Here is a 230,686-nt window from a genome sequence, read left to right as displayed (position 1 = left end):
GGTCCCACTTGAGCGTTACCTCGACCTTCCTGAGCCCCTTGTTGAGACCACTCACGGACTTGCCTTCCTCGTACGGGACTGACGGGAGATGTGTCCGGACTCAATGGTATCGCCCAGGCCACGAGTTGAGGTTCCCCGCGCGGGGACGCGTCGGCGGCCCGGGGCCGGCCGTGTCGTTTCCTGGGGCTGACGCGTCGGGTGGGCCCGGGCCGTCCGGGCGATCCGCGAGGCGACCGGCTCATCAGGCGAGGAGCCAGGTGATCAGCGACAGGGTGATCAGCGACAGGAGCGTGGACCACACCACGACGTCCCTCGGTACATCGGTGCGCAGCCGGTATTCGGCGGCGTAGACGAAGGCGTTCTGGGCGGTGGGCAGGCCGGAGCACAGCACCACGGCCAGCAGCGCGTGCCCGTGCAGACCGAACAGCCAGCGGCCGAGCACGTAGGCGAGCAGCGGCTGCGCGGCTGTCTTGAGGCCGACGAGGACGAGCCGCTCGGCGATGCCCTTGGCATCCGGCACCACCCTGGTGTTCAAGGACATCCCGAGGGCGAACAGGGCCGCCGGCACCCCCGCGCCGCCGACCATCCGGATCGGCTCGGTCATCACGGTGGGCAGCGACAGACCGAGGGCGGAGACCGCGACCCCCGCCGCCGACGCGCCGATGACGGGGTTGCGCAGGGGCAGTAACGCGAACCGCCGCCACTGACCGCGCACCCCCTGATGAACGTCCAGATCGATGAGCACCATGATCAATGGCGTCACGAACAGCATCTGGAACACCGCGGCCGCGGCGATGAACGTGGTGTCGCCCAGCACCCCGATCGCGACCGGGATACCGAGATTGGCCGAATTCACGTAGGACGCGGTCATCGCGTTGACGGCGCGGTCGGCGGGCCGCGCCCGGAACACGTTCCGGGAGAGCAGCAGGGCCGCCCCGAACACCAGGAGCAGACTGATCGCGAACACCGCCACTTCCGGCTCGGCGATCTCCCCCACCGGAGCCTTGGACAGCGTGAGGAACAGCAGCGCCGGCATGGCGAAGGTGAACGCGAACCGGGCGAGCACGGGTTGGGCTTGCCGGCCGAGCAGGTCGAAGCGGCCTGCCGCCCAACCCATCGCCGTGACCCCCCAGATCGGCACGAAGCCGGATATCACCGCTTGCACAAACCCCACCCATTCAGCCGCTGCCGCGCGCACGGCCCGCCCGGAGAGGGCCGTACGTCTTCCGGGGTTCATGATCCCTCGCAGCTCACGGACCGGGTGACCGGGTGTCAGCCGTCGGCGTCGGCGCTCTGCGTGTGTTCCTGCTCGGCCAGGCGCTTCTTGGCGTCGGCCCCGTCGAGGGGAAGCTCCTCGACCGGGAGCTCCCAGTACGTGAACGTCGACCTGCGGACCGTCGAACGCAGTGCCGTCATGAGGCCGCGATGGGTTCGGCCTTGGCGTATCCGTAGAGGGTGGCCCGGTCCTCCCAGGCCGACAGCGTCCAGAAGACGCCCTTGAGCGGCTGGGCGATGAGCGAGGCCCCGAGGGCCCGGCCCTGCGGACGAGGGTGCTTGGGGGGCGTCCAACGAAGAGTCGGCACGGCGTGTGGTCTACCTTCCGGGAGGCGGAGGCGACGCGTTCGGCGTCACGTCCCCCAGCCTCGCCGCGCCCGGACCACCTGACGCCGGATCTGCCCACCCATGACGGTTTCCGACACCGGGCGGGCCTTCCTGATGGATCCACTCACACCGGACGGCCACCGTGCCTTTCCCCTGCCGGACATGGGGAGGGCGGGCCCGCCGGGCGGATCCCGGCAGGCCCGCCCCGGGCTCAGGACAGCGGGACGACGTTCTCCGCCTGCGGGCCCTTCGGGCCCTGGGTGACCTCGTACTCCACCTGGGTGCCTTCGAGCAGCTCCTTGTACCCGGTGGTCTGGATGGCTGAGAAGTGGACGAAAACGTCGGGACCGCCGTCGTCTTGAGTGATGAACCCGAATCCCTTGTCGGCGTTGAACCACTTCACCGTGCCTGTTGCCATGCCTCTTGCCTCTCATCCGAATCCGCGCGTGAACGACGCGCGCCGGGGCGGCCTGTCGCTGCCGACCCCGGTCGTTCCCGACTTTTCCCCGCACAACGGCGAAATACGCTCCGGTGGGCGACAGGGCCACGGATGGCCCTGCCGTGGTGCCGGGTCGGTTAGCTCCTCGTACCGTGGGAGTGGAATGTCCGGCCCGGCAGTCCCCGACGGCAGAGGAGCACGGGTGATGAGCGCCCCCGAGAGTGCGGATCACGTCAGTGTTCATCTGACCGACTGTGGTCACGAGGACGCGAACGTGGTGTTCGGCGCCCTGGAGACCGCGTTCCCCGAGGGCACCGGTCCAGCTCGCAGCGAGACCCGCGCGTCGCTGTCCACGGCGGACAATCCCGTGATCTGGTGCACGATCGTCGACGCCCGGACCCGCAGCGACGCGGTGTCGGCCCCCGCGCCCCTGACCGGCGCGGTCACCGTGGATCTCTTCGGCCCCGCCCACCCCGTGCGTCAGGTCCAGCAGAAGCTGGCCGGGGTCTTCGACGTCGAGGAGCACGGCACGGTGTCGGGCGAGCACGAGGTGGAGATCCGTCTCAAGCTGACGTCGCTGTCCGAGTCGTAGGAACCGGCGACGAAGGCCCCCGCCCGTGGTGACGGCGGGGGCCTTCGTCGTCGGGGCGCTACTTCTTGTCCTTGCCCGGCTCTCCCGGGGTGTTCTTCGCGGTCACGGTGACGCCCGCCGCGGCGTTGGCCGCGGTCAGCCGGTACGGGCCCGAGACGGGGTTGCCGGGCAGTCGGTAGCCCTCGGGCACAGCGGTCTCGCGCAGGTAGTACGAGCCCAGAGGTTGGTCGGGAAAGTCGCAGCGGCCCCGCCGGTTCGTGGCACAGCCGCTGTCCGCCCTGCGGTCCGCGTCGCGCCCGGTGGTCTGCAGCCCGGCCCGCCCGTTGGTCTCGCGCCACAGTTCGAAGACCGCGCCCTGCAGCGGGCGGCCGGTCTTGGCGTCGTGCTTCACCAGGTGGATCGTGCCGTGGGGTTCCTTGGGCCGGGTGTTGGTGGCGGTGACCTGAACGCCCCGGGCGGCGTTGGCCGGCGTGAGGGTGAGCGGGCCGAAGACGGTCCGGGCGGGGACGGGATAGCCGGCCGGCGGCTGGGTCTCCTGCCAGTAGTAGGTGCCGGGCTCCACGGTGGTGCGGCATGCGCCGCCCGGGCCGGTGGTGCAGATTCCGCCGGACTTGGTGTCGGGGCCGGTCCCGGTGGTCTGCAGGCCGGGGGTGTCGTTGGTCTCCTTCCACAGCTGGAAGCGGGCGCCGGGCAGGGCCTTGCCGGTCTCGGCGTCCTTCTTGACGACGCTCACGTCCCCCTCGGGCGGGGTGCTGCCGCAGTCGGGGAGGTCCCCGTCGAAGGGATAGGCGTGGAACTCCTGACCGCCGCCCCCGGTCGCGGCCGATGTGTGGGTGAGGGAGCCGGTGGTGAAGAACCGTCCGTTGATCCCGGGCAGGGTGACCGTCGACTCACTGCCCTGGTCGCCGACCAGGATGCTGCCCTGGAACTGACCCGTGCCCTTGAACTCGACGCTCTTGGCGTCGGGGATGTTCCACAACAGGCGTTGGCGCAGCCTGTTCAGCGGGTCGTCGTCGGTGATGCCACCGCTGTAGGTGTTGATGACGCGGGCGCCGCCGGTCAGGTTGACGAGGATCGTGGCGTCCGCCGGGATGCCCGTGAAGCGGACGCCTTCCTGTCCGCCGTTGCGGCCGACCAGGTCGAAGTCGACGTTGAAGACCTGGAGCTTCGAGGTGCCGTCACCGGTGAACACCGTCTCCGACCCGTTGTTGACCGCCGTGCCGGTGGCCGGGCGTCCCCGGCCGTCGGTGCCGTGGGCGTAGCAGCGGCTCGCGGCGCTCAGCTCGGCGCGCAGTGGCTCGAAGGGCCGGGCGGCGGCGGGGTCCGCGACGCTGCGCCTGATGATGGTCCCGGTGGCGGTGCCGGCGTGCCGGACCACCCCGCCGTCGGCGTCGAGCCGCTGGCCCGGGGCGATCGTGACGTTGCCGCCGGTGGTCAGCCAGTCCGTGCCCACGGCGGGCGGCACCCGGGAGCCGACCCCTGCCACGCCGAGGTTGTACAGGCCGCCGCCGGAGGACTTGTTCATGTCGAAGGAGCCGAGGGTGACCACGCGGCCTTCGGCCTCCGCCGCGGCGCCCCGTACGCGGAAGTCACCGCCGACGAAGATGTTGATGTTGTTGTCGCGCCCGGCGATCGGCCCGTTGTTGACGGCGGGGTAGCCCGTCGCGGGACAGCCACTGCCGAGGCAGGGCCCCAGCCCGCCGGGCAGGGGCGCGGCCACGGCGGGCAGGGTCAGGGCCGCCGCGGTCACGGTCGCGGTGGACACGGTGCCCGCCACCGCACGCCATGACCGTCGTCGGCGGCGCGAGCGGGCTGCCTCAGGGGACTGGACCGGGCCTTCGTTCACTTCTGCCCTCGCAGGGTCGATGCTGCCGCCACTGCGATCCTGGGCACACACCGCTTGCCGGGGGTCCCGGCGCGCCGGGACCGTGCCTCGAACAGCCGACGCGTCCCCGGGCGGGCCGGTCAGGTGCCGGGTTTGCGCCCCCACGCGTACACCCCGTCGCCCACGGCGAGCACACTCCACAGACGTCGCGCGTCGGCGACGGTGAGGTTGACGCAACCGGCCGAACCACCGCCGTCGAACAGGTTCCCCGGGTGGCCGTGGAACGCCTGGCCCCCCGAGAAGAACTGCGCGTACGGCATCGGGGCGTTGTCGTACAGCGTCGAGACGTGGTCCTTGTGCTTCCAGTACACCTTGTGCCATCCGGTGCGGGTCACCTGACCGGCCCGGCCCGTCCGTACCGCCGTGGGGCCGAAGAGGACCCGGGCACCGTGCTGCACCCACATCAGTTGCCGGCCGAGGTCCACGCAGGCGACCTTCCGGGCGGGCGCGGGGCAGGTGCCCGCCGCGTTGGGGTTCTCCCGTGCCTGCGCGACGAGCATCGACCGGTAGGTGGCCAGCCCCGCGTACCCGTCGGCCGGTTCGACAGCTTCCTTGCGCTGGAACGCGGCGATGGCCTCGCAGTCGGCCGGGGACTGCCGGCCGTCCTGCGGCCGGTGCAGATACGCCTCCAGCTGCCACTGGTACGGGCCGGTGCCGGCGCGGCACGCGGGGGCCGCGTGCGCGACGTCGCCGGACCAGGGGGTGAGGGCACCGGCCCACGCCGCCAGGGCGAGGGCCGCCGCCCGCGCGCGTCGTCGGAGGTCCGCGCGTGCCGCGTGATCGACGCTCATGCCCGACACCTACCGGCCCCGGGCGGGACCGGCACCCCAGGTGATCCGAACAGCCGGGCCGTTCACCCGGTCGGAAAGCCGTACCGGGTGCGAGAATGGCCGGCCGACCACCATCCACGACGACCGGCCGGGTGAACGGTGATCATCCCTCGACGGCTCGAACCCCCGGGCGTGCCCGCCCGGCCCACCGATCGCGTCTGGTACGCCGCCTACGGTTCCAACATGGATGCGCGGCGTCTGACGTACTACCTCGCCGGGGGCCGGCACCCCGGCGGGACGCGTACGTACCCGGGCTGTGCGGACCCTCGGCCTCCCGAGCGCTCCTGCGCCGTACTGCTGCCGGGAATCGTGTACTTCGCCACCGAGTCGCCCGTCTGGGGCGGGGGCCGGGCCTTCTACGACCCCGACGCCGAGGGCGAGACGCCGGCGCGGGCCTACCTCGTCCCGGTGGCGCAGTTCTCCGGCATCGCGGCCCAGGAGATGTACGAGGACCCGGGACGGGAGGTGGATCTGCGGGAGGTCCTCACGCACGGGCGGGCGCGGCTCGGGCCGGGGCGGTACGAGACCCTGGTGTGCCCGGGGTTCCTGGACGGCCTTCCCGTCGTCACCTTCACCGCCCCCTGGGCCGTCGGCGAGGTGGCCGGCACTCCCCCGTCCCCCGCCTACCTCCGGCATCTCGCCTCGGGCCTCATGGAGGCGCACGGTTGGACCGCGGGGCAGGCGGCCGGTTATCTGGCCGGGCGCCCCGGGGCGAAGGGGCATTGGACACCCGAGGACGTCGCGGACGTTCTCCGACGGCCGGCTTCTCCCGGCGCGGTCACGCCACCGTCCGCTCCCCTGCCGGAGGCTGGTGGAGGCCGAAGGGAGAACCCTGGTCGTCGCGGCACAGTGTGAAGCGGCCGAACCGGGCGACCGTTTCGGGGTCTTCCTCGCTCTCGGGTGTCTCGGCCGTACCGCCGAGCTCGCGGACGCGTGCGAGCGCGGTGTCCAGGTCGTCGACCTTGAAGAACAGGTACGGGCTCGCGCCGGGGTCCGCGCCGTGCAGTCCGCCGGGGGCGTCGGGGGTGGAGATCGCGTAGCCGCCGCCGGGTGACACCGCTTCGAAGGTCCAGCCGAAGAGGTGGCCGTAGAAGGCGCGCGCCCGCTCGGCGTCGTCCACGCCCAGTTCGAAGAAGGAGATCTCACCGGCCATCGCGGGCTCCTGTCGGAGATGCGGACACGATACGGACGAACCACGGACACTGTCGGCGTCCACAGTGCCACCGCGGATCCGGACCCGCTCGGACCGGTGGCCCGTTCGGGCACGGCGTGCCGCCGCGCCCGGCGAGCGAAAACCGGTCTCGTGTGCGGTCCGGACCAAGCCAGGTCAGGGGTGTACGCCGGTCGCCCGGGACGGGTCCTCGCACATGGTCACGGCCATGCAGTCTGAAAATCGTTCGATTCTGGGTGAATCAGTGTGCTCGGCGCATTCGATTATTTCAGGACCATGCCCCGCAAACGGCGTCTTGTGGGACGCCGGAACCGATCGGACGATCGGTCCCGTTCCCGCACGTGATCTCCTCGAGGAGGACGCCATGAACGATCGACTCAGTCTCGCCCCCGATGCCGCACGGCAGCTGGCGACCACCACCAAGACCACCCCGCAGATGCGCGGCATCACGCCCCGCTATCTGCTGCGCGCGCTGCCGTGGGTCGACGTCGACTCCGGCGTCTACCGCGTGAACCGTCGCCGGACCTTCATCCTGGGCGACGACCGCATCAGCAGCTACAACGAGAGCGGCGCCCACCACATCGTCCCGGAGGACCTGCGGGAGGTGCCGTATCTGCGGGAGGCCGACGAGGCGCTGCTCGCCGAACTGGCGGGCTCCTTCACGGAGGTCACCTTCGAGCCCGGGCAGGTGCTGGCCCAGGAGGGTGACGCGGCCGACCGGCTGTGGGTGCTCGTGGTCGGGCGGGCGGAGAAGCGGGTGACCGGGCGGTACGGCGAGGACGCGTTACTCGAGGTGATCGGTGACGGGCAGTTCTTCTGTCTCGACTCCTGGACCCGCCAGGCACCGCTGCCGTTCAGGGTCAAGGCCCTCACCGCCGGTGTGGCGCTCACCGTCGAACGCTCCGCCCTCGCCGCCCTCGCCGACCGGGACGCGAACCTGCGGACCGCGCTCGAGGGCCACATCGCCGGGGACGGGCCGGTACCGGGCGCCGAAGTACCGGTGGACCTCGCGGCCGGGCACGTCGGCGAACCCGATCTGCCGGGTACCTACGTGGAGTACGAGGACACGCCGCGCGAGTACCACATGAGCCTCGCCCAGACCGTGCTGCGCGTGCACACCCGCGTCTCCGACCTGTACAACGAGCCCATGGACCAGACCCGGGTCCAGGCCGGCCTCACCATCCAGGCGCTGCGCGAGCGGCAGGAGTCGGCGATCCTCAACCACCCCGAGTTCGGGCTGTTCCACAACGTCGCCCCGGGCCAGCGCGTACAGACCCGCACGGGCGCGCCGACCCCCGACGACATGGACGAGCTGCTGTCCCGGGTCTGGAAGCAGCCGGGCTACTTCCTCGCCCACCCCAAGGCCATCGCCGCGTTCGGCCGGGAATGTACCCGCCGGGGTGTGCCCCCGGTCATCGACACCCGGTTCGGCAGCCCGCTGCTGACCTGGCGGGGCGTGCCTCTGCTGCCGTCCGACAAGGTGCGCTTCACCGGTGCCGGTGGCACCGGGGTCACCGAGATCCTGCTGATGCGCACGGGTGAGGCCGAGCAGGGTGTGATCGGCCTCCGGCCGTCGGGCGTGCCGGACGAGGTGGAGCCGGGCCTGTCCATGCGGAACATGGGCACCGACCGGAAGGCGATCACCTCGTATCTGCTGACGGCCTACTTCACCACCGCGGTGCTGGTGGAGGACGCCGTCGCCGTCCTCCGGAACGTCGAGGTGGGCACGTTCCATGACTACTCCTGAAGCCGCGCCGCGCCCGGGCACCCGGGGCGCCGGCTTCGACCCCGAGCAGGCGCGGCGGGACGTGCCGATCCTGCACCGCACGGTCAACGGCCACCCCCTGGTGTGGTTCGACAACGGCGCCACCACGCAGAAGCCCCGTCAGGTCATCGAGGCCCTCGCCTCCTACTACGGGAGCGCCAACTCCAACATCCACCGCGGTGCGCACACCCTGGCCCGCGAGGCCACCGAGGCGTACGAGGAGGGGCGCGCGACGGTCGCGCGGTTCCTGGGCGCCGCCTCGCCCGACAGCGTCGTCTTCACCCGGGGCACGACCGAGGCCGTCAACCTCGTCGCGCAGACGTGGGGACGGGCCAACCTCGGCCCCGGGGACGAGATCCTGGTGCCGGTGCTGGAACACCACTCCAACATCGTCCCCTGGCAGATGATCGCCAAGGAGCGGCGGGCCCGGGTGGTGCCCGTACCCCTTCGGGCGGACGGGAGCATCGACCAGGACGCCTTCGCCGATCTGCTCTCCTTCCGGACCCGGCTCGTCGCGGTCAGCCACGCGTCGAACGTCCTCGGCACCGTCCCGCCGGTGCGTCGGATGACGGCGCTGGCCCACCGGTACGGGGCGAAGGTGCTGGTCGACGGGGCCCAGGCGGTCGCCCACTTCCCCGTGGACGTCACGGAGTCGGACGCCGACTTCTATGTCTTCTCGGGCCACAAGCTGTACGCGCCCACGGGGATCGGCGCGCTGTACGCGAAGCCGGACCTGCTGGCGGGCATGGCACCGTGGCAGGGCGGCGGCAACATGATCGACACGGTCGACTTCGGCCGGGTCACCTTTGCGCCGGTCCCGCATTGCTTCGAGGCGGGCACCGGGCACATCTCCGGCGTGGTGGGCCTCAAAGCCGCCATCGACTGGCTGACCTCGTTCGGCCGCGAGGCGGTCGCCGCGTACGAGACGGGGCTGCTGGAGTACGCCCAACAGGCATTGGCCGCGGTCCCGGGCCTGGCCGTGCTGGGTTCGGCGCCGGGCAGGATCGCCGTGCTGACCTTCACGCTCGCGGGCGTGGATCCGGCGGACATCGCCCGGCGACTGGACCAGGAGGGCATCGCCGTCCGCGCCGGCCACCACTGCGCCCAGCCCGCGTTGCGGGCGTACGGCCTGGAGGCCGCGGCACGTGCCTCGCTCGCGCTGTACAACACGGCGGAGGAGGTGGACCGACTGGTGGCGGCGTTGCTGCGGTTGCGGCGGGACATCTGAGCCGCTGAAGGGTTCCGGTACGTCGTCGGCGACGTACCGGAACCGTTCCCCTCAGGTCCCCTCAGGTCCCCTCAGGTCCCCTCAGGTCCCCTCGACGTCACTGGGGAATCTCGCGCAGGGCGTTCGTGGCGCAGTGCACCTCGCCACCGTTCAGATGGGCCCAGGAGATGTTCTCGACCCAGTGCACCCGCACTCCGTTCGCGGTCAGCCGCCGTTCGGCCTCGTCCCGGAAGAGGTCCCGGCCGGCGACGCGCGGCCCGTGCGGCACGGGCGCGGCGAAGTCCCGCGAGGTCAGGGACAGCCCGTTGGCGAGGGCGGGTGTGAAGGCCACGGAGCGGCGCGGCAGGCCGCCGCCGGGGTCGGCGCCGACGTACAGCACCGGCAGCCGCACGAGTTCCTCCGCCTTCAGGCCGGTGGCCCGCAGCAGGACGTCGAGTTGCCCGTCGATGTGCCGCGCGGCCTCCTCGTTGCCGCCGCTCCTCTGCTCGTGGCGCAGGAACTGGTCGACGGTCGGCCTGTCCTGGGCGACGGTGTCGGCGAGCAGCCGCTGCCCTCCCTCCCCCGCGCGCTGTGCCTGCTGCAACAGGCTCATCGCCTTGCGCGGGTCGGAGACGGCGAGGGTCCAGCCGCGCGCGTTGTCGGCCCGTACGACGTGCACGGTCTCGTCCACGTGCCCGACGAGCAGCCATGAGGTGTCGAGTACGACGGGCGGCTGCTGTCCCTGGGCGCGCAGCATCCGGACGAACGAGGGGTCGGGGCGGCGGTGCTCGGAGCTGCCGTAGAGGATCCGGCCCCGTGGATAGCCCGGGTAGGGCGGGAGCGATTCGAGATTGCCGGTGAAGTTCAGCAGTTCGTCGACGTTCTTGTCGCGGTGCGGGGTGTACTGCTGGACGACGCCCACGTCCGGGCCGCGCAGATCGCGGTAGAGCAGCCGACCGGCGCGGCGCAGACTGGCCGAGCGGCCGTCGTCGGACGTCCAGTAGTTGGGGGACCGCAGCAGGACACGCATGGTGTGCGGGCCGTCGGGGGTGGGCTTGGTGACGTATCCGGGTTCGGCGATGTCCTGGCGCCAGATGTCCCGCCACCACTGCGCGGTGCCCCGCTGGAAGCGGAGTTCGCTCGACGGCAGGCCTGCCTTCCGGGCCGCGGCGCGGAGCGAGTCCGCGAACGCCCGCCACTGGCCGGGGCGGCGGGTGGCGGCCGGGATCTCGGCGGGCTGTCCCGTGCCGGGGCCGGGCGCGGCGGCGAAGACGTGCCGGGCACGCTGGAGGTCGTTGTGCAGGAGGACCGGTGCCACGCGCAGGGAAACCTGGGCACGGCGGGTGGCGTCGTGCTCGGTGACGGTGAGGGTCACGGTGATCCGGCCGTCCCACCGCTTCGGGTCGCGCACGATGTCACGCCCCTCGACGGCCAGCCGCGCGCCGCGCCGCAGTTCCTCGGCCCCGATCCGGCCGTCGGTGCCCAGTGATACGTACCGCCCGTCGCGCTCGACGAAGATCCGTGCGTACGGGCGCTGGGCGGCCGGCACCGCGACGCGCCCGGTCGCCCGTTTCCCCACGCTCATCGGCCGTACGCGCAAAGGGGTGAGGTCCTTGGCGTCCTCGGGGCCGTTGACGCGGTCGTCGGCGGCGTCGTTGCAGGCGGCGAGGCGCTCGTCCACGGCCACGTCCAGCCGGTCCAGGTCGCCGGGCCGCAGGGCGCAGCGCCGGGCGTCGTCGTCGAGGTTGGGCAGCAGCACGGTGCCCTGCGGCGCCCGCAGCTCGGGGGCGGCGGGTGTGCTCGCCCGCGCGGCGGTGGGGGACAGCGACGTGGCCACCACGGCCGCGCAGGCGAGGGTGCGGACGCGGGTCCGCCGTGTGCTCGGTGGTTTGTCCATGACTTCACTGTGTCGGCGGGGGCGGCCGTGCGCCTCGTCCACCGGGCGGAGCGCCGGGTGGACCCTTCGGTGCAGTCACGGGGGCGGACGCCTCCGCTCCAGGTGTGAGAACCCGTGTGTGAGAACCCGTGTCCGGACCGCGCCGAACGCGGAGCCACCCGGGTGGCGCGGCGTCAGACGGTGTCTGTGGTGCGGCTGAGAGGGAACAGGCACAGAGTGCCCGAGCTCCCCGATCCCCTGACGAGCCTCGTCCGGCGCGGCAGAGAACCCGCGGTCGCCCAGACCCTGCGTTCCACCACTGCCGCGGTGATCGCCTACGTGGTGGCACTGTGGCTGAGCAGCGAGCCCGTGCCGCTGACGGCGCCCCTGACCGCCCTGCTCGTCGTCCAGGTCACCCTCTACTCCACCCTGACCACCAGCATCCGCAGAGTGAACTCCGTGGTGGTGGGGGTGTTCATCGCCATCGGCTTCTCCACCATGGTGGGCCTCACCTGGTGGAGCCTGGGGCTGATCATCCTCGCCTCCCTGGTCATCGGGCGCTTTGTGCGGGCGGGGGAATTCGTTCCCGAGGTGGCGATCAGCGCGATGCTCGTCCTCGGGGTCACCCGGGTGGCGGAGAGCGCGTGGGACCGGGTGCTGGAGACGCTGATCGGCGCGATCGTGGGTCTGTTGTTCAACGTCTTCTTCGCCCCTCCGGTGTGGGTGCAGCCGGCCAGCGAGGCCATCGAGCACCTGTCGCGCCGGATGGGCCGTCTGCTGCGGCGCATCGGCGAGGAGGTCGACGGCCGTACGACGGTCGAGGAGGCCGCGGCCAGGCTCTACGAGGCCCGTCGGCTGGACCACGACATCGTCGAGGTGGACGCCGAGCTCAGGCAGGCCGAGGACAGTCTGCGGCTCAACCCCCGGGTCAAGGAGGGGCAGCTCTTCCGGGTGGTGCTGCGGACCGGCCTCGACGCCCTGGAGATCGCCGCCGTCGTCCTGCGGGTGACGTGCCGGACCCTGACCGACCTCGCCAAGGAGCGGACGGACGAGCCCTTGTTCGAGGAGGAGGTGGCGAGTGCGCTGCAGGAGGTGTTCACCCACCTCGCCCTCGCCGTCGAGAGCTTCGCCGTGCTGATCACCACGCAGGTGAGCACCAATGCCGAGGACGCGGAGGACAGGCTGGTCAGCGAGCTCGCGGCGGGCCGCGCCAGCCGCGACCGGGCCGCCGACCTCCTTCTGGTGCGTGTCCTGGAACACCCCCGTCAGTGGCAGCTGCACGGCGCGATCCTGACCGAGATCGACCGGATCCTGGACGAGCTGGACGTGGAGGAGCGGTCCCGGCGGCTGGTGGAGGAGCTCGACCGCCGTTCCCGCGAGCAGCAGGACAGGTATCCGTTGCTCGCCGGGATCCGACGCCGGGTGCGCACCAGCCGGTACGGCTGGCGGAGCAGCGCGTGACCACCCGCTGCCGGTCTGCCGCGCCGCGCCGCTCCGGTGGAAGAGCACGGCCCCCGGAGCGACAATGACGTGACAACCGTTTCCTCTTCGCTTCGATCGTCCGACCGGGAGGCCGCGCATGAAGGCGCCCTCGGCCCGTGGCCCGGCTCTCCTCGTGGCCGCGTGCACGGCGCTGGTCGGCTGCGAGAGCGGTTCGTCCGGCGACGGATCGTCCGCTCCCCGCCGGTCGGGCACCGTCCCCGTGGTCGCCTCGACGAATGTGTACGGGGACATCGTGCGGCAGATCGGCGACGACCGGGTCGAGGTCGTCCCGATCATCGACGACCCGGCACAGGACCCGCACTCCTACGAGGCCGGTACCCAGAACCAGCTGGCGCTCTCCCGTGCGCGGGTCGTGGTCGAGAACGGCGGCGGTTACGACGACTTCGTCGGCAGGATGCTGCGCGGCACGAAGAACTCCTCGGCGGAGGTCGTGAACGCCGTACGGGTCTCGGGAAAGACACCGGCGGCGGGCCAGGAGCTCAACGAGCACCTCTGGTACGACTTCCCCGCCATGGGAAAGCTGGCCGACCGGATCGCGGGGGCACTGGCCAAGGCAGCCCCCGCCGACGCGTCGGCCTTCCGTCGCAACGCCGAGGAGTTCCAGGGGAAGCTGACGTCCCTCCAGGCCGAGGAGGCGCGGATCAAGGCGGATCACGGGGGTGCCGCGGTCGCGGTCACCGAGGCGGTGCCGCTGTACCTGACGGAGGCGGGCGGTCTGCGGAACATGACGCCCGCGGACTTCGCCGAAGCCGTCGAGGAAGGCACCGAGGTCTCCCCCGGCAGCCTGCGGGAGACCCTCGACCTGCTCACCGGAAAGCGGGTGAGGGCGCTGGTGTACAACGAGCAGACCGCCGGTCCGCAGACGGAGAAGGTGAAGCGGGCCGCCGAGGACAACGGGATCCCGGTGGTCGCCGTGACCGAGACGCTCCCGCCGGGCAAGGACTACGTCGGCTGGATGAAGGCCAACGTCGACGCGCTCCGGCGGGCACTGGAGAAGTGATGGACCGCGCGGAGACGACCGCACCGCTCTCTTCCCGGGGAACATCCCCGGCAGAGGGTGCGGGGACGGCCGCGCCGGTGATCAGTCTGCGGGGCGCGGCGCTGTCCTACGGCGACCGGGTGCTGTGGCGCGATCTGGACCTCGATGTGCGGCCCGGGGAGTTCCTGGCGGTGCTGGGCCCGAACGGCTCCGGCAAGACCAGTCTGCTGCGGGTGCTCCTGGGCCGACAGCGGCTCACCGCGGGGACGCTGTCGGTGCTCGGCCACGCCCCCGACCGCGGCAGCAGCGACATCGGTTACGTGCCCCAGCAGAAGTCCCTGCCCGGGTACACCGTCCTGCGGGCACGCGACCTGGTGCGGCTCGGCCTGGACGGCCACCGCTGGGGGCCGGGGCGGGCGGGCGCCGCGGGCCGCCGCCGGGTGGACGAGGCATTGGCGATGGTCGGGGCCACGGCGTACGCGGACGTTCCGGTCGGCAGGCTCTCGGGCGGCGAGCAACAAAGGGTCCGTATCGCGCAGGCGCTCGTCACCGACCCGCGGATCCTGCTCTGCGACGAGCCGTTGCTCTCCCTCGACCCGCACCACCAGCGCTCGGTCACCGAGCTGGTGGACCGGCGGCGCCGTTCCGCGGACACCGCCGTGGTCTTCGTGACGCACGAGATCAACCCGGTGCTGGGGATGGTGGACCGGGTGCTGTACCTGGCGCGGGGCGGGTTCCGGATCGGGCCGCCGGAGAAGGTGATGACCTCGGCGTCCCTGTCGCGGCTGTACGGCACGCAGGTCGACGTCGTCCGGGTCCGGGGCCGCGTCGTCGTGGTCGGGGCACCTGACGAAGGCGCCGACGGCACCGCGCACAGCCACTCCGACGGGCAGCCCGACGGACCCGCGGCGGAGCACCGGGGCGGCCCGCACGGCGACGGGCCGCCGTGAGCGGGCACGGTGACCCGGCCGTCGGCGGGGCGAGCGGCGGGGTCCCGCGGCAGGTCTTCGACTTCGACGACTACGGCGAGTTGCTCGGGCTGGTCCACGACACGCTGCTCGCCGGGGCCGTCATCGGCCTGGTCGGCGGTCTGGTCGGGGTGTTCGTGATCATGCGCGATCTGCCGTTCGCCGTGCACGGGATCAGCGAGCTGTCCTTCGCCGGGGCTTCGGTGGCGCTGTTCCTGGAACTGAACATCGTGGCCGGGGCGATCGCCGGTTCCCTGCTGGCGGCGGGCGCGATCGGGGTGCTGGGCGTCCGCGCCCGCGACCGCAACTCGGTCATCGGCATCATCATGCCGTTCGGCCTCGGGCTGGGTGTGCTCTTCCTGTCCCTCTACAAGGGCCGGGCGGCGAACAAGTTCGGCATCCTGACCGGCCAGATCGTCGCCGTCGACACCCCTCGGATGTCCTGGCTCCTCGGCACCTCGGCCGTGACGCTCGTCGCTCTCGCGATCATGTGGAAGCCGCTGACGTTCGCGAGCGTCGACCCGGAGGTCGCGGCGGCCCGGGGCGTCCCCGCACGGGCCCTGTCCCTCGCCTTCATGCTGGTCCTCGGGCTCGCCGTCGCTTTGTGCGTCCAGATCATCGGGGCGCTGCTGGTTCTGGCACTGCTCGTCACACCGGCGGCCGCCGCCGCGCGGGTCACGGCCTCCCCCGTGCTGTTGCCCGTGCTGAGCGTCGTCTTCGCGCTGGTGTCGATGGAGGGAGGGATCCTGCTCGCCCTCGGCAGCACGGTCCCCATCAGCCCGTACGTCACGACGCTCTCCTTCGTGATCTATCTCGGCTGCCGCCTCGTGGGCACGCGGCAGGGCGCCCGGGCGGCGGAGCCGGCCTGAGGCGCCGCGGCCGCCCCCCCGGCCGAGGCCGGTGCGCAGGCCGGTCCGTCGGCCCGCGGGGAGGTCGCCCTATCCGTCCGAGCCGAACGCGGCGGCCGCCAGCCGGCCCGAGATCCTGGGTGCCGCACCGTCACCGAAGGAGTCGGTGCCCACGGCGTAGACGGCACGGCGGCTCAGGTCGGGAGAGGCGAAGACACCGCTCGCGTATCCGTAGTCGTGCCCGGTCTTGCCCCACAGGAGCGTGCCGTCGGGCAGCGGGAAGGACATCAGGGCGACGCTGAAGCAGGCGGATCCCTTGTCGCGTCCGATGTTGCAGTTGGAACCGTTGGCGTACGGCAGGAGCTTGCCGTCCGCGTCGCGGGGAAGGGCGCGCAGCTCGGCGCTCTGGGCGGGGCGCAGCAGTCGGCCCGTGAAGAGGGCGGTCATGAAGCGGTCGAGGTCGGCGGTCGTGGAGATCATCTGAGAGGGGTTGCCGCCCTGCTCGTTGACGTCGACGAGTTCGCCCTTGCTGGTGGGCAGGTAGCCGGGCAGATAGGGGCGGGGTACCGCTGTGTTGCCCGCCGGAACAGAGGTGTGCCGCATCCGCAGCGGCGTCAGGACGCGGTCGGTGATCTCGTGCTTCAAGGAGTGGCCGGTGAGCTGTTCGATGAGCTTTCCGGCGACGCGGTAGCCGAAGGAGTTGTACTCCTGCCGGGTGCCGGGCGCGAAGTGCGGGCCGGGCCAGGCCCTTCCCTCGGGGCGCAGGGTGCCCTGGATGACCCGGTCGAAGGTGTAGTAGTCGAAGCGGGTGGCGATCTGCTCGTCGCCGGTCCGTGCCGGTGCGCCCTCGAAGTCGCTCGGCAGGCCGCTGGTGTGATTGAGCAGTTGGCGGACGGTGATCGGCTGGAAGGTCTCCGGCAGCAGCCCCGGGAGGTAGTGCTGGACCGTCCCGTCGAGGTCCACCCGGCCCTCGGCCGAGAGCTGCAGCAACACCACCGCTTCGAAGGTCTTGGAGATGCTGCCGATTCTGAAGTGGGCCGTGTCGGATATCCGCTTGCCGGTGTGGACGTCCCCCGACGCGCCGCTCCACTCGTGCCCGGACTTGTGGACCCATGCCACGGCGCCGGCCGCCTGGTCGCCGGGCCGGATGGTGATCGCCTCCCGCAGGGCCTTGGCGTCCAAGGGGGCTCGCACCGCGTGCGCGGAAGCCGGCGTGTCCGCCGGTGACGCGGCGTGGGCGGGCCCGGTGACGACGCCGCCCACGGTGGCGGCGACCGCGAGGGCGGACAGGGCGAGGGCGGACAGCCGTGTCCTACGGGGCGTGGAACTGCTCATGCTGCTCTCCAGGGAGGCTCGATCGGGGGTGAGCGGCGTCCATGACGCCGACTCACCTGACCGAGTCTCCCCAAGCATGATCGTTCCGGCATCGGGGGAAGGCCCTGACCCGACCCCGAGAGACCCCTGACGGATCCCCGGGCGGCGAAATCCACCCGGGGTGTGCCCGTGCAGCAGGCGTACGCGTCTCGCCCTAACGTGTCGGACCGTTTTTGCGCCGGGCGTTGAGGAAGGCGAACAGCGCGGTCACGGCGGCGGTGACGGCGCCCGCGGCGACGTACCACCAGCGGCCGGACGATCGGCGGGGTGCCTTCGTGACGGTCCCTCCGCCTGCGGGTGCGGTGGCGGGACCATCGGTCGCGTCGGCGGCGGCGAACGCGCCGGCCGGTTCCGGGGCCGCCACCGCGGCGGCGCCGGGCTTGCCCTGGAGGTTCTCCAGGTCGGACGGGCGCACCTGGATGGCCAGCAGCGCGATCACCGTGGCGACCACCGTGAACGCCGCCGCGGCGACGAAGGCGGCCGAGACTCCCGAGGTGAGCACCTGGTCGGCCCAGGGCGGTGGGAGCTGGCCGGTCTGCTCGAAACGCACGCGCTCCGCCGGAGTGGCCTGGGCGAGGAACTGCGGCACCTGGTCCTTCGCCTCGTTGCGGCTGGCCGTGCCGAAGACCGTGACGAGGATGGACAGCCCCAGCGAGCCGCCCACCTGCTGGGTGGCGTTGAGCAGGCCCGATGCCGCACCCGTCTCATGGGTCGGCACTCCGGAGACGGCCATCAGCGTCAGCGAGACGAACTCCATGCCCATGCCGAGGCTGAAGACGAGCATGGGTCCGAGGACGCTGCCCAGATACGTGGAGTGGATGTCCGTCAGCGTCAGCCAGGACAGCCCGGCCGCGGCCAGGATCGCGCCGATCACCATGAAGGGCTTCGGACCGTACTTCGGCAGCAGTTGGGAGGCCACTCCCGCACCCACCGCGATGACGGCGCTGACGGGCAGGAAGGCCAGTCCGGCCAGGAGCGGGCTGAAGCCCAGCACGTTCTGCACGAAGAGCGTGAGGAAGAAGAACATGCCGAAGATCGCGGCGGCGAGGCTCAGCATGATCCCGTAGGTGCCCGCGCGGTTGCGGTCGGCGAACATCTTCAGCGGGGTGATCGGTTGCTTCGAGCGCCGTTCGGTCAGGATGAACACCACGAGCAGCACCACCGCCGCGCCGAACGACGCCAGCGTGATCGCATCACGCCAGCCGTCCTGCGCCGCCCGGATGAAGCCGTAGACGAGCAGGGCCATACCGAGGGTGGAGGTCAGCGCCCCCATCAAGTCGAACCGGCCCGGATGGCGCTCGGATTCCTTGATGTGCCGGGGCGTGGCGAGGGCGATGGCGAGCCCGATCGGCACATTGACGTACAGGACCCAGCGCCAGTCCAGCCATTCGACGAGCATCCCGCCCGCCAGCAGGCCGATCGCACCGCCTCCGGCGGAGACCGCCGCGAAGACGCCGAACGCCCGGTTGCGGGCCGGGCCTTCGGTGAACGTGGTGGTGATCAGCGCGAGCGCGGTCGGCGAGGCGATGGCACCGCCCACCCCCTGGAGGGCACGGGCGGCGAGGAGCTGACCGGAGTTCTGCGCCAGACCGCCGAGCAGGGACGCGAGCACGAACAGCAGAACGCCGGAGATGAACACCCGACGGCGGCCGAGGATGTCACCGGCCCGGCCGCCGAGGAGCAACAGACCGCCGAAGGTGAGCGTATAGGCGTTGATCACCCAGGACAGGCTCGTGGTGGAGAAGTGCAGCGAGCTCTGGATGTGCGGCAGCGCGATGTTCACGATGGTGATGTCCAGGACCACCATCAGCTGACAGGAGGCGATGACGAGAAGCGCGATCCCGTTTCCGCCGCCCTGCTTCGAGGCCCCGGCCCGCAACCGGCCCGGGTCGTTCGCCGCCATCGGCTGAGAGGACGTCATGGCGCATCGTGCCTCACGACAGGGTCGGTGGACCTTTCGGCCCACTCAACCGAATGTAAGCCCGGTCCGGACGCGCTACCAGTCGATCTACCGCGCCTGCCCGTCGCGGTAGCCCGGTCCCACGGGCCGGGGCGACAGGCAGGCGCGGTAGCCGGCCAGCCCGGGCAGTCGCGGCAGGGGCTGGACCCGCCAGTCACGGGCGTACGCGGGCACCGCCCGGCCGCCGCCCACCAGCAGCACCACCGGCCGCCGCTCGGCCGCGGCCAGGAGTTCCGGCAGGGTGATGCTGCCGTCGTGGCCCCCGATCTGGCGGGACGCGCATCCCATCCGGAAGGCGACCCGTACCGCCTCGGCACCGGTGACGAGGCACGGCGCGCGTACGCCCTGGCGACGCAACTGCGCCGCGACGCCGTCCACGCCCTCGCGGATGGCGTGGCCGCGGGAGACGGCCCGGTGCAGGACGACGTACTGGACCGCGAAGTGCGCGGACAGGGCGAGGGCGAGCGCCGCGGCGGCGAGTGCGCGCGGTCGCGCGGCGGTCGCCATGCCGAGCAGGCAGAGGGCGACGGGCAGGGACAGCAGCGCATAGGCCGGGAGCAGGAACCTGGGTGCGGCGTAGTCGATGAACTGGTACGGGACGGCGAGGGCCAGGCCGACGAGGGCCGGCAGGAGGAGCACGGCCAGGCGGCGGGTGCGGGCGGCGACCAGCAGCCCGCCCGCGGTGAGCGGCAGGACGGCGAGCCACCAGAACCCGGTCACCGGGTGGCGCCACGGCACGTCGCACGGGCGGCACAGCGTGCGCCCCTCCAGGGCGCGCAGTTGGTCGCCGACGGCGAGATGGGCGGTGATGCCGCCCTGGATCTCCCCGGCGCGGTGCACACGTGCGGCGAGGTCGCCGTAGCGGAGGTACGCCTCGACGATCCATTCCGCGCTGCCGAGGCCGGCGCCGGCGACGAGGGCGAGCAGGACCGCCGGCCGTCGCCAGGGCCGTACGCACAGGGCCGCCGCGGCGAGCGTCACCATGAGTGCCATCGCGTCACCGGGCCGCATGAGGGCGGTGAAGGCGACCCCGGCGGCCAGACCGAAGAGCGCGCGCCGGTCGGCCCGTCCGTCGGATGCGCGTACGGCGCGCAGGAAGCAGCCCGTGGCGAGGAGCGCACCATAGGCGACCCAGAGGTTGGGCATGACCTGCGGCCCGTAGAGGAGGGTGATCCACAGCCCGCTGAACACCACCCCCGCCGACACGAGGACCGGCAGCGGGAGCAGCCGCCGCCAGACCCACAGCGACAACAACAGCCCGCCACCGGAGGCGAGGGCCAGATAGCCGCGGAGGACGGCGGTGGAGGTCGTCAGCGCGGCCACGGGCGCGACGAGGAAGGTGATGCCCCGGGCGCGGGGCGCGCTGAAGAAGGCGGCGGGAGCCTGCGGGCTGACCTGGCTGAGGTACACCGTCTCGTCCCACCCGAGGCCGAGGCCGGGTATGACGAGGACCAGCTGGGCGAGGGTGTGGACGGCGGCGAGACCCGCGAGCCATGGCAGGGGTTTCGCGCCGGGTGCGTGGTGCTCCGGCGCTGCCGTGGCCCGCGGGCCGGGTGTGAGGCGCGCTGACCGCATGGGCGCCACGCTCCGGCAGTGGTGGCGACGGCGCGCGGCGGGAGGGGCAGTCGGCGGAACCCCGCTACCCGAACGGCCCGTTCGACCGCTGAGGTGCCACCCCGACACCCTCGACCCGAACAACCGCTCGTCGAAAAATTGTCAGTCGCTGTGGGTACGGGTTGGTACGGTCGCGCCATGTCGGAAACGCATGGTCACTCACGAGAGCCCGTCACCGCGGACGATGTCCGCCTGGCCGTCCGGTTGGCGGTGACCGCGTTGAGCGGCGCGCCCGGCGCCGACTGGAAGGCCAAGGCCGGCTCCCTGGACTGGGACTGCTGGGAGACGGTCGAGCACCTCAGCGACGATCTGTTCGCCTATGCCGCCCAGTTGGGGCCCGAGGCACCGCCGTTGGACGGCGAGGTGCCGTTCCTGTGGACCCGGCAGCGGCCGGGCGCCCCGGCCAATGTGATCGTCGCCGATCCCGCCGCCGGCCCCGCCGGGCTGCTGCGGGTGCTGGAGGCCACCGGCGCCCTGCTGGTGGCCATGGTGCGGACGACGCCCCCCGAGGTCCGCGCGTACCACTCCTACGGCATCGCGGACCCGGAGGGCTTCGCCGCCATGGGCGTCGTGGAGACCTTGCTGCACACGCACGACATCGCCGAGGGCCTGGGCGTCACCTGGAACCCGCCGGCCGATCTGTGCGGCCGGGTGCTGGCCCGGCTGTTCCCCGACGCTCCGGTGGACACCGATCGCTGGCGCACCCTGCTGTGGGCGACCGGCCGGGCCGAGCTGCCCGGTCTGCCGCGCGTCACCCCTCCCTGGCAGTGGCACGGCGCTCCCCTGCCCGCCGAAGGGGCGTAGGCGCCGGGGCGGGCCCCTATGGCGGCACCGCCCCGGCAGGTCCTGCCGGACGGCCGGGCTCTTCGCCGTCAGTGCTGGTTGGCGTCCTTGCCCTCGGTGCTCAGCAGGACGACCGTGCTGTCGCGGTCGGCGGCCAGGGCCGCCCGGCGCGCGCCCGCGCCGTCGCCGGTGAGGGCGGCGCGCAGCCCGGCCAGGGAGGCCGCCCCGCAGGGGCCGGCCGGGACGCCCAGGTCACCGAGGTCCCGGACGGCGCGGGCGGTGGCGGCGTCGTCGACGGCGATCGCCGCGTCCACACCGCGGAGCAGATACGGCCAGGCGAGGGACGACGGCGTCCCGCAGTTGAGCCCCGCCATGATCGTGGTGCCGGTCGGCACCGTGCGGAGGGCTCCCGCGGTGAGACTTTCCAGCAGTCCGGCGGCGGTGTCGGGTTCGACCGTCAGCAGGGCCGGTGCCCGGCCGCCGGCCGCGGGCCCGGACCGGTGGTGGACGACGGCGGCCTGGGCGAGCGAGCCCACCCCGACGGGGACGGCGAGCACGCCGAGCGGCCCGGCGGAGGCCGCGCGCAGTTGCTCGTCCACTTCGGCGAACAAGGTGGAGTACCCCTCGACCACCCAGCCGGGGATCCGTTCGTAGCCCGGCCACGCGGTGTCCTGGACGACGATGTCCGCCGGGCCCGCCGCGCTCTCGCGGGCCCGCAGCACGGCGGCGTCGTAGCCGCCGGACACCCGGACCACCTCGGCGCCCTCGGCGGCGATGGCGGCCACGGCGGTGGTGTGCACCCCGTCGGGAACGAAGATCCGGGCCGACAGCCCGAGCAGCCGCGCGAGGTGTGCCACGGCTCGGCCGTGGTTCCCGTCGGTCGCGGTCAGCAGCCGTACCGGGGATCCACCCGCGAGGTGTGCCCGCAGCGCGTCGAGCGTGGCGGGAGCCGGTCGGCCGAGGTATTCGCACACCGCCCGGTGGACCGCCCACGAGGCGCCCAGCACCTTGAAGGCGGGCAGCCCCAGACGGGCCGACTCGTCCTTGACGAAGAGGCGTCCCACGCCGAGTTCCGCCGCGAGCGCGGGGACTTCGGTCAAGGGGGTCGGGGCGTACCCCGGAAGGGAGGCGTGGAAGCCGTGGACGGCGGGGCCCGCGTGACCTGCGGGCCGGCACGTCCAGGAGCGGGCGGCGGGGCGCGCGTACCACGCGGCGTCGGGGTGGGGTCCGGGGCGGGTGCCCCGGCGGCCGGCCGGGTGGAGGGCAGGGCGGGGAGAGGTGTCGCTGTGCATGAACGCTACGGTGCCCTGACCGCCGTCCATCGGTCGAGCGAAGCTTTCCGATCGATAATCATCGGAAAAACCGAACGTCAGCGAGAGGGTCCCGATCAGCCATGTTCGACCTCCACCGGCTCCGGCTGCTGCGTGAGCTCAAGCACCGGGGCACCCTCGCCGCCGTCGCCACGGCGCTCTCCTACAGCCCCTCGTCGGTCTCCCAGCAGCTGTCGGTCCTGGAGAAGGAGGTCGGCGTGCCGCTCCTGGAGCCCGTCGGCCGGCGGGTACGGCTCACCGAGCAGGCCGAGATCCTGGTCGCCCACACCGAGGCCGTGCTGGAACGGCTCGACCAGGCCCAGGCCGAGGTGGCCGGCTCGCTGACCGGCATCACCGGCATCACCGGCACACTGCGCCTGGCGGCGTTCCAGACCGCGGCGCTGACCCTGATCCCGCCGGCGCTGACCCTGCTGCGCGCCGCGCACCCCGCCCTGCGGGTGCACGTCACCGAGGCCGAGCCGGAGTCGGCGCTGCCGGCGCTGCGCGCACGGGACTTCGATCTGGTGGTCGCGGAGGAGTACCCGGGCCACCCGCACCCGCGCCACCCCGAACTCGAGGAGGTCGACCTGGTCCAGGACACCCTGCGCCTGGCTCTCCCCGTCGGGGCCGGGGAGGGTGCCCCGGGCGACCGGCCCTGGGTCATGGAGCCGGAGGGCACACCGGCCCGCCGGTGGGCGACGGCCCTGTGCCGCGACGCCGGTTGGGAGCCCGACGTGCGGTACGAATCCACGGACATGCTGCTGCATCTGCGGCTCGTCGAGCAGGGGCACGCGGCCGCCCTCCTCCCCGACCTGCTGTGGTGCGGGCGGAAGCCGACCGTGCCCCTGCTGGAGCTCCCCGGCGGCCACCGGTCGCGCAGGCTGTTCACGGTGGTGCGCGGCGGCAGCAGCCGGCATCCGGCTGTGCGGGCCTGCCGCGAGGCCCTCGCGCGGGCGGCCGAGGACCTCGATCGGGTGGCGGGCGGGCGCTGACGGCCGGGGTCAGACCAGGCTGTGCCGTACCCAGACGTTGGGTTCGACGCTGACGGCGTAGTCGTGGTCGGGTTCGCAGTGCACGGGCGTGAGGGCGCCGGGGACGTCGACGGGACCCTGGGTGTCGAAGGGCAGCCCGGTCCAGGTGCGCCACTGGGCGAGGGTGCCGGGGACGGTCATCGAGGTGGGGGCGATGGAGTCGATGACACCACCGGCGCGGACATGGGTGCGCAGCCACGGGTCGACGGGCAGCCCGTCGGGGCGGGTGAGCGCCACGTACTCGGCCATCGGCAGCCGCGGATGACTGCTCTTGCCGGTGGGCCGTACGGGGGCGACGAGTTCGGCGAAGCCCGCGGCGCCGGCGTTGTCGCGGAGCGCGGCGAGCATGGTCGCCGACAGGCCTCGGCCGTGGTGGTCGGGCCGGATCGTGATGTCGACGGCGCTGACGGTGTCGGGACGTACGGATTTGCGGTGGTCGGAGAACGCCCACAGCAGTGTCTGGTCCCACCCGGCGGCCGGCAGGCCGTGGCGGCCGGCCACGTTCAGAGCGAAGGGAACGCTGAAGGCACGGGCGACCACCTCGCCGTCGTCGCCGGTGGCGATGAGGACGAAGTCGGGGAAGACGGCGGGGATGCGCGCGAAGTGGGCCCAGCCGATGGGGTCGTTCTGCACGTACTCGGGCCAGGTGTCGGGCATCGCCCAGAGCGGCTCCAGGAGTTCGGGGCGTTGCGCGGCCGTCGTGATCTTCAGGGTCATGGTCGGTGTCATTCCCGTGTTCCTCGGCGGCGGCCTGACGGCCCGTCGGCCTGCCACCGCGCCATGACGCCGAAGCCAACCACGGGGGGCTCATGGTGATCAACATCTTTTTCCGGGTGCGTGTGCCCGGGATTCCCGGCCCGCGGCGCGGCGTTTCTGCCGGCCGTGCCCGAGTGGGTGTCGCGCGCGGTGCCGCCGACGGCGGGGGGCGAGGGAGATGGTCACTGACGAGTGACGAAGGCAAGGAGGATTACCCACTCCTTGCCACTTTTAACTTATAGCGCACTGGGGGGCTTGCGGCAAGGCCCCGGTCGTGGGGCAGAATCCCGGGCCTAGGCCAGAAATCGCAGAAATGGGAGATTCACCAAGTGCGTGTGTTGTTGTCGGTTTACAGGTCGTGCGGTGACGTCGAGTCGGTGGGACGCGCACGGCGGGTGCGGGCACTCGGCACCGGGATACGGGTGTGCGCGCCGTCGGCCGTCGCGGCAGCGACCTCGGATCGGAGCTGACGACATGAACTCTCTGACCACCAGCGCGTTCGACCTTCCCGACCGCCTCTCCCCCAAGGCCGACCCGGCACTGATCGACGGCGACGAGCAGCATTTCGCGGCCATCTCGGAGAGCCTCGAGCAGGCCATCGCCGAACTGTCCGACCGCCTCGAGGCCACGCGCAAGGCGCCCGGCGGCATCGGCCGGGAGGCGATGGACCGGGACGCGGAGATCCACCGCCTGACCGGTCGCCTGCGCACCTTGCGTCGCTTCGGTCTGGACCTGTGCCTGGGACACTTCGTCGGTACGGACCGTCCCGAGCCCGTGTACATCGGACGCCTCGGCCTCACCGACAGCACGGGGCGCCGGCTGCTGCTCGACTGGCGCTCCCCCGCGGCCGAGCCGTTCTTCGCGGCGACGCACGCCAACCCGATGGGGCTGGAGAGCCGCCGCAGGTACCGCTGGACCCGCGGCCGGATCAGCGACTACTGGGACGAGGTGTTCACCGCCGACGGGCTCGAGGGGCACGCCGCGCTCGACGACCAGTCCGCCTTCATCGCCAGCCTGGGCAGCAACCGGTCGGCCCGGATGCGCGACGTGCTCTCCACCATCCAGTCCGACCAGGACGCCGTCATCCGGGCGGGATCCCGCGGCACCCTGGTCGTCGACGGTGGTCCGGGTACGGGCAAGACCGTCGTCGCCCTGCACCGCGCCGCCCACCTCCTCTACTCCGACCCTCGTCTCGGTCACCGTCGGGGCGGTGTGCTGTTCGTCGGCCCGAGCCGGCCCTACCTGACCTACGTCGCCGACGTCCTGCCCAGCCTCGGCGAGGAGGGCGTGCAGACCTGCGTCCTGCGGGACCTCGTCGCCGAGGGGGCCGGGGCAGCGGTCGAGGCCGACCCGGACGTGGCCCGTCTGAAGTCGTCCGCGGACATGGTGAAGGCGATCGAGCCGGCCGTCGGCATCTACGAGGAGCCGCCCACCAAGGGAATGACGGTCTCGACCCACTGGTCCGAAGTCTGGCTGAGCGCCGACGACTGGGCCGCGGCGTTCGCAGCCGTGGAACCCGGCACCCCGCACAACGAGGCACGCGACCAGATCCGCGAGGAACTGCTCACGATCCTCATGGACAAGCACACGGACGAGTACGAGGACGACGAGGTCTCGCCCCAACTGCTCCGCAGGTCGCTGCTCCAGAACAGGGAGCTGATCGGGACCCTCAACCGCGCGTGGCCGATCCTGGAGGCGACCGACCTCGTCGGAGACCTGTGGACGGTGCCCGCCTACCTGCGCAAGTGCGCTCCCTGGCTCAGCCCCGATGACGTCCGTAAACTGCGGCGCGAGGAAGCCCAGGCCTGGACGGTGTCCGACCTGCCGCTCCTGGACGCGGCACGGCAGCGGCTCGGCGACCCGGAGGCGTCGGTGCGCAGGCGTCGGCACGAAGCCACCGTCGCCGCCGAACGTGCGCGCAGGGCCGAGGCCATGGACAGCCTGCTGCAGAACGTCGTGATCGACGAGAGCGAAGGCGCGTTGGGGATGCTGCACGGACGGGACATGCAGGACACCCTGATCGACGACAGCGCACTGCCCGGCGCCGAACCGGACCTGCTCGCCGGCCCGTTCGCCCACATCATCGTGGACGAGGCCCAGGAGCTGACCGACGCCGAGTGGCAGATGCTGCTGCTGCGCTGCCCGTCCCGGAGCTTCACCATCGTCGGTGACCGCGCCCAGGCCCGGCACGGGTTCACGGAGTCGTGGCGGGAACGGCTGGAGCGGGTCGGGCTCGACCGGATCGAGGTGGCCTCCCTGAGCGTCAACTACCGGACGCCGGAAGAGGTCATGACGGAGGCCGCGCCGGTCATCCGGGCCGCGCTCCCGGACGCCAATGTGCCGACCTCGATCCGCAGCAGCGGCATCCCCGTCGTCCACGGATCGGTCACGGAGCTGGACTCGATCCTCGACAGCTGGCTCGCGGCACATCACGAGGGGATCGCCTGCGTCATCGGCGATCCGACGTTCCGGGCGACGTCCCGCGTGCAGTCGCTGACGCCGGAGTTGTCGAAGGGGCTCGAGTTCGACCTGGTCGTCCTCGTCGACCCGGAGGAGTTCGGCAAGGGCGTCGAAGGAGCGGTCGACCGCTATGTCGCGATGACCCGGGCGACCCAGCGACTCGTCGTCCTCACGAGCGCCTGACGGACCTGTCGGAACGGCTGCTGCCGGTTGCCGGGGAGAGCGGCTCCCCGGCAGGCGGCAGGCGGCAGGCGGCAACTGATCGATGGGATCCGGTGGCGGGTGCAGGCCCTAGCCGCGCGGCAGCGGCGGCATGATCTCCTGCGGGCTGCCGGTCGGGGCGTAGGTGCCGGACGCCTTGAGCGTGGCCGGGTTGAGGTTCTTGTGGATCGCCTTGGCGACGGCCTGGATCGTGGCGACGCCGTCGTCCATGGTGCGGTTGTCGTGCGTGAGCACCGTCATGGTGTAGTTGCGACCGCCGCCGGTGAAGGCCCCGAGGCTGTGGACGCGCCAGCCGTGCGTCGCGCGGGACAGCCAGCCGTTCTTCACCTGGATCTTCACCGTACTCGGCGCTCCGGCCGAGGTGCCCCAGCGCTGGGACGGTATGACCATCCCCATCAGCTTGAGGATGTACGCGCGCGCGGCCTCGCTCAGCACCGACTTCTGGCCGGGGCGCGGCACCAGATGGCCCATCAGCTTCTGCTCGTCACCCGCGGTGATCTGGGTGAGTCCCCAGTAGCCGCCATCGCCGGGCACGGTCCGGCTCATGCCCGCGGCCTTGAGGAACGCCTTGACCTTGCTCGCCCCGAGCTGCTTCCACAGCGCGCTCGTGGCGTCGTTGTCGGACTTGGTGATCATCGCCGTGGCGAGGCCGGACTCGCGCTCGGTCAGCCGTCGTTCCGTCTTCTTCGCGTCCCACAGCAGGGCGGCGAGGACGGTCACCTTCACCGTGCTCGCGGAGTCGAACCGGTCGGCGTCGCGCAGGGTGCAGACGGTGTTCGTCCCCTGGTCGCGCAGGGAGACCGCGGTGGTGGCGGACCGGCCGCTCAGTGCCGCGGTGATGTCCTTGGAGAGCTTGGCGGCGAGCCCGTCCTTGTCCGAGGTGCAGCTCACCCGAGGTGTCGCGGCGGCGGCCGGCGCCGCGCCGACGACCGGCGGCACGAGCACTCCCACGGCCAGGGCGGCGGACAGGGCTCCGCGGGCAGGCGTGGGTATTCGGTGTCGTGACATGAACGTACGCAGTCCCCTCTATCGGTCGGAGCGCACCCCCCTGGTGGGCTCCGACCCACATGATCCCCCCGCCTGGGCGAACATCTGCGCGAGCGGGAACGCGGTGTTGGTCACAGCGCCCCGCCGACGGCCCGCCCGCCGGGTGGCACGCTCCGCCCGTGCAGCTGACTGCGCGAGGTCAGACCGAGCTTGGGGAACACCTTGTACAGGTGGTACCCCACGGTGCGCGGGCTGAGGAACAGTTGCGCCGCGATGTCGCTGTTGCTCATGCCCTGGGCGACGAGGCGGACGATCTGCCGCTCGCGGGGCGTCAGCGCGCTCCACGCCTCGCCCGTGTCGGTGCCGGGTTCCTCCAACAGCTCGCCGGCCGCGCGCAGTTCGTGCCGTGCCGTGTCCGCCCACGGCTCGGCCCCGACCAGGGAGAAGGAGGACACCGCCTGGTGCAGGTGCTCCCGGGCGTCCTTGATGCGGCGCACGCGGCGCAGCCACTCCCCGTACAGCAGATGGGTGCGGCCGGTGTCGAAGGCCGACGCGGCGGGGGCGTCCAGGGCCGCGCCGAACAGGGCGTCCGCCTCGTCGTCCGGCGCGAGGAGGGCACGGCACCGCAGCCACGTCGCCCGGAGTTCCGGCAGCCGCGCGGGGATCGCCTGGCACTCGAACTCCTTGAGCGCCCGGCGTGCCTCCTCCACCTGTCCGGCGCGCAGGGACGCCTCGACGAGGTCCGGCAGGACGAGCCAGCCCATCATGAAGTGCTCGGCGGGGGCGCCGGGGGTGACGACCTCGCGCAGCAGCCGGGCCGCGGTGGGGGCCTTGCGCTCGGCGAGGGCGTTGAGCCCGAGTGCCCAGTGCGAGACGGCGATCGAGGAGGCGATGCGCCGCGGCACGGAGATCGCCAGGGATTCCGCGGCGAGCTCCCGGCAGCGCTCGCTGTCGCCGCGGGCGGCGGCGATCCAGGCAAGCATGGCGCGCAGATGGGAAGCCGCCCCGAGCTGGCCGGTCTCGTCGGCGAGGAACAGCGCCTCCGCCCCGTTCGCCATGGCCACGGTCCACTGGCCGGTGATGAGCTGCAGCGCGACGAGCGGGGCGACGGACATCGGCAGGGCGCCCACCGCGCCGTTCCTGCGCAGGGTGTCGACGGCGCGTTGGTAGGCGTCGAGCGTGGTGGCGGTGTCGCCCATCATGTGCGGCAGGAAGACCGGGGGCCACACCCAGGGTTTGGGGTCCGTGGAGGACAGCCACGCCGGGACCCGGGCGGCGGACGCCTGGGGGGTGTGGCTCCACGGGACGGCGATCGGCGTCTGCTCCGGTGCGAGACTGCGCAGCCAGCGCAGCTGTGCCATGAAGTGGTCGCTCACTCCGCTGGTGGCGCGGTCGCTGCGGTCGAGGAGCGCGGCTATCTCGCCCAGTTGGCGCGGGGTGTTCGCCACCCACGCGGAGCGGGCGGCCATCACCAGCATCTCCCCGGCGAGCAGCGCGTCGCTCTCCAGGACGAGGCGGGCCCCGTCCATCAGCGTGCGGCAGGCGATGGCCGGGTCGCTGCTGGCATGGGTGATGGCTCCGCGCACCTGGGCGGAGCGGGCCCGTAGCTCCGGGGTCGAGGTCAGGGATTCCGCTTCGTCGAGCAGGGCCGTGGCCTGTGAGGGTTCCGCGGCGGTCCAGGCGCACTCGGCGGCGTCGATCAGCCACCGGGCCCGGACCCGGGGCGAGGAGGCGAGAGCGGCGGCGCGGCGCAGCGCGCGGCTGGCGGTGGTCGCCCCGCCGGCCCGGCGGGAGCGGTCGGCGAGCGTGGCCATCAGGCCGGCGACCGTGTCGTCCGTACCGATGGTGGCCGCCGCCAGGTGCCAGACCCGCCGTTCGTCCTCCTCGTCCATGGCGTGGGCCAGCGCGAGGTGCGCGGCGCGGCGTTCGGTGAGGGAGGCCGCCTGGTAGGTGGCGGAGCGGATCAGCGGGTGGGTGAAGAGCACCCGCTGCTCGCCGAGGTCGATCAGCCCGGCCGCGGCCGCGGCGGACAGCCCGGCGATCGCGGCGTCCGGGTCGCCTCCGGCGCGGAGGATCGCGGCGAGATCCCCGTCGTTCTCGACCGCCGCGAGCAGGAGCACATCGCTGTACCGGGCCGGGAGTTCCGCCCGGCGGCTGTGGTAGATCTGCTGCAGCCGGTCGTTGAGCGGGAGGCACTCGGGGAGCGCGGCGCTGCCGCTGAGCTGGTCGGGGTCCAGGGCGGCGGGCAGTTCGCGCAGGGCGAGGGGGTTGCCGCCCGCCTCGCTCAGCAACCGCAGCCGCACCGAGCGGACCGCCTCCGGTGCCGAGCGCTCCAGCAGCTGTTCGGCCACTTCGCCGGGCAGCGGCCCGAGGTGCAGGTCGGGGACGCCGGGCGCGTCGAAGCGCCCGGCGCCGGTGCGTATGGCGAAGACCATGGCCAGGCCCTCCGCCTCGAGCCGCCGGGCCACGAAGACGAGGGCCTCGGCGGACGCCGGGTCCAGCCAGTGCGCGTCGTCGACGAGCACCAGAGCCGGGGCCTCCTCGCAGGCGTCCGACAGCAGCGTCAGCACGGCCAGGGCCACCAGGAACCGGTCGGCCGAGGTGGTCTCCAGGCCGAACACCGCGCGCAGCGCCCCGGCCTGCGGCGCCGGGAGCCGGTCCAGACCGGGCAGCAGCGGCCGCAGCACCTGGTGCAGCCCGGCGAAGGGCAGCTCGACCTCGCTCTCGACGCCGACCGCGCGCAGCACCCGTACATCCGGCTGCGCGGCGTCCACCAGGTCGTCGAGGAGCGTGCTCTTGCCGATGCCCGCCGGTCCGCGCACGACCAGGGCACGGCTGAGCCCCTCGCGCGCGTCGTCGAGCAGGGCAGCCAGCTCGTTCCGTTCCCGCTCCCGCCCCAGGACCATGAGATCGGGGCTCCCTTCGTCAGTTCACCAGTCGTGCGACTGATGCCCGAGCGTCCGCGCTCGTGCACAATGCCCGCGTCACTGGTCATGACGATCATCGAGGGGTCCGCGTTCCCTGTCCGGCGCAGGTCGTGTGTCAGATGCGGCCCGTCGGCGCGCCCGCCGATACTGCGAGCACGGCTCCTGCCGGGTTACCGCCGGTCCGACATCGCTTGTCGGGCCGGAGTTCCGGAGAACCCCCCATCACACCCCCCGTCCGGACCCGGCGGGAGCCGTCCGGCCCGTCTTCGTCCGCACCCCGGCGGGGCGCGGGACCACGGCGCACCACAGGACCCACGACAGGGGAGGCCGCGTGAGCGAGCTGCGCTTCGGCATCATCGGATGCGGCGTCATAGGACGTCTGCAGGCCCGGGTCCTGACCTCCTATCCACCGCTGGCCGGGCGCGCGCGACTGGTGGCGATGGCCTCCTCGTCCCGCGACAGTGAGAGCGCCCGGCAGGCCGCGGCCGAGACCGGCTGCGAGTCGACCGACGTGGCGTCGCTGCTGGCGCGCGACGACATCGACGCGGTGTCGGTGTGCACCCCCAGCGGGCTGCACGCCGAGCTGGGCAGGGCGGCCCTCGCCGCGGGCAAGCACGTGATGGTGGAGAAGCCCATCGACGTGTCGGTGCGGGCCGCGGACCAGCTGATCGAGGCCGCCCGGCAGGCGGACCGGGTGCTCGCCGTCATGAGCCAGCGCCGCTTCGACCTCGCCTCGCGCGTCGTGCGGGACGCCCTCGAAGCCGGTGAGCTCGGCACCCCGACCTCGGCCTCGGTGGAGGTCCCGCTGTGGCACGGCCGGTCCTATTACGCGTCGGACGGTTGGCGGGGCACTCTGGCACTGGACGGTGGCGGGGCCCTGATCAACCAGGGGGTGCACTCGCTCGACCTCGTCCAGTGGCTGCTCGGCCCGGTCGTGGAGGTCAAGGCGCACACCGCGCTGCTCGGCCACACCGGCATCGGCGTCGAGGACGTCGTCACCGCCAGCCTGCGCCACGCGAGCGGCGCGCTGACCTCCCTGCTCACCACCACGGCCGCCTTCCCCGGCCGTACGACGCGGCTGGCGGTGCACGGCGACCGGGGCTCGGCCGTCATCGACAACGACGAACTCGTCTACTTCCACGCCGCCGACGCGGAGACGGACACCCTCGCGGAGGGGGCGTACCAGGCGGGCAACCAGGCCGACCTCCGCCACCCGGCCACGGCCGCGCAGGAGCGTGACAGCTGCGGTCTGCTGCGCGGCCCGCACGGGGAGCAGCTGCTGGACTTCTGCGACGCGGTCGCCGACGGCCGGCCCCCGGCCGTCGACGGCCCGGCCGGTCGCGAGGCGCTGCGCACCGCGCTCGCCGTGTACGAGGCGGCGCGTACGGGCGCGACCGTGCGCGTCGCCCACGCGGCCGGCGAGAACGTGCGGCTGATGCGTACCGTTCCGTCCCCCGTCCCGTCCCCTGTGTCGTCCCCGGTCGGGCGGTGGCGCGGGGAACTCTTCGCCGCGCCGGGACGTCGGTGAGAGATGTCTGTGCCGCAAGGCATCGGGCGGCGCCGCTCCTGACGCGGGTGATCCTGACGCGGTCATGGGTAGGGATGGGCTGGGCATCGGGTGGGGATGGGGTGCCATCTGATGGCGTCCCCATGCTTTTGACGGCATGATCCGGGTATACGGAGTGTTTTCGAAGATTCAGTGGCGATCGCCACGTGGAATTTTCGGAACCTCGGCGCGGGCTTGATCATCCACATGGACGGAACACCCGCCCATGTCCTTCGGGGCAGCACCATCATCCGGAGTGATGTGATGACCCACTCGCCCGACGGCCCACAGCCGCCCCAGGGCCGCCGCCCGCGCTTCCGCGCCAGACGCTGGATCATCACGGTGGCGTCCGTCACCACCCTCGGGCTGGTCGCCTGGCCCGTGCTCGACCACTTCGACATCCCTCCGTTCACCGACAAGGGCGACCCGATCAGCTTCGGCCAGGGGCAGTCCCGTGGCGTTCCGGGGAAGGTGAACCCCGACACGCTGATGCCGACCGGGCCCGAGAGGACCTTCACGATCGACGACACCGTCGACGACGGCACGAAGATCGCCAGGACGACCCTGCACGGCGAGAAGTCCGGATTCACCGGCGACGTCTGGGTGTGGGCGCCCGATCAGTACCTGCACGACAAGAAGTACGCCCGGAGCGGCTTCCCCGTCATGGTCGCCCTGCCCGGCGGCCCGGGCTGGCCGAGCAACTACTGGAAGGAGACGAAACGCAAGCTCGAGTCGTCCATCGCCAAGTGGTCGAAGGAAGGCAAGAGCCTGCCCTTCATCCTCGTCATGCCGGTCCTGAACCCGGACAAGAAGCACTACTACGACGGCAGTGACATCCCCGGCCAGGCGAAGATGGGCACCTGGCTGACCGAGGACGTCCCCAACCTGGTCAAGCAGAACTTCCGGACCCTGAAGTCACGCGACGGCTGGGCGTTCATGGGCTCCTCCTCCGGTGGCTTCGCGAGCCTGAAGGCCGTCCTCAAGTACCCGGACCGCTTCAAGGCCGTGATCGCGTCCGGCCCGGACATCGTGCCGGACTCCCCGCTGTGGGCCGGTCACGAGAAGGAGAAGCAGGAGAACAACCCGCAGAAGCTGGCTCAGAAGCTGATCAACAGGAAGGGCCCGGACGTCTACCTGGCCTTCCAGGTCGGCACCAAGGAGCCGGTCAAGCGACTGAAGGACGTACGGAAGTTCCAGGCCCGGTACGGCAAGGGCCCGGTCCACACCAGCCTCCGGGTGATCGAGGGCGGCAAGCACAGCGCCCGCAGCTACGTCCCGAGCCTGGGCGAGGGGCCGCTCCAGTGGATCAGTGAGCACATGCAGGGCCCGACCCCTTCGCCCTAGCCGACGGGCGCCGGGTCAGCCGCCGAGCTTGGTCGGTGCGGGGAGTTCCGCCGCCGCGCCCGTCCTGGTGAAGGTGTCCTTCTTGCCGGACTCCCAGGAGACGACGACGGTCTTGCCGCTCGACCGTTCGACTTTGCCCCGGGTCCGGTCGGTGTTGCCGTCGTCGCAGGTGAGGGTGAGGGTCACCGGCCCCGTGCCCTCGCCGACGGTGCCCGTGCAGACGCGCTTGCCGCCGCCCGCGTAGAGGGCGGCCCGGCCGTGGGAGATGGACAGGCCGACCGCGCCGTCGGCGGACGGGGCCGCCGCGTAGACGCCGTCGATGGATCCGCTCGCCCCCTCCTTCGCCGGGGTGCCGTTCCCCGAGGTCCCTGCCGAGGCGCTCGCGGACGGCTTGTCGCCGGTCTGTGCGTCACCGCCGCCACCGCCGCCACCGCAGCCGGTCAACAACACGGCGACGATGAACGCCGCCCCCGTGAACTGCGCTGCCTTGCGCATGTGCGTCTCCTCCCTCGGTGGGCCCGGGCGGGCCGGATCACAAGGTATCCGGCCCGCCGCACGGCTCCACGTCCCCGTACGGCCGTCTATTTCTCGCCCTGGACCGTTGTGATCGAGTCAAATAGCCCCTGGGGCGGGGGTGGTCCGCGAACCGATGGCCGCTCCCCCACGTTGATCGGCTGCCGACCCGGCGCGCGGATCCGTGCGCCGGGTCGGCACACGGTCCGGACGCGGGACAGGAAGGGAAGTCTCCATGGAGACGCTGGTCAAGGGACGTCGGGGTGCGGTGGCTGCCGCACTGGCCGCGGCGCTGAGTGTCGGGATGGCGCCGACGGCCGCGTGGGCCGCGCCCGGCCCGGCGGGCGGAGCGGACAGGACGAGCAGGAGCACCGCCCGCGACGACGGCTGGCACGGGGACGGGCTGGAGCTCAACGCCGCCGACAACCACGCCGTGGACGCCTTCCTGAAGCAGGCCGAGAAGGCCGAGAAGGAGATCAGCCCGCGCGTGCGGGCGGCGGCCGTCCTGAGCGAGGCCGAGCTGATCGGCTTCGACCAGCGCCTGAAGTCCCCGGACTCGCTGAAGCGCAAGGTCGCCACATCGATGAAGGAAACCCCGGGGCAGACCGTCAACCAGGCTCTGGCCACCATGAAGGACTCGGTGCGCTACACCTTGCAGTGGCCCGACGGGAAGTACTCCTCCGGCGTCACCCTCGCCGCGAACCTGCTGTCCGCGTGGGGCGACGACGCCGTGAAGTGGTCCAACACCTGGGACCGCCCCAAGGGGTACAAGGGCATCAACTCCGCTTGGCGCGAGCCGCGGTGGGGGCACTCGTACGAGGTGCAGTTCCACACCCCGGCCAGCAAGAAGGCCCAGCTGGACACCCACAAGATCTACGAGGAGCAGCGCCTGCCCGGCACCCCGCCGGAGCGGGCCAAGGAGCTCCAGGCGCAGCAGGACGCGATCTTCGCGGCCGTCCCCGTGCCCGCACGCGCCGCGGGGCTCACCGCCCCGGGCTCGAGGGTGCCCGCCGAGCTCTCCCAGCCGGTGCCCGTGGCGCCCCCCGCGACGCCCATCGCGACGCCCGCCGCGACGCCCGCCGCGACGCCCGCCGCGACGCCCGCCGCGACGCGGCTGCCCGTCGGCTGACGGCCGTCGTGCACGGCGGTGGGCGGCCGGCCCCGGTCAGTTGTCGCCCACCGCCGTGACGAGCACCGACCCGATGATGATCGTGCGGTGGGTCAGCTCGTCGAGCTGCTTCCGCTCGGCGGCGGGCAGGTGCCACTCCTCCCACCACGCGACCGTCTCCTGCGTGAGCGGCTCGGGACGCTCGGCCTCCCACGACTCGTACAACCGGGCCGCGAGCGGGAGGGCAGGACGGATCTGGTCGGCGTAGGCGGCGAGCAGCGCGGTCATGTAGCTGCCGGGCAGGTAGGCGTACCACTGGGCGACGAGTTGGTCGGCGAGGGCGGCCGCGTCCTGGAGCCACAGCACGTGCTGCGTCACCCACCCCTGCGGGTCCTGGCTCGCGGGCATGCCGGGCAGCAGGCGCTGCTCCAGCGCCGCACGGTGGGAGAAGAACGCCTGGCCCAGGGCGCGCTCGTCGCCACTGGGGATCCAGGAGCCCTGCTGCAGGGCGATCGCGGCGGCTTCGACAACATCAACGGCGTGGGTCATTCGATCACCGTACGGTGCCCGCCGGACCGCTGTGCACACACCCCCTGGTAACTCCCGGCGCACCCGGGGAACGGACCGCGCGGGGCGCCTGACGCCTCGTTCAGCCGTGCGCGGTCGGCGTGCGGCCGACCGTGCGCCCCTGTCCGGCGGCCGCCCGCGCGAAGGCGGCGGCGTCGTGGACGGCGGCGCCGCCGTGGTCGTTGTTGAAGTAGCAGTACACGTCGGCCCGGTCGGGCCAGTTCTCGGTGACGCGCCGCACCCAGCTCGTCAGGGCCTGGCGCCCGTAGCGTGGCCACGGCTCGGCCCGGCCGCAGTGGAATCGCACATATCCCCAGTCCGCCGTGCGCCACAGCGGGGTCACCGGCCGGGAGTCGTGGTCCGCCCAGCAGAGCGCGGCCGCGCGGTGTTCCAGGACGGCCCGCACCTCGTCGGTCCACCACGAGGCGTGCCGGGGTTCGACGGCCACCCGTGTCCCGGCGGGGAAGCAGGCGAGGGCGGTGTCCAGGGCGCCCGGGTCGGCGCGGAGCGTGGGCGGCAGTTGCAGGAGTACGGGCCCGAGCCGGTCCCCCAGCCCGGCGGCGTGGCGCATCAGCCGCGCCACCGGTTCCTCGGGGTCGCGCAGCCGCTTGATGTGGGTCAGATAGCGGCTCGCCTTGACGGCCATGACGAACCCCTCCGGGGTACGGTCACGCCAGGTGGCGAAGGTCTCCGGGGTGGGGAGCCGGTAGAAGGCGTTGTTGTTCTCCACGGTCGCGAACCGCCGGGCGTACTCCTCGAGCCACAGCCGTTGCGGCAGCTCGGCCGGGTAGAGGCCGTCGCGCCAGTCCTTGTACTGCCATCCCGAGGTGCCGACGAGAAGGGGCATGGGTGATCCCTGCCCCGAGGGGCCGCCGCCGTCACGGATAATTTCGCCACGGATCGACCGACGGGGAGTTGATGGGTGTCGTGAACTGCGTCTTCTGCGCGATCATGGCGGGCGAGCAGCCCGGTCACCGGGTTTTCGAGGACGAGACGGTGGTGGCGTTCCTGGACGCGCGGCCGCTCTTCCCCGGCCACGTCCTGGTCGTGCCGAGGCGGCACGTGGAGACCCTCACCGATCTGCCGGCGGAGGACGTGGGGCCGTTCTTCACCCGGGTGCGACTGATCGCCGGGGCGGTGGAGCGCGGCATGGACGCCGCCGGGTCGTTCGTGGCCGCGAACAACCGGGTCAGCCAGTCCGTGCCGCACTTTCATGTACACGTCGTGCCGCGTAACCGTAAGGACGGTCTGCGCGGCTTCTTCTGGCCTCGGACGCGGTATGCCTCGGACGAGGAGGCGGCGGCCGCGGCGGCGCGGGTGCGGGCGGCGCTGGACGTCGGCTGAACCGGCCGGGACCAGGCCTGGGGCGATCGGGGCGGGGTCGAGCGCGCCCGCGGCGGGCCCGGCCTCCACCGCATGGACTATCGGGCTGATTGTGAGGATATTGGACGTATAGCGACTCTCGTCCCGTTTCCCCTCGTCTTCCGGGGCCGGACCCGGGCCGGAGGTGGACCATGCGATTCGACGACCGAGAGGATGCCGGGCGGCATCTGGCGGAGCGGCTGGGGTATCTGCGCGGGGACCATCCGGTCGTGCTCGGCCTGCCGCGCGGCGGCGTCCCCGTGGCCTTCGAGGTCGCCCGGGCGCTGGACGCCCCGCTCGATGTGATCCTCGTCCGCAAGCTCGGTGTGCCGTACCACCGGGAGCTCGGCTTCGGCGCCATCGGCGAGGGAGGCGTGCGCGTCGTGCGGGACGACATCGTCCGGATGAGCCGGGTCGACGAGGAGGACCTCGCCGAGGTCCAGCGGACCGAGGAGACGGAGCTCGTCCGGCGCGCGGAACGCTTCCGTGGCGGACGGCCGCGCATCCCGCTGGAGGGCCGTACGGCGGTCGTGGTCGACGACGGCATCGCCACCGGCTCGACGGCGTCGGCCGCCTGCCAGGTGGCACGGGCCCAGGGCGCCGCCCGGGTGGTGCTGGCCGTGCCCGTCGCGCCCCCGGACGCGGCGGCGGCACTCAGCGAGGAAGTGGACGAGCTGGTCTGTCTCTCGACACCGGCGGGCTTCTCCGCGGTCGGCGAGTGGTACCGGGACTTCGCCCAGACCTCGGACGACGAAGTCGTCGAACTGCTGCGGCGCAGCACGGCGGAGCGGCCCGGGAATCCCGGGCCGGGCAGCGGCCGGGCCGTGACCGGTCCGCTGGAACTCCCGGTGGACGGCGGCCGCGTCCGGCTCTCCGGTGATCTGGCCCTGCCGGCCGGCGCCCCCGGTCTCGTCGTCTTCGCGCACGGCAGCGGCAGCAGCCGGCTGAGCCCCCGCAACCGCGCGGTGGCGGACGTCCTCACCGCGGCGGGGCTGGGCACGCTCCTCTTCGACCTCCTCACCCCCGCCGAGGAGCAGGACCGGGCGAACGTGTTCGCCGTGGAACCCCTGGCCCGGAGGCTGACGGAGGTGACACGGTGGCTGCGCCGCGAGTCGCCCGGCCCCGCGCCCCCGCCCGTCTGCTACTTCGGTGCGAGTACGGGCGCGGCGGCGGCCCTGTGGGCGGCGGCCGACGCGGCGGCCTCCGGGACGGACATCGCCGCGGTGGTCTCCCGGGGCGGCCGCCCCGACCTCGCCGGGCCACGGCTGGCCGAAGTCACGGCGCCGACCCTGCTCGTGGTCGGCGGCCGGGACGAGACCGTGCTCGACCTCAACCGGCAGGCCGCGGACCAGTTGACCTGCGAGAAGCGACTGGCGGTGGTGCCGGGTGCCACTCACCTCTTCGAGGAGCCGGGAACGCTCGACGCCGTCGCGGAACTCGCCCGCGACTGGTTCGCCGAACACCTCGGCGGCTACCGGGCCCCGCCCGCACCCACCGCGTCGGGCCCCTGACGGGACCCACGGGAAGCGAACAACTCAACGCACACACGGGAAGTGATCGCCATGGAGACGATCGTCGACTGCGCCATCGACATGGAGTTCCGTGAGGTCGATGCCATGACCCAGGCGGCCGTACGGCTTCGCCTGCACGACGGGACGGAGCTGATGGCACAGGGAATCGCCCACCGGCACCCCGACGACCCCGGCCAGCAGCGGGTCGGCGAGGAGGTCGCGGCCGCCCGCGCGCTGAACAATCTCGCCCACCAGTTGCTCGACAAGGCGGGTGTCGACATCGAGGAGGTCACGCATCTGGAAGCGCATCTGACGCACTGACGCGCTGACGAGAGGGCGACCGCACGGCTGTCCGGGTGCGGATCGACCACATGCCTGCCGGGCCTGCCCCGGAGTCACGACGCGAGCCCTGTCACCGCACGGTGTACGTCAGCGCCGCGGTCGCGACGAGGCGACGGGTGTCGTCCAGCACGTCGCCCCGCACCTCGGCCGTGCGCTTGCCGAGTTTCAGCAGCGTCGCCCGTGCCGTCAGGGCGCGTGGCGCCGGGGCTTCGAGAAAGCTCAGGCTCACGTTGCGCAGCAGGACCGACAGGGTGTGACCGGCGGTGTGTTTGACGAGGGCGTAGCCCGCGTAGTCGGCGATGCGCATCTGGTCGGGGCCACTGACGGTGCCGCCGGGGCGGATCTGGAATCCGGTGGGGTCGGCCCGCATGGTCAGGCCCCGGTCGGTGAGTTCGGTGACGCGGTGGTCCGCGAGGTAGGGGAACTCCCGCGCGAGCAGGTCGTTGAGGGCGTCCAGCGCGTTCACCCGCCTCCCCCTCCCCAGTTCCAGCCCACCACGCCGGCGCCCCAGGTGACGCCCGCCCCGAAGGCCGCCGTGCCCAGCAGGCCGGTCGGGCCCGTCCGGCCTTCCGCTCTGGCCTGGGCGAGGGCGACCGGTATCGAGGCCGAGGAGGTGTTGGCCACACGGTCGACGTTGAGGTAGAGCCGGTCGTCGGGGATCCCCAGTTCGCGCGCGACGCCTCTCACGATGCGCGCGTTGGCCTGGTGGGCGATGAAGAGGTCGATGTCGTCGATCTTCGCGGACCGCAGGGCCAGCACCTCGCGGGTGTACGCGCTCATCTTCGCGATGGCGTGCTCGTAGATCTCGCGGCCCCGCATCCGCAGGACGCGCTCACGGCGGTCCGCGTACAGCAGGGGGATCTGCTCGCCGTCCGAGGCGAGGGCGAAGGTGGGGGCGGGGCCGTCGGGCACGGCGGCGAGGACCACGGCGCCCGCGGCGTCGCCGAGGAGGACCGCCGTGGAGCGGTCGGTGCGGTCGGTGATGCGGGTGAGCGCCTCGGCTCCGCACACCAGCACGGTCTCGGCCCGGCCGGACTCGATCAGCGCCGCCGCGTGGTCGAGGGCGTAGAGGAAGCCGGCGCACGCGGCGTGCAGGTCGAACGCGGCCGCGTGCGGGGTGCCCAGCCGGGCGGCGACCTCCACGGCGAGGCCGGGGGTGACGCGGTCGGGTGTGGTGGTGGCGACGACCACGTGACGGAGCCCGGCGGGGTCCCGGCCCGCGACGTCGAGCGCGTCGTGGGCGGCCGCCAGGGCCAGGTCGGCGAGGTGGGCGTCCTCGTCGAGCCAGCGGCGTTCGCGGATGCCGGTGCGCTTGACGATCCACTGGTCGGAGGTGTCCAGGTGGTCCGCGAAGTAGGCGTTGGGCACGACCCGTTCGGGTAGCGCCGCCCCCACCCCTGTGATCACCGCGCTCACCGTGGCTGCTCCCCGGGTGTGCCGGGCACGACCGTGCCGCTCCCCATCGCGACGGCGTGCATACCGCCGTCCGCGTGCAGGATCTCGCCCGTCACGGTGGCGGCCAGTTCGGAGAGCAGGAAGAGCACCGGCCCCGTCACCCGCTGTGCCGCGTTGCGGTCCCAGCCGAGCGGCGCGTCCTGCTCCCACCGGTCGGCGATCGCGTCGAAGGTCGCGATGCCGCGCCCGGCGACGGTCTCCAAGGGGCCGGCCGCCACCAGGTTGACCCGGATGCCCGACGGGCCCAGATACATGGCGAGGTAGCGGCAGACCGCTCCCAGGGCCGCCTTGCTCACGCCCATCCAGTCGTACCCCGGCCAGGCCGCCGACGAGTCGAAGTCGATGCCGACGACGCTGCCCCGCCCCGGCGAGCGGCGCAGTTGCGGGGCGAGGGCGACGGTCAGGGAGTGGAGGGAGTACGCGGCGGTGCGGAAGGCCGCGGCCGCGCTGTCCGGCCCGGTGGTGAGGAAGTTCCCGCTGATCGCGTCGCGCGGGGCCGCCGCCACGGCGTGCACGGCGCCGTCGAGGCCGTCCCAGCGGCGGCTCAGCTCTTCGGCGAGCGCGGTGAAGTCCTCCGCGCGGGTCACGTCGAGTTCGAGGACGTCGGGCGGGGACGGGAGGGCCGCGGCGGACTTCTCGGTGATGCGGCGGGCCCGCCCGAATCCCGTCAACACGATGTCCGCGCCCGCCAGTTGGAGGGCTCGCGCCGTCCACCAGGCGATGGAGTCCTCGTTGAGGACGCCGGTGATCAGATAACGCCGTCCGTCGAAGGAGAACATCAGTCGCCGCCTTCCGTCGCTCCCGCGGCCAGGACGAGGACCGCGTTGTGACCGCCGAAGCCGAAGGACGTCGACAATGCTGTCGGTCGGCCGTCGGCGGGCAGCGACCGCGCGGTGTGCACGTGGTCGAGCTTCCCGAGCCGCTCGTCGGGGTCGCGCAGTCCTACGGTCGGCGGGGCGGTGGCGTGACGCAGTGCCTGGAGGGTCGCGATCGCCTCGACGGCGCCCGCGGCGCCGAGCAGATGGCCGAGGTAGGACTTGCTCGACGAGATCGGGACGGCGGCCAGGTGCTCGCCCAGGGCCAGGCGCAGCGCGGTCGCCTCGGCGCGGTCGTTGAGTACGGTCCCGGTGCCGTGCGCGTTGACGTAGGCGATCTGGTGCGGTGCCCGGCCGGCCGCTTCCAGTGCGGTGGTGACGGCCCGCGCGGCCGCGCGGGCGCTCGGCTCGGGGGCGGTGAGGTGGTGGGCGTCGGAGGTGGCGCCGTACCCCAGGATCTCGCCGAGCACGGTGGCGCCGCGTGCGGCGGCCGCCTCGGGGCGTTCGAGGACGAGGATCCCGGCGCCCTCGCCGGGCAGGAAGCCGTCCCGGTCCCGGGCGAAGGGGACGGATCTGCCGGTGGGTGACAGGGCCCCGGCGTTGCGGAATCCGGCGTGCAGGACGGGGCTGACGGCCGCCTCCGCGCCGCCGACCACGACGGCGTCGGCTTCCCCGGCGGCCAGGATCCGCAGGCCGGAGCCGATGGCCTGCGCGCCTGCCGCACAGGCGGAGGCCACGCAGTACGACTCGCCGCGCAGCCCGTAGCGCATCGCGAGGTGCGCGGCGGCCGCGTTGGGCATCATCATGGGCGCGAGCAGGGCGGAGACGAAGGCATCGCCGTGCTGGGCGAGGCGTGCCAGCTGTGCTTCGTGGCTGCGCACGCCCCCGACGCCGGTGCCGATGACGCAGGCCACCCGCTCCGGCGGGTAGGGCGGGCTGCCGCGGGTGCTCCAGCCGGCCCGGCCCAGCGCCTCGTCGGCGGCGGCGACGGCGAGATGGGTGAAGCGGTCGGCGCGCCGCACTTCCTTGCGGCCGAGGAACTCCTCGGGGGTGAAGTCGGCGCACAGCCCTCGCCCCGCGACCAGTCCGCTGGCTCCCTCGACGGCCCTGCGGTGCAGGACGTCCGCGCCGACTCCCAGGGGCGTCACCGCCCCGAAGCCGGTGACGGCGGCACGGCCGCTCAACGGAGCCCGGCGGCTCGGTAGACGTACTCCAGTACCTGGCCGACCGTCTGGTTCTCGTCGAAGTCCTTGGGCCGGACGGGGACGCCCAGTTCCTTCTGGAGGGCCTGGCTGAGTTCCACGACGTCGAGGGAGTCGACGCCGAGCTCGTCGAACGAGGACTCCACGGTGATCCGGCCGCGTTCGATGCCGAACGCCACCAGGGTGTCGGTGACGAACGCGTCGATCACATCACGGCTGAGCGTGTCGGACATGGGACTCCTAACCCTGGAGGGTGGGGTGGTGCCGGGCGGGCCACGGGGCCCGCCCGGCACCGGTACTCAGCCGACCGGGGTCAGCCAGTGCTGGTAGCGCGGTTCCTCGCCGACGGTGATCGCTCTGAAGAGGTCGCCCAGTTGTTTGGCGACCGGCCCGGGTGCGCCGATCTCACGGTGGTCGAGCGACTGGACCGGCACGACCCCGGCCGCCGTGCCGCAGACGAAGACCTCGTCGGCGCCGTAGATGTCGGAGCGCAGCAGGTTGCGGACCTCCAGGCGCATGCCGAGGTCCCGGGCCAGTACGCACACGGAGCCCGCGGTGATGCCTTCGAGCGCTCCCGCGCTGGAGGGCGGGGTGTGCAGGACGCCGTCCCGGACGACGAAGATGTTCTCCGCGCTGCACTCCGCGACGTAGCCGTCCCGTGAGAGCAGCAGCGCCTCGTCGAATCCGGCGTCGACCGCTTCCCGTTTGGCCAGGACCGAGTTGAGGTACGGGCCGGAGGCCTTGGCCGCGGTGGGGACGACGTTGGGGTCGTTGCGCCGCCAGGAGCTGGTCATCAGCCGGATGCCGTGGGTCGGCGCCTCGTCCCCGAGGTAGCTGCCCCACTCCCAGGTCGCGATGGTGGTGCGGACGGGGGCCCGGCGGGTGTCGAGGCCCATCACGCCGTAGCCGAGGTAGACCAGATGGCGCACGTAACACGCCTGGTGTCCGTTCTCGCGGACGAGATCGAGGGAGGCCCGCGAGAGGGTGTCACGGTCGTGGGTGAGGTGGATGCGCACCATCCGGGCGCTGCGTTCCAGCCGGCGCAGGTGTTCGTCCAGCCGGAACGCCGCCGGCCCGGCCGCGGTCGGGTAGACCCGGGTGCCTTCGAGGACCCCCGTGCCGTAGTGCAGTCCGTGGGTGAGCACATGCACCTGGGCTTCGCGCCATGGCACCAACTCGCCGTCCATCCAGATCGCTTGCGCTTCGGGCAGAGTCACGGCAGCTCCTAGTCGTCACGTACCTGACGGGTTGGGTGCGCCTCATGCTGCTTGCTCGCGTGGTACGGGGACCAGTGCCATTGACGCCAGTAGCTCTCGGCGATGTCGAGCCACTCCTCGAACCGCCGCGTACTCTCCAGGAAGCGGGGTGAGTTGACGACCAGCCAGCTGTAGACGGCCTGGCTGTCGCGGCAGCCGTGGCAGTCCCCGGACGTGCAGCAGAACTGGAGGGTGCGGTAGTCGGCGCCCCAGACGGCGAAGCCGGGGATGACCGGGTTTCCGTTGCCGACCCGTTCCTCGTGTTCCGGCAGGTCGACGCTGATGCTGGGGCAGACGTCGTAGCCGAAGGTGCCGCCCCAGTGCGACGTCCCGGTGATCAGCGTCCGGATGAAGTACGGGTGGCTGACGACGGTCTGTGGGTAGCGCTCCTGGACCCGCAGGGCCTCGTCGAGGACGCGGGACTCGTCGATGATCTTCAGTGGGGTCTCGGTCCCGTGCTCGCTGTAGAAGTTGAACGTGACGATGTTGCCGTTGTCGGCGATCTTCCGGACCGTCGGTTCGATGTGCGCGAGGCCGGCTTCGGAGAGCGCGAAGATGAACATCACGCGCGGGTCGTCCTTGTAGTGCCGCAGGGCGGTGTCGAACAGCCCGGTGAACGTGCTGCCGTTGACCCTGATCGCCCGGAGGTCGTCGTCGAGCGGGCCGCCGCCGAAGAGGCTCACCGCGATGGCGATGTGCTCGAAGCCTTCGCTGGGCATCTTCCGCAGGCCGTTGGTGGAGATGGTGACGTAGGGCAGGGCCTCCACGAACGGCTCGACGCGTCGCAGGACGAGGGTCGGCTCGCCGCCGATGAGCGTGGCCTGGGTGACGCCGTCGTCCTTCAGCCCCTGGGCGAAGGCGCGGATCCGGCCGATGTCGGACAGCTCGTGCAGGGCGGTGTCGAAGCCGCCCTCGAAGTACCAGCAGCCCTTGCAGCGGATGTTGCAGGCGTTGGTCAGGTGGACTTCGCAACTGCGGACCGCGCGCCCGGTGTGGCGCAGCCGGCGCAGCCGTGCCGCGAGGTCCGGCCGGTCGGTGAGGACGGCGGCGGTACGCGCTTTGGCTTCCGCGCGGGTGAGCGGTCGTGGGGTGAGGGGTAACGGTATGACCATGGGGGGTCTCCTGGACCGGTGCGCGACGCGCGTGGCTACTCCGGAACGGCGAGTCCGAGATGCTTCACGCGCGGGATCACGCGCTGACGCCAGAGGTCGCATGCCTCGCCGTTGGTGGTCCTGCGCAGACCGAAGCGGACCGCGAGCTTCGCCCGCTCCGAGCGCGGGCTGCCGAAGATCTTGACGAAGGTCGGCCAGAGCCGGTCGAGGGCGGTCTGCAATTGTTCGCGCCCCTCCTCGCTCGCCGCGAGACCGCGGCATACGCGCGCACCATGGGCAATATGGATCTTCTCGTCCAGAATGATGGTGCGGACGGCCTCGGCCCAGGGCTTGAAGCTGCTCTCCGAGAATTCCTTGATCATGATCATGGCCGTCTCCTCCCCGATGTAGGAGAAGATCCCGCGCTCGGCCCAGGTGGTGCAGGTGTGCAGCGTCTGATCGGCGAACAGATTTCGCTCCGCGAGCGTCTGCCGCTCCATATAGGTGGTGTCGACGCCGACCGAGGCGAGCACACGCTTGCCTATCTTGTAGTGGTCGTATTCCTCCACCGCGCGCTCGGCGCAGACCTGGCGCTCCTCAGCCGTCGGCGCCAGGGGGAGGAAGACCTGAACGTAGTCGTCCCCGCCGGACAGCTCGCCCTCGGTGTTGACCGTCATCTGCTTGAGCGCGATCTCGCGGTACTCGTCGGGCATCGCCAGGAACTCCTCCGGCGTGCGTACCACTACGTCTTCGTCGTCCGGCAGGGACAACCCCATGTGGCATCACCTTGTGATGAACAGCGAAAATGTGCGTGCGTACTTCATTGATCGTCGGCGCCCGATCGGCCATTCGTCGAAAATGCTAACGATAGGTGTGGCGCGCGTCCACTGCCCGTGATGTCTCGATCACCGATTCTATGTTTCCGGCGGGATCGTCTCGAATTCCGCCACGGCGTCACGCCAGGCGTCGGGCACGGGGATGGAATGACCTTCCACCGCATTGTAGGCGATCATCGCGGTCTCACCGGCGGCCGCCACCGCGCCATCGCCGTCGCGCCACATCAGATACGCGAAATCGAAGGACTTCGCGCCGATCCGGGCCACGCGGATGCCCACGCTGACCGGGTCGCGGAAGCGCAGCGGCTGGAAGTAGGAGAGAGCGACGCGCCCGACCACGAAGCCACGCGGGCCGTCCACGTCCTCCTTCAGCACGTCGATCTGGTACGCCGCGCGGGCGCTCTCCGCCCAGCGCACATACGCCACGCTGTTGACGTGCCCGAGCATGTCGACGTCGTGGAACGGTGCGGTGAACCGCAGGACGCAGCGGAAGTGGGACGCGTCGGTGTCCAAGGGCTTGCGAGGTGTCACGCGGATCGGTCCTCCCGTCGGTCCCGCACCGGCACCCCGAGCGGGATCAGTTCGTCGTGCTCTCCCCGCCCGTGTCCGGGGACCCCATCGCGATGGTCTCCGCGACCTGGGCGTGGCGCGCGGCCAGCTCGCGCTGCTGCCGTTCGGCGGCCCGGGCGACATCCTCGTCCCGGCGCATCAGGCTGTCCAGGTCCTCCTTCGCCCACTCCAGTACGCCCAGCTTCTCGTACTCCCGCGCCACCCGGTCGCTCCACAGGCCGATGTCGCGCAGAGCGGGCACGATCCGGCTGAACAACAGCTTGCGGTACGCCCTCATCGAGGGCGAGCGGTCCGCGCTCGCCACGCAGTCGGCGGTGTCGAGGCCCAGCGCGTCCCACATCTCGTCGCCCCGGAACCGCCGGAACAGCAGATGCGACCCCTCGATCACGAACTCCTGGCGGCTCTTCAGCTCCGCGTCCGAGAGATCCGCGTACAGCTCCTTGAGCGCCATCCGCCCGAACGCCACGTGCCGGGCCTCGTCCTGCATCACATAGGCGAGCAGGGCGTGCGGCAGTGGCGCGGTGTGCGCGGTGGCGTCCCGCAGCAGCCCGAAGGCCGCCAGCGCCAGCCCCTCGATCAGTACCTGCATCCCCAGGTACGGGATGTCCCACCGCGAGTCGGCGAGCGTCTGGCCCAGCAGGGTGCGCAGTGCGGGATTGACCGGATACATCAACCCGAGTTTCTCGCCCACGAAGCGGGAGTACGCCTCCATGTGCCGTGCCTCGTCGACCACTTGGGTACTGGCGTAGAACTTCGCCTCCATCCCCGGAACCGTCTCCACGATCCGCGAGGCGCACACCAGAGCGCCTTGTTCGCCGTGCAGGAACTGGCTGAACTGCCATGCCGTGGTGTGCAGGAACACGTCCGCCACGAACCGGCGGTCGTGGTGGAACCGCTGCCAGTCGCGTGAGCCGTGGATGGGCAGCAACTCCTCGCTCTGGCCGAGCGGGTTGGCCCGGTCCACCTCCAGGTGCCAGGGGATCCGCGAGGTCGCGTCCCACTGGCGGTCCTTGCCCCGTTGGTAGAGCGCCATCAGCCGCTCGTCCGTGACGTCGTAGTCCCAGGTCATCCGGCTCACGCCGGAAGCCGGGACCTCGAAGGACGTCGTCGTCTCCCCCGTATCCGCCCTGCTCGTGCTGTTCATGCCCGTCACACCTCATCGCCTCGGGATGTCTTGACGCCCTTGAGCCGTGTCGCCTGCCGGTCGTCCCGCCGCCGGTGACGGATCGGGCTCCCGTTCGATGCCGCGCAGCGCCTCCCGGATCGTCGCGACGTACGCCGAGGCGTGCTCGCGGAAGCAGAAGTGGCCGCCGGGCACTTCCCGTGCCGTGAAGCCGGCACGGGTCCATCGTTCCCAGCCCCGCACGGTCCCGCCGGGGAACAGGGGGTCGTCGGCGCCGTACAACGCCAGCACGGGGACGTCCACCAGTCGGGGTGGCCCGTCCGACGGGTCCGCGCCGTCGGCCAGTTCACGGCCCAGTGTCAGGTCCGACCGGCCCGCCGCCCAGGTGCGGTCCGCCCCGGCGCGCCGCGAGGTGGCCCGCAGTTCGCGGGCGGCGGCGCCGAGAAGCTCCTCCGCCCCCGCGCCCAGGCGGTCCGCCAGGTGCGGCGGCGGACAGCAGGAGACCACGAGCAGACTCGGTGGCGCCTGTGGCCCTCGGGACAGGGCCACCGTCAGCCTGTGCGCCAGCAAGGCGCCCAGGCTGTGCCCGAGCACCGCGTACGGCAGACCCGCCCGTGCCGTCGGGGCGGCCTGAGCGGACAGCGCGGCCACCGCCTCCGTCACATCACGGGGCGGCGGGCGGTCCGCGAGCCCGCCACGCCCCGGCAGGTCGAGCCCGGTGAAGTGCAGCTCCGGGCCGCCCCGGCGGGACAACCGGGCGTACGCCAGGCCGGTCGCACCCGCGTAGGGAACGCACAGCACGGGCACCGGCGTCACGTGGGCCGCTGTTTTCGCAGGTCGGCGACGATCAGCGCGGCCAGCCCGCCGAGGGTGGGACGCCGGGCGACGTCCTCCACGGTCAGTACCGCACCGGTCGCGTCGAAGACGTGGTCGCCGATCTCCAGGGCGAGCAGCGAGTCCACTCCGAGCTGATCGACGGGGACGTCGGCGGGGACGTCCTCCGTGGCATCCAGCTCCAGTCCCTGGCGCACCAGAGCGGTGAGATGGACGAGCGCGGCCCCCCGCATCAGCTCGGCGTCCGTGCCGGCCTCCCGGTCGGTGAGGATCGCGAGCGCCGCGTCGGGGGCCATGACGGGAAGGGGAGAGGTCAGGTCATCGGTCACTTCGGCCTCCGCCGATCCAGTAGGGGCGTCGTTCGAAGGGGTACGAAGGCAGGCGCACCCGTCGGAACGGCCCGGCGTTGAGGGCGCGTACGTCGGCGAGGGTGCCGTCGGCGACGTACCGGGCGCAGGCCGCGTCGTACGGGTCCTGCGCGCCCGACCGGTCCGGCACGTCGCCGCGGCCGCCCGGGAGGGGGGTGTCGGTGAGCCACTTGTCCATGGCGTCGAGCAGTTCCGCCGTTCCGCGGGCGTGGAAGGCCACGCGCTCGGCGAGGACCGGCCGGTGCCACGACAAGGTGCCCGCGACGTCGCCCAGTTCGTGGGGTGTGCCGCGGAGCGCCGCGGCGAGCCGCTCGACGCTCGCGCGCAGCGCGGCGTCGGTACGGGCGGAGACCGGTACGGCGAAGCGCCGATCCGGCTGGGCCGATCGGGGCAGCCGTCCGGTGTGCGGCTCGGGCGACGGCGCCTGTTCGAGGACCACGTGGACGTTGGTGCCGCTGAAGCCGAACGAGCTGACTCCGGCGGCGCGGGGCGCACCGCCGTGGGCCGGCCACGGGATCGGCTCGGCGGTCACCGCAAGCCGCCCGGCCGCCCAGTCCGCCGCGCCGTTCGGGCCGAGTTCGCCGCGGGTCGGGGGGATCTCGCCGTATTCCAGGGCGAGGACCGTCTTGATCAGGCCGGCGATGCCCGCCGCCGCCTCCAGATGGCCGAGGACGCCCTTCACCGAGCCCAGATACAGCGGCCGGTCGCGGCCGTCCGCCAGGACCGCCGCGGAACCCAGCTCGACGGCGTCCCCCAGCACGGTGCCCGAGCCGTGGGCCTCCAGATAGCCGACGCGGGACGCGGGCAGGCCGGCGTCCCGCAACGCCGCGGTGATGACGTCCCGTTGGGCGAGACCGGACGGGGCGGTGATCCCGTTGCCCGTGCCGTTGTGGTCCAGGGCGCTGCCGCGGATCACCGCCCGCACCGGCAGTCCCTGCTCCCGGGCGGCGGACAGCGGCATGAGGACGATCACGCCGCATCCCTCGCCGCGGACGTAGCCGTCGGCCGCCGCGTCGAACGGCAGGCAGCGGCCGGAAGGGGACAGCACACCGAGCCGGTCCAGGGCTGCGGTCGGCTCCGGGGCGAGGACGAGGTTCACCCCGCCGACGACGGCTCGTTCGCACTCGCCGAGGCGCAGCGCAGAGACCGCCAGGTGCACGGCCGTCAGCGAGGACGAGCAGGCGGTGTCGACGGACAGGGACGGCCCGCGCAGTCCGAAGTGGTACGACAGGCGCCCGGCCGCGACCGACGGGCTGGCGCCGACGGCGGAGAAGCGGGACAGCGGTGACCGCTCGGCGATCCGGGCGTAGTCCGTGGCGGAGATGCCCACGTACACGCCGGTGCGCGAGCCGCGCTGCGCGAGGGGGTCGGTGCCCGCGTCCTCCAGGGCCGCCCAGGTGGTCTCCAGCAGCAGCCGGTGCTGTGGGTCCATCGCCCGTGCCTCGGGTGCGCTCACCTTGAACAGTGGTGCGTCGAAGCACTCGACGCCCTCCAGGGCGCCGAGCCGCAGTCGGCCGGTGTCCGTGTCCGTGTCCGCACCGAGCAACCGGGCGCGCTCGTCGGAGAGTTTCCCGGTGGCGTCGAAGCCGCGCCGCAGAAGCCTCCAGTACGCGTGCGGATCGTCGGCGCCGCCGGGAAAACGGCAGGCCATGCCGACGACAGCGATGGGCTCACGGCCGGTGGAAGGGGCCGAAGGGGCGGTCTGCCGGGCGGTCGCGGTGGATGCGTCCCATGCGGTGGCGGCCGGGCGGCTCCTCTGTTCCAGTGCGTCGGAGAGGGCGGCGACACAGGGGTGGTCGAAGAGCATGCCCACCGGGACCTCGGTGCCGGTCCGTTCCTCCAGGCACGCCGCCACCTCGGTGAGGCCGAGGGAGTCCAGGCCCAGTTCGCTCCAGGGACGGTGGTGGTCCACCGTGTCGGCGGGCACGCGGAGCACGGCCGCCACCGCCTGCCGCGTCACGGCCGCCGCGAGGCTCAGGCCGGTGTCCGGAGCCGGGGCGGCGGCGGGGCGCGGTGTCGTGTCGCTGCCGGAGTCGGCCCGGTGCAGTTCGGGCAGGGCGCCCCGGAGCAGCTGATCGCGGCAGAGGGAACGGCGCACCTTGCCGCTGGTGGTCTTCGGGACGGTGCCCGGTGGCACGAGGACGACGAGCCGTACGGCCACACCGCAGGCCCGGCCCACGGCCGCTCTGACGTCCCGCACCGCCGCGTCGAACAGGACAGCGTCATCGGCGTCGCCGCCGTCCGGGTCGCGCCGGCGCACCTCGGCGACGACGGCGACCTCCTCGCCGTGCACTCCGTCGAGGGCGAACGCGGCCACGCACCCCGGGCGCAGGGCCGGGGCGCCGCGCCAGGCGGCGTCCTCCACGGCGGCCGGGGCGATGTTCCGGCCGCGCACGATGACGATTTCCTTCAGCCGTCCGACGACCACGAGTTGCCCGCCGTGCAGGTACCCGAGGTCGCCGGTGCGCAGATACGGGCCGCTGCCGTCGGCGAGGCGGGCGCCGAAGGCCGCGGCGCTGTCCTTCGGGCGGCCCCAGTACCCCGCGCACACGCTCGGCCCGCGCAGCCAGATCTCGCCTTCCCGTCCGTCGTCGGTGATCCGCTGCCCGTCCGGGGTGGCGATCACCAGCTCGCCGTCGCCGGGCTCGCCGCTGGCCACCGCCGCGTCGCCGGGGAGCACCAGGGGCTGGCGGCGCTTGGGCGTGCCGGTGACCATCAGGGTGCTCTCGGCGAGTCCGTAGCAGGCCAGGAAGGCGGAGCGGCGGAAGCCCGCGGGAGCGAAGACCGAGGTGAAGTCGTCCAGCGTGCGAGGGCGCAGCATCTCGGCGCCGTTGAACGCCACGTCCCAGGAGTCCAGTCGCAGCTCGGCCACGTCCTGCGGCCGTGCCTTGCGGGCGCACAGCGCGTAGGCGAAGTCCGGTCCGCCACTGGTGGTGGCGCCCACTTCGGAGATCAGGCGCGGCCAGGACAGGGGGTCCCGCAGGAAGGCCAGCGGTGAGCTGAGGTGTACGGGGAAGCCCTGGTGCAGGGGGGTGAGGATGCCGCCGATCAGTCCCATGTCGTGGTACGGCGGCAGCCAGATCACCCCGGTGGACGCGGGGCCGTGGCCGAACGCCGACTCGATCACTTCGAGGTTCGCCAGGACGTTGCGCTGGAGCGCGACCACTCCCCTGGGCCGGCCGGTGCTGCCGGAGGTGTACTGGAGGAATGCCACGGAATCGGGGTCGGGGCGGTGGATCGCGGCCTCGTCGAGTGGCGGGGCGGGCCGGTCGGTGGCCAGGGTGCGTACCGTGGCGACGCCCGCCGACGCGAGGGAGGACGCGACGTACTCCTGGAGGTCGGCCGTGGTGCACACCACCTCCGCGTCGCAGTCGGCGATCACGGCGGCGAGCGCGCCCCACTGGTCGGGGGTCATCGGCGGGTAGGCGGGCACCGGGAGGAATCCGGCGTACATGCAGCCGAAGAAGGCGGCGATGTAGTCGGCCGACGGCGGTGGGTAGAGCAGGACGGCGCGGGGGCCCGGGTGTGTGCCGGACGCGGTGCGACGGCCGTCGCGCAGCCAGGCGGCGGCGCGCCGGGCGCGCTCGTCGAGTTCGCCGTAGCCGAGCGGCTGGACGTCGTCGGGGCCGCCGTCGCGCGGATGGTGCAGGACGTAGCCGATGTGGTCGGGGGTGGTGGCCGCCCGGAACCGTACGGCCTCGGCCAGGCTCGCGACGGGGGTCCGGCGGCCCGTGAGGTGGTGGGGGATGCTCCAGTCCCGCTGTGTCACACACCCTCCTGCGGTGCTGTCGTCGCCGGTGCCGAGGCTGTTGCCGGACCTGGGGCCGGGGGGCCGGGGGGCCGGTGGGCGGGGTGGAAGGGGGACCAGTAGAACTGGCTCCAGTAGCTCTCCGCGATGTGCACCCACGTCCACAGCTGCTCGGCGCTCTCCAGGAAGTGCCGGGGACTGACCATGAGCCAGCTGAAGACGGCCTGGCTGTCCCGGCACGACTCGCAGTGCCCGCTGGTGCAGCAGAAGTGCACGGTCTCCAGGTCCGCGGCCCAGGTGTTGAACTGCGGCAGCACGGGGTTTCCGTTGCGCGTGCGGGAGTGGTGGGCGGGGTGCCGCGCGCTGATGCTGGGGCAGACGTCGTAGCCGAAGGAGTCCCAGTGCGCGTCGCCGGTGATCATCACCTCGATGGTGTAGGGGTGGCTGGCGACGGTGTCGGGGTAGAGCTCACGCACGCGGAGCGCTTCCGCGAGGAGTTCGCGGCCGCGCACCCCGCGCAGCGGATCGTCGGTGTCGTAGCTGCTGTAGAAGTTGAAGTGCACCCGGTTGCCGTTGTCGTGGATGCGGCGGACGGTGTCCTCGATGCGGTCGATGCCGTCCTCGGACAGGGCGTAGACGAAGCCGGCCCGGGGGTCGTCGGCGTAGTGGCCGAGCGCGGTACCGAAGAGGTCCGTGAACCTTTTTCCGCTCGGTCGGACGGCACGCAGTTCGTCGTCCAGCGGCCCTCCGCCGAACAGTGAGACGGCGACGGTGACGTCCTCGAAACCGGCGCGGGGAAGCGGCCGGAGGCCGTTGGTGGAGATGGTCACCCGCTCCATGGCCTCGCGGTAGACCGCGATCCGGTCGAGGAAGAGCGTCGGCTCTCCGCCGATGAGCAGTGCGGTGTTGATGCCGCGGGCCGCCTCGTCGGCCACGAACGCCTTGAGGTCGGCCAGGTCGGTGTTCTCCCGGGAGGCCTTCTGGAATTCGTAGGTGAAGAACCAACAGCCCTTGCAGCGGATGTTGCAGGCGTTGGTGAGGTGGTATTCCGAGGCGCGGATGCCGGCCGCGTAGTGGCGGATGGCGTCGAAGCGTCGCCGGAGTGCGGGGTCCGCGGCCAGGATCTGTCGCAGCCGCTGTCCCCAGCCGCCCCGCTCCGGTGCCGCTGGGCGGGAGCGGCCGGGCACCTGCGGCACGGGGACGAACTGCTTCATGCGCCGGGTCCGGGTACGGTCAGTCCGATGCGCCGGAGTTCGGGCACGACGCGCGCCACGAAGTCGTGGCGGGCCTGCGCGTTGGTCTTCTGTCGCAGCCCCCAGCGGAGGTACTGCGGTGACCGGGTGGACTTGTCGCTGCCGAACAGACTGAGGATGAACGGCCACATGCGGTCCAGCGTGGCCTGGACCTCCGCGCTCCCCTCGGGCGTGCGTATGAGCTCGCGCACGATGCGCCGGCCGTGCCCGACGTGGACGAGCTCGTCCTTGATGACTTTGTCGAAGGAGGCGGCCCAGGGCCGGTAGCTGCTCTGCGCCATCTCCTTGATGTGGTCCAGGACCGCGTCCTCGCCGAGGTAGGAGAAGAGCGCGCGCTGCGGCCAGGTCTTGATCTTGTGGATGGCGGGGGACGCGTACAGTCCGCGCTCCATCAGCTTCTGGTGGAGCATGTAGTCGGTGTCGATGCCCAGGTCGTTCAGGACGGCGGCACCGATCATGTAGTGATCGACTTCCTCGGCCGCGCGCTCGCAGCACACCTTGCGCTCGTAGGCACTGGGTGCGATGGGGAAGAAGATCTGCAAATAGTCGTCGGCCCCCGAGAGTTCACCCTCGGTGTGCACCATCATTTGGTGCGTGGCCAGTTCCTGGTATTCCTCGGGCATCGTGCGGAACTCTTCGGGTGTCTCGACCCGGAGAACCTCCGGCGCGGTGTCAGTGGTCACGCGTGAGCGCCTCCTCGATGCTCTGGTGGAACCAGGAGATGGCCTTTTCGTAGCGGCCGAAGGTCAGCGCCGCGTTGGCACCGGACTCCAGCCCGCGCTGGATGGAGAGGAAACGCTCCGCGTCCTCGCGCTTGACCTTCTGCACCACCTTCAGGCTCTTCTTCCACGTCTCCTGTTCGGCCTCGGACTCGTGCAGGCGCCGGGCCAGCAGGGCGTAGAAGTGCAGGGTGCAGTGCCCGACTCCGTCCGGGTACACGTGCCAGACGGCGGCGTGCTCGGGCAACACCGCGATCATGGTGTTGGGCCAGACGACGTACAGGATGGTGGACTGTTCCACCAGGTCCCATTTGCTCCGGTCGATGTGCCGGAGTTCGGTGATCTCCCGGCGCGGCAGCACGCACCGGATGTGCGGGCCGAAGTGGTCGAACTTCGCCACGTTGGAGAGGAAGACCGGATAGATCGTCTTCCGGTGGGTGAACTTGGTGTGGTAGTTCTCCAGGAAGATATCGAACGGCAGCTTCCAGTTGACCGGGTGCGGGGCCCGGGAGGCGTCCAGGCACACGAAGTCGTCGAGGCCGAGGTCGCGCAGGTCGGTTCCCACCTCGGCGAGCCAGTCCCCGAGCGGGCGCCGCGGGGCGTTCCCGTCGGCCTGGACGTACACGAAGCCGGCGTGCTCCCGGCACCACAGCTCGCGCAGGCCGTAGTCGTCCTTGGCGGACGCGACGGCGGGGAAGCCGAAGTCGTCGGGGACGTGGCGGAGCGCACCGTCCTGCCCGTAGGTCCAGGCGTGGTACGGGCACGCGAACGCGTTCGCCCGGCCTTCGGGCTCCTCGGCGAGGAGCGTGCCGCGGTGCCGGCAGACGTTGACGAACGCCCTGATGCGGTCGTCCTTCCCGCGCACGACCAGCAGCGGGACCTTGCCGACGGAAAGGGTCTTGAACGAGCCCGCCCGGGGGAACTCCCCCACGTGGCCGACGGCGAGCGGGGTGCGGTACCAGATCCGGTCCACCTCCGCCTCGAAGCGGGAGGGATCGGTGTAGACGGACACGGGGTTGTGGTACTCGTGGTCCTGACCGGCCATGTCCGTGGTGCGCTGTTCCTCGAACGCGAGCAATTCCTCGATGATGCGGACCTGGGAGGCGTGATCCACCGGAGATTCCTCTCGGACGAACGTGGATCGCAGGGGTCGGTGAGTCGTGGGGTGGGGGATGAAGACTCTTCCTGGACCGAGGCACTCGGGCAGCACCCGTGCCTGTACGCGTGTCGCGCCGCACTGAGGGCGCACGCTTCATGTGTGCGGCGATGCAGGCGCGTTTCCGCCATGACATCCCGACTTCCGTTCGAGTCTTCGCGCCGTGCCGGGATACGTCAAGCGTCGTGCGGCGCCGGACGGGCGGACTTCGGCCATTTGGCGCCGACACCGCGAATCCGGTAACGGACGGCGCCCGGCTCCCGGGTGAGCAGCGACGACCCGGGCGACCGGAATGCGGCACCGGGGCGCCCGGCCTCCTCCCGGCCTCCGTCGTGGGGGCATGCGACGTGGCCGTAATTCGCTGTCGGCCCGTCAGCGGCGGCTCATCGCGCGCCGCCGGCGACCTGACCCGGAGGTAACCTCCCACGTCATGGAGCGCAGAGCGCGGATGCTGTGGTTGCGGACCGAACCCCTGCACGCGGTTGTCTACTTCCACCCGCAGTGCCGTGGAATGGGCCGCGCGTTGGGTCTCAAGGGCTTCTGGATGGGCTACTTCGCCACCCGCGCGGCTCCGCTGGGGCCGGTCGGGCCGGCTCTGACCGCCGCCGTGTTCTCCGTCTTCGCGCCGTCGATGATCGCCCGGGCCCTGCCCGCCGCCTGGGACACGGTCACCCCGGCCGAGGCCGTCACCCACCGGACGCGCACCGCGGCGGCCGCGCTGCGCGCGCTCGCTCCCGAGACCGAGGAGCTGTCCGCACGGGTGGAGCGCCCGCTGCGCGCCATGGTCGACGCCGCGCCCGCGGGAGCCCGCCCGCTGTTCGCCGCCAACCGGGAGCTGTGCGAGGGCGTCGGACCCGATCCGGTGGAGCGGCTGTGGCAGTTGGTCACCACCGTCCGCGAGTACCGGGGCGACGCCCACGCGTGCGTGCTCGCCGACCATGAACTCGACGGTTGTGAGGCCTTGTTGCTCGCGGCGTCCACCGGCCGGGTGCCCACGGAGGGGATGCGGCAGGACAGAGGATGGAGCGAGGAGGAGTGGGGCGCCGCGCGGGAACGGCTGCGGGAGCGGGGGCTCCTGGCGCCGACGGGCGAAACGTGCACGCGGCGGGGCCGTGAGCAGCGGCAGCGGATCGAGGACGAGACCGACCGGCTGTCGGCCCGGCTGCTGCGCCCGCTGGAGAAGGCGGAGGACGTGGATGCGCTGATCACGGCGCTGGAACCGGCCGTGTCCCGGGTCCTGGCCGCGAACGTCCTGCCGTTCCCCAACCCCATCGGCCTGCCCCGCCCGGAGGCCTGAGACACCCCGGAGACAGCTCGGTAGACAGCTCATCGAATGGAGACGCTCCATGCGCAGCCCGAAGCCGGAACTGATTTGGCAAGGACGGATCCACCTCGGTGACGAACCGGGGTTGTACGACGACGCCCATTACTCCGGGCTGTCCGCCGAAGTCCCCTTGACCCTGGAGAGGGCCGACCCCCAGGGGGACGCCACGGCACTCGTGGTGGTCACCGAGGGGGTGGAGACCTTCACCGGCTACCCGGGCCATCTGATCACGGTGACGGCCTATCTGCCGGATCCCGCCCGGCCCTACCACAGCGTCGAGACGGTGCTGGCGACCGCCCGGATCACCAGCGCGGACCAGAACCGCAAGGAGATCCCCCTCGCCCTCGCGAACCGCCCCTCGCCGCTGTTCGTCAGTGTGCGCGTACGGATCGACACCGAGGTGCCACCGGGGCTGTACGACGACTTCGTCCTGACCCGGATCCTTCACGCGTCGCAGAACTTCGCCTTCGTCGCCTCGCTCGGTTTCCACATCTGACGCGGTGCGGAACGGCTCGCACCACCGTACGGCCGCGCTGTCCTCGATCGGTGCGCAGCCGCGGCACGACGGCGGGGTCAGTCCTCCACGTCCCGCCATGTCGTCGACAGCCGGACGGCACGGAAGCCGACACAGCCGGTCACCACCGACAGCAGACCGGACAGCACCAGCAACAGCGCCATGCCCGAGCCCGCACCGGTGCCCACCAGCCACCCGGCCGAGGAGCCGAGCGAGCCGTGCATGGCCGGTTCGAAGACATGGTCGGCCAGGGGGCCGGCCAGCAGCAGGGCGATCGGTCCGGCGGATTCGGTGAGCACCCGCCGGGCGGCGAAGACCCGCCCTTGGATCTCCACGGGAACCCTGGTCTGCCAGATCGTCTGATGGGCCGCCAGGATGAAAGGGAAGACGAACGCCCCGACGAACGAGGTGGCCCACCACACGGACGTGCTGGTGCTGACGCCGTAGGGCAGTTGGCCCAGCAGCCCGGTGACGATGAAGCCCGTGAAGATCACATACAGCGGGCGGGCCCGCAGGATGCCGAACGCCGTGGTCGCCAGACCGCCGAGCACACCGCCCACGCCCGCGGCGCTGAGCACGCCCGCCAGCGCCGCGTTGTTCCCGCCCGTCCTGGCCAGCACCATGGGCGCGAGCAGGACGCCGAACATGCCGGCGAAGAAGAAAGCGAAGAAACACACCTGGAGGGCCAGCAGGCCCCGTTGCCCTGCGATGTAGCGGAATCCGAGCGTGAGATCGGCCCTCAGCCGGGCACCGGCCTTGGCCGTATCTCCTGGTGGACCACCGGCGTCCGAGGGGACGGAGGAGCGCGGGACGCGCACAAGAAGCGTGGCCAGGGCGACCGCGTAGCTGGCGACGTCGACCATGAACACCACACCGAGGCTCGTGGCGGACATCAGGAACGCGCCCAAGGCGGGGGCGACGACTCCGGACACGGAGACCGACAGCGAGAGCAGACCGTTGGCGCGCGCGTACTGTCCTGGTGGCACCAGGGCGGTGATCGTGGAGGTCATCGCCGGGTACTGCAACGTGATGCTCGCGCCCAGCGCCAGCATCGACAGATAGACGTACGCCTCGCTCAGCGCGCCCAGCCCGTACAGCAGCCACAGGCATCCGATGACCAGCGCCCCGAGGAGGCTGCTCAGCACCAGGGTGCGCCGCCGTCCCCAGCGGTCGGCGAGCACTCCTCCGACCGGGCTCAGCGCGACCACCGCGAGGTAGGAACACAGCTCCAGGACGATGATCGGCAGCGCCGCGTGGCTACGCTCCCACAGCCAGACCGTCATGGCGAAATTCGTGCTCGCACTGGCCAGTTGGGACAGGGTGGAGCCGAACCAGATGACGACGAAGGAGACGACGCCCCGTGTTTCCGGGGATCCGGCGGAAGCCTTGTCCCCCGGGTGCCCGGCCCGGGGACGGCTCATGCCGCCCCGTCCGCCACGGCCGCGTAGGCGTGCACGCCCTCCATCAGCCGGTCGAGCGCCACATGGGCGCTCACATGGGCCGTCCACGCCGCGATCTCCGCGTCCAACTCGGGCGAGTGCGCACGCTCCAGCACCTGCTCGGGACCGGTCGGCACCGAGGTGAGCAGCGGCGCCCGGTCGAAGTGCGGGATGACTCCGAGACAGGGCAGGCTCGATCTCTGCTCGAGGATCGGCACGGCCGAGTCGAAATCGCGCGGGTCACCGGCGAAGCGGTTGACGACGAACCCCACCACGCGCCGCCGCTCGGCGGGAGCCATGAGCTCCAGCGTGCCCACCAGCGAGGCGAAAACACCGGTGTGGACGGTGCTGCACACCAGCACGCACGGGGCGTCGACCGCGTCCGCCAGCCACAGGTTGGTCACGTCCCGGTCCTTGAGGTTCAGCTCCACCGGGCTGCCGCACCCCTCGGACACGACGAAGTCGTACCGCTCGGCCAGGCCCCGGTACGCCTTCATGATCTCAGCCCGCCCGCGGTCCGTGCAGACATGCCGGGGCTGGCTGAGCCAGTAGTCGGAACGTCTCCCGCGTATGGACGTCGCGACTCCCTCCGGCGTCACCCACAGCGCGATCGGATTGAGGTCACCGTGGGGCCGCACACCGGCGGCGACGGCCTGGTAGGCCTGGTGGTAGTGGATGGCCCCGTCGGGAGGCGTCGGATAGAGGGCCTCGCCGGGCTGCATCGAGAGGGACTTGAACGGAGTGGTCTTCACACCCTGGTCACGTAACCACCGGCAGATCGCGATCGTCACCAGAGTCTTGCCGACTTCTGACGATGTGCCCAGCACCACCAGGCCGCCATGGTCGTCGCGCATGGTATTCCCCCGCTTGCTTCGACGTCCCCGACAGCTAAGTCGTCCCTCGGCCGGTTCGCAAGTGCTTGCCAGGACAAAGGTGTTCGACACGGTCAGCGGCCGCGTCGGCCTCCGGAGCGCGGGCGCAGCAGCGCGGCCGCCATGACCGCGGGGACGGTGAGCACCAAGGTGAGCGTGACCAGCGAGGTGGTGCGGGTGGGCTGCTCGCCCTGGGACTTGAGGGAGTTGCGGTAGGCGGGCCGCGGGTGGGGGCGGGAGCGCACGGGCGGGACGGGCCGCGGATTCGAGGGCGGTGGGGTGGTGGCGGGTGACGGACGGGACGGCTTGACGCCGATGGGCGTGAGCTCCGGCGGCGCCGGGGCGGGAGCACCCGGCCTTCCGGGCCCGGGAGGCGCCGGTGGGACGGCCGCGGGAGGCGCGGGCGCCGTCGGCCCCGGCCCCGGGGGTGCGGGCGGTGCCGGACGTGCGGGTGGAGCGGGTGCGGGAGGTACCGGGGCGGGCGGACCGGGCGGGACGGGCGCCGGAGGCGCGGGCGCGGGGGGCGCGGGCGCGGGGGGCAACGGCGCCGGGGCCGGTGGCGCGGGCGGAGCCGGGGGGATCGGCACGGGGGCCGGAGGAGCGGGCGCGGGAGGGGGCGGTACCGGGGGCGCGGGGACCGGTGGTGCGGGGGCAGGTGGCGCGGGGGCCGGTGGCGCCGGGGGTTCAGGAGCGGGTGGCGCCGGGGGTCCGGGGGCGGGCGGAGCGGGCGCGGGAGGTGCGGGCGCCGGTGGTGCGGGCGCGGGGGGACTCGGTTTGCGGCAGTTCAGCCATGCTTCCGCGTCGACGGCGAGAACGTGCGCGGTGACGTTCACACACCCCGTACCGCTGTCGACGACCTCCGCCCGCGCCGCGCCGCCCAGGGCGTCCACACCGACGTGCGACGGCGGATGGTCAGGCAGCAGGCGTGGCAGGTCGGTGACAACGGCGTCCACCACCTGCGCACCGCCGACCGAGGCCCGCGCGCCCGCCTCGTCGGCCGCCGCCTCGCCCGTCAGGGCGAGGACGGCAGCCGTCGCCAACGCCAGCACACACCCTGTTCCCCGCCGCCCCGTCACGCCGCACAACCTTCCGAGAGTTGATTCACCACGCCCTCCGGTCAGTGCCGAGAGGCGGCCGAACGATCCGGGCGTACGCACTCGATGAGATAGTCGCCGTTGTCCGGGTCCACGGTCACTCCGTGGGTCTCACTGCGGAATCCGGGGAACTCGCGGTCGAAGGCCTCCAGCGCGCCGAGGTAACGCAGCAGGGGACCGTCGGAGCCGCCGGTGGACTCGCCCGGCATCAGGACGGGGATTCCGGGCGGTGTCACGGTGACCATGGCCGCCGCCACGCGGTCCGCGGCGTCGGCGAGCCTGACCCGCTCGGTGCCCGCCCGGATCAGCTGCTGGTAGCACCACTGGGGTGGCGCGACCGGTTCCGGCAGTTCCTGGAAGGCCGTGTCCAGCAAGGTGACCAGATCGGCCTGGCGCAGGTGGTCGTGCATGGACTGGCACAGTTCCCGCAAGGTCGTCCCGTCATAGCGCCGGGGGTGCTGCGCGAGAAGGCCGGGCAGCACCTGATCGAGCGGCGTGTCGGCGTCGTAGAGCGCCTTGAAGTCCATCAGGGCGTCCAGCAGCGTGCCCCACTTCCCCTTCGTGATGCCCATGGAGAAGAGGATGAGGGTGGTGTAGGTGTCGGTCTTCTCCACCACGATGTTCCGGGTCGCCAGGTAGGCCGTCAGGATCCGGGCGGGGATTCCCCGCTCGGCCGTCTGCCCGGTGGCGTCGATGCCGGGGCAGGTGAGGGTCACCTTGACCGGGTCCAGCAGGGCGTAGCCCTCACCGAGTCCCGGGAAGCCGTGCCAGTCGGCATCCGGTTCCAGCTGCCAGCAGGACGGTTGGTTGCGCAGCAGTTCGGCCGGCGCGTCGGCGAAGGCGTGCGGTTCACCGGTGGCCGGGTCGGTGACGGTCTCGGGCTGCCAGACGCCGAAGAACCAGGCGGGCCGGTCCCCGGCGGCCGCGATGCGCCTGCCGGTGCGGACCACGGCCTGACGGAACCGGACGGCCTCGGTGACGGCCTCGTCGATCAGCCAGTGCCCCTGCGGGCCGTCCATCATTCCGGCGGCCACGTCGAGGGAGGCGATGGCGGGGTAGAGCGGCGAGGTGGTGCCGTGCATCATGAACGCCTCGTTGAAGCGCTCGTGCTCCACCGGGGCCCTGGGCGCGGGCTTGACGTGCACCATGGCGCTCTGGGACAGCGCCGCCAGCAGCTTGTGCGTGGACTGGGTCGCGAAGACCGTGGGACGTTCGGGTCCGCTGAACGTGTCGGGGCCCACGGACATCCCGTAGCGCCCGGCGTAGAGGGGATGGAAGCGCGCGTAGGCGAACCACGCCTCGTCGAAGTGGAGCCGCGGGGTGCTGGGGGCGAGCTCGCGCGCGACGTGCACCGCGTCGTAACAGAGCCCGTCGTAGGTGGAGTTGGTGAGCACGGCGTACTCGGCGTGGGGCGAGCTCGCGCCCGCTGCCAGCGGGTTGCGGGCGATCCGGTCCGCCACCGCCGCCGCCCGGATCTCGGCGGGCGGCAGCGGGCCGGCCAGCCCGTAGCCGTTGCGGGTGGGGACGAGATAGACCGGGCGGGCGCCGGACAGGACCAGGCCGTGCAGCACGGACTTGTGACAGTTGCGGTCCACCAGCGCGATCTCGTCGTGTGCGACGCAGAAGTGACCGACCATGCGGTCCGCGGTGGAGTCACCGTGGAGCACGAAGTAGGTGCGCTCGGCGCCGAAGATCCGGGCGGCGTTGCGCTCAGCGTCCCCGATCGGGCCGGTGTGTTCGAACAGGGACCCCAGTTCCTCGACGGAGATGGACAGGTCGCTGCGGAACAGCCGCTCCCCGTAGTAGTCGAAGAAGGCCCGTCCGACGGGTGACTTCAGGAAGGCGACCCCGCCCGCGTGTGCCGGGGTGTGCCAGGAGTACTCATGGGCGTCGTCGAAGTGCCGCAGCGCCTTGAAGAACGGCGGGAGCACGGCCTCGCTGTAGGCACGCGCCGCGCTGACGATCCGTCCGGCGATGAACGCAGGGGTGTCCTCCAGCGGCCAGATGTAGCCGACCACCGTTTCCGACACCCACAGCGGCAGGCGGTCGAGGTCGTCGTCGGCCTCGTCCGTCATGACGAGCAGGACGGGCAGGTTCTTGAAGCGCCGTCCGATCTGGCGCAACACCGCGGCACCGCCCGGCTCGTCCTTGGCGCTCCCGTCCGGGGCGAGGTCCCATGCCACGACGGCGGCCGCGAGGCCCGCCTCCGTGCGCAGCACCGCCCGCGCGTCGCCCGCGGTCCGCGTCCAGCGCACTTCCAGGCCCTGGGCTTCCACCGCCTTGCGGATCCTGCGCAGCTGGTCGCCTTCGGAGCCCTCGTCCCGTGGGTCCTCGCGCAGCGCGAACAGAACCGTACCGGCGGCCATTTCGTTCCCCCACTCTTGGGATCATCGTGTTGCCCATCGGCCAGTGTCGCCAAGGCCATCCGGGCCGCCCGTCCAGGAGCGGGCAAACCACCCGTCGGAGGGGAGTTGAGGCCCGGAAAGCCGACTGTTTTCTCGAACAACGCGCCTCCGTCGAACACTTGCCGATGGCGGCGTCCTCCCGCCTTTCGGGCGGCCGGGCCCCCGCGCGGGCCTCGCACGGCGCTGGCGTAGGCTGCTCACCAGGCACGGGCCAGGGGAGCAGTCATGTCCAAAACCGCAGATCAGGCACAGTCGGCGCGACGGTCGCAGCCCCTCGGACCGGACCGGGTCCGCAGCCTCCTCGACGCCGTCATGAGTCTGGGACACGGGCTCGAACTGCCCCAGGTGCTACGGGGCATCGTCCAGGCCGCGGTCACGCTCACGGACGCGGAGTACGGGGCGCTCGGCGTGGTCGGCGACGGGCAACGGCTCTCGGAGTTCCTGCCGGTCGGCATGTCCGACGAACTCACGGCGCGGATCGGCCGCACACCCTGTGGGCGGGGCATTCTCGGCGAACTCATCAGCAATCCCGTACCGCTCAGGCTCACCGATCTGTCCCGCCACCCCCACAGTTACGGCTTTCCCGAGCACCACCCTCCGATGCGCACGTTCCTGGGGGTGCCGGTCCGGGTCCGGGACGAGGTCTTCGGCAATCTCTACCTCACCGAGAAGCGGGGCGGGGCGTCCTTCGACGAGGACGACGAGGCGGTGCTGAACACCCTGTCCATCGCGGCCGGTGTGGCCATCGACAACGCCCGTCTGTACCACGAGAGCCGCCGCCGGGAACGCTGGCTGGAGGCCCTCGGCGAGATCACCCGCAGTCTGCTGTCCGGCACCGACTCCCCTTCGGTGCTGCGCCTGATCGCCGAGCGCGCGATGGAGGTCGCGAGCGCCGACCGCGCCGCCGTGCTGCTTCCCGTGCCGATGCCGTCCCCGGCGGAGGGGACGCCGGACAGGCTGATGGTCGAGGTGGCCCACGGTCACGGCGCCGACCGTCTCGGCGGGCTGGTCGTTCCGGCCGAGGGGTCGCTGGCCGGCCTGGCCGCGCGCACCGGGTCCCCGGTGGCCAGCTCCGATGTCCGTACCGATCCTCGGGCGTACCCCCTCGACGAGGACGCGGAGGAGGGGTGCGGCCCCACCGTCGCGGTCCCGTTACGGGCGGACGCGAGGACCTCCGGCGCGCTGCGGCTGAGCCGGCTGGCCGGGCGGCCCGCGTTCGACGACCTCGAGGTGAGGCTGATCTCGGGCTTCGCCGATCAGGCCGCCATCGCCCTCGAACTCGCCCAGCACCGCGCCGAGTCGGAGGAGCTGGCCGTGCTGCACGACCGCGACCGGATCGCCCGGGACCTGCACGACCTGGCGATCCAGCGGCTCTTCGCCACCGGCATGACGCTGCAGAGCGCCACCCGCCTCATCGAGCGGCCGGAGGCGGCCGAGCGGGTCGGCCGCGCGGTGAACGACCTGGACACCACCATCCAGATCATCCGGTCGACCATCTTCGCGCTCCGGACGACCGGGGACGGCGGACCGAGCCTGCGCCGTCGCATGGCCGAGACCGCGCAGGCCGCCGCCCGCACCCTGGGCTTCCCCCCTTCCCTGCGGATCGAGGGCCCGGCGGACACCAACGTCCCGGACGAACTGGCCGAGCACATACTGGCGGTGACGGCCGAGGCCCTCAGCAACGCCACCCGGCACGCGCGGGCCCGCCGGGTGGACGTCGCCCTGGTCGTGGACGACCGCGTGACGCTGACCGTCGCGGACGACGGGGTGGGAGTGGCCGGTGGCGGCCACACCGGGGGCCTGGCCAATATGCGCTCCCGCGCCGAACTCCACGGCGGTTCCCTGACGGTCGAGTCGCGGGCGTCGGGCGGCACCCGCATCGTGTGGCGCGTGCCGCTGCCCGAGTGAAAGGCGGCGGCCGGCCGCCCGTGTGACAGGCGCCTAACGGGCGCCGCGCCCCTCCCGCTGCCCACGGAGGCGGCCCGCGATCTCCGCCGCCTGGACACGTCGGCCCACGCCCAGCTTGGCCAGGAGGGAGGAGACGCGATTCTTGACCGTCTTCTCCGCCAGGAACAGCCGGTCAGCGATCTGACGGTTGGTCAGCCCCTCCCCTATCAGCTCCAGGATCTGCCGTTCCCGGGGCGAGAGCAGGTCCGGCTCGGGCTCCGGCGCCTCCGGGCGCTGCGGCGCGCGCAGCCGTTCCATTACCCGTGAGGCCGTACGCGGATCCAGCATCGACCTGCCCGTGGCCACGGTACGTACCGCGGTCACCAGGTCCGAGCCGTTGATCTGCTTGAGGACGTAACCGGCCGCTCCCGCCATGATGGCGTCGAAGAGGGCCTCGTCGTCGTCGAAGGACGTCAGCATCAGGCAGGCCAGCTCCGGCATCCTCGCCCGCAGTTCCCGGCACACCTCGATGCCTTCGTGATCGCCTCCCTCCGCACCGGGCTCCCCGAGCCGTACGTCGAGGATCGCCACGTGCGGACGGGTGACGGGCACCCTCGAGAGCGCTTCCCGACCGTTGGCCGCCTCCCCCACCACCTCGATGTCCTGCTCCGCTTCGAGGAGATCGCACACCCCGCGGCGCACCACCTCGTGATCATCGAGGATGAAGACGCGCAGGGGCGCGGCTGCGTACTGGTCCATGTGCTGCTCACTCTGTCTGACGGGGCGTCGCGGAATGCCGCTCCACTCGTGGAACTCCCAGTATCTCCGGGCCCGCCGGGGCGGCACGACGGGCCCCGCCGAGCCCGGACGCACCGGTCGGCGTGGCCAGCCCACACCTCCTCGCCACCCGGCGGACAGGGCCGAACGGCCCTGGGGAATAGGGCCGAACGGTCCCTCGGGGGCGTTGCCATACTGACGCCTTCCGCCCGCCGCCCGGGCCGGATCGTCGTACGGGCCCGCTCGCCGGACCCGTCAGTGCGGGGTGCCCACCCGCGTGAGGAGATGCCGACCCGTGACCACCGTCAACGCCGACTACCACGCCCTGCTCGCCCGGCACGACGCGATGCGGCTGCGCCGACAGCTCCTGGCCCCGGGGCAACACCCGGACGGCACCCGCAGCGCGCACGAAGCGGCGCGATCCTACGACGGGGCGGCCGATCAGCGGGTGATCACGGACCATCTCGCACTGGTGACGCCCTTCGACGGCTTGATCTCCCATCTCTATGACGCGATGTTCGCGCAGCGGCCGTTTCTACGGTCGCTGTTTCCCGCGTCCATGGAGTTCCAGCGCATGCACCTCGCGGACATCCTCCGGTACCTGATCGAGAATCTGCACCGCCCGGAGGAGATCGTGGCGGTCTTCACCCGGCTCGGGCGTGATCACCGCAAACTCGGGGTGCGCCCCGCGCACTTCGCGACGTTCGAGGCGGCGCTGCGCGAAGCGCTGCGCCGGGCGGCGGGTCCGCGGTGGAGCGAGGTGATGGAGGGGGCGTGGCTGCGCATGCTGCGCTTCGCCGTGGCGGCCATGGTCGAGGGCGCGGAGGCCGCGCTCGCCGAACCCCCGGCCTGGCAGGCCACGGTGACGGCGCACCAGGTCCGGCGCCCGGGCCTTGCCGTGCTGCGGGTACGCCCGCACGAGCCCTATCCCTACCGGGCCGGGCAGTACGCCTCGGTGGCTTCGCCGCTGCTGCCGCAGGCCTGGAGGCAGTACTCCCTCGCCCGCGCGCCGCGGCCGGACGGCGAGTTGGAGTTCCACGTACGGCAGACCGGAACGGGCGGAGTGAGCGAGGCCTTGGTGGCGCACACCCGGGCCGGGGACACACTGCGCCTGGGCCCGGCGGGCGGCACGATGACGCTCGAGGAGAACCTGACACGCGACGTGCTGCTGGTGGCGGGCGATACCGGCTGGGCCCCCGCCAAGGCGCTGCTGGAGGAGCTGGCAGCACGCCGCACCACCCACCGTGGGGTGCACCTGTTCCTCGACGCCCGCTCCGGGCTGTACGACATCGACTCGCCGACGGACCTGGAGCGCCGCCACTCGTGGTTGCGCGTGGTCCCGGTGCTCGGCGAGGGCCCGGCGACGGACCCGTACCGCCGGCTGGCGGAGGTCGTGGGGCGGCACGGCGACTGGTCCGAGCACGTCGCGTTCGTCAGCGGCCCGCCCGCGCTGGTCGGCGCCACCGTGGACCGGCTCGCCGGTGCGCACCTGCCGGCCGCACGCATCCGGCACGACCCGCTGCCCGCCGCCGCACCGTCGGCCCGTCACCGGACGGCCGTCGGCGGTGCGGCGGCGGGCGACGGTTGATCGGCGGGGCGGGGCAGGCGGCCCGCGCCGACGAAGCCGCCCCGGCCGGAGGGAACTCCGGCCGGGGCGGCTTGGTGTGCGGGCGGCGGGCCCGCCTGTGTCGGGAAGGTCAGCCCAGGGTCGCGATGGCCTGGTTGAACGTCGCCGACGGACGCATGACGGCAGCGGCCTTGGCCGCGTCGGGCTGGTAGTAGCCGCCGATGTCGACCGACGAACCCTGCACCGCGATCAGCTCGTCGACGATGGTCTGCTCCTGCTCGGCCAGCGTCGTGGCGAGGGCGGTGAACGCCTCCGCCAGCTGCTTGTCCTCGGTCTGCCGCGCCAGCTCCTGCGCCCAGAAGAGCGACAGGTAGAAGTGGCTGCCACGGTTGTCGATGCCACCGAGGCGGCGGCTGGGCGACTTGTCCTCGTTGAGGAACGTGGCGGTCGCGCGGTCGAGGGTGTCCGCGAGCACCTGGGCGCGCGCGTTGCCCGTGGTCTGCGCGAGGTGCTCGAAGCTGACCGCGAGCGCGAGGAACTCGCCCAGGCTGTCCCAGCGCAGGTAGTTCTCCTTGACCAGCTGCTGGACGTGCTTGGGCGCGGAACCGCCGGCGCCGGTCTCGAACAGACCGCCACCGTTCATGAGCGGGACGACGGAGAGCATCTTCGCGCTCGTGCCGAGCTCGAGGATCGGGAACAGGTCCGTCAGGTAGTCACGCAGCACGTTGCCGGTGACCGAGATCGTGTCCTCGCCGCGGCGGATCCGCTCGAGGGAGAACGCGGTCGCCTCGACCGGCGACATGATCTCGATCTGCAGGCCGTCGGTGTCGTGCTCGGCCAGGTAGGTCTTGACCTTCGCGATGAGCGTCGCGTCGTGGGCGCGGCCCTCGTCGAGCCAGAACACGGCGGGGACGCCGGTCGCGCGGGCGCGGGTGACGGCGAGCTTGACCCAGTCCTGGATCGGCAGGTCCTTGGTCTGGCACATGCGGAAGATGTCGCCCGCGCCGACCGTCTGCTCGAGCACGACGTTGCCGGCGCCGTCGACCACGCGCACGGTACCCGTGGCGGGGATCTCGAAGGTCTTGTCGTGGCTGCCGTACTCCTCGGCCTTCTGCGCCATCAGACCGACGTTGGGCACCGAGCCCATCGTCGACGGGTCGAAGGCGCCGTTGGCGCGGCAGTCGTCGATGACGACCTGGTACACGCCGGAGTAGCTGCTGTCCGGGAGGACGGCGAGGGTGTCCGCCTCCTGGCCGTCCGGACCCCACATGTGGCCGGAGGTGCGGATCATGGCCGGCATGGAGGCGTCGACGATGACGTCGCTCGGCACGTGCAGGTTGGTGATGCCCTTGTCGGAGTCGACCATCGCGAGCGCGGGGCCCTCGGCGAGCTCGGCGTCGAAGGACGCCTTGATCTCCTCGCCCAGGTCGGGCATCGTCTCCAGGCCCTTGAGGATGCCGCCGAGGCCGTCGTTGGGCGACAGGCCGGCAGCGGCCAGGGCCTTGCCGTACTGCGCGAACGTCTTCGGGAAGAAGGCGCGCACGACGTGACCGAAGATGATCGGGTCGGAGACCTTCATCATCGTGGCCTTCAGGTGCACGGAGAACAGCACGTCCTCGGCCTTGGCACGGGCGATCTGCTCGCCGAGGAACTCGCGCAGCGCCGCGACGCGCATGACGGAGGCGTCCACGACCTCGCCCGCGATCACCGGTACCGACTCGCGCAGGACGGTGGTGGAGCCGTCGTCACCCGCGAGCTCGATGCGCAGCGCGCCGTTCTCGGCGACGACCGCGGACTTCTCGGTGGAGCGGAAGTCATCGACACCCATAGTGGCGACGTTGGTCTTGGAGTCGGCCGTCCAGGCGCCCATGCGGTGCGGGTGCGTCTTGGCGTAGTTCTTGACCGACGCGGGCGCCCGGCGGTCGGAGTTGCCCTCGCGCAGCACGGGGTTGACGGCGCTGCCCTTGACCTTGTCGTAACGCGCGCGGACGTCCTTGTCCTCGTCGGTCTTCGGGTCGTCCGGGTAGTCCGGCAGTGCGTAGCCCTGCTGCTGGAGCTCGGCGATGGCCGCCTTCAGCTGCGGGATGGAAGCCGAGATGTTCGGCAGCTTGATGATGTTCGCGCCGGGAGTCTTGGCCAGCTCGCCGAGCTCGGCGAGAGCGTCGTCGATGCGCTGGCTCTCCTCGAGACGCTCCGGGAAGCTGGCGATGATGCGTCCGGCCAGGGAGATGTCACGGCTCTCCACAGTGACCCCGGCCGTCGAGGCGTACGCCTCGACCACAGGCAAGAACGAATACGTCGCCAGGGCCGGGGCCTCGTCGGTGTGCGTATAGATGATGGTCGAGTCAGTCACCGGTGCTCCGCTCCACGTCTCAACATTGCTCGACATCAAGATATCTCGTGATCGACCCGCACTCGACACGACCCTGCCCTCATCGACGGCGGAAACAAGTCACTCCCTCCGGACCGGCCGCCTCGCAACCGTTCCATCACACAGAGCGACGATCCGGAACTCAACCGTCCCCCGGATCCCTCCCCGCGCCGCGCGGGTCCGGTCGCCCGTCGGTGATGTCACCGTGCACGGATCCGGCCTGGATGACACCCCCCGCGTGCGCCTGCCCCGAGATCTCGTTGTGGATGGTGACGTGCGGACTCCGTGGCGTGGCGAAGTCCACCGGCGGCCGCCAGCGGGCGCCGGCGAAGCGTCGCAGCGCTGCCGCGAGGTCCGGCGGGGCGACCTCGCTCGTGGACAGCGGGAGGACCATGAACCACCCGTCGCCGCTGCGGAAGGATCGCGCGGGCTGCGGCGCACCGGGGTGCGGGCGTACATGAAGGGCGTAGAGCTTGGTGTCCCACTTCCGGCGGATGAACTTGCGCACGGCGACATCCTGCACATCGGCCCAGGCCAGCCGGGCACGGCCGCGGCCCACCCTGAACTCGAGGTACGCCGTGGTCATGCACAGCTCCTGCCGTTGCGGCGGCAGGAGGTAGGCGACGACCATGATCAGGGTCCCGAAGCAGCACCAGAAGAGGAGTCCCATCAGGGCCGGCAACCAGTTGCCGTTCACGCCCGAGCGGATGACCGTCATGACGGCGAAGAACATGACCACCGGCCAGTGGCCGAGGGCGACCCGGCGCCCTCGGCCCTCGGCCCGGAAGATGTGCTCGTCCGTGTGGACGGTCCAGTTCTTGAGCGAGGACAGCGGGGCTCGTTCGGCTTCGGCGAGCACCTCACGGAATCCGGGCGCGGCGGCACCCGCGAACGCGGGCGAGGGCGGGGTGCGCGGCGCGGGGTGGGTGCGTGGCGGGGGTGGCTGCCACGGGGCTTGCTGCTGCGGGGCTCGGGGGGCGATGTTCCCGGTCCTTGCGGCCAGGTGTTCCTGGAGCCGTAAATGACGGAACCGGTACACGCCGCCGCTGCGCTGCAGCAAGCCGCCGTGGTACGCGTCGCGCAGGAACTCCATCAGCGACCAGGGCACCCGCCCCGCGAGCGCCAGGCAGCCCTTGGCCAGCAGCCAGCGGCTCCACAGACTCATCAACAGCAGCATCGCCGAGGCTCCGAACCAGCCGGCGACGGCCCGGGCCGTCCCCGCCTCGAACGTCCCCTCGCCCTCGCGGTACCACCCGTGTGCCCCCTGTCCGATGCCGATCAGCACGGCGACCGTGCACACCGAGAGCCAAGCGGCGGTGCGCTCGCTGGCCAGCACCTCGTCCGGTGTGCTCGCGTCCTCGGTGTCGGACGGGGCGGCGAGCGTCACCATGAGCAGGGGGGCCAGCACGGTGCTGCAGACGATCATCACCACGTACGGGCGGGGGTCGTACGCGCCCGACACCACGAACGTGAACAGCGTGGCCGGAACGACGATCACCGCCGATGCCTTCAGTGCCCGCCCCACGGAGGCGGCCCGGCCGGCCGAGCGCAGGGCCGCACCGATCCGGAAGGGATTGGTGCGTCGGCGTGGCTGCCCTCGTTTGAATCCGAACCACGCTTCCACGGCGATCCATACCGCCATGCCGTGGAGCAGACCGCCCGACAGGGCGAGCTCCAGGCCCCACGCGTGGAATCCCTTCCCTCCGAACACGGACCTGTCCGCCTGCCCGGCGGCGAACCAGCCGACGCCGGTGGACGCGACCTCGGACAGCACCAGGCACACCAGCAGGAGGGCCGGCAGCATCGCCGCTCGCACCAGGGCGGTGCGATGCAGGTCCCACCAGGCCAGCTCGGTGGTGCGGCGAGCGGAGAGGCGGCCGGCGAGGTAGGCGAGCCAGTGCCCGGAGCGGCGTGCGTTCCACTGTCTCGGGGCGTGCAGCCGGTCCGGGGCGTGCGGCTGCTGGGGGAAGACCGCGGGGATGATCAGGTCGAGCAGATGGCTCTCGACGGCCTCCCGCGACAGGAACGGCCGGCGCAGCAGGTCCAGCGGGTCGGCGGGCCGTGCCCCGAATCCCCGGCGGGCCAGCCAGATCATCAGCGGACTCGTCAGTGCTTGCGCGATCGGCCCGTCCGGCTGCTGGTCCACGGCGTCGAGCAGCAGTTTCCAGTTCCTGCGGACCTGGGGTGCGGCGGATCGCAGCAGATAGCCGGTGGCTTCCGCCAGGCCGACCGGCTGGGCCTCCATCACCGCGGCGCGCCCGATGGCCGCCCCCGCCTCCTCCCCCGTGCGGTACTCCCGGGTGCGGGAGGTGAGGACGACCGCGTCCTGCTCGCCGAGGGCCCGGTCGATCTCGCGCACCACCAGGGAACGCCGGTGTTCGGGGAGTTCGTCGAGCCCGTCGAGCACGGGAAGGATCCGCCGGTCCTGGACCAGCCGTGCCGCGGGATGCCGGCCGTCGACCGGCGGCAGACCGGGGTGCTCCTCGGTGATGCGTCTCGCCAGCCAGACGTGGAAGTGTTCCCGGTACGGATCCCATGACTCCAGCGTGAGGACGACGGGGACCGGGACGGGACGCGCGTCACCGCCTTCGCCGTCGTGACGCGCACGCCGGGCCGAAAGGCAACGGTCCGTCAGTTCCAGGGTCAGCAGCACGGCCAGCGTCGACTTGCCCGCGCCGGGGCCGCCCAGGACCACCAGACGGCGGTGGTGCAGCCCCAGGAAGTCGTCCACGACCGTCGTGATCCGGTCGCCGTGGGCGGTAGAGCGCAGAGCCGTCGGCCAGTTCGCCGTCCAGCGCACCGACAAGGGCTCCGCCGACGTCAGGTCCCAGGCGTTCAGCTCCGCGGCCCACTGCACCCGGATGCTACGGGCCAACGCCGACGCGGCACGCTCCACCGGATCGGCGGCGGGCGGCAGGTGCACGGTGACGTCTCCGTGCACGTGCCCGATCTGCAGCACGTACTCCGCCGTGCCCCGCATGACGTTGTGGACGCCCGACTGCTCTGCCATAGCGGCATTGTGGGCTACGACAGCCCTGCCATCGACGGTCTTTCCAGGGGCTGTTGGAACCAGAGACCACTCCAACCCCAGCAGTCACACGCGTAACTGTGATTCCTCCTACACGGAAGGGCACTTGAGGGTGGGAACGGGGGCGGGACGGTACAACGGTGGGCATGCGTATGCGATCAGTGGCATGGGTGGGAAGTCTATTGGCCGCCTTGATGGCCGGCGGGCCGGGGACGTCGACGGCGGCATCCCGGCCGTCGACTGCGACGGCCCTGGATCCCTGTCAGGAGCGGGCCACCGTGAAGGTGTTCCAGGAAGGCGGCGTTCCGCTGCTGGACTGGCGGGAGAACCTGGAGTTCGACGGGCGCGGCACGCTCTGGGTCGCGCATCTGACCAAGAACCGCGTCGAGGGGTACGCCCCTGACGGGACGCTGAGGACCAGCTTCCCCGTGCCCGGCCCGGGCGGCATCCGGCGTGGTGCGGACGGGATGATGTACGTCGACTTCGGTGTGAATCCGCTGGCGCGGGACGGCGGCATCATGCGGTTCGACCCGGCCGCCGCCCGGCCGCGGGCCGAGCGGTTCGTGAACGGGATATCCGGCGTCAACGGCCTCGCCGTGGACGCCGACGGCAACTTCTACCTCAGCCGCGAGCTGGCCACCGGCATCGTCAAGATCCGGCCGGACGGCACCAAGGACGAGGAGTGGACGAGGAAGGCGGACGTCTTCGGCACCAACGGCCTGGAGGTCGTCGGCGACCAGCTGTACGCGAGCGTCATCACCAGCACGGCGTCCCCGGTCGTACGGATCCCCCTGAAGGACCCGGCGCACCACACCACGGTCACCGAGCTCAGCCCGAACCCTCTGAAGATCAAGCTCCTCGACGACCTCACCTCCTTCGACGGCGATCTGGTGGTCGCGAGCTTCCGCGACGGCGAACTGATCCGGGTGGACCCGGCGACCGGCCGGTCCTGCGTCCTGGCGAACGGTCTGCGGATGCCCAGCAGCGTCCGGGTCGCCCGTGCCTTCGGCGACCACGACCCGCGGCGCGACCTGTTCGTCGTCGAAGCCTCCGGCCGCATCGTCAAGGTGACGGTCGGCTGATCGAGTCGGTGGTCGACGCGTTTATCGATCATTTACGGTTCATGCACCGGCAACGTGGAAATTGTCCGTCATGACGAAGAGACGTTCGATCACTCACCGGTTGTCCGCCACCGCCGCCACCGCGCTGCTCGCCACCACGGCCCTGCTGACGACCGGCGGTACCGCTCATGCCGAGCGCAATGACAGTGCCGCCACCCTCTGGAACAACGAGACCCTCACCCCCGGCGACCACATCACCAACGGCCGGGCACGGCTCGTGATGCAGCACGACGGCAACCTCGTCGCCTACGAGGGCGACGAGGCGCGTTGGAGCACCCGCACGGTCGGCTGTGGCAGCAGGACCGTGATGCAGGCGGACGGAAACCTGGTGGTGTACGCACCGGACGGCCATGCGTGCTGGGAAAGTCACACCGCCAAGGAGCAGCTCACCGTGCCGGCCTGGGACGTCATGAAGCTCAAGCTGGAAGGCGACGCCTCCTTGCAGATCATCACGATGCCCTACAGCGAGGCGCCCTACTTCGCTCAGGTCTGGGCGTCGAAGTAACGACATGACGAAGCTCCGGTTCGCTCTCCTCGGCCCCGTGCGGGCCTGGTACGACGACGTCGAGGCCGATCTGGGCAGACCCCAGCAGCGCGAGCTGCTCGCGGCCCTGCTGGCCGCCGCCGGACGGACGGTGGCGGTGCCCCTGCTGGTCGACGGTCTGTGGGACGAAGGCGAGCGGCCGGACCGCCCGGAGCACGCCGTCCGTACCCACGTCTACCGGCTGCGCGGTGTCCTGGCCGAGCACACCGCCGAGCCCCTTCTCGTCACGGTCGGCAACGGCTACGCCCTGCGGGTTCCCGCCCAGGCCGTCGACGTATGGGAGTTCGAGCGGGCGGAGGCCCGGTCCGAGCGCGTCCGGGCCTCCGGCGGCACGGCGACCGAGGCCCGCGCGGTCCTGGACCGGGCGCTGGAGCTGTGGTCGGCCGAGCCGCTGGCCGGGCTCCGCGGCCCGCAGGCCCGGACGGTGCGCGCCCGGCTCGCCGGCGTACGGCAGTCGCTGCTCGAGCGCCGGCTGGAGCTCGACGCGGAGATCGGCGACCGCCCGAACCTGGCCGCCGAGACGGGTGCGCTGGCGGTCGAGTTCCCCACCAGCCAGCGGCTGCGCGCCGTACAGATGCTCGCGCTGTACCGGTCGGGCCGCCAAGCCGAGGCGCTCGGCGTCTACGAGGACACCCGGCGGGACCTGGACGCCGAAACGGGCCGGCGCGCGCCCGCCGAACGTTTGCCCAGCGCGGCCCTGCGGGAGCTGCACCAGAGGATCCTGCGCTCCGATCCCACGCTCCACCTCCCCGAGCAGACGCCCCGCTCCCCCGTGGCAACGGGGCCTCGGCGTCCGGCCCCGCTCCCCTGCGTGGTCGATGACTTCACCGGGCGCCGGGAGGAGGTCGAGACGCTCACCGGCATGCTCACGCTCCCGGACACGTCAGCTGTGGTCGTCTCCGCGGTCAACGGCATGGCCGGCGTCGGCAAGACCACGCTCGCGGTCCACACGGTCCGCGGGCTGCCACCGGACCGGTTCCCCGACGGCCATCTGTACGCGGACCTGCGCGGCGCCGACCACGAACCCCTCGATCCGCAGGCCGTCGTCGTCGCGTTCCTGAGGGAGCTGGGCACGGCAGAAAAGGACATTCCGGAGGACGGCGCCGAGCGGATCGCGCTGTACCGCTCCTCGCTGGCGGAACGTCGACTGCTCCTGCTGCTGGACAACGCCGCGTCGGACGGACAGGTGCGGCCGCTGATCCCCGGGTCCGCCGACTGCTCGGTGCTGATCACCAGCCGCGCCCGGCTGACCGGGCTGGCCGGTGCGCGCCACCTGCGGCTCGATGTACTGACCTCCGCCGAGGCCGTCGAGCTGCTGCGTCGGATCGTCGGCGCCCGCCGGGTGGACGCCGAACCGGAGGCGGCCGCCACGCTGGCCGCCGCGTGCGGTTTCCTCCCGCTGGCCCTGCGGATCATCGCCTCGCGCCTCGCCGCGGAACCGGGGTGGACCCTGGCCGGGATGGCTCGCCGGCTGGCCGACGAACGCCGGAGACTGGACGAGCTGCGCACCGAGGACGTGGCGGTGGAGGCCACGTTCGCCCTGTCGTACTCCAAGCTCACCTCGGAACAGGCCCGCGCCTTCCGGCTGCTGTCCGCCCTGGACGTGCCGGACCTCGGCCTGCCGTGCGCGGCCGCGCTGCTGGGGACCGCCCCCGGGGCTCCGGAGGACACGGAGGACCGCGTCGGCAGTGCCGAGGAGCTGCTGGAGTCGCTCGTGGACCTCAATCTGCTGGAGTCCCGCGAGCTCGGCCGCTACCACTTCCACGACCTCGTCCGTGCCTTCGCCCGGACCGCCGGCTCCCGGGAGGACGCGCCCGCGACGGTGACCGCGGCCTTCGCCGGGCTCCTGGACTTCACCCTGAGCACCGCGCGCAACGCCGACGCCGTCGCGCACTCGGTCGAACCCGCCGAGCGCACCCTCATCGGCGTGCCCGTGGACTCGCCCGGGCTCGCCTTCGCCACCGCCCAGGACGCCACCGACTGGATGCGCGCGGAGATCCCCGTGCAGCGTGCCCTGGTCGCCCGCGCCTGCGCCGACGACGGTCTGCCCCTGGCCCAGGCAGCCGACCTCGTCGACAAGCTCAACACCGTGCTCTCCGGCATATCCCACCTCACCGCTGTCGGCGAACTCGCCGGGGACGTCGCCGATGTCGCCGCGCGGCGCGGCAACCATGACGCCGAAGCCCTCGCCCGATACGTCCGGGGCAACGCCCTGTGGCACGCCAACTCCTACGGGCCGGCGGAGGGCGAGCTCACCCGCGCCCTCGCCCTGTGCACCGACGACGCCCACTTACGGCTGCGCGCGTCGGCCCACCTCACTCTGTGCGCGGGCGCCCGCACCCACGGACGCTTCGACGACGCCATCGCGCACGGAGAGGCGTCGGTGCGCCTCTTCCACACCTTGGGCGCCGCCACGGCCGAAGGCACCGCGCTGGGCGAGTTGGCCTTCAACTACGCCAGGCGGAACAGGCTCACCGAAGCGCGTGCGGCAGCCGAGCGGGGCGCCTCGTTGGTCTGCGGGCAGAACGGCGAGGCATCGGTGTCCAGCGCCATCTCCCTGTACTACCTCGCTCGCGTGCTGCGCCTGTGCGACGCCGCCGACGAGGCCCTCCGGCACGCCCGGGACGCGCTGTCCCTCTTCCGTACCCTGGGTGTGTCCGCCTTCGAGGCGGCCACCGGCAATCTCATCGCCGAGCTGCACGCCGAGGCCGGACACCACGCCCTCACCGCCGAGACCGCCGAGACCTTCCTCCCCCTGGCCCGCCGGACGAGCGGCATCCTCGAAGCCGGGCTGCTCCGATCGCTGGGGCGCGCCCTGAGCCGTCTCGGCCAGGCCGCGAGGGCCCGGGCCTGTCTGCGGACCGCCCTCGAGCTCTTCGAGCAGCGCGAGGCACGGGCGGACGTCGAGCAGACCCGGGCCCTCCTGGAGAACCTCACCTGACCTGGCGTTTTCCGGCTCCGCGCTCACCCTGACCGCCGGTTCGGTCTCGGCCGCCTCCGGCGGCGGCTGCAACGGCGAGACGTGGAAGCAGGCCTGCGTCAGCGCGGACGGCGGCAACGTCAGATTCGACGTGCACGCCCGATTCGCCAACGCCGACGCCAACTGCCGGGTGGAACTGGTCCGGATCGACGCGACCTGCGTCCAGAGCCCCCTGCTCAACCGGTAGCCGCGTCCGCCCCGGCCGCCCGCTTCCCCACCCGGGGAAGCAGTGCGGCCCGGGAGGGCCCGGTGACCGGCAGGGCCCGCGCCCAGGTGCGGTCACCGGTCAGGTAGGAGTCCACGGCGAGCCCCGCCTCGGCCAGGGCGAGTTCGAAGGCCCCCGTGGTCAGGGGGCGTGAGAGAAACGTCTGGGTCCATCGCACGTCCGGAAAGAGGTATTCGACGTGGACGGACCGCACACCGGGGCGGACCGGCTCGGAGGACACCACCCGGATGACGCCCCCGGTGATCTCCCTCTCCCGGGGCAGGTTCTCGTGCCGGTCCTCGCTCTCCCGCTGGATCAGCACGCATCCGTCGTCCGCGACGTGCTGTCGGCAGGCCCGCAGCAGTCGTCGGCGGACCTCCAGATCACCGGTGTGAATCAGGAACGACCCCAGTAACACCACGTCGAAGCGCTCGTCGAGCTCCAGTTCCTCGATCGGACCGCAGACGGTCCGGGCGCCGCGGACCCGCTCCAGCATCTGGCGGGATTCGTCGACGGCGGTCACGGTGAAGCCCCGTTCGACCAGCGGATGCGTCACACGGCCCACGCCGGACCCCAGCTCGAGGATGCGGGCCCGGGCGGGGACCGCACCTTCGATGACGTCGGGCTCGTCGCCCACGGGGAGCCGTTCGTACAGCTCGACCGCGCACCCGTCGGGCGTCATGGCTCCCGGCCCGGTCCCTCGATGCCCCTCGCGCACCCATCCGCTCATCTCACCATCGGAGCACAGCGGGGGCGGTCGTGAAAGACCGCCTCTCCCACCCCGGCGGGCCGCCCCATATGATCATCAACCATCCGTCGGGGTAGGGGGAGACGTTCGCAGGTGCACACGCCGCACGAATTGACTCGCATCCGGTTGCTCGGTCCCGTCCAGTTCGTTCCGGCCCAGGGGGCGGCCTCCCGCCCCGGGGCGCCGGGGCCACAGACCGTGCTGGCGGCCCTGGCTCTGCGCGCGGGGTCCCTGGTGACCGTCGACGAGTTGATCGACGGGCTGTACCAGGACGATCCGCCGTCCTCCGCCCGGCGCGTGGTCGTGAACTACGTGCACCGGCTACGGACGCACATCGACCGGGTGGACGCGGACGGCGGCGCGCGCCCGCCCTCGGTCATCGGAACCACGGCCGACGGATACGTGCTGCGGCTTCCCGAGGAGTGCGTGGACGCGCTGCGGTTCGGTCAGCTCACCGCACGCGCCAGGCTCCGGGCCCGGGACGGCGACCCCTCGGCCGCCGTGGGTTGTCTGGAGGAGGCGCTCGGGATGTGGCGGGGCCCGGCTCTGGCGGGGCTGCCGGGGCCCGGTGCCGAGGAACAGCGCCGTGCGCTGACCGAGCAGCGCGCGTCCGCGGTGGAGCACCGACTGGAGCTGTTGCTCGAGTGCGGGCGCAGCGCGGAGCTGGTGCCGGACATCCTGCGCGCCCTGGAGGCGTACCCGTACCGGGAGCGGTTGCACGGTGCGCACATGCTGGCGCTCTACCGTTCGGGGCGCGGCGCCGAGGCGCTGCTGGCCTACGACCACGCCCGCCGGGTGCTCGCGGACGAGCTGGGCATCGACGCGGGTCCCGCGCTCCGGGCGCTGCACGCGGCCATCCTGGCGGAGGACCGGGCGCTCCTCACGGCCCCCGGCACGGTCGCCGCGGGGCCACCGTCGCGGGCGGAACTGGTCCGGGCGGGTGATCAGGGTCCGCCGCCGCCCGCTCAGCTTCCGCCCGTGCCCTGCGACTTCACCGGCCGTCACGACCAGATATCCGAGCTGGTCTCCGCGCTCACCGAGGGGGCCGAGCACACCGTCGCGGTCATCACGGGCATGGGCGGGGTCGGCAAGACCGCACTGGCCCTGCGCACGGCGCACGCCGTTGCCGGGACCTATCCCGACGGGCAGCTGTACGCGAATCTGCGCGGGCCCGACGGAACTCCGTGCGACCCGGCCGGGGTCCTGACGAGTTTTCTGACCGCACTGGGCGTTCCGCACGAGCGTTTCCCGGCTTCGCTCGTCGACCGCACGGCACTGTTCCGTACCCTGCTGTCGCAGCGCGCCGTGCTGGTCGTGCTCGACAACGCCACCAGCGTGGCGCAGGTCGAACCGTTGCTGCCCGGCGCGGCCCGGTGCGCCGCGCTGATCACGGCCCGGGCCCTGGCGGCGATGCCCGCCACCCTCGTCGTGCCCCTGGTGGGTCTGGGCCCCGGCGATGCCGTGGAGCTGATCGCCAAGGTCGCCGGGGTGCGGCGGCTCGAGGAGGAGCCGGATGCCGTCGCGGCGCTGGCGGCGGCCTGCGGGCACCTGCCGCTGGCGCTGCGTGCGGCCGGGGCCCGGCTGGCGACCCGGCCGGCGTGGACCGTCGCCACGCTGCTGACACGCGTGTCGGACCAGGCCAGGCTGCTCGGAGAGCTTCGGGTGGGCGAGCTGACCGTCGAGGCGGTCTTCGAATTGTCGACCTCCCAGTTGGCTCCCCGGCAGGCCCGGGCGTTCATGGCGCTGTCCATCCCGCACTGCGCGGACTTCGACGTCAAGGGCGCGGCCGCCGTTCTCGAACTGCCGGAGCAGGAAACCGAGACGATACTGGAGGCGTTGGTCGACGCCGTACTCCTGGAGACCCGCGCACCGGGCCTCTACCACTTCCACGACCTGGTCGGCGCGTACGCACGGGCGAAGGCACAGGCGGAACTGACCGAGCGGGACCGCCGTGAGGTGGTGCGCCGCGCGGCCGACTACCTGTGTGCCGGCGTCGTCGCCGCGGTGCGCGCCACTCAGCCCCTGGCCGGGCCGCTGACCGCGGAGATCCACCCGAGGCGGTCGGCGGGCGCGGACGTGGGAACGGGGTGCGATGTGACGGAGTGGGTGCGGGGCGTGCTGCCCACGGTGGCCGCGGTCGTCGAGCAGGCTGCGGCCTGTGGCGACCCCGACGCGGTGGCGCTGGCCGTGGACATCGTCACTCTCGTGCCCTGCTTCGAGGAGATCGTGCCGCTCGGGCCGCTCGCGCCCGCCGCGACCGCTCTGGTCCCGGCCGCCCTGGCGCATTGCGGCGGGGACATCGCGGGCACCGCCCACTACGCGGCGGGAGTGATCCTCAAGAAGCATTCCTCTCCCGAATCGCTCCATCGCTCACGCGCCCACCTGTTGAAGGTCCTGGAGATCTTCGCGGACGCTCCGGCTCCGGGCGACGGCCACCGGCCGTTCCTGCTGGTGCTGTTCACCCTGGCGATGCTGGCCGAACTGGAGCTTCAGTTCGGGAACTTCGCGGCGGCCCGCGACTGCGCCGAGCGGTCGGTGGCCCTGGCGGCGGTCAGCGGTGACCGGGAGCTGGTCGCGCGACGGCGCACCGTCCTGCTGCAGATCGAGGTCGAGGACCCGGAGCGGCGGACGGAGCTGGCCCTGATCGGTTCGCGGTGCCGGGAGTTGGCGGGAGTCTTCACCCGGGGCGAGGACGAGAAGTGGCTCATCAGGACGATGATGACCGAGGCGGACAGCCTGTTGCACGGCGGCGGCCACGCGGCGGCGGCCGGGCTCTACCGTCAGGTGCTGGGACGTGCCCGGGGCAGCGGCCATGCCCGCAACGAGACGGAGTGTCTGTTCCGGCTCTCCGAGGCGCTCCTGGCGACCGGGGACACCGGGGGCGCCGTCGATACCGCGCGGGACGCCCTGGCCGGTGCTCGACTGGCCGGGGAACCCCTGCTGATGGCGCGTAGTCACCGGGCTCTCGGCAGGGCCCTACGGACGGTGCACGAGGAGACGGCGGGCGCGGCGCACCTGGCGCAGGCCGAGGAGCTGTACCGGGCTCTGCGACGGCCCGCGGAGACGGTGGCGGACGCCATGGCGGGGTCCCGTCCGGGTGCGGTGTCGCAGCACCCGGACGGGACCCGGTCACTTCGGTGAGGCCGTCACTGCCCGTGCCGGCCCAGCCAGTCGGCCAGTACGGGACCGATCCGGTCGAGTCGATCCGGCCGGGTCAGCTCACCGTGAGCTCCCCGTACGGGGGTGACCTCGATCCGGCCCGTCACATGGGCCTCCCAGTCGTGCGGGCGGGCCGAGCCCGGCGCCTTGTCCTCGGTCGCCTCGAAGACCAGCACATCCCCCTGGAACGTCCTCGGCGTGAAGCCGTCCTGCAAGGCGGCGTTGTGGGCGAACACGCGGGTCATGGCCGCGAGGCCCCGGTCCCCGAGCAGGGCGAGCGGGCTGGTGGCGTCGGTGGCCGAGTCCGGCCGGTGTCCCAGTGAGGCGAACAGGGCCTGCCTGAGCTCCGCCTCGCCCATCTCCCCCTCCCCCGGTTCACCGACGGGCGGGTAGCTGTCCAGCAGTACCAGGGAGTCGACCCGCTGCCCCTCCTCCTGGAGCCGCACTGCCATCTCGTGGGCCGCGACACCGCCGAAGGACCAACCGAGCAGGGAGTACGGCCCCTCGGGCTGCACGGACCGGATCTGCGCCAGATAGGCCTCCACCATCTCGGCCATGCTCGCCGGCGCGGCATCCGGTTGCGTGAGCCCGTGTGCCTGGAGACCGTACAAGGGCTGGTCGGACGGCAGATGACGGAGCAGCCCGGAGTACACCCAGCTGATGCCCGCCGCCGGGTGGACGCAGAAGAGCGGGCGGGGCGGGGCGGCGTCGCCCGGGAGCGGTGCACCTGCCGGCCGGCGCATCTTGCGGAGCGGCAGCAGCACCGCGAGGGAGTCCTCCCCCCGGTCCTCGGCGGTGTCGAGCCGCTCGGCGAGGTCGGCGACCGTGGGGGCGTCGAACAGGGTCCTGATGTCCAGCTCGGCTCCCAGCACCGAGCGCACCCGGCTGATCAGCTGCGTCGCGAGCATCGAGTGGCCGCCGAGCGCGAAGAAGTCGTCGTCGACACCCACCGCGGGCACCCCGAGGACCTGCCCGAACAGCCCGCACAGCAGCTCTTCGCGCACCGTCCGCGGAGCGCGCCGGACGGCCGTCGCTCCGTCGCCCGGCGCGGGCAGGGCCCGCCGGTCCAGCTTTCCACGGGAGGTCAGCGGCAGGGCGTCCAGGAAGACGAACGCCGACGGCACCATGTGGCGCGGCAGTCTTTCCGTCGCGAACCGGCGCAGTGCGGCCGCGTCCGGGGCGGCGCCCGCCGCACCGTCGGGGCCGGCGACCACGTAGGCCACCAGGCGGCGGTCGCCCGGGCGGTCCTCGCGGACGATCACGGCCACGTGGCCGACCGCGTCGTGCCCGGCGAGGACCGCTTCCACCTCACCCGGCTCGATCCGGAATCCCCGGATCTTCACCTGGTCGTCGGCGCGGCCCATGTACTCCAGCACCCCGTCGGCGTGCCATCTGACCAGGTCCCCGGTCCGGTACATCCGCTCGCCGGGCGGCCCGAACGGGCAGGCCACGAACCGCTGCGCCGTCAGGCCCGGACGGCCCACGTAGCCGCGTGCCACCCCCGTGCCCGCCAGGTACAGCTCGCCGACCACCCCCACCGGGGCCGGGCGCAGCCTCTCGTCGAGCACGTACACGCGGTTGTTCCCCATGGGGCGGCCGATCGTCGGCCGCTCGTGGTCGGCGACGGTCGCGTACGAGACGTACACCGTGCCCTCCGTCGGGCCGTAGCCGTTGACGGTGACCGTGCCGGACACGGCTCGTAGGTCGTTCCACAGGGCCTGGTCACAGCCCTCACCACCGAGCTCGATGATGCGCGGCCGTGACGCCTGCCCGTCGGACAGCAGTCCCGCCGCCATCAACTGACGGCAGTACGTGGGAGACACCTCCAGGTAGTCGATGGCCTCCGCGGCGACGTACTCGACCAGCGCCCGCGGGTCGCGCCGGATCTCGTCGTCGATCAGGTGCAGCTCGTGGCCGCCCATCATCCACAGCAGCGGGCACCAGGAGGAGTCGAACGTCAACGGCCCGGTCAAGGCGGCCCTGATCCGGTGGCCGTCCGCCGACCAGGAGGCGTAGACCTCGCCGAGGTGGCCGTGGAACAGGTTGGCCAGGCTGCGGTGTTCGACCGCCACGCCCTTCGGCCGTCCGGTCGAACCGGAGGTGTAGATCACGTAGGCGAGATGCTCCGGCGTCAGCCGGACGGGCCGGTCGGCGGGGCCGGGGTCGACGGGCGCATACCGGGTGAGGGTGGCGCGGAGGGTGGGGTCGTCCAGGGGCAGCAGAGCCGGCGTCGTACCGCAGTGCGGCTGGAGCCGGTCGGCGTGGCCCGTGTCCGTCAGCACCAGCGTCGGTGCGGCGTCGTCCAGCATGAGAGCCAGCCGGTCCACCGGGTACTCCGGGTCGAGCGGCACGTAGCAGGCGCCTGCCTTGAGCACGGCCAGCAGGGCGACGAGGTGCTCGCCGGTGCGTGGCAGCAGGGTGGCCACGTGCTGTTCCGGTCCCACGCCCTGCCCGATGAGCAGCCAGGCCAGCTGGTTCGCCCGGGTGTTCAGCTCACGGAACGTCAACGCACCCCGCGCGTCCACGAGCGCGGTGGCGTCGGGCATGCGCCGCGCCTGCTCCTCGAAGATCTCGTGCAGCATCCGGTTGTCGGGCAGCGCGCGAGCGGTGTCGTTCCACTGCACCAGGAGGCGGTCCCGCTCCAGCGGGGAGAGCAGCTCCAGCGATCCGATGGGGGCGTCGGGGTTGGTGACGGCCGCATCGAGGACGCGGAGGAGGTGCCGCGTCAGGGATTCGGCGGTGGAGTGGTCGAAGAGGTCGGCGGAGTAGTGCAGCAGACCGTCGATGCCACCGGGCTCGCTCTGCTCGTCACGGCCCTCCACGAATGTGAAGTCGAGGTCGAATTTGGTGGGGGCGGTGTCGAACCCCTGGGGGGTGACGGTGGTGCCCGGGAGGCCGAGGGTCGCTTCGGCGTTGTTCTGGAGGACCAGCATCGTCTGGAACAACGGGTGCCGGGCGGCGGTACGGTCCGGGTTGAGTTCCTTCACCAACTGCTCGAACGGCAGATCCTGATGGGCGAACGCCGCCAGATCACCTTCCCGCACCCGCTGAAGCAGCTCCGAGAACGTCGGATCACCCGAGGTGTCCGTACGCAGCACAAGGGTGTTCACGAAGAAACCGACGAGATCGTCGAGGGCCTGGTCCGTACGGCCGGCCGTGGCCGTGCCGAGGGGAATGTCGGTGCCCGCGCCGAAGTGGGTCAACAGTGCGGCCAGGGCAGCTTGGAGCGACATGAAGAGGGTCGCGCCGTGGCCGCGGGCGAGTGTGTCGAGTTGCCCGTGGAGTTCGGCGGGGATGTGGAAGTGGATGAGCCCGCCGGTGTGGGTCGGCTGAGCGGGGCGAGGACGGTCGGCGGGAAGAGCGAGTTCCTGAGGGAGACCGGCCAGGGTACGGGTCCAGAACTCCGACTGCCCCTCCCCGATGCCATCCAGCAGATCACGCTGCCACAGCGCGTAGTCGGCGTACTGCACCGGCAGCGGCCGCCACCGCGGAGTCTCGCCGTCCAGACGGGCCCGGTAGGCGGTGGAAAGATCCCGCAGCAGCGGCGCCTCCGACCACCCGTCACTGGCGATGTGATGCAACGTCAGCAATAGCACGTGCTCATCACGACCGGCCGAGAACAATGTCACACGGAAGGGCAGCTCGGTGGCCAGATCGAACGAGGCGAACGCCGAAGCCTGGACCAGGGACGGCAGATCCTCGGCGGCACATGGCCTGACCGCCACCTTCACCCGGGCATGCTCGGGCGCCAGGATCACCTGGCGAGGCTCACCGTCGATAGCGGGAAAGGTCGTCCGCAGTGCCTCGTGGCGGGCCACCACGTCACCGACCGCCACTTGCAGGGCTTCCGCGTCGACCGTGCCCCGGATCCGGAAAGCGAAAGGCGCGTTATAGGTCGGGCTCTGCTCCAGACGGTCCAGGAACCACAACCGCTGCTGGGCGAAAGACAACGGCAGTACTTCGGGCCGGGACCGCACCACGACCGCGGGGCGAGCGTCGTCCCCCTGCCCCAACCGCTCCGCCAGACCAGCCACCGTCGGCGCGGAGAACAACTCCCGGACACCCAGCTCCACACCCAACACCGAGCGGATACGACCGAGGAGCCGGGTGGCGAGCAGCGAGTGGCCGCCCAGGGCGAAGAAGTTGTCGTGGACGCCCACACCGGGCACCTTCAGCACCTCGGCGAACAGCCCGCACAGCAACTCCTCCTGCACGGACCGCGGGCCACGCCCGTCATCGCCTTCCTCCTGCGCCTCCTCCGCTGCCTCAAGGGCACGCCGACGCTCCCCCGCCCGCCCCAGAAGCACCCGCTCCTGCTCGGCCGACTCGAAAACCTCCAGCGAACCGACGGCGGCATCCGGGGCGGTGGTGACGGCGTCGAGGACGCGTACAAGGAGACGCGGAAGGCACGCGGCGGTGGAGTGGTCGAACAGGTCGGTGGCGAACTGAAGGATTCCCGCGATCCCCGCAGGGCTCTCGGCCGCGTCCCGCTGTTCCGCGAAGCTCCAGCCGAGGTCGAATTTGGTGGGTGCGGTGTCGAACCCCTGGGGGGTGACGGTGGTGCCCGGGAGGTCGAGGGTCGCTTCGGCGTTGTTCTGGAGGACCAGCATCGTCTGGAACAACGGGTGCCGGGCGGCGGTACGGTCCGGGTTGAGTTCCTTCACCAACTGCTCGAACGGCAGATCCTGATGGGCGAACGCCGCCAGATCACCTTCCCGCACCCGCTGAAGCAGCTCCGAGAACGTCGGATCCCCCGAGGTGTCCGTACGCAGCACAAGGGTGTTCACGAAGAAACCGACGAGATCGTCGAGGGCCTGGTCCGTACGGCCGGCCGTGGCCGTACCCAGCGGCACGTCCGTACCCGCACCCAGACGGGTCAGGAGAGTCGCGAGAGCGGCCTGTAGGGCCATGAAGAGGGTTGATCCATGGCCCTGGGCCATGGATTCCAGACGGGCGTGGAGTTCGGCGGGGATGTGGAAGTGGATGAGCCCACCGGTGTGGGTCGGCTGAGCGGGGCGAGGACGGTCGGCCGGAAGAGCGAGCTCTTGAGGGAGACCGGCCAGGGTACGGGTCCAGAACTCCGACTGCTCCTCCCCGATGTCATCCAGCAGATCACGCTGCCAGAGCGCATAGTCGGCGTACTGCACCGGCAGCGGCCGCCACTCGGGCGCCCTGCCCTCGACGCGGGCCCGGTAGGCAGCGGAGAGGTCCCGCAGCAACGGGGCCTCCGACCATCCGTCACTGGCGATGTGATGCAACGTCAACAACAGGACGTGGTCATCGTGCTCAGCCGAGAACAAGGTCACACGGAACGGCAGCTCGACGGCCAGATCGAACGAGGCGAAAGCCGAAGCCTGGACCAAGGACGGCAGATCCTCGGCGGCACACAGCACGACCGCCACCTTCACCCCGGCGTGCTCGGGCGCCAGGATCACCTGGCGGGCCTCACCGTCAGCCGCGGGAAAGACCGTACGCAGTGCCTCATGGCGGGCCACCACGTCACCGACCGCCACTTGCAGGGCTTCCGCGTCGACCGTGCCCCGGATCCGGAAAGCGAAAGGCGCGTTATAGGTCGGGCTCTGCTCCAGACGGTCCAGGAACCACAACCGCTGCTGAGCGAAAGACAACGGCAGCACTTCGGGCCGGGACCGCACCACGACCGCGGGACGAGCGGCCACCCCCTGCCCCAACCGCTCCGCCAGACCGGCCACCGTCGGCGCGGAGAACAACTCCCGGACACCCAGCTCCACACCCAACACCGAGCGAATGCGGCTCAGTAGCTGGGCGGCCCGCAACGAGTGGCCGCCCAGGGCGAAGAAGTTGTCCTCCACGCCCACGCTGGGAACGTTGAGCACCCGCGCGAACAAGCCGCACAGCAACTCCTCCTGCACGGTCCGCGGACCGCGGCCGCCGGAGTCACCACTGCCGTACCCCCCGTCGGCGGTCTGTTCCGTCGGCGGGCTCTGCACTTCGGTCATGACACTTCCTTGGAGTTCCGGGAACGGTTCACTGGCCCACGGCGGTCTTCGGCGACAGGTCGCTCCAGTTCGCCTCGATGTGGTCGAGGCACGCCTGGTGGCCGGCCGCGCCGTGCGTCACGGTCCAGCCCATGGGGGGCGCGATGTGCGACGGCCACAGGGAGTGCTGGTTGCGGCCGTTGACCAGGACCAGGTAGGTGCCGTCGGGGTTCTCGAAGGGATTCGTCACGAAGGGGGGTCCTTTCCGATGAGGAGCGGGGTGGGAGAGAAGCGGGGAGGAGCGGCGGAATCAGGCGGGTGCCGGGGCCATGGACGCGGTGAGCGCGGTGATGTGGACGGGCAGCTCACGCCAGATGTCCGGGGTGTAGAAGTGCCCGCCGGGCAGTACGTCGTGGCGGTAGGGGCCGAGCGCGACCCTGCTCCACTGGTCTCCGGCGTCCTTCTCGATGACGTCGTCATCGGTCGCGGAGAGCATCTGGACCGGGACGCTCACAGCGGTCCCCGGCCGGTAGCCGAAGGTGTCGCGCACGCGGATGTCCTCGCGCATGAGCTCGACCGCCATGTCCTGGAGGTCGGGATCCTCCATGACGTGCGCGGGCATCAGACCGTTGCTCAGCATCCAGTCCAGCAGCTGCGCGTCGCTGTCCTGGCGCGCGGGGAACATGTCGCGGGGGGTGAGGCCACGGTCGGGGGCGTTGCACGAGGAGACGACCAGTGCTTCGGGCAGCGGCCCGCCGCTGCTTTCGATGCGGGACGCCACGTCGAAGGCCATCCATCCGCCCATGCTGTGGCCGAACAGCACGTACGGCCCGTCGACGGCCGAGAGCACGGCGGTCGTGGTGTCGGCGGCGAGTTCCTCCCAGTCCCTCGCGCACGGCTCCAGGAAACGTCCCTCCCGACCCGGGTAGCAGATGGCGGAGAGGGCCACGTCCTCGGGGACGTGTTCGCTCCACGCGTGGTAGGGCCCGGTGCCCCCGCCGCAGAAGCCCAGGCAGAGGAGTGTGCGCCGGGTGTTGTGGTCCGGCTGTTTGATCCGGATGACGGTGGTGTCCTGTCGTGCGGCCATCGTGGCCCTCTCTTTCTCGAACGGATCCCGGCCGCCGCGTCGCCGCCACGGTGACCGGCCGGGGGCAACGGTCCGCGGTGCGCCGGTCAGCGGCCGACGCGCACGGTCTCGACGTGCTGCGCGAGGTCCCTGAGCCGGGGGTGCCGGTAGACCTCGCGGGCGGACATGGCGATCCCGAGCTGTTTCTTCAGCCGGGCGACGACGCGCAGGGCGATCAGCGAATGGCCGCCCAGGGCGAAGAAGTCGTCGTCGGCCCGGATGTGCGCACGGCCCAGCACCTCGGACCACACATCGGCTATGAGCGTCTCGACCTCGCCGTCCGGGGCGTGGTGCCGCGCCGCGTCGTCCTCCGGCTGTGCGGCGGCGTCCGCGGCCTGTTCAGGGGCCGGCAGGGCGGCGAGGTCGACCTTGCCATTCACCGTCAGCGGCAGGGCGTCGAGGGTGACGTACGCGGTCGGGAGCATGTACTGCGGCAGGATTCCGGCCAGATGGTCCCGCAGCGCGTCCGGGCCCGGTGCGGCGGCCGCCGCGGAACCTCCCGTGCCGTCCGCCGCGACGAGGTACGCGGCCAGTTGCTCCCCGGCGGCCGGGCTGCTGTGCAGGGTGACGACCGCGGTCGTCACACCGGGGTGGGTGGCCAGGGCCGCCTCGATCTCCCCCAGCTCGACCCGGTAGCCGCGGATCTTCACCTGCCGGTCGATGCGCCCCAGGTACTCCAGGGTCTTGTCGGCGCGGCGGCGCACCTTGTCGCCGGTGCGGTACATCCGGCTGCCGTCGGCCGCGAACGGGTCGGCGACGAACCGGGTCGCGGTGAGCGAGGGCCGTCCCACGTACCCCGCCGCCACCCCGGCGCCCGCCAGGTGGAGTTCGCCTTCCTCACCGTCCGCCACCGGCCGCAGCGCGGCGTCCAGGACGTGGGCGCGTACCCCCGGCAGCGGGTGGCCGATGTGCGGGGAGCCGCCCTCGATCCATGTGGCGGTGGCGTCCACCGTGCACTCGGTGGGACCGTAGAGGTTGAGCGCTTCGAGTCGTCCCTCGGCGCGTTCGGCCGCGAGTTCACGCCAGGTGGGCTCGGGTACCGGCTCACCGCCCATGAACAGCCTCAGCCGCCGTCCTTCGGCGGCACGCACGAGCAGGTCGGCCCGGAGCAGGTGCCAGTGCGACGGGGTCAGGTCGAGGTCGTGCACACCGTGCCGGTCCAGGACCTCGCACAGTCGGGCGGGGTCGGTGCGCTCCTCCTCGCCGAGCACCACCAGGGTGTCGCCCCGGCACACCCGCGCCCACTGCTGGACGGAGGCGTCGAAGGAGACGCTGGCGTTCCAGGCGACGACGCGGGGCTCCTCGGCGTACATGCCCGCCGCCTCCAGCCCGGACATCAGGGCCGCCACACCGCCGCGGGTGGTCTCGACGCCCTTCGGGGTGCCCGTCGAGCCGGAGGTGTAGATCACGTACGCCGGGGCGTGCGCGGGGGTCCGGACCGGCGGCTCCGGGTGCCGGCCCGGTGAGGCGGGGAGCTCCGTGAGGGAGAGCGTCTGTACGCCCTCGGGCCACACCTGTTCGTCGTCGGCCGTCAGCAGGGTCCTGATGCCCGCGTCCCGCACCATCGCGTGGAGGCGCTCCGTCGGGTACGCGGGGTCGAGCGGAACGTAGGCGGCGCCCGCCCGCCATACGGCGAGCAGCGCGACGACGAGGTCCGCGCCGCGGGGAAGGCTGACGCCGATGTGCTCGCCGGGTGCGGCACCTCGCACGGTCAGGGCCTTGCCCAGCTGGGCGGTTCGTCGGTCGAGTTCGGCGAAGGTCAGGCTGCCGCGCTCGTCGTGGACCGCTGACCGGTCCGGTGTGGCCGCCACTGCCTGCTGGAAGCGGGCCAGGAGGTCGGCGGGGTGGTCCCGGTGGTGGTCCGGGGCCGGCGTGCTGCCGTACGGCTCTTCGGTAATGGCGGTCACGCGTGCTGGTCCTCTCGTGGGGCGGGGGCCACCGTGGGCCGGCAGTCCGCGAGTTCTACGGGGTCGCCCATGGCGACGACGATGCGCCGGTCGCCCCGGAAGGGGTCCCGGCCGTGGGTGCACAGGACGTTGTCGACGAGCAGTACGTCGCCGGGCTGCCAGGTCTCACGGAGCGTCGCACCCTCGTAGGCGGCGTTGATCGTGTCGATGTCCTCCCGCGTCAGCGGCACTCCGTCACCGAGGGCCGTCTCGAAGGGCAGCCCGTCGGGTCCGAACTCGTCGAGCAGGGCCTCGCGGAGCTCCTCGTCCAGGGACCAGGAGTTCCAGAAGGCCATGTGGTTGAACCAGACTTCCTCGCCCGTCTCGGGGTGGTGGATGATGCCGGGGCGGAGCTGCCGTGTGCGCAGGCCGTCCGAGGCGTCCCACTCGCAGGAGACGAGGTTGTCCGCGCAGTACTTCTCGACGTCCTCCCTGCTGTCGGCCGCGAAGGCGGTCCGCCAGTCCAGGGAGATGTGCTCCGAGTAGGTGCGCATCAACAGCCAGCCGGCGGAGCGCATCCGGGCGACCAGGTCGGCGGGGAGGCGGCGCAGCACCTCGCGGCAGTCCGCGACCGGTGTCGCTCCGCCCTCCTCCGGAGCGGTCAGGCAGGAGAACAGCAGCAGCCCCGGGAAGGTCAGGGTGTAGCTGTTCTCGTTGTGCATCCGGATGGGCTGGTTCGGTGGGAGGTCGGTGGAGGAGTAGACGTCGTTGCCGTAGCTGCTGCGCGGGGTGGCTTTCTCCCGGTAGGGGGTGCGCCGGGGTACGAGGGCGTCCCGCACCTTCGCGAAGTCGTCGATGTCGTCGATCGGGAGGCCGCGCAGGTAGAGCGAGCCGTGCCGGTGGAGTGCGGCGCGCAGCTCCGATCGGATCGAGGTGAGCCACTGGCCCGCCTCGTCGGCGTCCGCGAACCGGGGGACGTGTGTCGTCGCCGGTTTTCCGGTTTCGATGGTCCAGGTGAGTGTGCCGATGGTGTCGGGCCGGGAAGAACTCATGATGATGCTCGTCCTTTCGTGCTGTTGCCGACGGATTTCCTCGTGTGCCGCTCCGGAAAGGTCACCCCCATCCGGTGTCGCTCTCCGTCGATGACGGGTGGGTCGTCTTCCGTACCGGGCCCCGGGAATGAATCACGGAGTACTTCCTCCCACTTCCGGATGTGCTGGGGATTTCTCGGTCGTCCGAGGGGTTTCACGTTGTCAGCAAAGAGCGCCGCATCCCAGTGAGTTCGGGGATTATCTTCGCGCCTGTCGCATATATGAGAGGGGTGAGCGGCGGATACGAAAACGGTGGCGGGCGGCTCGCTCAGTTCGTCCCGGGCTCCCGCACCGGCAGATCCCTGCGGGTGCGGATCGGTGAGCAGCACAGGATCAGCGCGGCCAGCGGCATGCCCACGGTCATCAGCCCCATCGTCGGGCGGACCCCGAGCCAGGCGCCCAGTCCCCCGGCGGCCAGCGCGCCGAGCGGCAGCGTCCCGTAGTTGAGGAACGCCGAACACGCGGTGACCCGGCCGAGTACCTCCGAGGCGCAATAGGCCTGGGTGAAGCCCGCCTTGATGATGTTGCCCGCCACGACGCCCAGCGCGCCCGCCGCATAGCCCACGACGAAGAGCGCCAGTCCCGCGTCCCGCGTCGTGAGTGCCATGAGGGGGGCGAGCGCGGGGACGCCGAGCTCGAACAGCAGCAGGGCACGGGCGGTCCCGAAGCGGGCCGCGCACCGTCGCACCAGCAGCGCGCCCAGGACCCCGCCGGCACCGCCGACCCCCACCAGGGCCCCCACCGCGCCGGGCGAAAGGCCGACGTCGCGCACCAGGAACACCACGAGGAGGGAGTTGCAGCCGCCCAGGAAGAAGTTGGAGACGGCCCCGAAGAGCGTGAGACTTCGCAGATACGGATCGCGGACGACCAGGTCCACCCCCTCCGCCACTTCCCTGAGCAGCGCGCCACGCGCCCGTTCGGCCGCGGCGGCGGGAGGCGGCGGCTCCCGGCGCCGGATGCGGGCCACGCACACGAGGGAGACGAGGAAGGTCGCCGCGTTGGTCAGTATCCCGTTGACCGCGCCGACGGACTGGGCGATCAGCCCGCCGGATCCGAATCCGGCGATCTGCGCAGCGGAAGCGCTGCCGTGCAGCTTCGCATTGCCCTCGGCCTGGTCGGCGGGGCCGACCAGGGTGGGGAGATAGGCGGTGTACGCGGTCTGGAAGAAGACGGCCGCCGCCCCGGCCAGCAGGGCGACGAGCAGGAGTTGCCCGATACCGAGCACCCCGAACCAGGCGGCGACGGGCACGCTCAGGAACAGGGCGCCGGAGACGGCGTCGCTGACCATCATGACCGTTCTGCGGCGCAGCCGGTCCACCCAGACCCCGGCGGGGAGCCCGATCAGCAGCCAGGGCAGCCAGGTCGCGGCGTTGAGCAGGCTCACCTCGAAGGTCCCGGCGTGCAGGACGGAGACGGCGGCCAGCGGCAGCAGCACCGTCGTGACCGAGGCGCCGAATTTGCCGGCGGACTCACCGCACCACAGCAACCGGAAGTCCCGGTGGCGGCGCAGCAGCCCGCCGCGAGGCGCCCGCCCCGCCGCCCGCCCGGCCCCGTCCGTCCCTTGCGCGGCGTCCGCTCCCGGCGCGCCCTGTCGTCCCGTCCGGGGTTTCACTTTCACGTGGACATTCCCGTCTCCTCATCGTTGACTGGCTGTTGACCCGTCCTGCCTAGGCTTCCTACTGATCGGCGGACAGTGCTGGCGCAAGAGGAGGGTCATGAATACCTCGAGGCCGTTCGGCCACATGGAACTGAGTCAGGAAGCTCTGCGCGTCTTCGAATTCGCGGCACAGCGAAGCGTGTGCGGCGCAAAGGATTTCGGTGCTCTCGGACTCGACGACGACACCACGGAACGGGCGCTCAAGGAACTTCTGGGAATGCGGTTACTGTCCCGCACCGAATCGGGGACCGACCGCTTCACCGCGGTGCCGCCACGGACCGCCGCCAATCGGATGCTGCGCCCGATGGAACGTCATATCCGGGAACAGCACGAGGAAATCGAGCGGTTCCGGTGGATGTTCGAGTCACTGCTCCCGACGTACGAGTCGGGTTGGGCACACCGCTCCGACGCGGAACCGGTCGAGCTGATCACCGATCTCGGTGTCGTCCAGGAGACCATCGAGGAACTGATGCTCTCCTGCCACGAGGAGGTGCTCGCCGCACAGCCGGGCGGTCCCCGCTCGCCCCGGGCCCTGGAGGAGGCGGCGGAGCGGGACAACCGGACACTGGCGCGCGGCGTCGCCATGCGCACGCTCTACCAGCACACCGCCCGCTACCACCAGCCGACGGTGGAACGCGTGCGGCGCATGACGAGCCTGGGAGCGGAGGTGCGTACCCAGTCCGAGGGCCTCTGCCGCATGCTGGTCTTCGACCACCGGGTGGCGTTGCTGGGCCTGCCGGACGACCCGCAGGCGGCGCTGGTGGTGCGCGAGCCCCATCTCATCCACTGCATGCGGGCCTTCTTCGACTGCTGCTGGCGTGGCGCCTCCCCGTTCCCCCTCACCTTCGACACGGCGTCGGCGCTGCGCATCTCCGGGGAGATCCAGGAGTCGATCGCCGCCATGCTCTCCGAGGGCCTGGAGGACAAGTCCATCGCACGGCGCCTGGGCATGTCGGTGCGCAGCTGTCAGCGCCATGTCTCGGAGATCATGAAGGCCGTCGGCGCCACGAGCCGTTTCCAGGCCGGCTACCTCCTCGGGCAGCTCCGTGCCGACAGGGCTGCCCGAGGGGAGGAGTGAACGCGCGCCGCGGGCGGTCAGCCCCGGCCGAGGGCGCGCAGGGCCGTCGCCGGATCGACCGAGGCCAGTTCCCCGACGAGGAGACCGAGGCCGTCGGCGTGGGCTTGCGTCTCCTCCGCCGAATAGTTGGCGGGATTGGCCTCCACACAGATGGCGGTGCCCTCGCTCCCCGAGCGTGAGTCGAAGCAGAAGCCCAGGTCCGGGATGGGGCCGGTGACCAGGGTGTGGACCACGCCCTTGGCCGCTCCGAAGTGCAGGTCGCGGTCGAAATTCAAGATGTTGACCAGCGGTCCGACTCCCTGCTGTGCCGGGTGGTCCGGTCGTGCGGACAGCGCCCGCCGGAACTCCTCGTAGCGGTACCGGTGGTGGCGCAGCGCCTGCCGGATCCGGCCGTCCGCATGCTGGAAGGAGTCCCGTACGGACCGGCCCGGCTCCACGGCCACCCGCATCGGCAGGATGTTCGCCATCGGAGCGATGACGTCACGCAGCTTGCGGGTGGGGCGGCCCGCCACGGAACAGCCGAACGTCACCTCTTCCGCCTCGGTGGCCTGCCACAGGTAGAGGGCGGCCGCCGTGATCTGGAAGTGCGCCGGGGACACCCCGAGCCGTTCACTCTGCTCATGGATCGCGTCGATCACGGCCCGTGGGAGAACGTGCTCGCCGTTCCTGGCGACGGGCGCGGGCGGTGCGTCCGCCTTCAGCCGCCCCGTGACCGGCCAGACGGTCGCCTCCTGCTCCCAGAAATCCCGGTCGGTCCGGGCCAGGCGGCCCGCCCGGTAGGCCCGGTCGTGCTCGAGCGCGGTCGTCACGGGCTCGAAGGGGTTCGGGGACGACGGCGTCCCGCTGTGCAGCGCGTTGTACAGATCCGCCGTCCTGCGGGCGAGCACGGCGCAGCTGTGGGCGTCCAGCAGGATGTGGTGGAAGCGCCGGAACCAGAAGTGGCGGTCGTCCGACACCTTGATCAGGGCCGCTGCGAGCAACGGGCCGCGGGTGAGGTCGACCGGCCGGTCGAGTTGCGCCCGCATCCAGGCCAGGGCCTCGGCCTCGGGATCGGGGGTGCCGCTCAGGTCGAGGACGTCGAAGTCCCATTCCGCCGGCCCCAGTTCCTGGGCCGGTGCCCCGTCGGGTGCCGTGACGAACCGCGCACCCAGTGATCCGGCTTCGTCCACGGCGGTACGAGCCGCACGTTCCAGGAGCGCCCCGTCGACGGCGCCGGTGATCTCGTAGTAGTCACCGACGTTGTAGACCGTGCTGCTCGGTTCCAGGATCTGGGATATCCAGATCTCCAGTTGGAATGCGGTCAAGGGGACATGCACGTTCGTCGCTCCAGACACCTCGGGATCCGTCGTGGTCCCACCCTGGCAGCCACGCCGGTCGGGGCCCAGGCCGGAGCGGGGGTGGTGTTCCCGTCTGTCGTGCATCCGAGGGGCCGCGCGGCGGGGAGGCGGTCGAGGCGCGAGGAAAGCGGTGCGGCCCGGGATCCTTCCCCGGGCCGCACCGCTGCTTCGTCGGCTCAGGAGGCCGTCCAGGCACGCCAGATGCCCACGCAGCCGCGTACCGTCAGCTGGTAGCGGTCGAAGTGCGTCTCGAGCTGGTCGCGAAGGTCGTCGTACGTGTCCTGCTCGTTGTGGAAGACGCCCTGCTTGTTGAGCCACCCCATCATCTGACGGCCGCCGAAGGTCACGGGGACGCCGGACGACAGCACGGTGGCGCCGAAGACGACGCCTCCGGGGCGGACCGCGGCCCCGGCGTGCGCGAGTGCGATCCCCTTCTCCTTCAGGCTCCCCGGAACGCAGTGCAGCAGGTAGCTCATCCCGACCGAGTCGAAGGACTTCTCCGGTACGGGCAGCGGCTCCAGGACGTTCGCGCGGACCGTGCTGACGTCGTAGCGCCGGAGGCGGTGTGCCGTGTGGGCGAGGGAGTTGGGGTTCAGGTCGGCGAGCGTGATCCGCGGGTCGGGCACCGGGAACCGGGCGTGGTCGAGGAGGTAGCCGGTGCCCACCCCGATCTCCAGGTGGTGGGCACCGACGCAGGTGTCGTACATCTGCCGGGACACCGCCGGCGGGCAGCGCCAGCACAAGGGCGCGGTGCCGCGGAACACGGCGAGGTCGTAGAGGTTGAGGAACGACTTCGTGTACCCGGACTGTCCCTCGATGACGTCCTGGTCGAGGAGCTGGTTGGTGCTTGCACTACTGGTGTTCATCACATTCCTGTCGTGTCGGGACGTCGCGTCCTCAGTGAAGGCCGTTGAGCCAGTCGTGTACGGAACGCAGTGCGGACTCACTGTGCTCACGGATGATCGAGAAGTGGGTTCCGGCCGTGTCGGCGGTGGTGTGCGGAAGGTGCCAGTGCGGGCGCCAGTCGTCCGGTGCCTGCTCGAAGGGCGGTTCCGAGGCCCGGACCAGCAGCGTCGGCGCGCTGATCCCCTCCGGGCTCCAGTCCTGGAACAGCCGGGCGTAGTGCGCCATGGCGGTGATGTGCGCGTCGTCCCGGGTCTCCTCCGTCCAGAGGGCGTCGGTCGACCCCGCCGCGCGGGCCCTGTCGATCTGGGCGTGCAGGTGCGGGAGCATCGCGCCGGCCGGCCAGTGGCTGTCCAGGAGGACGACGGCGGCCGGGCCGGACCCGCGCTCTTCGAGTGCGGCCGCCGTGGCGTGGGCGATCCACCCGCCCGCCGAGTACCCGAGCAGGACGACCGGGTTGCCCTCGGCGCACTGTTCGACGCCGTCCGCCTGCAGGCGGGCCAGGGCGTCGACGGACCCGGGGAGCGGCTCCTGCCACGTGAAGCCGGGCGCCGGCAGGGCCCAGACGTCACGCTCGCCCCGGGACGCGGCGGCCAGCCGTGCGTACTGGTGCGCCCCGGAGCCGCCGGCGAACGTCGGGAAGCAGATCAGCTTCGCGGGGGCGGTGCCGCGCGAGAGGCGGACGTGCGGGACCCGGAACCCGTCCTCGGGTGCGTCGAAGGTGGTCCGGAAGGCGGCGACGCGCCGCACCAGCTCCTGGAATTCGTCGGCCCGGCCCAGTTCGCTCGCGCGGGCGAAGAGCGGACCGAGGGTGGACCGCGCTCCGGTGCTGTCGTCGGGTTCCGCGTCCCCCGCCTCCGAGGACCCCGCCGTCGCCCACTGGGCGGCCAGGTGCCGCGTCAGGGCGGTGACGGTCGGGTGCTGGAAGACGAGGCCCGGGGCGAGGCGGAAGCCGAGGTCCGCCCCGATCCGGTTCCGCAGGTCCACCGCGGTCAGCGAGTCGAATCCCAGCTCGGGAAGGGGCGTCTCGTCGTCGACGGAGTCCCCGTCGCCCAGCCTGAGCACCGCCGCGACGTGCCCGCGGACCAGTGTGGCGATGAGCCCCGCCCGCTCGTCCTCGGCCGCCCCGGCCAGACGCCGGCGGAACTCCCGGCCCCGTTCCGCGCGCGCCGGATCGCCCTCGCCGTGGGAGCGGGCCGAGCCGGTCGACACTCCGGACAGCTCGGGCCAGTACCGCTGGTGCTGGAAGGCGTACGTGGGCAGCTCCACCAGTTGTGCGCCGCAGTCGGTGAGCATCCTCTCCCAGTCCACCGCGACGCCTCTGACGTGCAGTCGGGCCAGCGCACCGAGGAGCGCGCCCTCGTCGGTTCCCTTCTCGTCGGGGTCCGGTACCAGGACGACGTCGTCATCGGTCGCGTCGTCGGCGAGATCGTGCCGGTCGAACTCCGCCGGTGCGCCGTCCGAGCCGATGCGGAGGAAGTCGTGTACCCCTTCGGCCACGAGCCGGCGCATGCCGTCCGCGGGCGTGCCGGACACGTGGTCCGGCCGCACCCAGTACTCCGGGGACCGGAGCTCCTCGGGTGACACGGGGCGGCCCGTGCGGCTGGAGACGAGGGGAATCGTCGGCGGACGGAACGTCAGCTCCTTGACGGTCCGGCGTACGGCATCGCCCGTCCCGGCGTCGGGGCCGTCCGCGCCGGCGAGGGCTTCCCGGCCGAGGGCGATCACGAGTGCCGCCGCGTCGGCCAGGGACAGCGCTCCCGCGCAGTGCGCGGCGGCTACCTCGCCGGCGAAGTCGCCGAGGAGATGGGTGGGGCCGACCCCCCAGTGCTCCAGCAGCCGGAACCGCGCCACTTGCCCGGCGAAGAGCGCGGCCCGGGCGAGGACCGGGTCCGCCGGCGCCTCGCCGTCCCCGGACAGGATCTCCCCCGACGGCCGGTCCAGATGCGCGGCGAACGCGGCGCCGACCTCGTCCACGGCGGACGCGAAGACCGGCATCCGGGAATACGGCTCCCCTCCCGGCGCACCGGCCCCGGAGAACAGGAACGCCACCCGCCGCCGCGCGCGGGACGCGCCGCTGATCAGGTGGGGGTCGGTCTCCTCCGTCGCCAGCCGCGACAGCGCCGCCAAGGCGTCGTCCCGGTCCTGGCCGAGGACCACGGCACGGTGTTCCAGCCCGGTCCGGACCGCCAACGAGCGGGCGATGTCGGCGGGCCGGAGGTCGGGGCGTTCCTCGACGAAGCGGCGCAGCCGGTCGGCCTGCGCCCGCAGGGCCTGCCCGGTCCTGCCCGACAGCACCCACGGGACCGCGGGAAGCGTGACGGCGGGGCGCGGGGAGTCGGGAAGGGCCTCGCTGCCGTCGTTCTCGTCCGGTGCCTGTTCCAGGACCACGTGCGCGTTGGTGCCGCTGATCCCGAACGCCGACACACCGGCCCTCCGCGCCCGGCCGGTGTCCGGCCACTGCCGGGCCTCGGTCAGCAGCTCCACCGCGCCCGACGACCAGTCCACGTGCGGTGTCGGGTCGTCCACGTGCAGGGTGGGCGGCAGGACGCCCCGGTCCATCGCCATGACCATCTTGATCACACCACCCACCCCGGCCGCGGCGGCGGTGTGGCCGATGTTGGACTTCAGCGACCCCAGCCACAGCGGGGTGTGGGCCGACCGGCCTTGGCCGTACGTGTCCAGCAGGGCCTCGGCCTCGATGGGGTCACCGAGGGTGGTGCCCGTGCCGTGCGCCTCGACGGCGTCCACATCGCGGGCGGTGAGACCGGCGGTGGCCAGCGCCTGCCGGATCACGCGCCGCTGGGCCGTCCCGTTGGGCGCGGAAAGGCCGTTGCTCGCCCCGTCCTGGTTGGTCGCGGTGCCGCGGATCAGGGCCAGGACCGGGTGTCCGTGGCGGCGGGCCTCCGACAGCGGTTCCACCAGGAGCGCCCCGACGCCCTCGCCCCAGCCGGTGCCGTCGGCCGATCCGGCGAACGCCTTGCAGCGCCCGTCCGGTGCCAGCCCGCCCTGCTGGCTGAACTCCACGAACGCGCCCGGGGTGGACAGGATGGTGGCTCCCGCCACCAGGGCGGCCGTGCAGTCGCCCTGCCGCAGGGCCTGCACGGCCAGGTGGAGGGCGACCAAGGACGACGAGCACGCGGTGTCGACCGTCACGGCCGGCCCTTCGAGGCCGAACGTGTAGGCCAGCCGGCCCGAGGCGACACTCGTCGAGGTCCCGGTCATCAGATGGCCGGCACTGTCCTCGGGAGCGGCGGTCAGCAACGGCAGGTAGTCCTGACCGGCGATGCCCACGAACACACCGGTCCGGCTGCCCCGGACCGTCTCCGGCGACATCCTCGCCCGCTCGAACACCTCCCACGCCACCTCGAGGAGGAGGCGCTGCTGCGGGTCCATCGCCAGTGCCTCCCGCGGGCTGATCCCGAACAGGAGAGGATCGAACTGGTCGGCGTCGCGCAGGAACCCGCCCCGGCGGACGTACGTCCGCCCCGGCCGGCCCGGTTCCGGGTCGTACAGGCCCTCGACGTCCCAGCCGCGGTTGGCCGGGAAGGAGGAGGTCGCGTCCCGCCCCGAGGCGACCAGGTCCCACAGCTGCTCGGGGGAGGCCACGTCGCCCGCGTACCGGCAGCCCATCGCGACGATCGCGATCGGCTCGTCGGCGACGGGCACCGCCCGCACCGGTTCGACGGCGTGGTCGTGGGCGCCCGTCAGGCGGGCCAGCAGGAGTGCGGAGAGCTTCTCCGGGGTCGGGTGGTCGAAGGCCGCCGCCGGGGAGAGGCGGACACCGGTCGCGGTGGCGAGCCGGTTGCGCAGCTCCATCGCCGTCATCGAGACGAACCCGAGGTCGGTGAAGGCCCTGGTGGTGTCGACGTCCGCCGAAGAGGCCAGGTTCAGTACCGCGGCGGCGTGCTCGCACACCGTCTCCAGCACCACCCGCTCCCGCTCGGTCGTGGGAAGTTCCGCCAGGCGCTGGCGGAAGGGGGTGGACGCGCTCTCGTCGTCCTCCCGCGCCGGGGCGTCGGGCGTCGCGTCCAGCCAGTACCGACGCCGCTGGAACGCGTGGGTCGGGAGGTCCACCACCCGGCGGTGCGGTCCGAGGTGGGACGACCAGTCCACCCGCACACCGCGCACATGGGCTTCCGAGACCGAGGTCAGGAAGCGTCGGAGGTGCCCTTCGTTGCGCCGCAGCGAGGTCAGCACCACGCCTTCGGTGGCGGCGTCGTCCAGGATCTGCTCCACCGACACGGCGAGCACCGGGTGCGGACTCATCTCCACGTACGTGCGGTGCCCGGCCGCGAGGAGTTCGCGCACGGTGGGGTCGAAGCGGACCGTCTCCCGCAGGTTCCGGTACCAGTAGGCGGCGTCGAGCCCGGAGGTGTCGGCCACGGCACCGGTGACGGTCGAGAAGAAGGGGATCCGGGCCGGTCGGGGCGTGATCCCGGCGAGCAGCGACGCCAGTTCGGCCTCCAGCGTCTCGACCTGGGCCGAGTGGGAGGCGTAGTCCACCGCGACGCGCACGGCCCGCACCCCTTCGCCCTCGGCGACGGCCAGCAGCTCGTCCAGCGCCTCGGGGTCGCCCGAGACCACGACGGACGAGGGGCCGTTGACCGCGGCGACGGCGAGGCGGGTCTCCCACGCCGCGAGCCAGTCGCGGGCCCGGTCGACGGGGAGGGCGAGGAAGGCCATGCCACCGCGACCGGACAGGCGTTCGGCCACGAGGCGGGACCGCAGGGCCACGATCCGCGCCCCGTGCTCGATCGACAGCGCGCCCGCGACGCACGCGGCGGCGATCTCCCCCTGGGAGTGGCCCACGACGGCGCCGGGTTCGACGCCGTAGGACCGCCACAGCGCGGCCAGCGAGACCATCATGGCCCACAGCGCGGGCTGCACCACGTCGACGCGGTCCAGCGAGGCGGCGCCGTCGGCGCCGCACACGACGTCGACGAGCGAGAAGTCGACAAGGGGGTCCACGGCCGCGGCGCACTCGTCCAGCCGGTCACGGAAGGCCGCCGAGTCGCGGTACAACTCCGCGGCCATTCCCACCCATTGGGCTCCCTGGCCGGGGAACACGAACACCGGCTTCCCGGGATCCGTCGCGACGCCCTCCACCACCTCGGGGGCGACCTGCCCCTCGGCCAGGGCGGCGAGGCCGGTGACGTAGCCGTCGAGGTCCCCGGCCAGCACGACGGCGCGGTGGTCGAACAGGGTCCGGGACGTCAGCAGGGAGTGGCCGACGTCGGGCGGGGAGAGTTCCGGACGGTCGCGCACGTGGTCGCGCAGCCGGGCCGCCTGTTCCCTCAGTCCCCGGTCGGTCCTCGCGGAGACCATCCACGGCACCGGTGCCGACGCCGGTCGGTCCTCGCCGGTGGTACCGCTGATCCGCACCGGCCCGGCCGGCTCCGTGTCGGGGGAGGCATCGGGGGACGCATCGGAGGACACATCAGGGGAGGCAGCCGCTTCCTGCTCCGCCTGCTCCAGGATCAGGTGGGCGTTGGTGCCGCTGATCCCGAACGACGACACGCCGGCCCGGCGCGGGCGGCCGGTCTCCGGCCAGTCGCGGTTGCCGGTCAGCAGCTCCACCGCGCCCGAGGACCAGTCCACGTGCGGGGTGGGTGCGTCGACGTGCAGGGTGGACGGCAGGACGCCGTTGCGCAGCGCCATGACCATCTTGATCACACCGGCGACGCCCGCGGCGGCCTGGGTGTGGCCGATGTTCGACTTCAGCGACCCCAGCCACAGCGGTTGTCCGGCCGGCCGGTCCTGGCCGTAGGTCGCCAGCAACGCCTGGGCCTCGATCGGATCGCCCAACGTGGTCCCGGTCCCGTGGGCCTCGACGGCGTCCACATCGGACAGTGCGAGCCCCGCGTTCGCCAGGGCGGCACGGATCACGCGTTGCTGTGCCGGGCCGTTCGGCGCGGTCAGTCCGTTGGACGCGCCGTCCTGGTTCACCGCGGAACCACGGATGACGGCCAGCACCGGATGCCCGTTGCGCCGCGCGTCGGACAGCCGCTCCAACAGCACCAACCCGACGCCCTCGCCCCACCCGGTGCCGTCCGCCGCGGCGGCGAACGCCTTGCACCGGCCGTCGGCGGCCATCCCGCGCTGCCGGCTGAACTCGACGAACATGCCCGGCGTCGCCATCACCGCCACGCCGCCGGCCAGTGCGAGGCCGCACTCGCCGGCGCGCAGGGCCTGCACGGCCTGGTGCAGTGCCACCAGGGACGAGGAGCACGCGGTGTCGACGGTGACCGCCGGGCCTTCGAGCCCGAACGTGTAGGCCAGCCGGCCGGACATCACGCTGGCGAGGTAACCCGTCGAGTAGCCCTCGAAGTTCTCCCGGGCGCTTCGGACGAGGAACGCGTACTCCTGGCTGCTGGTGCCGACGAAGACACCGGTCCGGCTTCCGCGCAGGGAGGACGGCGTGATGCCGGCGCGCTCGAAGGTCTCCCAGGAGACCTCCAGCAGCAGACGTTGCTGGGGGTCCAGGGCCAGCGCCTCACGCGGCCCCACGCCGAACAACCCGGCGTCGAACGACGCCACGTCGGCGAGGAAGCCGCCCTCCCGTGCGTAGGACTTCCCGAGCCGGTCCGGGTCCGGGTCGTAGAGGTCGTCCACGTCCCAGCCGCGGTCCTCGGGGAAGGGCGCTATCGCGTCCTGTCCGGAGACGACCAGGCGCCACAGGTCCTCCGGCGACCGGACGCCTCCCGGTAGCGAACAGCCCATCGCCACCAGTGCGATCGGTTCTCCGGCGGCGTCCTCCAGCTCCCGCAGGCGGCCCCGCGTCTCGTGCAGGTCGGCGGTCACGCGCTTGAGGAGGTAGCGAATCTTGTCGTCGGTCACCATCTGAAACCACCTTGCCGAGAATCGACCGATGTCCGGTCAGGAGATGCCAAGTTCCTTGCCTATGAAGTCGATGAGTTCGTCGTCGTTTGCCGAGTCGAGCTCATCCGCGACGGTGGTTCCGTCGGCCCCGCTGCTCTGCGCGCCGGCCCCATCGCCCCATCGCGCGGCGAGGAGACGCAACCGAGCGGCCACCCGCTCCCGCTCGGTGTCGTCCAACTCCGTCGCGGCGAGGCCCTCCGCCCAGTCGTCGAGACGGGCGAGGAAGGGGTCGGCCGGCGCGCCCAGCTCGGCAAGGAGCACCGCTTCGATGTGGTCCGTCATCACGACCGGCGTCGGGTAGTCGAACACCAGGGTGGCCGACAGGGTCAGACCGGTCGCGGAGGTGAGGCGGTTGCGCAGCTCCACCGCGGTGAGCGAGTCGAACCCCAGGTCCTTGAACGAGCGCTGGGGGTCCACGGCCTCCGCCGTCGCGTGCCCGAGGACCACGGCCACCTGCCCGCACACCAACTCGAGTACGGCCTGGTGCCGTTCCTCGGGTGCGAGGAGGCCCACCCGCCCCCGCAGCCCGTCCGCCACCGCGGGCGGGCCCGCCGCCGCCACGGGGACGCGGACCAGGTCGCGCAGCAGCGCGGGGAGGGTGCCGTCCTCGGCGGCGGAACGGAGGGCCCTGGTCTCCAGCCGCATCGGCAAGGACACCGCCCGGTCGGCGGCCAGGGCCGCGTCGAGGAGCGCCAGGCCGTCCTCGGTGGAGAGGCCGACGACGCCGGAGCGACCCATCCGGTCCAGATCGGCCTGGCCCAGTTCGGCCGCCATCCCGCCCCCGTTGGTGTCCCACAACCCCCAGGCCAGGGACGTGCCGGGGAGGCCGGCGCTCCGGCGGTGCCCGGCCAACGCGTCGAGGAAGGCGTTGGCAGCCGCGTAGTTGGCCTGGCCGGCGGTGCCGAGGGTACCCGCGGCGGAGGAGAAGACGACGAACGCGGACAGCTCACGGTCCCGGGTCAGTTCGTGGAGGTTCCAGGCACCGTCGACCTTGGGCCGGAACACCGCGTCGACCCGCTCCGGCGTCATCGACTCCAGGACCCCGTCGTCCACCACACCGGCCGCGTGCACCACGGCGTTCAAGGGACGCTCGTCCGGAATCGACGCGAGCAGTTCCGCCACAGCGGCCCGGTCGGACACGTCGCACGCCACGATCCGGACCGTCGTCGCGCCGCTCGCGGTCAGCTCGGCCGTCAGCTCGGCCGCGCCGTCGGCGTCCGGTCCGCGGCGACCGGCCAGGACGAGATGCCGGACCCCGTGGCTACGGACCAGGTGCCGGGCCACCTCCGCGCCGATCGCCCCGGTGGCTCCGGTCATCAGGACGGTCCCCGTGGAGTCCCACGCGGGGGGCACGGTGAGGACGATCTTGCCGATGTGCCGGGCCTGGGCCAGGAACCGGAAGGCCGCGGGTGCCTGCCGGACGTCCCACGACGTCACCGGGATCGGCCGCAGTTCGCCCTGCTCGAACAGCGCGAGGAGTTCGGCCAGCATCCGGGCGATGCGCTCGGGCCCGGCGTCCATCAGGTCGAACGCGCTGTAGGCGACCCCGTCGTATCCGGTCGCGACCTCGTCGGACTCCCGGATGTCGGTCTTGCCCATCTCGACGAACCGGCCGCCCGGCCGCACCAGCCGCAGCGACGCGTCGACCAGTTCCTTCGTCAGGGAGTTCAGCACGACGTCGACGCCACGGCCACCGCTCGTCGCACGGAAACGCTCCTCGAACCCGCTGTCGCGCGAGGAGGCGAGGTGCTCGTCGTCGATACCCTCCGCGCGCACGGTGTCCCACTTGGCGGGGCTCGCCGTCGCGAACACCTCGGCCCCGAGGTGCCGCGCGAGCTGCACGGCGGCCATGCCGACGCCGCCGGCCGCCGCGTGGACGAGCACCGTCTCCCCCGGCCGTACACCGGCCAGGTCCACCAGGCCGTAGTAGGCCGTGAGGAACACGACGGGGACGGAGGCGGCCTGGGTGAAGGACCAGCCCCGGGGGATCGGGGCGAGCGTGCGGTGATCGGCGACCGCGACCGGACCGAGGCAGGCGGCGGCCAGTCCGAACACCCGGTCGCCGGGGGCGAGACCGGTCACGTCCGGCCCCACCTCGGTGACCACGCCCGCGACCTCGCCGCCCAGCGCCCGCCGGTCGGGGACCATGCCCAGGGCCATGACGACGTCCCGGAAGTTCAGCCCGGCCGCGCGCACCGCGACCCGGACCTGGCCCGGCGCCAGCGGTGCGGCGGCCTCGGGGGACGGGGTGAGGACCAGGTCGTCCACCGTGCCCCCGCCGGCCAGGTCCAGCCGCCACTCCCGCACCCCGGGCGGCGGCACGAGCGTGCCCTCGGCCACCCCACGGGCCAGCCTCGGCACGAGCACCCGCCCCGAGCGGAGCGCGAGTTGGGGTTCGCTCCCGGACGCCACCGCCGGGAGGGCGGCCGTCGATCCGGGGTGCGCGTCCAGGTCGACCAGCACGAGGCGTCCCGGGTTCTCCGACTGCGCGGAGCGCACCAGGCCCCAGACCGTGGCGGCGGCCAGATCGGTGGTCTCCTCCTCGGCGGCGGGCACGGCGCCACGGGTCACCACGACCAGCCGCGAGGCGAGCAGTCGCGTGTCCGCGAGCCAGGTGCGGAGCACGTCGAGCACCCGTCCGCACAGGGCCCGTGCGTCGCCGACGCCGTCGCCGCGGCACGGGAAGAGCACCAGGTCCGGCACGGGCTCACCGGAGTCGATCGCCGTGATGAGCGCACCGGGGTCCGCGAACGCCGGGGCCGCGAGCAGGCCTGCGAGGTCGTCGTCCCCGAGGACGACGCAGCGTGCGGCGCCGGCCGATGTCGCGGGGGCGGCCGTGATCTCCGCCCAGTCGACGTGGAACAGGGAGTCGTGGGTGGGTGCGGCGCGGAGCTGATCGGCGGAGACGGGGCGGGTGATCAGCTGCCCGACCGAGGCCACCGGGGTACCGCGGCCGTCCCACAGGGCGAGGGACACCGAGTCCGGGCCGGACGGGGTCAGCCGGGCGCGCAGCGTCGGTTGGCCACTGCTGTGGAAGGACACCTCGCGCCACGCGAACGGAACCCGCAACTGCGCCCGCTCGGCATCCTCTCCGTCGAGGAGGGCGGTGTGGAGTGCGGCGTCGAGCAGTGCCGGGTGGACGCCGTAGCCGGCGGCGCCGGCCCGTGCCTCCTCGGGGAGCGCCACCTCCGCGAACACCTCGTCGCCGAGCCGCCAGGCCTGACGGAGGCCCTGGAACACCGGGCCGTAGTCGAGGCCCGAGGCGGCCTGGCGCTCGTAGAACCCGTCGAGCGCGATCGGTTGCGCCCCCGGGGGCGGCCATGCCTCGCCGTGGCCGGCCGGCACGGTGGCGGCCTCCGGCGCGAGCTCGCCGCGGGCGTGGCACACCCAGGGTTCGTCCCCGTCGGCGCCGTCGAGCCGGGAGTACACGCCCACCGGGCGGTGGCCCTGCTCCCCCGCCGGTCCCACCCGCACCTGGAGGTGGACGGTGCCTCGGTCGGGCACGGCCAGCGGTGCCTCCTGGGTCAGCTCCACGAGCCGACGGCACCCGACCTCGCCACCGGCGCGGACCGCCATCTCGACGACGGCGGTACCCGGCACGAGCTCGGCACCGAGGACGACGTGGTCCGCGAGCCATGTCGCGGTCCGTCGTGACAGCCGCCCGGTCAGGGCGAGCCCTTGGGAGTCCGCCAGGTCCAGCGACGCCCCGAGCAGCGGGTGCCCGAGCCCGGTGAGGCCGGCGGCGGTCACCTCGGCGGCCGTGCTCTCCTGGCCCCAGGGGTAACTGCGGCGCTGGAAGGCGTAGGTGGGCAGGTCGACCCTGCGGGCACCGGTGTCCGCGAAGAGCCGGGTCCACTCGACCCGGACACCGTGGACGAACGCCTCGGCCACGGCGGCGAGCACGGTATCGGCCTCGGGCCGGCCGCGCCGCGACACCGCGACCGGCACGGCGTCGGCGCCTTCCGGTTCCTCGGCGAGGCAGTCCTGGGCCATCGCCGTCAGCACTCCGGACGGCCCCACCTCCAGGAACGTGCTCACCCCTTCCGCCACGAGCTGACGCATCCCGTCGTGGAAACGCACCGCCGCACGGGCGTGACGGACCCAGTACTCCGGTGAGCACAGCTGGTCCGCGGTGGCGACCTCCCCGGTGACGTTCGAGACGATGGGGATCCGGGGCGGGTGGAAGGTGAGGTTCTCCGCGACCCGGCCGAACTCCTCGAGCATCCCGTCCATCTGCGGGGAGTGGAAGGCGTGGCTCACCCGGAGCCGTTTGGTCCGGCGTCCTTCGTTCTCCCAGTGCTCGGCGCATTCCAGCACGGCGTGCTCGGCGCCCGACACCACCACCGACTCCGGGCCGTTCACCGCGGCGACGGACAGCTCGTGCGCGCGTTCCTCCACCCACGGCCGGACCTCCGCCTCGGTCGCCCGCACCGAGACCATGGCGCCGGCACCGGGCAGTTCCTGCATCAGCCGGCCGCGGGCGGCGACGAGGGCGCACGCGTCCTCGAGGGACAGGACGCCGGCGACGTGCGCGGCCGTCAGTTCCCCGATCGAGTGGCCGAGCAGGAGGTCGGGGGTGAGTCCCCAGTGCTTGAGGAGGTGGAACAGCGCCACCTCGTAGGCGAACAGCGCGGCCTGGGTGAACGAGGTCCGTTCCAGCAGTCCGGCTTCCGGTGTTCCCTCGGCGGCGTACAGGACCTCCCGCAGTGGTCGGTCCAGCTGTGGGTCCAGGTGCCCGCACACCGTCTCGAGCGCCTCGGCGAACACCGGGTACGCGGCGGCCAGTTCACGGCCCATTCCCACGCGTTGGCTGCCCTGGCCGGAGAAGAGGAACGCCAGCCGGCCGTCGGCCACCGCACCCTGCACGACGCCCGGGGCGGGGCGGCCTTCGGCCAGCGCGCCCAGTCCCGCGAGGAGACCGTCCCGGTCGGCCGCCCACACCACGGCCCGCTGGTCCAGGGCCGCGCGGGAGGTCGCCAGCGACCAGCCGACGTCCACCGGCCGGAGCTCCGGCCGGGCCCGGACCTCGGTCAGCAGCCGCTCCGCCTGACCCCGCAGGGCCTCCTCGGTCCGGGCCGAGACCACCCAGGGCACCCGCTCGGGTGCGGTGACCGGATCGGCCCGGTCCGCGTCCGCGGGGTCGTCCGAGGGTGCCTGCTCCAGGATCACGTGCGCGTTGGTCCCGCTGATCCCGAACGACGACACACCCGCCCGGCGCGGTCGGCCGGTCTCCGGCCAGTCGCGGTTCTCGGTCAGCAGCCGCACCGCGCCGAAGTCCCAGTCCACGTGCGAGGAGGGCGCGTCGACGTGCAGGGTCTTCGGCAGGGCCCCGTGCCGCACCGCCATGACCATCTTGATCAGACCGGCGATGCCCGCCGCACCCTGGGTGTGCCCCAGGTTGGACTTGATCGAGCCCAGCCACAGCGGCCGGTCCTCGGGCCGGTCCTGGCCGTAGGTCGCCAGCAATGCCTGGGCCTCGACCGGGTCGCCCAGCCCGGTGCCCGTGCCGTGCGCTTCCACGGCGTCGACCTGGTCCGCCGACAGGCGGGCGGCGGCCAACGCCTGCCGGATCACACGTTGCTGTGACGGGCCGTTCGGCGCGGTCAGTCCGTTGGACGCGCCGTCCTGGTTCACCGCGGAACCACGGATGACGGCCAGCACCGGATGCCCGTTGCGCCGTGCGTCGGAGAGCCGCTCCAACAGCACCAACCCGGCACCTTCGCCGAACCCGGTCCCGTCCGCCCCGTCGGCGAACGCCTTGCAGCGGCCGTCCGGTGCCAGCCCGCGCTGCCGGCTGAACTCGGTGAAGACGCCCGGCGTCGTCATCACCGTGGCGCCACCGGCCAGGGCCAAGTCGCACTCGCGCTGTCGCAGCGCCTGGACGGCCTGGTGCACCGCCACCAGGGACGCCGAACACGCGGTGTCCACGGTGACCGCGGGACCTTCGAGGCCGAACACGTAGGCGAGGCGCCCCGACAGCACGCTGGCGGCGTTGCCCGTCATGTGGTAGCCCTCGGTGCCCTCGGTCAGCCCGACCCCACCGCGGCCGGCCACGAACAGGGATCCGACGAAGACCCCGACGGGCCGGCTCCGCAGGGAGCCGGGGTCCATCCCCGCCCGCTCGAAGGTCTCCCACGCGGTCTCCAGCAACAGCCGCTGCTGGGGGTCCATCGCGGTGGCCTCGCGCGGGCTGATCCCGAACAGGTCCGCGTCGAACTCCGCGGCACGGTCGAGGAAGCCCCCTTCGAGGGTGTAGGTCCGCCCGGGCCGGTCGGGGTCCGGGTCGTAGAGGTCATCAGCGTCCCAGCCCCGGTCGGTGGGGAAGGCCGAGATCGCGTCGGTCCCGGTCGCCACCAGTCGCCACAGCTCCTCCGGCGACGACACCCCGCCGGGGTAATGACATCCCATCGACACGACCGCGATCGCCTCGCGGCCCGCCGCCTCCGCGGTACGGAGGCGCTCACGGGTCTCCAACAGCTCGGCGGTGAGGCGCTTGAGGTAGTCGAGCGTCTTGGTGTCATCGGTCATGTCGAACGTGCTGCCCTTCACAAGGAGATTCAGGACCTCTTGAGCTCACCGTCGATGGCGTCGATGGCGTCGAACCCTCGGTGGCTCACCATCGACCCGGGGTGCCGTCACACGGCGTCAGGGCCCCCGAAACGCAGCGGCAGGGTGTCGGGCCCGGCGACGCCGAGCGCGGTCCGCCAGCTGATCGGGCCGGTGAGCCGGGGCGGGTCCAGACGGGCGGGCAGCACCGCGAGGGCTTCGGCGAGTTCGACGCGGGCCAGCGCCGTGCCCAGGCAGAAGTGCGGGCCGCCGCCGAACGCCAGGGTGGGTGCCTCGCGCTTGACGGTGATGTCGAAGGTGTCGCCGTCGGCGTACACCCGGGGGTCGCGCTGCGCCGAGTGCGCGCACATGAAGACGGGGGTTCCCGTGGGGATGCGCACGCCGTGGACTTCGAAGTCCTCGGCGGCGGTCCGGGTGGCCGTCACGGGCAGCGTGGGGCTCCAGCGCAGGACCTCCTCGACCGCCTGCGGGGCCAGCTCGGGCCGCTCCCGGAGCAGCATCCACTGCTCGGGGTGCTCGGCGAAGGCCACCATGGCGAGGGCCAGTTGGTGGTTCGTGGTCTCGTACCCGGCGACGAGCACGGTCGCGACCAGGGTGCGGACCTCGTAGTCGTCGAGGACGCCCTCCTGGTGGGCGCGCAGGATGTCGGAGGTCAGGTCGCTGCCCGGGTTCGCCCTCAGCTTCCCGATCGCGGCCTCGAGGTAGTCGAACATGCGGAGGAGACCCTGCTCCACCTGGGTGAGCATGTTCCGGTCGTCGGAGAGCGCGAGTCCGAGGTTGGCGTCCATGGACAGCCGGCCGACGGTGTCGTAGTCGTCCAGGGGGAAGCCGAGCAACTGGCACATGACCATCGCCGGCAGCGGGTGGGCGAACGCCTGCACGAAGTCGCACTCTTCCGAGGCGGACAGCCGGTCGGCCAGCCGCTCCACGGTGGCCCGGACGAACGGCTGCGTCTCGGTGATCCTGCGGGGGGTGAAGGGGTGGGTCGCCAGCCCGCGCAGCCGACGGTGGTCCGCACCGTCCAGGCTCTGCAGGAAGTCACGCATGAAGTCGCGCGCCGGGCCCTCGGGGGTCCCGACCATGTCCACGAGACCACGGAAACCCGAGACCAGTCGCTGATCGCGCGCCAGGTCCTTGGCCTCCGCGTAGCGCAGCACCAGCAGCGCCAGCGGGGTACGGGCGACCCAGGAACGTTCCCTGGCCTCGGCCACCTCGGGAGAGTCCCAGGTGAACCCCGGGTCGGTGAAGTCCAGGAACGGCAGATCCGCCCAAGACGGCTCGGCGTGTGCGGTGGTCGACATGTTCGATCCTTCCCTCGGCTTACGGGCGCGCTGTCGCCCCGCATGCTGTTCGGAGAAACTTGACGCGGACTCGTGGCCCACGTGATTCATGAGGGGGCCGGGCGGTTACGGGGCATCGGCCTGACCGCCCCGCCCGCTCGTCCCGGCCAGCAGTCCGTGCGCCCGCACCAGCGCGTGTCCCTTGAGGAGCACCTCGTCGAACTCCTCGTGGGGGTCCGAGTCGAGGACGATGGCCCCGCCGGCACCGATCACCGTGCCGGTGCCGGTGGTCACCGCGGTGCGGATCACGATGTTGAGGTCCGCGCCGCCGCTGAGGCCGAAGTAGCCGATGGTGCCCGAGTAGATGCCACGCCCCTCCTGCTCCAGCCGGTCGATGATGGCCATCGTCCGGACCTTCGGGGCGCCCGTCATCGAGCCGCCGGGGAAGCACGCCCGGACGCAGGAGACCGGGTCCACGTCGTGCCGGAGGCGGCCCCGGATCGTGGTGACGAGCTGGTGCACCGTCGCGTACGACTCGGTCACCATGTAGGCGGGGACCTCGACGGAGCCCACCTCGCACACCCGGCCCAGGTCGTTGCGGAGCAGGTCGACGATCATGAGGTTCTCGGCCCTGGTCTTGGCCGACGCCGTCAGCGACCTGCGGAGCGCCTCGTCACTGGCCGGGTCCTTGCCCCGTGGCGCGGTCCCCTTGATCGGTTTGCTCTCCGCGACCCCGTCCCGGTCGATCCGCAGGAACCGTTCCGGGGAGGAGCACACGACGCTGACGTCGCCGTGGCGCAGGAAGGCGCCGTAGGGAGCGGGGTTGAGGCGTCGGAGCAGGAGGTGGTAGCCGAGCGGGTCCGGCAGGGCGGGCAGCCGGATCCTGTTGGTCAGACAGATCTCGTAGCTCTCCCCGCTGTTCAGCTCGTGGAGACAGTCCCCGATGTCCTTGACGTACTCGGCACGGGCACGCGCGAGGTCTCCCCCGTCCGACGGTGCCGTGGCGGCCGGGCCGGCCGGGCCGGCCGGTGCGGTGTCCGGCAGGGAGCGTGCGCGCAGCGCCGTCTCCGCCACCCAGGCGCGGGCGCTCTCCAGCTCGCCCGCCCCGGTCGCGCTCACGGCCAGGACGTAGGTCTTGTCCTCGAGGTGGTCCACCGCGATCAGCCGGTCGGCGAAGGTCCACACGGCATCCGGTGTCTCGGCCGTGTGGACGTTCGGACTCCCGCACTCGGCCTTGAGCTCGTAGCCGAAGTAGCCGACGTATCCGCCGTTGAGGTCGAAGGGAAGGTCCGGGGTGGTGAGCCGACGGGCCCGGAGCCGTTGCCGGAGCACGTCGAAGATGGTGCCGGGCTCGGCCCGCTCTCCGGTGGAGTCGCGGACCGTCACCGCGTTCTCCCCGGTCCGGTAGGTGAGGGTCTCGGCGAGGGGACCGGAGTCGTCGCCGAGGAAGGAGAACCGGGCCGCGCCGGTGCCCGGCGCGCTGCTGTCGAGCCAGAAGCTGTTCACGCTCGTGGAGAACACGTCGGTGAACAGCGCCGCGGTGTCCACGGCCCGGTCGATGACCTCGACGACCGGCCGGAGTTCCGGGCCGGTGGCGGGAGCGTGGTCCCGCGGGAGGGACCGGCGCGGCTGCTTCGACGGCGCGGGGGCGTAGTTGCCTCCGATGAGTTTCGCGAAGTTGCGGAGCAGTTGGGCTCCCCACTCGCTCGCGATGGACTCGGGGTGGAACTGCACTCCCCAGCGGGGCAGGGTGCGGTGCCGCAGAGCCATGACGGTGCCGTCCTCCGCCCAGGCGGTGGCCTGGAGGTCCTCCGGCAGGGGTTCGGTGACCCGCAGCGAGTGGTAGCGCACCGCGACGAAATTCTGGGGCAGGCCGTCGAACAGGTCCCGGCCGCCGTGGCGGACCTTCGCCAGGTGGCCGTGCCGGGGTGTTCCCTGCACCACGTGCGCGCCGTGGTGGTGGGCGATCGCCTGGTGGCCCAGGCACACCCCGAGGACCGGCACGTCCTCCCAGCGGTCCAGGACCTCCTGGCAGAAGCCGAGGTCGGCCGGTTGCTGGGGGCGGCCCGGGCCGGGCGAGATCACGACGCAGTCGAACTCGGCCGGGTCGAGTTCCGACCACGACGGGTCGTCGTTGAGGAGGACCGTCGGTTCCTTGCCGTACACCTCGGCGAGGAGCTGGAACAGGTTGTAGGTGTAGGAGTCGTAGTTGTCGATCAACAGCACACGCATCGAGCGCCTCCCTGTCGGGTGCGAGCGGAGTCGGCTACTCGCCGAGCTGGTCGTCGATGAAGTCGAAGACTTCCTCCAGGGAGGCCGCCGAGCGGAGCTGCTCGATGGCTTCGTCGCCCTTGCTCTGCCCCGGGCCGGGGTCCGGCGCGACGGCGTCCGCCGCTGCCCCGCCCTCGGCGTCCCGCGCCGACGGCGAGTCCGGCAGGAGCAGGGTGCGCAGGTACCCGCGGAGCGCGTCCGGGGTGGGGTGGTCGAAGACCAGCGTGGCCGGCAGGCGCAGCCCCGTGGCGCCGTTGAGCCGGTTGCGCAGTTGCAGGGCGCGCAGGGAGTCGAATCCGATCTCGACGAACGCGCGCCGCTCGCCGACGGTCCGCGGGTCGTCGTATCCGAGGACGGCGGCGACGTGGCTGCGGACCAGGGTCAGCAACTGGGCGTCCTGTTCGGCCTCCGGAACGCGGGCGAGACGGGTGGCGAGGGAGTCGCCGCCGGGCTCGTCCTCGGTGCGGACGGTGGCGCGACGGACCGGGGTGCGGGCGAGTCCGCGCAGCAGGGGCGGGATGTTCTCGGTGTCGCCGCCGCTGAGGGCCGCGGTGTCCAGGTGCAGGGGGAAGACGACCGGGTCGTCGGTGGCGCGGGCGAGGTCGAACAGGGCGAGGCCCTGGTCGGCGGAGAGCGGCTGGACGCCGGACCGGGCGATGCGCCGCATGTCCGTCTCGCCCAGGCCGCCGGTCAGCCCCGACTTCGCTCCCCACAGCCCCCAGCCCATCGACACGCCCGGCGCCCCCGCGCCGCGGCGGTGCTGCACCAGCGCGTCCACGAACGCGTTCGCCGCCGCGTAACTGCCTTGTCCGGCGGTCCCCAGCACGCTCGACACCGACGAGAAGACGAAGAGCGGCACATCCGATCCGGCCGTCAACTCGTGCAGGTGCCAGGCCGCGTCCACCTTCGGACGCAGCACGCGGTCGACGCGCTCGGGGGTCAGCGAGCCCAGCACACCGTCGTCCAGTACGCCGGCCATGTGCACCACGGCCGTCAGCGGGTGCTCCGCCGGAATCGACGCCAACGCGTCTTCCAGCACGGCGCGGTCCGCCGCGTCTCCCGTGACCACCCGCAGCTCGGCGCCTTCGGCGCGCAGCTCCTCCACGAAGGCGGCGACGCCCTCACCCGAGGCCCCCGACCGCGACACCGCCACGACGTGCCGGACCCCGTGGGAGACCACCACGTGCCGTACCAGCAGCCGGCCCAGCACACCCAGGCCGCCCGTCACCAGCACCGTCCCGTCGGCACGCCAGAGCGGACCGCCGTGGGCCGCCGGAGTCGCGACCCGCGCCAGGTGGGGGGTCAGGAGGGATCCGTCGCGCACCGCGATCCGGGCCTCGCCGCTGTCCACGGCCGAGGGGAGGGCGGGCAGGGACGCGTCGTGTGCGTCGAGGTCCACCAGGGTGATGCGGTCCGGGTTCTCGGACTGGGCCGAGGTCACCAGCCCCCACACCGCGGCGAGGGCGGGGTCGGGCACGGAACCGGGCGTGGGCGCCACCGCGTCCCGCGTGAGCACCACGAGGCGGGAGCTCGCCAGCCGGTCGTCGGCCAGCCAGTCCTGCACGGCGGCCAGCACCCGATGGACGGCCTGGTGGGCCGCGGTGGCCATGTCGGTGTCCCCGGCCGTCGACGGTTGCGTGAGCACGACGACGTCGGGCACGTCGCCGCCGGCGTCCAGGCTCGCCCGCAGGGTCGCGAGAGCGGTGTGGTGCTCGTACCGGATGCCCCGCGCGGCGAGGGCGCCGTCCGCGTCGGCGGCTTCGGTGCCGATCCAGGCCCAGCGCGCCGGGTCGGTGGCGCGGGGTCCGGGACGCGTCGTCGGCCGCCACTCCAGGCGGAGCAGCGAGGTGCCGGCGGAGGCCGCGGCCCGGTGCAGGGCCTCGGCGGTCACCGGGCGCATCCCGAGGGTCGCGACGGACACGACCGGACGTCCGGTGGGGTCCGTGGCGGCGACGGACAGCGAGTCGGGTCCGGTGAACCGGATCCGGGCCCGCAGCCGGTCGGCGCCGGTGGCGTGCAGTGCGACGCCGTTCCAGGAGAACGGCAGCCGGGTCACGGCGTCGTCCGGGGTCGCGACGGGCAGTCCGACGAACGCCGCGGCGTGCAGCGCCGCGTCGAACAGGGCGGGGTGCAGTCCGTAGCGGGTGGAGTCGCCGCCGCCCTCCGGGAGCTCGACCTCCACATAGATGTCCCCGTCGAGGCGCCAGCAGCGCCGGAGCCCCTGGAACGCGCCACCGTAGTGAAGTCCGCTCTTGGCCAACTGGCGGTAGCAGTCGTCGAGTTCGACCTCTTCGGCGCCGGTGGGCGGCCAGGGCTGCGGGAGGTCCTCCGGGCGGTGGTCACCGCGCGCCAGGGTGCCGCTGGCGTGCCGGGTCCACGGCTCGTCGACGCCCGCGTCGCTCGCCCGGGAGTGCAGGGTGACGCTGCGCCGTCCGGAGTCGTCCGGCCCGCCGAGGCAGAGCTGGACGCGGACCGTGTCCTGTTCCGGCAGGATCAGCGGGGCCTCCAGGACCAGCTCCTCCAGCACCTCGCAGCCCGTCTGTCCGCCGGCGTGCAGGGCCAGCTCCACGAGCGCCGTCCCGGGCACGACGAGGACGTCGGCGACGGCGTGGTCGGCGAGCCAGGGGTGGGACCGCGCCGACAGGCTTCCGGTGAACAGCGTCCCGCCGGAGCCGTCCGCGAGGGGGACGGCGGCGCCCAGCAGGGGGTGGTCCACGCCGTCCAGACCGGCCGCCGCCAGGTCCGCCTGCGGCGCGGCCGCGTCCTCCAGCCAGTAGCGGCGCCGTTGGAAGGCGTAGGTCGGCAGGTCCACCGGGCGGGGGTCGGCGTGATCGAACGCCTGCGACCAGTCGACGGCGATCCCGTGCGCGTGGGCCTCGCCGACCGCGGTCAGCAGCCGCGCCATGCCGCCCTCGTTCCGCCGGAGCGATTCGAGGGTCAGGACGCCGTCGGCTTCCGCGTCGTCGGCGGTCTCCTGGATGCCGACGGTGAGCACGGGGTGCGGGCTCATCTCGGCGAAGCCGGTGTGGCCGTCGGCGAGCAGACGGCGGACGGTGCGGTCGAACTGGACGGTCTCGCGGAGGTTGCGCACCCAGTACTCGGCGTCGAGGGCCGTGGTGTCGATGGGCTCGCCGGACACCGTGGAGTAGAACGGCACGGTCGCCTGCCGCGGCTGGATTCCGGACAGCTCCGCCAGGAGGGTCTCGCGGATCTCCTCGACCTGCGCCGAGTGCGACGCGTAGTCCACCGGTATCCGCCGGGTGCGCACCCCGTCGGCGGTGAACGCCGCCATGGCCTCCTCCAGTGCCACGGGGTCACCGGAGATGACGACGGACCGCTGCCCGTTGACCGCCGCGACCGAAGCGGCACCGTGCCACCGCTCCAGGGTCCGGAGCACCTGGTCGACGGGGGCGGCGACCGAGACCATCCCGCCCCGCCCCGACAGCACCCGGATCGCCCGGCTGCGCACGGCCACGATGCGGGCCGCGTCGTCCAGGGAGAGCGCGCCGGCGACGTGGGCGGCCGCCATCTCCCCCTGCGAGTGCCCGATGACCGCGGAGGGCTCCACCCCGAAGGACCGCCACATTGCGGCGAGGGAGACCATCACGGCGAACAGCGCGGGCTGCACGACGTCGACGCGGTCCAGGGACGGTGTGCCGGACTTGCCCCGCAGGGCATCCGTCAGCGACCAGTCCGTGTACGGAGCGAGGCTGTCGGCGCAGGCCTCGATCGACTCCCTGAACACCCGTGAGGTGCTCATCAGCTCGGCCGCCATCCCCGGCCACTGGGACCCCTGGCCCGGGAACACGAAGGCGAGGCGGTCGTGGGCCGCGGCGGAGCCCGACGCCACGTGGTCGCCGGGGTCGCCGTCGGCGAGGCCGGCCAGTCGCGCCATGGCCTCGGTCCGGTCCCCGGCCACCACGACGGCCCGGTCCGGCAGTGCCGCTCGTGTCGTCGCCAGCGAGTACGCCACGTCCGCGTCCGGTATCTCCGGGTGTGCCGCCAGGAACTCCCGGACCCGCCGGGCCTGGGCCCGCAGGCCCGCGGCTCCGCGCCCCGAGACCAGCCACGGCAGAGGACGGTCGCCGCCGTCCTCGTCGGACGCCGGCGCGGCCTCACGCGGCGGTTCGGGTTCCGGCTGTGCCTGCTCCAGGATGAAGTGGGAGTTCGTCCCGCCCACGCCGAAGGAGGAGACGCCCGCCCGGCGCGGCCGGTCGAGCTCCGGCCAGGGCCTGGCCTCGGTCAGCAGCCGCACCGCACCGGAGGACCAGTCCACCATGGGGGTCGGCTCGCTGATGTGCAGGCTGCGCGGCAGCGTCCCGTGCCGTAGCGCCATCACCATCTTGATCACACCCGACACGCCGGCCGCGGCCTGGGTGTGCCCGATGTTGGACTTCAGCGAACCCAGCCACAGCGGCCGGTCCGCCGGCCGGCCCTGGCCGTAGGTGGCCAGCAGCGCCTGGGCCTCGATCGGATCGCCCAGCCGGGTTCCGGCGCCGTGGGCGTCCACGACGTCCACGTCCGCCGTGGACAGGCCCGCGTTGGCGAGCGCCTGACGGATCACCTGCTGCTGGGCCGGACCGTTCGGCGCCGTCAGACCGTTCGAGGCGCCGTCCTGGTTGACCGCCGATCCCCGCAGCACGGCGAGCACGCGGTGGCCGTTGCGGCGTGCGTCGGACAGGCGCTCCAGCGCCAGCACGCCCACGCCCTCCGACCAGCTGCTGCCGGCCGCGTCCGCCGAGAACGACCGGGCCCGCCCGTCGGGTGCGAGGCCGCGCTGCCGGCTGAACTCGACGTAACCCCAGGGCGTGGACATCACGGTGGCGCCACCGGCCAGGGCGAGCGAGCACTCGCCCTTGCGCAGCGACTCGGCCGCGAGGTGTATCGCCACGAGGGAGGACGAGCAGGCGGTGTCGACGGTGACCGCGGGGCCTTCGAAGCCGAAGGTGTAGGCGAGACGGCCGGAGGCCACGCTGGGCATGCTGCCCACGACGCGGTAGCCCTCGGCGCTGGGCGGCACCTGCCGGATCCGGGCTCCGTACTCGCTGTACATGAGGCCGACGAACACACCGGTGCGGCTGCCGCGCAGTGTGGTCGGGTCGAGCCGGGCCCCTTCGATCGCCTCCCACGCGGTCTCCAGCAGCAGCCGGTGCTGGGGGTCGATCGTCACCGCCTCGCCCGGGCTGATCGCGAAGAAGTCGGCGTCGAAGTCGGCCGCGTCGTAGAGGAAGCCGGCGTGCCGGGTGACCGTCGTGCCGAGGTGGTCCGGGTCCGGGTGGAACTCGACGTCCCAGCCCCGGTCCTCGGGGAACTCGGAGATCGCGTCCGTCTCGGAGCGCACGAGCTGCCACAGGTCGTCCGGTGAGCGCACCCCGCCAGGCAGTCGGCAGCCCATGCCGACGATCGCGATCGGCTCGTCCACGGCCGTACCGCCCGCACCGGTGGTGGGCTCGGGTGCGGCCCGCCCGCCGGTCAGCAGGCCACCGATGTGCTCGGCGAGCGCGTGGGGGGTCGGGTAGTCGAAGACGACGGTCGCGGGGAGCGCGATGCCCGTCGCCTCGCACAGCCGCTCCCGCAGCCGCGCGGCGGCCCGCCCGCGGACCCCCTGCGCACCGAAGGCCCGGTGGGCGTCGAGCGGCACCTCGGCCTTGCCGTCGGTGGCGGCGGAGGCGTGCGTACGGATCAGGTCCATCAGCAGACGGTGTCGCTCCGCCTCCCGAGCGGCCGCCAGCCGCTGTCGAAGCGACCGGTCGCCTCCCTCGTGCAGCTCCATCATCGCTTCCTTCCTGACAGGGTGAGGCGGCCGGTGTACGTGTGCTGCTGCGCTGCGCGAAGCCGGTTCTCCACCGTCGTGCCGTGGATCACCGGGTGCCCGGGGCGTCGGCGTCAACGCGGTGTTCCCGCACCGGGCGACCACTCGGGCCGCTCCGGGAAGTCGAAGTCGACCGCGTCGGCCAACTCCAGCTGTTCGACCATCCTCCGGGCGCCGGAGAAGTCGCGGACGAGGCGCTTCCCGCCGGTCGTCGCCCGCAGGTCCCCCACGATCTCGTCCGCGCCGTGGATCCCCGCGGCGGTCAGTTCGAGCCGCAGCGTGGCGAGGTCCTGTTCGGCGAACGCCTCCAGGGCCAGCGGCAGACACCTAACCAGGGTGCGGCGCTGCTCGGCGTTCATCCGGGCGTACAGCTCCCGGACGACCTCGATGACGATCGAGCCGTGCGCCGTCTCGTCCCGCAGGTGCAAGGTGGTGATCAAGGAGTGCATGGGCTGGATCGAGACGTCCCGGGCCAGCAGGGCCAGCAGGGCGTTGATGCAGGTCTCGGCCACCGCGCCCCAGACCAGGACGGCGATGTCCCGTTCCCACTTCTCCGGCATCTCCGCCAGGGTCTCGCGCAGCCGCCGGTAGGTGACGAGTTCGAGCTGGGCCGGCCGTTCGCGCACCCGGCGCAGCTCCCGGGTGCGGTCGATCGCGAGCATGTGCATGTAGGTGTGGAAGCTTTCGTCCACGAGGGACTGCTGCACGCTCTTGCGTATCAGAGGGGCGTCGCTTCCGGGGAACACCCCGTGCATGACGACGTCGAAGGCGGGCTCGGCGACGAGCTGCTCGGTGGCGATGACGCGCTCGTTGTAGCCGATCCACAGGCCCGTCAGCACCCGCTGCCGCTGTTCCGGTTCGGCGGCGAGAAAGCGGGGGTGCTCGGCGAACGGCACGATCGCCAGTGGGTAGTCGGGCACCACCGGGTCGTAGGGGGCGGGCTCGTCCAGGACCTCCGCCTTGTTCGTCACCGCCGCCCGTCGCGGCCAGGCGCGCACCAGCCCGCGCAGGGTCGCGCTGCCGATGCCGTCCTCCTCGGCCCACCCTCGGGCGGCCCAGGTGGTCACCGAGCCCGGCTCCTCGTCTCTCATCTTCTCTCCCGACGTCGTCGCCCGTGACCCATTGCGGAACCCGTGGGGACCAGCCGTCCCCGGTGTGTCCGAGGCCCATCCGGATGGGTTGGCCGGACGGGTGGCTGGACGGAGGGGGCTGGACGGGTGGGCGCCCGCAGTGCCGTCGCATCGTCGCCGACCGCTCTTGATGGTTTCTTGAACACAACTTGGCTGCGGCCGATCGAGGCTTTCTGGATGAGGACCGGGGGTGCCAATATGGGCGACTGACGCGATGGCGCGGCCTCGGGCGACCGGAGCGTCCGCTGCGCACGGGGCGTACCCCGCCCCGTCGACTCGCCCTCTCTCCCGGTACTCCCGTCGGAGGACACCTCATGTTCGTTCCGCTCACCATGGCCGACTTCCTCGATCGCGCCGAGGCAACCGCCGCCGACCGCCCCGCTCTTGTCGACGAGCCGCACCAACCGGCCGCCGCGCTGCCCACGACCACGTACGGCGAGACGCTGCGGCGCATCCGGGCCTGGCAGGCCGGACTGGACGCCTTGGGCATCGGCGAGGGTGAGCGGGTCGCCGTCGTCAGCCCCAACTCCTCCCGGCTGCTGGAGTTGCTCTACGCGGTCCCGGCGAGCGGCCGGATCTGTGTGCCGGTGAACTACCGGCTCACGCCCGAGGAGATCTCCTACATCCTGCGCCAGTGCGACGCCTCGGTCGTGTTCGTCGATCCCGACGTCGAGGCGGTGCTGGGCTCGGTCGACGTGCCGAAGCGGTTCGTCCTCGGCGCACAGACCGAAACGGAGGTCATGAGGTTCGACGTCGCCCCCCGCCCCTGGTCACGGCCGGACGAGAACGCGGTCGCGACCATCAACTACACCTCGGGCACCTCCGCCCGCCCCAAGGGCGTCGCGCTGACCCACCGCAGCATCTGGCTCAACGCGATGACGTTCGGCGTCCACGCCCGGATATGGGAGGGAGACGTCTACCTCCACACCCTGCCCACGTTCCACTGCAACGGCTGGGGCGTGCCGTTCCTCCTCGCCGGGCTGGGTGCCAAGCAGGTGCTGCTGCGCCGGATCGACGGCGCGGAGATCCTGCGGCGGGTCCAGGAGCACGGGGTGACGCTCGCGTTCGGCGCTCCCGCCGTGTGGGACTCGGTGATCCGGGCCGCTCGGGACTGGCCCGGAGAGATCCCCGGCCGCGGGCGGATGCGCGTGGTCTGCGCGGGTGCCCCCGTCAGTGAGCGACTGGTCGCCCAGGTGGAGAACGAACTGGGCTGGGAGTTCCTCCAGGTGTACGGCCTGACCGAGACGACGCTGCTCACCTTCAACCGCCGCCTGCCGGACGCCCCCGGAGCCGGGGGACTGACGAGGGCGGGCGCACCCGCCCTGGGCGTGCGGTTGCGGACCGGGCCGCGGGGCGAGGTGCTGGCACGCTCGAACATGGTGCTGGACAGCTACTGGCGGGACGAGCAGGCCGACGCGGCCGCGGTGGAGGACGGCTGGTTCCACACCGGTGATGTGGGTTCCTTCGACGACGAGGGGCACCTCGTGCTGTCCGACCGGGTGAAGGACGTCATCGTCACGGGCGGGGAGAGCGTGTCCTCGGTGGAGGTGGAGGACTGTCTCCTGGGCCATCCCGCGGTCGCCGAGGTGGCCGTCATCGGCGTGCCGGACGAGCGGTGGGGCGAGACCGTCAAGGCGCTGGTCGTACCCGCCGCGGGTGTCCGTGCCACCGAGGACGAGATCATCTCCTACTGCAAGGAGCGGCTGGCCCGGTACAAGGCGCCCACCTCCGTGGACTTCCGGGACGTCCTGCCCCGCACCAGCAACGGCAAGGTCCAGAAGGGCCGGCTCAGGGAGCCCTACTGGGCCGGCCACGATCGGCGGATCCACTGAGCGCGGTCCTGCGCCCGCGGGCCGGACGACCGGCGACGGGGACGGGCGTCCCCCGGCGGGCGCCGTCAGCGTTGCAGACAGGCCTGCCCGACGGACTCGTCACGGAGGATCCGGGCGAACAACGCCCTGAGCTCCCGCCCGGGATCCACTCCCAGTTCCTGGGCCACGGCCCTGCGGATGCGGTTGTACACCGCCACCGCCTCCGCCTGCCGGTCCACCTCGCACAGGGCGACCATCAGCAGCCACCCCAACCGTTCGCGGGTGGGAAACTTCGCGCTGAGCGCGGCCAGCTCGGCGACGGCGGTGACGTAGTCCTGCCCCCAGGCCAGCTCGACCTCCCACAGGGACTCCAGCGTGGCGAGCCGCAGTTCCTCCAACCGCGCCGCCTCGCACACGGCGGGCTCGTAGTCACCGAGGTCGGCGTAGGGCGCACCGCGCCACAGGTCCAGGGACGCCCTGAGGATCCGGCTCGCCTCCGGGAAGCGGCCCTTCCGCAGAAGCTGCCGCCCTTCGCGCAGCAGGCACTCGAAGCGACGGGCGTCCACCCGCTCCGCCTCGACGGCGAGCAGGTACCCCTGCGGCTCCCGCCGCAGGATCCGGTTCCGCCCCCAGGGCGGGCAGTCCGGCTCGAGTTGGCGGCGGAGGTGGGAGACGTAGCTGTGGAGACTGGCGACCGCGTTGCCCGGGGGGCCCGCCGGCCATATGGCCTCGGTGAGCCGCTCCGCTCCCACCACCTGGCCGGGAGCCAGCAACAGCGCCGACAGCACGGCGCGTTGCCGGGCCGGTCCCAGCGGGAGGGGCCCATCGGTCGACGACACCGACAGCGGTCCGAGAATGTTGAAGGATAAGTCGGCTGGCAAATTCACAACGGTTTTCACAAGGGTCACGTACTCTCCTACAACGTTGGTTGTCAATAGCCACGGGCTACGGGCGGCGCACTGCGAGCCGATCATCGAGCGGAATCCCAACCACCAAAAGAAACAAGGGATTACGCGCACGGAAGCCCTTTGCTGCGAGGATACGAACGGTTCGCGGCCGAATCAGGCGCGGAGAGGCCGGGGCCGGGTCACGGCCGGCCTTACCGGTGCATTGCATATGAGCCATTTGTAGATCATGGCGGGATGCTTGCACACCACTTTCTATCCGTCCAGCGCCCCTCGGCGGACTAGCAAATCCCCCAGCACCGGCACCACTCGCTCCAGGCCAAGCCGCCCGTATGGCGGGCGATCACCATGTTTAGCACCGCGATTCCCGCATTGACCTCGGGATATCCACGGGTGGAGAAAGCCGCGCCCCGGCTCATGACAATGAACGGGCTCCTGAAGGGCGCGCACATCTCAGCCATTCACGCGGGAGACGAGCAGCCCTGAAGCAGTGCGCAGCAGCCCGCCGGTCAGACGTAGTCCTCCAGCCGGGCGAGAGCCATGCCCTGCTCCGTGACCTTGCGCAGGACCAGCCGGAGCATGTCCGTCATGCTCCCGCCCCACTGCCGGGGGCCGTTGAAGTGGGTCAGGATGATGTCGCCGGGGTGCAGCTTCCTGTCCCCCCTGCGGTACTCCAGCCGGTCCGGGAAGGCCTCCTCGCTCCACAGGGGAGCGACGCGGACTCCGCATTCGCGGGCGATCACCAGGGTGTCCCGGTCAAAATCGCCGAACGGCGGCCGGAAGAGGGCCGGGCGGGTCCCGAACTCGTGCTGGAGGATGTCCTGCTGTCCGCAGATCTGCGCGTGCTGATCCTCGGGTTCCAGCTGGGTCAGCTGCGGGTGCGTGAGCGTGTGGTTGTGGATGGCGTGCCCGTGCGCGTGCAGATCGCGGTAGTAGCCGTAGTCGTCCCGGATGGCGGAGTCGGTGACAAAGGCGCTGAACGGCACACCGAGCTCTCTCGCCATCGCCGCGAACTGCGGGTCCTTCTCCGTACCGTCGTCGATCGTCAGGAAGACGACGTTGTCGGTCGTGGGCACCCGGGTGATGGCGGGGATCAGGCCCGGCCCCCGGAAGAACCCGCTCGGCGTCTCGAGCGCCGGCTTGACCGCGGGCGGCGGCGGTGCGGCCAGCGGCGGCCGGCCCAGCCCCCACTTCGCCGCGGCGACCGCCCGCTGTCGGGGGGTCACCAGACCGCCGGCGTTGGCCGCCAGCCCCCCGGGCTGACCGTCCTCGGATTCGAGGGTACGCAGATCGATCGTGGAGCAGGCGGCCCCCGCCACTATCAGCAGCAGCACGGTCACCAGCCGCGAGGCGCTACGCCGCGGCTTCCCCTGCCGCGCGGGCGGTCGTGATATGCGGTCCATATTCCCGGATCCTGACACCACACCAGTGCCCCTGCCTCCCAGGGCACCCATCAGGACGACACCCCGGACGCCGTGGGCTCTCCAGCCCGGGGAAGGCCACGTGACCCGCGTTTCCCCCCTACGTGCGAAGTGGTATGTCCCAGGCATGGCCGCCCAAGCAAGCCGAAAGCCCGCCAAAGCAGCATTCCTCGTCCCGGTCCTCGCCGGGCTCCTCGGGCTCGTGGGGCTCGTCGGGCCCGGCCACGCCGTCCCGTCGGCGGCGGCCCGCACCACGGCCGGCGACCCCGCCGTCGTGGCCACGACCAACGGTCCGGTGCGCGGCACGGTCACCGACCGGGGCCGGTCGTTCCTCGGGGTTCCGTTCGCGGCCCCGCCGGTCGGGCGGCTGCGGTGGCGGCCACCGGCACCGGCCGCGGCGTGGGCGGAGGTACGGGACGCGACCCGCTACGCCGAGGGCTGCGCCCGACGGCCCAGAGCGCTGCTGGGCGACACCGGCACCACCAACGAGGACTGCCTCTATCTGAATGTGTTCACCCCGCCCGAAGGCGGTACGGGCAAGCCGGTCCTGGTGTGGTTCCACGGGGGGTCGTTCATCTCCGGATCGGCGGCGGCCTACGACGCCGCCCGGCTCGCGCGGGCCGGGGACATGGTCGTGGTCACCGCGAACTACCGGCTGGGTCCCTTCGGCTATCTCGCCCACCCGGCGCTGACCGCCGAGTCCCCGGCGGCGGGCTCGGGGAACTACGGGCTCCTGGACCAGGGGGCGGCGCTGCGCTGGGCCGGGGACAACGCCGCCGCGTTCGGCGGCGACCGGGCGAGGATCACGGTGGCGGGGCAGTCCGCCGGGGGCCTGAGCGTGTGTGCCCACCTGGTGTCCCCACTATCGCGCGGGCTGTTCGCGCGGGCCGTCGTCCAGAGCGCCCCGTGCGCGCTGCGCATCCGTGACGCCGCGGCCGCCGAGTCCGCCGGGCGGAGCTTCGCGGCCGGGGCCGGCTGCCTGGGGGCGGCCGCCCCGGTGCCGGCGTGCCTGCGCGGGAAGTCCGTCACCGACATCCTGGCCGCACCGAACGCGGGCAGCTCCACCGCGTGGTCCCCCGTCTCCGGCACCCCGGTGCTTCCCACCGCGCCGGCCGACGCCATCGCGGCGGGCGACCACGCCGAGGTCCCGGTGCTGATCGGCGACACCCTCGACGAGGGCACGATCACCTCGGCGGTCCTGGAGTCGGAGGGCACCAAGCTGAACGCCGTCTCCTACCCCGTTCTGCTCACCGCCCTCTTCGGCGTCGACGCCGCCCGTGTCGCCGCGCGTTACCCGGCCTCGGCGTACGGCGGCGACCACCGTCTCGCCTTCGCCGCGGTCTTCCGCGACGCCGTCTTCGCGTGCCCGACCCGGACGACCGCCCTCTGGTTCGCCGCCGCGACGCCGGGCCGTACGTACGCCTACGAGTTCGCCGACCGGACCGCCCCCAACCTCTACGCGCTGAACCCCGACTTCCCGCTGGGGGCCTACCACGGCGCCGAGATCCCGTACCTCTTCACCTACCACCGGGGCGGCGTGGAGCTCGACCCGGCCCAGCGCCGTCTCTCCGAGGCGATGACGTCGTACTGGAGCCGTTTCGCCGCGACCGGCGACCCGGGCGGCGGGGCGGCGCCGCCCTGGCCGGCCTCCGCCGCCACCGCCTACCGGCCGCTCTCGCTCGCCCCCGACGCCATCGCGCCGCGCCGGGGCTTCGACTCCGCCCACCAGTGCGACTTCTGGGAGGGGCTCCCCCGGCCCGCCGCCCGCCCGGTGCCGTAGCCGGACCGGGCACCGCGCCACGGCTCGTGGTCGGCCGGGCGGGATCGTCACGGCAGCGCATGTTCGCCCGAGCGAGTGATATATCGCTGCCCGGTGACGGCGAACGGCGGCCCTCGCCCACCCGACGCGCGACGATGCCCGGGCGGGGCCTTTCGGGACGGGCCCCGCTCCGACCGTTCCCCTGCGTGGAGGTGCCGTGTACACCACCGAGCTAGCCGCCAAGACCCTCGAACCCACCGCCGTGGAAGACCAGTTGGCCGAGGACTACGCCAGCGTCCTCGACGTCGTCTCCCGCCTCGAGCAGGCTCTGCGGGACGGCGCGTGGCGCGGCGTCCGCGACGAACTCGACCAGCTCGTCAGTGCCGCCGAGGACATGTGGTCCACACTGTCCGACCCCGACCTCGATCAGGGCGATGATCCGTCCGACATCGGCCGTCCGTTCATGACCCCGACGGCGGACGCCGCGACGGTGCACCAGCTGATCGCCGTGTACGCCCAGCCGCACGCGGTCGGCCGGATGCTCTACCCGACGAGCCTCATCGCCGACCCGCATCTGCGCGGCGCGGTGGAGAACGAGAGCCTGCAGGGCTCCCGGCCGGCGGGGGCGGAGGAGGCGGAGGCCCCACGGCTCCTGGAACCGGCCGCCTACCCGGTCTGACCTGGGGACAGGCTCCTGCGGTGGGCTCTTCGCAGCGACCTGTCCGGCAGGGCCCCGGCGACCTCCAGCGGGTCCGACGGGGCTGCGCGGCAGCCGGACCGGCGCCCCTTCGGCCGCCCTGCCGACGGGGCGGCGCCGTGTCGGCAGGGCGGCCCCGGGGACGGCGCAGCCGTAGCCGCCACCCCGCCGGAAGGCGAGGTGTGACACCGTCGGTCGCCGGATCCTGAACATGCGACCGGCACATGTCAAGCCAACTCGCGTACGGCCCTCAACGACGCAACATCCGTTCCACCAGCCCCGGAAAACATTTCCCGGCTCGTGCGGTTGGCTGGTCCTGATCGGTGGGTGCAGACGGACGGGGCGTTCCTTCTTACGCTCACCGGCCATGAGCAGATCCGTGCTGAGCCGACTCAGCCTCTCCGCGTCACTTGCCCTGGTCATCGGCCTTGCCGGCCTGAGCCAGTCGGCCACCGCCGCCGAACCCCCGGCCCTTACCGTCACCGCCGACAAGCAGTCGGCGACGCCGGGTTCGTCGGTCACGCTGACCATGACGTTCACCAACGTCCAGACCACCGATGTGCAGTTCGTCTACCAGACGATCCACCCGACCTACGACACCACCAAGGGCGGGCTGAAGTACGCGTTCACCTCGTGCACCGAGGAGGGCAAGCCGTGTGACGCCAGCCGGCCGCTGAACTACACCGTGCCGATCGCGCCGGGCGCCACCCGCACCGTCAAGCTGACGTACCAGGTCGCCGGCGACTCGGCCTGTGGCACCAACAAGGCGATCGGCTTCTACTCGTACCTCTACTACGAGTTCGCGGCGGGGCAGAGCACGAAGGACGGGATATTCCCGACCGGGCTCACGAACGTGCCGTGCGCGACGAACCCCACCCCGGCAGGGGCCAGTCACCAGTGATCCGGTAGGTCGCCGCCGGGTCGACACCGACCCGGCCGGCTGCCGTTCGCGTCCTGCGAGGCAGCTTTCCGGCTGCGCCCGCGCCCCCCGTTGGATCCCCGCCACGGCTTCCCGGGTGTCTCCCGCTCCCCTGCCCGCGGCTCCCTTCCTCTTCCGCGTGTCGCCGTGCCGCCGTGCCGCCGCGTCCACCGGATCACGTGGCGTTGTCCACGACAAGCCCGCCTGTCGACGACACGAGACGACCGCCGGGCCGAAGGGCTACTCAGGTCGAAGGGGTCGAAAGCGTGACCGTGCCGGACGCGCCGGGACCGCTCCTCCGGGCAGGGCGCCGTGCACACCTCCGCGTCGAGCCGCCGGGTCGCCCGCCGATCCGGTCCGTGAAGAGGCCACCCGGGGTCACCGTGCCGGGCGAACGCCGCCCAGGAGCCGCGGATCTCCTCCGCGAGACGGAGCGCCTCGGTGGATGGTTCCCCTTCTCCGAGCAGGAGCCGTCCCGCCGGGCTGTCGAAGGTGCCGAAGAGCAGCGGTACGTCGACGGCGTGGCGCGCGCCGAGGGCGCCGCCCGGTCCCGGTGAGGGCCGGCGCAGTTCGTACGGATGGGTCCTGCCGCCCGCGGCCGTGTGCGCCTCGGCCAGGTACAGCGAGGGCATCCGGAAGAGCACATCCGAGTCCACCAGCTCGAACAGCTCCTCCGCGAGGGCGGGGGTGCAGTGGGGCCACGGGACGCTCTGCGCGATCGCCCGCCGGAAGAATCCCGCGGCCGAAGCATGGCCGGCAGCGTCGCGATCGACCCGGCCCCGGCCGACTGCCCGCAGACGGTGACCCGGTCGGGGTCGCCCCCCGGAGCCGGCGATGTTCTCCCGCACCCGGCGCAGGGCCGCGATCCGGTCGAGCAGGCCACGGTGGGCCGGGGCTCCGGAGAGCTGGGCGAAGCCTTCCGCGTCCACCCAGTACGTTGACGTGAGCCAGTCCGCGCCGGTCGCGGCCCCGGGTGCCCGGGCCGGGGCGGCGGCGGGCCGAACTCCGGGCGAAGGGGATGCCGCGGAAGACCGTGAGCTCTGTCGCTCATCGACAACTCCCCGTGAGAACGGCTGTACGAGGCTACGGGCCCCGCCCGGCTGTCCGCGGTACCGCCACGGACGGCGGCACAGTGGTGCGAGAGGCCGGCCACGACACCCTCCACCCATGAACTGACGCTCCGTCAATTACCGTCTGTGTCATGCTCATTCGCCATAAACGCATCGTCCGGCTGTGGACGCCACTGCGTCATCTTCCGGCACCTTGGTGCTGTGTTGACCGTCCACCGGTGCGTCAGCGCTTTCCGGGGAAAGTCTCACCGAGGGCCGTCGGACGTCAGCTTCGTGATGCGCGTCGCCCCTCTTCTGTGAAGTCACATGCGTTCTTGCGAGATTTATGGGGAAGCTAACAGCCAACAGCGGCCCCTTAGGCTTCCGCGCAGCGGACACACGAAGGCACCCGCAGTGGTCCGGCAGAGAGAGGACGAATACGTGGCAGCCACATTCGGTACGCACGACGGCATCGAGACGACCCTCGAGTTGTTGCGAACAGAGCTTCCCCAACTGGAGAAGCACCAGCAGACCCTGGAGACGGACCTGGCAGTGGTCACCGAGCGGCTGGAGTCGGTCCGGCTGGCTCTGCGCAGTCTCGAGGCACTGGCACCCGCCCCGCTGGCGCGAGCGGCCACAGCGGTGGCGGCGGCGCCGTCCGGTCTTCCCGATTCCGTCGGGGAGCAGGGCTCCGAGTCCTCGAAGGCTCCCGCGCCCGTTGCCTCGCCACGGCAGGCAACCGAGGAGAAGCCGCAGGCCACGCGCGGGAAGAAGGCCGCCGGCGAGACGAAGCCGGCCGCGGGCAAGGCGACCGGTTCCCGCAAGCGCACGGCGTCCACCGCCGAGGGCAAGGTCCCGCGCCCGCGCGTGGCGAAGAAGGCCGTCGCCGCGAAGAAGCAGCCGGCGAAGAAGGCCGTCGCGGTGAAGAAGGAGGCCAAGGCCACCGCGCCGAAGGAGGTCCAGGCCGATGCGGGGAAGGCCGCGCAGGCGACGTCGGCGGAGCAGCCGAAGAAGCGGGCCAGTGGGCTGACCAAGGACGTCGTGGCGCATCTGGCCAAGGCCGGTGCCCCGGTCAAGGCCCGTGAAGTCAACCTGGCGCTCGGCCGCGATGACACCAATGGCAGCATCAACGCCGTGCGCACCTCACTCGAACGGCTGGTGAAGGCGGGCCAGGCACACCGTCCCGGCCGTGGTTTGTACCAGGCGACGAGCGGCTGACGGCGACGGAGCCGAGGCCCGGGCCGACCGACTCGTCGGTGGCCCGGGCCTCGGCTCGTCCTGGGGTCCTCGCCGCTAGGACTTGGGCCCGGGGAAGCGGGGGGCCCTGGCCTTCGGCCCGGGGAAGCGGGCGGCCTCGGCCTTCGGGCCCGGGAACGCGGCCTTCGGCCCCGGGAAGCCGCGGACCTCGGCGGAGCGCCTCTTGTGCCGGGCCCACGGCACCGCGCACAGGGCCGCGAGCACGGTGAGGACGCCGAGCGCCTTCATGACGGGAAATGTGAAGCCAACGCGTGCAGACATCGGTTCGTTCCTTGTTCGTCGTTCGTCGTTCGTCGTCCGCGACGGCCCGTCCCCCGAGTACGGGCCGTCCTGTCACCGACGACTCTCGCGCTCCCGTTGTCCCGGGCACATGGGGACGCGGTCCCGACTAGGTCCCGGCCCCGGTCCCGGCCCGTCGGCCGTCGGGGCTGTACGGGAACACGGCCCGTACGACGGTGCCGTCGGTCGTACTCGTCAGGGTGAACCTGCCGCCGAGTTCCTCGGAGCGCTCCGCCATCGACGCGAGCCCGACACCCGGGCCGCGCTCGTGCTCGGGGATTCCGTCGCCGTCGTCGCGGATCTCCATGGTGACGGCCTCGGGCGTCACACCCACCGAGGCGTGGGCGTGGTCGGCGCGGGAGTGCCGTACGACGTTGTTGAGCGCCTCGGCGGCGATGCGGTAGACCGCGACCTCCACGGCGGCCGGGAGCTTGGGGAAGGGGTCGGGTTCGAGGGCGACGGTGATGCGCAGCCGCCGCCCGGCCAGATGCTCGCCCAGTTGCCTCAGTGCGCGGGGAAGGTCGGCGCCGTCCAGGGCGGCGGGCGCCAGACCGTCGGTGATGTGACGCAGTTCCTCGATCGCCCGCCCGATGCCCGCCGATACGGCCCGCAGCGGCTCCGAGGCCCTCAGGTCGGTCCGTATGGCCGAGTGGACGGCGTCGACCTGCAGCCGGAGCCCGGAGAGTGCCGGGCCGAGTCCGTCGTGAAGGTCGTGCCGCAGCCGTCTGCGTTCCTCCTCGCGCGCCATGACGATCTTCTCGCGGCTGGTCTGCAGGTCCTTGTACAGCCGCAACGACGCGATGGCCGGGGCGCCTTGGTCGGCGAGGATCTGTACGGCTTCACGGTCCTGATGGTCGAGGGCGAGTTCCCCCGGGCGGGCCGGGACGAGCAGGTAGCCGATGTCGTCGCCTTGGTAGACGAGGTGGAACACCTCGCTTTCCGGGGCGATCTCGCCGAGGCTCGCCAGTTCGCGCGGGCCGCCACGGGTGACGACCACCAGCCGGGCGCCGGGCAGCTTGAGGGTGTGGACCACGGTGTCGCACAGCAGCCGGGGCGCGTCGTCGGGGTGGGGCGCCGTGCCCAGCCGGTCGGCGAGTTCACGCACGGCTTGATACGGCTGGGCGCGTTCGCCGTAGTAGTAGTGCTCGGCCACGCGGGTGGCCCAGCGGGCGGTGGGGCGCAGCAGGGCGCCCACGATCAGGGCCAGGCAGGCCAGGAGCTGGGCCTCGGCGGTCACGGATCCCGGCGCGATGGAGGAGAGGAAGGCGCCGACCGCGGCGTAGGCAAGGAACATCACGAAGGTCAGCAGGAGGGCGGTCAGTACACGGCGGGCGGCCCGGTCGAGGGCCCAGGTCCGGTCCCGGACGTGGACGTAGCCGAGGGTGACGGGCCACAGGACGGCCGGGACGTAGAAGGCGGCGAGCTTGAACTCGGAGGCGATGTCGGCGTGGAGGTAGAGGTAGCCCGCGGCGACCCACAGGAGATACGGCACGACGAGGATCCAGTAGGCGCGCCGGCCCTTCGGGGTGCGGCGCCAGCGGACCGCCATGACGGCCAGGCCCACGGCGAGCATCAGTGAGGGGACCCAGGCGTCGGCGGTGTCCATCCATGGGGTGAGCCACCCCTCGACGCGCGCCCAGCCGCCGTGGTCCAGCGGGGTGGGGCGGTTGTACCAAGTACTGCCGGGGAGAGCGAATTCGTAGTACTGCTGGAGCACGCTCCAGACGATGACGAGCACCACGCACGGCGGGCCCCATCGGCGGGGCAGGTGTCCGTCGGGGAGCCACAGCGGCATGCCGTAGACGACGACGCCGAACAGGGCGAAGGCGGTGATCTGGACGACGACCACGGCGGTGTAGGTGACCGGATCGACGTGGGCCAGGACGGCCACGACGGAAATCGCCTGCCCCAGGGCCAGGGCACAGCCGGAGACGAGCAGGAGCCGTCCCACCGCCCGGCCGGAGCGGCGGGCGACGAAGGCCATGCCGTTCAGGGCCAGTCCGAGCCCGACGAGGACGTTCACGGACGCGTAGCCGGTGCGGACGTCCTGGAGCCGGGGATGGCCGACGTGTGTCAGCGTCACGACCGCCCACACGATGCCGGACAGCATGGTGACGACGCTCACCGCGTAGGCGGGCAGCATGCCGGGGCCCGAGCTCGGCTTCTTCCGCGTCGTGTGGTCCGTGGGCATCTCGGCCCTCCTCGCCGCGTGTGGCGCTGACCTTCGATCCTCGTGTGCCCGTGGTCCCGGGCGCATGGGGCGTGTGTCCCGTTCCGGCCCCGGAGGGCGCGGTACCCGCGGGGGCCCGGTCAGTCGTCGTCGCCCAGGCCCACGTCCCTGGCCCTGGCGACGGCTTCGGCACGGGAGGTGACCTGGAGTTTCTCGAAGACGTGCGTGACGTGGTTGCGCACGGTCTTCTCCGAGAGCACCAGCTCGCGGGCGATGTGCCGGTTGTCGAGGCCCCGGGCGATCAGTTCGAGCACCTCGGACTCACGGGAGGTGAGGGAGGGGAAGAGCATTTCCGCGTCGCGGCGCCGGCTGCCGGAGAGCAGTTCGGTGAGGTGGGCGGCGATGTCCGAGCCGAACACGGCGCCGCCCGCGGCGACGGTGCGCACCGCGTGCTGGACCTCGTCGGCACCCGCGCCCTTCACCAGATAGCCGCGCGCCCCCGCCTGGAGGGCAGCGAGCAGACTGCCGTCGTCGTCGGACATGGTGAGCATCAGGACGGGGAGTCCGGGGTGGAGTTCGGCGAGCTGACGCGTCGCCTCGATACCGGAGGCGTCCGGCAGGGAGAGGTCCATGACGACGACGTCGGGGCGGTGCTGCGCCACGGCGTCGGGTACCTCGCCGACGGTCTCGGCCTCGGCGACGACGACGGCCCCGTGGGCGATCTCCAGGGCGGCCTTCAGCCCCGCGCGGAAGAGTGGATGATCATCGACGATCAGGACGCGGGGCACAGACCTGTCTTGTTCGCTCACGAATCGACGCTATCAGCTACTTTTGTTGACTCAGATCCTTTTCGTCTGCGTCACGATCGTCTCGCACTCGTACGGCTGCGCCGTCACACCTCATCGACTCCCAGGCGGCGTCGTATCGCCCGCACCAGCTCGTCCACGCCCGGATCCCTGAGGAGCCCGTAGTGGTCGGCCGCGAGGTCGACGAAGATCGGGGCGGTCGACGCGTACCCGCTGCTGTTCTCGATGAACGAGTAGTCGTCGCCCTCGGCCTTGAAGACGGTCACCGGGGCGTCGATCCTCCTCTCCTTCAACTCGTCGAAGGTGTACTTGAATTCGTAGGTGCGACGCACGACGTCGACGATCCGCTTGATCAGCGCCCGGTCAAGGTCCGTGAACCGGGCGCCGATGAACGAGGTGAAGCTCTCCTCGTCCTCGGTGGCCCTCAGGCAGTCCTCGAGCGCCGGGCCGGTGGCGCTGCCCGCGAAGACCGAGAAGAGGATCGCCACGAACGCCTTGTTGCGGTAGGTGGGCTCGCCGCCGTGCGCGGACTCGTACTCCGCGCGGAACTTCGGTGACCCCGGCGCTATCAGGAAGAGGTTCTCCACCCGGTCACCGGCCTGTTCGAGCCGGTAGGCGGTCTCGAAGGCGACCCGCGCGCCGAAGGAGTAGCCCCAGAGGGTGTAGGGGCCCACCGGCTGGATCCGCTTGAGGGCCGTGACGTCCGCCGCCGCCATCTCCTTGATGGTGGGGTAGGGGGTCTCGCCCTCGTTGATCCCGTGTGCCTGGACCCCGTAGAAGGGCCGGTCGATGCCCACGGCCGCGGCCAGCGGCCTCAGGTTCATGGCGTAGCCGCCGAGGCCGGGCCAGCAGTGGACGGGGGGCTGGGTGCCCTCGCCCCACAGCCGCACCAGGCGTGAGGAGGCCACCGAGGACACGGAGTCCGCACCGTCGACCCGCCGGGCGAGTTCCTCGACGGTCGGATGTTCGAACAGGACCTGCAACGGCAGCGCGCTCTCGAATTCCTTGTTCAGCTTGTTGATGAGCGCGACCGCCATCAGCGAGTTCCCGCCGGACTCGAAGAAGTCGTCCCGTACGGAGACCGAATCCCGCTTCATGGCCTTCCGCCAGATACGGCTGATCCGCTCCTCGGTCCTCGTCCGCGGTGCGACGAAGGGGCGCGGGGCGGCCTCCGCGTTCACCTGGTCCGACGCGGCCAACGCCTTGGCGTCGATCTTCCCGTTGGCGGTGAGCGGCAGCCTGTCCACGACGAGGACCCTGTTCGGCAGCATGTAGTCGGGAAGGAAATTGATCAGATCGTCCTTGATGATCTCCGCCGGGCCCTTCATGTGGACGATGTCCTCCTTCATGCCCTCACTGCGCAGCTGCTCCTCGCTCACCCGGCCGCCGACGAAGAAGTAGGACGCCCCCGTGTCCTGCCCGAGACCGGCCAGGATGCTCTCCATGCGCTTCGCCGACGGCAGATCGTCACCGCTTCTGGAGCTGTATCCCGAGGACATGAACCCGAAGCCGAGGTCGTTCATCTGCAGACGCTGGAGCTTCCTGCCGAGATCGATGTAGCCGCGCCAGCCCCGGCGGTCCTTGTCGACCACGGTGATGCCGAGGGCCGACCTCTCGTAGACCCGCTGGTTGATGGCGATGACGTGCTTCTTCAGGACGATCTCGTCCGAGATCCTCTCCAGGTCGCCGTCCCGGTACCGGTACAGCCCCGTCGGCACGTCGGACACCTTCCCGGGGTGCGTCTGGACGTAGATCTCGAGGGAATCCTCGTCGGGCCGCGTCGCGGCGTACGGGACCACCTCGAACGTGCCCAGGTAGTAGTCCTCGTCGGCGCAGTCGAGGTCGTCCTTCACGGCGGGTGTCCAGCCGAGGGGCCTGACGTCCAGGCCGTACGCGGGGAGGACCTCCTCGAACAGGCCGATCATGTGGCCGGTCTCGATTTCGAGGACCTCTTGGATGTTGTTCTTGTAGACCGGCTCGATCGCCGACTTCTTCCCCAGGAAATGGAGCGTGACCCGCGCCGTTCCCGTGCCGGCCGTTTCGCGCATCAGCACCAGCCGATGGTGCACGGGGTGGTAGTAGTAGCATCCCGGCTTCACACCGCCCACCCCGTTCAGCTCGATGTACAGCTGCGTGGCGTACAGCGAACCCGGCGACGCGTAGCCGTACTTCGGCAGCAGCCGTTCCGTGCTCAGGTACTGGCCGAAGTAGCGCAGGATCTCGCCCCATTCGGGGAGTGTCAGGGTGTCCGGGCCCCGGGGGGCCGCGGCCGCGGCGCTGCCGCCCAGAAGGCGCAGCACATCGGCCTTCTCGATGTCGCCGCCCTCGAAGAACCGGTAGGTCTTGCGGGCGAACACCCGCCGCCGCTGCTCGGGTGTCGGTACCGCACCGGGCAGGTCGGCCGCCGTCCTGCCGCGGAGTTCCGCCGCGTCCCGGCAGCCGCCGTTCGACAGCTGGGCCTTCACCTGCAGTCTGCTCGCCTTCGACCGGTGGTGGGCGCCGTGCCGCCCCTGGTCCATGAGCGCCGCTTCCTTCGGGCTGAGCTCGATGCAGGCGATCAGGTTCTGGAACCCGGTGCGGGGGTCGTCCTTGACGACGACCGCGGCGTTCTTGACCCAGTCGTGGTTCTCGATCGCCAGCCTGATCTCGTCCAGCTCGACCCTGAAACCCCTCAGCTTCACCTGGTTGTCCGCCCGGCCCGCGAACTGGACCGTGCCGTCGGCATTCCAGTACGCCAGGTCGCCGGTCCGGTACAGCCTGGCCTCCGGGTCGTCCGGGTGGAACGGGTCGTCGATGAACCGTTCCGCGGTCAGCTCCGGCCGGTGCAGATAGCCGCGCGCGAGCTGGGCTCCGCCGATGTACAGCTCACCGGTCTCCCCCACGGCCACCGGGGACCGACGGGCGTCGAGAATGCGGTAGTGGGTGTGGTGCACGGGGGTACCGATCGGGATCATGTGCGTGCCGCCGTCGACGGAATCCCGGTCGACGACGAACGCCGAGGTGTTGATGGTGCACTCGGTCGGCCCGTACAGATTGACCAGATCGCACTTCGGGAACGTCTCGAGGCATTGCCGGGCGAGGTTCTTGGACAGGGCCTCGCCACCGCTGAAGATCCGGGTGAGCGAGGTGAGCCGCGCGAACCCGTCGGTGTCCAGGAGTGCCTGGAGCAGGGTCGGCACGCATTGGAGCGTCGTCACCCGGTGCGTGCCGATGGCCTCGATCAGCCCCTCGGGGTCCCGGTACACGCCCGGGCGGCCCATGACGACCTGGCTGCCGCAGCTCGGGGCCAGGATCTCCCACTGCGCCGCGTCGAAACTCATCGGGGTCTTCTGCAGGACGACCGCGTCCCGGCCCAGGTCGCAGACGGCTCTCATCCAGCGCATCTGATTGACGATGGCACGGTGTTCGATCATGACCCCCTTCGGCTTCCCCGTGCTGCCGGAGGTGTAGATGACGTAGGCCAGGTCCTGCGGGCGCGGGCCGGTGCCGAGGGCGCGGCGCACGGCCTCGGCCTCAGGTGAACGCGCGAACTCCAGCGCGTCCGGCAAGGTGACGACGGTCGTGCCCCTCGGCGCCAGCTCCGCCAGCCTGGGCGTGAGCTTTTCCTGGGAGACGATGACGTCGACCCGCGCGTCCTCGATCATGTACCGCAGTCGTGCCTCGGGGTACTCCGGTGACAACGGCAGATAGGCACCTGAAGCGAACAGGATCCCCCAGGCGCCCACCATCAGTTCGATCGAGGGCTCGACGAATATCCCCACACGGTCGTCGGGGGCGACGCCGAGATGTCGCAGGTATGCCGCGAGGTCCGCACTTGCCTCCGCGAGCTCGCGATAGGTCAGGCTCTCCTCCTCGGCGACAACCGCCGTCCGGTGGGGGTGCGCCTCCACCGCCTCCTGGAAGAGGTCGGTGAGGCACTGGTCACGGGATGTCTGTGTGGTCGGCACGACCGTCTCCTCGGGTGGGGTGCCACTGGGGCACCGAATCGGGATGAACTTCGTGATCCACACTGGCTGTCCCGATGTCCCGGACACATGAGAGGACGGTTGCGCGGCGGTCCCACATCCCGTCACGGGCGGCCGGGACCGACGGCCGCCGCCAGGTCCCGTCCGGCCGGCCCGTGCGCGGGCGGGGAGCCCTCGGCCACGGTCCCGGCGTCCTCGGTCGCACGCGACGCCCCCGCGCCCCGGCCGATGATCGCGTCGATCCCCGCGCGCAGGACGTCCTCACCGACCTCGGTGGCCAGGTGACCGCCCGCGGTGTGCGGCTCCCCCAGCCGGTCGAGGAGCACCGGCGTCGGGCGGCCCGGGGAGGCGGTGCGGCGCAGCGCCGCCAGGAGGTCGTCGGCGGTGACCGTGGCGGGCAGCTCCATGGGGACGCCCCACCGGGCCACCAGCTCCCGGTGGGCCCGCTCGCCCTCCTCGTCCAGCAACCCCGAGAGCCTGGCCACACGGGCGGCGACGAGCATGCCCAGCGCGGTGGCCTCGCCGTACCGCAGCGCGTCGGCGCCGAGCCCTCGCAGCGCGTCCGCCACGGTGCGCCCGTAGTGGAAGGCCATGGCCGGGCCCTGCTCCAGCGGGTCGTAGTGCAGGAGCGTGGCCCGTACTTCCAGGCACAGGGCGATGAAGGACGCCAGGGTGCCCGTGTCGTACCGCGCGTCGGGGCGCAGCCGGTCGGCCACCCGGTCGTGGAAGGCCGGGCTGACGGCCAGGACGTTCCTGACCAGCGCGCTCAGTCCGGAGCGGACGGCGTCGGGGGTGAGGGTCCGCAGGAAGTCCAGCTGGATACGGACGAGGAGCGGCGCGGGGCGGGGGCCGGTGGGGCCGACGAGCGACAGCGCCGAGTCCGACATCGCCCGCAGCGTGGTCGGCAGGTACACCAGGCGTGGGCGGCCCTCGGTACGGGCGGCCAGCCGGCCGGCGGCGTCGATGACGCGGGTGCCGCCGAGGGCGACGATCACCGAGCCGGGCGTGGGTGCCGCGCGGTCCGGGACGTCCTGGCCGGTCAGCCACCGCACGCAGGTGGGCGCGGCCGTGCCGAGGTGGCGCAGGACGCGGGCGATGTGCGCCCGGGGCAGCGTGCGCTCCGTCACGAGCACGAAGGCGTCGGGGGCCGGCTCGGCCGCGATCCGCGCCAGTTCGGAGAAGGAGTCGTCCCCGCAGCGCACCTGTACCGGGAAAGACACGGAACCGGCGACGAGGTACCTGTCCAGGGCGATCGGTGAAGCGAAGACAGACATGAGGGGCTCGTTCGTTGAGCTGAATCGGATGGTCACCCATCACGATCAGCGGCTCGACGGCCCAAGGGCATGAGGCCGCGGCCCCGTCCGTGCCCCGCCCACGCCCGGGTGAGGGGGGTTCGGCGGGCGGGCTGGAGTGGCCCGCCCGCCGGCGCTCAGGAGGTCGCGTTGCCCATGTAGTCGGCCCAGATCCGGGGCGGGAAGACGTTGCCGCGCTCCGACTTCTCACCGCCGACGTCCGACATGGGCAGCAGCTGCGGCTCGCTCGGCTTGGTGCGGAACATGGCCACGGCGGTGGACAGCTCCTTGGTGTAACCGACGAACCACGCGGACTTCAGCCGGTCCTGGTCACCGGTGCGGCCCGCCGCGAAGGGGCCGAGGCGCCGGGTGGTGTTCGCGTCGAGATCGCCGACGCTCTTGGCACCGGCCTCGCGCAGCACGTCGGAGACCTTGTTCGCCACGTCCTCGTCGAGCGCGCGCTGTGACCGCGTCTGCTGGAAGCCCTCTACCGGCTTGCCGTCCTTGAGCAGTCTGGTCACGGAGTACGGGTCGTTCTGCAGGCCCTGATTGGCGAAGGTGCCGTAGGCCACCGCCATCCGGATGGCGCTGGGTGTCGAGGTACCGATGGGGAAGGTGCGCTCGAGCGGGGCCATGCTGTCCTTCAGCAGTCCCGTGCGGACGGCGGTGTCCCGCACCTGCTCCAGCCCCACATCGCGGCCGAGCTGGACGAACGTCGCGTTGCCCCCGGTGATCGAGGCCTGGCGCAGGGTGGGATGCGCCTCGTCGGGGCCCTCGACGTCCGGCTTCCCGGGGCCCGGCGGCTGGGTCGGCCGGGCGGCCGGGAAGACGTCCGAGGACTGTTGCAGGGTGCCGTCCTTGCCGTAGTAACTGTCGAGGGACACCTCCTGCCGGTCGCCGTCGCCCGATGCGGCGCCCGCGCCGTTCTTGAGGGCGGCGGCGAGGACGAACGGCTTGAACGCGGATCCGACGGGCACGCCGGAGGTGTCGGCGTTGTTGGTGAAGTGCTTGGTGGCGTCGGGGCCGCCGTAGAGGGCGACGACGGCACCGTCCGAGGGCCGTACCGAGGCGGCGCCGACCTGCACATCGGTGTCGGCCGGGCGCTTCTTGGGGTCGATGTCGCGCTTCAGTACCCCCTCCACCGACTTCGTCAGCTGCCGTGTCTTCTTCTTGTCGAAGGTGGTGTGGATGCGGTAGCCGCCGTGGGCGAGGTCCTTGTCGGTGAGTGGTGTGCGCTGCTTGATGTTCTTGTTGGCGACGTCGACGAGATAGCCGATCTGGCCGCTCAGGCTGGTGGCGGTGGACTGCTTGCGCGGTTCGGGGAACGTCCGGTACTTGTCCCGCTCCGACCGGTCCATGAGCCCGGCCCGGACCTGCCGGTCGAGGATCCACTTCCAACGGTCCTCGGCCCGCTCGTGGTTCTTCTCCCCGAGTGCGGGGTCGTACTGCTCGGCCCCCTTCAACAGCGCTGCCAGCAGGGCGCCCTGGCTGGGGTTCAGCTTCTTGGCCGGGATGCCGTAGTAGGCCTGGGAGGCGGCCTCGATGCCGTACGCCCCGCGGCCGAACCAGCTGGTGTTGAGATAGCCCTGGAGGATCTCGTCCTTGCTCTTCCGCTGGTCCACCTTCAGCGAGATGACGAACTCCTTGACCTTCCGTGTGATCGTCTGTTCCTGGGAGAGGTAGGTGTTCTTCACGTACTGCTGGGTGATGGTGGAACCACCCTGGGTCTCCTTGCCCTGTGCGGTGCTGAAGAAGGCGCGCAGGATGCCCTTGAAGGACACACCGGAGTCGCTGTAGAAGCTCTCGTTCTCCGCCGCGATCACCGCGCTCTGGGCGGACTTCGGGACGTCCGCCAGCCGGACGATGTTGCGGTTGACCGCGCCCAGACTCACCATCTGCGTACCGTCGGCCCAGTAGTAGGCATTGGCCTCCTGACGGGCCGCCGCGTTCTCGTCGGGGACCTTCACGGTGATGTAGACGTACGCGAACAGCGCGCCGAGGAAGGCGAGGCAGAGCGTGAAGGTACCCAGGAGTTGACGCCACGACGGAAGCCAACGACGCCACCCTCGTCTGCCGCGACGCGGGTAGTCGATGAAGCGCCGCCGCCCGTTCGTGCCCGCGGCCCTACGGCGGGGCAGGCGTGGCTTGTACCGGTGTATGCCCATGGTCCCATCGCTCCTCGACGAGGCAGCTCTCTCGCCTTGCATCGGTTCGTCCTGTGCCGTGAATCGTTCGTCGACTCAGACGATCACGAGCCCTACCCGGTTGGCCTGCTTGTATGAGCATTTCATGACAGCCGTCCGGGGAACGGCCCGTCGCGACCGGGAAGGCCTTCGTCACCCGGGTCGTCTCACATGACGAACAGTCAGTGAGCCGAGTCAACGCATCCGCGCATGACGCCGTCTTCACCCAAGAAGCACGGATGGTCACCCTCCAACCACTTATTGCTGACTATTTGTTACATCAATGTTCACAGTGTGAAAAACACCCCCATACCTCTTTACGTGTGCATGCCATATACACCAAGGTTCCGGGCGGGGGCCACTTGGTCCCCGCAGTGCCCAGCGGCACCGCGTCTCAGGGCGATCGGGCTCCCCGGCCGCCCCACAGCCAAGGACCTTGAACCGTGCATAGACCCCACATATGCAGCCTGGCCATCGCCGTCGCCCTGGCGGCGACGGCGACCCTCACGGCGGGAACGGCCCTCGCCGCCCCGTACGACCACCGGGCCTCCGCCCCCTCTCCCACCACCTCCCCCGCCCTCCCCGTCGCGTCGGTCGTCGACGCGGCCCGCACGGCCGCGTTCGCGCACGCCTCGGCGACCGGCGTCGGCGAGCGCGACGGCCTGAAGGCAAAGGAGACGCTGGTCGACCCCGAAGGCAAGCGGCACGTCCGCTTCGTGCGCACCCACCGCGGTCTGCCGGTGCTCGGCGGCGACCTCATCGTCCACCTGGACGCCAAGTCGGCTTACCTGGGCGCGACCCGGGCGACGGACCACCGGCTCGCCGTCCCCACCGTGACACCGAAGGTGACGGCCACTCAGGCCAAGGCCAAGGCCGCCGCCGTGGCGAAGGGCGACGCGGAGAAGGCCGAGCTGGTCGTCGACGCCCGCGACGGCAAAACCGTGCTCGCCTACCGGGTGGAGGTGACGCGGAGCCGTACCACCGAGGTCGGCGGCGCCCGGACCGTGGTCGTCGACGCGATCACCGGTGCCGTCCGGAGCGACACCCCTGTCGCCGACCCGTTCGTGTCGCCGCAGCTCAAGGAGAAGCTGCGCGAGAGCGGGGGGAAGCTCACCCCGAAGACCGGCCCGTCCCACGCCCCCGCCCGAACGGTCGGCCCGGCCAAGTCCGCGAGTGCCTTCCCGGCCCCCGCCACGGGCACCGGCGCGTCACTCTTCTCCGGCAGTGTGCGGCTCGGCACCACGCAGACCGGAAAGAATTCCTTCCTGCTCAAGGACCCGGCCCACGGGAACACCCAGGTCCGGGACGCGGGCAACAAGACACCCTCGTTCTCCGGCGGCAAGGCGTTCACCAACACCACCAACCGCTGGGGCGACGGCACCAACGGCGACCGCGCCACCGCGGCCGTCGACGCCCAGTACGGCATCACGAGCACCCTGGACTACTACAAGAACGCCTTCGGCCGGAACGGCATCAAGGGCGACGGCACCGGGGCGAAGGCCCTGGTGCACTACGGCGAGAAGGTCGACAACGCGTACTGGAGCCCCAGCGCTCAGACCATGCTCTACGGCGACGGCGGCCAGCTCTTCAAGAACCCCCTGGTCGTCCTGGACGTCACCGCGCATGAGCTCACCCACGGAGTGGTCAACGCGACCGCGGACCTCCAGCCCACCCGGGCCCAGGGAGGCACGTCGTACGGTGAGCCGGCCGCGCTCAACGAGTCCCTCTCGGACATCTTCGCCACCTCGGTCGAGTTCGCCGCGGGCAACGCCGGCAACCCGCCGAACTACCTTCTCGGCGAGAAGCTCGGCCTGAAGACCGGCTTCCTGCGCCGCCTGGACAAGCCCTCACTGGGCTTCGAGGGCGACGTTCTCGACTACTGGAAGAAGGAGGCGTACGACACCGAGTCGCACCGCGGCTCCGGCATCTCCTCGCACGCCTACTACCTCCTGGCCGAAGGCAGCGGCAAGAAGAAGATCGGCGACGTGACCTACGACTCGCCGACCTTCGACGGCAGCGCCGTGTCCGGCATCGGCCGGGACAAGGCATCGGCGATCTTCTACCGGGCGCTCACCCGGTACATGGTCTCCACCACCGACTTCCACGACGCCCGTACCGCGACCCTGAAGGCGGCCGACGACATCCACGGCGCCGACAGCGTCGAATACAAGGCGGTCGACCGGGCCTGGGCCGCCGTCAACGTCACCGCGGACAACACACCGTCCGGCTCCCCCGCCGAGACACCCACCGAGGACTGACCGGCCTCGCCCCGAAACTCCGTGGGTGCCCGCTCCGGGCACCCACGGAGGTACGTGACGTCATCGCCGGGTCCGGGGGCGGTGACGTCAGGGCTCGGGGTGCCAGGCCGGGCCGTCCGGGTTCGGACGGACCCGTCCGAACACCACGTCGGCGAAGTGGACCCCGAACCCGATCGTGTCCGGCCGTGCGAGCTCGGCCACCAGGCGACGTCGGTGGACGGCGGACTCCACCGGGTCGTGATCGGGACCGGCCGACCAGTCGGGGTGGTCGATCTGCACCGAGGTGTGCATCGCGTCGCCGAACGCGATGAGGCGCAGGCCGCCCGAAGTGATCGTGTAGGCCGCGTGGCCGGGGGTGTGACCGGGTGTCAGGAAGACCCGGACCCCGGGGAAGATCTCCTCGTCGTCGACGACGGTACGGACCTGGGGCTCCAGCGTGGTCAGCATCTCCTGCGTCACCCCGTGGCCGGCGTTGGGGCGGCGCTGCGCCCACTCGGGCTCCGGGAACAGATACTCCGCGCCGGCGAAGGCGATCCGGTCCGTACCGGGGACGGGGAGGCAGGCCCAGCCGAGGTGGTCGGTGTGCAGGTGGGTGAACGCCACCGCCTCGATCTCCTCCGGCCTGCGGCCGAGGGCGGCGAGGTTGTCGAGCATGTCGCCGCCGTGGATGGCGCCGATGAACGGGTGCTCGGGATCCGCCGGCCACGTCTGGGGCCCGAAGCCCGCGTCGATCAGCAGGGCCCGCTCGCCGTGCTCGACGAGCAGCCCGCCGATGCTCGCCACCAGATTGCCGGTGGCGTCGAGGTACTCGGGGTGGGCCGCCCAGTACTCCTCGGTCGAGTCCGCCAGCCAGCCGAGCGGCTTGAGCGCGACCGCCCCGTCCGGGACGTAGCTGATCTTCAGCTCGCCCAGCTCGAACGACCGGATCCCCGACACCCGGCGTAACCGCCGATGGCTTTCCGGCTCACCCTGCGATGGGTCGGTTATACGGGCGGATGCGGGACGCGTCATGACCGCGGTCTCCTTCTCGTGACGGGCACCGCTCCGGGCGGTGCTGCACAAGAAACTTACAACTAGAATCATTCAAGTTGCAATGATGAAAGCTTGATGCAACTGGGTAGAATGACGGGCATGACCAATGACCTCGTGCCCGGGGACCCAATGGTCGGTGCAGAGCCGCGCGCCGCCGCAGAGCGGGAGTTGTGCGGACTGGTGGGCGGGCTGGCCCGACAGCTCGAGTCGCACGTGCGGGAGCGCGCGGCGCAACTGGGCCTGACCGCCCCCCAGGCGACCGCCCTGCGTGAGCTGACCGGCCCGATGACCATGCGCGAACTCGCCGACCGAATGAGCTGCGAACCCTCCAACGCCACCTTCGTCGTCGACCGGCTGGAGAAACTGGCCCTGGTCGAACGCCGCCCCCACCCCACGGACCGCCGCGCCAAGCAGCTCGCCCTGACCGGCGACGGCACCGCCCTGCGCAACCGGCTCCTGGAGCTCCTGACCCACCACTCCCCGCTGGCCGCCCTCAGCCCGCAGGAACAGCGCACCTTCCACGCCCTGCTGCTCCGGACGAGAAAGAGGTAGCCGGGCGGGCCGGGAGCCGGCCCGGCTGCTTCGACGACCGCTTGCCGACAGCGGATGGCCGCCGCCCGATTCGGATATGGCGGAGCGCCGACGCGCCCTACGGTTTCGAAGAAATCGGCGCTCTGGAGGCGTACATGGACAGCTATCGGGGTGCGCGGACAGTCGTGATCGTGGGTGCGGGCGTGGCTGGTCCGACAGCGGCCACTGCCCTGGCACGCGGCGGATGGCAGGTTGAGATCGCCGAGGTGGGCCCGCCGGAGGCGCCTTCTGGATGGCCCAGCAGCACTCGCACACCGGCGAGCTGCGTGACGGTCCACAACCCGGCTACCCGCGCTCCTTGCGGGCAGCCCTCGCGTTCATCGAAGCGAACCTCGCCGAACACATCAGCCTCGGCGGCATCGCCGGTGCCGCGGGCTGCAGCCCGCGGACCCTCAGCTCCGCATTCCGCGGTCGGCTCGGCCCTTCGCCCATGTCCTACGTCCGCAACCTGCGGCTCGACCGGATTCGTGAGGACATCCTCGCCTCCAGCGACCCCGTCGGCACGATCGCCTACCGGTGGGGCGTCTCGCACCTCGGCCGCTTCGCCGGCGAGTACCGCGACCGCTTCGCCGAACTGCCCTCCGACACCGCAGCCCGCAGGTGACCCGGCCTCCCCCCTCCCCTGCCTGTCACCGCATCAGCCCGGGGCCGTCCGTCGCTTCGCGGAAGCGACGCGTTTACGCCCATCGCGTTGACAGCCGTGCCGTGCCGCCGCAATAGTCTCCACCGCGCCCGCGACTCACGTCATGACGGGCCATCAGGCAATCGGTCCAGCACTCGCACACGCACGTGATCAGGAGTGATCGAGAGGCGCCGGCCCGTACGGGCCGGCGACCCCACCCCGCGTCGGCGGGAGATCCCGGAGGATCGCACATGCGTCAGAGTTTCCTGACCGTATCCGCAGTGGCCGTGGCCGCCATGGCCTGGGCGCCGCAGGCGCAGGCGGCCGGCACGTCGACGGGCGGCGCCGTCGCCGCCTACGGCCAGCAGCAGATCAACTTGAAGCAGAACGGCTGGGGGGACGCGCGCAGCTGCGTCGTGTACTCCAAGTCCACGGTCCGCTGCTTCAAGACCCACGCCGAGGCGGACCGGGCACTCGGCTACTCCCGGGCGACGGACCCTCTCGTCACGAACGCCAAGGACCCCTCGATCCTGATCCCGGCGTGCGCCAGCGGCTGGACGTGCCTGTACGAACACAGCAACGGCGGCGGGCGCCGACTGATCTTCAACGACTACTACTGGCACAACCTCAACGAATACGGCTTCGACAACCAGACGTCCTCCTGGCGCAACAACCAGTCGGACTCCTGGTCCTGGCTCGCCGGAGGCACCGGCGGCAACGGCGGCCAGATCAGCCTCTCCACCAAGTCCTACAGCTCCAACCTCGGCGCCTACAACGACTGGGCCAGCTCGGTCGCGGCCTGACGGCCGGCGGGCCCGGCGGGCCCGTTCACGCGAACCGTGTCGTGAGCGGGCCCGCCGGGCCCGCTCGCTCTCCTCACCCGGCGCGCTCCTCCACCGACAGGACCACCGTGCGCTCGGCGGTCAGCCGCAGGATGCTGCCCTCATGCGGATCGAGGCCCAGCCGGGCGCCGTGGTAGCGGGGCGTGGTGGCGGAGAACCGGAGATTGCCCGCGGTCATCTCCAGGATCCCCTTCACGAAGGCCCTGACGTCGGGGCGCGCTCCCAGCGGGCCGGCCAGGACCTTGTCGTGAGCCGTGTGGAGCGCCGCCTCGGCGGCGTCCAGCTCCTCGCACAGGCGGTCGACGGCGCCTTGCAGACCGAGGCCCTCGCTCTGTCGGAGCACGGTGACGGCGTTGACGACCGGGCCGCCGGAGAAGAGATCGCGCCGGTAGGAGAACAGGTCGTTGACCAGGACGCCGAAGCGCCGGCTCGCCTGGCAGACGGCCTCCAGGTCGGCGTCCGACCGACGCAGACCGGCGACGTCCGTGGCGGTGGCGTACTCCACCAGGCCGACGGCGGCCTCGGCCGCGGCGGTCAGCAGCCGGTCGGCGAGATAGGTCTCCAGGTCCGGGTCCTTCAGGGGCGCGTCGAGCGCGCGGACGCAGGCGTCGAACCATTCCTCGCACACCGCTGTCAGACGGGTGTACTGCTCGGGGGTCATCCGGCGCCGGACACCGTCGAGGACGTCGGCGTAGGCCGCGCCCCACGGCGAGGTGAGGTCCGGATCGCCGTGGTGAGCGCGCACGCAGGCGTCGACGGCCGAGCGGATCAACTCGCCGTGGCCGAAGCCCTCGTCGTCGTCCTCGTCGTCGCCCTCGCCGCACCGGAGATTGTCGAGGGTGTCGTCGATGGCGAAGAAGTAGGTGGTGAAGGCGGACAGGTCCGCGAACCGTTCCACGGACGCCGAGGGGAAGGCCCACTCCGGGAACAGGACGACCGGCCGCAGGGAGTACCGCAGGTCCTCTTCGGACAGCGGCAGGAACGTCAGATGCCGGTCCGCCCACTCCAGCACCCGCGCGGAGACCTCGGCGGCCTGCGGATGCCGGGTGGCCGCGAGCCCGCGCCCCAGCGGGGGCAGGCGGATGGTGACCGGTTCGGCCTGAGGCACCGCGGCGAGGGGCGGGCAGCGGTCCTGCCCCGGGGCTCTCGTCTCGAGGATGTCGTCCATGTCTCCCTCATCTCCCGCCGGGGTCGGCACAGGACCGACCTTGGCAGGCCGCCCGCCGAACCGGGGGAATCCCGGTCCGGCGCGTCGCGGTGCGGCCGGGCGCACCCGCTCCCCGCCGGGCGGGCGCCCGGCCACCCGCTCCCCTTCCGGTCACTGCCGTGTACCTCTTCCGCTACCGGGCGCGACACCGTTGATCCGGCGTTGATCGAGGGTTGATGAGCCGCTCCTAGAGTCCGGCGTAACCGGTCCGGGCAGCGGCTCAGACGGTCGCGATGGCGCCCGGACACCGGACTTGAGGAGGAGTTCCCATGGAGAACCTGTTCGATCTGGATGTGGAAGAGATCGCCGTGCCGTCCTTCGACGAGACCGGGGCCGCGGACGCGCTCGGCTTCGTCTCCTTCCCCACCCCGATCACCGGTCGTGTGTGCAACCCCGACACGGGCTGTATCTGCTAGTCCGCTCCACGGCGCGTGGGTGGGGTGCCGGGTCGCCCCCGGCTCCGGCACCCCATCCACGCCAGGGGAGCGAGGGTGTGCGAGGCGGCGAAGGGGAGTCGATGGTGTTGCGGGTGCCAGGCAGGGACGACGCGGACGGGGATCCGGAGTTCGCCTGTGCCGATACGGTCCTTCTCCGGGCGGCCGTCCGTCCTGGCGGCGCCGCGGCGGTGCGCCCGGATCCGGGGGAACCAGCCCGCGTGCGACAGGCCGCGGCCGACGATCTGTTCCGTGAGGCCATCGCCCTGGCCAGCCCGTCCCTGGCCCACGTCCTGGACAAGGCCGCCGCGGGGCACCCCCTGTCGCCCAAGGAGATACGCCGGGCGGCCCGCGCGGTGACGCGCTATCAGCTGCGGATGAGCGGCCGGGCCACGCCCTTCGGCGTCATGGCCGGAGTGACCGCCGCCGGTTTCGGCCCCGCCCCCGAGGCACGCTGGGGCTCGGCCCACACCAAGGCGGCCCGGGCGGACATGGGCTGGCTGTTCGACGTCGTCGCCCGCCTGGAACGCGACCCCACCGTCCTGGCCCTGCTGAGCGTCACCGCCAATGACCTGTGCACGGTCCGCGGCGACCGGCTCGTCCTGCCCTTCGTCCCGGCACAGGACCTGCACGAGGGTTCCCACCGGGGCGGGGCGGCCACCCAGGAGGTGTCGGTACGTCACACCGAGCCCGTGCGTCGCGCCTTCGAGCTGGCCGCGACCCCCGTGGCCTGGCCCGATCTGGTCAAACTGCTGGGCGAGGACCATCCCGAGGTGGCCACCGACACGGTGGCGCGGATGGCCGCCGAGCTCGTCCGCCTCGGTCTGCTGCTCACGCAGCTGCGGCCGCCGCTGGACGACGGTGACCCGGTGGAGCACGTCCTCGGCCTGCTGGCCGGGCACAGCGGGGTCCTCTCGCCCGACAGCCGCCGGGTCGTCGACGAGCTGATCGACATCCGGAGCGGGCTGGCGGCCTACGCCGCCGCGCCCGTCGGCCGGGGCGGCCCGGCGCTGACCGCCGTGACGGACCGCATGCGCGCTCTTCGGCCCGCCGAACGTCCGGTGCAGGTGGATCTGGCGCTGGACGCCGACGTCCGCCTGCCGGACGTCGTACGGGCGGAGGCGGAACGCGCGGCGCGGGCGCTGGTGTCCTTGTCCGCGGGCCGGCCGGGCCCCCGTCACTTCCGCGACTACCACGCGAAGTTCCTGGAACGGTACGGCACGGGCAGGTCGGTTCCGCTGCTGGAACTGCTCGATCCCGCGCGCGGGCTGGGTGTGCCCGACGGGTACGGCGCCCACGCGCCCGGCGGCCGCTCGGGCGGCGAGGGCGGCGAGGGCCCGGCCGCGCGCGACCGGCTCCTGCTGGCCTGGGCCCAGGAGGCGGCCATGGCGTCGCAGCGCGAGATCCTGCTGGACGACGAGCTGCTGGCCGAGCTCCGCGGGGCCGGGGCCGGGCCCGCGCCGGAGGACGCCCCCGGCCCGCCGCCGTCGTTCGATCTGCTGGCCGAGCTGCTGGCGGACTCCGTGACGGCCATGGCCGAGGGCGAGTTCCGGCTGATCGTGGGCGGGGTGTCCGGGGGCGCGGGGGCGGTCGCGGGACGGTTCGCCCATGTGCTGGGCGAGGCCACCGCGGACTTCGGCCGCGTCGTACGGGCCGTACCCACCCGCAACCCGGCGGCCGTCCGGGCCCAGTTGGGCTTCTCGCCGCGTACGGGCAAGGCCGCGAACGTCTCCAAGGTCCCGAGGTGGCTCGACCACACCATCACCGTGTCCGCGTTCGCCGACCGCGGCTCCCCGCACGCCCTGGGCCTCGCGGAGCTGGCCGTGGTGGCGGAACCCGGGCGGCTGGCCCTGGTGTCGACCGCTCTGGGACGCGAGGTCGTGCCCACGCTGCCGACCATGGTGCTGACCCCGGGCAACGCCCCCGACGTCGCCCGCTTCCTGGAGGAGATCCAGCGCGGCGGCGAGGCCGCGTGGCCGGGGTGGGACTGGGGCACGGCCGCCGCCCTCCCCTGCCTGCCCCGCGTGCGCTACGGCCGGACCGTCCTGGCACCGGCCCGCTGGCGGCCCGCCGATCCCGCGCTCGGCGCGCCCACCACGCCACCCGACACCTGGCGTCGGCGGTTCGCCGCCTGGCGCGCCAGGGCGGGTGTGCCCGCCGAGGTCGCCTCGGTGTACGCCGACCACCGCATCGCCCTCGACCTGGAGGACCCGGAGCACCTGGAGTTGCTGAGGCACGAGTGGCAGCGCCGCCCGGGGGCGTTCCTCCAGGAACTGCCCGCAGAGGGTGCCTACGGCCACGGCTGGTCCGCGGGACGGCCCGCCGAGGTCGCCTTCCCGCTGGTACGGACCACCCCCGGCACGGCCCGGCCGCCGGCCATCGGACCCGGCCGCCCGCACCCGGTGTACGGCCCCGGGTCGCAGTGGCTCTACGCCAAGCTGTACTGCGCCACGGAACACCAGGACACCTTGCTCGCCCGGCGCCTCCCCGGCCTGCTGAGCCGGCTGCCCGAGGGCGTGGACCGCTGGCACTTCCTCCGCTACACCGACCCCGCACCCCATCTGCGGCTGCGCTTCCACGGCACCCCGGAGGTCCTCGGCGGACAGCTGCTGCCCCTCCTGGGGCGGTGGGCCGACGAGTTACGGCGGCAGGGGTGGTGCGCGCGGACGGTGCTCGACGCCTACGAGCCCGAGTGGGAGCGTTACGGCGGGCCCGAGGCGATGGGGGACGCCGAGGCGGCCTTCGACGCCGACAGCCGGGCCTGCCTGGAGCAGGTGGCCCTGCTCCGCGAAGGCGCCTTGGACATCGACCCCCGGCTGCTGGCCGCCGCCAATTACGTGGACCTGGCCCACCGCTTCTTCCGTGACACCGGCGACCCCGGCCACCCCGGCCACCGCGAGGCCGCGTACCGGCTGTGGGCCGACGCGGGCCCGCTCGGGCACCGGGCGGCGCCGACCGCCCTGCGGCAGGAGGCGCGGCGGCTCGTCGATCCGGACGGCCGGTGGACGGAGCTGGCCCGGCGGCCGGGCGGGGCGCAGTTGCTCCGCGCCTGGGAGCGGCGCGGCCCGGCCGTCGCCGCGTACGGAGCGCGACTGCGCGGTCTCGACGAGACGGCGTGGGCCGAGGAGGGCACGGTCCTGACGTCCCTGATGCACATGCATCACAACCGGCTCGTGGGAACGGCCCGCGGTGCCGAGGAGGAGTCACTCGCCCTGGCACGCCTGGCGGTACGGGCGCACATCGACCGGGAGCGGGAAAGGGCGCGGGCATGAGCACACGGGACAGGGCGGCGGCCCTCTCCGCCGACATCGCCGAACGGCTCGCCGACCCGGGCGGCGTCCGGGCCCTGCTGCCGCCCTCGCCGGAACCGTCGCGGGCGCTCACCTTGAGCGACGGCGCGCCGGGCATCGCGCTGCTGCACCTGGAGCGCGGGCGGGTGGCGGAAGCCGCCCTGGGGGCCGCGCACCGGTGGCTGGCCGACGCGGTCACCCACGCCAAGAACCCGTCGGACGGCACCCCTCCCTCGGCTCCGGGGCTGTACCTGGGCATTCCCGCGCTGTCCTTCGCCATGTGCCGTGCCGAGCTGGTCTCCGGACGCCCCGTCCGGGCCGCCGCGCGGCTCGCCGGGCACGTCCGGGCGTTCGCCCGGGGGCTCGCCGCCTGGGAAGGACGGCGGCGCCCGCACGACGGCGAGTGCGTGAGCGTCGGGACGTACGACGTCATCTCGGGGCTGGCGGGCCTGGGCGCGCATCTCCTCGACGGCCGGCAGGACGGTGTCGAGGGCAGTGGCGAGGCACTGGCCGAGGTCCTGACCGCGCTGACAAAGCTGGCCGTGCCGCTGCGGCTCGACGGGCGTTCGCTGCCGGGCTGGTGGACCGCCCAGCACTCCTCCGGTTACGCGCCGACGGCCCCGGAGACCGGCCACGCCAACGTCGGTCTGGCGCACGGCGCGCCCGGTCCGCTGGCCCTGCTGGCCCTGGCCTGGCGGCACGGTGTGGTCGTGCCCGGGCAGGAGCGGGCCATCCGTGTGCTCGCCGAGTGGCTGATGGGCATCGAGCGGCAGGACGAGGAGGGAGGCTGGTGGCCCCGCACGCTGGTGCTGGCCCCCGACGGCGCGCCGACGGCCAACGAGAGCGGACCGGGCCGGGCGTCGTGGTGCTACGGGACCGTGGGCATCGCCAGAGCGCTGTACCTGGCGGGGAGCGCGCTGGACGTGCCCGAGTGGCGTCGCGCCGCGCTCACCGCCTGGCGCGCGGCTCTCTCGCGCGCCCGCCGCACCCACGACGGCCCGGCGGGGGCGAGGTTGACGGACGCGGGGCTGTGCCACGGCTGGGCCGGTGTCCTGCAGGCCACCTGGCGCATGGCGGACGACACCGGGGACCCGCAGCTGCGCGCGTGGCTGCCCTGGCTCGCCGACCGCGTCCTGGATCTGGCGGCCACCGACCAGCCCTTCGGCCTGCGGCCCCCGCTCCCGGACGCCGACACCGTCAGCGACCCCGCGGGTTTCCTCACCGGGGCGGCGGGCGCGGCACTCGCGCTGCACACCTTCGCCACCGACACCGCCCCGGCGACCCGCTGGGACCGGGCGCTGCTCCTGGCGTGAGTGACGCGCGCGGGACGTGGGACGATCGGCGGGTGAACACGACCTGGGCCACGGTGCGCCGGATGCCCCTCCGCCGCCTCGGGCGAACGGCTTCGCCGGTCGTCGCGACCGCTCTCCTCGCCGCCTGTACCGCCTCTCCCTCGGCAGCGCCGAAGGCGGACGCCGCCCCTCCCAAGCCGTGCGTCGAGATCAAGGCCGGCCCCGTCGACGGTGCCATGGGCCTCCGTTCCCTGGCCCTGGAGATGGTCAACTGCGGCTCGCGGCCCTACACCGTGAAGGGGTATCCGACGGTCCGCGTCCTGGACGGCGACCGCAAGCGGATCGACGTCACGGTCACCGAGGGATCCTCCGCCGTCGCCACCATCGGCGACGCGACCCCCAAGCCCGTGATCCTGCGGCCCGGCGAGAAGGCCGTGGCGGGTCTGCTGTGGCGGAACACCGTGACGGATCCGGCGGTGACCGCCGTACGCGCCACGTACCTGGAGGTGGCCCCGGCCACCGGGGCCCCGTGGCAGACGGTGAAGCCGGACGCCGGCATCGACCTGGGCACCACCGGCAAGGTCGGTGTCAGCCCGTGGAAGCTGCCGCCCCGGAGGTGATCCGGGCCGGGGGCCGCGGAAATCACCTGGTCGCGTCACCTCTCACAGCGGTATCGTCCCGGTCCCGAGGAAGTCGGGTGGGTTCCGGCCGGGGAGCCGGCGGAGTTCAACGCGCACATCGTCGGCGAGATCCAGGTGGTCCACGCGTTCCACTGACGGTCCGTCGGGAGCTGCCGCGCTCGCCCCGCCCGTCTCGCCGGGCCTGTCGGCGCGGGGAGTTGACGTGCCGTCCGCGGATGTGTGATTCAGATCATCACCCCGGCGCCGGGGGAACCGGGGCGGCCGTCGGCGTCCGCATGGCATGATCATGCGGATCATTACCGGCGGGTAATCGCAATTCGCCCGCAGCCGTGTGACGCAGTCCGCAGGTGTCGATTCCCTGCGGCCTGCCCCCACCTCACGCTCCCGAGGATCCCATTTTGCGCAAGACCAACAGAAGTATCGCTTTACTGCCCGCTCTCGCCGCCGCTTCCCTGCTCGTCGGGTGTTCGGCCGCCTCTCCCTCTTCCAACGCGGCCGGCGGCGACGCGGAGCCGGCGGGTGGCGCCTCCCCGGCGGCCGCCCCCGCCCCGCAGCTCGCCGTCCAGGCAGCGCCGGCCCGTGCGGCCGGCGCCCCGAGCGCCGTGGCCCGTCCCTCCGGCGGCGGCCGTCAGGCACAGAAGTCCTCGCTGAAGATCGCCTCGTTCGACCACCGGAACGGACGGGCCGTCATCTCCGGTGCGTCGGACGCGCCGAAGAAGCCCACAGCCGGACACACCTCGCCGCCCGCGGCTGCGCCCCCCAAGTCGGCCGTGGCCGTCGGTGACGTCATCGCGAGCGCACCCGCCCCCGGCGCGCCCAACGGTGTGCTCGCCAAGGTCACCAAGGTGTTGGGGAAGACCGAGAAGGGCACCGAGGTCAACACGGCCCCGGCGACGCTCGGCGCCCTGCTGGGCGACGCCAAGGCCGACGGCAAGGTGCCCGTCGACCCGTCCGCCATGAAGGTCGAACCGCTGCTGCAGGGGACGAAGGTCTCCTGGGCCAAGACGGGCAACGTCCGGTTCGGTCCCAAGGGTGCGAAGGTGCCGCTGGGCAGCCTGCGGATCGACGTCGGCGCCTCGGTCCCCACGGCCAAGGGCGCCCCGGTGTCCGCCGAGGCGTCGGTGGCGGGCTTCGTCCAGCTGGCCCCCGAGGTCGACTTCTCCTACAACGGCGGCGGGTTCGGCTCCGCGGGTTCGCCCGGGACCGCTTCCCTGGGGCTCTCCGGCGACTGGTCCTCCCAGTGGGAGCTGAAGGGACAGGCGGCCGGGTCCACCAAGGACGGCAAGCCGCTGCGGCTGCCGTTCGCCAAGCTGCACGCCGCCCCCGTCATCCAGGTCGGTCCGGTACCGGTCGTCGTGAACGTCGACCTCACGTGCTACCTCCAGGTGGACGGTGACGGCCGGATCGGTGTCGACGTCAAGCAGAGCGTCAAGGGCGACTTCCGGGTCGGCGGCGACTACACCCGCGGCAAGGGCTGGAGCCCCGTCTCCCAGTCCGACATCAAGGCCACCCCGGTGCTCGCGACGGCGTCGGCCGCGGGCCAGGTGAAGGCCACGCTCGGCGCCGAGGCGGCCGTCGGGCTGTACGGCATGGCGGGTGTCAGCGCCGAACTCGCCCCGTATCTGCGGGCCGAGGCCGAGGGCAGCGCCACCGCGTCCAGTGACGGCACCGCCTCCGCCACCGGCCGGTGGGCGGCGTTCGGCGGTTTCGACCTGTCGGGCGCGCTCCAGGCGCAGCTGCGGATATTCGGCACGCCGATCTTCGAGAAGCGCATTCCCCTCGGTTCGCTGCACCGGGAGTGGAAGCTCGGAGGCGGCCAGGGTTCGGTGTCCACGGCACCACGGGCCAAGGGGCACTGAGCCCCGGGTCCACCCCGCTCATCGGGCCGGGTGCCCGGGAGGAGTCGAACTCCTCCCGGGCACCCGGCCCGTGCGCGTCGGCGGGGCTCACGGCCGGGCGAAGCGGTCCAGTGCCCCGCGTGCCTCCTCGCGCATCGTGTCGCTGCCCAGGTGACCGGAGTCGCCGACGACGACCAGCCGCGCGTCCGGCCAGGCCCGGGAGAGTTCCCAGGCGGTGCCGAGGGGGCCGCTCAGATCGAGACGGCCGTGGATCAGCACGCCGGGGATGCCCGCCAGCCGTCCCGCGTCGCGCAACAGTGCGCCTTCCTCGAGCCACGCGCCGTGCGCGAAGTAGTGCGCGGCGATCCGGACGAAGGCCAGCCGTCCGGCCGGCGGACGTCCGCTGTAGGGAGCCGGCGCGCCGTTCGGCTCCAGCGAGAGGACCGCGTCCTCCCAGGCGCACCAGTCGTGCGCGGCGCGGGCGCGTACCTCCGGATCGGGGTCTTCCATCAGGCGCGCGTAGCCCGCGACCAGGTCGCCGTCGCGGTCGGCGGCGGGGAGCCCGGCCCTGAAGCGCTCCCACGGTTCGGGGAAGAACCGCGCGACGCCCCGGTAGAGCCAGTCGATCTCCGTTCGCCGGGTGGTGGTGACGCCGGTGACGACGATCTCCGACACCCGGTGCGGGTGGCGCTCGGCATAGGCGAGGAGCAGCGTGGATCCCCAGGATCCGCCGAAGAGCAGCCAGCGGTCGACGCCGAGGTGCTCGCGCAGTCGCTCCATGTCGCGCAGCAGGTGCTCGGTGGTGTTGTGGCGCATGTCGGCCGCGGGGTCGCTCGCGTGCGGCGTGCTGCGGCCGCAGCCGCGCTGGTCGAAGAGGACCACCCGGTAGCGGTCCGGGTCGAAGTACCGCCGGGCGGCGGGCGAACACCCCGACCCCGGCCCGCCGTGGACGACGAGGGCGGGCTTGCCGGAGGGGTTCCCGCAGACTTCCCAGTAGACGTGGTTGCCGTCGCCGACGTCGAGCATGCCGTGGTCGTACGGCTCGGTCGGCGGGTAGAGGCGTTCCATACCTGAGACTTCTTTCCCACGGGGTACGACAGCGGACACAGCGGCGCGGCCAGGTTAACCCGGCGGCTCCACCGCGCCGCGGCCGCCCGGGCTCGGGCGGCCCCCTCCGGCACGAGGGGCGCTCATGCCGGAGGCGGCCGCCGCACCGTCACCAGGGGCCGAGGGGCACGAGGTCGGGGCCGACGCTGTGCCAGTCGTCGCCGCCCTCGTGGACGCGGTGGAAGAGGTGTCCGCAGTACCAGACCACGACGTCCTGACCGTCGGTGTTCCCACCGTTCACATACGCGTCGAGCCCGTCGGCGAAAGCCCCGCCCTGCCTGCCGTAGCGGTCCTCGCTCGCGCGGTAGCGCAGCAGCCACAGGTCGGAGGAGGAGAAGGCGTTGGCGACGCCGTCGTTCGCTCCGGGCAGCAGGTGGTAGCCGCGCCCGCTGTCCCGGTCGAGCACGGCCCAACTGCGCCGGGAGGGCGGGTTCCTCACCCTTTTGGTCTCGGTGCGGAAGGGGTGCCAGCCCGCCCCCCATCCCTCGTCGGCGGCGTAGTTGTTGTATTCCAGCAGCAGGTCGCGCCGGCTGTTGTCGATGTCGAAGTCGAACCGCCAGTAGGTGTGGTGACGGTGGTCGAAGTGGCACTGGAGACCCGCGCTGAAGAGCCGCGGCATCACCACACCGTGCTCCCAGAAGGTCCAGCGGTGCGTCAGCCGGTAGGCGCCGATGGTGTGGTACGACTCCACGCTCAGGGCGCGCCGCCCGGCGCCGGTGTAGGAGTAGACGCACACCCGGCTCCGGGGGCAACGGGTGGCCGGATGGGCGTTGTTGTAGTTGAGGGGGTCCTTGAACGGGCCGCAGGGCCCGTGGTACTGCACCCGCAGCGAGGGCAGGCTCGCCTTCGAGAACACCCGGTGTCCCCGGTACGCGGCGGCCAGGATCACGATGCCCTCTTCGTCGGGCGCGTCCGCCAGCCGCCAGTCGAAGACCCACAGCGGATTCGCGGCACCCGGCCACACGACGTGCCCCGCCTCACTCATCGCCGTCACCGCCCGCGCCGAGCACCCGCTCCTCGCCGAGGTCCACGACGACCCGGACCCGGGGCAGCCGTTCGTCCGGCGGGCCGAAACCCACATAGGCCCGGCGGTGGCCGTGGTGCTCGTCGCCCTCGGCGACGTCACTGGTGAGCAGCACCATGGGGACGCAGTCGGCGGTGGCCCGCCGGGCGACCTCGGGGTGAGCCCGGGCGAGCGTCACCGCCCGCTCGATCTCGGCGTCGGACAGGCCGGGCCGGGCGGAGCTCTCCACCATGCCGACGACGGTGGGCGGCGCGCCGTCGTCGAGGGTGATCTCCAGCGTCCGCCCGCCCGTGTAGTCATGGGCAAGGACGAGGATCGCGGGGGTGGCCCGGTCCTTGTCGTCGGTGAGGGCACTCGCACCGAGGAGGGCGTACCGGCGGCCGTCCAGCGCGGTACGGACCCGGTCGTCCGCCGTCAGCACGGGCACGACCCGGCTCAGCAGCTCCTCGCTCGTGGGCGCGACCGCGCGTTCGCACACCATGGGCTCGGCCTGGCCCGGCGCCGGGCCGGGGTCGGGGATGTCGCGGATCGCCGGTTCCACGACGGCGGGGAACTCCGGCAGTCGAGGTCGTTCCGGTGGGGGTTCGAGACGGATATCTGGCATGGAACACCCTTCCCTCCCGGCTCCCGCTCCCGCAGCCGGGCGCGGAGCACCCCCGATATGATTTCATTCCGCATTCATCTCGCCACTGGGCGTGACAAGCGGGGTGAGGTGCGGCCGCTCGGCCGGGCTCCGGCGCGCGCCGACGGCGCGCGGACCCGGGTGCGCGGGTGTCCCGGGCCGGAAGAAGACACCTGTTGCCGTCGGCGAGACGACGGTCAGGCGCCCAGCCCCGCGTCGCGTGCCAGCAGCGCCGCCCGGACCCGGTTCTCGCAGCCGAGCTTGGCGAGGATCCGGCTGACGTACGTCTTCACGGTGGCCTCGCTCATATGGATCCGCCGCCCGGCGTCCGCGTTGGACAGCCCCTCGCCGAGCAGCGCCAGCACCTCGCGCTCCCGCTCGCTCAGCACCGCCACCCGCCGCCGTGCCTCCTCGGACCGGGACACGGCGGGGCCGGCGGCGAGCGAGTCCGCCACATGGCGGGTGGCCGCGGGCGAGAGGTACGCGTCGCCCGCGGCGGCGGCCCGTACCGCCGCGATGAGTTCACCGGGGGCCGAGTCCTTCAGCAGGAAGCCGGCCCCGCCGTGCCGCAGCGCCCGCAGGACGTTGTCCCGTTCGCCGAAGGTGGTCAGGATCAGCGCCCGGACGCCGGGGGCCGTGCGCCCCAGTTCGGCGAGGGCCGAGAGACCGTCCAGGACGGGCATCTGGATGTCCAGCAGCGCGACGTCCACCATGTGCCGGCGCGCCAGGTCGACCGCCTCGCGCCCGTCCGCCGCCTCGGCGACGACCTCGATGTCGTCGGCGGACGTGAGGATCATCCTGATCCCCGCCCGGATGAGCGGCTCGTCGTCGGCGATGAGGACGCGTATCACCTGATCTCCTGCTGGGTTAGTTCTTGACGTCGAACTCACGCTTCTCGATCAGTTTCCCGCCCTTGAAGCAGAACCGGTACACGGTGTCGGTGGACAGGCCCTTCGACGAATCGGTGGACAGCAGCGTAAGACAGCCGGCGCCCGGCGGCTCGGCCGGCGCCTGGCGCTTCGCGTCGACGGTGAGGAAGGACTTGCCCGAGGGCAGCTTCTCCCGGACCTGCTCCTCGGGGTCGCCGACGTTCACCGAGGCGTAGACACTCGGGTCGATCATCGCCTCGTCGATCTCGTCCAACAGCTTGCCCGCGCCGAACACCAACGCCACCACGAGCCCGACCAGGATCAGCACCCCTACCCCGCAGCCGACCAGGCAGCCGTTGTTCCTCTTCGTCGCCCCCATGATGTTCTTGAACTCCTCGTGCGGATCGGACCAGTCGATGACCGGTCCACCGTCGCCGGGAGCCTCGGCACCGATCTGCTGCCGAAAGTCGTCCGTCGCGTCGCCGAAGGTCGTCTCCCGCGCCTCCCCCGTCCCGTACGGCAGCACTCCCGCGAGCCGGAAGCCCCCGTCGTCCACCGGCCCGGCGTGCACCATCCCGCCGACGAGCCGGGCCCGCTCCCGCAGCCCCACGAGTCCCTGCCCGCCGCTGACCGCCCCGGGCCACGGCCCGCCCTCCCCCGGCACCGGGCCGTTGGCGACCTCCACGACCAGCGAGTCGGGTTCGTAGCGCAGGCTGACGGTGATCGGCGCGCCGGGCGCGTGCTTGTACGCGTTGGTCAGGCCTTCCTGCGCGATGCGGTAGGCGGCGTGGTCGGCGGCCGGCGCCAGCGGACGCGGCTGTCCCGAGCGTTCGAGCCGCACCGGGGTGCCGGCCGCGGCCGCCGAATCGACCAGGGCCTCGATCCCGGCCACCACCCTGGAGGCGGCCTGGGCCGTCGGGTCCTCCTGCGCACCGCCGTCCTTGAGGATGCCGACCACTTCGCGCAGTTCGTGCATCGCGGCCACGGACGCCTCCCGCAGCACCCCGACCGCCTCGCGCTGCCGGCCGGTCAGCTCGCGGTCCACCTCGAGGGCGCCGGTGTGCACGGCGATGAGGGCGAGCTGGTGGCCGAGGCTGTCGTGCATGTCCTGGGCGATGCGCTGGCGCTCGCGCATCCGGGCCTGCCCGGCGATCATCTGGCGCTCGCGCAGCAGCTGGGTGTTGCGCTCCTGCAGGGCGCGCAGCAGCGTGCGCCGCTGGGACCAGTAGCGGCTGGCGAGGCCCGGCACGACCACCGAGACCAGGAAGAAGAGGGTGGTGAGGACGAGGGTCGAGGGGGTCGGGGGACTCTCGATGAGGGAGAGCCCCACGCACAGCACACCGGACGCGGTGAACGCCGCCAGGGCCCGCACCACTCCGTCGATCCTCCGCCCGGCGGACCAGGCGACCGGCAGGAGCAGCAGCACTCCGCCCGCCGACGCTCCGGACAGCGCTCCCGTGGCGAGCAGGACGGGCGTGGGCAGCGCGCGCCGCAGCAGCGACAGGGCGGCGACGGCGATCGCGACGGCGGCCGTCCTCGGCCAGCCCGCCCCGCTGAAGTCCTCCAGCCCCGCGGCGAGCAGGGCGAGCACCAGGGCCAGCCCGCTCTCCCCCACCAGCCGCCGCCGGGGCCACTGGCCCGGCTCCGTCACCCGTCGCCACAGGCCACGGGCCCCCGCAGTCGCTTTCATCCCCGCACCATAAGCAGCCCGGACCGCCCTGGGCGTACATCCAAAGTCTCGATTTCGGTCGACCAAAGTCGAGACCGGTCCCGGCCGGACGGTCAGGGGCGGTCCGGGTGCGGGCCGACGCCGGCGAGGAACTCCCGTACCAGCCGCAGCCAGGTCGCCCGGTCGCTCTCGCCCAGGATGTGCCCGGCGCCCGGCAGTTCCACCGCTTCGGCGCCGGGGATGCCGTCGGCGAGGCGGCGCGAGGTGTCGGGGAGGATCAGCCGGTCGCCGGTCGGGATGACGACGAGGGCGGGCGCGCTCACGCGTGCGAGGTCGTCGCGGACGTCGACCCGGGCCACCAGGTCGAAGTGGTCCAGTGTGCCCGGTGGTATCTGCTCCTGGAACCGCTGGATCACGGCGTCGAGCTCCGGGGCGGAGTAGCCCGCCTCGTCGGTGTCCGACATGCACGTCACGCAGCCGAGCCGCGCGAGGGCGCTCCACTCCCCCGCCGCCCCGAGGACCTTGATGAACTGGGTGGCCATCGCCAACGCCGGGTCGGCGACGGCGAATCCGGCGGTGAGCACGAGTGCCGTGACCCGCTCCGGGTGCCGGGTGGCGGCCCGTACGGCGACGGCGGCGCCCAGTGATTCGCCCAGGACCGCGAACGACTCGTGTCCGCGGGTGACGGCCGCGGCCACCACCCGGTCGGCGAGGTCGTCGAGCCGGATCGGGTCGGTGGCGACGGGTGTGGCGCCGGATCCCGGGTAGTGCGGGCCGATGACCGTGTGGTCCCGGGCCAGGTCGTCGAGGACCAGGCCGAAGTTGCCCTGGATCCCGCCGCCGGCGCCGTGGGCCAGCAGGAGGGCGGGTCCCTCCCCCCGCACGATGACGTCGAAGTCGGGCCGGGGCGTTGCGTGTTCTGCGCTCATGACGTCACGCTAATCGGCGCCCGTCGTCACGCGCCATGGGGTGCCGGGGCGGCTTCGGCGGACCACCGTCGGGGTCCGCCGAAGCCACTTCCGGTCCGGCTCAGCCCTGTCGGCCGTCGACGACGGCGCGCAGCTTGCCGCTCGTCGCCGTGCGGGCGAAGTCGGCGCCGTCGGCCGTCTCCACGACGAGGTCGAGCAGCCGGTCGTCGACGGCCGAGCGCAGTTCCTCGTAGCCCGCCAGGAAGGCCGCCCGCAGTTCGCGCGGCCCCGCCGTGTCCGTGGCCTCGACGCGGACGGTGAGCTGTTCGCGGACCTCGGTGCGGGCGAGCAGCACCTGGAGTTCGCCGCGGTAGCCGCAGTCCTGCTCGGCGATGGCCACGAAGCGGCGATAGTTGAGGAAGTACGCCGCCACTCGCATCACGTCGCCGCCCCGGCCGAGCAGTTCGAAGCGCGGTGACCGGTTGCCGCAGGCGCAGGGGCCGGGGAGGGCACGGCCGAGGTCGCCGATGACGTACCGGCCGAGGTTCTGGCCGCGCCGGGCGTGGGTGCTGAACACCAGTCGGCCGGTCTCGCCGGGCGGCACCGGCCGGTCGGCCTCGGTGTCGAGGATTTCCATCGTGTGCAGGTCGGCGTGCAGATGGTGGACGCCACCGGTGGACTCGGTGCACTGGTAGCCGAGCGGGCCGAGGTCGGTGCTGCCGTAGGTGATGGAGCGGATGGTCTCGATACCGAAGGTCTCGGTGAGGGTGCGCCGCTGCTCGGCGGTGAAGTGCTCGCCCCCGTAGAAGATCTTGCGGATGCCGCCGTACGAGCGCAGCAGGTCGGCCTGCTCGTGCAGGAGCTGCCAGAGGTAGGAGGGCATGCCGAAGAGGGTGTCCGCCTCGTGGGCGACCAGTGCCTCGGCGGTGACGCGGTGGTCGGGGCCGGCGGCCATCGGCAGTTGGGTGCCGCCCAGCCGCTCCAGGATGGAGAAGAAGCTGATGAAGCCGCCGTACATGCCGCCGCAGTAGAAGAGGTTGGCGGTGCGGTCGCGGGCCGGGTCGTAGCCCGCGGCGAGCAGGCCGCGGGCGGCGGCGCGCATCTGGGTGTCGTAGTCGTCGTAGGTGAACAGGGACAGGGCGGGCTTGCCGGTGCTGCCGCCGCTGCGGAAGTACAGCTCGGCGTCGCGCCGGTCGACGTTCTCGTTGAGCTCCTGGACGGCGGCCTTGTCGAGCAGCGGTCCGGTGGGCGGCGGGAAGGAGACCGGCCGGGTCAGGTCGTCGAGGCAGGCCGTGGTGGCGAAGCGCTCGTCGGCCTGGACGGCCACGCGGCGGCTGTAGCGCTGGAGGGCGTAGACGCCGTCGTGCGGCTCTCCGGAGTAGCCGCCCAGCATCCGGCCGAGCGGCGTGACGCGGGTGGCCCCGGCGGCCAGGGCGAGACGGGACAGCTCGGCGATGTCGGTGCGGCTTCCGGCGATGCCGGCGGTCTGCAGATAGCGACGCATGGGGCGCAGGGTGCCGAGGAGGTTCTTGCGCGGCAGGGGCTTGACCCACACGCTGCGGTGCAGCGGGGAGGCGGTGAGGGCCGGCCGGATGTCGGCCATGACGCGCCAGGAGCCGTCGGGGGCGGCGATGACGCGGGTCAGGTCCAGGTGCTCCTCGAGGCGGGCGATGAGCTCGGTGGTGGTGAGCTCGGCCTCCTCGGCGGGCGTCGTGTCCTCGCGTTCGGCGGGCGGCATGCCGCCGAGGACGGCGGCGAAGCGCTCGGCGAAGGCGAAGACCTCGGCCGGGTCCTCGGTGTCGAGGTAGACGACCTGCGGGCTGGAGCACGCCTGCTGTTCGTGCAGGCAGACGTCCGTCGCGAGGGCGGCCAGGGCGGCCGGGTCCTGCCAGGCGTCCCGGGTGAGGTAGGCGAAGGAGATCTTGTGGCCCCACTCCACCAGGCGGCAGCCGGAGGGCACATGGGCCGCCACGCCCTCGACGGCGCTCTCGCCGCCCCACACCGCCACGGCGTCGGCGGGGGCGCACATCAGGCTCAGCCAGTCCTGCCGGGAGGAGGAGAAGCGCAGCACGATGACGCGCTCGGCGATGGCGCCCGTGGGGTCCAGGGCGGCGAGTTCGGCGAGCAGGTGCTGGGCGAGGAGGGTGTCGGCGCTGCTGGTCTTGAGGACGTTGACGTTCCCGGCGAGCAGTCCTTCGACGAGGCTGAGCGGCGCGACGGTGGCGGCGTTGCCGGGGGCGATGTGCGCGACGAGGCCGACGGGTGCCCAGGCTTCGTAGACGGTCTCCTTGGCGTCGGGGCGGTTCAGCCGCTGTGGGCTGGTGCCGCCGAGCTCGCGCCGGAGCTTGGTCGTCAGTTCCGGCCGGCTGAGGAAGGCGGCCAGTTCGGTGAGGACGGCGGTGTCCTCCCCCTCGGCCAGGTGCTTCGCCAGGCGGGCGTGGGTGGGGTGGGCCGGGTCGCGCAGGGCGGCCGCGAGCTGTTCGCAGGCGGCGAGGACGGTCTCGGTGTCCAGCGGCTCGGCCAGCGCCGCCTCGACGGTGGCGGGCAGGCCGGCCAGGCGGCGGCCCGCTTCCTCGTCGTCGACGAACGCGCCCTGCCAGTAGTGGTGCTGCACGCTTTCGGTCATCACGACATGCCCTTCATCAGTTCGGCGGCGGCCACCGCGCAGCTCTTGTTGCGGCTCACTCCGGCGCGGCCGTGGAGGGTGAACCAGGGGGTGTTCAGCTCGCAGCCGCACTCCTCGCCCGGGTGCAGCGTGGCGAGGTCGCCCATGACGACGCTCTGCGCCGGTACGGAGGTGATGTACGGCGAGACGAGGTGCAAATAGCCCCGCTCGCCGTACGGCAGCGGCTCGAGCGTGCGGGTGGAGCGGATGAACACCCGGGACCAGACGGGGGCGTGCAGGCGGTGGTGGTCGCACTCGATGTAGGGGATGCAGTGCTCGACCGAGCCGAAGGTGTCGCGGATCCGCTCGGAGGGGACGCCCAGCTGCTCGGTGATGCGGCCGTACAGCTCGTCCTTGCCGATCTGCTGGTCCGCGTTGCCCTTCCAGCCGCCGCCGAAGAGGATCAGCGAGCCCTCGGGGAGCGTCAGGGGCGGCAGCCCCATGGCCCGCATCCGCTCCAGGGTGAACCAGATGAACGCGGGGAAGCCCAGGATGCGGACGGGGACGTCGTCATCGGCGTAGCGGCGCAGCGCGGCGATGACTCCGAAGGGGTCGAACTCGTGCCCGTTGCCGGTGTTGCGCAGGGCGTACTCGACCTGCCGGGCGGGCGCGAAGTCGCAGAGGTAGTTGTCGGTGAAGGAGGTGCCCAGCTTCAGGTCGGGGGCGGGCTGGTAGCTGGAGAGGAGGTAGTTGACCTCCTGGTCGGGAGTGATCCAGCCGTTGCGGTCGAAGATGCGGGCGACCATGCGCTGGGCGGAGCGGATGGTCCATTCGTCGAAGAACATCTGCGACTTCTGGCCGGTGGTGCCGGACGAGGTCAGGTGCAGATGGACGTCGTCACGGGGGATGGACAGCACCTCGTGACGCTTGAAGAAGTTCGCGTGCACGAGCGGGGCGGTGAACGCCCCGGCCCGGGCTGTTTCCTCGGTGGCCTCGTGGAGCCTGTGGAAGAACGGGGAGCGTTCGCCGTGCCAGGCGTTGATCTCGGCCATGGCCGCGGCGAACAGCTCGTCCTCGGCGGGGCCGACGGCGTAGGGGTCGGTCAGGTCGCACAGTTCCTGGACCCGGGGCAGCAGTGCCGGGTCGGGGACGTCGACCGGAGCGAGGTGGGGATTCATCGGATTCATGGGGCAACCTCGAGTGTGGGCAGGTAGGTCGACGCCCAGGCCGACACGTAGGCGTCCAGGTAGGGCTGGAGCGGCTCGTCGACGGCCAGGCCGCGGAAGTCGATCTGCTCGGTGGTCCGTGTCATCACGACGTAGTCGGTGAAGCCGTCGCCTTCGGGGCGCATCGCCGGGTAGAGGGCGCTCGGGATGAAGCCCTGGGCGAGGCAGGCGGAGAGCAGGCCGTGCTGGGACAGCGGCAGCAGCGCTTCGACGTAGCCCGCGCCGGCGCGGGTGAGGGTCCGGGTGATGGGCTCCAGCCAGGCGGCCGCGTCGGCCGGGGCGGGGTGCGCGGCGACCAGGGCGCAGTAGCCCCCGGTGCGGTTGAGGTAGGCGTACACCTCGAAGCGGCCGTCGTCGGGCATCAGCAGCACGTTGGGGGTGTGCAGCGGGTAGAACCACTGGGCGGCGTCGGGGAAGCGCTCGCGGAAGCGGCGCCGGACGAAGGCCGGTGCCTCGATCATCTCCAGCGGTGCCGCCGTCGGTTCGGCGGGCGCGGGGAGCGGGGCGGTGGCCTCGGTGCCGGCGTAGCTGATGCCCAGGCTTCGTTCGACGGTGCGCAGCAGGGGTGCCAGCGGTGCGGGCACCTCGGGCACGGGGAGGCGCCGGTCCAGGATCCCGTCGGAGTGACGCGCGTAGAGTGCGAGGCTTTCGCGGCTGCTGAGGTCCACGGCGTTGGGCAGGATGCCCAGTGGACGGAAGCCGTTGCGGGAGACCACGCGCTGCGGTCCGGTGCTGACGGTGCGGACGGTGGCGTACACCGAGTCCAGCCGCCCGGTGTCCAGCATCCGCGCGCACAGCTCCTCGGTCAGCGTCCCGGCCAGTCCGGCCGCCCGGTGGTCGGGGTGGACGGCGAGGCCCTCGAGCTTGCCGGTGCGGCTGCCGGCCTCGCTGCGGATGGCCGCCGATCCGGCCAGGCCGCCGGTCCGCGGGCAGCGGGCGACGAGCCAGAGGGAGTGCGGGTCCGCGATGAGGCGGGACATCTCGGCGGGGTCGGTGCCGAGCGCGACGGGGTAGTGCGGTCCGTAGACGGCGTAGTAGAGCTGGCGCAGATCGGCGATGTCGGCGGCGGCCGCCGTCTCGATCGTGGCGGTCATCGCTGTCCCCCCGCGTCGGCCAGCGGCCGGGTCTCCTGCGCCGGCGCGTCCGCCGCCTCGGTGTCGGTCGTGGTGGCGCGCTCGCGCAGCAGCGCCAGGGCACAGGCCGCGGGGACGAGCCCGGCCGCCTGGATCAGGCACAGCGTCTGCGCGGAGAGGTGGTCTCCGAGCAGGCCGAACAGCAGCGAGGCCACGGGGAAGGTCGCACCCAGCAGGGCCTGCATGACGGCGAAGAAGGCGGGCTTGTCGGAGGTGGGGACCAGCCGCTGGAACAGGGCCACGAAGCGGACACCGATCACGCCCACGCACCAGCCGGCCACCGCGAGGCAGCCCGCGATGACGGGCCGTTCGGCGATCAGGCCGGGCAGGGCGAGGACGACGGCCATCGTGCCCAGGCAGACCGAGCCGACGACGGTGGGGCGGCCCGGTACCCGCGCGCCGGTGAAGGAGCCGATCAGGGTGCCCGCGCCGAGCGAGGCTTCGAGCAGGGCCACGGTGCCGCCGCCGCCCTGGAGCACCGACTTGGTGTAGAGCGGGATGACGACGAAGACGGCGGTGGTGAAGAGGTTGGCCGCGGCGAAGCAGACCAGGATCTTGCGGACGAAGGGCAGGTCGGCGAGGACCTGACGGAGCGTCCGCCGGGCTTCGGCGCCCTCACCGGCCGCCTCGGCGTCCTCGGCGGGCGAGGTGCGGAAGCGTGCGGTCGTGATGAGCGCCGCGGCGCACAGATAGGCGGCGGCGCAGCCGACCGCGAGCCCCGCCACCCCGGCGCGGTCGACGATCAGGGCGCCGAGCAGCGCCCCGCCGAGGCTGGCCAGCGACTGGGTGGACAGCTCGAAGCCGGTCGCGGCCTCGATGTCCTCGTCGTCGACGAGCTCGGGCACGGAGGTGGTGAGGCAGGGGTCGAAGAACGCCTGGCAGGTCGCGAGCGCCAGCGTCGCGGCGTACGCGGCGGCGAGCGGCAGGTCGCTCGCGCAGGCCCAGACGGCGAGCGCCGCCGCGGTGGCGCCGGCGGCGCCGGCCGCCGTGCGCAGCAGGGAGCGGTGCGCGAAGCGGGCGACGGCCCGGGCGACCACGGGGGCGAGGGTCACGGCGGGCAGCGTGCTGACCGCCATGAACAGCCCCGAGGCGAGGCCCCGTCCGCTGGTCACGGCGTAGGCGACGAGCCACCAGGACACGCCGACCTGGAACATCCGCACCGCGGCCTGGGTGAGTACCTGGCCCAGCCATACGGTGCCGAACGCGCGGTTGCGGAGCACGAGCGGCCGGGTGCGGCCGGTGTCGGTCGTCGGGGCGCTCATGCGGTCGGCCTCTCGTCGATGACGCGGACGAGCTTGCCCGAGCGGGAGTTGACGGCGAGGTCGCGGTGGCGCACCCACTCGACCGTCAGCGGGTGCACGAATCCGGCGCGCTCGCTGTCGGGGTACAGCGGCCGGGCCGTGTACAGCTCGGTGATGATCTCCTTGGCGAGGACCTCGAGCTCCGCCGGGTCGTCGTCGCCCGGAGCGGTGGCCAGGCGCAGCACCAGGCCGTCGCGGCCGTCCCAGCGGCGGACCACGAGCTGCGAGCCCATGACGCGGCCCTGGGTGTCGGCGGCGGTGACGGCGGCCTGCGCGTCCTGCGAGTACAGCGAGACGGGTCCGACGCGGACCCCTTCCTCCGCGCGGCCGAGGATGCGGAAGTACCCCTCGGTGTCCGTCCATTCCGCGCGGTCGCCCGCGGGGTAGCGGATGATCGGCATGAGGCGGCGGAACAGGCTGGTGACGACGACGCGACCCGGCCGGTACGGCTCGTGGATCACTTCGCCGGTGGTCTCGTCGAGGATCTCGACGACGGAGTGCGGGGTGAACGCGCGGTGCAGGCGCGCGTCGGGGCCGGGCACGGGGCAGCCGAGCAGTCCGGCGTCGACGCTGGCGTAGCCGAGCGAGCGGGCCTCGGCGTTGGGGAAGGCGGCGGCCAGCAGGCGGCGCTGGTCGTCGAAGAGCGCCTCGCCGCCGAAGAGCAGCAGCTCCACGTCGGGAAGCGAGAGGCCCATGGAGATCAGGTGCTCGGCGAGCCGGCACAGGGTGGTCGGGGTGCCGGCCACGACCTGTGCGGCGAAGTCCTGGAGGGTGGGGATCGTCGACTCCAGCGGGGCGCCGCCGCCGATGGGCAGCCGGACGTTGTCGACCGGGGCGTGCGCGAGCGAGTCGAGGATGAACAGGAAGCTGGCGTACAGCTCCCCGGCGTAGAAGAGGTCCGCGACCCGGTGGCCGGGGCGGAGGCCGGCGTCGAGCAGACCTTGGCCGAAAACGGTGACGAACTCCCGCCACTCCTCCCGGGTGTAGCAGGAGAACTTCGGCGCACCACTGGTGCCGCCGGTCTTGAAGACGGTCGCTTCGGCGAGGGGCGCGGTCAATACGCGGTTGTCGCCGAGGGTGTTGGCTTGCCAGAACGCGCTCTGGTCCACGACGGGAAGGTCCGCGAGGCGGTCCGCGTCCGGCGGGAGGTCGGCGTAGAGCTCGGCGTAGAACGGCGAGTGGTGACGGGCGAAACGTATGAGGTCCGAGAGCTGATGGACGGGCATGAAGGCCTTGTCTGGATGAAGACGAGAAGGGCAAGAGTGCGCGGCAAGGCGGGTCTCAGAGCCCGCCTCCTGCCTACGAGTGTTCGACGGGGATCGCGACGGCGTCACACCTGACGCACGGTCATTCCCCCCGGAACATCGAAGAAGATACCGCAATCCTTCCTTCGCTTCTTACACAGATGGCCTGAAATGGCAATGATTTAACGGTGTACGAACGAGAGCGCCAACCTCGGGGAGCTCACGGGGTCAGCGGTGTGACGATCACGAAGCGCAGCCCCGGCGACTGCAGGGGAAGGAACATCTGCGTGGTGACGAGGACCTCCGCACCCTGATGGCACGGCAGGCGCAGCCGGAACCGGCGGCCGTCGTGGTGTTCGGCGACCTCGTAGCCCTCCGCCCAGATCCGCCGGCAGACGGCATCGGCGGCGAGGACCTCCCGCAGCAGCTCCTGGAGCTCTGTGTTGCCCTGGTCCTGACAGCTCGCGACGCGCAGCATGGCCAGATACACCCGCGCGCAGCTCTCCTCCCAGTCGAGCACCTGCTCGCGGGCCTCCCGTGAGGTGAGCCCCCAGCGCATCAGATTGGGGCGGGGCCCCTTGACCCAGGGGAACCATTCGGCCATGGGCGCGTTCGCCGCGACGACGTTCCAGGCGGCGTCGGTGAGATAGGCCGGATGCGGCGCCTGGTGACGCAGCAGCGCCAGCAGGGCCGGGTCCAAGGTGGTGTGCGTGGGCGGCGGATCGGTGGGCGGCCGACGGCCGGAGATGCCGAGGAAGAGCGTGAGCGTCTCGGTCTCGTTCAGATGCAGTGCCGCCGCGACGCGCAGCAGAAAGGCGTCGGAGAAATCGCGGTGCGCACCGGTTTCCAATGCCCGGTACCAGCCTTCGCTCACACCCGTCAGACGGGCCACGTCCGCCTGCGACAACCGCCCTCTCGACCGGTAGCCGGGCCCCCGCAACTCAGGTATGGAGGCACGGTCGACCCTGGCCCGCCAGGCGCGGAGCAGTCGGCTCATGGGCTCTTCACCGGTCCGCGGATAGGCCCGCGCCCCCGTGACGCACCCCTGACTCTCCGTCATTCCGCTTGCCCCTCTTCGCTCGCCGTCGCAGGTCATATCTACATGATCAACATCAGAACACGCCAACATTTGGCAAGTAAAGGACAGGGGCGATGCGCTACGCGGTAGTTGAGGCCAATACTTATTTGCTTCCGCAATCGAGCATAGAACCGTCACTGACACTCTCGGTACTGCGAGTGGTGGACGATCTGGTGCACACTCTGGCGGCACAGGGCACCGCCCACCTCCCACTTGGCATCATGTCCGCAGGTCCGGACCGGTACGCGGGGGCCGTGGGCGAGGTACGAAGCCGTACAGATCCGCGGAGGCACTTCGGAATGCAATTCCAGGTTCTCGGGCCGTTGAGTATTACCGACGGTTGTGACAGTGTCGTGCTGCAGCCCTCGAAGCCGACGGTTCTGCTTGCCGCCCTGTTGCTCCGCCATAACTCCGTGGTGTCGACCGAGTTCCTACAGAGCGCGATTTGGGGCGACGAGCGACCCGCCTCGGCAAAGGCCGCTCTGCAGAATTGCGTGCTGCGTCTGCGGCGCATCTTCGTCAAGTACGGCATAGCCAACGCGCTGATCGAGTCGGTCCCCGGCGGATATCGGATATCGATCGAGACCGCGGCGCTCGACCTCATGAGGTTTCGGCAACTGCTCGAAGCCGCCGACGCCGCACGGGACCCCGACAAAGAACTCCGGGCACTCAAGGAGGCACTCGCCCTCTGGCAAGGCCCGTTCCTCGCCAATGTGCCCTCCGATGTGCTGCGCCGGGACGAGATTCCGCATCTCGTGGAGGAACGGCTACGGGCGGTGGAACGCGCCCGCGATATCGAACTCTCGATGGGACGCTGCCAGCAGGTCATCACGGAACTGTGGACCGTGGCCCGGGCGTACCCGGCGCGCGAGCGGTTCCGCGAGCAGCTCATCGAGGCCCTGTACCGGTCCGGCCGACAGGCCGAGGCGCTGGCCGAATACCGCGCGGTCAAGGGATATTTGCGGGAGGAACTCGGCGTCAGCCCCGGCTCCTCGCTGCAGCGGCTGGAACTGACCATTCTGCGGGGCGACGACATCGGCTCGCCCCTCCCCGAGGACCGCGGCGCGGCCGGGTCCCCGCCCCCGGTCGATGCCGAGACGGCAGCGGGCCTCCCGCCCGCGGAGGACCCGCCGGCGCCGACGGAGGCACGAGCCGCCCTGACCGCACCGCCCCCGACGGCGTCACCGATCGCGCCCGTCCCGCACTTCACCGGGCGGGCGGCCGAGACGGCCTCCCTCGTCACCCGGCTCACCACCAGCGGTTCCGGGCCCGTCACCGTGGTGCTCTCGGGCGCCCCCGGCATCGGCAAGACCGCGCTCGCCCAGCACCTCGCGCTGCTGACCCGCGACGCCTTCCCCGGTGGCCGGTTCATGGTGGCGATGTCCCACCCCGACGGCACCCCCCGCTCCCCCGGCGAGATCGCGTCCGCACTCGCCCGGCAGGGGCACCACCGGGCGGACGACGCGCCGGACCACGGCCCCAGACGGCTGCTCGTGCTCGACGACGTCACCGACGCCGACCAGGTACGGCCGCTGCTGCCGACCGGCCCGGGCAGTGCGGTGATCATCACCAGCGGTCTCGGCCTGGCCGGGCTGGTCGCCGCGCACGGCGGCTGGGCGCACCGGCTCGACACCCTCACCGAGGAGGAGTCCTGCCGGTTGCTGGCCGCCGTCCTGGGCACCGAGCGGGCCGAGGCGGAGCCGGACGCGTTGCGGCTGCTCGCCGCCGGGTGCGGGCACTTCCCGCTGGCCCTCACCATCATGGCGGCGCGGCTCCTCACCCGGCCGCGGCTGCGCGTCGCGGACTGCGTGGCCTGGCTGCGGGACGACCCGGTCACCCGGCTGTCCCTCGCCGGCGACCCGCGCCTGTCGGTGCCGAGGGTCTTCGCCACCGCGCTCGACCGGCTCGACCCGCTCCTCGCCGACGCGTTCCGGGCGATCGGCCGCTGGGACCGCCGACGGCTCACGGCCCGGCTGGGCGCGCAGCTGCTCGCCGTGGCGCCGCAGGAGGCCGAGGAGACGCTGGAACGGCTCGTGGACGCCGGGTTGCTGGAGGAGGAGCCGGCCGGCGAGTACCACATGCACGAGCTGCTCCGGGCGTTCGCGCGCGCCCGGCCGGGCGGTGGCGACCGGACGGCCGTGCCGGCCACCGCCGCCGCGGCCTCCCCCTGACTGCACCATCCCCTGCCCCGTAGCCGCCGACCACAGAGGTGTTCCACATGTCCGAAGCCTATGAGGCGATCGCCCGGACCCGGCCCCGCATACGCCGGGACGTGCTCTTCACCGAGACCCCCGACGGGGTCCTGTTCCACAACGCGCACGGCGGGTTCCACCTCAATTCCCCCTCCGCCTACCGCTTCGCCACCCTGGTCGTCCCGCACCTCAGCGGCGAGAACCGCGTCGAGGACATCTGCCGGGGCCTCGGGGAGAAGCAGCGGGCCATGGTCGCCCGCCTGGTGACGACGCTCTACGAGCGGAAGTTCGCCCGCGACGCCCCCGCCCCCGACGAGGCGGCGACGGGGCTGTCCCCCGAGGTCGGCCGGCGCTTCGCCGCGCAGCTCGCCTATGTCGACCACTACGTCGACGACGCGCCCCGGCGCTTCGAGCGGTTCCGGAACGCCCGCGTGGCGGTGCTCGGCGACGACCTCGTGGCCCGCTGGTGCGTCCTCGGTCTGGTCCGCAACGGCTGCGCGTCGATCGACGTGCTGCCCGGCGCCGACACCCCGGAGAACCGGTTCGGGGAGGTCCGTGCCGAGGCGTCGGCACTGGCCGCCGAGGGCTGCCCGGTGGAGATCGGTCTCCTCGGCGAGGGCGACGCCGACGGCACCCTCGGCTGGGCGGACCTCGCGGCGTACGACGCCGTCGTGGTCACCGGCGGCCCCGCCGGATCCCGGCGGCTGCTGCGACTGCTGACCGCCGGTGTCCCCGAGGGCACGTGTCTGCTCCCCGCCTCCATGTTCGGCTCCCACGCGGTCGTCGGCCCGCTGATGGCGTCCGGCACCACCGGCTGCTGGGCCTGCGCCGTGCTGCGGCTCGGCGCCAACGGCGACGCGGGCGCGGCGGCCGAGCTGTGGAGCGGGCTGGCCCTGCCCACGACCGGGGCGCCGGTGGGCGAACTGCCCGGCAGGAGCCTGTCGGCGATGATCGGTAATCTCCTCGGGTACGAGATCTTCCGGCTCACCACACAGGCGTTGCCCGCCGAGACGCGCGGGCAGGTCATCGTCCAGGACGCCGATTCCTTCGACGTCGTCGCGGAGCCCTTGCTGCCGCACCCGCGGTGCCCGTTCTGCGCCGGCCACGACGAGGCGCCCGAGGACCTCGCCCTGGAGGCCCTGCCGGGGCCGGGGCAGACCCCCGCCACGGTGGAGGTCGACCCGGACGCGCTGCTCGCGGAGCTCAACGGCCGCCAGGTGCTGGTCCGCCCGCACACCGGGGTGTTCCACCGGTTCACCGACGAGCCCTGGACCCAGACCCCGCTGAAGGTCGGCAGCGTGAGCCTGTCCGTGGGGCACACCGCGCGGCGGCAGATCGCCGCGTTCGACATCCACACGGTGGCCGGCGCCCGGATGAAGGCCCTGGACGCGGCCGCCGCCGTCTACACCGAACACGTCGCCCCGCTCACCGCGGTCCGCTCCACCGAGGACGTCACCGCCGCCGAGCTGGAGCACGCCCCGGACCCCGCCTCGTACACCGTCGCCAGTGGCCTTCCCGCCGGCCCCGGCCAGGTGGCGCACTGGGTCCCCGCGACCTCGCTGCTCACCAAGGAGCGGGCGCTCGTGCCGGCCGGTGCCGTGCGCACCTTCGGCCCGTACAACCGCCACCGGCTGTACGTCCCCACCTCCGCCGGTACGGGCACGGGCCCGACGGCCGCCGCGGCGGCGGGCCGCGGGCTGCTGTCCGCTCTCGCCTACGACGCACTGGTGCACGCGGTACGCGGCTCGGGGCAGGTGACGCGGGTGGCGGCGGAGACCGTCGGGGACGACGCGGAGCTGGTCTTCCTCCTGGCCTCCGCCCGCAACCTCGGCATCGGCATCGAGCTGCTGGACCTCGGGGAGGCGGCACGCTCCTCGGCCCACGTCCTGCTGTGCCGCGCCGCCGACCCGCGTGGCGGGGCCGGGCTCTGGGCCGTGGCCGGGGAACTCGGCTGGCGGGCCGCGGCGGCCGCGGCGGTCCGTGATCTGCTCGGCCGTGCCCAGTTCGAACGGGAGCTGCCCGAGGGCGAGTCGGCCGACACCGGTGATCCGCTGCTGGCGGACCTCGCCCCGGGGACACTGGCCGTCACCGGGGAGAGCGCCGCCCGCGGCGCCGCGGGCACCTCGTACTCCGCGGTGCTCGCCCGGCTGCGGGCGGCGGGCCGTGACGCCCTGGCCGTGCCCACCGGCCCGGCCGATCTGGCGGCCGGCGGCATCACCACGGCCCGGGTGCTGCTCACTTCAGGGGCGGCCCGTGCGTAGCGGTGGCGCCGCCGACGCACCCGGTCCCGAAGAGGAGTTCTGCCGGGCCCTGGGCGACGCCGTGCGGCGGGCGCTGCGGACACAGGGTGCCGAGCCGGCGCGGGTCGAGGTGTCGGCGCTGGGCGTGCGCGACGAGCTGACGGCCGGGCCGTCGGCGCCGTCCGACACGGCGGCCGTGCCCGTGCAGCTCTACGGTCACCACGCGCTGGTCGGTCCGCTCCCCCGCCCCGGCGGTGAGCGGCGGCCCTGCGCGCGGTGTCTGGCCCGCCGTTGGCAGTCGGTGCGGCGGCGCTCGCTGCGGGACGCGCTGGAGCTCGGTTCCGGCACCCGGGCGGCAGGTGTCGCGCCCTACGCGACACCGTTCGCGGCCGACGCGATCGCCGCGCTGATCGTGGCGGCTCAGGCGCCCGACCGGGCCGACGAGGGGCCCTTCGCCGTCGTCCACCTCGTCGACCTGGAGACGCTCCGGGTGAGCCGCCGGCTGCTGGTACCGGACGCGGAGTGCCCCGACTGCGGGCGGCGCGTCCCCGACAGTCCGCGGGCCGCGGCGGTGGAGCTGCTGCCGACGCCCAAGCACCGTCCCGGCTCGTTCCGCCTGCGCGGCATCGAGTCGTACGACCTGCCGGCGGAGGCGTTCGCCAACCCGGTCTGCGGCGCGCTCGGCCCCGCCGTCGTGCACGACGTGGGCTCGGCGTCCACCGCCGCCACCGTCGGATGCTTCGAACTGCGCTCCGGCGCCTATCTCCGGGAGACGTTCTGGGGCGGCCACGCCGACTCCTACGCGCACAGCGAGCGCGTCGGCATCCTGGAGGGCCTCGAACGCGCCGCGGGCATGCGGGCCCGGGCCCGTACGACCGGTGTGGTGGCGTCCTGGGAGTCGCTGGGCGAGGCGGCACTGGACCCGCGTGTGTGCGGCCTGTACGACGCGGAGTTCCACCGGGACAACCCGCACGTGGTGCCCTTCTCCACGGACCGGCGGATTCCGTGGGTGTGGGGTCACTCCCTGCGGGACCGGCGCCCGGTGCTGGTGCCGGAGGTGCTGACGTACTACGGCACGCCCGGCCTGGACAACCGCTTCGTGCAGGAGAGCTCCAACGGCTGTGCCTCGGGCGGCAGTCTCGCGGAGGCCGTCTACTTCGGCCTGATGGAGGTGATCGAGCGGGACGCCTTCCTGTTGGCCTGGTACGGCCGGGCGGCGCTCCCGGAGATCGACCCGCACTCCAGCCGCGACCCCCGGACCCGGCAGATGGTCGACCGGCTGGAGATGTACGGGTACGAGGCGCGGTTCTTCGACACCCGGGTGACGTTCCCGATCCCGGTGGTGACCGCGGTCGCCGTCCGCCGGGACGGCGGGCCCGGCGCCCTGTGCTTCGGCGCGGGGGCGGGGCTCGATCCCGAGGCGGCGATCAGCGGCGGCCTCTGCGAGATCGCGACCGACGCGGTGAACCTGCGCGGCAGGACCGAGCGCGACGGGGCGCGGCTGCGCGCGATGGCCGCCGACTTCGACAAGGTGCTGGCGCTGCACGACCATCCGCTGGTCTACGGGCTCCCGGAGATGGCGCACCACGCGTCGTTCCTGCTCGGTGAGGACGGCGCGCCCCGGCCGCCGAAGCTCGCCGTCGCGGAGCTGTACGGTCCGGGGCGGCCCGTGCTGCCCGTCTCGGCCGACCTGGCGACCGATGTGGAACGGTGCGTCGGCGCGGTGGCCGCAGCGGGCTTCGACGTGATCGTGGTCGACCAGACCCTGCCCGAGCAACGGGACCTCGGGCTGCACACGGTGAGCGTCCTCGTCCCCGGGCTGGTCCCCATCGACTTCGGCTGGCGGCGCCAGCGGGCACTGCGGATGCCCCGGACGCGCACGGCCCTGTACGAGGCGGGGCTGCGCGAGCGCGAGCTGCTGCCCGGTGAGCTCAACCCCGCCCCGCACCCCTTCCCGTGACACCCCCCATGCCACCCGTCCCGTGACACCGCGACGACCGGGGCCCGCAACCAACAACGCCCAGACAAGGAGTTCCCATGGGTTTCGCCCATGAATACGCGGCTGCGATCATGCAGCGCGGCCGGGTTCACATGGAACCCGTCAGCTTCGTGCCCGACTGGTCGGACCGGCCGCGCAAGGGCAAGTTCTACCCGGGTGCCGAGTCCTTCCCGCTGCCGGAGGGGGACTGCCCGGCCACCGCGACGGTGCGGGCCGGTGTCCTGCCGGACCGCGCGGAGCGGGACGAGCCGTTCACGCTGCCGCTGCTCGGCGGCATGCTGCTGGACTCCTACGGACGGGTGGGCCGCCGCCTCGGGGTCCAGGCCAACACCGATCTGCCGTCCCTGCCGTGCTACACCGACGCGAACTTCTCCCGCGGCACCGCTTCGGGAGGCGGCCTCTACCCCGTCACCGTCTACTGGGTCTCCGGCGCCGCCGGCCCCCTGACCCCGGGCGTGTACCACTACTCGACGACCCACCACGCGATGCAGCGCCTCCTGGCGGGGGACGTCTCCGCGGAGGTCCGCGATGCCCTCGCGGACCCCGAACTCCTGGAGGAGTGCGACCAGTTCCTCGTCCTGGGGGTGAAGTTCTGGCAGAACGCCTTCAAATACAACAGCTTCTCCATGCACGCGGTGAGCATGGACGTCGGCGCCGCCCTGCAGACCTGGCGCATCTGGGCGCGCGCCCGGGGCCTGCGGGTCGAGCCCGCCCTGTGGTTCGACGAGGAGCGGCTCGGCCGGCTGCTCGGGGTGTCGATCGAGGAGGAGGGCCTCTTCGCGGTCGTCCCGCTCCGCTGGGAGGGGACGCGTCCCGGGGCGGCCCGCCCGGCGGCGGTGCCCGGCGACGCACCGTCCGTGCGCCGTCAGGACAGCGAGCGTTCCCGGCGGGTGCTGACCTTCGAGACCGTACGGCGGATCCAGGCGGCGACCGCCGAGAACGCCACGGCCCGCCCCGCCCCCGGTGCGCTGCTGCCCGCCGCGGTGGCGGCCGCGCCCGACGGGGAGCGCCTCGCCCTGCCGGATCCGCGGCCGCCGGAGATGGGGGTGCGCCAGGCGCTGCGCGAGCGTCGCAGCAGCTTCGGCCGGTTCGACGCGCGGCGCCCGGTCGAGGGCGAGGACCTGGCGGCCACGCTCGCCGCGTGCGCCGCCGCGTCCCTCGACAGCGACGCCGGTGACGGCGCGGGCGGTGCGCGGCTGACCCGGCTGTACGTCTTCGTCAACCACGTGCGGGGGATCGCCCCGGGCGCCTACGCCTACGACGCCGCCACCGGGGAGTTGGTGCTGGTGAAGCCCGGTCCGCCGGGCGGGTTCCTCCAGCGCAACTACTTCCTGTCCAACTACAACCTGGAGCAGACCGGGGCCGTCGTCGTCCCCGCCGTGCGCACCACGGCCGTGCTCGACGCGGTGGGCGACCGGGGGTACCGGCTGGTGAACGCCACGATCGGGGCGGTCGCCCAGACCTTCTACACCACCGCCACCGCGCTGGGGCTCGGCAGCGGTGTCGCGCTCGGCTTCGACAACCTCTCCTTCGTCGAGGAGCTGGGGCTCGCGGCGACCGGTGAGGCACCGCTGCTCGTCATGCTGATCGGCCACGAGCGGCCGGGCACGGCCGACTTCCGCTACGAGATCGCCTGAACCGCGGACAGGAGGAGAGAGACCGCCGTGACACCCACCGCCGTGACATCCCCCGGCAACCCGACGGCCCGAGATGCGGACACCGCGTCGTGGACACTCCGCCGGCAGTTCATGCTCCGCGTCGCGGGGCTGCCCCTCGAGTCGGTGGGTGCCTTGCGCTGCCCCGACAGCAGCCGGTGGGCGGACCGTGTGCTGCACGAGGAGGAGCTGCTGCTGGCCCGTGGCGCCGAACTCAGCGACCGGCTGCATCCCTTGGTCAAGGACGCCCTTGACGACGGGGACCGCCGCGGGCTGCTGGCCCTGCGCCGCCGGCTCTTCAACGGCCGCCCGCCCCGGGACGGCGACGCCGCCGTGGCCCTGGTGGCCGGGGCCGACCCCGACGGCACGCTGGCGCGCGAGGTGGCCGACTGGCTGCGCGACGGGAGCCGGATGGCGGAACTCCAGGCCGCCGGTGGGCCCGTGCTCGCCGAGGAGAACGTCCGGACGCGGGCCGCGCTGCGGCGGCTGATCGGCGAGGAGCGGCTGCGGCGGGGGCTGTTGCTCGCCTCCCCGACGCTGGAGGGCAGGCTCGACGCCTACGCGGCCCACGACCCGGCCGCTCCGCCGGACAAGCGGCTGCGCAAGGTCGAGCGCTCCGCCCTGGCCTATCTGTACCGGACCGCCTGCAAGACCAGCCCCTTCAGCACCTTCACCGCGGTGACCCCGGGCGAGCTGATCACCGGCGGCGAGGAGACCACCCTCGTCCCCGACGAGTGGCACAGCCATCCGCGGCTCAATGTGGTCGCCCTGGCCCGGCTGGCCGAGCTGATAGCCGCCGACCCCGGGCGGCGGGCCGACCTCCCGGTCTCCCTCGCCTCGGGCTGGGGCCTCGACGACGACCGGATCCGCTACGTCCGACGGCAGGTCACCGCCGGGGACGACCAGGCGGCCGTCACCTTCGACGCGGCGGGTGACCAGTTGTTCTTCCTCCGCCGCAGCGGCACGCTGGAGCGGCTGCTCGGCCTGTTCGCCCGGTGGCCCGCACCGCGCTACGGCGAGTTGGTGCGCTGGCTGAGCGACGACCAGGGCGCCGGGACCGAGGAGAGCGAGGCCTACGTCGCCGCGCTGCTGCAACTGGGCATGCTGCACGTGCCCTGCCTGCGCACCGACGTCCACAGCGCCGACCCGCTGCGCTCCTTCCGCGACGCGCTGCGGGCCCTCGACCGCCCCTGGGCCGAACGCCTCGCGGACGCCCTGGCCCGGCCCCTCGCCTGCGTCGACGCCTATCCCGCCGCCGGTCTCGCCCGCCGCCGGGAGCTGCTGGCGGAACTGCGCGAAGCGCTGCGGACCGTTCAGCGGGACCTGGGTGCGGACCACGCGCCCTCGTCCCCGGGCCTTCCGCAGACCCTCCTGTACGAGGACGTCACCGCCGGACACACCGACGTGAGCTGCGTGGCGGGGCCAGAGGGCGCACCCGGCCCGCTGGACGCGCTGCGGGACGTCGAGCGGATCCTGCCCGCCTTCGATCTGACCCTGCCGCAGCGCGTCACGCTCAAGGGCTTCTTCGTGGCCCGCTACGGCAGCGGCGGCCGTTGCACGGACCTGCTGAGGCTCGTCCACGACTTCCACGAGGACTTCTACGAGCAGTACCTGACGTTCACCGCGCGCCGTAAGCCCTTCGGCGAGGACGGCCGTTACGTACCGGAGGCCAACTGGCTCGCGCTGCCGGGCATCACCGCCGTCGACCGCGCCCGCACCCGGTGGGTGGAGGGCATGCGCCGCGTGTGGCGGGACACCGCGCCGGGCGCCGAGGAGGTCCGCCTCGACGCCGGCCTTCTCGACGCGGTCGCCGCCGAACTCGCGCCCGTGGCACCCGACTTCCTCCCGCAGAGCCACTTCGTCCAGCTGGTGCGGCGGGACGGTGATCCGCTGGCGGTGCTCAACCAGTCCTACGGCGGTCTCGCGTTTCCCTTCAGCCGCTTCACGCACTGCTATCCGGACGGCGGCGAGGGCGGTCTCACGGACCGGCTCCGGCGTGCCTCGGCCGCGACGGCGCCCGAGGGTGCGGTGTTCGCGGAGATCACCGGCGGGTCGGTCACCAGCAATCTCAATCTGCACGGGCGGCTCACGGACTACGAGATCGTCTGCCCGGGCGAGACCGGCTCGGGGCCGCAGGACGGCCGGATCCACCTGGACGACCTGTCCGTCGAGCACGATGCGGCCGCCGACCGCCTCGTCCTGGTGTCCCGGCGGCTGGGGCGCGAGGTCGTGCCGGTCTACCTCGGCTATCTCGTACCGCTCGCGCTGCCGGAGATCCCCCGCACCCTGCTGCTGCTCTCGCCCACCTCCATGGCCCCGCTCGACGTCTGGGGCGGGGTGCCCGAGGGCGGCGACGGCGGCGCGGTGACGCATCGCCCCCGGGTGCGGTACGGCGGCGTCGTCCTCAGCAGGCGCAGTTGGACCACCGTGGCGGGGGCCCTGCCGCAGTGGTCCGCGGGGGTGGACGAGGCGCGGTGGTTCGTGGACTGGCGGCGGTGGCGGCGCGCGAACGGCGTGCCGCGCCGCGTGTTCGCCACGGTCTCCCGTGCGGGCGGGGCCCGTGCGTCGTCCCCGGCGAAGCCGAGTTACGTCGACTTCGACAGCTATCTCTCGCTCACCGCCCTGGACGGGCTGATCAAGGGCGGTGAGCGGGACCGGGTGGTGTTCCGCGAGGCACTGCCGGACGAGGACGAGCTGCACGTCGCCTCCGGCGCCGGCCGTCATGTGGCCGAGCTGGCCGTGGAGACCCTGCGCACCACCCGCCCCGTCGGCGGCGCGCCGCCCGAGGCGGGACGGAACGGGCCTGACAGACCTGACAGAAAGGACCCGGTGCACTGAGATGGCCGAGACGACGACGGGCGAGTGGCAGGCCCTGCACATCCACTACGCCGCCAACCCGCGGCCGCTGCTGATCCAGTGCGTCAGCCCGCTCCTGAGGGAGCTGACCGCCGACGGACTGCTCGCGGGGCACTTCTTCATCAACTACTGGCTGGAGGGCCCGCACGTACGGCTGCGCCTGAGGCCGGCGACGGCACAGGCCACGGACGAGGTCCTCGCCCGTGCCGAGCGGGCGGTCGGCCGCTTCCTGCGGGAACGTCCGGCGCTGTACGAGGTGGATTCCTCCGGTTTCCTCAACGAGTTCTACAACACGCTGTTCGAGCTGGAGTTCGCCGAGGACGAGCGGGGCGACTTCCTCGCCCCCGACGGCCGGATGCGGCTGCGCCCGAACAACAGCTTCAGCCGTGAGCCGTACGAGCCGGAGTACGGCAAGTACGGGGGCCCGGCCGGGGTGGAGCTCGCGGAGTGGCACTTCCGGCACTCCAGCGAGCTGGTCATCGAAGCGGTGCGCGACATGAATCTGCACCTGCGGACGGTCCGGCTGGGCACGGCGGCCCAGCTGATGATGGTGATGGCCGGTGTCTTCCTGCCCGACCGGGCGGAGTTGATCGACTATCTGGACCGCTATCACGCCTTCTGGCACAAGGCGTTCTCCGGTACCGACCTCATCGGCTCCGACGCCTACGACCGGGCGTACGAGTCGATGGGCCCCGGGCTCGGCCGGCGCTTCGAAGCAGTGCGCACGGCGGTGGGCCACGGCGGGACGGACCGGCTGCCGGGCTTCCTGAGCGGCTGGGCGCGGCACTGTCACGAACTGCGGAGCCGTGCCGCCGCCCTGACCACGGGCGACGGCCTGGTCTTCCGTTCCTGGGACGGCACCCGGGACGAGCGGATCACGGACCCCGCCGTGTCGCTGCCGCTGCTGCTGTCGCCGTACATGCACATGACCAACAACCGGCTGCACGTGACGATCCGCGACGAGGCCTACCTGTCCCACGTCCTGGGGCGGGCGCTGCGCGAGTGCGCGCCGCCCGCGGAGGCCGGGCGATGAGCGTGCCGGCGCAGCGGCGGCACGGCGACGCCGGGGCGGAGCCCGGGGCTTTGGAGCGGCGGCCGGCGCTCCGCCCCGAGGTGCTGCTCAGCCCTCGGATGCGGCGGGGGCCGGGATGCGTCCATGTGGTGAAGGACCCGGCGAGCGGGAAGTCCTTCGAGGTCGGGCCCAAGGAGTACTTCCTGATGGCCCGTCTCGACGGGGAGCGCACCCTGGCCGGGATCGGCGAGGAGTACGCCCGGCACTTCGGGCGCGCGCTGGGCGAGGCGCACTGGCGGCGGCTGTTGGGGCTGCTGTGGGAGCGGGGTCTGCTGGTGGGGGCCGAGCCGGCCGCCCCCGCGCCGGCGGAGCCGCCGCCCCGCCCGACGCTGTGGAAGGGCAAGCTCCGGCTGGTCGCCGACGCCTCCGCCGCCACCGAGCGGCTGTACCGGGCGACCGGCTTCGCCCTGTCGGCCCGCTTCCTGCTGCCGGTGCTGGCGCTGGTCGGGGTCATGGAGACGACGGTCGTCCTGCACGCGGGCGGCTTCGTCCGGGACACGGGCTGGCTGCTGAGCCGTCCGGTGCCGCTGCTCGCGGTGTTCAGCCTGCTGTGGGTGAGCACCGCGCTGCACGAGCTGGCGCACGGCGTGGTCGCCCGCCATTTCGGGGGCACCGTCGGCGAGATCGGACTGCGCTGGCACCTGCCCATGGTGTTCATGTACTGCGAGGTCGGGAACTACCTGTATCTGCGCACCCGGTGGGCACAGGTGGCCACCGCCGTGGCGGGCACCGTCATGAACCTCGTGTTCCTGCTGCCCTTCGCCGCCCTGTGGGCCGTGCTGCCCGCCGGGGACCCGGTGCGCACCACCGTGGCGGGCCTGCTGACCCTCGGCACGGCGCAGGCGCTGGTCAATCTGGTGCCCCTGCCCCCGCTGGACGGCTACCGGATGCTCGCCCACGCGCTGGGCATGGCCGACTACGCGACCGAGAGCCGGCGCTTCCTGCGCCTGCTGTCCGCCCGCGCCCTGCGGCGCGGCCCCGGCGTCGGCGCGTACCCGCGCGGGGCGCGGATCGCCTACGCCGCGTACGGCGTGGGGTCGGTGGCGCTCGTCGGCGGCAGCGGCGTGGGGTTCGTGCTGCTGTGCCACCACTTCCTGGCGGACCGCTACGGCGTGCTCGCCGCCGTCGTACCCGCCCTGCTGGTCGCCGTACTGGTCGCGGTGACCGGCCCCTGGGCCCGGCGCGGCAGAGCCCGCTGAAACCGCCTGCCCCTTCCCTGGCATTCCCCTGGCATCCCCTGGCATTCCCCCGGATTCTCCCGCGAGAAGCCGCTTCACAAGAGCTGAGGACACATGACACAAGCAAGGCCGGACGAGCCCGCCATTGTGCTGGAGGACGTGCGCAAGCGGTACGGAGACGTCCAGGCGGTGGCCGGGATCTCGCTCACCGTGGGGCGCGGCGAGTTCTTCGGCGTGCTCGGGCCCAACGGCGCCGGGAAGACGACCCTGATAGAGATCGTGGAGGGACTGCGCGAGGCGGACTCCGGCTCGGTGTCGGTCCTGGGCCTTCCGCCCTGGCCGCGGAACATGGCGCTGCTGCCGCGGCTGGGCGTGCAGACCCAGAGTTCGGCGTTCTTCACCCGTCTGACGGCACGTGAGCACCTGTCGACGGTCGCCGCGCTGTACGGCGTCGGAAGACAGGGCGTGGAGCGGACGCTGTCGATGGTCGGTCTCCTCGGCCAGGCCGACATCCGTGTCGAGGTGCTCTCCGGCGGACAGCGGCAGCGCCTCGCCATCGCCTCCGCGCTGGTGCACGGCCCCGAACTGATCTTCCTGGACGAGCCGACCGCCGCCCTCGACCCGCAGGCGCGCCGCGATCTGTGGAAGGTGCTGCGCGCACTGAAGGGCGAGGGCCGCACCATCGTCTACACCACGCACCACCTGGACGAGGCCGAGGCGCTGTGCGACCGCGTGGCCATCGTCGTCGCGGGCTCGGTGGTCGCCCTGGACTCCCCCGGCCGGCTGGTCGGCGCGGCGAAGGCGCCCACCCGGCTGCTGGTGCCCGCCGACCGCATCACGGTGGAGCGGGCCGAGCGGATCGAGGGAGCGGACCGGGTCTGCGTGGAGGGCGACTCGGTCGTCATCGAGACCCGCGCGGCCGGGCCCGTGCTGGCCGCCGTCGGCGAGGTCGCGGGCCTCGACGGGGTCCGGACCCGCACCGCCACCCTCGAGGACGTCTACCTCGAACTCACCGGATCGGAGCAGCACGCATGAGCGCGTACGGCGCACTGACCACGGCCAGTTACCGGGCCTCGGTCCGCGACAGGACGACGGTCTTCTTCACCTTCGCCTTCCCCCTGATCTTCCTGGTGGTGTTCGGGCTCATCTTCCGGGGCCAGACGGTCGAGCAGAGCGGCCGCGGCTACATCGACTACATCGCGCCGGGCGTACTGTCCTGGGGGGTGGGCAACGCGGCCGTGTTCGGCGTCGCGTTCACGCTCATGCAGTGGCGCAAGGACGATCTGCTGCGGCTCATCCGGATGTCGCCGACCCCGCTGACCTCGGTGCTCGCGTCCCGCTACGTGGTGGCGCTGGTCATCGGCGTGGTCCAGGCGGTGCTGTTCATCGGCGTGGCGCTGCTGCCGGTGTTCGGGCTGCGGCTGAGCTCCACCTGGCCGCTGGCACTGCCGGTCCTGGTGCTGGGCATCACCGCGTTCCTCGCCATCGGCATGGTGATCGGCTCCCGGGCGAACACGCCGGAGGCGGTGGCGGCCGTCGCCAACTGCGTGATGGTGCCGATGGCCTTCCTCTCCGGGTCGTTCTTCCCGATCGACGCCATGCCCTCGTGGCTGCAGTCGCTCTCCCGGGTCCTGCCGCTGCGCTATCTCAACGACGGCGTCTCGGCGGCGGTCTCCGGTCGCGCCGGTCTCGGCAGCACCGGCCTGGCCTGCGCGGGGCTCGCCGTCTTCGCCCTGGTCTTCGGGCTGCTGGCCATGAGGACCTTCCGCTGGAGCAACGACACATGAGCACCGAACCCCCCACCCCCGCACCGTTGGAAGAGGCCACGCGCCACCTTCAGCGGGCGCTCACCGAACGCTTCGAGGCCCACCCCCGGGGCGCCTCCTCGCACCCGCCGGTCGTCGTCCCCCTCGGCGCGGCGGACGCGTTCCGCGCGGAAGGAGACCCGCACGGCGCTTCCCGCGGCGGCGCGAACGTCCACCTCACCGCCCAGGCGGTGCTGATCGGCCCGTGGGGCGCGACCGACGCGGCCACCGCCGCGTGCGGCGGCTGTCTGGCCCGGCGCTGGCAGCGGCTGCGCTCACGGTCCGAGCGGGACGCGCTGGAGGTCGGCACCGCCCCGCACCCGGTGGGCGACTGGCCGGTCCTGCCGGACTACGCCGTCGACGCGGTGTGGGCGCTGTACGAGGCGGTCCTCCACTCCGGCCGTCCGGCGGCGGCCGGGCGGCCGGCCGGTGACTGGCACACCGCCGCCGACCTCCCGCTGCCCCAGGTCTCCCGGGTCGACCTGGCGACCCTGCGCGTCACGACGCTGCCGCTGCTGGCCGAGCCGCAGTGCCCGCACTGCTCGCCGCCCTCCCCCGCCGCGTCCGAGGCGGCCCCTGCGACCCTGTGCTCCCGGCCCAAGCCCGCTCCGGACCGCTACCGGCTGCGGTCCGCGCGGTCCTACCCGATGCCGAGGGGCGCCCTGGCCAACCCGGTCTGCGGGGCACTGGGCGAGGGCACCTGGCTCAACGTGACCTCACCGACGACCGCGCCGGTGGCGGGCAGCGTGTTCGTCCGCACCTACGCGGGCCTGTCCGACGTCACCTGGAGCGGCCAGGCGAACTCCTTCGAGGCCAGCCGCGACCTGGCGTTCCTGGAGGGGCTCGAACGGTACGCGGGAATCCACCGGCGCCGCGGCGGGCAGGTGGTGGAGGACTCGTACGACGGCCTTCGCGCCCGCGGCGAACACGCCGTCGATCCGCGCGAGTGCGGTACGTACGCACCGGAGACCTACCGGGACGACCCGATGGTGGCCCCCTTCGACCCGGCGCGCACGATCCCCTGGGTCCGGGGCCACTCGCTGCGCGACGAGCGCCCCGTCCTGGTCCCGACCCGGCTGGTGCACTACGGTGCCGGGCTCGCGTCGGACAATTTCGTCTTCGAGAGTTCCAACGGGTGCGCCACCGGCAGCTGTCTGGAGGAGGCGGTCCTGTTCGGACTGCTGGAACTCATCGAGCGGGACGCGTTCCTGCTGGCCTGGTACGGCCGGGCCCGCCTCACCGAGATCGACCTGGACTCGTGCCGCGGCGAGGCGGTGCGCGCCATGACCGCCCGGGCCGCGCTCCAGGGGTACGACGTCCACGCCTTCGACAACCGGGTGGACCTGGCGGTGCCGGTCGTCACCGGACTGGCCGTGCGCCGGGACGGCGGCCCGGGAACGCTCTCCTTCGCCGCCGGGGCGCGGCTCGATCCGGAGGACGCCGTCGAGGCGGCCCTCTCCGAGGTCCTCAGCTACATCCCGCATCTGGACCGGCAGGTGGAGGAGGACCGCGGCGAGCTGGAGGCGATGGCACGGGACTTCCGTCAGGTGCGGCACCTGACGCACCACGCCCGGCTGTTCGGCCTTCCCGAGATGGCCGCCCACGCCCGGGAGTACCTGGAGCCCGTGGCCGTACGGCCGCTCGGGGACGTCTACCGCGACTGGCAGCGGATCCGGCCGCGCTCGGGGGACCTGCGGGACGACGTGCTGCTGTGCCGGGACGAGCTGGTGCGGGCGGGCTTCGATGTGATCGTCGTCGACCAGACCTCCCCCGAGCAGGAGCGGATGGGGCTGACCACCGTCTCCACCGTCGTCCCCGGTCTGCTCCCGATCGACTTCGGCTGGTCCAGACAGCGGGCGCCGCGCATGCCGCGCATGCGGTCCGCATTCCGGCGCGCCGGATGGCGGTCGACCGATCTGACGGACGCCGAACTCCGGATGGTGCCGCACCCCTTCCCTTGACGCTCCCCGGCCGACGACGCCCGCCATGAGCGCCGCGCACAGCGAAACAGCCCCCTGCTGTCGCAGGGGGCTGTGCCGGGCGGCCGCGGTGCGATCGGTGAACCGATCAGGCGGAGCAGCTGGTGGTGCTCGTGGTGCTGGAGCAGGTGCTGGTGCTGCTGGAGCTGGTCGAACCGGCGAGGACGACCTCGCTCGCGTCCGAGTAGTCCGAGATCTCGAAGGTCTCGGACTCGAGCTCCAGGATCTCCTGGGCGAGCGAGGCGAGTTCGGTCTTCGGTGCCATGTCTTCTCCCGATGGTTCGAGTCCGGCGGGCCACGACGAGGGGCCCGGCCGGACGTGGTGTTCCCTTGCTCCGCCATCCCAGCAGGGCGCGCTCACCGGGCCCCCGGCGTTCCGCTCTCATTCCGCTCGCACGCGGGTACCACCGCCCGAGGTGCTTCCCTCCGCCCCTTTGCGAGGAACCGCCATGACACTTCCCTCCACGGCCGACCGGGTCCGCGAAGTCCTTCTGGGCCTCGACGACATCATGCTCGCGGCCACCACGCTCTGCCTCGCGGTGCACGCCGACCCCGAACTGTCCGGGGAGGAGGAGCACACGGCCTCCCGCCTCGCCGCCTGGCTGACGGCCGACGGCTTCCGGGTGACCCCGGGCGTCGGGGGCCACGGGGTGGTCGGTGTGCTGCGCAACGGCGAGGGCCCGCGGGTCCTGGTGCGTGCCGAACTCGACGCGCTGCCGGTCGAGGAACGGACGGGCCTGCCGTACGCGAGCACGGTCCGCGCACCGGGCCCGGGCGGCCGCGACGTGCCGGTCATGCACGCGTGCGGGCACGATCTGCATCTCGCGGCGGCGGCCGGGGCGGCGCGGCTGCTGGCCCGTGCCGCGCACCTGTGGCGGGGCACCCTCGTGGTCGTGGGCCAGCCCGCGGAAGAGACGCTCCAGGGTGCGCGGGCCATGCTCGAGGACGGCCTGTACGACCGTTTCGGGCGCCCCGACGCCGTACTCGCCCAGCACACCGCGCCGTTCCCGGCGGGCATGGTCGCCCACGGCACCGGCGCGCTGATGGCCGGCAGCCTCTCGTTCGACGTCGTCGTCCACGGCCGCGGCGGCCACGCCGCCACCCCGCACCTGACCGTGAACCCGGTGGCGACCGCCGCGGCCGCGGTCGGCGCGCTGCACGGCCTCGTCGCCACGCAGACGGACCCCGCCGACCGGGCCGTGCTCACCGTGTGCCGGCTGCACGCGGGCGACAGCAGCAACGTCGTGCCCGACCGGGCCACGCTCGGTCTCACCGTGCGCGCCCACGCGCAGACCGCCCTCGACTCCCTCGCCGAGGCCGTGCGCCGGACGGTCCACGCCGAGTGCGCCGCGTCCGGCCGGGTCGATCCGCCCGAGATCACCCTCGTGTCCCGCTCGGCACCCAACGTCCCCGATCCGTCGGCCACCGCGGCCGTCCGCGAGGCCCACCAGGCGCTCTTCGGCGCACAGCGCGTGGCGTCGTGGCCACCGTCGATGGCCACGGAGGACTTCCCGCTGTTCGGCGACGCGGGGCGGGAGATCCACGGGTTCGCCGGCATACCGACGGTGTACTGGATGCTGGGGTCGGTCGGCCCCCGTCAGTGGAGGGCGGCACCCGGCCGCACCCCGGCGGACAAGCTGGCGGCCCTGCCCCCCAATCACTCACCGGAGTTCGCCCCCGACGTGCGGAGCGCGCTGCCCACCGGTGTCGCCGCCATGGTCGCGGCGGCCCTGGACCGGCTGGGGAGCCGCTGAACCCTGGCGGACGCCGGGCTCAGCGCCTGCCGCCGCCCGGGCCGAGCCAGGCCAGCGCGGCCGCCACCATGGCGGAGATGCCGGTGGTCAGGGTCGGTTCGATGACCGGGGCGAAGAACGGCGAATGGTTCGTGGGTATCTCGCGTGTGGTCCCGGCGGCCTCGGCCTTGGCGTACGTGTCGGGGTCGGTGCCGCCGAACTGCCAGAAGCACACCGGCACGTCGGCCGCCGTGCCGAACACACCGATGTCCTCGCCACCGGGCAGCAACCCCGGGTCGACCACCTTGTCCGCGCCGATCACGGCGCCGATGGCGGTCATGGTGCGGTCCACCGCGTCCATGTCGTTGACCAGCGACGGGAAGGTGCCGAGCCGGTCGATCTCCGGGTCCCGTACGGCGCCCGAGGCGGTGGCCTCCTCCCGTACGGCCCGCTCCAGCGCGTCCAGCGCGCGCTGCCGCATCGGGGCCGAGCAGGTGCGCAGGCTCACCTTCAACTCGGCCGCGACCGGGACGCCGTTGTCCTGCGCGCTGCCGTCCACGGCGGGAGGACGGTCGCCGGCCGTGATCCGCACGGTGCCCGCGTCACTCATCTCCCGCGTGAGCGCCGCCTCCAACCGGGTCGCCGTGGCGTCCGCCGGGCCGGGTCCGGTGCCGGTCCCGTCGCCGCCGAACATCCGCACCCGCAGCACGTCCGTCGCGGCGTACGCCGTGCCCGGATGGCAGCCGACCGTGCCCGCGGGCATCCGTATGACGTGCTGCCCGAGGACCACGTCGGGCTTGCCGAAGCGGGTGAAGAGGCCGTCGTCGACCATCTCCCGCGCACCCCGGCCCGTCTCCTCGGCGGGCTGGAAGACCGCCAGGACCGTCCCGGACCAGTGTTCGCGCCCCTCCGCCAGCAGCCGCATCGCGCCCAGCAGACAGGTGGTGTGCATGTCGTGGCCGCAGGCGTGCATGACCCCGCCGGAGGTGGACGCGTACGGCAGCCCGGTGCGCTCCTCCACCGGCAGCGCGTCGAAGTCCGCCCGCAGCAGTACGGTCGGCCCGGCGCCACCGCGCAGGACCGCCACCACACCGGTACGGCCGACGCCCTCGGTCATCTCGTACCCGTACGCCCGTGATCTACGGGCGACCTCCGCGGCCGTGTGGTGCTCGGCGAAGGACAGTTCCGGGTGGGAGTGCAAATCCCGGTACAGACCCGCCAGTTCACGGCGCCGTGCCTCGTCGAGGCCGGCCAGCACCCGCGTCGTTTCGTCTGACATGGCGCGACACCCTTCGATCCCTCCGAATGCCCCTCCCTGGGCACCAGCTTCACCCGAAGGGCGGTCCCCCGCGACCGCTCGGGCCGGCGTCGTGGAGCCGGTCGGAGCCGGTCACGGCCCCAGGACGGCGGCGGGGCCCGTGCCGCACGCGGTGCGGCGCGTCGCGGTGGTGTGGGCCGTCCGGGTGACGGCGGCATCCTCGGCCGCACCGCGGCCGACGGTCAGGTCAGCAGCTCCTCGAGCGCGGCGGCGAAGCCCGGCGGCAGGTTCATCTCCCCGCCCAGCGTGCGGCGGTACGTCGCGTCCTTGGTCGCGGTCAGCCCGTCCAGCCGTAGGGCGGGCAGGGCGAGGGGGCCCTCTTCCAGCTCGGCGTCCGCCCCGCCGATGACCGGCCCGCTGGGGACGGCCCGGCCCGCTCTGAGCACAGGCAGGCGCGGGCGCAGTTCGGCGCCCGTCGGCTCGATCTCGTCCAGGGCCAGCCGCCATTGCGGCCCGGCCCCACGGGCCACGGCCGGTGCCGCCCGGGCCCGGTCGGCGGTGCCGGGGAGGTCCGCCAGCGCCTGGGTGAGGCGCCGGGCGGCCTCGGCGAGGGTGAGGGCTCCCACGACGGGGTCCGCCGACGCCTGACGCAGGTGCAACGCCCGGCCGGCCGGCAGGCCCCGTACGCCGGTCTCCAGTTCCGCGACCGGGGCCAGGTCGTCCATCAGGGCCCGGGTGCCGTAGCGGGCGTGGCCCGCGATCACGACCAGGCTCAGATCGCTGTCCCGGGCGTCGATCAGCGTGGTGTACGCGTCGCCTCCCGCCTGGGACACGACGATGACGTCGGCCCGCGCGCCCGCCCGCAGCGAGCCCAGGGCGGCTTCCCAGCGCAGCATGACGGCGGGGTTGCGGGTGGCCATGTCGACGAGGTCCCGGTCGGTGAAGACACCGCCGGCCGCCTCCGAGGCCAGCCGGGCCGCCTTGAGTTCGCCCAGCAGCCCCTTGCTGCCGGACACCGACCAGTCGGATCCCAGCGCGAGGAGCACTCCGGCCCCCCGGGCGGCGGCTATGTCGGCGGTACGGCCGTACAGCAGGAGGTTGGACAGCGGCGACCAGACCATGGACCCGCCGTGGGTGGCCAGTACGGGGAAGTCCTCGGCGAGCAGACCGGCGCAGTGGATGCCGATCAGGTTCTCCGTGATGGCCCACTCCTCGTCCCGGAAGTTGAGTGCCAGGAAGTGGTTCCGGGAGTCCGTGTCCCTGCCCTCGGCGAGGTGCAGCAGCAGTCTGCGCCCCTGGTTCAGCCGTGCCAGGAACTTCTCGGCGTTCGCGGCTTCGACGTCCGCGATCCGCGTGGCCGCCTCCGGCAGGGCCGGGTCGTCCGTGGCCTCGACGTTGCGCACCACTCCCCGGTACATCCTGCGGGCGCCGGTGTTGGAGAACAGGGCGATGCCCTGGCTGGTGGTGGTGCCGTTGACGAGCGCTTTGGCCTCGACGTAGCGCACCACGGCGGGCATCAGCGCGGCGTCCTCGCCCAGGACCCGCATGGGCCCGGTGACGAGCCTGCGGTAGTCGGGATTCTGGGCCCCGCCCCACTCCGAGCGGTTCGGGTAGTTCTCGGGGACCTGCCACAGGGGCAGCACGTTGTAGGGCAGATGGTTGTGCAGCTCGATCAGCCCGGGATAGATGCTGCCGCCGCTCCGGGTGACGGCCGTCTGCTCGTGGCCCGCGGGAGGCTCGGCCCCGGCCGGTCCGACCTGGTCGATGACGCCCTGGTTGATGTAGACGACTCCGTCGTCGATCACGTCGTGCCGGCCGTTCATCGTCACGACGCGGCCCCGCAACGCGAAACGCGGCCCCGCCAAAGGGTCCACCGGGGGCTCTACAGGTGGTGACATCTGCTGGTCCCTCCGCCGTGCGTACAGGGAACAGTCCTGATATGAGGTAACAATTTTCCCATGGGCGCGCCCGCCGCGCTCACCACGGGGCCGCACCGCAGACAGGACACGGTCCCACCGCCACCGGCAGGCCCCGGCGCGGACGGGCGGGGCCCGGTCGGCAGGACAGGAGAGGCACGATGCACGACTTCGATCCCGGCTGCGTCGAGGAGCCGTACGCCACGCTGGCGCGCACTTTCCCCGGCACGGAGACCTATCCGCCGGAGGACTTCCGTACCGAGTGGGGTCCGATCTTCCATCGTGGGCGGCTGGACGGCACGGCCCGGGTGCTGGTCATCGGCCAGGACCCCGCGGCCCACGAGGCCGTCGTCCGGCGGATCCTCGTCGGCACGGCGGGGCGGCGTTTCCAGGGCTTTCTCGCCAAGCTGGGCATCGAGACCAGCTACGTCATGGTCAACACCTACCTGTACAGCGTCTACGGCCAGCAGGCGGGCAACGCCCACGCGAACGACCCCGACATCGCCCTGCACCGGCACGCGTGGCTCGACGCGCTGACGGCGAACAACCCCATCGAGGCCGTCGTCTCGCTGGGCCGGCTGGCGGACACGGCGTTCCGGACCTGGCGCGAGACCCCCTCGGGCCAGGCCTACGGCGGCGCCTACGAGCACATCCTGCACCCCACCTACCCCGACAGCGCCGCGTCCTCGGGGACGCCGCGGGCGGTCGCCATGGCGAAGATGCTCACCGGCTGGAACGCCGCCCTGGACGCCCTGCACCCGGTGGTCACGCCGGACACCCCGGTGGCGCTGGCGCACTACGGCGAGGACCTCGCCCCGACGGATCTCGGCGACATCCCCGAGGGGGACCTGCCCGCCGGTCTGCCGACCTGGATGCGGGGCGGCGAGTCGTGGGCGAGCCGCCAGGGCGCGACGGCGGAGGAGAAGCGAGCCACGATCATGGTGCAGATCCCGCTGTCCCAGCGCCCGTTCTGACGGCCCCCGCGGCGACAGCCCGGCCCCCGGTCCTCGCACTCCCCCGGGTGAGGAGTGCGAGGACCGCCGTGCGACGGCGCGGAGTTCAGCTCTCGGCCGGAGCCTCCTCGGCCTCGGGCGCGGCGGCTGCCGCCTCGCCCTCCTCGGCCTCCTCTTCCTCTTCCTCCACCGGTTCGGTCTGGGCGGCGACGATCTGGAGGACGGCGGCGTCCTCCTCGATGGCCAGGGAGCTGCCGCGCGGCAGCTCGATGTCCCCGGCCCGGATGGTGTGACCGGCCTCCAGGCCCTCGATGGACACCGTCACCCCCTCCGGGATGTGGGTGGCCTCGGCCTCGACGGGCAGGGCGTTCAGGATGTGCTCCAGCAGGTTGCCGCCCGGCGCCAGCTCGCCCTCGGTGAGCACCGGCACGTCGACGGTGACCTTCTCGCCCTTCTTCACGGCCAGGAAGTCCACATGGACCAGGAAGCCGCGGATGGCCTCGCGCTGCACGGCCTTGGGGATGACCAGTTCGCTCTTGCCCGCGACGTCGAGCCTGAGCAGGACGTTCGGTGTCTTCAGGGCCATCATCAGCGAGTGGCTGTCGATCGCCACGTGCTTGGGGTCGGCGCCGTGCCCGTAGATGACGCCGGGGACCTTGTTGTCACGACGGGTGCGACGGGCGGCACCCTTGCCGAAGTCATTACGCAGATCGGCGCTCAGCTTTACCTCAGCCATGACGCACTCCTCGTGTTCGGACTGTCCGGTGACCGTCACCCGGCCACGCGGACCTGGTACGAGGGGTGCGCCGACAACGGTCGCCGCACCCCATGAGTACGGCCTCCCGCGCCGAGCAACGCCGCGAGTCTATCCAGCCGGGCCACCGCATGATCCAACCCTGCTCCATCCGGCCGAACCGGCGCGTCGGAGTGGGCACGGGCGAGGCCACCGCCCGGCCGGAAGCGGCCGGAGGCAGTCGGGCGCGCGCCCCTCGTGAGGAGCCCCTGCCTCTGCGCGGTGCTCCCCTCCGGGCCGGGCTCTGCGCCGCCGGGTTCATCTGCGGGCGCCGGGCGGGCCGCCGGCCGGGCGGTGCTCCGGCGGGCCGGCGAGGGCGTGGAACTCCTCGACGGGGGCCAGCCGGTCCGCCAGCGGCGCCGCGTCCCCGCTCCAGGACAGTTCCCCCATCACCTCGGCGACGGCGCGCGCGAGGGCCCGGGAGGCGAGCGTCGGATACAGCGTCAGCGAATAGCCGATCTCCTGGAGTTCGGCGGCGGTCGGCGGGGGCGTGACGCCGGGGTTCGTGTCCGCCATCGTCGGGATGCCGCGGCGGGCGGTGATCTCCTCGGTGATCCTGCGCATCTGGTCCGTCGAGGCGGGGTTCGCGACACAGATCGCGTCGGCGCCCGCGTCGACGCAGCCGTGGGCCCGGCCCAGGGCCTCGTCGATGCCGTGGACCGCCAGGGCGTCCGTGCGAGCCATGATCAGCATGTCCGGGTCCCGGCGGGCGGCGACGGCGGCCTCGATCCTGCCGATCAGTTCCGCCGCCGGCACGACCGTGTCGCCCTCCGCCGCGCCCACCGTCCGGCGGCGCTGCCGCCGCGCGGGCCGGTCCGCCAGGAACAGGCCCGCGGCGCCCGCGCTCTCGTACTGCCGTACCGTCCACGCCACGTGGGTGGCGTCGCCGTACCCGTCGTCCGCGTCCGCGAAGACGGGGACGCGGACGGCGTCGACGGTCCGCCAGACGACGTCCGCCATCTCCCGCGCGCTCAGCAGCCGGCCGTCGGGGCGGCCCAGCAGTGCCGCGGCGCTCGCGGCTCCGCCCACGCCGACGGCCTGGAAACCGGCGCGCTCGATGATGCGGGCGCACAGCGGGTCGTGCGCGATCGGCACCATGAGCATCTTCGGGTCGGCGAGGTGGGCGCGGAAGCGCTGCCGGTTGTTCATCGGTGTCTCCTGACTCGCTGCCCCCAGTGTGAGCGCGGTTCGACGGCCGGGCCACGCGGATGGGCTCCGCCTCCGGTACCGGGACGGGTGGCCCGCGGCGTCGCGCCGTGGTCCCGGAGGGGGCGGGCACGGCCCGCCGATCCACGAAGATCCGCCGGACAGGTCTAGGTGCGCAGGCGGGCCAGGGCGTCCGCCAGGCCGGTCAGCCATCCCCGGACGTCGACGAGCAGCAGTGCCCCCGGGGCGCCCGCCTCGCGTGCCCGGTCCGTCACCGCGTCCCCGCCCGCGCCGGCGGGCGCCGGGTCCGTCGTCGGCAGCGGCCCCGGGGGGCTCGCGGTGCGGATCTCCTCGGCCCGGTGCTCGGCGTCCGCGGCCACGCCCTCGGCCAGCTCGGTGAGCCGGGCGGCGGCGTCCGGCCAGGGAAGGAGCGCCCCCGCGGGGCCGCGGGCCGACAGCGGCTCACCGCCGTGCGTCAGGTGGTAGCCGACGGACAGGGCGGCCTCCCACCGGGCGTCCACTTCCTTGGAGGGGCGTCGTTCCGCGACGAACTGGACGTAGGTCTCCTCCGCGAGACGCATCGCGCGGCGGGTCGACCGGTGCCCGGCCTCCGCGCGCGACGGGGCGTCACCGTCACGGAGCCGGGCGACGGTGGTACGACAGCAGTCGGCGCCCTCGGTGAGGAAGTCCGCGACGGCGCGGCGCAGTTCGCCGTGACCGCCGCGGGGCCAGGCCAGCAGGCTCACCACGGCGCCGAGCGCGCCGCCGACGAGGACGTCGAGGAGCCGCACGGCGGACAGGTGCCAGCTGGGCACGGCCAGTTGGGTGAAGAGCAGCAGGAAGGCGAGCGTGAACATCGCCTGGGTCCAGGCCGTGCCGAGCAGGGCGCCGACGGTGAAGCCGACGAGCGTCACCATGGGGAGCGCGGCCGCGTAGAAGGCGGGCACGTCTCCTACGAGGAGCAGCAGCAGTGCCGCGATGGCGGCCCCGGCGACCGTGCCGAGGAAGGCGGGGCGCAGCACGGCCTTGGTGCCCACCGCCCAGGTGCGCATCAGGCTGAGGGTGGCGAGCAGCACCCAGAACCCGTGGGACATGCCGAGGGCCCCGGCCAGCAGACGGGCGAAGGCCATGGCCACGGCGACCCGCAGGGCGTTCTGGAGGTGTACCGAGCGCGGTGTCAGATGGCAGGCCAGCCGTCGTCGCCACAGGGTGAAGCCGGGTGTCGTGGCGTACCAGAAGGGCCCGTCGCGGTCTGTCACGGGCGGCCGGTCGCCGAGGGCGATCCGGGTGGCGGTGGTGGCCCGCCGGGCGGCTTCCGCGGTCTCCCGGACGATGGTGTCCCGGCGCATCCGGTCGACGGAGGTGCGGGGCAGCTCCGCCGAGCGGATGACGTCGAACGCCGCGGCCTCGGCGGCGAGCCGGTCGGTGACCACGCCGGGCGCGCCCTCGCGAAGGCCCCGGGCGGCCGACCGCAGGGCCGTCGTGGTGTGCCGCAGCAGGGTCGCGGCGGCGGGTGCGGTGCCGTCGGCTGCGGACAGGCGGTCCATCTGGTCGCGGATCTGCCACACCGCGACGCGGGCGTCGTGGAACGCGTGGTCGCGTACCGACGAGGAGGTCGGGCGTTCGGCCGGGGGGACCCGCGAGGGCCGGGCCGACTCGAAGGCCCGGCGGGCGGCGGTGCGCCGCTCCCCCGGGTCCGCGGGCGTCGTGCCGCGGCCCTCGAGGGTGTCGGCGACGGCCGAGGTGTAGTCGGCGCAGGCCGCCACGGCGTCGGCGAGGACGGCCCGGTAGGGGCGGGGCGCCGGGTCGGGGCACAGGACCCGTTCGGCGCAGGCGGTGAGCAGGATGCCGAGGACCAGCCCGGACAGGCGGGAGCCCAGGGTCTGCGGCGCGTAGGGCGGGAAGCAGGGCAGGACGTAGAAGAGCTGGAGGGCGATGCCGACCCCGGCCAGGCGCGGGCTCGCCACGCCGAGGAAGGTGACGAGGAAGCCCACCACGAACATGCCGCAGGCGGCGGTCCAGGTGTGGGCGGCGAGCAGCGTTCCGGCGGCGACCAGGACCACGGCGGCCGGGGCCACGGCCAGCAGCGCGCGGGCGCGTCTCGGTGGCGGTCCGGGGACGTCGCTCAGCATCACGAGGGGAAGCGCGCCGAACATGGCGTAGATGGCCATGGTGGCATCGCCGATCACATAGAGGCTGACGTAGAACCCGGTCCCCCCGGCAACGGTCACCCGCGTCGCCCGGCGCAGCGCGCGCGGCCCGTCCGGCTGCCGCAGCACCCAGCCGACCGGCCCCTTCACCGGTCGGAGCCTCTGGCAGCGGGCCGGGGCGCGGATGCGGGGCACGGTGTTCCCCACGCCGGGTGGACGGTCGTCAACGGCTCTCGTCCAGGCCGGTCCGGGCGCTGATCCAGGCGTGTGCCCGCGCCAGCGGGGCGGGTGTCCACCAGTTGGCCCGTCCCGCCAGGGTCAGACAGGCCGGTACGAGGACCCCCCGCACCAGGACCGCGTCGACGAGCACGGCGACCGCGAGCCCCGTGCCCAGCAGCTTCAGCAGCGTCACCCCCGAGGTGGCGAGGGCCCCGGTGACGACGGCCACCGCGAGGGCGCCCGTGGTCACCAGCCGGCCCGTTCGCGCGACGCCCTCCACCACGGCCTGCCGGTTGTCACCGGTCAGGGCGTGGTGCTCCTTCACCCGCGACAGCAGGAAGATCTCGTAGTCGATGGCGAGCCCGAACGCGATGACGAACATCAGCAGCGGCATCGTCATGTCCAGCGTCCCGGTGACCGTGAACTCCCCGACCGCGCGGCGCAGATGACCGTCCTGGAAGACGTGGACCATCAGTCCGAAGCTCGTGCCGAGGCTGAGCGCCCCGATCACCAGCGCCTTCACCGGCAGCAGCACGCTCCCGGTGAGCAGGAAGAGCATCGCCCATGTTGTGACGGCGACGATCCCGGCCGCGAGCGGCAGCCGGCCGCGCACCGCGTCCTGGGTGTCGGCGAGGTGGGCCGCACGCCCGGTGACCAGCCGTTCGCCGGGGGCCGGCAGCGACCGCAGCCGCTTCACCAGGTCCCGGCCGGCGCGCGATTGGGGGTCCTCGGGGCCGGTCACGGTCAGCACCGCGCCCGGCCCGGGCGGCGCCGCCACCCGCACCCGGTCTCCTCGCGCGGCCGTGGCGGGCGCTCCTTCGGCGCTCACCCAGGGGCGGGGTGCCCCGCCCGCCGACGTGAGCACCCCGCCGTGGCGTGCGACGGACGGCAGCGCCGCCACCCGGCGCGCGAACGCCGACAGTGCCGCCCGGTCGCGTACGGCGTCGACGTCCGGGAGCACGACGGTCAGATTCCGTTCGGCGCGGGAGGTGAAGCCCTCGCGGATGGCCTGGGACGTCCGGTGCGCCTCGGTGTGCGCGGGCAGCACCCGCTCGTCCGACAGCCCGAAGTGCACGTGCGCGAAGGGCGAGGCGACCAGCAGGAGCACCAGCGCGCACCCCCCTCCGTAGTACACCGGCCGCCGGGTGACGACCCGGGCGACGGTCCGCCAGGCCGGACTGTCCGCCCGTGGCGCCCCCGGGCCGCTACGACGCCACCCGCGCAGCACGGCGAGCGGGTCCCAGCGGTCGACGCGGGTGCCGAGGAGGTTCAGGACGGGCGGCACGAGGAGCCCGGCCGTGGCCGCGGCGAGCAGGGCCACCGCGATCCCGGCGCAGGCCATCGACCGCAGGAACGGCAGCGGCAGCACCAGCAGCGCCGACATCGACAGCGCCACGGTGCAGGCGGAGACGGCCACGGTGTGACCCGCCCGGCGCGCGGTCCGTTCGACGGCGACGGCCACGGGCTTGCCCGTGCGCAGTTCCTCGCGGTAGCGGGTGACGAGGAACAGCCCGTAGTCCACCGCGAGTCCGAAGCCGAGCGCGGTGGTGAGGTTCATGGCGAAGACCGACACCGGCATGGCGTGGCTGAGCAGCCGCAGCAGCGCGATCGTGCCGACGACGGCCACCACGCCGATGACAAGGGGGACGAGCGCGGCCACCAGGGAGCGCAGCGCGAGCACGAGGATGAGCAGGGTGAGGGGGGCGGCGACGACTTCGGCGCGCACCAGGTCGTGCTGGCTGACGCGCCCGGCTTCCACGCTGACCCAGGCCGGTCCGGTCGCCTGTACGCGCAAGGCCCCGTGGCGGCCGGTGAGTTCGGGCACGAGTGCTTCGGCGGTGCGTGCCGCGTCGCGGTCGGCGCCCGTGAGGTCGGCCGTGACCAGTGCCCGCGTGCCGTCCTCGGACCGTAGTGCCGGGTCCGTGCCGGCCGCGCCGCCCGACCAGTAGGAGCGCACCCCGCCGACCCCGGGCGCGCGCGCCAGCCGCAGGGTCAGCCGCCGTCCTTCCGCCCGGGCCGACGCGGTGTCGACGCCGCCCTCGGCCCGTACGAGCAGCACGAGGTCGGGGCTGCCGCCGCCGAAGCGGTCGGCCAGCAGCCGGTTGGCGCGTTCGGACTCGGTGCCGGACGCGGTGTAGCCGCCGTTGGCCAGCCGCTCGTGGGTGCCGATGCCGGCCACGCCGAGCAGCAGGGTCACCACGAACGCGAGGGCGGGTACGAGCCAGGCCCGGCCGCGTCCGGTGCGAGGGGGCGCGGCGCGGCCCGCGGCCCCGGGCCCCCTGGCGCTCGGGGGGCTCGGGGCCGGGGCGGTGTCGAGGTCCTGGGGGCTCACGCGGCCCGGAAGAACAGCACGGCGTTCTGTCCGCCGAAGCCGAACGAGTCGCTGATCGCCGCCTCCATGCGGTGCCGCCGCGGTTGTTTCGTCACCACGTCCAGGTCCATTCCGTCGTCCAGCCGGTCCAGATTGGCGGTCGGCAGAACGAGCTGTCGCTCCAGCGACATCACCGTGCAGGCCGCGTCGATCGCGCCCGCGGCCCCGAGCGAGTGCCCGATGGCGCCCTTGACGGACGTCACCGGCGGGGGCGTGCGGAACACCTTCGACAGCATGGAGGCCTCCACACGGTCGTTCAGGGGCGTGGACGTGCCGTGCGCGTTGACGTGGTGCACCTCCGACACGTCGGCGCGGGCGTCCGCGAGCGCGGCGAGCACCGCGCGCCGCGCGCCGGCGCCCTCCGGGTCCGGGCGGGTGGGGTGGAAGCCGTCGCTGGAGGCCCCGTAGCCCGAGACGTAACCGCGGATGTGCGCGCCGCGGGCGCGGGCGTACTCGGGCCGTTCCAGGACGAGGACGGCCGCCGCCTCGCTCAGGACGAACCCGTCGCGGTCCGCGTCGAACGGCCGGGACGCGCCGGCCGGGTCCTGGCGGTTCTCGGACAGTGCCCGCATCCGGTAGAAGGCGGCCGAGCCCATGGGGACGCGCGCGCAGTCGGTGCCGCCGGCGATCGCGATGTCGCAGGCCCCCGTCCGCAGCAGGTCGCGGGCGGTGCCGATCGCCGTGGTGCCCGCCGCGCAGGCCGTCGAGGTGGTGAGGCAGGGGCCCAGCGCCTGGAGATCGGTGGACACCTCGCCCGCGACCATGTTGGGCAGCGAACGCAGCAGGGCGGTCGGCGAGATGGACTCCACGCGCCCCTCGGCCAGGTTGCGGTACTCGGCGGCCCAGCGGTCGCCGCCGTTGCTGGCACAGCCGAGGACCACGGCCACCCGGGGGGCGTCCCAGGTGTCGGTGTCCAGCGCCGCGTCGGCGACCGCCTCGCGGGCGGCGACCATCGCCAGGTGGATGAACCGGTCGTTGCGCCAGGTGATCCGCTTGCCGAGCAGGGCCCCGCCGTCGAAGTCGTGGACCCCGCAGGAGAAGTCGACGGGCAGTCCGGCCAGCCACGGGTCCCGGGCGCCGAAGCCCACTCCCTCGCACAGTCCGTCCCAGGTGGCCTCCCGGCCCAGCCCCGCCGGCGTCACCATGCCGATACCGGTGACGGCGGCGTCCGAGGCGCTCACCGCGCGGGCCCTGCCATCGCCACCGGCTGGTCCCCGGTCGGTGCGGCCGGCTCCCGGTCGGCGCGGTCCGCCACGAGCCGGTCGAGGTACGCGGCGGCTTCCCCGACGGTGGCGTCGCCGTGTTCCTCGGGCAGGGCCACGTGCAGCCGGTCCTCGATCATCGTGATCAGCTCGACCCTGGCCAGCGAGTCGACTTCGAGCTGTTCGAACGTCGCGTCCGGGGTGATCTCCTCCTCGGGGATGCCGAAGTGCTCCGTGAGCAGACGGGCCATCAGGTCATACGCGGGTTCCATCGATCGCTCTCCTCGATCGGAGCCGGACACCGGACCGTCGCGCGTTTGACGTATCAGCCATCAGCTATCTGATGCCATAGCGCTATATTCCGGCTATTTGTCCGACGCAGCGTCACCCGCCGGGCCGCCGCGGGTCCACCGACACGCGCGCCGCCGGCAGGGGTATCACCCGTACTGCCGACGGACGGCGTGTGTCCGCGTACCGCGAGGCCCCGGCCCGCTGTGTCCCGACCGGCTGCCGCCCGGCCTCAGCCCTGGGGAGAGGCCGGCACGGCGGCCAGGTGACCGCGCAGGGCCGTGATGACGGCGGGCGCCTGACTGCTGAGGTAGAAGTGCCCACCGGAGTAGACCTGCATGTCGAACCCGCCGGTGGTGTGCCCCTTCCAGTCCTCGGCCTCGTCGAGGGAGGTCTTGGGGTCGTCGTCGCCCACCATGACCGTGACGGGGCAGCGCACCGACGCGCCCGGCTCGCTGCGGTAGGTCTCCACCGCGCGGTAGTCGGCACGGATGGCGGGCAGGACCATCCGCAGCATCTCCTCGTCGCCGAGCACCCGGGTGTCCGTACCGCTCATGTCTCGCAGTTCGGCGACGATGCCGTCGTCGTCGCGCTGGTGGACGTTCTCGTCGCGGTAGCGGGAGGGCGCGCGGCGCCCCGAGGCGAACAGCCGTGCGGGGCCCTGGCCTTCGCGTTCCATGCGGCGGGCCACCTCGAACGCCACCAGGGCGCCCATGCTGTGACCGAAGAACACCACCGGCCGGTCCAGCCAGCCGGCGAGCGCCGTGTGGACCTGTTCGGCGAGTGTCGCGATGTCGTCCACGCAGGGTTCGCGGCGGCGGTCCTGGCGCCCGGGGTACTGGATCGCCAGGACGTCGGCGTCCGGCGTCAGCGCCGAGGCGAGGGGCAGGTAGAAGCTCGCGGAACCGCCCGCGTGCGGGAAGCAGACCAGGCGCACGGGTGCGTCGGGGGTGGGACGGAAGTTCCGGCACCACAGCGTGTCGTCCACGGGTATTTCAGCCATGCTCGTCCTTCGTCTCGTTCACTTTCGGCGCGATACCACTATCCCCGCGACGGCCGAGCGGGCACAAGACCGCGCCGCCCCGGGCACGGAATCTCTGGGCGTTTCCCTTGCCCTCCCGCACTTACCGCGGGTTTACCCACGGACGACAGCTCGGCCACGGCGGAAAACCGTCGGGCTTTCCTGGCCCGAAAGTTCCGCCGCGGCCGAGCTGTTTCGGCCGGTTGGCCGGTCGGTCGACGTCAAACCTTTATGGGTGTCACTTGATGAATTCCTCGACGACCTTCGGCGGCCAGGTGCCCACATTGAGCACCCCCATGGAGTAGGCCCGCGAGACCAGGGCGGCCCGGTTGGGCACCTTGAGCTTCCGGAGCAATCCGGTCACGTGGTACTCGACACCCTGCCGGCTGAGGTAGAGCCGTGAGGCGAGCGGGACCGTGGAGATCCCGGCGGCTATGCCCTCGAGGATGCGTGCGTCTATCTCGGTGAGGATCTTCTTCCGGTTGGTGACCACTCCGGCGTCGTCGGACCCCTGGGTCTGCGGCATCAGCACCAGGATCGACGCGTCCTCGGGCGTACCGCCGCGGACCGCGATGGCCGTCAGGGGGCTGGCGAAGGCGGAATCCTCCTGCCGGACCCCGACCACATGGGTGGCGAAGCGCTGCCGCTTGCCCTCGACCAGCCGTGAGAACTGGCGCATCAGCGGCTGCTGCACGCTCGGGTGCACCAGCTCCTGGAAGCTGCGCCCGCACACGTCCGCCGAGGAGGCGCCGAACTGGCGGAAGAACTCCTGATTCGCCTGTCGGATCGTCAGGGTCGGATCGAGGGAGGCCATACACAGGCCCGGCTGGTCGAACTGCGGCTGGTTGACCCCTTGGTCGTCCGTGTATCCGCGAGTAACGCCCGGTACCAAGTCTGCAAGTAAGGAATTAGCCACGAGCCTGCCAATCTTTCAGGTTCCGCAGAGCGTTCAGAACCACGCGCTAGAAATGCGTCAGAAAACCGATGACCGGGCCTCGTTCGGAATGCCCTGGACTGCCCGGCTCCGGAACCGCACATTAGATAGTTCCGAGGAGGCGCGTCAACGTCATCCAGGCCCACACGACTAAGCCTGCGGTTTGTACTTCCGAAAGGGTTCGGTTGGTTCGGTCCAAGGTCTGGGTTTCGGTGGTTCGGTACGGTCCTCCCGCGGCTCGCGGGGGCCGGGCGGGTGGCGCCGCTGGTCGGCGCCCGACGCGAGCGCGGGTTCCACGGGCCGCCCGGTCCGGCGAAACACTAAGGACATCCTTGGACATCCGCCCACATGGTTGACCTCCCGGGGCCATCGCTGGTCTTCTACGCCCGGCACGGCCGCCCCCCCTCATCTCGAAGATCAGGACTCGACGCATGGACATTGTGGGCAACGGATTCCTCGCCGGGAGTCTGCGACCGATGGCCGACCGGCACCCGGGGACCGTGGCGCTCGCTGCCGGAGTCTCCTGGGCGTCCGGCACCTCCGACGCCGACTTCGCCCGTGAGGCGGCGCTGCTGCGGGAGACCGCGCTGCGCTGCAAGGCCGACGGGCGGCGGCTGTTGTTCTTCTCGACGTCCGCCACCGGGATGTACGGGGCGGCGGACGGGCCCGGGCGGGAGGACCGGCCCGTGGTGCCCTGCTCCCCTTACGGCGCGCACAAACTCGCCCTCGAGGAGCAGCTGCGCGCCACGGGTGCCGACCATCTGATCCTGCGCCTGAGCCATCTGGTCGGTCCCGGGCAGCCACCGCACCAGCTACTGCCCACCCTGGTCCGGCAGTTGCGGGGCGGTGTGGTCCGCATCCACCGTGCCGCCACCCGTGATCTGATCGATGTGACCGACACGGTGACCGTGATCGACCGTCTGCTGGCGCTGGACCTAACGGCCGAGACGGTCAACGTCGCCTCCGGCGCCGCGGTCCCGGTCGACACGATCGTCGACCATCTGGAGCGCGGTCTCGGTCTGACGGCCCGCCGCGAGTACCAGGAGACGGGCAGTCATCACACCATCTCCATCGACAAGCTGCGGGCCCTCGTCCCCGAGGTGGACCGGCTCGGCTTCGGCCCGGACTACTACCGGCGCGTCCTGGACGTGTTCAGCTGGGGGTCCAGGGGGGATTCGGTCACGACACGGCTCTGAGGTCAGGGCCGTGTCGCGAGCAGGCTGAACACGCTGCCGCCGACGAAGACCGGCGCCTGCGACACCGTGACCTCGAAGCCGAGGCCGGCCAGCTCGGCGACGATCCTGCCGAGCCGGCCGTCGATGTCGTGCACTTCGAGGAGCACGCGCTGGATCCGCGGCCAGAGTCCGGTGTCGATCCCGCGCAACACCTCGAGTTCACCGCGCTCGACGTCGATCTTCAGCAGACCGATCCGCTCGATGCCGTGCTCCTTCACCACGGCGGTCACCGTGGTCACGTCGACGGTCACCGTCTGCTTCTCGCCGAAGGCGCTGAGCATCAGCTCGCGGGCGTCCCCCGGCACCTCGGTGTTGTCGACGAACGCCTTGAAGTTGCGCAGGTCGTCCTCCGGGTCGGCGTGCAGGGTCGACGTCGAGGAGTTGAAGGGGTGGAAGGTGAGCTCCGCGGTGCCCGCCTCGCCGCCCACCGCCTGGGGGAACGCGGTGCCCGTCGGGACGTGCCGGGTGACGTTGTCCGCCAGGCAGGCGTAGGTCACCGGGGCGGGCTCGAAGGACAGGATCCGGGCGCCGGGGGCCTGTTCGGCGAACCGCATCGAGGCCAGTCCGATGTGCGCGCCGATGTCCAGGATCACGTCATCGGGGCCCAGCCCGGCGGAGGCGCGCGCGTAGGGGGAATCCCCGGCGATCTCCCCCCAGAGCGTGACCGTCTCCAGGGGATGGATGCCCATGACGGACCGGCCGTCGGGGAGGTCGCACTCGACGGCGGGGTGGGCGGACTGGCCGGGCTGGTCGGACATCGACGCTCCTTGTGAGGGTGGGTGTGCGGCCGTTCGGCCGCACACCGGGTGACGGGGGTGGGTCGGCACCGGTCGAGGGCGGACGGGGTCAGAGGAGTCGCCCGAGTCCGGCCACGACCTCGGCCGGGGTGGGCATCTCCCGCATGGCTTCGCGCAGTTCCCACGCCGCCTTGGCGTAGCCGGGCTCCGACAGCAGTTCCTCCAGCGCGCACCGCAGTCGCACCGTGTCGTCCTGCCCCGCGGCGTCGTCGATCGCGAGGCCCGCCCCCGCCGCGACCAGCTGGTCGGCGTGCCCGAACTGGTCGGCCATCTGCGGCAGTACCAGGTGCGGGAGCCCGGCGGACACGGCGGTCAGCACCGTGCCCGACCCTCCGTGGTGGACGACCGCGTCGCAGGTCTCCACGAGCAGGTGGAGCGGCACCGGGTCGGTCATGCGCACGTTGCCCGGCACGGCTCCGATCTCGCCCCGGAACGCCTCCGGGACGGTGGCGACGGCCTCGACGTCCCGCAGACCGTCGAAGGCCCGCAACAGGCCGCGCACGAAGGGCACTCCGTTGAGCGCGAGCGTACGGGTCCCCAGCGAGACCACGACGCGCCGCTTCCCCGTGGCCGACGGTCGCTCCTCGCGGAGCCAGGCGGGCACCTCGCCACTGCCGTTGAAGGGCACGTAGCGGATGGGAAGGGCCTCATCGAGGCTGGGCAGTTGCAGGCTCGGGGGGCAGGGGTCGAGCTGAATGTCGGGATCGGGCAGCTCGTCGAGGCCCAGGGCCCAGCAGGAATCCCGCATCGCGCCCCGCGCGGCCGCGCGCACCGGCTCGGACACCGCGTCGACACCGAACCGGTGGTGCAGGACCGGGACGCCCAGCAGCCCGCCCACCACGAGGGTGTTGAACTCCATCGGATCGGCCACGATCAGGTCGGGGCGGTACGCGCGGGCGAGCTCCAGGTAGGCGGGCAGTACGCGCTCGCCGTGGTCCTTCCAGACCGGGGGGAAGTGCTTCAGGTGATCGGGGTGGAGCCGGCCCCACAGCTCGATGGGGCGCTTGCCCGGTTCCAGCATTCCGTGGAAGACCTCCTCCATGCCGAACCGGTCGCCGATGCTCACGGCGTTCAGCCCGGCCTGCCGGGCCACGCCCATCAGGTCCGGCTGTCCGACGACGAGGAGCTCGTGGCCCGCGGAGCGCAGTGCCCATGCCAGGGGGACCAAGGGCATGAGGTGGGTGACGACGGGGCTCGGGATCATCAGGATCCGCATGGGGGTTCCTTGGGCCACTGCGGTCACTTCGCTTCCTCCTGCGGCTTGGACGCCTTCCACCAGCCGGGGTTGTCCCGGTACCAGCCGACCGTGTCGGAGAGGCCGCGTTCGAAGGAGGTCAGCGGGACGTATCCCAGCTCGTCCCGGATCTTGTCCTCCGCGATGGAGTAGCGCAGGTCGTGTCCCTTGCGGTCGGCGACGTGGCGGACCATGGACTCGTCGGCGCCGCACAGCTCCAGCAGCCGCCGGGTGATCTCGACGTTGGTGTATGCGTCGCCGCCGCCGATGTTGTAGATCTCACCGGACCGCCCGCTGGTCAGGACGAGCTGGATGCCCCGGCAGTGGTCGTCGACGTGCAGCCACTCGCGGATGTTGCGGCCGTCCCCGTAGAGGGGGACGGTCCGGCCCTCGAGCAGATTGGTGACGAACAGCGGGATGAGCTTCTCGGGGTGCTGGTACGGCCCGTAGTTGTTGGAGCAGCGGGTGATCGACAGGTCCAGGCCGTGCGTCTTCCAGTACGAGCGCGCCACCAGGTCGGAGGCCGCTTTGGAGGCCGCGTACGGGGTGTTGGGCTCCAGTGGCCACTCCTCGGTCCAGGAGCCCTCGGAGATGGAGCCGTACACCTCGTCGGTGGAGACGTGCACGACGCGCTGGACACCGCTGCGCAGGCACGCTTCGAGGAGGTTCTGGGTGCCGCAGACGTTCGTCCGGATGAAGTCCGCCGCGGCCGTCAGGGAGCGGTCGACGTGCGACTCGGCGGCGAAGTGCACCACGGCGTCGTGCCCGGGCAGCAGATCGAGCAGGAGCGGCAGGTCGTTGATGTCGCCGCGGACGAACGTCATGCGGGGGTGCGTGCCGGGCAGGTTGTCGCGGTTGCCCGCGTAGGTCAGCTTGTCCAGGACGGTGACGTGGGCGTCCTCGTAGCCGGGATAGCCGCCGTCCAGGAGCGTACGGACGTACGTCGAGCCGATGAAGCCGGCCGCGCCGGTGACCAGGAGCCTCATGCCGTCACCTCGACGTGGGCGTGGCAGCCGACGACGATCCGGTGGCGGCCCGCGCCCACCTCGGTGGCGTCGACGGTGGCCGAGCGGCCGATCAGCGAGCCGTGCAGACCGCGAACGTGGGTCACCATGGCACCTTCCAAGGTGATGGAGTGGTCGATTCGGGTGTGGCGCAGCACGCAGTCACGGCCGAGGGCCGTGTACGGGCCGACGCGGCTGTCCTCCACGAGGGTGCCCGCGCCGATGATCGCCGGGCCCTCGATCCGGGAGCGGACGACGCGGGCACCGGCCTCGACGATCACGGGGCCGGTCAGTTCACTGGCGTCGTCGACCTCCCCCGCGACCGAGTGCTCGATGCCCTCGAGCACCTTCCGGTTGCACTCCAGTACGTCCTCGACGCGACCGGTGTCCTTCCAGTACCCGTGGTACTCACGGGCGCGTACGTCCGCGCCGGCGGTCACGAGCCACTGGACGGCGTCGGTGATCTCCAGCTCGCCCCGGTGGCTGGGTTCGATGGCGTCCACGGCCTCGTGGATGGCGGAGGTGAAGAAGTACACGCCGATCAGCGCGAGGTCGCTGCGCGGTTCCGCGGGCTTCTCCACGAGGCGGACGACCTCGCCGTCCGGCCCGAGTTCGGCCACCCCGAAGGCACGCGGGTCCGCGACCTTGCGGACGACGACCTGGGCGGCGGGGCGGTGCTCGGCGAACTCCTCGGCGAGTTCGGTGATGCCGTCGGGAAGCATGTTGTCCCCGAGATACATCACGAAGTCGTCGTCGCCGAGGAAGGGCCGGGCCACCGAGACGGTGTGGGCGAGGCCGAGGGGCTCCTTCTGTTCGATGAAGGTCAGCCGCACGCCGAAGCGGGAACCGTCGCCGAGGACGGCCGCTATGTGCGGCCCCCGGTCACCGACGATCACTCCCACCTCGGTGACGCCCAGCTCACGGATGGTCTCCAACACATGTTCCAGAACGGGCTTGTTGGCGATCGGCATGAGCTGTTTCGGCATGGAGTAGCTGAACGGTCGCAGACGGGTGCCCGCCCCGCCCGACAACACCAGAGCCTTCATGGAAGATCCTTTCCTCGCGACGCTGAAGGGCTTCAGGCCTTGACCGCGTTTCGACCGCACCGAACAGCTCGGCCGCCGGCGCGAGCCGGATGGTTGCTTCGGACACCTCGCGGCCGCTCACCGTGCGGCGCCGTGGGGCAGCACCGCGTCCGATTTCCCGGTGGTGATCGTCATCGTGTCGTCCCTTCCTTCGACGGCTCTTGCCTCCGGGTCACATCGGCGCGACAGCCACCCCATTTCAAAGGATGGGAAGTCGGAAAATTGCTAGTTTTCCGCGGCCGGGCGGTCACGGATCCGCCTGTGACCGCCCGGCCGGGGACACCCCCGGCCGGGCGGCCGGCCACCGCCTCGCGGTGGCCGGCGGCGGACTTCAGGACAGGCCGAGCTCGTCGTCGAGGAGCGCGAACACCTCGTCGTCCGAGGCCGAGTCGATGTCGAACTCCTCTTCTTCGGTGCGTGCTTCGCCGCGCAGGGCCTCCCACTTGGTTCGGAGCACCTCAAGGCGTCCGGACACCTGCTTATGGACCTGCGCGTCGACGTTCAGCTCCGCGATCGCTTTCTCCAGCGTGTCGAGCGCGCCGAGGATCGACCCGGGTCCGGCGTCCCCTTCCACCGCGAGCTGGGTGTGGAGGTAGCCCACGAGTTCGGCCGGGGTCGGGTAGTCGAACAGGAGCGTGGCCGGAAGCCGAAGCGCCGTGGCCCTGTTCATGCGGTTCCGGAACTCCACGGACGTGAGGGAGTCGAATCCCAGGTCCTGGAATTGGCGGGTGGAGGCGATCGCCTGCCCGTCCGCGTGGCCGAGGACCGCCGCGGCCTGGTCGCGGACCAGTTCCAGGAGGACGTCACGGCGTTCGTCGTCGCTCAGTCCGCCCAGCCGCTGCGTGAGCCCCTCGGCGGCGTCGGGCACGGCCGTCACGGTCCTGCGCGCGGGGGTGTGGATCAGCCCGCGCAGCAGCGCCGGTGTCTCCCCCAGGGTGCGCAGCGCCGGAAGGTCGAGCCGCACCGGTACCACCACGGGTTCCCCTCCGGCCAGGGCCGCGTCGAACAGCGCCACGCCCTGCTCGACCGACAACGCCGGCATGCCGGAGCGGGCCATGCGCTGGAGATCGGCGTCGGTGAGCGTGCCGGTCATACCGCCCGACTGGTCCCACGGGCCCCACACGAGCGACACACCGGCCAGGCCCTCTTCGTGACGCCGCTGTACGAGCGCGTCGAGGAAGGCGTTGCCGGCCGCGTAGTTGCCCTGACCCGCTCCACCGAAGGTACCGGCGACGGACGAGAACACCACGAAGGCGGCCAGGTCCGCATCGCGGGTCAGCTCGTGCAGGTTCCATGCCGCGTCGACCTTCGGACGCAGCACCGCGGACACCCGCTCGGGAGTCAGCGAACCGATCACACCGTCGTCCAGGACACCGGCGGTGTGGACCACGGCGCTCAGCGGGTGGTCGCCGTCGACCGAGGCCAGGGCCTCGGCCAGCGCGTCCCGGTCCGCCACGTCGCACGCGGCGACCGAGACGCTCGCGCCCAGTCGCTCCAGCTCCGTGACCAGGTCCGTGGCGCCTTCGGCCCCAAGGCCCCGACGGCTGACCAGCAGGAGCCGCCGGACGCCGTGTTCGGCCACCAGGTGCCGGGCCGTCACCGCGCCGAGACCGCCGGTACCACCGGTGATCACCACGGTGCCGTCCGCACCCCACACGGCCTCGGGGGCCGTGTCCGGCGCGGGCACGCGGGCCAGTCGGGCTGCCCGCAGCTCGCCTTCACGAACGGCGAGCTGCGGCTCGTCGGAAGCCAACGCCTCCGCCAACGGCAGGGACGTCACGTCTTCCGTGCCGAGGTCCAGCAGCCCGAAGCAACCGGGGTTCTCCGACTGCGCCGAACGCACCAGACCCCACACCGAAGCAGCAGCCAGATCGGCGCCGCCCACCGCACCCCGCGTCACGAACACCAGACGCGAACCGACGAACCGCTCCTCCTCCAACCACACCTGCAACTGACCCAACACCCGGGACACCAGATCGTGGACGGAGTCGACCGTGTCGTCGTCGGGCCCACCGGCCACGGGGATCAGGACGGTGTCCGGCAGGGCCAGTCCGGAGGCCGTCAAGGACTCCAGATCCGGGTGCAGGACCATGCCCGGCAGGGTCTCTGCCAGCCCGAACGTGTCCGGGCCCACCAGCGCCACCGTGTGCGTGCCCGCCGGGGCGGCTGCCCGTACCGGTGCCCAGTCCACCCGGAACATCGATTCGCCGACCGGCTTTTCGGGGCCGTTCAGCTGCTCGGGCGTCACGGTACGGACCAGCAGCGAATCCACCGACGCGACCGGGGCGCCCGAGGTGTCGGCGAGCGCGATGGATATCGCGTTGTCGCCGGTCGGGGTCAACCGCACCCGGACGTCGGAGGCGCCGGTGGCGTGCAGTGACACGCCTTCCCACGAGAACGGCAGCCCGCCGCCGCCTTGTGTATCGCCGTCGGCGAGCAGGGAGGCGTGCATCGCGGCGTCGAGCAGCGCGGGGTGCAGGCCGAACACTCCCGCGTCGGCGGCCAGTCCCTCGGGGAGGCTCACCTCGGCGAAGACGTCACCGTCACGCCGCCATGCCGCCCGCAGCCCCTGGAATCCGGGGCCGTACGCGAAGCCGATGTCGGCGAACCGGTCGTAGCAGCCCGTGAGTTCCACGGGCTCGGCGCCGGCCGGGGGCCATTCCGTCGCGTCGAAGCCACCTTCGGTGGCGTCCGTACCGGCGGTCAGCACACCCGTCGCGTGCTGCGTCCACGGCAGCTCGTCGCCGCTGTCGGGGCGGGAGTGAATGCCGAGCGTGCGACTGCCCGTCTCGTCGGGGCCACCGACCCACAGCTGCAGCTGTACGCCACCCTGCTCGGGCAGCACCAGCGGTGCGGCGAGCGTCAGCTCGTCGATCCGGTCGCAGCCGACCTCGTCACCGGCACGGATCGCCAGCTCCACCAGCGCGGTACCGGGCAGCAGAACCCGACCCATGACCACGTGATCGGCCAGCCACGGATGCGACTGCACCGACAGACGACCGGTGAACAGGACACCCTCACCACCCGCCAGCTCCACCGCCGCACCCAACAACGGATGCCCCGCAGAGCCCAGACCAGCCGCACGCATGTCACCCGGCGCACTCAACGCACCCACCGGCCAGAACCACTGACGCTGGAACGCGTACGTCGGCAGGTCCACCCGACGGGCGCCGGTCCCGGCGAAGAACGCCGTCCAGTCGACCGTGACGCCCTGTACGTGCAGCCGGGCCAGGGCGGTGACCGCCGCGGTCTCCTCGGGCCGGTCCTTGCGCAGGACCGGCACGACGGCAGTGCCGTCCGGCACGCTCTCGGCAGCCATGGCGGACAGCACACCGTCCGGACCCAGCTCGAGGAACGTATCCACACCCTCGTCAGCCAGGGTCCGTACTCCGTCGGCGAAGCGGACCGCCTCACAAACGTGACGTACCCAGTACTGGGGCGAGCACAGTTCCTCGGACGTGGCGAGCCTGCCGGTGAGGTTGGAGACCACCGGCACCGACGGTGCATTGAACGACAGACCGCTGACCACCGCGTGGAAGTCCTCCAGCATCGGCTCCATCAGCGGCGAGTGGAAGGCGTGCGACACCGGCAGTCGATGCGTCTTACGGCCCTCGGCCGACAGCTTGCCCGCAATCTCCAGCACCGCGTCCTCGACACCCGAGACGACCACCGACGACGGACCGTTGACCGCCGCGATCGACACCTCGTCGGTCAGCAGAGGCAGCACCTCCGCCTCGGTCGCCTGCACGGCCACCATCGCGCCACCCGCAGGCAGCGCCTGCATCAACCCGGCGCGTGCCGCGACGAGTCGGCCGGCGTCCTCCAGCGAGAACACCCCCGCGACGTGTGCCGCAGCGATCTCACCGATGGAGTGACCGGCCACGAAGTCCGGGGTGATCCCGAGAGACTCCACCAGCCGGAACAGCGCCACCTCGACCGCGAACAACGCGGGCTGCGTGCAGCCGGTCCGGTTCAGCTCGTCCGGGTCATCGCCCCACATCACGTCCCGCAGCGGCCGGTCCAGGTGCTCGTCGAGCACCGACAGGGCCTTGTCCAGGGCGTCCGCGAAGACCGGGAACCGGGCGTACAGCTCACGCCCCATACCGATCCGCTGGCTGCCCTGCCCGGAGAACAGCACCGCCAGCGAACCCTCACCGGCCGCCGTGCCCCGGGCCGCCTCGATCACACGGTCGTCGGTGGACAGCAGCACCGCACGGTGCTCGAACACCGAACGGCCGGTCACCAGCGAGAAGCCGACGTCGACCGAGGTCGCTGCCGTGTCGTCCGCCACGAAGGACCGCAGCCGGTCCACCTGGGCGTCGAGCGCCGCCCCGGTCCTTGCGGACACCACCCACGGCACCACACCCGGCGAAACCACCGGCTCCCGGCTCGGCTCCTTCACCGAGGGAGCCTGCTCGACGATCACGTGCGCGTTGGTCCCACTGATACCGAAGGACGAGATGCCCGCGCGGCGTGCGTGACCGGACTGCGGCCAGGCCGTGTTCTCCCGGAGCAGCTCCACCGCACCGGCTTCCCAGTCCACGTGCGACGAAGGCGCCGTCACATGGAGGGTCTGCGGGAGGACACCCTCACGCATCGCCATGACCATCTTGATGACACCGGCCACGCCGGCCGCGGCCTGCGTGTGACCGATGTTGGACTTCACCGAACCGAGCAGCAGCGGACGCTCCTCGTCACGGTCCCGACCATAGGTCGCCAGCAACGCCTGCGCCTCGATCGGGTCACCCAGCGTCGTACCCGTACCGTGCGCCTCCACCGCGTCCACATCGGCGGGCGAGAGTCCACCGCTGGCGAGCGCCTGACGGATCACCCGCTGCTGGGACGGACCGTTCGGAGCCGTCAGACCGTTGGAAGCACCGTCCTGGTTGATGGCGCTACCGCGTACGAGCGCCAGAATCCGGTGGCCGTTGCGCTGCGCGTCGGAGAGGCGCTCCAGCACCAGCATGCCGACACCCTCCGACCAGCCGACACCGTCGGCCGAGTCCGAGAACGCCTTGCACCGACCGTCCGCCGACAGACCACGCTGCCGCGAGAACTCCACGAACACCGACGGCGTCGACATGACCGTCACACCACCGGCCAGCGCCAGCGAGCACTCACCGCTGCGCAGGGCCTGCGCGGCGAGGTGGAGCGACACCAGCGACGACGAGCACGCGGTGTCGACCGTCACTGCCGGGCCCTCCAGCCCGAACGTGTACGAGACACGGCCCGAGGCCACACTGCCCGCGCTGCCCTGGCCCTGATGACCCTCGAACTCCTTGCCGTTCAACGTGCTGCCGTAGTCGCTGTACATCACACCGGCGAAGACACCGGTCTGACTGCCGCGCAGCGACGCCGGATCGATACCGGCCCGCTCGAACGCCTCCCACGACGCCTCCAACAGCAACCGCTGCTGCGAGTCGGTCGCCAGCGCCTCACGCGGGCTCATCCCGAAGAACTCCGGGTCGAACTCGCCCGCGTCGTGCAGGAAACCACCGGAGCGCGTGTACGACGTACCCGCGTGCCCCGGATCCGCGTCGTAGAGACCCTCGACGTCCCAGCCACGGTTGGTCGGGAAACCGGACACCGCGTCGGTGCCATCGGTGACGAGCCGCCACAGGTCCTCCGGCGAGCTCACCCCACCCGGATACCGGCACGCCATCCCCACGATCACCACGGGGTCGTCGCTCACCATCGTGCGCGACGGGACCGGCGCGGCGACTGCCGCGTCCGAGCCCAGCAGTTCCTCCCCGACGAACGACGCCAGGGCCTGGACGCTCGGGTAGTCGAAGACGAGCGTGGCGGGCAGTCGGAGCCCGGTCACGGTGTTCAACCGGTTCCGCAGCTCCACGGCCGTGAGCGAGTCGAAGCCGAGGGCGCGGAACGCCCGCGACGGGTCGATCTCGTCTCCACTGACATGCCCCAGCACGAGAGCCACCTGGCTCCGGACCAGGTCCAGGAGTGCCTCACGGCGCTCCTCACCGTTCAGCCCGGACAGTCGGCGCACCAGGCCGGCGGCGGCGCTCGAACCCGTCACCGCGGCCCGACGGGAACGCACCCGCACCAGACCGCGCAGCAGGGACGGCGCCTCGCCCGAGGCACGCAGCGCCGGAAGGTCGAGCCGCACCGGCACCACCACGGGTTCCACTCCGGCCAGGGCCGCGTCGAACAGCGCCACGCCCTGCTCGACCGACAACGCCGGCATGCCGGAGCGGGCCAGTCGCTGGAGATCGGCGTCGGTGAGCGTGCCGGTCATACCACCCGACTGGTCCCAGGGACCCCACACGAGCGACACACCGGCCAGGCCCTCTTCGTGACGCCGCTGTACGAGCGCATCCAGGAAGGCGTTACCAGCCGCGTAGTTACCCTGGCCGGCCCCACCGAAGGTACCTGCGACGGACGAGAACACCACGAAGGCGGTCAGGTCCAGGTCGCGGGTCAGCTCGTGCAGGTTCCACGCCGCGTCGACCTTCGGACGCAGCACCGCGGACACCCGCTCGGGAGTCAGCGAACCGATCACACCGTCGTCCAGGACACCCGCCGCATGCACCACGGCACTGACCGGGTGCTGAGCCAACAGCTCGGCGAGACCGTCACGGTCGGCGATGTCGCACGCGGCCACCACGGCCTCGGCGCCCAGCTCCGCCAGCTCCGCGACCAGGTCGTCCACACCATGGGCGGCGAGACCCCGACGGCTGACCAACAGCAGCCGCCGCACACCGTGTTCGGCCACCAGGTGCCGCGCCACCAGCGCGCCCAGACCACCGGTGCCACCAGTGATAAGCACCCGGCCCTCGGCGTCCCAGACGACCGTGTCGGACACGGCGTCCGACACGCGGGCCAGTCGGGCTGCCCGCAGCTCGCCTTCACGAACGGCGAGCTGCGGCTCGTCGGAAGCCAACGCCTCCGCCAACGGCAGGGACGTCACGTCTTCCGTGCCGAGGTCCAGCAGCCCGAAGCAACCGGGGTTCTCCGACTGCGCCGAACGCACCAGACCCCACACCGAAGCAGCAGCCAGATCGGCGCCGCCCACCGCACCCCGCGTCACGAACACCAGACGCGAACCCGCGAACCGCTCCTCCTCCAACCACACCTGCAACTGACCCAACACCCAGGCCACCAGGTCGTGGACAGAAGCGACCGGGTCGTCGCCGGACACACCGGCCACAGGGATCAGCACCGCATCCGGCACCGTTCCCTCCCCCGCCGCCAACGACGCCAGGTCCGGGTGAAGGACCGTGTCGGGCAGGGCTTCAGCCAGTCCGAACACGTCCGGGCCCACCAGCGCCACCGATTCGACGGCCGGTGAAGCGGCCCCCCGCACCGGTGCCCAGTCCACCCGGAACATCGAGTCCCCGACCGTCACCTCCGGGCCGCCCAACTGCTCGGGCGACACGGCACGGACCAACAGCGAATCCACCGACGCGACAGGAGTACCCGCAGCGTCGGCGAGCGCGATCGACACCGCGCTCGCACCGGCCCGGGACAACCGCACCCGTACGGCAGAGGCGCCGGACGCGTGGAGCGAGACGCCTTCCCACGAGAACGGCAGGCCCCCACGGTCGTCGGAATCGAGACCGGCGAACACCGACGCGTGCAGCGCGGCATCGAGCAGGGCGGGGTTGATGCCGAACCCGTCGGCCTCCCGGCCCTCGGCTTCCGGCAACGCCACCTCGGCGAACACCTCGCCGTCACGCCGCCACGCCGTCCGCAGCCCCTGGAACTCCGGCCCGTAGGCGAAGCCGTCCTCGGCGCGTGCCTCGTAGAAGCCGGCCAGGTCCACCGGCTCGGCCCCGGCCGGGGGCCACACAGTGGCGTCGAAACCGGTGTCGGCCGTATCCGCTCCAGGAACCAGCACACCCATCGCGTGCTGCGACCACGGCAGTTCCTCACCACCGTCGGTGCGGGAATGGACCGTGACCGTACGTCGACCGGCTTCGTCGGCGACGCCCACGCGGACCTGCACCTGTACGGCGCCCCGCTCGGGCAGGACCAGCGGTGCGGCGAGCGTCAGCTCGTCGATCCGGTCGCAGCCGACCTCGTCACCGGCACGGATCGCCAGCTCCACCAGCGCGGTACCGGGCAGCAGAACCCGGCCCATCACTACGTGATCCGCCAGCCACGGATGCGACTGCACCGACAGACGACCGGTGAACAGGACACCCTCACCACCCGCCAGCTCCACCGCCGCACCCAACAACGGATGCCCGGCAGACCCCAGACCGGCCGCACGCATGTCACCCGGGGCACTCAACGCACCCGCAGGCCAGAACCACTGACGCTGGAACGCGTACGTCGGAAGGTCCACCCGCCGGGCGCCGCGGCCCTCGAACACGTCCTCCCAGCTCACCGGGGTGCCGGTCACGTGGACGTGTGCGAGTGCCGTCATGGCCGCGAGCTCTTCGGGCCGCCCCTTCCGCAGGACGGGAACCGTCACGGTGCCGTCCGGCACCGAGCTTTGGGCCATGGCGGACAGCACACCGTCGGGACCCAGCTCCAGAAGCGTGCCCACACCCTCACCGACCAGGGTCTGCACCCCGTCGGCGAAACGCACGGCCTCACGGACGTGCCGCACCCAGTACTCCGGCGAGCACAGCTCCTCCGAAGTGGCCACCCGTCCGGTCAGGTTCGACACCACCGGCACCTCGGGGGCCCCGAACCGCAGACCCTCGACCACCGCGCGGAAGTCGTCCAGCATCGGCTCCATGAGCGGCGAGTGGAACGCGTGCGACACCGACAGACGCGACGTCTTACGCCCGTCAGCCGCCAACTGTCCCGCGATCTCCAGCACCGCATCCTCGCCACCGGCGATGACCAGCGCGTTCGGACCGTTGACCGCCGCGATCGACACTTCGTCGGTCAGCAGCGGCAGCACCTCCGCCTCGGATGCCTGGACGGCCACCATCGCACCGCCGGCAGGCAGTGCCTGCATCAAACGGCCTCGCGCGGCGACCAGTCGGCACGCGTCCGGCAGCGACAGCACACCCGCCACGTGCGCGGCGGCCACCTCACCGATGGAGTGACCCGCCAGGAAGTCCGGCTTCACACCCCACGACCGCACCAGACCGAACAGCGCCACCTCGACCGCGAACAGCGCGGGCTGCGCGTACCCGGTCTGCTCCAGCAGCTCCGGGCGCTCACCCCACATCACGTCCCGTAGCGAACCGTCCAGCTGCGGCTCCAGCTCGGCGAGAACCGCGTCCAGCGCCGCCGCGAACACCGGGAAGCGCTCGTACAGCTCCCGGCCCATCCCCAGCCGCTGCGAGCCCTGGCCGGAGAACAGCAGTGCCGTCTTCCCGCCGGTGGGCGAACCTTCCAGCACCGCGGGGTCCGGTGCGCCGGCCGACAGGGCCGCCAGGGCACGTACCGCGTGCTCGTGGTCGTCGGCGAGCACGACAGCCCGGTGGTCGAACACCGACCGGCTCGTGGCCAGCGAGAACCCGACGTCCACGGACCGGGTCCCGCCGTCCCGCACAGCCGACAGCAAGCGATCGGCCTGTGCCCGCAGCGCCTCGGCCGTCCGTCCCGACAGGACCCACGGCACCACGCCGGACTCCACCGTCGGCGACTCACCCGGCCCGGCCTGAGCGGCGCCAGCCGAGGGAGCCTGCTCGAGGACGACGTGCGCGTTGGTGCCGCTGATGCCGAACGACGAAACGCCGGCCCGCCGAACACGACCGGACTCCGGCCAGGCCGTGTTCTCCGTCAGCAGCTCGACCGCGCCCGCCTCCCACTCCACGTGCGAGGACGGAGTGTCGACGTGCAGGGTCTGCGGGAGGACACCCTCACGCATCGCCATGACCATCTTGATGACACCGGCGACACCGGCCGCGGCCTGCGTGTGACCGATGTTGGACTTCACCGAACCGAGCAGCAGCGGACGCTCCTCGTCACGGTCACGACCATAGGTCGCCAGGAGTGCCTGCGCCTCGATCGGGTCACCCAGCGTCGTACCCGTACCGTGCGCCTCCACCGCGTCCACATCGGCGGGCGAGAGTCCACCGCTGGCGAGCGCCTGACGGATCACCCGCTGCTGCGAGGGACCGTTCGGCGCCGTCAGACCGTTCGACGCACCGTCCTGGTTGACCGCGCTACCGCGTACGACCGCGAGGATCTGGTGGCCGTTGCGCCGGGCGTCGGAGAGACGCTCCAGCACCAGCATGCCGACACCCTCCGACCAGCCGACACCGTCGGCCGAGTCCGAGAACGCCTTGCACCGACCGTCCGCCGACAGACCACGCTGCCGCGAGAACTCGACAAACACCGACGGCGTCGACATCACCGTCACACCGCCCGCCAGCGCCAGCGAGCACTCACCACTGCGCAGGGCCTGCATCGCCCAGTGCATCGCGACCAGCGACGACGAGCACGCCGTGTCCACGGTCACCGCCGGACCTTCAAGGCCCAGCGTGTACGAGACACGGCCCGAGGCCACGCTCGGCGAGGTGCCGCTGCCCTTGAAACCCTCGAACTCGTCTCCGCCGAGGACGACGTTGTAGTCGTTGTACATGAGGCCGGCGAAGACACCGGTCTGGCTGCCGCGCAGCGACGCCGGATCGATACCGGCCCGCTCGAACGCCTCCCACGACGCCTCCAACAGCAGGCGCTGCTGAGAGTCGGTCGCCAGCGCCTCACGCGGGCTCATCCCGAAGAACTCCGGGTCGAACCCACCCGCGTCGTGCAGGAAACCACCGGAGCGCGTGTAGGCGGTCCCCTGGTGGTCGGGGTCCGGGTTGTACAGGCCGTCGACGTCCCAACTGCGGTTGGTCGGGAAACCGGACACCGCGTCGGCACCTTCGGAGACGAGCCGCCACAGGTCCTCCGGCGAGCTCACCCCACCCGGATACCGGCACGCCATCCCCACGATGACCACCGGGTCGTCGGCCACGGGCGGCAGCGCCCGCACCGGCACCGATGCCTCGGCCTCGGCTCCGAACAGCTCGTCCAGTAGGTAGTCCGCCAGCACATCCGGCGTCGGGTAGTCGAACACCAGCGTCGCCGGCAGTCGCAGGCCCGAGACCGTGCTCAAGCGGTTCCGCAGTTCCACCGCCGTGAGCGAGTCGAAGCCGAGAGCGCGGAACGCCCGTGCCGGATCGATCTCGTCACCGCCTGCGTGCCCGAGCACCAGGGCCACCTGGCTCCGGACGAGGTCCAGCAGCACCTCACGCCGGTCGGCTTCCTCCAGCCGACTCAGCCGCTGCACCAGGCCGGCGGCGGCGCTCGAACCGGCCACCGCGGCCCGACGGGAACGCACCCGCACCAGACCGCGCAGCAGGGACGGCACCTCGCCCAGGGCGCGCAGTACCGGCAGGTCGAGCCGCACCGGCAGCACGACGGGCTCGTCGGCCGCCAGAGCGGTGTCGAACAGGGCGACACCCTGCTCGGCCGACAGCGCGGGCATGCCCGCACGGGCCATGCGCTGGAGATCGGCCTCGGTGAGCGTGCCGGTCATACCGCCCGACTGGTCCCACGGGCCCCACACCAACGAGACGCCCGGCAGACCGTCCTGACGGCGCCGCTGTACGAGCGCGTCGAGGAAGGCGTTACCAGCCGCGTAGTTGCCCTGACCCGCTCCACCGAAGGTACCTGCGACGGACGAGAAGACCACGAAGGCGGTCAGGTCCAGGTCGCGGGTCAGCTCGTGCAGGTTCCACGCCGCGTCGACCTTCGGACGCAGCACCGCGGACATGCGCTCGGGAGTGAGCGAGCCGATCACACCGTCGTCCAGGACACCCGCCGCGTGCACCACGGCACTGACCGGGTGCTGAGCGAGCAGCTCGGCGAGACCGTCACGGTCGGCGATGTCACACGCGGCCACCACGGCCTCAGCGCCCAGCTCCGCCAGCTCCGCGACCAGGTCGTCCACACCGTCGACGCCAAGGCCCCGGCGGCTGACGAGCAGCAACTGCCGCACGCCATGTTCGGCCACCAGGTGCCGCGCCACCAGCGCGCCCAGGCCACCGGTGCCACCGGTGACGAGCACCCGGCCCTCGGCGTCCCAGGCCGCCGCTTCGGAACCTGTGCCCGGCACCCGGGCCAGACGCGCGGCCGTGATCTCGCCCTCGCGGATGGCCAGCTGCGGCTCATCCACTCCCAGGGCTTGCGGCAGTGCGGTCAAGGACGTGTCGGCCGCGTCCAGGTCCACCAGGCCGAACCGGCCCGGGGTCTCCGTCTGCGCCGAACGCACCAGACCCCACACCGAGGCAGCGGCCAGATCAACACCGTCCACCGCGCCACGCGTCACGAACACCAGACGCGATGCGGCGAACCGCTCCTCCTCCAGCCACGCCTGCAACTGGCCCAGGGCCCAGGACACCGAGGTGTGCACGGACTCGACCGGCTCACCGTCCGGCTCCCCGGGTACGGGAATCAGCACCGCGTCCGGGACCGCCGCGTCCGAAGCCACCAAGGCGGCCAGCTCCTGGTGGTGAAGCGCGTCCGGCAGAACCCGGGCCAGCCCGAACACGTCCGGACCCACCAGCGCCACCGACTCGGCACCGGCCGACCCGGCCACCCGCACCGGCGACCAGTCCACCCGGAACATCGAGTCCCGGACCGGTGCCTCCGGGCCACTCAGCTGCTCGCCCGACACCGCGCGGACCAGCAGGGACTCCACCGACGCGACGGGCGCACCCGAAGCGTCGGCAACGCTGATCGCGAGAGCGTTCGCACCGGCGGGGGACAGCCGGACCCGCAGCGCCGAGGCACCGGAGGCGTGCAGCGAGACGCCCTCCCACGAGAACGGCAGTCCGCCGTCCTCCGTGCCGGCCGCGGCCGGCAGCGCGGCGTGCAGGGCCGCGTCGAGCAGGGCGGGGTGCAGGCCGAACCCGTCGGCGTCGCCCTCGACGCTCTCGGGCAGCCGCACCTCGGCGAAGATGTCCTCGCCCCGCCGCCATGCCGCTTCCAGGCCCTGGAAGGCCGGCCCGTACTGGAAGCCCTCCTCGGCGAACTGCTCGTAGCAGCCCGCCAGTTCCACCGGCTCGGCACCGGTCGGCGGCCACACCTCGGCGTCGAAACCGGCGTCGGTGACGGCCGTCCCCTCCGTCAGCACACCTGTGGCGTGCTGTGCCCAGGGCACGTCCACCGCGCCCTCGGGACGCGAGTGGACCTCCACGGTGCGCCTGCCCGACTCGTCGGGTGCGCCCACCGAGACCTGCACCTGCACCGCACCCTGCTCGGGCAGGACCAGCGGCGCGGCCAGCGTCAGCTCCTCGATCCGGTCGCAGCCGACCTCGTCACCGGCGCGGATCGCCAGCTCCACGAAGGCCGTGCCGGGCAGCAGCACGCGGCCCATCACGGCGTGGTCGGCCAGCCACGGGTGCGACCGCACCGACAGCCGGCTGGTGAACAGCACCCCTTCGCCGACCGCCAGTTCCACCGAGCCGTTGAGCAGCGGGTGCCCGGCGGGCGTGAGTCCCACCGCGGTCGCGTCCACGACCGACATCGCCGTACCGGCCGGCCAGAACCACTGACGCTGGAACGCGTACGTGGGCAGGTCGACGCGGCGGGCACCGGTCCCGGCGAAGAACGCCGACCAGTCGACCGCGACGCCCCGCACATGCAGCCTTGCCAGTGCGGTGACCGCGGCGGTCTCCTCCGGCCGGTCCTTGCGCAGAACCGGAACCGTCACGGTCTCTTCGGACACCGATTCCGCGGCCATGGCGGACAGCACACCGTCCGGACCCAACTCCAGGAGTGTGTTCACGCCTTCCTGGACCAGGGTCCGTACCCCGTCGGCGAAACGCACGGCCTCACGGACGTGCCGCACCCAGTACTCCGGCGAGCACAGCTCCTCCGCAGCAGCCACCCGACCGGTCAGGTTGGAAACCACCGGCACCGACGGTGCGTGGAACGTCAGACCGCCGACCACCGCACGGAAGTCATCCAGCATCGGCTCCATCAGCGGCGAGTGGAACGCGTGCGACACCGACAGCCGCGACGTCTTACGCCCATCAGCCGACAGACGGCCCGCGATCTCCAGCACCGCATCCTCGGCACCGGAAACGACCACCGACGACGGACCGTTGACCGCCGCGATCGACACCGCCTCGGTCAGGAACGGCAACACCTCTTCCTCGGTCGCCTGGACGGCCACCATCGCACCACCCGACGGCAGCGCCTGCATCAAACGACCCCGCGCCGCCACCAGGCGGCAGGCGTCCGGCAGTGAGAACACACCCGCCACATGCGCGGCCGCCACCTCACCGATCGAATGACCGGCCACGTACTCCGGGGTGATCCCGAGAGACTCCACCAGCCGGAACAGCGCCACCTCGACCGCGAACAACGCGGGCTGCGTGTAACCGGTCTCGTTCAGCAGACCGGCGTCCTCACCCCACATCACCTCACGCAGCGAGCCCTCGACCAACGGCTCCAGTTCCGCCAGCACCGCGTCCAGGGCCTCGGCGAACACGGGGAAACGGCCGTACAGCTCCCGGCCCATGCCCAGCCGCTGCGCACCCTGGCCCGAGAACAACACCGCGAGCGGCCCCTCGCCGGTGGCCGTGCCGCGCGCCGCTTCGGCCAGGCCGCCCTCGTCCGAGGCCAGCAGCACCGCTCGGTGGTCGAACAGCGACCGGCCCGTGGCCAGCGACAGCCCGACGTCGACCGAGGTCGCTGCCGTGTCGTCCGCCACGAAGGACCGCAGCCGGTCCACCTGGGCGTCGAGCGCCGCCTCGGTCCTTGCGGACACCACCCACGGCACCACACCCGGCGAGACCACCGGCTCCCGGCTCGGCTCCTTCACCGAGGGAGCCTGCTCGACGATCACGTGCGCGTTGGTGCCACTGATACCGAACGACGACACACCCGCCCGGCGCACTCGATTCGCCTCGGGCCAGGCGGTGTTCTCTGTCAGCAGCTCGACCGCGCCCGCTTCCCAGTCCACGTGCGAGGACGGGGTGTCGGCGTACAGGGTCTGCGGCAGAACACCCTGCCGCATCGCCATGACCATCTTGATGACACCGGCCACGCCGGCCGCGGCCTGCGTGTGACCGATGTTGGACTTCACCGAACCGAGCAGCAGCGGACGCTCCTCATCCCGGTCCCGACCATAGGTCGCCAGCAACGCCTGCGCCTCGATCGGGTCACCCAGCGTCGTTCCCGTACCGTGCGCCTCCACCGCGTCCACATCGGCGGGCGAGAGTCCACCGCTGGCGAGCGCCTGACGGATCACCCGCTGCTGCGAGGGACCGTTCGGAGCGGTCAGACCGTTCGACGCACCGTCCTGGTTGACCGCGCTACCGCGCAGCACGGCGAGGATCTGGTGGCCGTTGCGCCGGGCGTCGGAGAGACGCTCCAGCACCAGCATGCCGACACCTTCGGACCAGCCGACACCGTCGGCCGAGTCCGAGAACGCCTTGCACCGACCGTCGGCGGCCAGGCCGCGCTGCCGCGAGAACTCCACGAACGTGGTGGGCGTCGACATGACCGTCACACCACCGGCCAGCGCCAGCGAGCACTCGCCGCCGCGCAGCGCCTGAGCGGCCCAGTGCATCGCGACCAGCGACGACGAGCACGCCGTGTCGACCGTGACCGCCGGGCCCTCCAGACCCAGGGTGTAGGACACCCGGCCCGAGGCGACGCTCGCGGCGCTGCCGTTACCGCGGAAGCCCTCGAACTCCTCCCCCGCCAGGGCCTTTCCGTAGTCGTTGTACATCACACCGGCGAAGACACCGGTCTGACTGCCGCGCAGCGACGCCGGATCGATACCGGCCCGCTCGAACGCCTCCCACGACGCCTCCAACAGCAGGCGCTGCTGAGAGTCGGTGGCAAGCGCCTCACGCGGGCTCATCCCGAAGAACTCGGGGTCGAACTCGCCCGCGTCGTGCAGGAAACCACCGGAGCGGGTGTACGAGGTACCGGCGTGTTCCGGGTCCGCGTCGTAGAGGCCGTCGACGTCCCAGCCACGGTTGGTCGGGAAGTCGGAGATCGCGTCGGTGCCCTCGGTGACGAGTCGCCAGAGGTCCTCGGGCGAGCTCACCCCGCCCGGGTACCGGCAGGCCATCCCGACCACGACGATCGGGTCGTCGGCCACCGCGGTCCGCGAGAGCTGCGGCACGACCGGCTCGGCGTCCGGTCCGCCCATCAGCTCGTCGAGGATGTACGAAGCCAGGCTCCGTACGGACGGGTAGTCGAAGACCAGCGTGGCGGGCAGTCGCAGCCCGGTCGCGGTGTTCAGCCGGTTGCGCAGCTCGACCGCCGTCAGCGAGTCGAAGCCGAGGTCGCGGAACGCCCGCCCGGGGTCGACCTCGTCGCCCTTCGCGTGGCCGAGCACCAGGGCGACCTGGCCGCGTACCAGGTCGAGCAGCACCTCGTGCCGCTCGGTGCCGTCGAGACGGCCCAGCCGCTGTACGAGGCCTGCGGCCGTACCCGACCCGGCCACGACGGCCCGGCGGGAACGGGTGCGGACCAGGCCGCGCAGCAGCGCGGGCACCTCGCCCTGGGCCCGCAGCGCGGGCAGGTCCAGCCGTACCGGAACCACCACGGGCCCGTCGGTGGCCAGGGCCGCGTCGAACAGCGTCACGCCCTGCTCCGCCGACAGCGGCGGCACGCCGGAGCGCGCGAGGCGCTCCGCGTCCGCGTCGGCCAGGGTGCCGGTCATGCCGCCCGTCCGGTCCCAGGGACCCCATGCCAGCGACACCCCGGGCAGCCCCTCGGCGCGCCGGTGTTCCATCAGTGCGTCCAGGAAGGCGTTTCCGGCCGCGTAGTTGCCCTGGCCGGCGCCACCGAGGAGGCCGGACAGGGAGGAGAACACCACGAACGCCGACAGGTCCAGGCCACGGGTCAGCTCGTGCAGGTTCCACGCCGCGTCGACCTTCGGGCGCAGCACCGCCGCCATGCGTTCCGGTGTCAGCGAGCCGATGACACCGTCGTCCAGGACGCCCGCGGTGTGCACGACCGCCGACACCGGGTGTGCGGCGAGGAGCGCGGCCAGCGCGTCGCGGTCGGCGACGTCGCACGCCACCACCTGGGCGTCGGCGCCGTGGGCCGCCAGTTCGGCGACCAGTTCGACCGTGCCGGCGCTCTCGCCGCCGCGCCGGCTGGCGAGCAGCAGTCGCCGCACGCCGCGCTCGGCGACCAGGTGGCGGGCGAGGACGGCGCCCAGGCCGCCCGTGCCACCGGTGATCAGTACCGTGCCGTCGGGCTCCCACACGGGGCCCGCGTCCGGCCGGCCCGCGGTCGTGCGCGCCAGTCGGGCCGCCATGACCTCACCGTCGCGGACGGCCACCTGCGGCTCGTCCGCGCCGAGCGCCGTGGGCAGGAACTCCACGGACGACGCGTCGTCGAGGTCCACCAGGCCGAAGCAGCCGGGGTTCTCCGTCTGCGCGGAACGCACCAGGCCCCACACCGCCGCGGCGGCCGGGTCCGTGCCGCCCACCGCGCCGCGGGTCACGAACACCAGGCGCGAGCCGACGAACCTCTCCTCGGCCAGCCACTCCTGCAGCCGGCCCAGTACCTCCGCGGTCATCTCGTGCGCGGCGGCCACCGGACCGGTGTCCGCGCGCCCGGCGACGCCCACGAGCACCACACCGGGTACCGGGGCGTCGGATGCCGAAAGCGACGCCAGATCGACGTGCGTCGCGACGCTCGCCCCGGTCGCCGTCAGTCCCTCGGCCAGGCCGAGAGCGTCCGGTCCGACCACGGCCATCGGCCGGTCGGCCACCGCCTCGGCCCGCACGGGAGTCCAGTCCGGCCGGAACAGCGCGTTGCGGCTCAGCGCCGCGGCATCGCTCAGTTGCTCACCCGAAACGGCCCGTACGAGCAGCGAGTCCACCGAGGCGACCGGCTCTCCGGAGGTGTCGGCCACCGCGATCGACACCGCGTCCGCGCCGGACCGGGAGAGCCGTACCCGCAGCGCCGACGCACCGGTGGCGTGCAGCGTCACGCCTTCCCACGAGAACGGCAGTCCGCCCTCGCCGCCGTCGCCGGCGAGCAGGGAGGCGTGCAGGGCCGCGTCCAGCAGAGCGGGGTGCAGACCGTACGCCGCGGCGTCCGCCTGGACGTCGTCGGACAGTGCCACCTCGGCGAACACGTCGTCGCCGCGCCGCCATGCGGCCCGCAGGCCCCGGAACACCGGGCCGTACGCGAAGCCGACCTCGGCGAACCGCTCGTAGCAGCCGGTCACGTCGAGCGGCTCGGCTCCCGTCGGCGGCCACACCACGGCGTCGAAGTCCGTGCCGGCCGGCTGCGCACCACCGGCGAGCACACCCGAGGCGTGCTGCGACCAGGACTGCTCGTCGGCGCCCTCGGGCCGGGAGTGGACCGTGACGGTACGGCGGCCGGTGTCGTCGGCGACGCCGACGCGCAGCTGTACCTGTACGGCGCCGTGCTCCGGCAGCACGAGCGGTGCGGCCAGGGTCAGTTCCTCCACCCGGTCGCAGTCCACCTCGTCACCGGCGCGGATCGCCAGCTCCAGCAGGGCCGTTCCCGGCAGCAGGACCCGGCCCAGGACCGCGTGATCGGCCAGCCACGGGTGGGACTGGAGCGACAGGCGGCCGGTGAACAGCACGCCTTCGCCGTCCGCCAGCTCCACCGCGCCGTTGAGCAGCGGGTGGCCGACCGAGGTGAGGCCGACGGCGGCCGCGTTCGCCGCACCGGCCGAGCCGGTCGGCCAGAACCACTGGCGCTGGAACGCGTACGTCGGCAGCTCCACCCGGCGGGCACCCGTGCCGGTGAAGAACCCGGCCCAGTCCACCGGGACACCGGCGGTGTACGCGTGGGCCAGTGCGGTGAGCGCGGCCGTTTCCTCGGGCCGGTTCCCGCGCAGTACGGGCACCACGGTCGCGGTCCCGTCGGACAGGGACTCCTGTGCCATGGCGGAGAGCACGCCGTCGGGGCCCAGCTCGAGGAAGGTGGTCACGCCGTGGTCGGCGAGGGTCCGCACACCGTCGGCGAAGCGGACCGTTTCGCGGACGTGCCGCACCCAGTACTCCGGGGAGCGCAGCTCCTGCGAAGTGGCCTGCCGGCCCGTGAGGTTGGAGACGACCGGGACGGAGGGTTCGGCGAACGTCAGGTCGCCGACCACTGCCCGGAAGTCGTCCAGCATCGGCTCCATGAGCGGCGAGTGGAAGGCGTGCGACACCGACAGGCGCGACGTCTTGCGGCCTTCCGCCGCGAGTCGGCCCGCGATGTCCAGCACCTCGGTCTCGTCACCCGCGATCACCACGGACGAGGGGCCGTTGACCGCCGCGAGCGACACCGTGTCGGTCAGCAGCGGCAGCACCTCGGCCTCGGTGGCCTTGACGGCCACCATCGCACCGCCCGTGGGCAGCGCCTGCATCAGCCGGCCTCGCGCGGCGACCAGACGGCACGCGTCCGGCAGGGACAGCACGCCCGCCGCGTGGGCCGCGGCCAGCTCGCCGATGGAGTGCCCGGCCAGGAAGTCCGGCCGCACCCCCCACGAGCTCACCAGCCGGAACAGCGCCACCTCGACCGCGAACAGGGCGGGCTGGGTGTGACCGGTCTCGTTCAGCGGACCGGTGTCGTCACCCCACATCACCTCGCGCAGCGAACCGTCCAGCAGCGGCTCCAGCTCGGCCAGCACCGCGTCCAGGGCCTCGGCGAAGACGGGGAAGCGCTCGTAGAGCTCCCGGCCCATGCCGATCCGCTGGCTGCCCTGCCCGGAGAACAGGAAGGCGAGTTTGCCACCCGAGACCGAGCCGCTGATCGTCGCGGCGCCGGGCTCGCCGACGGCCAGCGCCGCCAGTCCCCGCACCGCGTCCGTCAGGTCACCGGCCAGGACGACGGCCCGGTGTTCGAAGGCTGTGCGCTCGGTGACGAGGGAGAAGGCCACATCGGCCGGGCGCGGCGCGGAGAGCGCCTGGACGTGCGACAGCAGGCGCGCCGCCTGGCCGCGCAGGGCCTCCGGCGACTTGCCGGACAGCACCCACGGCACGAGGCCGGACTCCGTCGCGGCGGAGTCGGGAACGGCGCCGTCGGCGACGGCTTCGTCGACGGTCGGGGGCTGCTCGAGGATCAGGTGCGCGTTGGTGCCGCTGATGCCGAACGACGACACGCCCGCGCGTCGCGCACGGCCCGAGTCGGGCCACTCGACCGGCTCGGTGAGCAGTTCCACGGCGCCCGCCGACCAGTCGACGTGCGTCGAGGGCTCGTTCACGTGCAGCGTGCGCGGCAGCACACCGTGCCGCATCGCCATCACCATCTTGATGACACCGGCCACACCGGCCGCCGCCTGGGAGTGGCCGAGGTTCGACTTCACCGAACCCAGCCACAGCGGGCGCTCCGCGTCCCGGTCACGACCATAGGTCGCAAGGAGTGCCTGGGCCTCGATCGGGTCGCCCAGCTTGGTGCCGGTGCCGTGGGCCTCGACGGCGTCGACGTCGGCCGGGGACAGACCACCGCTGGCCAGGGCCCGGCGGATGACCCGCTGCTGCGAGGGGCCGTTCGGGGCGGTCAGACCGTTGGACGCGCCGTCCTGGTTGACGGCCGAGCCACGGAGCACGGCGAGCACGGGGTGGCCGTTGCGCCGGGCGTCGGACAGCCGCTCCAGCACGACCATGCCCGCGCCCTCGGACCAGCCGACACCGTCGGCCGAGTCCGAGAACGCCTTGGACAGGCCGTCGGGTGCGAGGCCGCGCTGGCGGGCGAACTCCACGAACGTCTCGGGAGTCGACATCACCGTCACACCACCGGCCACCGCGAGCGAGCACTCGCCGGCGCGCAGCGCCTGCGCCGCCAGGTGCATGGCGACCAGCGACGACGAGCACGCCGTGTCCACCGTGACCGCCGGGCCCTCGAAACCGAAGGTGTACGAGATGCGGCCGGAGGCCACGCTCAGTGCGCTGCCGTTGCCGCGGAAGCCCTCGAACTCCTCGCCCGCCAGCGTCGCGCCGTAGCCGTTGTGCATGGCACCGGCGAAGACACCGGTCTGGCTGCCGCGCAGCGTCGCCGGGTCGATGCCGGCCCGCTCGACGGCCTCCCAGGAGAGTTCCAGCAGCAGCCGCTGCTGGATGTCCGTCGCCATCGCCTCGCGCGGGCTCATCCCGAAGAAGCCGGGGTCGAACTCGCCGGCGTCGTGCAGGAACCCGCCGGACCGGGTGTACACGGTCCCCGTCCGCTCCGGGTCGGGGTCGTAGAGGGAGTCGAGGTCCCAGCCGCGGTTGGTCGGGAAGCCCGACATCGCGTGGCCGCCCTCGGTGACGAGCCGCCACAGGTCTTCGGGGGAGCTCACCCCTCCGGGGTAGCGGCAGCTCATTCCGACGACCACGACCGGGTCGTCGGCCTGAGTGGCCGTTCGCGTCGGTTCGGCGACGGCCGGCTCGGTGTCCGGGCCCGTCAGCTCCTCCAGCAGGTGGTCCGCCAGCACCCCGACGGTGGGGTAGTCGAAGACCATCGTGGCGGGCAGTCGCAGCCCGGTCGCGGTGTTCAGCTTGTTGCGCAGCTCGACGGCCGTGAGGGAGTCGAAGCCGAGGTCGCGGAACGCCCGCTCCGGGTCGACTGCGTCACCGCTCGCGTGCCCGAGCACCAGGGCCGCCTGGGCACGCACGAGATCCAGCAGGGCTTCGAGCCGTTCGGCCCGCTCCAGCCTGCTCAGCCGCTGCGGCAGGTCGGCCGTGGCGGCCGGCCCGGCCACCGCGGTGCGCCGGGAGCGGTCACGGATCAGGCCGCGCAGCAGCGCCGGGGCCTCGCCCCGCGTGCGCAGCACCGCCAGGTCCAGTCGTACCGGGAGCACGGCGGGTTCGCCGGTGGCCAGGGCGGCGTCGAAGAGTGCCAGCCCCTCTTCCACCGACAGCAGCGGCATGCCCGCTTCGGCGGCACGGCGGATGTCGCGGTCGTCGAGACCGCTGGTCATGCCCGCGCCCTGGGCCCAGGCACCCCAGGCCAGGGAGACCGTGGGCAGGCCCTGGGCGGCACGGTGGTGGGCGAGCGCGTCCAGGAAGGCGTTGCCCGCCGCGTAGTTGCCCTGTCCCGCGCCGCCGAACGTGCCGGACACCGACGAGAACACCACGAAGGCGGCCAGGTCCAGGTCACGGGTCAGCTCGTGCAGGTTCCACACCGCGTCGGCCTTGGGGCGCAGCACGGCGGCCACGCGCTCGGGGGTGAGTGAGGCGATGACACCGTCGTCGAGGACGCCCGCCGTGTGGACGACGGCCGTCAGCGGGTGCTCCACCGGGATCCCGGCGAGCAGGCCGGCCACGGCGGCGCGATCGGCTATGTCGCTCGCGACGACGGTCACCTCGGCC

At 72.4% G+C, this 230,686-nt stretch carries 148 protein-coding genes and 2 pseudogenes (2 of these 150 running past the window's edge); 55 read left to right on the top strand and 95 right to left on the bottom strand.

The genetic code is table 11. The annotated features are described in order from the left end of the window. The 5 genes from FHS38_RS07530 to FHS38_RS07510 all read right to left on the bottom strand — a co-directional run. Nucleotides 1–55, bottom strand: the 5' end (the start) of a protein-coding gene (locus FHS38_RS07530) for a TerD family protein (protein ID WP_184732068.1). The gene continues 488 nt to the left of window position 1, outside the view; 55 of the gene's 543 nt are visible here — the first part of the coding sequence; its start codon is at nt 53–55; its stop codon lies beyond the left edge, outside the window. 186 nt (nt 56–241) lie between these two features. After that, the gene (locus FHS38_RS07525; RefSeq protein ID WP_260420615.1) at nt 242–1,237 is read right to left on the bottom strand and encodes an AEC family transporter; all 996 of its coding nucleotides are present in this window, start codon (nt 1,235–1,237) and stop codon (nt 242–244) included. A 35-nt stretch (nt 1,238–1,272) separates the two neighbouring features. Further along, on the bottom strand, nt 1,273–1,416 hold the full coding sequence (locus FHS38_RS36010) for a hypothetical protein (RefSeq protein WP_184732064.1): 144 nt from the start codon (nt 1,414–1,416) through the stop codon (nt 1,273–1,275). Continuing rightward, nucleotides 1,413–1,583, bottom strand: a complete 171-nt coding sequence (locus FHS38_RS36005) for a hypothetical protein (RefSeq protein WP_184732062.1) — start codon at nt 1,581–1,583, stop codon at nt 1,413–1,415. The genes FHS38_RS36010 and FHS38_RS36005 overlap by 4 nt, the downstream gene beginning before the upstream one ends. Nucleotides 1,584–1,813: 230 nt before the next feature. Next, the gene (locus FHS38_RS07510) at nt 1,814–2,020 is read right to left on the bottom strand and encodes a cold-shock protein (RefSeq protein ID WP_184732060.1); all 207 of its coding nucleotides are present in this window, start codon (nt 2,018–2,020) and stop codon (nt 1,814–1,816) included. 226 nt (nt 2,021–2,246) lie between these two features. Between FHS38_RS07510 and FHS38_RS07505 the strand changes: the two genes are divergently transcribed. After that, the gene (locus FHS38_RS07505; RefSeq protein ID WP_184732058.1) at nt 2,247–2,633 is read left to right on the top strand and encodes a hypothetical protein; all 387 of its coding nucleotides are present in this window, start codon (nt 2,247–2,249) and stop codon (nt 2,631–2,633) included. 58 nt (nt 2,634–2,691) lie between these two features. On the opposite strand, the gene FHS38_RS07500 is transcribed toward FHS38_RS07505, so the two are convergent. Next, nucleotides 2,692–4,398, bottom strand: a complete 1,707-nt coding sequence (locus FHS38_RS07500) for a choice-of-anchor A family protein (RefSeq protein WP_184732056.1) — start codon at nt 4,396–4,398, stop codon at nt 2,692–2,694. Nucleotides 4,399–4,598: 200 nt separating this feature from the next. After that, nucleotides 4,599–5,309, bottom strand: a complete 711-nt coding sequence (locus FHS38_RS07495; RefSeq protein WP_184732054.1) for a L,D-transpeptidase — start codon at nt 5,307–5,309, stop codon at nt 4,599–4,601. Between the two features lie 222 nt (nt 5,310–5,531). Between FHS38_RS07495 and FHS38_RS07490 the strand changes: the two genes are divergently transcribed. Further along, on the top strand, nt 5,532–6,203 hold the full coding sequence (locus tag FHS38_RS07490; RefSeq protein ID WP_229822760.1) for a histone deacetylase: 672 nt from the start codon (nt 5,532–5,534) through the stop codon (nt 6,201–6,203). On the opposite strand, the gene FHS38_RS07485 is transcribed toward FHS38_RS07490, so the two are convergent. Then, entirely contained in the window at nt 6,127–6,501 is a 375-nt protein-coding gene (locus FHS38_RS07485) for a VOC family protein (protein WP_184732052.1), read from the bottom strand. The genes FHS38_RS07490 and FHS38_RS07485 overlap by 77 nt on opposite strands. A 382-nt stretch (nt 6,502–6,883) precedes the next feature. Here FHS38_RS07485 and FHS38_RS07480 point away from each other — a divergent pair, with 382 nt between their 5' ends. Further along, nucleotides 6,884–8,266 carry a family 2B encapsulin nanocompartment shell protein gene (locus FHS38_RS07480; RefSeq protein ID WP_184732050.1) on the top strand — a complete coding sequence of 461 codons (1,383 nt, stop codon included), beginning with the start codon at nt 6,884–6,886 and terminating at the stop codon, nt 8,264–8,266. Continuing rightward, nucleotides 8,253–9,512 (top strand): cysteine desulfurase, encoded by a 1,260-nt coding sequence (locus tag FHS38_RS07475; protein ID WP_184732048.1) that lies wholly within the window; start codon nt 8,253–8,255, stop codon nt 9,510–9,512. Before FHS38_RS07480 ends, FHS38_RS07475 begins: the two co-directional genes overlap by 14 nt. Nucleotides 9,513–9,609: 97 nt before the next feature. Here the strand turns inward: FHS38_RS07475 and FHS38_RS07470 are convergent, their stop codons facing one another. Next, nucleotides 9,610–11,388: a protein-arginine deiminase family protein gene (locus tag FHS38_RS07470; protein WP_184732046.1), complete on the bottom strand. Its 1,779-nt coding sequence runs from the start codon at nt 11,386–11,388 to the stop codon at nt 9,610–9,612. 216 nt (nt 11,389–11,604) lie between these two features. Between FHS38_RS07470 and FHS38_RS07465 the strand changes: the two genes are divergently transcribed. The 4 genes from FHS38_RS07465 (at nt 11,605) to FHS38_RS07450 (ending at nt 15,686) form a co-directional block, all read left to right on the top strand. Beyond that, entirely contained in the window at nt 11,605–12,828 is a 1,224-nt protein-coding gene (locus FHS38_RS07465; protein WP_184732044.1) for an aromatic acid exporter family protein, read from the top strand. Between the two features lie 118 nt (nt 12,829–12,946). Beyond that, nucleotides 12,947–13,870, top strand: coding sequence for a metal ABC transporter solute-binding protein, Zn/Mn family (locus tag FHS38_RS07460; protein WP_184732043.1), 924 nt, complete (start codon nt 12,947–12,949; stop codon nt 13,868–13,870). Then, nucleotides 13,870–14,799: a metal ABC transporter ATP-binding protein gene (locus tag FHS38_RS07455; RefSeq protein ID WP_184732041.1), complete on the top strand. Its 930-nt coding sequence runs from the start codon at nt 13,870–13,872 to the stop codon at nt 14,797–14,799. Before FHS38_RS07460 ends, FHS38_RS07455 begins: the two co-directional genes overlap by 1 nt. Further along, entirely contained in the window at nt 14,796–15,686 is an 891-nt protein-coding gene (locus FHS38_RS07450; RefSeq protein ID WP_184732039.1) for a metal ABC transporter permease, read from the top strand. Before FHS38_RS07455 ends, FHS38_RS07450 begins: the two co-directional genes overlap by 4 nt. 69 nt (nt 15,687–15,755) lie before the next feature. On the opposite strand, the gene FHS38_RS07445 is transcribed toward FHS38_RS07450, so the two are convergent. The 3 genes from FHS38_RS07445 to FHS38_RS07435 form a co-directional block, all read right to left on the bottom strand. After that, nucleotides 15,756–17,000, bottom strand: a complete 1,245-nt coding sequence (locus tag FHS38_RS07445; RefSeq protein WP_184732037.1) for a serine hydrolase domain-containing protein — start codon at nt 16,998–17,000, stop codon at nt 15,756–15,758. A 193-nt stretch (nt 17,001–17,193) separates the two neighbouring features. Then, the gene (locus FHS38_RS07440) at nt 17,194–18,942 is read right to left on the bottom strand and encodes an MFS transporter (protein WP_373301851.1); all 1,749 of its coding nucleotides are present in this window, start codon (nt 18,940–18,942) and stop codon (nt 17,194–17,196) included. A 105-nt stretch (nt 18,943–19,047) separates the two neighbouring features. Next, entirely contained in the window at nt 19,048–20,574 is a 1,527-nt protein-coding gene (locus tag FHS38_RS07435) for a hypothetical protein (RefSeq protein ID WP_229822758.1), read from the bottom strand. Between the two features lie 177 nt (nt 20,575–20,751). Between FHS38_RS07435 and FHS38_RS07430 the strand changes: the two genes are divergently transcribed. After that, a complete protein-coding gene (locus tag FHS38_RS07430) occupies nt 20,752–21,417 on the top strand; it encodes a hypothetical protein (protein ID WP_184732035.1) in 666 nt (221 codons plus the stop codon). A 68-nt stretch (nt 21,418–21,485) separates the two neighbouring features. On the opposite strand, the gene FHS38_RS07425 is transcribed toward FHS38_RS07430, so the two are convergent. Then, nucleotides 21,486–22,688: a diaminopropionate ammonia-lyase gene (locus FHS38_RS07425; protein ID WP_184732033.1), complete on the bottom strand. Its 1,203-nt coding sequence runs from the start codon at nt 22,686–22,688 to the stop codon at nt 21,486–21,488. Between the two features lie 101 nt (nt 22,689–22,789). Between FHS38_RS07425 and FHS38_RS07420 the strand changes: the two genes are divergently transcribed. Further along, nucleotides 22,790–23,698, top strand: a complete 909-nt coding sequence (locus FHS38_RS07420; protein WP_184732031.1) for a LysR substrate-binding domain-containing protein — start codon at nt 22,790–22,792, stop codon at nt 23,696–23,698. A 9-nt stretch (nt 23,699–23,707) separates the two neighbouring features. Here the strand turns inward: FHS38_RS07420 and FHS38_RS07415 are convergent, their stop codons facing one another. Then, on the bottom strand, nt 23,708–24,454 hold the full coding sequence (locus FHS38_RS07415) for a putative GNAT family N-acetyltransferase (protein ID WP_184732243.1): 747 nt from the start codon (nt 24,452–24,454) through the stop codon (nt 23,708–23,710). Nucleotides 24,455–24,967: 513 nt separating this feature from the next. Between FHS38_RS07415 and helR the strand changes: the two genes are divergently transcribed. Next, a complete protein-coding gene (helR, locus tag FHS38_RS07410) occupies nt 24,968–27,136 on the top strand; it encodes an RNA polymerase recycling motor ATPase HelR (protein ID WP_184732029.1) in 2,169 nt (722 codons plus the stop codon). 108 nt (nt 27,137–27,244) lie between these two features. Here helR and FHS38_RS07405 read toward each other — a convergent pair whose 3' ends face one another. Continuing rightward, nucleotides 27,245–28,183 (bottom strand): serine hydrolase, encoded by a 939-nt coding sequence (locus FHS38_RS07405; RefSeq protein WP_184732027.1) that lies wholly within the window; start codon nt 28,181–28,183, stop codon nt 27,245–27,247. A 110-nt stretch (nt 28,184–28,293) separates the two neighbouring features. Continuing rightward, complete coding sequence (locus tag FHS38_RS07400; protein ID WP_184732025.1) at nt 28,294–31,068, bottom strand: helix-turn-helix transcriptional regulator; 2,775 nt, start codon at nt 31,066–31,068, stop codon at nt 28,294–28,296. Nucleotides 31,069–31,420: 352 nt separating this feature from the next. Here FHS38_RS07400 and FHS38_RS07395 point away from each other — a divergent pair, with 352 nt between their 5' ends. Continuing rightward, on the top strand, nt 31,421–32,617 hold the full coding sequence (locus FHS38_RS07395) for a Gfo/Idh/MocA family protein (RefSeq protein WP_184732023.1): 1,197 nt from the start codon (nt 31,421–31,423) through the stop codon (nt 32,615–32,617). A 282-nt stretch (nt 32,618–32,899) separates the two neighbouring features. Further along, entirely contained in the window at nt 32,900–33,979 is a 1,080-nt protein-coding gene (locus FHS38_RS07390) for an alpha/beta hydrolase (protein WP_184732021.1), read from the top strand. Nucleotides 33,980–33,994: 15 nt separating this feature from the next. Here the strand turns inward: FHS38_RS07390 and FHS38_RS07385 are convergent, their stop codons facing one another. Continuing rightward, complete coding sequence (locus FHS38_RS07385) at nt 33,995–34,474, bottom strand: hypothetical protein (RefSeq protein WP_184732019.1); 480 nt, start codon at nt 34,472–34,474, stop codon at nt 33,995–33,997. A 253-nt stretch (nt 34,475–34,727) separates the two neighbouring features. Between FHS38_RS07385 and FHS38_RS07380 the strand changes: the two genes are divergently transcribed. Then, nucleotides 34,728–35,621, top strand: a complete 894-nt coding sequence (locus FHS38_RS07380) for an ATP nucleotide 3'-pyrophosphokinase (RefSeq protein WP_229822757.1) — start codon at nt 34,728–34,730, stop codon at nt 35,619–35,621. A 36-nt stretch (nt 35,622–35,657) separates the two neighbouring features. On the opposite strand, the gene FHS38_RS07375 is transcribed toward FHS38_RS07380, so the two are convergent. Both FHS38_RS07375 and FHS38_RS07370 read right to left on the bottom strand, forming a co-directional pair. After that, nucleotides 35,658–36,149, bottom strand: coding sequence for a hypothetical protein (locus FHS38_RS07375; RefSeq protein ID WP_184732017.1), 492 nt, complete (start codon nt 36,147–36,149; stop codon nt 35,658–35,660). Between the two features lie 100 nt (nt 36,150–36,249). Next, nucleotides 36,250–37,014, bottom strand: a complete 765-nt coding sequence (locus FHS38_RS07370; RefSeq protein ID WP_184732014.1) for a DUF72 domain-containing protein — start codon at nt 37,012–37,014, stop codon at nt 36,250–36,252. Nucleotides 37,015–37,085: 71 nt separating this feature from the next. Here FHS38_RS07370 and FHS38_RS07365 point away from each other — a divergent pair, with 71 nt between their 5' ends. The 3 genes from FHS38_RS07365 (at nt 37,086) to FHS38_RS07355 (ending at nt 39,361) form a co-directional block, all read left to right on the top strand. Further along, complete coding sequence (locus tag FHS38_RS07365) at nt 37,086–37,511, top strand: HIT family protein (RefSeq protein WP_184732012.1); 426 nt, start codon at nt 37,086–37,088, stop codon at nt 37,509–37,511. A 170-nt stretch (nt 37,512–37,681) separates the two neighbouring features. After that, the gene (locus tag FHS38_RS07360) at nt 37,682–39,040 is read left to right on the top strand and encodes a phosphoribosyltransferase family protein (protein ID WP_184732010.1); all 1,359 of its coding nucleotides are present in this window, start codon (nt 37,682–37,684) and stop codon (nt 39,038–39,040) included. Nucleotides 39,041–39,091: 51 nt separating this feature from the next. Beyond that, entirely contained in the window at nt 39,092–39,361 is a 270-nt protein-coding gene (locus tag FHS38_RS07355; RefSeq protein WP_184732241.1) for a dsRBD fold-containing protein, read from the top strand. Nucleotides 39,362–39,452: 91 nt separating this feature from the next. Here the strand turns inward: FHS38_RS07355 and FHS38_RS07350 are convergent, their stop codons facing one another. The 16 genes from FHS38_RS07350 to FHS38_RS07275 all read right to left on the bottom strand — a co-directional run bounded on the left by FHS38_RS07350 (nt 39,453) and on the right by FHS38_RS07275 (nt 55,766). Next, nucleotides 39,453–39,848: a PaaI family thioesterase gene (locus FHS38_RS07350; protein WP_184732008.1), complete on the bottom strand. Its 396-nt coding sequence runs from the start codon at nt 39,846–39,848 to the stop codon at nt 39,453–39,455. Continuing rightward, entirely contained in the window at nt 39,845–40,798 is a 954-nt protein-coding gene (locus FHS38_RS07345; protein WP_184732007.1) for a beta-ketoacyl-ACP synthase 3, read from the bottom strand. The genes FHS38_RS07350 and FHS38_RS07345 overlap by 4 nt, the downstream gene beginning before the upstream one ends. Next, complete coding sequence (gene fabI / locus FHS38_RS07340; RefSeq protein WP_184732005.1) at nt 40,795–41,616, bottom strand: enoyl-ACP reductase FabI; 822 nt, start codon at nt 41,614–41,616, stop codon at nt 40,795–40,797. The genes FHS38_RS07345 and fabI overlap by 4 nt, the downstream gene beginning before the upstream one ends. After that, nucleotides 41,616–42,836: a beta-ketoacyl-[acyl-carrier-protein] synthase family protein gene (locus FHS38_RS07335; RefSeq protein WP_184732003.1), complete on the bottom strand. Its 1,221-nt coding sequence runs from the start codon at nt 42,834–42,836 to the stop codon at nt 41,616–41,618. Before FHS38_RS07335 ends, fabI begins: the two co-directional genes overlap by 1 nt. Beyond that, nucleotides 42,833–43,087, bottom strand: coding sequence for an acyl carrier protein (locus tag FHS38_RS07330; protein ID WP_184732001.1), 255 nt, complete (start codon nt 43,085–43,087; stop codon nt 42,833–42,835). Before FHS38_RS07330 ends, FHS38_RS07335 begins: the two co-directional genes overlap by 4 nt. A gap of 66 nt (nt 43,088–43,153) precedes the next feature. Then, a complete protein-coding gene (locus tag FHS38_RS07325; RefSeq protein ID WP_184731999.1) occupies nt 43,154–44,071 on the bottom strand; it encodes a branched-chain amino acid transaminase in 918 nt (305 codons plus the stop codon). An 8-nt stretch (nt 44,072–44,079) separates the two neighbouring features. Next, complete coding sequence (locus tag FHS38_RS07320) at nt 44,080–45,222, bottom strand: radical SAM family protein (RefSeq protein ID WP_184731997.1); 1,143 nt, start codon at nt 45,220–45,222, stop codon at nt 44,080–44,082. Nucleotides 45,223–45,257: 35 nt separating this feature from the next. Further along, entirely contained in the window at nt 45,258–45,977 is a 720-nt protein-coding gene (locus FHS38_RS07315) for a ferritin-like fold-containing protein (protein ID WP_184731995.1), read from the bottom strand. Nucleotides 45,978–46,115: 138 nt separating this feature from the next. Next, the gene (locus tag FHS38_RS07310; RefSeq protein ID WP_184731993.1) at nt 46,116–46,568 is read right to left on the bottom strand and encodes an acyl-CoA thioesterase; all 453 of its coding nucleotides are present in this window, start codon (nt 46,566–46,568) and stop codon (nt 46,116–46,118) included. A 46-nt stretch (nt 46,569–46,614) separates the two neighbouring features. Beyond that, on the bottom strand, nt 46,615–47,751 hold the full coding sequence (locus FHS38_RS07305; protein ID WP_184731991.1) for a ferritin-like domain-containing protein: 1,137 nt from the start codon (nt 47,749–47,751) through the stop codon (nt 46,615–46,617). 12 nt (nt 47,752–47,763) lie between these two features. Then, on the bottom strand, nt 47,764–48,546 hold the full coding sequence (locus FHS38_RS07300) for a thioesterase II family protein (protein ID WP_184731989.1): 783 nt from the start codon (nt 48,544–48,546) through the stop codon (nt 47,764–47,766). Further along, complete coding sequence (locus FHS38_RS07295) at nt 48,543–48,893, bottom strand: acyl carrier protein (RefSeq protein WP_184731987.1); 351 nt, start codon at nt 48,891–48,893, stop codon at nt 48,543–48,545. The genes FHS38_RS07300 and FHS38_RS07295 overlap by 4 nt, the downstream gene beginning before the upstream one ends. Further along, nucleotides 48,883–52,701 (bottom strand): beta-ketoacyl synthase N-terminal-like domain-containing protein, encoded by a 3,819-nt coding sequence (locus FHS38_RS07290; RefSeq protein ID WP_184731985.1) that lies wholly within the window; start codon nt 52,699–52,701, stop codon nt 48,883–48,885. The genes FHS38_RS07295 and FHS38_RS07290 overlap by 11 nt, the downstream gene beginning before the upstream one ends. Next, the gene (locus tag FHS38_RS07285; protein ID WP_184731983.1) at nt 52,698–53,894 is read right to left on the bottom strand and encodes a radical SAM protein; all 1,197 of its coding nucleotides are present in this window, start codon (nt 53,892–53,894) and stop codon (nt 52,698–52,700) included. The genes FHS38_RS07290 and FHS38_RS07285 overlap by 4 nt, the downstream gene beginning before the upstream one ends. Further along, nucleotides 53,891–54,616 (bottom strand): Phenylacetic acid catabolic protein, encoded by a 726-nt coding sequence (locus FHS38_RS07280; protein WP_229822756.1) that lies wholly within the window; start codon nt 54,614–54,616, stop codon nt 53,891–53,893. The genes FHS38_RS07285 and FHS38_RS07280 overlap by 4 nt, the downstream gene beginning before the upstream one ends. Continuing rightward, nucleotides 54,606–55,766 (bottom strand): aromatic ring-hydroxylating oxygenase subunit alpha, encoded by a 1,161-nt coding sequence (locus FHS38_RS07275; protein WP_184731981.1) that lies wholly within the window; start codon nt 55,764–55,766, stop codon nt 54,606–54,608. Before FHS38_RS07275 ends, FHS38_RS07280 begins: the two co-directional genes overlap by 11 nt. Before the next feature lie 472 nt (nt 55,767–56,238). On the opposite strand from FHS38_RS07275, the gene FHS38_RS07270 reads away from it, so the two are divergent. Both FHS38_RS07270 and FHS38_RS07265 read left to right on the top strand, forming a co-directional pair. Next, entirely contained in the window at nt 56,239–57,105 is an 867-nt protein-coding gene (locus FHS38_RS07270) for an SCO6745 family protein (RefSeq protein ID WP_184731979.1), read from the top strand. 49 nt (nt 57,106–57,154) lie between these two features. Further along, nucleotides 57,155–57,628, top strand: a complete 474-nt coding sequence (locus FHS38_RS07265; RefSeq protein WP_184731977.1) for a hypothetical protein — start codon at nt 57,155–57,157, stop codon at nt 57,626–57,628. Nucleotides 57,629–57,705: 77 nt separating this feature from the next. On the opposite strand, the gene FHS38_RS07260 is transcribed toward FHS38_RS07265, so the two are convergent. The 3 genes from FHS38_RS07260 to FHS38_RS07250 form a co-directional block, all read right to left on the bottom strand. Then, nucleotides 57,706–59,067 carry an MFS transporter gene (locus FHS38_RS07260; protein WP_184731975.1) on the bottom strand — a complete coding sequence of 454 codons (1,362 nt, stop codon included), beginning with the start codon at nt 59,065–59,067 and terminating at the stop codon, nt 57,706–57,708. After that, the gene (locus tag FHS38_RS07255; protein ID WP_184731955.1) at nt 59,064–59,939 is read right to left on the bottom strand and encodes an AAA family ATPase; all 876 of its coding nucleotides are present in this window, start codon (nt 59,937–59,939) and stop codon (nt 59,064–59,066) included. The genes FHS38_RS07260 and FHS38_RS07255 overlap by 4 nt, the downstream gene beginning before the upstream one ends. Before the next feature lie 92 nt (nt 59,940–60,031). Further along, nucleotides 60,032–60,202, bottom strand: a complete 171-nt coding sequence (locus FHS38_RS07250; protein WP_184731953.1) for a hypothetical protein — start codon at nt 60,200–60,202, stop codon at nt 60,032–60,034. 570 nt (nt 60,203–60,772) lie between these two features. Here FHS38_RS07250 and FHS38_RS07245 point away from each other — a divergent pair. Then, nucleotides 60,773–61,057, top strand: a complete 285-nt coding sequence (locus FHS38_RS07245; protein ID WP_184731951.1) for a hypothetical protein — start codon at nt 60,773–60,775, stop codon at nt 61,055–61,057. 17 nt (nt 61,058–61,074) lie between these two features. Here FHS38_RS07245 and FHS38_RS07240 read toward each other — a convergent pair whose 3' ends face one another. Beyond that, nucleotides 61,075–63,417 carry an Orn/Lys/Arg family decarboxylase gene (locus FHS38_RS07240; protein WP_184731949.1) on the bottom strand — a complete coding sequence of 781 codons (2,343 nt, stop codon included), beginning with the start codon at nt 63,415–63,417 and terminating at the stop codon, nt 61,075–61,077. 264 nt (nt 63,418–63,681) lie between these two features. Here FHS38_RS07240 and FHS38_RS07235 point away from each other — a divergent pair, with 264 nt between their 5' ends. Next, nucleotides 63,682–65,364 (top strand): sensor histidine kinase, encoded by a 1,683-nt coding sequence (locus FHS38_RS07235; RefSeq protein ID WP_184731947.1) that lies wholly within the window; start codon nt 63,682–63,684, stop codon nt 65,362–65,364. 33 nt (nt 65,365–65,397) lie between these two features. On the opposite strand, the gene FHS38_RS07230 is transcribed toward FHS38_RS07235, so the two are convergent. Then, nucleotides 65,398–66,102 carry a response regulator gene (locus FHS38_RS07230; RefSeq protein WP_184731945.1) on the bottom strand — a complete coding sequence of 235 codons (705 nt, stop codon included), beginning with the start codon at nt 66,100–66,102 and terminating at the stop codon, nt 65,398–65,400. Between the two features lie 313 nt (nt 66,103–66,415). On the opposite strand from FHS38_RS07230, the gene FHS38_RS07225 reads away from it, so the two are divergent. Then, nucleotides 66,416–67,708 carry a globin domain-containing protein gene (locus FHS38_RS07225; RefSeq protein WP_229822755.1) on the top strand — a complete coding sequence of 431 codons (1,293 nt, stop codon included), beginning with the start codon at nt 66,416–66,418 and terminating at the stop codon, nt 67,706–67,708. A gap of 109 nt (nt 67,709–67,817) precedes the next feature. Here the strand turns inward: FHS38_RS07225 and FHS38_RS07220 are convergent, their stop codons facing one another. After that, nucleotides 67,818–70,040 (bottom strand): NADP-dependent isocitrate dehydrogenase, encoded by a 2,223-nt coding sequence (locus tag FHS38_RS07220; RefSeq protein WP_184731943.1) that lies wholly within the window; start codon nt 70,038–70,040, stop codon nt 67,818–67,820. A gap of 160 nt (nt 70,041–70,200) precedes the next feature. Continuing rightward, nucleotides 70,201–73,068, bottom strand: coding sequence for an NACHT domain-containing protein (locus tag FHS38_RS07215; protein ID WP_184731941.1), 2,868 nt, complete (start codon nt 73,066–73,068; stop codon nt 70,201–70,203). 296 nt (nt 73,069–73,364) lie between these two features. Here FHS38_RS07215 and FHS38_RS07210 point away from each other — a divergent pair, with 296 nt between their 5' ends. From FHS38_RS07210 to FHS38_RS07200, 3 genes are all read left to right on the top strand, one after another. Beyond that, nucleotides 73,365–74,168, top strand: a complete 804-nt coding sequence (locus FHS38_RS07210) for an SMP-30/gluconolactonase/LRE family protein (RefSeq protein ID WP_184731939.1) — start codon at nt 73,365–73,367, stop codon at nt 74,166–74,168. A gap of 70 nt (nt 74,169–74,238) precedes the next feature. After that, nucleotides 74,239–74,712: a hypothetical protein gene (locus FHS38_RS07205; RefSeq protein ID WP_184731938.1), complete on the top strand. Its 474-nt coding sequence runs from the start codon at nt 74,239–74,241 to the stop codon at nt 74,710–74,712. A gap of 4 nt (nt 74,713–74,716) precedes the next feature. Then, nucleotides 74,717–77,692, top strand: a complete 2,976-nt coding sequence (locus FHS38_RS07200; protein ID WP_184731936.1) for an AfsR/SARP family transcriptional regulator — start codon at nt 74,717–74,719, stop codon at nt 77,690–77,692. Between the two features lie 215 nt (nt 77,693–77,907). On the opposite strand, the gene FHS38_RS07195 is transcribed toward FHS38_RS07200, so the two are convergent. Beyond that, nucleotides 77,908–78,666 carry a class I SAM-dependent methyltransferase gene (locus FHS38_RS07195; RefSeq protein WP_184731934.1) on the bottom strand — a complete coding sequence of 253 codons (759 nt, stop codon included), beginning with the start codon at nt 78,664–78,666 and terminating at the stop codon, nt 77,908–77,910. A 129-nt stretch (nt 78,667–78,795) separates the two neighbouring features. On the opposite strand from FHS38_RS07195, the gene FHS38_RS07190 reads away from it, so the two are divergent. Then, nucleotides 78,796–81,825 (top strand): AfsR/SARP family transcriptional regulator, encoded by a 3,030-nt coding sequence (locus FHS38_RS07190; RefSeq protein ID WP_221494672.1) that lies wholly within the window; start codon nt 78,796–78,798, stop codon nt 81,823–81,825. Nucleotides 81,826–81,830: 5 nt separating this feature from the next. On the opposite strand, the gene FHS38_RS07185 is transcribed toward FHS38_RS07190, so the two are convergent. From FHS38_RS07185 to FHS38_RS07160, 6 genes are all read right to left on the bottom strand, one after another. Further along, on the bottom strand, nt 81,831–87,821 hold the full coding sequence (locus FHS38_RS07185; protein WP_184731923.1) for a non-ribosomal peptide synthetase: 5,991 nt from the start codon (nt 87,819–87,821) through the stop codon (nt 81,831–81,833). 28 nt (nt 87,822–87,849) lie between these two features. Further along, nucleotides 87,850–88,050 (bottom strand): MbtH family protein, encoded by a 201-nt coding sequence (locus FHS38_RS07180; RefSeq protein WP_184731921.1) that lies wholly within the window; start codon nt 88,048–88,050, stop codon nt 87,850–87,852. A gap of 60 nt (nt 88,051–88,110) precedes the next feature. Next, nucleotides 88,111–88,887, bottom strand: a complete 777-nt coding sequence (locus FHS38_RS07175; protein ID WP_184731919.1) for a thioesterase II family protein — start codon at nt 88,885–88,887, stop codon at nt 88,111–88,113. Nucleotides 88,888–88,973: 86 nt separating this feature from the next. Then, on the bottom strand, nt 88,974–90,833 hold the full coding sequence (locus FHS38_RS07170; protein WP_184731917.1) for a non-ribosomal peptide synthetase: 1,860 nt from the start codon (nt 90,831–90,833) through the stop codon (nt 88,974–88,976). Beyond that, entirely contained in the window at nt 90,830–91,864 is a 1,035-nt protein-coding gene (locus tag FHS38_RS07165; RefSeq protein ID WP_184731915.1) for a TauD/TfdA family dioxygenase, read from the bottom strand. The genes FHS38_RS07170 and FHS38_RS07165 overlap by 4 nt, the downstream gene beginning before the upstream one ends. 307 nt (nt 91,865–92,171) lie before the next feature. Beyond that, entirely contained in the window at nt 92,172–93,416 is a 1,245-nt protein-coding gene (locus tag FHS38_RS07160; RefSeq protein ID WP_184732235.1) for an MFS transporter, read from the bottom strand. Nucleotides 93,417–93,618: 202 nt separating this feature from the next. Here FHS38_RS07160 and FHS38_RS07155 point away from each other — a divergent pair, with 202 nt between their 5' ends. Continuing rightward, the gene (locus FHS38_RS07155; protein ID WP_229822754.1) at nt 93,619–94,638 is read left to right on the top strand and encodes a helix-turn-helix domain-containing protein; all 1,020 of its coding nucleotides are present in this window, start codon (nt 93,619–93,621) and stop codon (nt 94,636–94,638) included. Between the two features lie 17 nt (nt 94,639–94,655). On the opposite strand, the gene FHS38_RS07150 is transcribed toward FHS38_RS07155, so the two are convergent. The 8 genes and pseudogenes from FHS38_RS07150 to FHS38_RS07115 form a co-directional block, all read right to left on the bottom strand. After that, entirely contained in the window at nt 94,656–95,942 is a 1,287-nt protein-coding gene (locus FHS38_RS07150; RefSeq protein WP_229822753.1) for a condensation domain-containing protein, read from the bottom strand. A 209-nt stretch (nt 95,943–96,151) separates the two neighbouring features. Next, entirely contained in the window at nt 96,152–96,841 is a 690-nt protein-coding gene (gene aurI, locus FHS38_RS07145; protein ID WP_184731911.1) for a demethylluteothin O-methyltransferase, read from the bottom strand. Between the two features lie 58 nt (nt 96,842–96,899). Further along, a pseudogene (locus tag FHS38_RS07140) lies at nt 96,900–103,718 on the bottom strand (type I polyketide synthase); the annotation flags it as partial. A 39-nt stretch (nt 103,719–103,757) separates the two neighbouring features. Further along, entirely contained in the window at nt 103,758–110,309 is a 6,552-nt protein-coding gene (locus FHS38_RS07135) for a type I polyketide synthase (RefSeq protein WP_373301849.1), read from the bottom strand. Nucleotides 110,310–110,395: 86 nt separating this feature from the next. Continuing rightward, nucleotides 110,396–111,628, bottom strand: coding sequence for a luteothin monooxygenase AurH (aurH, locus tag FHS38_RS07130; protein ID WP_184731905.1), 1,233 nt, complete (start codon nt 111,626–111,628; stop codon nt 110,396–110,398). A gap of 105 nt (nt 111,629–111,733) precedes the next feature. Then, a complete protein-coding gene (gene pabB / locus FHS38_RS07125; RefSeq protein WP_184731903.1) occupies nt 111,734–113,839 on the bottom strand; it encodes an aminodeoxychorismate synthase component I in 2,106 nt (701 codons plus the stop codon). 34 nt (nt 113,840–113,873) lie between these two features. Then, nucleotides 113,874–119,651: pseudogene (locus FHS38_RS07120) on the bottom strand (type I polyketide synthase); the annotation flags it as partial. A gap of 113 nt (nt 119,652–119,764) precedes the next feature. Beyond that, nucleotides 119,765–120,781 carry a 4-aminobenzoate N-oxygenase gene (locus tag FHS38_RS07115; protein WP_184731900.1) on the bottom strand — a complete coding sequence of 339 codons (1,017 nt, stop codon included), beginning with the start codon at nt 120,779–120,781 and terminating at the stop codon, nt 119,765–119,767. A gap of 353 nt (nt 120,782–121,134) precedes the next feature. Between FHS38_RS07115 and FHS38_RS07110 the strand changes: the two genes are divergently transcribed. Beyond that, nucleotides 121,135–122,652, top strand: coding sequence for an AMP-binding protein (locus FHS38_RS07110; RefSeq protein ID WP_184731898.1), 1,518 nt, complete (start codon nt 121,135–121,137; stop codon nt 122,650–122,652). Nucleotides 122,653–122,717: 65 nt separating this feature from the next. On the opposite strand, the gene FHS38_RS07105 is transcribed toward FHS38_RS07110, so the two are convergent. Further along, on the bottom strand, nt 122,718–123,470 hold the full coding sequence (locus FHS38_RS07105) for an AfsR/SARP family transcriptional regulator (protein WP_184731896.1): 753 nt from the start codon (nt 123,468–123,470) through the stop codon (nt 122,718–122,720). A gap of 575 nt (nt 123,471–124,045) precedes the next feature. Then, complete coding sequence (locus FHS38_RS07100) at nt 124,046–124,939, bottom strand: polysaccharide deacetylase family protein (RefSeq protein ID WP_184731894.1); 894 nt, start codon at nt 124,937–124,939, stop codon at nt 124,046–124,048. A 145-nt stretch (nt 124,940–125,084) separates the two neighbouring features. On the opposite strand from FHS38_RS07100, the gene FHS38_RS07095 reads away from it, so the two are divergent. The 5 genes from FHS38_RS07095 (at nt 125,085) to FHS38_RS07075 (ending at nt 130,599) form a co-directional block, all read left to right on the top strand. Further along, nucleotides 125,085–126,737, top strand: a complete 1,653-nt coding sequence (locus FHS38_RS07095) for a carboxylesterase/lipase family protein (RefSeq protein WP_184731891.1) — start codon at nt 125,085–125,087, stop codon at nt 126,735–126,737. Between the two features lie 196 nt (nt 126,738–126,933). Next, nucleotides 126,934–127,395, top strand: coding sequence for a hypothetical protein (locus FHS38_RS07090; RefSeq protein WP_184731889.1), 462 nt, complete (start codon nt 126,934–126,936; stop codon nt 127,393–127,395). Between the two features lie 385 nt (nt 127,396–127,780). After that, on the top strand, nt 127,781–128,314 hold the full coding sequence (locus FHS38_RS07085) for a COG1361 family protein (RefSeq protein WP_184731887.1): 534 nt from the start codon (nt 127,781–127,783) through the stop codon (nt 128,312–128,314). Between the two features lie 377 nt (nt 128,315–128,691). Beyond that, on the top strand, nt 128,692–128,889 hold the full coding sequence (locus tag FHS38_RS36000; RefSeq protein WP_308433578.1) for a hypothetical protein: 198 nt from the start codon (nt 128,692–128,694) through the stop codon (nt 128,887–128,889). Between the two features lie 933 nt (nt 128,890–129,822). Beyond that, nucleotides 129,823–130,599 (top strand): hypothetical protein, encoded by a 777-nt coding sequence (locus FHS38_RS07075; protein WP_184731886.1) that lies wholly within the window; start codon nt 129,823–129,825, stop codon nt 130,597–130,599. Nucleotides 130,600–130,674: 75 nt separating this feature from the next. Here the strand turns inward: FHS38_RS07075 and FHS38_RS07070 are convergent, their stop codons facing one another. From FHS38_RS07070 to FHS38_RS07045, 6 genes are all read right to left on the bottom strand, one after another. Next, the gene (locus FHS38_RS07070) at nt 130,675–130,899 is read right to left on the bottom strand and encodes a hypothetical protein (RefSeq protein WP_184731884.1); all 225 of its coding nucleotides are present in this window, start codon (nt 130,897–130,899) and stop codon (nt 130,675–130,677) included. A gap of 127 nt (nt 130,900–131,026) precedes the next feature. Continuing rightward, nucleotides 131,027–133,108 carry a sensor histidine kinase gene (locus FHS38_RS07065; RefSeq protein WP_184731882.1) on the bottom strand — a complete coding sequence of 694 codons (2,082 nt, stop codon included), beginning with the start codon at nt 133,106–133,108 and terminating at the stop codon, nt 131,027–131,029. A gap of 119 nt (nt 133,109–133,227) precedes the next feature. Then, entirely contained in the window at nt 133,228–133,896 is a 669-nt protein-coding gene (locus tag FHS38_RS07060) for a response regulator transcription factor (RefSeq protein WP_184731880.1), read from the bottom strand. A gap of 83 nt (nt 133,897–133,979) precedes the next feature. Further along, a complete protein-coding gene (locus FHS38_RS07055; protein WP_184731878.1) occupies nt 133,980–137,840 on the bottom strand; it encodes an amino acid adenylation domain-containing protein in 3,861 nt (1,286 codons plus the stop codon). Between the two features lie 122 nt (nt 137,841–137,962). Beyond that, nucleotides 137,963–139,132: a 3-dehydroquinate synthase family protein gene (locus tag FHS38_RS07050; protein WP_184731876.1), complete on the bottom strand. Its 1,170-nt coding sequence runs from the start codon at nt 139,130–139,132 to the stop codon at nt 137,963–137,965. A 155-nt stretch (nt 139,133–139,287) separates the two neighbouring features. Beyond that, nucleotides 139,288–141,315, bottom strand: a complete 2,028-nt coding sequence (locus tag FHS38_RS07045) for a transglycosylase domain-containing protein (RefSeq protein WP_184731874.1) — start codon at nt 141,313–141,315, stop codon at nt 139,288–139,290. A 461-nt stretch (nt 141,316–141,776) separates the two neighbouring features. Here FHS38_RS07045 and FHS38_RS07040 point away from each other — a divergent pair, with 461 nt between their 5' ends. After that, complete coding sequence (locus tag FHS38_RS07040; RefSeq protein ID WP_184731871.1) at nt 141,777–143,591, top strand: M4 family metallopeptidase; 1,815 nt, start codon at nt 141,777–141,779, stop codon at nt 143,589–143,591. Nucleotides 143,592–143,678: 87 nt separating this feature from the next. Here the strand turns inward: FHS38_RS07040 and FHS38_RS07035 are convergent, their stop codons facing one another. Then, complete coding sequence (locus FHS38_RS07035) at nt 143,679–144,527, bottom strand: MBL fold metallo-hydrolase (RefSeq protein WP_229822752.1); 849 nt, start codon at nt 144,525–144,527, stop codon at nt 143,679–143,681. Nucleotides 144,528–144,722: 195 nt separating this feature from the next. On the opposite strand from FHS38_RS07035, the gene FHS38_RS07030 reads away from it, so the two are divergent. The 3 genes from FHS38_RS07030 (at nt 144,723) to FHS38_RS07020 (ending at nt 146,639) form a co-directional block, all read left to right on the top strand. Then, the gene (locus FHS38_RS07030) at nt 144,723–145,175 is read left to right on the top strand and encodes a MarR family winged helix-turn-helix transcriptional regulator (RefSeq protein ID WP_229822751.1); all 453 of its coding nucleotides are present in this window, start codon (nt 144,723–144,725) and stop codon (nt 145,173–145,175) included. Between the two features lie 271 nt (nt 145,176–145,446). Further along, the gene (locus FHS38_RS07025; RefSeq protein WP_229822750.1) at nt 145,447–145,818 is read left to right on the top strand and encodes a helix-turn-helix transcriptional regulator; all 372 of its coding nucleotides are present in this window, start codon (nt 145,447–145,449) and stop codon (nt 145,816–145,818) included. Between the two features lie 269 nt (nt 145,819–146,087). Further along, on the top strand, nt 146,088–146,639 hold the full coding sequence (locus FHS38_RS07020; RefSeq protein ID WP_184731867.1) for a peptidase inhibitor family I36 protein: 552 nt from the start codon (nt 146,088–146,090) through the stop codon (nt 146,637–146,639). A 73-nt stretch (nt 146,640–146,712) separates the two neighbouring features. On the opposite strand, the gene FHS38_RS07015 is transcribed toward FHS38_RS07020, so the two are convergent. Further along, nucleotides 146,713–147,846, bottom strand: a complete 1,134-nt coding sequence (locus tag FHS38_RS07015) for a terpene synthase family protein (protein ID WP_184731865.1) — start codon at nt 147,844–147,846, stop codon at nt 146,713–146,715. Between the two features lie 308 nt (nt 147,847–148,154). Here FHS38_RS07015 and FHS38_RS07010 point away from each other — a divergent pair, with 308 nt between their 5' ends. From FHS38_RS07010 to FHS38_RS06990, 5 genes are all read left to right on the top strand, one after another. Continuing rightward, nucleotides 148,155–148,301: a hypothetical protein gene (locus FHS38_RS07010; RefSeq protein WP_184731863.1), complete on the top strand. Its 147-nt coding sequence runs from the start codon at nt 148,155–148,157 to the stop codon at nt 148,299–148,301. 239 nt (nt 148,302–148,540) lie between these two features. Further along, nucleotides 148,541–151,591: a lantibiotic dehydratase gene (locus FHS38_RS07005; RefSeq protein ID WP_184731861.1), complete on the top strand. Its 3,051-nt coding sequence runs from the start codon at nt 148,541–148,543 to the stop codon at nt 151,589–151,591. Then, nucleotides 151,588–152,922 (top strand): lanthionine synthetase C family protein, encoded by a 1,335-nt coding sequence (locus FHS38_RS07000; protein WP_184731859.1) that lies wholly within the window; start codon nt 151,588–151,590, stop codon nt 152,920–152,922. The genes FHS38_RS07005 and FHS38_RS07000 overlap by 4 nt, the downstream gene beginning before the upstream one ends. 32 nt (nt 152,923–152,954) lie before the next feature. After that, a complete protein-coding gene (locus FHS38_RS06995) occupies nt 152,955–153,521 on the top strand; it encodes a DUF4232 domain-containing protein (RefSeq protein ID WP_184731857.1) in 567 nt (188 codons plus the stop codon). Between the two features lie 419 nt (nt 153,522–153,940). After that, nucleotides 153,941–155,401: a hypothetical protein gene (locus tag FHS38_RS06990; RefSeq protein ID WP_184731855.1), complete on the top strand. Its 1,461-nt coding sequence runs from the start codon at nt 153,941–153,943 to the stop codon at nt 155,399–155,401. Between the two features lie 87 nt (nt 155,402–155,488). Here FHS38_RS06990 and pip read toward each other — a convergent pair whose 3' ends face one another. The 12 genes from pip to FHS38_RS06930 all read right to left on the bottom strand — a co-directional run bounded on the left by pip (nt 155,489) and on the right by FHS38_RS06930 (nt 170,085). Beyond that, on the bottom strand, nt 155,489–156,448 hold the full coding sequence (pip, locus tag FHS38_RS06985; RefSeq protein WP_184731853.1) for a prolyl aminopeptidase: 960 nt from the start codon (nt 156,446–156,448) through the stop codon (nt 155,489–155,491). Between the two features lie 148 nt (nt 156,449–156,596). After that, nucleotides 156,597–157,472, bottom strand: coding sequence for a hypothetical protein (locus FHS38_RS06980; RefSeq protein WP_184731851.1), 876 nt, complete (start codon nt 157,470–157,472; stop codon nt 156,597–156,599). Then, nucleotides 157,465–158,115: a hypothetical protein gene (locus FHS38_RS06975; protein ID WP_184731849.1), complete on the bottom strand. Its 651-nt coding sequence runs from the start codon at nt 158,113–158,115 to the stop codon at nt 157,465–157,467. The genes FHS38_RS06980 and FHS38_RS06975 overlap by 8 nt, the downstream gene beginning before the upstream one ends. Nucleotides 158,116–158,330: 215 nt before the next feature. Then, the gene (locus tag FHS38_RS06970; protein WP_184731847.1) at nt 158,331–158,984 is read right to left on the bottom strand and encodes a response regulator transcription factor; all 654 of its coding nucleotides are present in this window, start codon (nt 158,982–158,984) and stop codon (nt 158,331–158,333) included. A gap of 16 nt (nt 158,985–159,000) precedes the next feature. Then, the gene (locus tag FHS38_RS06965) at nt 159,001–160,692 is read right to left on the bottom strand and encodes a sensor histidine kinase (protein ID WP_184731845.1); all 1,692 of its coding nucleotides are present in this window, start codon (nt 160,690–160,692) and stop codon (nt 159,001–159,003) included. Between the two features lie 92 nt (nt 160,693–160,784). Further along, nucleotides 160,785–161,600, bottom strand: a complete 816-nt coding sequence (locus FHS38_RS06960; protein ID WP_184731843.1) for an alpha/beta fold hydrolase — start codon at nt 161,598–161,600, stop codon at nt 160,785–160,787. A gap of 100 nt (nt 161,601–161,700) precedes the next feature. Then, nucleotides 161,701–164,205 carry an acyl-CoA reductase gene (locus FHS38_RS06955; protein ID WP_184731841.1) on the bottom strand — a complete coding sequence of 835 codons (2,505 nt, stop codon included), beginning with the start codon at nt 164,203–164,205 and terminating at the stop codon, nt 161,701–161,703. Further along, complete coding sequence (locus tag FHS38_RS06950; protein ID WP_184732231.1) at nt 164,205–165,362, bottom strand: LuxE/PaaK family acyltransferase; 1,158 nt, start codon at nt 165,360–165,362, stop codon at nt 164,205–164,207. Before FHS38_RS06950 ends, FHS38_RS06955 begins: the two co-directional genes overlap by 1 nt. Nucleotides 165,363–165,367: 5 nt before the next feature. Next, entirely contained in the window at nt 165,368–166,504 is a 1,137-nt protein-coding gene (locus FHS38_RS06945; protein WP_184731839.1) for a GNAT family N-acetyltransferase, read from the bottom strand. Continuing rightward, nucleotides 166,501–167,805: an MFS transporter gene (locus FHS38_RS06940; RefSeq protein ID WP_184731837.1), complete on the bottom strand. Its 1,305-nt coding sequence runs from the start codon at nt 167,803–167,805 to the stop codon at nt 166,501–166,503. Before FHS38_RS06940 ends, FHS38_RS06945 begins: the two co-directional genes overlap by 4 nt. After that, the gene (locus FHS38_RS06935) at nt 167,802–169,070 is read right to left on the bottom strand and encodes a phenylacetate--CoA ligase family protein (protein WP_184731835.1); all 1,269 of its coding nucleotides are present in this window, start codon (nt 169,068–169,070) and stop codon (nt 167,802–167,804) included. Before FHS38_RS06935 ends, FHS38_RS06940 begins: the two co-directional genes overlap by 4 nt. A 238-nt stretch (nt 169,071–169,308) precedes the next feature. After that, nucleotides 169,309–170,085, bottom strand: coding sequence for a helix-turn-helix transcriptional regulator (locus FHS38_RS06930; protein ID WP_184731833.1), 777 nt, complete (start codon nt 170,083–170,085; stop codon nt 169,309–169,311). A 497-nt stretch (nt 170,086–170,582) separates the two neighbouring features. On the opposite strand from FHS38_RS06930, the gene FHS38_RS06925 reads away from it, so the two are divergent. The 10 genes from FHS38_RS06925 to FHS38_RS06880 all read left to right on the top strand — a co-directional run bounded on the left by FHS38_RS06925 (nt 170,583) and on the right by FHS38_RS06880 (nt 187,124). Next, complete coding sequence (locus FHS38_RS06925) at nt 170,583–172,337, top strand: AfsR/SARP family transcriptional regulator (protein ID WP_373301848.1); 1,755 nt, start codon at nt 170,583–170,585, stop codon at nt 172,335–172,337. Between the two features lie 47 nt (nt 172,338–172,384). After that, nucleotides 172,385–174,619 carry a TOMM precursor leader peptide-binding protein gene (locus FHS38_RS06920; RefSeq protein ID WP_184731829.1) on the top strand — a complete coding sequence of 745 codons (2,235 nt, stop codon included), beginning with the start codon at nt 172,385–172,387 and terminating at the stop codon, nt 174,617–174,619. Beyond that, nucleotides 174,612–176,558: a TOMM precursor leader peptide-binding protein gene (locus FHS38_RS06915; RefSeq protein WP_184731827.1), complete on the top strand. Its 1,947-nt coding sequence runs from the start codon at nt 174,612–174,614 to the stop codon at nt 176,556–176,558. Before FHS38_RS06920 ends, FHS38_RS06915 begins: the two co-directional genes overlap by 8 nt. Nucleotides 176,559–176,635: 77 nt before the next feature. Continuing rightward, a complete protein-coding gene (locus FHS38_RS06910) occupies nt 176,636–178,234 on the top strand; it encodes a SagB family peptide dehydrogenase (RefSeq protein WP_184731825.1) in 1,599 nt (532 codons plus the stop codon). Nucleotides 178,235–178,345: 111 nt separating this feature from the next. Then, a complete protein-coding gene (locus tag FHS38_RS06905) occupies nt 178,346–181,090 on the top strand; it encodes a lantibiotic dehydratase (RefSeq protein WP_184732229.1) in 2,745 nt (914 codons plus the stop codon). Nucleotide 181,091: 1 nt separating this feature from the next. Further along, nucleotides 181,092–182,141, top strand: coding sequence for a lantibiotic dehydratase C-terminal domain-containing protein (locus FHS38_RS06900; protein WP_184731823.1), 1,050 nt, complete (start codon nt 181,092–181,094; stop codon nt 182,139–182,141). Continuing rightward, a complete protein-coding gene (locus tag FHS38_RS06895) occupies nt 182,138–183,379 on the top strand; it encodes a peptidase M50 (protein WP_229822749.1) in 1,242 nt (413 codons plus the stop codon). Before FHS38_RS06900 ends, FHS38_RS06895 begins: the two co-directional genes overlap by 4 nt. Before the next feature lie 93 nt (nt 183,380–183,472). Then, on the top strand, nt 183,473–184,393 hold the full coding sequence (locus tag FHS38_RS06890; protein ID WP_184731821.1) for an ABC transporter ATP-binding protein: 921 nt from the start codon (nt 183,473–183,475) through the stop codon (nt 184,391–184,393). Continuing rightward, nucleotides 184,390–185,145, top strand: a complete 756-nt coding sequence (locus FHS38_RS06885; RefSeq protein ID WP_184731819.1) for an ABC transporter permease — start codon at nt 184,390–184,392, stop codon at nt 185,143–185,145. The genes FHS38_RS06890 and FHS38_RS06885 overlap by 4 nt, the downstream gene beginning before the upstream one ends. After that, complete coding sequence (locus FHS38_RS06880) at nt 185,142–187,124, top strand: TOMM precursor leader peptide-binding protein (RefSeq protein ID WP_184731817.1); 1,983 nt, start codon at nt 185,142–185,144, stop codon at nt 187,122–187,124. Before FHS38_RS06885 ends, FHS38_RS06880 begins: the two co-directional genes overlap by 4 nt. A 106-nt stretch (nt 187,125–187,230) precedes the next feature. Here FHS38_RS06880 and FHS38_RS06875 read toward each other — a convergent pair whose 3' ends face one another. Further along, nucleotides 187,231–187,407 (bottom strand): thiazolylpeptide-type bacteriocin, encoded by a 177-nt coding sequence (locus FHS38_RS06875; protein WP_130880361.1) that lies wholly within the window; start codon nt 187,405–187,407, stop codon nt 187,231–187,233. A 184-nt stretch (nt 187,408–187,591) separates the two neighbouring features. Between FHS38_RS06875 and FHS38_RS06870 the strand changes: the two genes are divergently transcribed. Beyond that, nucleotides 187,592–188,896 (top strand): amidohydrolase, encoded by a 1,305-nt coding sequence (locus tag FHS38_RS06870; protein WP_184731816.1) that lies wholly within the window; start codon nt 187,592–187,594, stop codon nt 188,894–188,896. 19 nt (nt 188,897–188,915) lie between these two features. Here the strand turns inward: FHS38_RS06870 and FHS38_RS06865 are convergent, their stop codons facing one another. Together FHS38_RS06865 and FHS38_RS06860 are read right to left on the bottom strand one after the other, a co-directional pair. Then, nucleotides 188,916–190,154, bottom strand: coding sequence for an amidohydrolase (locus tag FHS38_RS06865; protein WP_184731814.1), 1,239 nt, complete (start codon nt 190,152–190,154; stop codon nt 188,916–188,918). Nucleotides 190,155–190,375: 221 nt separating this feature from the next. After that, complete coding sequence (locus tag FHS38_RS06860; RefSeq protein WP_229822764.1) at nt 190,376–191,956, bottom strand: amidohydrolase family protein; 1,581 nt, start codon at nt 191,954–191,956, stop codon at nt 190,376–190,378. Nucleotides 191,957–192,210: 254 nt separating this feature from the next. On the opposite strand from FHS38_RS06860, the gene FHS38_RS06855 reads away from it, so the two are divergent. Further along, nucleotides 192,211–193,023, top strand: a complete 813-nt coding sequence (locus FHS38_RS06855; RefSeq protein ID WP_184731810.1) for a uracil-DNA glycosylase family protein — start codon at nt 192,211–192,213, stop codon at nt 193,021–193,023. Nucleotides 193,024–193,108: 85 nt separating this feature from the next. Here the strand turns inward: FHS38_RS06855 and FHS38_RS06850 are convergent, their stop codons facing one another. From FHS38_RS06850 to FHS38_RS06815, 8 genes are all read right to left on the bottom strand, one after another. Next, complete coding sequence (locus FHS38_RS06850; protein ID WP_184731808.1) at nt 193,109–193,738, bottom strand: 50S ribosomal protein L25/general stress protein Ctc; 630 nt, start codon at nt 193,736–193,738, stop codon at nt 193,109–193,111. 315 nt (nt 193,739–194,053) lie between these two features. After that, entirely contained in the window at nt 194,054–194,944 is an 891-nt protein-coding gene (locus tag FHS38_RS06845; protein ID WP_184731806.1) for an isocitrate lyase/PEP mutase family protein, read from the bottom strand. A gap of 164 nt (nt 194,945–195,108) precedes the next feature. Beyond that, nucleotides 195,109–197,241 (bottom strand): FUSC family protein, encoded by a 2,133-nt coding sequence (locus FHS38_RS06840; RefSeq protein ID WP_184731804.1) that lies wholly within the window; start codon nt 197,239–197,241, stop codon nt 195,109–195,111. 73 nt (nt 197,242–197,314) lie between these two features. Beyond that, complete coding sequence (locus FHS38_RS06835) at nt 197,315–199,642, bottom strand: MMPL family transporter (protein ID WP_184731802.1); 2,328 nt, start codon at nt 199,640–199,642, stop codon at nt 197,315–197,317. Further along, nucleotides 199,639–200,862: a beta-ketoacyl-[acyl-carrier-protein] synthase family protein gene (locus FHS38_RS06830; RefSeq protein ID WP_184731800.1), complete on the bottom strand. Its 1,224-nt coding sequence runs from the start codon at nt 200,860–200,862 to the stop codon at nt 199,639–199,641. The genes FHS38_RS06835 and FHS38_RS06830 overlap by 4 nt, the downstream gene beginning before the upstream one ends. After that, on the bottom strand, nt 200,859–201,155 hold the full coding sequence (locus FHS38_RS06825) for an acyl carrier protein (RefSeq protein ID WP_184731798.1): 297 nt from the start codon (nt 201,153–201,155) through the stop codon (nt 200,859–200,861). Before FHS38_RS06825 ends, FHS38_RS06830 begins: the two co-directional genes overlap by 4 nt. 248 nt (nt 201,156–201,403) lie before the next feature. Beyond that, a complete protein-coding gene (locus FHS38_RS06820; RefSeq protein ID WP_184731796.1) occupies nt 201,404–202,174 on the bottom strand; it encodes a thioesterase II family protein in 771 nt (256 codons plus the stop codon). A 256-nt stretch (nt 202,175–202,430) separates the two neighbouring features. Next, entirely contained in the window at nt 202,431–203,084 is a 654-nt protein-coding gene (locus tag FHS38_RS06815; protein ID WP_373301847.1) for a PAS domain-containing protein, read from the bottom strand. A 473-nt stretch (nt 203,085–203,557) separates the two neighbouring features. Between FHS38_RS06815 and FHS38_RS06810 the strand changes: the two genes are divergently transcribed. Further along, on the top strand, nt 203,558–204,322 hold the full coding sequence (locus tag FHS38_RS06810; protein WP_184731794.1) for an NAD-dependent epimerase/dehydratase family protein: 765 nt from the start codon (nt 203,558–203,560) through the stop codon (nt 204,320–204,322). 2 nt (nt 204,323–204,324) lie between these two features. On the opposite strand, the gene FHS38_RS06805 is transcribed toward FHS38_RS06810, so the two are convergent. The 5 genes from FHS38_RS06805 to FHS38_RS06785 form a co-directional block, all read right to left on the bottom strand. Beyond that, on the bottom strand, nt 204,325–205,119 hold the full coding sequence (locus tag FHS38_RS06805; RefSeq protein ID WP_184731792.1) for an FkbM family methyltransferase: 795 nt from the start codon (nt 205,117–205,119) through the stop codon (nt 204,325–204,327). 88 nt (nt 205,120–205,207) lie between these two features. Next, nucleotides 205,208–206,374, bottom strand: coding sequence for a nucleotide disphospho-sugar-binding domain-containing protein (locus FHS38_RS06800; protein ID WP_184731790.1), 1,167 nt, complete (start codon nt 206,372–206,374; stop codon nt 205,208–205,210). 23 nt (nt 206,375–206,397) lie between these two features. Continuing rightward, a complete protein-coding gene (rfbB, locus tag FHS38_RS06795) occupies nt 206,398–207,378 on the bottom strand; it encodes a dTDP-glucose 4,6-dehydratase (RefSeq protein ID WP_184731788.1) in 981 nt (326 codons plus the stop codon). After that, entirely contained in the window at nt 207,375–208,442 is a 1,068-nt protein-coding gene (locus FHS38_RS06790; protein WP_184731786.1) for a glucose-1-phosphate thymidylyltransferase, read from the bottom strand. Before FHS38_RS06790 ends, rfbB begins: the two co-directional genes overlap by 4 nt. Nucleotides 208,443–208,812: 370 nt before the next feature. After that, on the bottom strand, nt 208,813–230,686 hold the 3' portion of the coding sequence (locus FHS38_RS06785) for a type I polyketide synthase (RefSeq protein WP_184731784.1). 10,457 nt of this gene lie beyond the right edge of the window; 21,874 of the gene's 32,331 nt are visible here — the last part of the coding sequence; its start codon lies beyond the right edge, outside the window; it ends in the stop codon at nt 208,813–208,815.

The organism is Streptomyces netropsis (assembly GCF_014203545.1).
Classification (GTDB): domain Bacteria; phylum Actinomycetota; class Actinomycetes; order Streptomycetales; family Streptomycetaceae; genus Streptomyces; species Streptomyces netropsis.
This window is presented reverse-complemented; position numbering and strand designations above follow the sequence as displayed.

Coding starts and splice junctions, on each gene's coding strand:
- FHS38_RS07240 (WP_184731949.1), bottom strand. CDS start 63,417: ATGGCCGCCGGTACGGTTCTGTTCGCGCTGCGCGAGGACCCACGGGAC.
- FHS38_RS06855 (WP_184731810.1), top strand. CDS start 192,211: ATGCACGACTTCGATCCCGGCTGCGTCGAGGAGCCGTACGCCACGCTG.
- FHS38_RS06960 (WP_184731843.1), bottom strand. CDS start 161,600: ATGAGCGCAGAACACGCAACGCCCCGGCCCGACTTCGACGTCATCGTG.
- FHS38_RS06790 (WP_184731786.1), bottom strand. CDS start 208,442: ATGAAGGCTCTGGTGTTGTCGGGCGGGGCGGGCACCCGTCTGCGACCG.
- FHS38_RS07045 (WP_184731874.1), bottom strand. CDS start 141,315: ATGGGCATACACCGGTACAAGCCACGCCTGCCCCGCCGTAGGGCCGCG.
- FHS38_RS07235 (WP_184731947.1), top strand. CDS start 63,682: ATGTCCAAAACCGCAGATCAGGCACAGTCGGCGCGACGGTCGCAGCCC.
- FHS38_RS06850 (WP_184731808.1), bottom strand. CDS start 193,738: ATGGCTGAGGTAAAGCTGAGCGCCGATCTGCGTAATGACTTCGGCAAG.
- FHS38_RS07270 (WP_184731979.1), top strand. CDS start 56,239: ATGGAGCGCAGAGCGCGGATGCTGTGGTTGCGGACCGAACCCCTGCAC.
- FHS38_RS07390 (WP_184732021.1), top strand. CDS start 32,900: ATGACCCACTCGCCCGACGGCCCACAGCCGCCCCAGGGCCGCCGCCCG.
- FHS38_RS07050 (WP_184731876.1), bottom strand. CDS start 139,132: ATGTCTGTCTTCGCTTCACCGATCGCCCTGGACAGGTACCTCGTCGCC.
- FHS38_RS07255 (WP_184731955.1), bottom strand. CDS start 59,939: ATGCGCGACGACCATGGCGGCCTGGTGGTGCTGGGCACATCGTCAGAA.
- FHS38_RS06940 (WP_184731837.1), bottom strand. CDS start 167,805: ATGAGCGCCCCGACGACCGACACCGGCCGCACCCGGCCGCTCGTGCTC.
- FHS38_RS07195 (WP_184731934.1), bottom strand. CDS start 78,666: ATGAGCGGATGGGTGCGCGAGGGGCATCGAGGGACCGGGCCGGGAGCC.
- FHS38_RS06875 (WP_130880361.1), bottom strand. CDS start 187,407: ATGGCACCGAAGACCGAACTCGCCTCGCTCGCCCAGGAGATCCTGGAG.
- FHS38_RS07505 (WP_184732058.1), top strand. CDS start 2,247: ATGAGCGCCCCCGAGAGTGCGGATCACGTCAGTGTTCATCTGACCGAC.
- FHS38_RS07015 (WP_184731865.1), bottom strand. CDS start 147,846: ATGGACGACATCCTCGAGACGAGAGCCCCGGGGCAGGACCGCTGCCCG.
- FHS38_RS07025 (WP_229822750.1), top strand. CDS start 145,447: ATGGCCCAGCAGCACTCGCACACCGGCGAGCTGCGTGACGGTCCACAA.
- FHS38_RS07445 (WP_184732037.1), bottom strand. CDS start 17,000: ATGAGCAGTTCCACGCCCCGTAGGACACGGCTGTCCGCCCTCGCCCTG.
- FHS38_RS06895 (WP_229822749.1), top strand. CDS start 182,138: ATGAGCGTGCCGGCGCAGCGGCGGCACGGCGACGCCGGGGCGGAGCCC.
- FHS38_RS07375 (WP_184732017.1), bottom strand. CDS start 36,149: ATGACCCACGCCGTTGATGTTGTCGAAGCCGCCGCGATCGCCCTGCAG.
- FHS38_RS07510 (WP_184732060.1), bottom strand. CDS start 2,020: ATGGCAACAGGCACGGTGAAGTGGTTCAACGCCGACAAGGGATTCGGG.
- FHS38_RS07030 (WP_229822751.1), top strand. CDS start 144,723: ATGACCAATGACCTCGTGCCCGGGGACCCAATGGTCGGTGCAGAGCCG.
- FHS38_RS07265 (WP_184731977.1), top strand. CDS start 57,155: ATGCGCAGCCCGAAGCCGGAACTGATTTGGCAAGGACGGATCCACCTC.
- FHS38_RS06860 (WP_229822764.1), bottom strand. CDS start 191,956: ATGAACGGCCGGCACGACGTGATCGACGACGGAGTCGTCTACATCAAC.
- FHS38_RS07085 (WP_184731887.1), top strand. CDS start 127,781: ATGAGCAGATCCGTGCTGAGCCGACTCAGCCTCTCCGCGTCACTTGCC.
- FHS38_RS07155 (WP_229822754.1), top strand. CDS start 93,619: ATGAATACCTCGAGGCCGTTCGGCCACATGGAACTGAGTCAGGAAGCT.
- FHS38_RS07525 (WP_260420615.1), bottom strand. CDS start 1,237: ATGAACCCCGGAAGACGTACGGCCCTCTCCGGGCGGGCCGTGCGCGCG.
- FHS38_RS07370 (WP_184732014.1), bottom strand. CDS start 37,014: ATGCCCCTTCTCGTCGGCACCTCGGGATGGCAGTACAAGGACTGGCGC.
- FHS38_RS07440 (WP_373301851.1), bottom strand. CDS start 18,942: ATGGCGGCGAACGACCCGGGCCGGTTGCGGGCCGGGGCCTCGAAGCAG.
- FHS38_RS07415 (WP_184732243.1), bottom strand. CDS start 24,454: ATGACCCTGAAGATCACGACGGCCGCGCAACGCCCCGAACTCCTGGAG.
- FHS38_RS07460 (WP_184732043.1), top strand. CDS start 12,947: ATGAAGGCGCCCTCGGCCCGTGGCCCGGCTCTCCTCGTGGCCGCGTGC.
- FHS38_RS07425 (WP_184732033.1), bottom strand. CDS start 22,688: ATGCACAGCGACACCTCTCCCCGCCCTGCCCTCCACCCGGCCGGCCGC.
- FHS38_RS07365 (WP_184732012.1), top strand. CDS start 37,086: ATGGGTGTCGTGAACTGCGTCTTCTGCGCGATCATGGCGGGCGAGCAG.
- FHS38_RS06845 (WP_184731806.1), bottom strand. CDS start 194,944: ATGAACAACCGGCAGCGCTTCCGCGCCCACCTCGCCGACCCGAAGATG.
- FHS38_RS06910 (WP_184731825.1), top strand. CDS start 176,636: ATGGGTTTCGCCCATGAATACGCGGCTGCGATCATGCAGCGCGGCCGG.
- FHS38_RS06820 (WP_184731796.1), bottom strand. CDS start 202,174: ATGGCTGAAATACCCGTGGACGACACGCTGTGGTGCCGGAACTTCCGT.
- FHS38_RS07420 (WP_184732031.1), top strand. CDS start 22,790: ATGTTCGACCTCCACCGGCTCCGGCTGCTGCGTGAGCTCAAGCACCGG.
- FHS38_RS07385 (WP_184732019.1), bottom strand. CDS start 34,474: ATGCGCAAGGCAGCGCAGTTCACGGGGGCGGCGTTCATCGTCGCCGTG.
- FHS38_RS07185 (WP_184731923.1), bottom strand. CDS start 87,821: ATGACCGAAGTGCAGAGCCCGCCGACGGAACAGACCGCCGACGGGGGG.
- FHS38_RS07400 (WP_184732025.1), bottom strand. CDS start 31,068: ATGGTCCTGGGGCGGGAGCGGGAACGGAACGAGCTGGCTGCCCTGCTC.
- FHS38_RS06885 (WP_184731819.1), top strand. CDS start 184,390: ATGAGCGCGTACGGCGCACTGACCACGGCCAGTTACCGGGCCTCGGTC.
- FHS38_RS07110 (WP_184731898.1), top strand. CDS start 121,135: ATGTTCGTTCCGCTCACCATGGCCGACTTCCTCGATCGCGCCGAGGCA.
- FHS38_RS06800 (WP_184731790.1), bottom strand. CDS start 206,374: ATGCGGATCCTGATGATCCCGAGCCCCGTCGTCACCCACCTCATGCCC.
- FHS38_RS06890 (WP_184731821.1), top strand. CDS start 183,473: ATGACACAAGCAAGGCCGGACGAGCCCGCCATTGTGCTGGAGGACGTG.
- FHS38_RS07215 (WP_184731941.1), bottom strand. CDS start 73,068: ATGGCAGAGCAGTCGGGCGTCCACAACGTCATGCGGGGCACGGCGGAG.
- FHS38_RS36010 (WP_184732064.1), bottom strand. CDS start 1,416: ATGACGGCACTGCGTTCGACGGTCCGCAGGTCGACGTTCACGTACTGG.
- FHS38_RS06870 (WP_184731816.1), top strand. CDS start 187,592: ATGACACTTCCCTCCACGGCCGACCGGGTCCGCGAAGTCCTTCTGGGC.
- FHS38_RS06945 (WP_184731839.1), bottom strand. CDS start 166,504: ATGACCGCCACGATCGAGACGGCGGCCGCCGCCGACATCGCCGATCTG.
- FHS38_RS06935 (WP_184731835.1), bottom strand. CDS start 169,070: ATGCCCGTCCATCAGCTCTCGGACCTCATACGTTTCGCCCGTCACCAC.
- FHS38_RS07095 (WP_184731891.1), top strand. CDS start 125,085: ATGGCCGCCCAAGCAAGCCGAAAGCCCGCCAAAGCAGCATTCCTCGTC.
- FHS38_RS07070 (WP_184731884.1), bottom strand. CDS start 130,899: ATGTCTGCACGCGTTGGCTTCACATTTCCCGTCATGAAGGCGCTCGGC.
- FHS38_RS06975 (WP_184731849.1), bottom strand. CDS start 158,115: ATGCCAGATATCCGTCTCGAACCCCCACCGGAACGACCTCGACTGCCG.
- FHS38_RS07430 (WP_184732035.1), top strand. CDS start 20,752: ATGTCGGAAACGCATGGTCACTCACGAGAGCCCGTCACCGCGGACGAT.
- pabB (WP_184731903.1), bottom strand. CDS start 113,839: ATGCGTGTGCTGTTGATCGACAACTACGACTCCTACACCTACAACCTG.
- FHS38_RS07165 (WP_184731915.1), bottom strand. CDS start 91,864: ATGAGTTCTTCCCGGCCCGACACCATCGGCACACTCACCTGGACCATC.
- FHS38_RS07010 (WP_184731863.1), top strand. CDS start 148,155: ATGGAGAACCTGTTCGATCTGGATGTGGAAGAGATCGCCGTGCCGTCC.
- helR (WP_184732029.1), top strand. CDS start 24,968: ATGAACTCTCTGACCACCAGCGCGTTCGACCTTCCCGACCGCCTCTCC.
- FHS38_RS07205 (WP_184731938.1), top strand. CDS start 74,239: ATGACGAAGAGACGTTCGATCACTCACCGGTTGTCCGCCACCGCCGCC.
- FHS38_RS07480 (WP_184732050.1), top strand. CDS start 6,884: ATGAACGATCGACTCAGTCTCGCCCCCGATGCCGCACGGCAGCTGGCG.
- FHS38_RS06930 (WP_184731833.1), bottom strand. CDS start 170,085: ATGAGCCGACTGCTCCGCGCCTGGCGGGCCAGGGTCGACCGTGCCTCC.
- FHS38_RS07260 (WP_184731975.1), bottom strand. CDS start 59,067: ATGAGCCGTCCCCGGGCCGGGCACCCGGGGGACAAGGCTTCCGCCGGA.
- FHS38_RS07360 (WP_184732010.1), top strand. CDS start 37,682: ATGCGATTCGACGACCGAGAGGATGCCGGGCGGCATCTGGCGGAGCGG.
- FHS38_RS06805 (WP_184731792.1), bottom strand. CDS start 205,119: ATGTCCGACCAGCCCGGCCAGTCCGCCCACCCCGCCGTCGAGTGCGAC.
- FHS38_RS07485 (WP_184732052.1), bottom strand. CDS start 6,501: ATGGCCGGTGAGATCTCCTTCTTCGAACTGGGCGTGGACGACGCCGAG.
- FHS38_RS07315 (WP_184731995.1), bottom strand. CDS start 45,977: ATGGGGTTGTCCCTGCCGGACGACGAAGACGTAGTGGTACGCACGCCG.
- FHS38_RS07355 (WP_184732241.1), top strand. CDS start 39,092: ATGGAGACGATCGTCGACTGCGCCATCGACATGGAGTTCCGTGAGGTC.
- FHS38_RS07285 (WP_184731983.1), bottom strand. CDS start 53,894: ATGAAGCAGTTCGTCCCCGTGCCGCAGGTGCCCGGCCGCTCCCGCCCA.
- FHS38_RS07380 (WP_229822757.1), top strand. CDS start 34,728: ATGGAGACGCTGGTCAAGGGACGTCGGGGTGCGGTGGCTGCCGCACTG.
- FHS38_RS07405 (WP_184732027.1), bottom strand. CDS start 28,183: ATGTCACGACACCGAATACCCACGCCTGCCCGCGGAGCCCTGTCCGCC.
- FHS38_RS07455 (WP_184732041.1), top strand. CDS start 13,870: ATGGACCGCGCGGAGACGACCGCACCGCTCTCTTCCCGGGGAACATCC.
- FHS38_RS07305 (WP_184731991.1), bottom strand. CDS start 47,751: ATGAACAGCACGAGCAGGGCGGATACGGGGGAGACGACGACGTCCTTC.
- FHS38_RS06950 (WP_184732231.1), bottom strand. CDS start 165,362: ATGAATCCCCACCTCGCTCCGGTCGACGTCCCCGACCCGGCACTGCTG.
- FHS38_RS07065 (WP_184731882.1), bottom strand. CDS start 133,108: ATGCCCACGGACCACACGACGCGGAAGAAGCCGAGCTCGGGCCCCGGC.
- FHS38_RS07100 (WP_184731894.1), bottom strand. CDS start 124,939: ATGGACCGCATATCACGACCGCCCGCGCGGCAGGGGAAGCCGCGGCGT.
- FHS38_RS07000 (WP_184731859.1), top strand. CDS start 151,588: ATGAGCACACGGGACAGGGCGGCGGCCCTCTCCGCCGACATCGCCGAA.
- aurH (WP_184731905.1), bottom strand. CDS start 111,628: ATGTCGACCACCGCACACGCCGAGCCGTCTTGGGCGGATCTGCCGTTC.
- fabI (WP_184732005.1), bottom strand. CDS start 41,616: ATGTTCTCCTTCGACGGACGGCGTTATCTGATCACCGGCGTCCTCAAC.
- FHS38_RS07495 (WP_184732054.1), bottom strand. CDS start 5,309: ATGAGCGTCGATCACGCGGCACGCGCGGACCTCCGACGACGCGCGCGG.
- FHS38_RS07320 (WP_184731997.1), bottom strand. CDS start 45,222: ATGGTCATACCGTTACCCCTCACCCCACGACCGCTCACCCGCGCGGAA.
- aurI (WP_184731911.1), bottom strand. CDS start 96,841: ATGAACACCAGTAGTGCAAGCACCAACCAGCTCCTCGACCAGGACGTC.
- FHS38_RS07175 (WP_184731919.1), bottom strand. CDS start 88,887: ATGGCCGCACGACAGGACACCACCGTCATCCGGATCAAACAGCCGGAC.
- FHS38_RS07200 (WP_184731936.1), top strand. CDS start 74,717: ATGACGAAGCTCCGGTTCGCTCTCCTCGGCCCCGTGCGGGCCTGGTAC.
- FHS38_RS07475 (WP_184732048.1), top strand. CDS start 8,253: ATGACTACTCCTGAAGCCGCGCCGCGCCCGGGCACCCGGGGCGCCGGC.
- FHS38_RS06965 (WP_184731845.1), bottom strand. CDS start 160,692: ATGAAAGCGACTGCGGGGGCCCGTGGCCTGTGGCGACGGGTGACGGAG.
- FHS38_RS07435 (WP_229822758.1), bottom strand. CDS start 20,574: ATGCGGTCAGCGCGCCTCACACCCGGCCCGCGGGCCACGGCAGCGCCG.
- rfbB (WP_184731788.1), bottom strand. CDS start 207,378: ATGAGGCTCCTGGTCACCGGCGCGGCCGGCTTCATCGGCTCGACGTAC.
- FHS38_RS06955 (WP_184731841.1), bottom strand. CDS start 164,205: ATGACCGAAAGCGTGCAGCACCACTACTGGCAGGGCGCGTTCGTCGAC.
- FHS38_RS07470 (WP_184732046.1), bottom strand. CDS start 11,388: ATGGACAAACCACCGAGCACACGGCGGACCCGCGTCCGCACCCTCGCC.
- FHS38_RS06865 (WP_184731814.1), bottom strand. CDS start 190,154: ATGTCAGACGAAACGACGCGGGTGCTGGCCGGCCTCGACGAGGCACGG.
- FHS38_RS07490 (WP_229822760.1), top strand. CDS start 5,532: ATGGATGCGCGGCGTCTGACGTACTACCTCGCCGGGGGCCGGCACCCC.
- FHS38_RS07230 (WP_184731945.1), bottom strand. CDS start 66,102: ATGGACCAGTACGCAGCCGCGCCCCTGCGCGTCTTCATCCTCGATGAT.
- FHS38_RS06980 (WP_184731851.1), bottom strand. CDS start 157,472: ATGAGTGAGGCGGGGCACGTCGTGTGGCCGGGTGCCGCGAATCCGCTG.
- FHS38_RS06920 (WP_184731829.1), top strand. CDS start 172,385: ATGTCCGAAGCCTATGAGGCGATCGCCCGGACCCGGCCCCGCATACGC.
- FHS38_RS07020 (WP_184731867.1), top strand. CDS start 146,088: ATGCGTCAGAGTTTCCTGACCGTATCCGCAGTGGCCGTGGCCGCCATG.
- pip (WP_184731853.1), bottom strand. CDS start 156,448: ATGGAACGCCTCTACCCGCCGACCGAGCCGTACGACCACGGCATGCTC.
- FHS38_RS06810 (WP_184731794.1), top strand. CDS start 203,558: ATGGACATTGTGGGCAACGGATTCCTCGCCGGGAGTCTGCGACCGATG.
- FHS38_RS06825 (WP_184731798.1), bottom strand. CDS start 201,155: ATGGAACCCGCGTATGACCTGATGGCCCGTCTGCTCACGGAGCACTTC.
- FHS38_RS07115 (WP_184731900.1), bottom strand. CDS start 120,781: ATGAGAGACGAGGAGCCGGGCTCGGTGACCACCTGGGCCGCCCGAGGG.
- FHS38_RS06900 (WP_184731823.1), top strand. CDS start 181,092: ATGGCCGAGACGACGACGGGCGAGTGGCAGGCCCTGCACATCCACTAC.
- FHS38_RS07330 (WP_184732001.1), bottom strand. CDS start 43,087: ATGTCCGACACGCTCAGCCGTGATGTGATCGACGCGTTCGTCACCGAC.
- FHS38_RS06880 (WP_184731817.1), top strand. CDS start 185,142: ATGAGCACCGAACCCCCCACCCCCGCACCGTTGGAAGAGGCCACGCGC.
- FHS38_RS06905 (WP_184732229.1), top strand. CDS start 178,346: ATGCTCCGCGTCGCGGGGCTGCCCCTCGAGTCGGTGGGTGCCTTGCGC.